This is a genomic window from Streptomyces sp. NPDC111744 (assembly GCF_055634995.1).
In genome coordinates this window covers 403,322-628,037 of the sequence record NZ_JBVKCG010000002.1, presented here as the reverse complement: position 1 = coordinate 628,037, position 224,716 = coordinate 403,322, and the positions used below count along the sequence as shown (strand labels likewise).

Genomic DNA, 224,716 nt, shown 5'->3' with positions numbered 1-224,716 from the left:
CGCCGCCACCGCCGCGGCCCTGGCCCGCTCACTGCCGGCGACGGCGGCGACCGAGGCGGCGGCCGTCACCCCGCCGTACGCCTCCTACTGGTACCCGGACTCCTTCCCCGCCGGCACCCCGGGCACCGGTATCACCTGGCACAGTCTGAAGAGCTGGACGGCGGCCGGTGACACGGACCTCGCCTTCAACGCCGCCTCGGTGCCGCTCGCCGCACGCTTCACCCCGACCCCGGCCAACACCACCGCCCGCTCAGGCCAGGCCCGCATCCAGGCGCTGGTGTCCTTCGGACCGACCTCCGGCAACCCCTCCCAGGGCTCGGCCACCGCCGACTACTACGCCCTCACCCACTGGGCCTACCTGGACGAGCTGGTCTTCTGGGGCGGCTCGGCGGGGGAGGGGCTGATCCTCGCCCCGAACGCGCCGATCGTCGACGCCGCCCACCGGCACGGCGTGCCTGTCCTCGGCAACATCTTCCTGCCGCCCACCGCCTACGGCGGCCAGCTGCAGTGGACCCGCGACCTGGTCCAGAAGGACTCCACCGGGCACTTTCCCCTCGCCGCCCAACTGGTCGCCGTGGCCGCCGCCTACGGCTTCGACGGCTGGTTCGTCAATGCCGAGACCGGCGGCGGCGACACCGCCCTCGGCACCGACATGCTCGGTTTCGTCAAGGAGCTCAAGTCCCTCGCGGCGGCCCGTGGACAGCGGGTGACCTGGTACGACGCCATGACCGTGAACGGCACGGTCAGCTGGCAGGGCGCGCTGAACAGCCAGAACCAGGCCTTCTTCCAGGCCGCCGACGACATGTTCGTCGACTTCCGGTGGAGCGCCTCGACACTCGCCTCTTCGGGTACGAAGGCGCTCCAACTCGACCGAAGCGCCTACGAGTTGTCGGCCGGGGTCGACGTCGAGTCCAACGGGTCGAACACCTCCGTGAACTGGGAGGCGATCGTGCCCAGAGGCTCGGCGCACATCGCCTCGATCGGCTTCTACCGGCCCGAGTGGACCCGCAACCACCTGCCCGCGAGCCGCACCCCCGGCGACTTCCACGCCGCCGACGACCGGTTCTGGACCGGGCGGTCACTGGACCCGTCCCGGCCGGACAGCTCGGACCCCTGGCGGGCGCCGGCCGTGTCGGTGGCGGACCGGTCGACGGTGTCGGCGGTGCCGTTCGCGAGCGTGTTCAACACCGGGCACGGGCTGCGCTGGTACGAGGACGGCGAGGTCACCTCGGACACGGCCTGGAACCACCTCGGTCTGCAGGACCGGCTGCCGTCCCGGCGGTGGGCGGTACGGACGGACGGCACCAGGCCGGCCGTGTCCTTCGACTTCTCCGCAGCCTGGCGGGGCGGCAGCAGCGTGCTGGTCGACGGCGACCTCGACCGGCCGGTGGTCCTCGACCTCTACTCGACACAGCTGCCGATCACGGACCGGACGGTTGTCGAGCTGACGTACCGGACCGACGCCGGGAGTGTGGACGTCGAGCTGGCCATCGCCACCGCCGAGCCGGGCAGCGCCGGTGAGACCCCGCCGTACACCTATCTGCCGACGGAACAGGGCGACGGCTGGTCGACCGCGACCGTCCCGCTCACCGGACTCTCCGGCACCGTCCACGCCCTCGGCGTCCGCCTCACCGCGACCGACGGTCCCGTCCGGTGGCGGCTCGGCGGGATCGCCGTACGGGACGCGGTGAGCCCCACCCCCTCCGCACCCGCCGACCCGCGGATCACCGCGGCCGGCGGCGGCGATCTGCGCCTCGCCTGGGACGCGGCACCGGGAGATGTACGGCACTACAGCCTGCACCGGCTGCTCCCGGACGGCACCCGGCGCTTCCTCGGCGCCACCGGCCAGCGGGCCTACTACCTGACCGGGCTCCAGCCGGAGCAGGGCGAGGTGACGGCACGGTTCGAAGTGCGTGCCGTAGGGGAGCTGTACACCTCGTCGGTTCCCGTGACCGTCACGCACACCTGGTAACCGGTAACGAACAAACGGAGCACCCACATGCATGACGACCGCAGCCTTGTCGAAGCCCGACTCAGGCGCGTCCTCGACGAGCGCATCCGTCCCGCCGTGTACCCCGAGTCCGTGCCGCTCGACGTCGCCGTGTGGCATGCGCCCGGCGAACCCGTACCGGTTGCCGAAGGGCTCGCGGCCGAGCCCGGGCCGATCGAGGTGGGCGCCCGGTGGGGCGCTCCGTGGGGCACCAGCTGGTTCCGGGTGACCGGAACCGTCCCCGAGGAGTGGGCCGGGCGGACCGTGGAGGCCCTGCTAGACCTCGGATTCGACGAGAACATGCCCGGCTTCCAGTGCGAGGGCCTGGTCTACCGGCCCGACGGCACCCCGGTGAAGGGCCTCAACCCGCGCAACCAGTGGGTCCGGATCGGCGCCCCGGTGGCGGGCGGCGAGCAGGTGCGGCTGCACATCGAGGCCGCCTCCAACCCCGTCATCCTCGACTACCACCCCTTCCGGCCCACCTGGCTGGGCGACAAGGACACCGCCGGGCACGAGCCGCAGTACACGCTCACCCGGATGGACCTCGCCGTCTTCGACGAGACCGTGTGGCAGCTGGTGATCGACCTGGAGGTACTCGGCGAGCTGATGGCCGAGCTGCCGGCGGACGCCCAGCGCCGCTGGGAGATCCTGCGCGCGGTCGAGCGGGCCTTGGACGCGATCGACCTCCAGAACGTCAACGGCACGGCCCAGCAGGCGCGTTCACGACTCATTGACGTCCTGTCCGCGCCCGCCGTCCCCTCCGCGCACCGCATCAGCGCCGTCGGTCACGCCCACATCGACTCGGCGTGGCTGTGGCCGCTGCGCGAGACGGTCCGCAAGGTGGCCCGTACGACCGCCAACATGACCGCCCTCATCGAGGACCAGCCCGACTTCGTGTTCGCCATGTCCCAGGCCCAGCAGTGGGCGTGGGTGAAGGAGCACCGGCCCGAGGTGTGGGTGCGGGTGAAGAAGGCGGTCGCGGACGGCAGGTTCGTGCCGGCCGGCGGCATGTGGGTGGAGTCGGACACCAACATGCCGGGCTCGGAGGCGATGGCCCGTCAGTTCGTGCACGGCAAACGGTTCTTCCTCGACGAGTTCGGGATCGAGAACGACGAGGCCTGGCTGCCGGACACCTTCGGCTTCGCCGCCGGGCTCCCGCAGATCATCAGGGCGGCGGGCTCCACCCGGCTCCTCACCCAGAAGATCTCCTGGTCCCAGACGAACAAGTTCCCGCACCACACCTTCCAGTGGGAAGGCATCGACGGCACCCGGATCTTCACCCACTTCCCGCCCGTCGACACCTACAACTGCTCCATGAAGGGCAGCGAACTCGCCCACGCGGCACGCAACTTCAAGGACAAGGGCCGGGCCCGGCACTCTCTGGCGCCGACCGGCTGGGGTGACGGAGGCGGCGGCACGACCCGGGAGATGGTCGCCAAGGCGGCCCGGGCGCGCAACCTGGAGGGCTCGCCGACGGTCGTCTGGGAGACCCCGGAGGAGTTCTTCACGAAGGCGGAGGCCGAATACCCGGACCCGCCCGTCTGGGTGGGCGAGCTCTACCTCGAACTCCACCGCGCCACCCTCACCAGCCAGGCCAGGACCAAACAGGGCAACCGGCGCAGCGAGCACCTCCTGAGGGAGGCCGAGCTGTGGGCGGCGACGGCGGCGGTGCGGACTGGATTCCCCTATCCGCACGCAGAGTTGGACCGGATCTGGAAGACAGTTCTGCTCCACCAGTTCCACGACATCCTGCCGGGTTCGTCGATCGCCTGGGTGCACCGCGAGGCCCGGGCGACCTATCAGCGGATCGCCGCCGAACTCGACGGGCTCATCGACGCGGCCCAGCGAGCCCTGGCGGGGGAGGGCGACCGGCTCCTCCTGTTCAACGCGGCGCCACACAGCAGGAACGGCGTCCCGGCCCTGGGCGCCGGTGAGGAGGAGCCGCCCGAGGAGACGACGGTGTCGGAGCGCCCTGAGGGCGGCCAGATCCTTTCCAACGGCCTGCTGCGGATCGAGATCGACGCCCGCGGCCTTGTCGTGTCCGCGTTCGACCTCGCCGCCGACCGAGAGACCATCGCCCCCGGTACGGCCGCCAACCTGCTCCAACTCCATCCGGACTTCCCGAACATGTGGGACGCGTGGGATGTCGATGCCTTCTACCGCAACGCGGTGACGGACCTGACGTCCATCGATGAGCTGACCGTCGCCGAGGACGGCCGTTCGGTGCGGATCGCACGGTCCTTCGGCTGCTCCCGGGTGACCCAGGTGCTGTCGCTGCCGCCGGGCGAGCGCCGGCTGCTGATCGACACGGAGGTGGACTGGCACGAGACGGAGAAGTTCCTGAAGCTGGCCTTCCCGCTGGACCTGCACGCCGAACGCTACGCGTCGGAGACCCAGTTCGGGCACTTCCACCGCCCTACCCACACCAACACCTCATGGGAGACGGCGAAGTTCGAGGCCTGCAACCACCGCTTCATCCACCTGGACGAGCCGGGTTGGGGCGTGGCGATCGTCAACGACTCGACGTACGGCCATGACGTGACCCGCGCGGTCCGCACGGACGGCGACCGGGGTACCACGACAACGGTCCGCGTCTCCCTGCTGCGCGCCCCGCGCTTCCCCGACCCCGAGACCGACCAGGGCGTCCACCGCTTCCGGCACGCACTGGTACCGGGCGCGGGAATCGCGGACGCGGTACGGGAGGGCTGGCGGATCAACCTGCCGGACCGCAGGGTGACGGGTGCGCGGGAGGTGGCTCCGCTGGTCACGGTCGACAACGACGCGGTTGTCGTCACGGCAGTGAAGTTGGCGGACGACGGTAGCGGGGACGTCGTGGTCCGCTTCCATGAGGCCCATGGCGGCCGGGCGCGCGCGACGCTGACGGCGGGCTTCGAGGTCGCGGGGGTCAGGGTGACGGACCTGCTCGAACGCCCGCTGGACGAGCAGACCCTGGACCTGGACGGGAACCACGTCTCGGTACGGCTGCGCCCGTTCGAATTGGTGACGCTGCGCCTCGTGGCTCGTTAGGGGCGCTCAACCCCTACCCACGTCCAGCTGCGCCCGCAGCCACTCCTCCACCTCACCCACATGCGCCGCCGCCGCAGCCCTCGCCGCCTCCGGATCACGGGCGACGAGGGCCCGGTGAATCGCGGCATGCTCCCGCCGGGTATGTGCGAACGCGTCCTCCTCCTGATACCCCCGCCACACCCGAGCCCGGAAGGTCCGCGACGACAACCCCTCCAGAATCGCGGCCATCGTGTCGTTCCCCGCCGCACCCGCGATCACCCGATGGAAAGCGAGGTCATGCGCGAGGATCTCCTCGGGGTCATCCGTCGCGTTCATCGCCGTGAGGTGCTTCTCCACCTCGGCCAGCTGATCGGCCGTGATCCGCGCGGCGGCCAGCGCCGTCGCCGTCGACTCCAGGACCCGCCGCACCTCCAGCAACTCCACCAGCTGCGGCCCGCGTGACAGATCGGCGACCACACCGAAGGTCTCCAGCAGGTCACCCGCCTCCAGCTGGGTGACGTAGATGCCGGAGCCGTGCCGGGCCTCCAGGACGCCGAGGACCGTCAGCGCGCGGATCGCCTCGCGCATGGAGCTGCGGGACATGCCCAGCTGCGCGGCGAGATCCCGTTCCGTCGGCAGCCGTTGGCCCGGCTCCAGGCGGCCCTCCCCGATCATCGCCTTGATGCGCTCGATGGCGCGCTGCGTCACCGTGCCCTTCTGCGGGGCTGTCTCGTCCACACCGCTCCTCCTGTCGCCGGTGCGCCGCAGTCTAACCAGCGATGTGGTCGGACCACTACGGCTCGTTTCACGGAAAAAACGCGTCAGCAGGGTGTTGAAGGCGCCGAGTGGTCTGATAAGTATGCGGGCATCTGCTCGAACACGCTCGATGAGGAGCTGCCAGATGCCCGGCAGAACACTGCGGAAGCGGAACAGGTCCCGGATCATCGGCGCGACGGCCGTGGCCGTCGGCGCCTCGCTCGTGCTCGCCGCATGCGGCAGTACCAAGGACACCGGTAGCGGCAGCGCCGGTGGCGGCGGCACCGGCAGGGTCGGGGTGATCCTGCCCCTGCTGACCTCGCCGTTCTGGCAGTCGTACAACGACTACGTACCCAAGATGGCGAAGTCGCAAGGCGTCGAGGCGCTGAAGACGGTCAACTCCAACAGCGACCCCTCGCAGCAGATCACCGACATCAACAACGAGCTGAACCAGGGTGTGAAGGGGCTGGTCGTCGCCCCGCTGGACAGCGCGGCCATCGAGGCGGGTCTCGACCAGGCCGACCGCAAGGGTGTACCGGTCGTCGCCGTGGACGTGGCGCCCGACAAGGGCAAGGTCGCCATGGTGGTGCGCGCCGACAACGTCGCCTACGGCACCAAGGCCTGCGACTATCTCGGCCAGCACGTGACCAGCGGCAAGGTCGTGCAGATCATGGGCGACCTGGCCTCGGTCAACGGCCGGGACCGGTCCGAGGCGTTCCGGGACTGTGTGAAGAAGAAGTACCCGAAGCTCAAGGTCCTGGAGATCCCCGCCAAGTGGGAGTCCGACACGGCCGCGTCCAAGCTGGACACGCTCCTCAACGCCAACCCCGACATCAAGGGCATCTACATGCAGGCCGGCGGCGTCTATCTCGCGCCGACCCTGCAGACCCTGAAGTCCAAGGGCATGCTCAAGACGGCCGGCCAGAGCGGGCACATAGCGATCGTCTCCAACGACGGCATCCCGCAGGAGTTCGACGCCATCCGCAAGGGCGAGATCGACGCGACCGTCTCCCAGCCCGCCGACGCCTACGCCAAGTACGGGATGTACTACATCAAGGCGGCGATGGAGGGGAAGACGTTCAAGCCGGGTCCGACCGACCACGACTCCACGATCGTCAAGCTGCCCAGTGGCATCCTGGAGGACCAGCTCCCCGCGCCGCTCGTCACCAAGGACAACGTGGACGACCCGAAGCTGTGGGGCAACACGGTCAAATGAGCACGCCACTTGTTGAGGCCCGGGACATCGTCAAGCGGTACGGCCCCACCATGGCCCTCGCCGAGGGCCGGCTCACCGTCTGGCCCGGCGAGTCCCACGCCCTCGTCGGCCGCAACGGCGCCGGAAAGTCCACCCTGGTCAACGTCCTCACCGGCCTCCAGGCCCCGGACGAGGGCGTCGTCCGCTTCGACGGCGAACCCGCGCCCCCGCTCGCCGACCGGGACGGCTGGCGGAGCAAGGTCGCCTGCGTGTACCAGAAACCCACCGTCGTACCGGAGTTGACGGTCGCCGAGAACCTCTTCATCAACCGGCAGCCACTGCACCGGGGTTTCATCAGCTGGCGGCGGCTGCGGAGCGAGGCCGCCGCCCTGCTCGACACCTGGGACGTCCATGTCGACCCCGAGGCGCGTACCGCCGACCTCAAGGTCGAGGACCGCCAGATGGTCGAGATCGCCAGGGCGTTGAGCTTCGGCGCCCGGTTCATCGTGCTCGACGAGCCGACCGCCCAGCTCGACAACCGGGAGATCGAGCGGCTGTTCAGCCGGATGCGGGCGCTCCAGGACTCGGGCGTGACCTTCCTGTTCATCTCGCACCACCTCCAGGAGGTCTACGAGGTCTGTCAGACCGTCACCGTGCTCCGTGACGCCCGCTGGATCACCACCGCGCCGGTCGCCGAACTCCCGCGCCGGGCGCTGGTGGAGGCCATGGCGGGGGAGTCGATCGCCGAGCAGGACCACAGCCGCGAGGCGGTGGCGGACGAGTCCCCGGTCGTGCTGGACGTGCGGGGGCTGACCTCACCGTCGTACCAGGACATCGACCTCACCGTGCGCCGGGGCGAGGTCGTCGGGATCGCCGGATCCAGCGGCAGCGGCAAGATCGAGCTGGCGGAGTCCTTCGCCGGGCTGTACACACCGACCGGGGGAGCCGCCCGACTCGAGGGCGAGCCGCTGCCGTTCGGCGACGTGAAAGCCGCCCTGAAAGCCGGTGTCGGCTGTGTGCCGCGCGACCGGCACGGGCAGGGGCTGGTCTTCGGCATGAGCATCGGCGACAACGCCACCATGAGCGTCCTCGACCGGCTCGGCCGCTTCGGATTCGTCGCCGGCGACCGCAAGCGCCGTTTCGCCGACGAGCTGATCGAGCGTCTGGACATCCACGCCGAGGGGCCCGAGCAGCCCGTCTCCGACCTGTCCGGCGGCAACGCCCAGAAGGTCGTCATGGCCCGCGCCCTCGCCTCGGACCCCCGGCTGCTCGTGCTCATCAACCCCACCGCGGGCGTCGACGTGAAGTCGAAGGAGTCGCTGCTCGCCCGAATGGACAACGCCCGCGAGGACGGCACCGCCGTACTGGTCGTCTCCGACGAACTCGACGACCTGCGCCGTTGCGACCGTGTACTCGTCCTCTTCCACGGCCGTGTCGTCGCCGAGCACCCGGCGGGCTGGCGCGACCACGAGCTGATCGCCTCCATAGAAGGAGTGGACTCCATGCCCTCAGGAGCTGACTCCACGGCCGAAGGAGTGGACCATGGCTGACACGAAGGCCCCGTCGGCCTCGACCGCCGGCCCCGTGCGCGTCCCGGACGCCCGTGCCGCCAAGAACGTGCTGCTCCGCAGGGTCCGTGAACTCGCGCTCGTACCAGCGCTGTTGGTGCTCCTTGTGCTCGGTGCGATCGTCAACGACTCGTTCCTCACCGAGCGGAACCTGATCTCCATCCTGGGCGCCTCGGCGGCCCTGGCGATGGTGGTCCTCGCCGAGTCGCTGGTGCTGATCACCGGCAAGATCGACCTGTCCCTGGAGTCGGTGGTCGGTATCGCGCCCGCCGTCGGCGCCCTGCTGGTGCTGCCCTCCGCGGAGTCCGGCTGGGGCACCGGGTGGCCGGCCGGGCTCGCCCTGTTCGCCGTCCTCGTCGTGGGCGGGGTCATCGGCGCCTTCAACGGCGTTCTGGTGGTGAAGTTCAAGCTCAACGCCTTCATCGTCACCCTCGCCATGCTGATCGTCCTGCGCGGGCTGCTCGTCGGCGCCACCAAGGGCAAGACGCTGTTCGGCATGCCCGACGCGTTCTTCTCCCTGGCCACCTCCACCTTCCTGCGCGTCCCGCTGTCGGTGTGGCTGGCCGCGGTCGCCTTCGGTGTGGCCGGGCTGATCCTCAAGTACCACCGGGTCGGCCGCGCCCTGTACGCGATCGGCGGCAACGCGGAGGCGGCCCGCGCGGCCGGTATCCGCGTCGACCGGGTGGTGCTCGGGGTGTCCGTCGTCGCCGGTGTCCTCGCCTCGGTCGGCGGAATCATGCAGACCGGCTATGTCGGTGCGATCAGTGCCAACCAGGGCAACAACATGATCTTCACGGTGATGGCGGCGGCCGTGATCGGCGGCATCAGCCTGGACGGCGGCAAGGGCACCATGTTCGGCGCCCTGACCGGCGTACTCCTTCTGGGTGTCGTACAGAACCTGCTCACCCTGGCGCAGGTCCCGTCGTTCTGGATCCAGGCCATCTACGGCGGCATCATCCTCGTGGCCCTCATGATCGCCCGTGTCACCACGGGACGGGCGCAGGACTGATCGACCGGCGTCCCGAACTCCCCCTGACGGAAAGGCAATCCGTGTCCCCGAGCCCCGGACCCTCCGCTCGCGTCACCGCGGTCGACACCTACGACATCCGCTTCCCCACCTCGCGCGAGCTCGACGGCTCCGACGCGATGAACCCGGACCCCGACTACTCGGCGGCCTATGTCGTGCTGCGCACCGACGCGGCCGACGGGCACGAGGGGCACGGGTTCACTTTCACCATCGGGCGGGGCAACGACGTCCAGGTCGCCGCGATCGACGCGCTGCGGAACCATGTGCTCGGCCGCCCGGTCGACGAGATCTGCGACGACCCCGGAACCCTCTTCCAGGTCCTGATCGGTGACAGCCAGCTGCGCTGGCTCGGCCCCGAGAAGGGCGTGATGCACATGGCGATCGGCGCGGTGATCAACGCCGTGTGGGACCTCGCCGCGCGCCGGGCCGGCAAGCCGCTCTGGCAGCTGCTCGCCGACGCCGAACCGGAGTGGATCGTCCGCCAGATCGACTTCCGATACCTCACCGACGCCCTCACCCCAGAGGAGGCCCTCGGCATCCTCCGGCGCGCCCGCGAAGGCGCCGACGAGCGCCGGGCCCGGCTGCTGGAGCGCGGCTTCCCCGCCTACACCACCTCCGCCGGCTGGCTCGGCTACGACGACGAGAAGCTCACCCGGCTCGCCGCCCAGGCGGTCGCCGACGGCTTCCAGCAGATCAAGCTGAAGGTCGGCGCCGACCTGGAGGACGACATCCGGCGCTGCCGGGTCGCCCGCTCGGTCGTCGGCCCGGACATCCGTATGGCCATCGACGCCAACCAGCGCTGGAACGTGGACGAGGCGATCCGCTGGACCAAGGCCCTCGCCGAGTTCGACCCGTACTGGATCGAGGAGCCCACCAGCCCCGACGACATCCTCGGCCACGCGGCCGTCCGCCGGGCGGTGACCCCGGTGAAGGTCGCCACCGGCGAACACGTGCAGAACCGGATCGTCTTCAAGCAGCTGCTCCAGGCCGGTGCCCTCGACATCGTCCAGATCGACGCGGCCCGGGTCGCCGGCGTCAACGAGAACCTCGCCATCCTGCTGCTGGCCGCCAAGTTCGGCGTCCCCGTCTGCCCGCACGCGGGCGGGGTCGGGCTGTGCGAACTCGTCCAGCACCTCTCGATGTTCGACTACCTCGGGGTCGCCGGCACCACCGACGACCGGGTCATCGAGTACGTCGACCATCTGCACGACCACTTCCGCGACCCGGTGGTGATCAGGGAGGGTCACTACACGGCACCCACCGCACCGGGCTTCTCGGCCGCCATGCGACCGGAGTCCATCGCGGAGTACACCTATCCGGGCGGCACCTTCTGGGCCGCCGACGCACAGACGCAGACACAGACGCAGGCACAGAAGCAGAAGGGACAGGCGGCATGACCGACTTCGAGGGCATGAAGGCACTGGTCACCGGTGGCGCCTCCGGGATCGGCAGGGCCACCGCCGAACTCCTCGCCGAGCGCGGCGCCCAGGTAGCCGTCCTCGACCTCGACCCGTCCTCCGTCGAGAAGCCGCTGCTCGGCTTCCAGGCCGACGTCACCGACGACGACTCCGTGCGTACGGCCGTGGAGAGCGCGGCGGCAGCCCTCGGCGGCCTCGACGTCCTGGTCAACAACGCGGGCATCGGCGCCCAGGGCACGGTCGAGGACAACGACGACGACGAATGGCGCCGCGTCTTCGACGTCAACGTCCTCGGCATGGTCCGCACCGCCCGCGCCGCCCTCCCGCACCTGCGCCGCTCGGACCACGCCGCGATCGTCAACACCTGCTCCATCGCCGCCACCGCGGGCCTGCCCCAACGCGCCCTGTACAGCGCCACCAAGGGCGCCGTCCACTCCCTCACCCTGGCCATGGCCGCCGACCACCTCCGCGAGGGCGTCCGCGTCAACTGCGTCAACCCCGGTACGGCGGACACCCCGTGGATCGGCCGCCTCCTCGGCAAGGCTCCCGACCCGGCCGCCGAACGCGCCGCCCTGGAGGCCCGCCAGCCCACCGGCCGCCTGGTCTCCGCCGCCGAAGTCGCGGGTGCCATCGCCTACCTGGCGAGCCCCCTTTCGGGCGCCACCACCGGCACCTCCCTTGCGGTCGACGGCGGCATGCAGGGCCTGCGGCTGCGCCCGGCGGGCCAGTGAACGCCCTCGGCCGAAGCGGTGTCCGGGTCAGCCCCCTGGGTCTCGGCGCCGCGGTGATCGGCAACCTCTACACCGAAGTCCCCGAGCGGCAGGCGCACGACACGATCACCGCCGCCTGGCAGCAGGGCATCCGCTACTTCGACACCGCCCCGCACTACGGCCTCGGCCTGTCCGAACGGCGGCTGGGCGAGGCGCTGCGGGAGTACGACCGGGAGACCTACACCCTGTCCACCAAGGTGGGCCGCCGCCTGGAGCCGGGTCCCGGGGACAGCGACGACCTCGCCAACGGCTTCGCCGTGCCCGACACCTACCGCAGGGTCTGGGACTTCACCGCCGACGGCATCCGCCGCACCCTGGAGGCCAGCCTGGAGCGGCTCGGCCTCGACCGGGTCGACGCCGTCTACCTCCACGACCCCGACGACCACGCCGAACAGGCCTTCCGCGAGGGCTATCCGGCCCTGGAGAAGCTCCGCTCCGAGGGGGTCGTGGGCGCGATCGGCGCCGGCATGAACCAGACGACCATGCTCACCCGGTTCGTCCGAGACACCGACGTCGACGTGGTGCTGTGCGCCGGCCGCTACACCCTCCTCGACCAGAGCGCCCTGGCCGATCTGCTTCCGGCCGCCGAGGAGCGTGGTACGTCGGTGGTGATCGGCGGGGCCTTCAACTCCGGTCTGCTGGCGGACCCGAAGCCGGACGCCACCTACAACTACGCCCAGGTCTCCAACGAGTTGCTCGCCCGCGCACTGCGCCTCAAGGCGCTTGCCGAACAGCACGGCACCACCCTCCGCGCGGCCGCCCTCGCCTTCTGCGCCGCCCACCCGGCCGTGGCGAGCGTGCTGGTCGGCGCCCGCTCGGCGGCCGAGATCGCCGACGGGGCAGCGCAGTTCGCCACCCCGGTCCCCGCCGCCTTCTGGCAGGAACTGCGCGACAGCGCACTCCTGCCCGCGGACACCCCGCTCCCGACAGAGGAGCCGTCATGAGAGTCGCCCCGCGAGCTGCCATGACCGTCGACGCCCACCACCACGTCTGGGACCTCTCGGTACGGGACCAGGACTGGATCACCGGCCCCGAACTCGAGCCACTCAGAAGGAACTTCACCGTCGAGGACCTCGAACCCGAGGCACGGGCGGCCGGCGTCACCCGCACGGTCCTCGTCCAGACGATCACCGTCCCGGAGGAGACCCCCGAGTTCCTGGCTCTCGCCGACACCCACGACCTGATCGCCGGAGTCGTCGGCTGGACCGACCTGACCAATCCGGCGATCGCCGACGAACTCGCCCGCCTCCGCGAACTCCCCGGCGGCGCCTACCTGAAAGGCATCCGCCACCAGGTCCAGGGCGAACCTGACCCGGAGTGGCTGCTGCGCCCGGACGTCCACCGGGGCCTGGCCGCGATCGCCGCCGCGGGCCTCGTCTACGACCTGGTCGTACAGGCCCACCAGCTTCCGGCCGCCGTCAAGGCAGCCGAGTCCCACCCCGAACTCACTTTTGTGCTCGACCACTTGGGCAAACCCCCCATCGCATCAGGAGCCCTCGACCCCTGGGCCACCGCGGTACGCACCCTCGCCGCCCGGCCCAACACCGTCTGCAAACTCTCCGGCATGGTCACGGAGGCCGACCCCGCCTCCTGGACGGTCGACGACCTCCGCCCGTACGCCGAGACGGTCCTGGACGCCTTCGGCCCTGACCGTCTGATGTTCGGCTCGGACTGGCCGGTGTGCGTCCTGGCCGGGACGTACGGCGAAGTCTTCGACACGGCAACCCAGTTGATCGGTCCTGACGAACGAACCCGGGTCTTCGAGACCACCGCCACCCGCGTCTACGACCTCTGAGCCGCCCCCGCCGGCAGCGTCTACCGCCGCTGAGCCGCGCTCTCCAGCCGCGTCGGCGGCATGAACTCCCGCACATACGTCCGCTCCCAGCACGCCCCCGTCTCCCGCAGCTCCCGCCAACTGGTGAAGCGGTAGCGGAAGAGACGGGCGCGGACGAAGCGCGGGGGCCGGTCCGGTGGGAAGGGGGAGCGGCGCAGCAGTCGTAGGGTGTCGCGGTCGTTCTCCAGGAGGCGCTCCACCAGGCCTCCGAACCAGTCGCCGGCGTACGCGGGGGAGAGGGCGGCGAACCACATCAGCCAGTCCAGGCGGAGGTGATACGGCGCGAACTGGCGTGGCCAGTACCGTGGATCGCCCGGCTTGCCCTTGAACTCGTACTCCCGCCAGTCGGAGTCCTCGCGCGGCGCCTCGTCCAGCGTGCCCTCGACCACCACCTCGTACCGCACCCGGCTGACGCTGCCGAACGCGCCGTAGGTGTTGACCAGGTGGAGCGGGTCGAAGGAGCGGTTCATGACCTGGCGGCGGGAGACCATGTTCACCACCGGGCGGTAGCTCAGGAAGAGCAGCAGCGCGGTCACGGCGAGGACGACGATCTCGTACCAGAGCGGGGCGGGGGCTGCGGAGGTGTGGCCGGTCGGCAGCTGCAGCGCCGACAGGGCCAGCACGATGGTGATCCAGTTCAGCCAGGAGAAGTTGCCGGAGAGCACCAGCCACAGCTGGGTGAGGATCATCAGCGACGCGGCCGCCGTCGCGATCGGCTGGGGAGTGAACAGCAGGACCGGGACCACGAGCTGGGTGAAGTGGTTCGCGGCCACCTCCGCCTTGTGCACCGGCTTCGGCAGGTGGTGGAAGAACCAGCTCAGCGGGCCCGGCATCGGCTGGGTCTCGTGGTGGTAGTAGAGGCAGGTCAGCTTGCGCCAGCAGGCGTCCCCGCGCATCTTGATCAGGCCCGCCCCGAACTCCACCCGGAACAGGATCCAGCGCAGCAGGAAGAGGACGACGACCGGCGGGGCCACCTCGTCGTTGCCGAGGAAGACCGCGAGGAAGCCGACCTCCAGGAGCAGGGACTCCCAGCCGAACGCGTACCAGGTCTGGCCGACGTTGACGATCGAGAGGTACAGCGCCCAGGGGATCAGCCACAGCACCATCCCGGCCCACAGGGGAAGCCAGGAGTCCAGCCCCGCCAGCAGCGCCACCGACACCGCGCAGCCCGCCCAGGCGCAGGCCGCGAAGAAGCGGTCCGAGTAGTGCCAGTGGAAGAGGCTCGGCGCCCGCCTGAAGGGGACCTGGGCGACGAACCTCGGGATCGGCAGCATCCCGCGCTCGCCCAGCAGGGCCCGGAACTGGAGCGCCGCCACCAGGAACGCGACGAGATACACACCGGCCAGCGCCCGCTGGAAGACCAGCCGGCTCAACCAGTACCCGGGTGCGGTGAACCAGTCCACGGCCGTGCGCCCCTGCCTCTCTCCGGTCTGCGGCCCCGGTATGGGAAAGGGCCTGTCACCCTGTGTACCGCGTCCCTCCGGTCGAGTAACCCGAGCGAGTGAAATGGGCAATATAGGAGGAATTGCCCGGGAGGGGTTCCCCTGGCAAGGTGGCCCCATGGCTGATCGGGGAGCGAGTGCTCCGTCACTCCCGGACGACTGGCCCGCCCACCCGGACCACCCGATCCTGGCGCTCAACCGCATGGGCACCTTCGACTGGGACCTGGATGCCGGCCTGTTCCACATGGACGCCGAAGCGTACGAGGTGTTCGACCTGCTCCCCGAGGAGTACGACGGGCGTCCCGAGAGCCTTGCCGTCCGGGTGCCTCCGCCGGAGGCCAGCCGGCTGGACGCGGTGATGGCCCAGGCCATCAAGGACGGCAGCGAGAACTACGGGGCGTACTTCCGCATCCGCCGCCGCGACGGCACACCACGCTGGACCCACACCCAGGGCTACATCCGGCGGGACGAGACGGGCCGACCGCGCCGGGTCGTCGGTGTGGTCCGGGACGCCACCCAGGAGCTGGAGGACAGCGAGGCGCGCAGCCTGCGGGCCGCCCAGGACCAGGCACTTCGCCACCAGTCCGGCGTCGTCCAGGTGGTCACCATGGCTCTCGCGCACGCCCGCAGCGTCCAGGACGTCATCGACGCCCTCAAGGACACCCAGGGCATCCCCAACCTGGGCGCGACCAGCCTGGTGATGGGACTGGTCGAGGCCGGCCGGATCCGGCTGGTCGCCGAGGGGCCGGCCGGCAGCTTCGTGCCCGGCACCGGGATCACCCGGATAGACGAGCCCTATCCGATGGGCGAGGTGGTGCGCACCCTCAGCCCGCGCTTCATCGAGTCACCGGAGGAGTTCGCCGAGGGCTACCCGATACTGTGGCCGCACATCACCGGCCTGCACATCACCTCGGCCGCCTACCTCCCCCTCATCGCCCAGGCCCGGCCGATCGGCGCCATGGGCCTGCTCTACAACGACCGCCTCGGCTTCTCCACCGAGGAACGCGCCGTCCTCGTCGCCCTCGGCGGCAGCATCGCGCAGAGCCTGCAGCGGGCCATGCTCTACGAGCAGGAGAAGGACCTGGCCCAGGGCCTCCAGCAGGCGATGCTGCCGCGCACCATCCCCAGCGTGCGCGGCGCCGACGTCGCCGTCCGCTACCGCTCCGCGAGCGCCGGCGGCGCCCTGGGCCGGGACATCGGCGGCGACTGGTACGACCTGATCCCGCTGCCCGGCGGCCGGGTCGGAGCGGTCATCGGGGATGTTCAGGGACATGACACGCACGCGGCGGCCGTCATGGGCCAGCTGCGTATCGTGCTGCGCGCCTACGCCGCAGAGGGCCACGCCCCGGCCACCGTGATGGCCCGTGCCTCCGTCTTCCTGGACGAACTCGACACCGACCGCTTCGCCACCTGCCTGTACGCCGAGGCCGACCTGTCCACCGGCGTCGTCCAGGTGGTCCGGGCCGGGCACATCGACCCGCTGATCCGCGGTGCCGACGGAAGCTGCCGCCGGTTCGCCGTCGAGGGCGGCCTGCCGCTCGGCCTGTCCGCCGAGTTCAAGAGCCTCGAATACCCGGTGACCACCCTGGAGCTCGGCCCCGGCGAGACGCTGCTGCTGTGCACCGACGGACTCGTGGAGCAGCCCGGCACCGACCTCGGGGACGGTATGCGGGCCCTGACCGAACAGGTCACGGAGGGGCCGGAGGACGTGCGGCGCCTGGCCGACAGGCTGATCGAGCTCGCCGAGGCGCGAGGCGGCGACGACGACGTGGCCCTGCTCCTGCTGCGCCGACGAGGCCCGGACAGCACGCAGGCCGTCGGCCGCCTCCAGCAGCATGTGGCCTCCGGCGACCCCGAGGCGCTCAGCCTGGCCCGGCACATGATCCGCGCCGCCGTCCGGGCCTGGGGCGCCGAGGACCGCGCCGACGAGATCGAGCTGGTCGCCGACGAACTGATCACCAACGCGCTGATGCATACCGAGGGCTCCGCGATCGTCACCCTCAGGGTCCTCGGCGGCGGCGACCGCCGGCTCCGCGTCGAGGTCGAGGACTCCTCCAGCGCCCTGCCGCGGCGGCGCGAGGCGGGGCAGGACGGGGTGTCCGGGCGGGGCCTGCTGCTCGTCGACGAGATCGCCGACGGGTGGGGCGTGGAGGCACGCGGCGGCGGCAAGGCGGTGTGGTGCGAGTTCCGCATGCCGGAGCCCGCCTGACCCCGGAGGCCACGGGTGGCACCCTGGACGCATGCCCGAACTGCCCGAGGTCGAAGCGCTCAAGGAGTTCCTGACCGACAACCTGGTCGGCCACGACGTCGTGCGCGTCCTGCCGGTCGCCATCAGCGTCCTGAAGACGTACGACCCTCCCGTCGGCGCCTTCGAGGGCAGCGAGGTCGTCGCCGTGCACCGGCACGGCAAGTTCCTGGACCTCGAGGGTGACGGCGGCCTGCGCTTCATCACCCACCTGGCCCGCGCGGGCTGGCTCCAGTGGAAGGACCGGCTGCCGGACGGCCCGCCCCGGCCCGGGAAGGGTCCCCTCGCCCTGCGGGTGGCCCTGGAGACCGGCGCGGGCTTCGACCTCACCGAGGCCGGCACCCAGAAGAAGCTCGCCGTGTACATCGTCCGGGACCCGCGGGAGGTACCCGGCATCGCGCGGCTCGGCCCGGACCCGCTCGCCGCCGACTTCGACGAGGCCCGCCTCGCCGGCCTGCTCAAGGACGAGCGACGGCAGCTCAAGGGCGCCCTGCGCGACCAGAGCCTGATCGCCGGGGTGGGCAACGCCTACAGCGACGAGATCCTGCACGCGGCGAAGATGTCCCCGTTCAAGCTGGCCGCGTCCCTGACTCCCGAGGAGGTCCACGGGCTGTACGAGGCGCTGCGCACCACCCTCACCGAGGCGGTGGAGCGCTCCCACGGCCTGGCGGCGGGCCGGCTCAAGACGGAGAAGAAGAGCGGGCTGCGTGTCCACGGCCGGACCGGCGAGCCCTGCCCGGTCTGCGGCGACACCATCCGCGAGGTCTCCTTCAGCGACTCCTCGCTGCAGTACTGCCCGACCTGCCAGACGGGCGGCAAGCCGCTCGCGGACCGTCGGATGTCCCGGCTGCTCAAGTAGCCGGCGGTCACTTGGGGTCCAGGGTCACCAGGCGCTGCCCGTCGGCGTCGCGCACCTCGTAGCGCTCGATCTGGTCGGGGTGCATCGAGGAGCCGCCCGCCATGGTGGACACCCGGTCGTCGTGGTCCCGCTCGGCCCAGGTGGTCACGATCTGCTCGGAGCCGTCCCGGCCGACGGCGACCAGCCGGCAGGAGCGCGGCCCGTCGGCGTCCTTCACCTGCAGCTCGATGGTGCTGCCCGAGTCCGTGTCCGCCGACTTCACCTGCGCCCACACACCCGACTGCGCGTCGGTGGCCGCGGTGACCTGCACGGCCGGCGGGGCGTCATGACCGGCGTACGTCACGATGCCGGGGCCGACGACCGCGAACACCACCGAGGCGGCTAGGCCGTACAGCAGCCTGCGGCGCTTGGCCCGGTGCCGGCTCGCGACCTCGGCGAGCAGCCGGTCCAGCAGCCGTGGACCCGGCTGGGCCATGGGGTGCACAAAGCGCGGTGTGGCCCTGCGGTACAGCATCAACTGCCGTGCGGTGGGGCCGAATTCGGTCACGTGTGCCGCGCAGCGCGGGCACTCCATGAGGTGGTCCTCGAAGCGGAAGGCATCCGCCTCGTCCAGCACGCCGAGCGCGTACGCGCCGACGTCGCGATGCCTTTCCAGGGACCTCATGCCGAATCCTCGTGCCGATGGGTGCGGGTGGGGTTACTCATTGCTCCTTGCTCCCACCCGTACGCAGTCGGCCGCTGTTTCACTCAAGGCGCGTACAGAATCGTAATCAACGGATTCGGAGCGGCCGGGCCCGCGGATTGGTGCCGATTCAAAAAAGATGGATGGCGAGATGCCCGAGGGGCAGACCGAGCCGCCAGGCGGGGGTCCACACCTTCGGTCCGTCATCCTCGCCGAACACCGAACCGCCGCCCGGCACCGCGTCCAGGTCGGGTGCGAGCAGCTCGGTCTCCTCCAGCCAGCGCCAGGCCGCCGTGGCCAGATCCAGGTCCGGTGACGGCCCGACAGACGCGACCGCCTCGGCGGCCAGCCCGGCCATACGTTCCCTTACCCACTCCTGCCACGGCTGGTCGTATGCCGTCAGCGAAAGCCAGTTCTCCAACTGGGACACGACCCGGATGCCCGACAGTTCGCCGTCCGTGTCGGAGAGGAAGATCGTCAGCGCCAGCGCGTCCCGGCCGGCCCGGAACTCGAAGGACGTCGGCGGCATGAGATCGCCGGTGCGCAGCAGTTCGTCGGCGATGTACTCGGCGTACAACCAGGCCATCGGGACCGCCAGTTCCCCGCTTCCGGCCCCGTCCGTGCTCTCTTGACCTCTGTGCAGCATCCCGTCCTGCCTTCCTCCGGTGCGCGCGCGTGGCCCCGACCCCGGGTCCGTCCCTCTCCCGGTGCGGAACACGGATGAAGACAGCTGATTGCTCAAACATGGTCCTCAGCAAGGCGCTTTACCGAGGTTTGACCTGGCTTACGGTTTCATCGCAGGTCGGGTGCATAACCGGGCAGAACCCGGCGCAGGGCGCGCAGCGCGTAGTACGCCCGCGACTTCACGGTACCGGGTGGAATCCGGAGGGTCTCGGCGGCTTCCGCAACACTCGCCCCTTGGAAATACACCAGCACCAGAACTTCACGGTGCTCCGGGGTGAGAGTCTTCACAGCCTCCCGCACGTCGAGCGCCGCGGCGGCGCGTTCGGCGTGGTCGCCGATGGCCCGGGTGTTCTCCAGGACGGCGTCGTGCACCTCGGGCGGCCGCGCCTGCCGGGCCCGGCGCGCGTCGATGGCGAGCCGCCGGCCGACCGTCAGCAGCCAGGGCAGTACGGAGTCGAAGTGGTCGGCGCGCAGGGCCTCGGGATGCTGCCAGGCGCGTACGAGGGTCTCCTGCACGAGGTCCTCGGCCCGTTGCCGGTCGCCGTCGCTGAGCCGCAGCAGCAGCGCGAAGAGCGGGCGGCCGTGCTCGCGCTGGAGTGCGGCGAGCTCGTGCTCGGCGGTCGTCGTCCCGTCGGGAAGAGTGGTTCCGGCCGTCATGGCCGTATGGCATCGCAGGGCCGGCCCCGGGGACAGGGGACGCACAGGGATCTGCGGCGGACGGTCGATCGCGTCGGCGAACGGTGCGACGAACGGTCCGTCACCCCCCTTACCCGACCCGGATGGGTCAATCGGGGCGCCTGAGTTGTTTGCGGCCCGGCCCGGCTTCGTACCCATTGATCTGTATATCGGACAAGGCTTGCGACTCTGGGGTGCTCCTGATGATCAATCGCAGACGCCAGGCGGCACTGGCCCTGACCGCCCTGCTCGCCACCGCAGCCGCCTGCCAGAACCACGTACGGCAGGAGAACGCCGCCCCGCCCGGCCAGCCGGCACCCGCCGTGCCCGCTCCCGGCGGTGGCTTCACCCTCGTCGCCTCCGGCGACGTCATGCCGCAGAGGTCCGCGATCGACCACGCGAACCTCGACGCGGGCGGCAACGGCCACGACTTCCGCCCGATGCTCGCCGGCGTCGAACCCGTCGTCTCCCACGCCGATCTGGCCCTCTGCCACCTGGCGACCGTGGCCGACGGGCAGTCCGGCTCTCCCGGTGTCACGTCCCCGCCACAGCTCGCCGAGGGCCTGGCCGCCATCGGTTACGACGGCTGTTCCACCGCCTCCGACCGCGCCCTCGACGGCGGCGCCGACGGCGTCAAGCGCACCCTCGACACCCTGGACCGGGCGGGCCTGCGGCACGCCGGCACCGCCCGCACCCAGGCCGAGGCGGCCACCGTCACTCTGCTCAACGCGGGCCGCACCAGAGTCGCCCACCTCTCCTACACCTTCGACGTCAACGGCAACACCCTGCCGCCCGGGCAACCCTGGGCGGTCAACCTCCTCGACGAGAACCGCATCCTCGCCGACGCCCGCGCCGCCCGGCAGGCGGGAGCCGCCGTGGTCGTCGTCTCCGTGCACTGGGGCACCGACGGGCAGGACGCCCCCGACCAGCAGCAGCTCACCCTCGCCAAGCGGCTCACCGCCGCACGGACCGGCGGCCGCCCCGACATCGACCTGATCCTCGGCACCCACGCCCACATCCCGCAGGCGTACGAGAAGGTCAACGGCACCTGGGTGGTCTACAGCCTCGGCGACCAGCTCGCCGGCGAGCTGTACAACCGCCAGGGCCACCAGGACCCGCGCGGCAACCAGTCCACCCTCGCCCGCTTCACCTTCACCCCGCCCACGCGCCCCGGCGGCCGCTGGGAGGTGGCCAAGGCCGAGTTCATCCCCCAGCTGTACGACCTCGACGCCGGCCGGGTCGTCGACCTCAACGCGGCCATCGACCAGGGCGCCGACTTCACCGCCGTACGCGACAGCATCCGGGACGTCGTGCTCAGCCGTGGGGCCGCCAAGGACGGGCTGGTGATGGGGGAGTAGCGGCGGTCACTCCACGTCGACGTGGTCGAGCGTCCGCAGCAGTTGCTTCAGCACTCGCACGCACGCCGTGATCTCGGCGTCGGTCAGATCGCCGCCGACCTGCCGGTTCAGGGCGTGCTCGCGGGCGAGGACAGCGGTGATCGTGGCGCGGCCCTCGGCCGTGAGCCGGATCAGGGAGGAGCGCTGGTGCGCCGGGTTGGGGATGACCTCGGCCCAGCCGTGCGCCACCGCGTCGTTCACCGTGCGCTGCACGAACTGCCGACTCAGCGCCATGATCCGGCCCATCTGGGGCACCGTCATGGGCTCGAACCGGCGCAGCAGATCCAGGACGGAGCGCACGCCGACGGAGGCCCCCTCCATCTGCTCGCCCTGCTCGAGCTTGCGGAAGGCACGCCGGTAGAGCGGGCCGATGAGGTCGTACACCTCGGTGATGCGCTCGGCCAGCTCGTCGGGGGCGAGGGGCTTGTCGATGTCGTTCACCCGGCCATCATGCACCGGGCCGTGGTGACACCTCGGATGTCAAAGTCGTCATGACAACCCAGTTGTCAAAGTCTCGGGAAAGTGACACCTTGGTTGTCATGAATGGTGCTGCGGACGTCCGCTTCTTCCCGTCCTCCGACGGCGACCTCGCCTACCTCGACACCGGCTCCGGCGACCCGGTGGTCCTGCTCCACTCCGGATACGTCGACCACCGCTTCTGGGCCGGCCAGATCCCGGCCCTCGCCGCCGAGTACCGGGTGATCGCCCCGGACGTGCGCGGTCACGGGTCCTCCGCCAACGCGAGCAAGCCGTTCCGCTGGGCCGACGACCTCGCCGAACTGCTGCGCCAACTCGACGCCGGGCCCGCGGTCCTGGTCGGTGTGTCGATGGGCGGGGTGATCGCCACCGACACCGTGCTGGAACACCCGGAACTGGTCCGTGCCGTGGTCACCTGTGGCGCCGTCACCGGCGACTTCCGGTACACGGACCCCTGGCACCAGGCACTCCAGGCCGAGTACGCCCGCGCCCTGGGCGCCGGTGACATCGAGGGCTGGCTCGACGCCTTCGTACGGGTCGCGACGGGCGAACACCGTGAACCCGACGCCCTCGACCCACAGATCCCGCGCCGGCTCCGGGAGATGGCCCGCCACACCCTCTCCAAGCACGCGCCGGGCGAGACGGACCGGCATGTGCGGGTGACCGACTCCTGGCCCCGGGTGCCGAAGATCGACGTCCCGGTCCTCACGATCAACGGCGGCCTGGAACCCGCCGATCTGCTCGCCGCCGCCGAACGCCTCGCCCGCGAGGTCCCCGACGGCCGCGCCGAGATCGTCGAAGGCACCGACCACTATCCGAACCTGGAACGGCCGGACGTCTTCAACGACCTCCTGCTCGGGTTCCTGCGCTCGCTCCGACTAACGCCCGGCCAGCCGTGACCTCTTGTACGAGTAGCCGAAGTAGATCACGCACCCGATCACGAACCAGACCGCGAACCGCACCCAGGTCTGCCACGCCAGGAACGTGATCAGCCAGATCGAGAAGACGACACCCAGCGCCGGCACGAACGGCATCCATGGCGTACGGAAGGTGCGCGGCAGCTCCGGCTGCCGGTAGCGGAGCACGATCACCGCCGTGCACACCACCACGAACGCCAGCAGGATGCCGATGTTGGTGAGTTCGGCCGCCTCGCCGATCGGCACGAACCCGGCGAGGAGCGCCGAGGCCACACCGACGATCCAGGTCACCCGCGTCGGCACGTGCCGCGTCGGGTGCGTCCTCGCGAACCAGCCGGGCAGCAGCCCGTCCCGGGACATGGAGAACCACACACGGGTCACACCCAGCATGAACGTGAACATCACCGTGAGGATGCCGATGATCGCGCCCACCGCGATCACATCCGCGAGCCCGTTCAGCCCCACCGACTTGAACGCCGTCGAGAAGCCGCTCTCCGGGTCGATGTCCTTGTAGTTCTGCATGCCGGTCAGGACCAGACAGGCCGCCACGTACAGCACCATGGAGATCGCCAGCGAGTAGATGATCGCTTTCGGCATGTGCCGCTGCGCGTCCTTCGACTCCTCGGCCGCCGTCGACATCGCGTCGTACCCGAAGACCGCGAAGAACACCGTGGCCGCACCCGTGAACGCCCCGCTGACGCCGAAGGGGAAGAAGGGGTGGTAGTTCGCCGAGTTGATGTGGAACACACCGACACCGATCACCAGCAGCACCACCAGCACCTTGAGCACCACCACGACCGTCTCGAACCGGGCCGCGCTGCGGATGCCGAGGTTGAGCAGATAGGCGATCAGCAGGCAGAGCACGGCGGCGAACAGGTCGACCCGGTGGCCGGCGCCGGTGCCGGGCGCGCCCAGCATCCACCGCGGCAGTTCCGCGCCCATCTCCGCGACCAGGAAGCCGAAGTACCCGGAGATGCCGATCGCGACCACCGCCACGATCGCCGTGTACTCCAAAAGCAGGTCCCAGCCGATGAACCAGCCCGCGAACTCGCCGAGCACCGCGTAGCCGTAGGTGTACGCCGACCCAGCCTTCGGGATCAGCCCGGCGAACTCGGCGTACGACAGCGCGGCGCAGGCGCTCGCCAGACCGGCGATGAGAAAGGAGATCAGGACGGCGGGACCGGCCGTGCCGTTGGCGACCGTACCGGCGAGGGTGAAGATGCCCGCGCCGATGATGCCGCCCACACCGATCGCGGTCAGCTGCCACAGCCCGAGCGATCTGTCGAGCCGGGCACCCTCGCCGGCCTCGGTCTCCTCGATGTGCTCGATGGGTTTGCGGCGGAGAATTCCTTCACCCACACGGAGCTTCGCCATGTGCCTCACCTCTTCGCCGATCGCGAACGGCTGACGGCGGATCATGATGGCTCAGGGGCCTCACGGACGGAAGACGCCACGCACGCTCTCGGCCCAGCCGGGCACCCAGGTCCGGGGCGCGGGGCGGGGCGGCCGGGTGCCGGCGAGATGGCCGCGCAGGGCGATCAGCGCCGGGTGCGGGTTGGCGGTGGTCCACACCAGCGAGTGCGGGTAGACGGGGGTCGGGTCGAGCAGCGGGATACGGCGCAGATCGTGACCTTCCGGCCACACCAGCCGGGTCTGCTCACTGACGAGGGTCGCCAGCGTGTCGGAGCCGGCGACCGCCTCCTGCACCGCCCCGGTGAAGTTGGGGCCCGAGGAGTCGATGGTGAGGTCGAACTCGGCGGCGAGTGAGGCGTAGTACGCGGCCCACTCGGTGCCGTCCACGATGCCCGGCATCCAGATCCGGTGCCCGGCCAGCTCCCCGGGCGAGACCGAGCGACGGCCGGCCAGGGCGTGCCCCGGGCCGGTGAGCAGCTGGACCGGCTCGTCGAGCACCCGGGCCGCCTCGACGCCCCTGGGCAGCGGCCGGCCGGGCATGGCGACGGCACGGAAGGACGCGTCGATCGCACCGGAGCGCAGGGCGGTGAGCGCCGAGTCCACGTCGAAGAGCGTGACGACATCCAGCGCGATCTCCGGGTGCGCCTCGTGGAAGCCGCGCAGCAGCGTCGCCGGGGCGAGCCGCGACCCGATCACATCGACCCGCAGAGGCCGCCGCCCGGATCGTACGGAGGCGGTCGCGCGCTCCTCGGCCAGCAGCAGCTCGCGGGCGTGCGGAAGGAAGGTCCGGCCGTCGACGGTCAGGTCGGCACCCCGGGCGGTACGGGTGAACAGCCGCACCCCCAGCTCCTTCTCCAGCGCGGCGATCCGCTTGGAGACGGCCTGCTGGGTGACCGCCAGCACGGCGGCGGCCTCCTGGAACTGCCCCGAGTCGGCGACGGCGACGAAGGTGCGTACGGCTCTGAGGTCCACGTCCCCACCGTACAACCGCAGGTTGTGACGGATGCCCCGTGAGTTGTTTGATTCGGCGGCCACCTGCGCGTTTTCATGTCCCGGGTCAACGGGAGGTTGTGCATGGGGCGGCGGTTCGGGTGGCTGTGGGCCGCGTACTCGGTGAGTGCCCTGGGCACCTGTCTGGCCTTCGACGCGTTCTCGGTGATCGCGGTCATCGCGCTGCACGCCGACTCCGCCCAAGTGGCGCTGCTCGCCGCGACCGGGCCCGCCGTGGGCGCGGTGGTGGCCGTGCCACTCGGTCCGTGGGTGGAGTTCCGGCGCAAGCGGCCGGTGATGATGGCGATGGACCTGGTCCGGTTCGCCGCTCTGCTCACCGTCCCCGCCGCCTACGCGCTCGGCGGGCTCGGCCTCGGCCAGCTGCTGCTGGTGTCGGTGCTCGTCGCGGCGGCCGACATCACCTTCAACGCGGCCTCCGGCGCCTTTCTGAAGAGCCTCGTGCCCGCCGACCGGCTGCTCACCGCGAACGCTCGCTTCGAGTCCTCGAACTGGACCGCGCTGGTCCTCGGACCGCCGCTCGGCGGCGCGGCGATCGGCGTGTTCGGCCCGGTCACCACCGTCGTGGCGAACGCCGTCAGCTTTCTGCTGTCGGCGCTCGGCATCCGGGCCGTCGGCGGCGGTGAGACCCGGCCGGAGCACACCCGCACGGAGCGCCTGCGCGCAGCCGACCTGCTCGACGGCTGGCGGCACATCCTCGGCAGCCCGGAGCTGCGGCCGCTGTTCTTCAACAACCTCGCGGCCAACGCCCTGATCATGGTCGCCGCACCGCCGCTGGCCGTCCTCATGCTCGGCCCGCTGGGCTTCGCCCCCTGGCAGTACGGCCTCGCCTTCGCCGTGCCCTGCCTGGGCGGCCTCCTCGGCTCCCGGACGGCCCGCCCGCTGGCCACCCGGTACGGGCAGCGGCGGGTACTGCGCAGCGCGGCCACCCTGCGCACCGTCTGGCCCCTCGGGCTGGCCTTCGTCCGGCCAGGGCTCCCCGGACTGCTGCTGGTGATGGTCCTGGAGTTCGGGGTGATCACCTGCTCGGCCGTCTACAGCCCGGTGTACGCCACCCGTCGCCTGGAGTGCACCCCGAACGACCGGGTCGCCCGCACCCTGTCCGCCTGGTCGATCACCGGCAAGGCCACCACGGCCGCGCTCACCGCACTATGGGGCCTGCTGGCGAGCCTCACCGGCCCGCGCACCGCCATCGCCGTGGCCGGTGTCCTGCTCCTGGCGACCCCGGTGCTCCTGCTCGGGGAGCCCCGGAAGACGGCTACGGTACGACCGTCACCGGCCACCGTCCCGCCTTCACCAGACGGATCGCCACCGAGCCGATGAACCGGTGGCCGGCCTGCTCGGAGGCGCCCACCACCACCGCGTCCGCCTTCAGTTCGTCGGCCGCCTTCACCAGGCCGGTATAGGGGTCACCGCGGAAGGTGTGGAACTCCCAGCGCACCTCGAATATCCCCTTGAGCCGCTCGGTCGCCTCCCTGACCTGGGCGACCAGTTCCTCCGCGATCTCGTCGGTCGTCTCCGCCACCGGCGCCCCGAGCGCCGCCCCGGCCGCCAGGACCGGCTGCACGTACACGACGGCGAGCAGCGCGTGCTGCCGCCGGGCCAGCCCACCGGCGTAGGAAGCCGCGCGCCACGAGGAGTCAGAGCCGTCGACACCGACCACGATGACCTTGGGCCCGTCCGTGCCCCGCTCGAACTGGTGTTGTTCCGCCACGGTCCGAGGCTATCGGAAACCGCAGGCCCCCCAGGTGCCCGGGGCTGATCGACGGACGCGTCGCCTCCGGTTGGCCGCGGGCTGGTCGATGGGCGTGTGGGGTGTTGTCGGCGTGGGGCCAGTGGATGGGCGAGCGAAGTCTTGTTCGCCTCGGGCAGGTCGATGGGCGAGCGAGGATTTGTCGGCCGCGGGCCGGTGGAGGGGCGGGTCGGCTCTTGTTGGCCGTGGGCTGGCCGACGGACGGGCCGGGTCCGCTCGGCTTCGGGGTGATCGATGGACGAGTCGGGTCCGGCCGGCTTGAAGGCGATCGGCGGGCGTGGGGGTGTTGTCGGTCTCGGGGTGCTCGACGGGCGAGGCGGGCGGGTGCTTCCTACAGTCGGAACATGAGTGCCGCCGTGGAGCCCGCGCCGGGGAAGGAGACCGCGGGCCCGCCGCGCCCGCCCGGGGGCGGGCGGCTGACCTGGGTGCCGGAGGCCTTCGGGACCTTCTTCGGCGCCCTCGCCCTGCTGTGCGCCCTGCTCTCCTTCATCGCCCCGCTCCGCGCGCTGCTCCGTCCGGTCGTGCACTTCCTCAACGCCGTCGTGGTGCCCGTCAGCCCGAATCTGGCCTACGCCGTCTTCCTGTTCCTGCTCGGCGGCGCCACCGCCGCCCGCAAGAAGGTCGCCTGGTGGCTGGTGGTGATCTACCTCGGGCTGCCGGTGCTGGCGGACGTCCTGACGGTCGTCTTCGCCTTCGACTGGTACTCCTTCAGCTCACTGCTGGTGTGCGGACTCGCCCTGACCCTGCTGATCGTGGGGAGACGGGAGTTCTACGCCGCCTCCCGCCGGGCCGCCGTACGCCGTGCCCTCGCCGTACTCCTCGTCGGTCTCCTCGTGGCGATCATGGCCGGCTGGGGCCTGGTCTCGCTCTTCCCCGGCTCGCTCCCGCACGGCCAGCACCTGGCCTGGGCGGCCGACCGGGTCTGCGGCGGCCTGGTCCCCGGCGGCAGCTACGGCGGCCGCCCGCCCCGATTCGTCGCCTTCCTCCTCGGCCTCTTCGGCGCCCTCGCCCTGCTCAACGCCGCCGCCACCCTGTTCCGTTCACAGCGCCTGGAAGCGGCCCTGCACGGCGACGAGGAGGCCCGCATCCGAGCCCTCCTCAAGGCCTACGGCGACCGGGACTCCCTCGGCTACTTCGCCACCCGGCGCGACAAGGCCGTGGTCTTCTCACCCAGCGGCAAGGCCGCCGTCACCTACCGCGTCGAGGCCGGTGTCTGCCTGGCCAGCGGCGACCCCGTCGGCGACCCGGAGGCCTGGCCGCACGCCGTCGCCGCCTGGCTGGACGTGGCCCGCCGGCACGCCTGGGTGCCCGCGGTGATGGGCGCCTCCGAGGACGGCGCCAAGGCCTACGTCCGCGCCGGACTCGGCGCCCTGCAACTCGGCGACGAGGCGATCCTGCCCGTCGCCGGCTTCGACCTCGGCGGCCGCGAGATGCGGGTCACCCGGCAGGCCGTCAACCGGGTCCGGCGCACCGGCGCCACCACCCGTGTGCGCCGCCACGCCACCCTCACCGAGGCGGAGATGGAGGAGGTCGTCGACAAGGCCGACGCCTGGCGGGACACCGAGACCGAGCGCGGCTTCTCCATGGCCCTGGACCGGCTCGGCGACCCCGCCGACGGCGACTGCCTGCTGGTGGAGGCGCTCGCCGAGGACGGCCGGCTGCTCGCCCTGCTCTCCTTCGTGCCCTGGGGCGGCGACGGCGTCTCCCTCGACCTGATGCGCCGTGACCGCGCCGCCCCCAACGGGGTGATGGAGTTCATGGTCGCCGACCTGTGCGCGGCCGCCCCCAAACTGGGCGTCCGTCGCGTCTCGTTGAACTTCGCCGTCTTCCGCTCGGTCTTCGAGGAGGGCGCCCGCATCGGCGCCGGACCGGTGCTGCGCCTGTGGCGCGGGCTGCTGCTGTTCCTCTCCCGCTGGTGGCAACTGGAAGCGCTGTACCGCTCCAACGCCAAGTACCACCCGGAGTGGTACCCGCGGTTCATCTGCTACGGCGAGACCGCCTCCCTGGCCCGTATCGGCCTCGCCTCCGGAATCGCCGAAGGCTTCGTCTCCGTACCGTCCTTGCGCAAACTCTGGGGAAAGGGGCACCCGAAGACCGGACCGCGGCTCGTCGAGGCGCCGCAGTCTTCGCTGGTGCCCGGTCTCGACGGAGGGGACGAGGCCGGGCCCGGCGCACCGGAGACGGGCCTGCCGGACCAGTTGCGCGTCCGGCGCCGGAAGCTGGACCGGCTGCGCGCGAAGGGCGTCGACCCCTACCCGGTGGCGACCGTACGGCCCACCCGTGCCCTCGCCGACGTCCGCGACGGCGAGACGGTCACCGTCGCCGGGCGGATCATGCTGGTCCGGGACTTCGGGGGCATACTCTTCGTGACACTCCGCGACTGGTCGGGCGACCGCCAACTCGCCCTCACCCGGACCCGGTCGGGCCCCGCTCTGGCCCGCTTCACCGCCGACACCGACATCGGCGACCAGATCACCGCCACCGGCCGGGCCGGGCACAGCGACAAGGGCGAGCCCACGGTCTTCGTCACCGACTGGCAGCTCACCGCCAAGTGCCTGCGCCCCCTGCCCGACAAACACCGGGGCCTCGCCGACCCCGAGGCCAAGCTCCGCCGCCGCTACCTCGACCTCGCCACCAGCCCCGCCGCCCGCGCCGTCGTGCGCGCCCGCTCCACCGCCGTACAGGCGCTGCGCCAGGGCCTCCTCGACCGCGGCTACCTGGAGGTCGAGACCCCGATGCTCCAGCAGATCCACGGCGGCGCCAACGCCCGCCCCTTCACCACCCACATCAACGCCTACGACCTCGACCTCCATCTGCGTATCGCCCCCGAGCTGTATCTGAAGCGGCTGTGCGTCGGCGGCCTGGAGAAGGTCTTCGAACTCGGCCGCACCTTCCGCAACGAGGGAGTCTCCTACAAGCACAACCCCGAGTTCACGATGCTGGAGGCCTACCAGGCGTACGCCGACTACGACGTGATGCTCGACCTCGCCCGCGAACTGGTCCAGGGCGCCGCGACCGCCGCCTTCGGCTCCCCGGTGGCCCGCAAGGACGGGCGGGAGTACGACATCTCGGGCAGCTGGCCGGTCAAGACCGTGTACGGGGCCGTCTCCGAGGCGCTGGGGGAGGAGATCGGCCCCGGCACCGAGCTGCTGCGGCTGCACCGGCACTGTGACCGGACCGGTGTGCCGTACACCCCCGACGACGGGCCCGCGGACGTCGTCCTCGAGATGTACGAGCGACTGGTGGAGGAGCGGACCCAGCTGCCCACCTTCTACAAGGACTTCCCGACCGAAGTCTCCCCGCTCACCCGGCAGCACCGCACCGACCCGCGGCTCGCCGAACGCTGGGACCTGGTCGCCTTCGGCACCGAACTCGGCACCGCCTACTCCGAACTGACCGACCCCGTCGAACAGCGGCGCCGGCTGACCGCCCAGTCGCTGCTCGCCGCCGGCGGGGACCCCGAGGCGATGGAGCTCGACGAGGACTTCCTCGACGCCCTCGAATACGCGATGCCGCCCACCGGCGGGCTCGGCATCGGCGTCGACCGGCTGGTCATGTTCCTCACCGGTCTGACGATCCGCGAGACGCTGCCGTTCCCGCTGGTCCGCCGCCGCTGAGGCCTCCCCGGTTCCGGGACTCGCCATCGTTTCCGGGTACTTGACCCATTCTTTCCGAAACCTCCGTTCGCTGGTCCGTGCGGGTGTTTTCGCGCCGCCGCACCGGTGTCTTAGTGGTGCGCCCAAGCCCGGCCGGGCGACTGATGAGTCATGCAGAAGGATCAGTTGTTCACCCGGCGCCGGCTGCTGCTCGCCGGTGCCGCCGCTCTCGGGGCCGCGGGTACCGCGGGAATCGTGCTGGCGAGCGACGGCGAGGAGGCGGCGGGCACAGTCGCCCCGGCCGCCGGCCCGCCGGCCCGCCAGACGCTCAAGTCCTCCGCCTTCCGGCTCCAGCCGCTCACCGGCTACGGCCCGCCGCCCACCGAGCCGCGCAAGCTCAAGGTCCGCAAGGAACCCATCCTGCAGATCTCCGGACGAGGCAGGCGCATGATGCTCACCTTCGACGACGGGCCGAACCCGGCCTACACCCCGCACATCCTGGACACCCTCGCCAAGTACGACGTGCGCGCGATGTTCTTCCTGTGCGGGGAATGCATCGTCCAGAACCGGGAGCTGGTGGCGCGCATGGCCGCCGCGGGCCATGTGGTGGGCAACCACACCTGGACGCATCCGCTGCTGACCACCATGAAGCGCCGGGAGATCCGCGACGAGATGGAGAGCACCAGTGACGCCATCGAGGACACCTACGGCGAACGCCCCCAGTGGTTCCGCGCCCCCTACGGTGCATGGAACCGCGCGGCCTTCCAACTCGGCGCCGAGATGGGGATGGAGCCCATGGCGTGGACCGTCGACAGTACCGACTGGACGACCCCGGGCACCCGCACCATCGTCGACACGATCGAGAAGGGCGCCGCCCCCGGCGTCGTGGTCCTCTCCCACGACGCCGGGGGCGACCGCTCGCAGAGCGTCCAGGCCCTGCGCGAGTATCTGCCCTATCTGCTGGACAACGGATACCACCTGACGGTGCCGCGCCGCCGGACCTGAATTGGGTTCGGCCCGTCGCCGCGAACGGGCGTTCGCCCGCCCGGCCGGGGCCGCCTCAGCGGGCCTCGACCAGGCGGGCGAAGACCACGACGTTCCCGTCGTAACCGTTCTGCTTCGAGAAACCGCCGCCGCAGGTGATGACCCGCAACTCCGGTGTGCCCTTGGAACCGTAGACCCGGTCGCCGGGGAAGTCGGCCTTCGCGAAGACCTCGATGCCGTAGATCTCGAACACCGCGGTCTTTCCGTCGGTGCGCTCGATCTCGACCCGGTTTCCCTTCTTCAGGGAACCGAGTCCGTAGAACACCGCGGGGCCCTTGGAGTTGTCGACATGACCGACGATCACGGACGTGCCCTTCTCGCCGGGCGAGACGCCCCCGGTGAACCAGCCGGCCAGATTCGGATCGTCCGGCGGCGGCGCGGCGACCCAGCCGTCCGCGTCCAGCCCCACCGGCATCACGGGCGCGTCGACCCGGATAGCGGGGATCCTGATCCGGTCCGCCGCCGCGTACGGCAGTGCGTCGGGCGCGGTGGCGAAGGTGTCCGGGAGCGCGCTACGGGTGTCCGGGGCGGCGGCCGAGGCCGGCTGCGGCGGACCGACGTCGAACTCCCCGGAACCGTTCCGGATGAGCGCCAGACCGGTCAGCAGAACAAGCGCTATCACGCCCCAGGGGGCACGCTTGCGCCGCCGCTCCTCCTCTTCGGCCTCTTCGGCCAGCTCGGAAAGTTCGGACGCAGACATTCGCCATCCCCTCTCGACGCGGCCGCTGCGATCTCCGTATCGCCTATGGGAAAACGCTAAGTCCCGCGCGCGCGAGCGGCGACGGGGCCACGGGCGAACGGGTGGCCCGGGCGTATTCCGGTGCGCCATCCGAGTTGCCGTTCTCAGGATTTTTCTGACGGTCCGTGACCTGCAGCAATATCCGATTGTGTGCTTTTCGCTCGGCGTGTCCACTCACCAGGACGGACCATTCTCGAAATGCGGGCGTGTTCAATACATCTGAGGGTCTGTTCGGGAGGTGCTTTCTCGCCGATCGACCGGGGACGGTTCCCGGGGCGCCTTCCGCGGAGGAAGAGATGCGAAACTCACGTGCCCTCGCGGCAGCGTGCACGGTGGTCGCCGTGCTCGGAGCCGCCGCCCCCATGGCCGTCGCGGACGGCATGGGCAACGGCGGCGGCCCGGCCAACACCCAAGCCCCGGTCGTCGGCGGGGTGGGCGTCGCTCCCGGGACCGGCGTCGCCCCCGGCGTCGGTGTCGCCCCCGGAGTCGGTGTCGCCCCAGGCGTCGCGGTCCCCGGAGTCGTCGTCCCCGGGTACGGCGTAGGCGGAATCGGCCGGGGCAGGGACGGCTTCGGCGGCCGAGGCGGGGACGGCTTCGGTGGGCGGGGCGGTGACGGGCGTGGTGGTGAGGGGTTCGGCGGCGGACGTGGTGGTGAGGGGTTCGGCGGCGGACGTGGTGGTGAGGGGTTCGGCGGCGGACGTGGTGGTGAGGGGTTCGGCGGCGGACGTGGCGATGACGGGTTCGACGACGGATTCGGCGGCCGAGGGGACGACGGGCGCTTCGACGACGGATTCGGCGGCCGGGGCAACGGGGTGCGCAACATCGTCGCCCAGCCCAGAGCGATCACGAGCGGCGCCCGCCTCACCGTCACCGTCGACGGCTGCCGCCGCGGTGTCATGACCTCCCGTGCCTTCCGGACGACCGAGCTGTTCCCGTTCGGCGGCGACATGGCGCGCGGTGTCGCCACCATCGACCGGGACGCCCGCCCCGGCCCGTACGACCTGACCGTCCGCTGCGACGGACGGACCCTGACCCGGCCGTCCGCGTTCTTCGTGCTCGGTGGGGTCCGGGGCGGCGTCGGCGGCAGCGTCTCCAGTGGGGCCACCCGGGCCGACATGGCGATCGGCGGTGGGCTGGTGGGCGCGGCCGTGCTCGCCGGCTGCGGGTTCTGGCTGCGCCGTCGGCACGAGAAGCGGCTCTGACCCGTGCGGGCCGTCTTCGCCCCGGTCCCGCAGGGCCGGGGCGAAGACCTGCGCGGTCAGGTGGCGAGCCGGGAGGCGATCAGGCACCGTCCGTACCGCCCTCGCCGGCCCGTCGGCGTGCGATGTGGTACGCCGTGCCTATCGAGCCCACGACGAGCGCGGCGCCGAGGCCGATCTCCTTCGGATCGAACCCGCCGGCGCTGCCGCCCGCACCTGCCCGCACACCCCGCTCGGGCGGGAGAGGCTGCGGGTTGAGCTCCTCACGCCCGCCGGTGCCGCTGTCCGATTGCCGGTCGACAACGTCGTGCGTACCGCTGTCGGTACGGCCGTCTGTGCGTTCGTCGGCCTCGCTGTCCGTGCGTCCGTCGGAGTGGCCATCTGCAAGGCCGTCGGTGTGGCCGTCGGACCGGCCCTCCGTGCGGTCGCCGTCCGTACCGCCGTCACCATGCCCCTGCGACTGGCCGGCCGCGATGCTGAGTTGGGTCGATCCCCTCGTCCCGTCGCAGTCGAAGGTCACCCGGTACGAGGCCCGTGTTCTCGCGTCCCGGTGGACCGTGGCCGCCACCGAGTCCCGTCCCTCCGGGATCCGGACCGTGTCGAACACGTCCGAGCTGACCGTCGCGGCGCCCCGGCAGCCTTCGGCGCGGTTCAGTTGCAGGCTGATCCGGCCGCCGGCCGACACGGTGGACGGCGTGACGTGGAGGCCGAAGGAGGTGTGCTGGCCGCTGTCACGGCCCCCGTCGCCCTCGTCGTCCGTGAGGGCGGCCGGAGCGCCGAGGACGAGGGCGCCGACGCCGAGCAGTGCGGCCGAAGCGACGCGTATGGCGTGCATGGTGGTTCCTCCGGATCTCCGAGGAGCTGCCGGCGGATCTGTTCCGCTCGTGCCGGAAACGCACCTCGATGATCGGAACGCTAGGAACATCCGTACACCCGCGCGAACGCAGTAGCGCGAACGGGGGAGGCGAGCGGGCCGACCGGGGGATGTGGATACGGCACCCGGGGGACATGCGCGGCGTGGCGTGACGCGTTGTCCCCCGGGTGCCTCCGGCTTTCGGGTCACCTAACCCCTGATGTGCGGGAAGAGGTTCAGGAAGGGCAGCGCCGTCGCTGTGATGCCCCGGCTGTAGGGCTCGTCGAAGTCCCAGATGAGGAACAGCATGAAGGCGATCGTCGCGGAGAACAGCCCCGCCAGGATCAGCTCGCGCCGGGTGCGCCTGATCTGCAGGGCGAAGACCATGCCGATGGTGACCGCGGCTCCGGTCAGCAGCCCGAACCACACCACGTTCGGCATGGTGGCCCCGGTCGAGTCGGCCCGGGCGCTGCGTGACTGGTCGAGAGCGGCCACCTGGTCCACCAGCGGCTGGTAGGCCTGGGCCTGGAAGTCGCTCTTCGGCTGGTAGTCGGTGACGTCCTGGCGGATCTTCGCAAGCAGGTCGGCGCCTTGCTGGGTGAGACGGCCGTGATCCGCCATCTCCTTCCACTCCTTGCCGACGACCTGCTGGGCGTAGGCCTCGACGTCCGCCCGGATCCGGTCACGGGCGTCGGGCGGATACACCCGTACCCGTTCGTAGATCTCGTGCAGCGCCTGCGCCTCCGCCTGCACATGGTCCTGGGCGGCGCTGCGGGCCTCCCACACACCGGCCACCGCCAGACCGAGGACGATGGCGTAGATGACGCCGATCCACATGGTCATGTACTCGATGACGTCCGGCGTCTCGGAGGGATCCTCGTCCTCCGCCGCCCTCTTGTGCCGTACGAGGGTGATGATGACCACCACGGCACAGGCCGCGAGCATCGCGAGGACGAGAACAAGCCAATCCGGCAACGGAAGCCTCCAGGAGTGAGCGGGCCGGCCGTCAGCGCGCGCGGAACGCGGCGATGGCGACGATGGCGGGTACGGCGATGAGCAGGACATAGGTGACCGGAGAGGTGCGGTTCGGCGCCGTCGTGCCGGTCGACTGGATGCGGTACGGCGGGTAGGTCACCGGGGTCGGTGAGGGCCGCGGGGTGGGCTTCGGCGACGGGGCCGGGGTGGGCGTCGGCCTCGGCTTGGGCTGGGGAGCCGGTGGCGGGGTGGGCGCCGGCTTCGGGGCCGGCGCCCGCCGGGGCGGCGGCGGTGGTGCCGGGGCCGGCGGGGTGGGGGGCGGTGGTTTCGGGGTGGGCTTTGGTGTGGGTTTGGGGGTGGGGGTCGGTCTCGGAGTCGGCGTGGGCGTCGGAGTGGGGGTTGGCGTCGGTGTGGGGCAAGGGGGCGGTGTGGGGGGCGGGCAGGGTGGGGGAGTGGGCCAGGAGCCGCCGGCCACGGCCACCGCGTGAGTGCCGTCGGGGCCCGTCGAGGCGTAGGCGCAGGCGTCGGCCGACGCCGTGCCGACCGGGCAGCCCACCAGGGTCCACGTGAGTGTCAGCAAGGCCAACACTCGGGGGACGGGCGCGAGTCGGGTCACTTCGGGTGCATGCACGACCGAGATCATGAGGCGTCGGGTGCCGTCGCACGCCGGAGTGCGGAGGGATTGGCCCGAACGGGGGATATGTACCGTAAACCGGTTTGAATCACATCGGTCGGCGATTGGCTCGAAGCGTATGCCCGTGCGGGACGCGGGCCGGGGGTACGGCGTCCCGAAAGAAATTTGTGCGGCTGTTGAACACTTCGGCCCCCGGCATCCGTACCTGGTGGCGTGCGGCGGCGCACAGGCGCTGCAATATCCAGGCGATTATGGGGAGTTGAAGATGAAGACCTCCTGGAGGAGCGCCTCTCTGGTGGCCACGGCCGCAGGCGTGCTGGCGTTGACGACGGGGTGTGGTCAGGACAATGTGACCACTCCGTCCTCGGCGGCCCAGAACGTGGGTGCCACGGCTCCGGCCGGTGTCGGCAGCGTTGGCAGTGTGACCACCCCCTCCACCGGTGCGGGCAACGGTTACGGCGCGGACGGCAGTCAGGCTTCCAGTTCTCCGGCCACGGTCCAGCCCGTGGGCAAGCTGACCGTTGCCAGCAACCCGGATCTGGGCAAGGTGCTGACCGACGGCAGCGGCCTCGCCCTCTACCGATTCGACGCGGACACCGCCAATCCCCCCAAGTCGAACTGCGACGGCGACTGCGCCACCACCTGGCCGCCGGTGCCCGCCGGCGACGCCGCGGCCGGCGAGGGCATCGACAAGGCACTGCTCGGCGAGGTCACCCGCACCGACGGCACCAAGCAACTGACTGTCGGCGGCTGGCCGGTGTACCGCTACGCCAAGGACGTCAACGCCGGTGACGTGAACGGCCAGGGTGTGGGCGGCAAGTGGTTCGCGCTGGCCCCCGACGGCAAGAAGGCCACCCTGGCCGACCTGCCCGGCCTGTCCGTCCGCAAGGACGCCAAGCTCGGTGACATCGTCGTCGACAAGAACGGCATGACGGTCTACCGCTTCATCAAGGACAAGGCATGGCCCAAGTCCGTCTCGAACTGCACCGGAGACTGCCTGGCGAAGTGGCCGGCCGTCGCGGAGGTCGCCGCCAACGACACCAAGGGCATCCAGAAGAAGGGCCTGATGGGCTTCACCCGGTCCGACAACGGCCAGAAGCAGATGACGGTCAACTGCTGGCCGATCTACACCTTCTCCGGTGACTCGAAGGCCGGGGACACCAACGGGCAGGGCGTCGGCGGCACTTGGTACGCCGTCTCGCCCGAAGGAAAGCTGGTCGGCGCGCCGAGCCAGTAAGGGACCACCTCCCCAGGGCTGATCGCCCCACCCGAGTCCACATTCGACCACCCGCCCCCTCCGGACCGCACGGAGGGGGCGGGTTCCTGTGCTTTCCGGCGCACCCGCATGTGCTGTTCATCGCACCCCCAACCGGCGGAATGCCCGAACACCCCCAAAGCGCACGCCGAATTCCCAGGTGGTGACCGGGAACGGATGGTCAATTTCCGGTTCCACTCGCCCAGTTCGCAGGCGATCAGTAGCCTCTGCTCGAACACCGGATCGCCTCAGCCTTGGAGAGATACATGGAGCGTCCCGCCTGGGCCCCACGGAGCATCGACATCTCGGTGCCGAGCGTTTCGCGTATCTACGACTACTACCTGGGCGGTTCGCACAACTTCGAGGTCGACCGGGAAGCGGCCCGCAAGGCCATGACGCACATGCCGGGCCTGCCGAAGATCATGCAGGCCAACCGCGCCTTCATGCGCCGTGCCGTCCGCTTCGCCGTGGCCGCCGGCATCGAGCAGTTCCTGGACATCGGCTCCGGCATCCCCACTTTCGGCAACGTCCACGAGGTGGCGCAGACGGCGCACCCCGGCGCACACGTGGTGTATGTCGACCACGACCCGGTGGCCGTGGCCCACAGCCAGACCGTGCTCACGGGCAACGACGAGGCGGACGTGGTCGCCGCGGACCTCCGCAAGCCACAGGAGATCCTGTCGAGCCCTCAGGTTGGGCGCCTCATCGACCTGAATCGGCCAGTGGCCTTGCTCCTCGTTGCCATACTGCACTTCGTGGAAGACGCGGACGACCCCTACGGGGCAGTGGCACAGCTGCGCGAGGCACTCGCGCCCGGCAGCCTGCTGATCCTCACCCATGCCTCGTACGAGGGAATCCCGCTGCCACCCGAGCGGGCCGAGAGCGCGGTGGACGTATACAGGGACATTCGCAACCCGCTCATCATGCGCTCGCGCGACGAGATCGCCAGGTTCTTCGAGGGGTACGACATGGTGGAACCCGGACTGGTGCCGATGCCGCACTGGCGGCCGGAGTCGGTGCCGGAGGACGAGGATCCGTATGCCTTCTCCGGATTCGCCGGCGTGGGGATCGCGGCGTGATCGCGGAGCCGGACGGCCCGGAGGACAGACTGCGCCGGTTCGCGACGATCTGGAGCCGGGCGGTGTTCCCGGTGACCTCGACGTCCCTGACCCGGCCGGAGTTCGAGGAGCAACTCCTCCCGCTGGCCCGCCGGTTGTGCGAGGTGCTGCTGGCGCACGGCTTCGAGGCCGAGGAGGCCCGGCAGGTGGGCGCCGCGCTGATCGACGCGCACTGCACCGACCCCGAGGCGCTCACCCGCACCCTCGACTGCGTCGACGCCTATCTGGCCCTGTACTGCGGCGGGGACGGCCCCCAGGACGAGCTGCGGATGCGTTCCTCGCGGATCCAGCACGCGATGGCCGCCGGGTTCGCCCAGGCGCTGCGCGAGCGCACGCTGGCCGAGCAGGAGGCCATCGCGCAGGCCGCGTTGCGGGCCCAGGGCGTGGTCGCGCAGGCGCTGCACGCCAGCGAGGCCCGCTTCCGCGCCGTCTTCGAGGGCGCGGCGATAGGAATCGGCATCGCCGACCTGGAGGGCAACGTCCTCCAGGTCAACGGTGCGCTGCTGCGGATGTTCGGCGGCTCCGAGCAGGCCGTGCGCGGCCGCAAGGTCATGGAGTGGGCGCATCCCGAGGACGCGCCCCAGACCTGGCGGCTCTACGAGGAGCTGGTGCGCGGAGACCGCGAGCACTACCACGTCGAGAAGGCGTTCAACCGCTCCGACGGAACGGTCCTGTGGACCAACCTGACCGTCTCCCTGCTCCGGGACGCCGACGGCGAACCGCAGTACCAGCTGGCCCTCATGGAGGACACCACCGAGCGCCGGCTGCTCAATCTGCGGCTGCGCTACGAGGCCACCCACGACGCGCTCACCGGCCTGCCCAACCGCACGCTGTTCTTCGAGCGCCTGGAGAAGGCCCTGGCCGCCGGTGACGGTCAGCGCTTCGGGCTGTGCTACCTCGACCTGGACGGCTTCAAGACCGTCAACGACAGCCTCGGCCACTCGGCCGGCGACCGGCTGCTGGTGGAGGTCGCCGACCGGCTGCAGTCCTGCGCGACCGCGCCCGGCGAGATGGTCGCCCGGCTCGGCGGCGACGAGTTCGTGGCGCTGACCACCGGACCGGCCACCCAACGCGAGGTCGACGACCTGGCCGACCGCATCATGAACGCCCTCATCACTCCGATCAGCATCGACGGCCGCGACCTCATGGTCCGGGGCTCCATCGGCATCGTCGAGGGACCGGCGGGCGAGCGCACCCCGGCCGAGGTGCTGCGCAGCGCCGACATCACGATGTACCGGGCCAAGTCGGCGGGCGGCAACCGTTCCGAACTGGCCGACCCGGAGGCCGACGCCCGCGCCATCACCCGGCACGGCCTCACCACCGCGCTCCCCGCGGCCCTGGACCGCAACGAGTTCTTCATCGAGTACCAGCCGCTGGTCCATCTCGGCGACGGCAGCGTGCGCGGCGCGGAGGCCCTGGTCCGCTGGCTGCACCCGCAGCACGGGGTCCTCGGCCCCGACCGGTTCATCCCGCTCGCCGAACACACCGGCCTGATCGTCCCGTTGGGCCGCTGGGTCCTGGAGGAATCCATCCGCCAGGCCCGCGAATGGCGAGAACGCTACGGCGAGCACACCATCGCCGGCCCGCTGCGCATCAACGTCAACCTGTCCCCGTGCCAGCTCACCCACCCCGGCCTGGTCCAGGACACGGTGGACATCCTGGAGCGGACCGGAGTGGCCCCCGAGGCCCTCTGCCTGGAGGTCACCGAGTCGGCCCTGATCGGCGCCGACGACGATCTCCTCAAACCGCTGCGCCGCCTCGCCGAGATGGGCGTCGACATCGCCCTGGACGACTTCGGGACGGGCTACTCCAACCTCGCCAACCTCCGCCGCCTCCCGGTGAGCATCCTCAAACTGGACCGCTCCTTCACCCAGAGCATGCAGCAGTTCCCGGCGGACCCGGTCGACCTCAAGATCGTGGAGGGCATCGTCTCCCTGGCCCACAGCCTGGACCTGGCGGTCACGGTGGAGGGCGTGGAGACGGGGGCCCAGGCGGAGCAACTCCGGATACTGGGCTGCGACACGGCCCAGGGCTGGTACTACGCCCGTCCGGGCCCACCGGAGCGCCTGCACGACCTGGCGCTGGTGGACGCCACGGGCTGACGACCCGGCGTCCTGTGGGCCCTCAGTCGAGGTGGAAGACCTCCTCGGCGGGGGCCCACCACTCGCCCTCGGCCACGGTCTCCAGCGGCTGCTGGCAGGGGTCGGTCAGGGCCCACCAGTCGCGTGTCACCGGGTCGGCGGCGATCCCCTCGGTGTCGGCGGCGTAGTCGCTGCCCGAGTACTCCAGGTAGCTGAAGAGCAGCCCGTCCCGCAGGAAGATCGAGTAGTTGCCGATGTGGGCACGCTTGAGGGCCGCCAGCACGCCCGGCCACGCGGCGGCGTGCAGTGCGCGGTACTCCGACTCCTTCTCCGGGCGCAACCGGATGACGGCGGCGAAGCGCTGCATCGGGCTCACCTTCCTTCCTGAGGGACAGCGGCGAAGAATCAGTTTCATCCAACGAGCAGGACGATAAGGATCTGATCCTTCCCGCGCAATGGTTACGAGAGATGTCACCTACGGGCGGTATTCCCCTGCCTCATCTGGCACTTGAAACCAGTTCTGTCCGGCATCTTCCCTCCGTGTAACACGGATGTCATAGTGACCACCGCCGATGAATCTGATTAATCCGAGCATCGATGAGGGGGTGCACCGTGGCCGATCCGTCACCGGTCTCCGACGGTCCCTACCGGCCGGGGTACGAACTGGTCGCCGAACAACTCCTGGAGTACATGGCCGAGCAGAACCTGCGACCGGGCGACCGGCTCCCCACGGAGGCGGGCCTGGCCGAGATCCTGGGAGCGTCCCGCAACGTTACGCGTGAGGCCGTCAAGGTCCTCGCCGCCATCGGCCGGCTGAGCGTGCGGCGGGGTGCCGGCATCTTCGTCGCGGAGGTGTCCGGCGGGCTGGTGGACGAACAGCTGTCGCACTTCCGGCCGACGAGCATGGAAGACGTGCTGATGCTGCTGGACTACCGCGCGGTGATCGAGTCGGAGACGGCCCGCCGGGCCGCCGGCCTCGCCACCCCCATCGAGGTCCGCGCCGTCCGGGAGGGCGCGCAGAACTCCCTGACGGCGGCCCAGCAGAACGACGGACATGCCTTCGCCCGGGCCGACGAGGTCTTCCACGACGCGGTGGGCGCGGCCTCGCACAACGTGTTCCTGCGGTCGAGCGTCGCCGGCGTACGGCGCCTCGCGTCCCAGTCCGACGTGCTGCTCTTCCACGGCGACGCCCCCGGCTCGCTAGAGGTCGCCGCACGGCAGCACCTCGCCATCGCAGAGGCGGTCGCCGCGGGGGAGGCCGATCTCGCGAGCGAGTTGATGGTGGAGCACATCACCACCACCCAGAGCCAGTTCGAGCGGAAGATCCGCGACCGGCTGTTCAACCTCGGCGACCGCGCCGCCCCCGGGGCACCGGCGCGGCCGTCGGCGGACAGCGGTCCCGGGGACTCCGGGCTGCCCCCGCAGACGTCGGTGTCGTAGACCGGCGGCGTGCCTGTGCCGCGCGGCACAGGCACCGCGCCGACCGGCACCCCAGGAACCGGGCGGACGACCTGTTTCCCGCGCCCCCAAATCCCCCCAGGCGATTGGATCTCCGTGTCTCTTCTGTCTGAACGCAGAGGCCGAGCCGTGCCCCTGCCGAGAGTCCTCGTAGCCGCCGTGTCCCTTGCCCTGGCGGCGGTCCCGCTGACCGTCACCTCGGCCCGGGCCGCCGCCAGGCCGTCCGGCCTCACCGTCTACGTCTCCCCGGCCGGCGAGGACACCGGCCGCGGCACCGCGCAACACCCGTTCAGGACGCTGGAACACGCCCGGGACTACGTCCGCAAGGCCAAGGAGACGGTTGACGGCGACATCCACGTCCGGCTGCTGTCCGGCACGTACCGGCTGAGCCGTACCTTCGCCCTCACCGCCCAGGACTCCGGCCGGGACGGGCAGCGGGTCGTCTACGAAGCCGCGCCCGGCGCGCACCCGGTGGTCAGCGGCGGCAAGCAGGTCACCGGCTGGACCAGGGCCGACGCCGACGGCAAGGTCTACAAGGCGAAGCTGACCGGCCTCGACACCCGTCAGCTCTATGTCAACGGCGAGTCGAAGACCCGCGCCCGCAGCGGGAAGAACCCCTCCGGCTTCAGCAAGACGGCCACCGGCTACACCTTCACCGACACCGGCATCAGCACCTACAAGCACCCCGCGGACCTCGAAGTCGTCAGCTCCTGGGGCTGGAAGCTGATGCGCTGCCCCGTGGAGTCGGTCGCCGGCACCACGATGACGATGCGGCAGCCGTGCTGGCACAACGCCAACCTCCAGCAGGGCCAGGAGATCCAGAACCCGACCTGGCTGGAGAACGCACGCGAGCTGCTGGACAGCCCGGGGGAGTGGTACCTGGACAAGAGCGCCGGCGAGATCTACTACATGCCCGAGCAGGGCGAGAACATGAAGACCGCGGACGTCACCGTCCCCGTCGTGCAGGACCTGGTGGACCTGAACGGCACCCGTGACCAACCCGTCGCCGACGTGTCCTTCCAGGGCATCACCTTCTCCTACTCCACCTGGCTCGAACCGAGTTCGGCCGACGGGCTCATCGAGGGCCAGGCCGGCTTCCGGATGGTCGGCGACGACAACCCGACCTTCGACTCCACACGCCTGAACTGGAAGAAGACCCCCGGAGCCGTCAACGTCAGCCACGGCCAGGGCATCGAGTTCACCGGCAACACCTTCACGCACCTCGGCGCCGTCGGCCTGAACCTGAACACCGGCACCCAGCACACCACCATCACCGGCAACGTCTTCCGCCAGATCGCCGCGACCGGCATCCAGATCGGCGGAGTCACCTGGGGCGACGCCCACCCCGACGACCCCCGTGACATCACGAAGGACACCCTGGTCGATGACAACGTGGTCACCAAGGTCGCCGACCAGTACAACGGCTCGCTGGGCATCCTGGCCGGCTACACCGACTCCACGCTGATCACCCACAACAAGGTCCACGACCTGCCCTACAGCGGCATCTCCGTCGGCTGGGGCTGGGGCCTGACCGACCAGGGCGGCAACTCCGCCTACCCGAACAACGCGGGTGTCCCGGTCTCCGACACCCCGACCATCAGCCGTGACAACGTCGTCAGCGACAACGAGATCAGCGACATCATGAAGTCGCAGGCCGACGGCGGAGCGGTCTACACGCTCAGCAGCGACCCCGGCGGCAAGGTCACCGGCAACTACATCCACGGCGTCCCGGCCCCCGCCTACGGCGCCGTCTACCACGACGAGGGCAGCCGGCACTGGGAGAACACCGGCAACGCGTTCTGCGACGTCGCCTTCCAGTGGCTGCTGATGAACCACGCCCAGGACAACACGGCCCGGGGCAACTACACGACCCAACCCGCCTTCAGCGTCCAGTACCTGAGCCAGAACAACGAGGTGGGCGGCAACATCACCGTCGGGTCCTGCGACCAACTGCCCGCCTCGATCGTGAACAACGCCGGCCTGGAGAAGGCGTACCAGCATCTCGATCCGGGCCCCGCGGTCACCGACCACCAGGCGCCCGCCGCCCCCGGCGGCCTCACCTCGGTCGCCGACTTCCCGACCGTCGCCGACCTCAGCTGGACCGCCGCCACGGACGACATCGGGGTCACCGGATACTCGGTCTTCCAGGACGGCAAGCTGGTCAACGCCTCCGGTAGGACCTCCGTACGCCTCTCCGGTCTGACGGCGGGACAGACCTACACCTTCACCGTCACCGCCCGCGACGCGGCCGGCAACGAGTCGAGGCCGAGTCAGTCCCTCACGGTCACCATGCCCGACGGCTCGGACCTGGCGCTGAGGAAGCCGGTCACCGCGTCCTCCGACTCCGAGGGCAACGTGCCCGCGAAGGCGGTCGACGGTGACCTGTCGACGCGCTGGGCGCAGGGCCTCGGCCTGCCCGACCCGTCCTGGATCCAGGTCGACCTCGGGGCGTCGTACGACGTGAGCGGCGCGATCACCACCTTCGAGAAGAGCAGCGGCTACAAGTACCGCGTCGAGGTCTCGCCCGACGAGGTCCACTGGCAGACCCTCGCGGACCAGACCTCCGGCAACACCACCGCGCAGACCGACTACGCCCACACCGACACCCCGGTGGCCGGCCGCTTCGTACGGCTGACCGTCACCGGCTCCAGCGGCAACGGCGGCAGCATCTACGACTTCCAGGTCTACGGCACCGCCCGGGCCCCCGGCTCGGACCACACGGCCCCCACCAGCCCCGGACAGCCCACCGTGAAGCCGCTGCTGCCCAGCCTGGTGGACGTCAGCTGGCCCGCCGCCACCGACGACACCGGGGTGACCAGCTACGTCGTCTACCAGGACGGCACGCGGATCGGGGTCACCGGCGACACGAACTACCGGGTCTCGGGCCTGAAGCCCGGGACGAAGTACTCCTTCACCGTCGTGGCCCGCGACGCCGAGCTGAACAGCTCCGACCCCGGCCCGGCCGCCGAGGTGACCACCCCGCCCGACGACGACCTGGCCCTGGACAAGACGGCGACGGCGTCCTCCGACTCGGAGGGAAACGTTCCCGCGAAGGCGGTCGACGGTGACCTGTCGACGCGCTGGGCGCAGGGCCTCGGCCTGCCCGACCCGTCCTGGCTCCAGGTGGACCTCGGCAAGGACACCAGCGTCTCCGCCGTGGTCACCACCTTCGAGAAGGCGAGCGGCTACCAGTACCGCCTGGAGTACTCCGCCGACGGCGAGAACTGGTCGACCTTCGAGGACCACACCGCGGACAACACCGTCACGCAGACCAACTACTCCTTCGCCGACGAGCCCGTCACCGCCCGCTATCTGCGACTGACCGTCACCGGCTCCAGCTGGAACGGCGGCAGCGTCTACGAACTCCAGGCGTACGGCGGCTTCTGAGCAGTCAGCCGAAGAGCCGTCCCCGCACCCACAGAGACGAAAGCCAGGATGAAGATCACCCATGTCGAAGTACACCGGATCGACGTTCCGGCGGCCAGCCCGCCCTTCCGCTGGCGGGACGGTCTGAACGGCAGCGCTCCGGTCGGCGACGGCGCGGTGTTGCGCATCGGCACGGATGAGGGGGCCGAGGGAGTGGCCCTGTTCGCCCGCCCGGGCGCCTTCACCACGCTCACCGAGCTGGTGGACCGGGTCTTCCGCGAGGAACTGGTCGGGGCCGACCCGTTCCAGCGGGAGTGGCTCTGGCACCGGGTGTGGGAGCTGGACCGTATTCACGAACTCCCGCTCCCCACCCTGGGCCTGATCGACATCGCCCTGTGGGACCTGGCCGGCCGCCACCACGGCCAGCCGGTCTGGCGGCTGCTCGGCGGGTTCCGCGAATCCATTCCCGCCTACGCCTCGACGTCGACGTTCGCCACCACCGAGGAGTTCCTCGACGTCGCCGACCAGTGCCTGGACCTCGGCTACCGGGGCATCAAACTGCACGCCTGGGGCGACGCCCGCCGGGACGCCGCCCTCTGCCTGGCCCTACGGGAGCACGTCGGCCCGGACGTGCCCCTGATGTACGACGGATCGGCCGGCTTCGACCTGCCCGACGCGATCCGCCTCGGGCGGGCCCTCTCCGAGGCCGACTACCTCTGGTACGAGGAGCCGATGCGCGAGTTCAGCGTCTCCGCGTACCGGCAGCTCGCCGCGGCGGTCGACGTCCCGCTGCTGGTCGCCGAGACCTCCGACGGGGCCCACATGAACTCCGCCGACTTCATCCGGGCCGGCGCCGCCACCTTCGGGGTCCGGGCCGGCACCACCCTGCGGGGTGGCATCACCGGCGCCATGCGCACCGCCCACCTCGCCGACGCCTACCGGCTGCGCGCCGAGGTGCACGGTTCGGACATCCCCAACCACCACCTGTGCATGGCCATCTCCAACACCACCTACTACGAGTCCCTGGTCACTGCCACGACGGTCGTGCGTGAACGCCACGTGGACGCCCAGGGCCTGGTCCACGCCCCCACGGGACCCGGCATCGCCCTTCCCCTCGACTTCGGCTACGGCAGCGAACTCCTGCCGTTCGTCGAACAGCCGCGCTGACCGGCAAGAACAGAAAGGCAAGACGATGAGGTCTTCCGAGTCCCCGAGAGCGGGCCGACGCCGCTCCGCTCTGCGTACGGCGGCCGCCGCCCTCGCCCTGTCCACCGCGGCACTCCTGGCCGGCTGCGCCAGCGCCGACACCACCGCCCAGTCCTCCTCCGACCAGTCGACGTTCAAGCCGGCCACGCAGAAGGACGGCTCGCAGATCACGGTGTGGACGGACTCCACCCGCCTGCCGTCGGTGCAGAAGTACCAGAAGGCCCACCCGGACGTGAAGATGGACATCGTCACGTACGACGGCGGCGCCGACGGCTCGACGTACCTGCAGTCCAAGGTGCAGCTCTTCGACCGGACCGGCAGCGGCTGGCCGGACGTGGTCTTCGGCTCGCCCACCGACGTCACCTGGGCCTCGGAGCCGACCAAGCCCGGCGTGCAGCCGTTCGCCGCCCCGCTGGACGACAAGCTCGTCCCGCAACCCACGCTGGACCGCTTCGCCAAGGGCTCTCTGACACCCTGCCAGTTCAACGGCCACACGTACTGCCTGCGCAACGACATCGCGCAGGTCGTCCTCTGGTACAACAAGTCCCTCATGGACAAGTGGGGTTATCAGGTCCCCACCACGTGGGAGGAGTACGAGGCCCTCGGCAAGAAGGCGGCCAAGGAGCACCCCGGCTACCTCGTCGGCTCGGTCGGTGACACCAACTCCCACGAGTCGTACTTCTGGTCCGGCCAGTGCCCGGCGTTCGACCTGGTGAAGCCGGACACCCTGCGCACCGACCTCCAGGACCCGAACTGCACCCGCACGGCCAGGCTCCTGGACGACCTGATCGACGCCAAGGCCGTCACCACCAAGGGCTTCTTCAGCCAGGGCTTCGCCAAGGACAGCGGCGGCAAGGTCCTGATGGCGTACGGACCGTCCTGGTACGGCCAGTACCTCTTCAAGGCGGCCTTCAACACCCCGGCCAGGCAGATCGCCGCGGCGCCCCCGCTGACCTGGGCGGGGGAGACCAAGGCGGCCACCGGCAACGTCGGCGGCGGGGTCTGGATGGTGTCCTCGCACAGCGCCAACCTCAAGGCCTCCACGGACCTGGTCACCTGGCTGACCACGTCCGACGAGAACCAGGCGTCCGCGCCCACCTACCCCGCCTACACCAAGGCGGCCCAGGCGTGGCTGAAGAATCCCGCCAACAGCGACTACTTCGCCGCCGACGTCAGCGAGGCGTTCGAGCAGGCCGCCGACGAGGTGTGGACCGGCTGGTCGAACACCAAGTTCTCGGACGCCACCGCCTGGTCCAGTGTCGTCCTGCCCGCGCTGACCGCAGGAAAGAGCCTGACCGACACGCTACCGGCCTGGCAGAAGGAGATCGGCAACGAGGCGAAGGCACACGGATACAAGGTGGAGAACCAGTGACCCTGCTGGAGTCCGAGCGCGTCGCCGTCTCCCCGTTGCGCCGCGGCACCCCGCCGCGGCGCCGCGGCCGCGCGGGCTACTGGTTCGTCGCCGGCTACGCGCTGCTGCTGCTCGCCTTCGGCATCGTCCCGACCGCGTACTCCTTCTACCTGGCCCTCACCAACGACCGGGGCCAGTTCACCGGCCTGAACCAGTTCGTCAAGGTGGTCCAGGACTACCGCTTCGGGCCCGCTTTCACCCACATGCTGATCTACCTGCTGCTGTGGCTGGCCGCCCTGGTGGTCCTGGTCGTCCTGGTCGCGGTGATCCTGCGCGGTCGGGTCCGCCCCGGCACCTCCGCCCTCTTCCGCTTCCTCTACTACATCCCCGGCGCTCTCGCCGGCGTGGCCAGCGTCCTGGTCTGGCTGTTCATGCTGGATCCCGACGTCAGCCCGGTGTCCTGGCTGCTGAAGAGCATGGGCATGCAGACCTTCGCGGCCGTCCTCGCCCCCGCCAACCTGCCGTGGATCCTCATGCTCATCGCCTTCTGGACCGGCGCGGGCGGCTGGATGGTGGTGATGTACGGGGCGCTCAACAACATCCCCGACGAAGTCCTCGAAGCCGCCCGAATGGACGGCGCGGGCCCCTGGCGGACCGCCTGGCACATCCAGATCCCGATGATCCGGCAGTGGGTCGTCTACATGACCATCATGGCGTTCGCGACCGGCACCCAGTTGTTCGTCGAGCCCCAACTGCTCCAGACGGCCAGCCTCGGCCGGGTCAGCCCCACCTGGTCGCCCAACCAGCTCGCCTACGTGTACGCCTTCCAGCAGGGCGACTTCAACGGCGCCGCCGCCGTCTCCGTCGTCCTGCTCGCCGTTGGTGTCCTGGCCGCGGGTCTGCTGGTCGCCCGCTCGAACCTGTTCAAGTTGGATGAGTCATGACGCAATCAACTCTCTCCCCGGCAGCGGTGACCCGGCGCGTCGTCCGGCCGTCCCGAGCCCTTTCCTTCCTGGTCGTGGCCCTGCTGCTGGCCTTCCTGCTGGTGTTCTTCGTCCTCCCGGTGATCTGGTTGCTGCTCGCCCCGTCCAAGACGGCGGGGGAGGTGGTCCGGGACAATCCTTTGTCCTTCGGATCGTTCGGGCAGATCGGTGCGGCCTGGCACCATCTCTTCGCTTTCCAGGACGGCGCGATGCTCACCTGGCTGAAGAACTCGGCGATCTACTCCGGCGGTTCGCTCGTCCTCACCCTCGCCGTCAGCGTCCCGGCCGGCTACGCCCTGGCCCTGACGAAGTTCAGGGGCCGCAAGACGCTCCTCGTGATCACCCTGGTCACCATGATCATGCCGCAGGCCACCCTGGTGCTGCCGGTCTTCCTGGAACTCAACCGCTTCCACCTCATCGGCACCATCTGGTCGGTGATCCTGCCCTTCTCCTTCTACCCGTTCGGCGTGTACCTCGCGTACATCTACTTCGGCAGCAGCCTGCCCAGGGACCTGCTGTCGGCCGCACGGATCGACGGCTGCACCGAATGGCAGCTCTTCGCCCGCATCGCCCTACCGCTGGCGAAGCCGGTGATCGGCCTGGTCGCTTTCTTCAGCTTCGTAGGCAACTGGAACAACTTCTTCCTCCCCTACCTCGTCCTCCCGAACAGCAACGAGTTCCCGGTCCAGGTAGGCCTCAACCAACTCCTCACCTCCACCCCGTCGTTCAACCCGGTGGCAGGCGCGGGCCTGAACATCACGATCCCCGAACTGGCCCTGGCGATCATCATCGCGATCCTGCCGGTGCTGGTCCTTTTCCTCTTTTCTCAACGCACCTTGGTGTCAGGCATGCTGGCGGGATCGACGAAGGAGTGAGCGGTGCATCGAAAGGTGCTCGGGCTACAGCAGCGCCCCTTCAGGGGCGCGGGGCCGTATCAATATGCGGCTCGGCCGCGTGGGCGCGACCAGCCACGGCGAGCCAGCAGTCCCGAACGGCGATCAACCAGAACGGCGTCCATGGGCACTCTCACCTCTCCAGCAGCATCCTCTGCAGCTCCCGCGCCGCCCGAGGCGGAGCCACATCACTGCGGTGAGCCAACGCAATGGTCCGATGCAACCCCGGCCGAGCCAACGGAGTGACCCGCAATCCCCGTCCCGACCGAGCGGCCACCATCCGAGGCACCACGGCCACCCCCAGCCCCGCCCGTACAAACCCCAGCACCGCGTCCATCTCACCCCCCTCAACCGCGAAACCCGGCTCGAACCCGGCGGAGCGACACGCCGCGACGGTCAGCTCCCGCAGGTCGTACCCGTGCCGGAACATCACCAGCCGCTCCCCCTCCAGGTCGGAGATCCTCACCCCGCCCCGCCCCCGCCCGGGCACCGTCGCCTCGGGGGAGGACACCACCACCAGGTCCTCCCGCAACAGCTCGACCGTGGTCAGTGCGGGTGACGCCGGTGGCAGCGGCAGCACGATCAGCGCCAGATCCAGCGCCCCGCGCGCCAGCTCCCGTACGAGATCATGGGAGCCGCTCTCCTCGATCAGCAGCTGGATCCCCGGGTAGCGGTCGTGGAAGGAACGCAGCACGTCCGGCAGCAACCCGGTGCACAGACTCGGGGTCGCCCCCAGCCGCACCCGCCCGCTCCGCAGCTGCACCAGTTCCTGCACCTCGTGGCGGGCGGTGTCCGCGTCCGCGAGGATTCGCCGGGCCAGCGGCAGCAGCGCCTCGCCGGCGTCGGTCAGCGTGATGTTGCCCCGGGCCCGCAGGAACAGATCCGCCCCCAGCTCCCGCTCCAGTGCCTTGATCTGCTGGGACAGCGAGGGCTGGGCGACATGGACCAGCTCGGCGGCCCGGGTGAAGTGCCGGGTCTCGGCGACGGCGACAAAGTACTGAAGCTGCTGGAACTGCATGGTGACACGATAGCGTCTGGCTATGGAATCAAGCCGGACCATGTCTTGGACCGATCGGATCCTCGGGCTCTACCGTCCTGAGCATGGCTCTGGCAACGCGGACGGACCGACGGCCGTCCATGGCGCGCACGATGTGGGACAGCTCCGTCGGCAAGAAGACCGTGATGGCCGTCAGCGGCCTGATCATGCTGCTCTACCTGGTCGTGCACATGATCGGCAACCTGAAGATCTACTTCGGGGCGGGCGAGTTCAACCATTACGCCCACTGGCTGCGCACCATCGGCGAACCCTTCATGCACTACGAGTGGACGCTCTGGCTCATCCGCATCGTCCTGGTCGTCGCCGTGGTCGCCCACGCCACGTCCGCCTATCAGCTCAGCCGCCGTGACATCAAGGCGCGCCCCACCAAGTACGTGCACAGCAGGCCCCGGGCCAGCTACGCGACCCGCACCATGCGCTGGGGCGGGATCATCCTCGCCCTCTTCATCGTCTGGCACATCCTCGACCTGACCACCGGAACCGTGCACTCCGGCGGCTTCCAGGAGGGCCACCCGTACCAGAACGTCGTGGACACCTTCTCCACCTGGTACGGCAACGTGATCTACATCGTCGCGATGCTCGCGCTCGGCCTGCACGTCCGGCACGGCTTCTGGAGCGCCGCCCAGACCCTCGGCGTCGGCAGCCGCACCCGCGACCGCGCCCTCAAGGCCACGGCCGACGTCCTCGCGCTGCTGCTCACGGCCGGTTTCATCGCCGTGCCCGTGGGTGTTATGACCGGAGTGGTGAGCTGAACATGACCGACTATGTCAACTACACGACCGGCGAAGCCGTCGCCGACGGCAAGGCCCCTTCCGGACCGATCAACGAACGCTGGGACAAGCGCCGTTTCGAGGCCAAGCTGGTCAACCCCGCCAACCGGCGCAAGCACACCGTGATCGTCGTCGGCACCGGCCTCGCCGGCGGCTCCGCCGGTGCCACCCTCGCCGAACAGGGCTACCACGTCGTCCAGTTCTGCTACCAGGACTCCCCGCGCCGCGCCCACTCCATCGCCGCGCAGGGCGGTATCAACGCGGCGAAGAACTACCGCAACGACGGCGACTCCATCCACCGGCTGTTCTACGACACCGTCAAGGGCGGTGACTTCCGGGCCCGCGAGTCCAACGTCCACCGGCTCGCGCAGATCTCCGTCGAGATCATCGACCAGTGCGTGGCGCAGGGCGTCCCGTTCGCACGGGAGTACGGCGGTCTGCTGGACACCCGGTCCTTCGGCGGTGTGCAGGTTTCGCGGACGTTCTACGCCCGTGGGCAAACCGGGCAGCAGCTGCTCCTTGGCGCCTACCAGGCGCTGAGCCGGCAGATCGCCGCCGGGAACGTGGAGATGCATCCGCGCACCGAGATGCTCGACCTGGTCGTGGTTGACGGGCGGGCGCGCGGGATCGTGGCCCGGGACCTGATCACGGGCAAGATCGACACGTACTTCGCGGACGCCGTCGTACTGGCGAGCGGTGGTTACGGCAACGTCTTCTACCTGTCGACGAACGCCATGAACTCCAACGCCACCGCCGTCTGGCGGGCGCACCGGCGCGGTGCCTACTTCGCCAACCCGTGCTTCACCCAGATCCACCCCACCTGCATCCCGCGCACCGGCGACCACCAGTCCAAGCTGACGCTGATGAGCGAGTCGCTGCGCAACGACGGACGGATCTGGGTGCCCAAGGCCAAGGGCGACACCCGGCCCGCGAACCAGATCCCCGAGGACGAGCGCGACTACTACCTCGAGCGCATCTACCCGTCCTTCGGCAACCTGGTTCCCCGCGACATCGCCTCGCGCGCAGCGAAGAACGTCTGCGACGAGGGACGGGGCGTCGGGCCCGGCGGCCAGGGCGTCTATCTCGACTTCGCCGACGCCATCGCGCGGATGGGGCGGAAAGCCGTCGAGGCCAAGTACGGCAACCTCTTCGACATGTACCAGCGGATCACCGACGAGGATCCGTACCAGGTGCCGATGCGGATCTATCCCGCCGTGCACTACACCATGGGCGGGCTGTGGGTCGACTACGACCTGCAGACCACCGTCCCCGGGCTGTTCGCGGTCGGCGAGGCCAACTTCTCCGACCACGGCGCGAACCGGCTCGGCGCGAGTGCGCTGATGCAGGGCTTGGCCGACGGCTACTTCGTACTGCCGGCCACCATCAACGACTACCTCGCCCGCAACCCCCACCAGGAGGCGGTGACGGTCGAACACCCCGTCGTACAGGAGGTGCTGGCCGAGACGGAGGACCGGCTGAACCTGCTGCTGTCCGTCGACGGCGACCGTACGCCCGACTCCTTCCACCGTGAACTCGGTGAGCTGATGTGGGAGTTCTGCGGTATGGCCCGGACGGACACGGGGCTGCGCAAGGCACTCGAGCGGATCCCGCAGATTCGCGAGGAGTTCTGGCGGCGCATCAAGGTGCCTGGGACCGGTGCGGAGTTCAACCAGTCCCTGGAGAAGGCCAACCGCATCGTCGACTACCTGGAGCTGGCCGAGCTGATGTGCCTCGACGCGCTGCACCGCGCCGAGTCCTGCGGCGGTCACTTCCGCGAGGAGTCCCAGACGCCGGACGGCGAAGCCGCCCGCAAGGACGAGGAGTTCGCCTACGCGGCCGCCTGGGAGTTCACCGGCACCGGGGACGCCCCGGTGCTGCACAAGGAAGACCTGGTCTTCGAGTACGTACACCCCACCCAGCGGAGCTACGCATGAAGCTCACCCTGCGCGTCTGGCGGCAACGCAACGCCGACGCCGACGGCGCCATGTCCACGTACGAGGTGGACGGGATCTCCTCCGACATGTCGTTCCTGGAGATGCTCGACACGCTCAACGAGGAGCTCATCCTTCGGGGCGAGGACCCGGTCGCCTTCGACCACGACTGCCGTGAGGGGATCTGCGGCGCGTGTTCCCTGGTGATCAACGGGGACGCGCACGGTCCGGAGCGGACCACCACCTGCCAGCTGCACATGCGGTCCTTCAAGGACGGCGACACGATCGACATCGAGCCGTGGCGGGCGTCCGCCTTCCCGGTGATCAAGGACCTGGTGGTCGACCGGACCGCGTTCGACCGGATCATCCAGGCCGGCGGTTACATCACCGCGCCGACCGGGTCCGCGCCGGAGGCGCACGCCACGGCGGTGCCGAAGGCCGACGCCGACTTCGCGTTCGAGCACGCGGAGTGCATCGGGTGCGGGGCGTGTGTGGCGGCCTGCCCCAACGGGGCGGCGATGCTGTTCACCTCCGCCAAGATCAACCATCTGAACGTGCTGCCCCAGGGGGCGCCCGAGCGGGAGACGCGGGTGCTGGACATGGTGGCGCAGATGGACGACGAGGGCTTCGGCGGCTGCACGCTGACGGGGGAGTGCGCGACGGCCTGCCCGAAGGGGATCCCGCTGGTGTCCATCACGAGCATGAACAAGGAGTGGTTGCGAGCCACCCGGAAGGCTGGGAAGCGGTAGCGCCGTAGGAGGCGCGTAAATGAACGTTCGCCGACTAGTGCGGACGGGCGGGGCCGGGGCTGGTGCTCCCCGGCCCCGTCTCGCCGTTCGCCAACCACCCCGCCAGGGGCGCGAAACGGCCCGGCCGGGTCACGGTAGCGTTGCTTCAGCGCGTCCATCAGGCCGCGCGCGAGGGTGAGCCACCCCCCGATTCCCGGCATTCAGCAGCCGCACATCCCCGGGTCCCGCGCACGTCACGCCGAGTCCAGCCTGCCAAGGAAGAAAGCAGGTGCAGATTTCCTCAGCTTCCGCTCGGCGCAGGAGACCTCCATGACCGCCATGCCCGCCTCACCCCCTGCTCTCGCCGCCCCATCCGGGGACTCCGGCTATCTGGTGCAGCTCGCCCGTGACGAGGACGACGTCCGGGCCGCGCAGCGACTGCGCCACCAGGTGTTCGCCGGAGAGATGGGCGCCCGGCTCGACGGGCCGGAACCGGGTCTGGACGTGGACGCCTTCGACGCGTTCTGCGACCACCTCCTGATCCGGGAAGCCCTCACCGGCGAGGTCGTCGGCACCTACCGACTGCTGCCGCCCGAGCGCGCCGCGGTCGCCGGCCGCCTCTACTCCGAGGGCGAGTTCGACCTGAGCCCGCTCGCCGGCATCCGCCCCGGACTGGTCGAGGTCGGCCGCTCCTGTGTGCACGCCGCCCACCGCGACGGCGCCGTGATCGGCCTCATCTGGGCCGGCATAGCCCGGTACATGGTGGACCGCGGCCACGAGTGGCTGGCCGGCTGCTGCTCCGTCCCGCTCGCCGACGGCGGCGCCCTCGCCGCCGCCACCTGGGAGCGGGTGCAGGCCAAGCACCTCGCCCCGGAGGAGCTGCGGGTACGACCGCTGCGCCCGTGGGTGCCCGAGGGGCCGGCCCCGGAGGGCCGTGCGGAACTGCCCGCGCTGCTCCGCGGCTACCTGCGCCTCGGCGCGTGGGTGTGCGGCGAGCCCGCGCACGACCCCGACTTCGGGGTCGCCGACATGTACGTCCTGCTGTCGATGCGCCGGGTCAACGCGCGCTATCTGCGGCACTTCCTCTCGCTCGTCCCGGCCTGATGAGCGTCTGGCTGCCCAGCGCGCCGTGCACCCCCGGCGCGTGCGTGGAGTCCGCGAGGTCCCTCACGGTCGTGCCCCGTGCGGTGCTGCGGTTCGCCGCGGTCGTGGCCCTGATGCTGGTCGCGATCGTGCTGCTACCGCTCGGGGAGCAAGTCCCCGCCGAGTGGGTGCGGCGGTTCTCCCGGGTGGTTGTCCGGGCCGCCGGGGTCCGGATCCGGATCACCGGCAGTGCTCCGAGCACCGGTGGGGTGCTCCTTGTCGCCAACCACATCTCCTGGATGGACATCCCGCTGCTGGCCGCCGTACGGCCCGCGCGGATGCTCGCCAAGAAGGAGATCCGCGAGTGGCCGGTGGCCGGCACGCTGGTGGCCGGCGCCGGAGCGCTGTTCATCGACCGGGACCGGCTGCGCGCACTGCCGGACGCGGTCGGCCGGATCGCCGGTGCGCTGCGGGAGGGCGCCGCGGTGGTGGCCTTCCCGGAGGGCAGCACCTGGTGCGGCCGGGCGCAGGGCCGCTTCCGCCGGGCCGTGTTCCAGGCCGCCCTGGATGCTGGTACGCCGGTGCAGCCGGTGCGGCTCCACTACCGGCTGGAAGCGGGAGAGGCCAGCACCGTGCCCGCCTACGTCGGCGAGGACACCCTGCTGGCCTCCGTGTGGCGAGTGGTGTCGACCCGTGGCCTGGTGGCCGAGGTGGACATACGGCCGCTGATACCGGCCGGCAGTCACCCGGACCGGCGCACCCTCGCCCGCGCCGCCCAGCCGGTGACCCACGAGCCGGCCTGGACGCACGCGGCTCTGGTGAGCCCCGGCTTGGGCTCTCAGTGGTCGGTCTCCAAGTGGAGCTTGAGCAAGTCGACGCCGTAGTCGCCGCCGTTTGGCGTGCGGATGACGGTGTGGATGTGCTGCGTGCGGATGACGGTGTGGATGTGCTGCTGGGTCGGCGTGCCGCCCGGACCGCCCATGCCACCGCCGCCGCCCGGCCGGCCACCGGTCGGCATCCCCGTGGGCAGGCCTGTCATCTGCCCGGTGGGCTGCCTCGAGGGCGAGCCCCCTGAGGGCCGGCCGCCATCGCTGCCGGTCCTGGTGCCGTATGCGAGCTGCATACGCCCGAACTCCGGTCCCGGGGGATGTCGGGGGGCTCCGTACGGGCGACTCGCCGGGCAGGGACAAACCCTGCGAGTCTAGCCAGCCGGCCCGTGGGGTTCGTCAGGGCTGCGGCGGGTTGTTCCGGTTCCGCTCCTGCTCGATGTAGTCGTCGGCCCTTTTCTGGCCCATGTCGACCTGGGACTGGTACTTGTTCCCGGTCCGTTGGTCGATCATGTCGCCGCCCTTTTCGACGCCCTGTTTGGCCTGGTCCTCGTGGCCCTTGAGCATCCCCTTGAGCTTGTCCAGCATGGACATGGCAGCCCTCCTCGCTGGTTGAGGCTTCCCCACCAGCGTCACCGGCCCGGGACCGGTCCGCATCTCGGCGGGCGTCCCCGTGCGGGCCCGGCGTGCCTGTGCGAGCTTGGAGACGCGGAATCCCGCCGACCGCAGAAAGGCCCGGGCCCCATGAACACTCCCGGTTTCGGATTCGGACGCAGTCCCTTCGAGGAGTTCGACGAACTGATGTCCCGCTTCTTCGGCGGATCCGGACCGGGCACAGCGGCCCGCCGCCCGCAGCGCGTCGACATCGGCAGCCTGCTGTCCGAACGGGCACGAGAGTTGGTTGCCGAGGCCCGCGACCTCGCCGCCGTCGAGGGCGGCGAGGAACTGGACGCCAGGCATCTGCTGGCCGCGACCACCACGCACGACTCCACCCGGCGGCTGCTCACCGAGGCGGGCGCGGACCCCGACCAGCTTCGCGAGCGGCTCACCGCCGGCCACGGCGGCGCCGAGAAGTCGGAGCCAACGAATCTCACCCCGGCCGCCAAGCGTGCCCTGCTGGACGCCTACCAGATCTCCCGGGCCGAGGGCGCCTCCTACATCGGCCCCGAGCATCTGCTGCGCGCGCTCGCCGCGAACCCGGAGTCGACGGCCGGACGGGCGCTCGGCGAGAGCGGCTGGGAGCCGACCCGGATGCCGGTCGAGGGCGCGGCGGAGCGGAAGAGGCCCAGCACCACGCCGACCATCGACGAGTACGGCCGTGATCTCACCGAGGACGCCCGGGCCGGGCGCCTGGACCCGGTGATCGGGCGGGACGAGGAGGTCGAGCAGACCATCGAGGTGCTCTCGCGGCGCAGCAAGAACAACCCGGTCCTGATCGGTGACCCCGGTGTCGGCAAGACCGCCATCGTCGAGGGGATCGCGCAGCGGGTCGTCGCCGGGGACGTGCCCAAGACTCTCGAAGGCAAGCGGCTGGTCTCCCTGGACCTGGCCGGGATGGTGGCCGGCACCAAGTACCGGGGCGAGTTCGAGGAGCGGCTGAAGAAACTCCTCGACGAGGTCCGCGAGCACAGCGACCGACTGGTGTTGTTCCTGGACGAGCTGCACACCGTCGTCGGCGCCGGCGGGGGCGGCGACGGGTCCCTCGACGCGGGCAACATGCTCAAACCCGCCCTCGCCCGCGGCGAGTTGCACCTGATCGGTGCGACCACGATCGACGAGTACCGCAAGCACATCGAGAAGGACGCGGCCCTGGAACGCCGGTTCGCGCCCATCCTGGTCGGTGAGCCCACCGTCGACGACACCATCGAGATCCTGCGCGGACTGCGCGACCGCTACGAGGCCCACCACCAGGTCCGGATCACCGACGAGGCCCTCGTCGCGGCGGCCGAGCTGTCCGACCGGTACATCACCTCCCGCTTCCTGCCGGACAAGGCGATCGACCTGATGGACCAGGCCGCCGCACGGGTCCGGCTGCGCTCCAAGACCCCGGCCACCGACACCCGGGACATCGAGGACCGGATCGCCGCCCTGAACCGGGAGAAGGACCAGGCCGTCGCCGACGAGGAGTACGAGCGCGCCAAGGAACTCCGCGACCGGATCAGGGAGACCGAGGCCGAGCTGGAGCAGGCGGCCACGGCCGAGGAACACGCGCCCAAGGTCACCGCCGAGGACATCGCCGAGGTCGTCTCCCGCACCACCGGCATCCCGGTCGCCGAGCTCACCGAGGAGGAGCGGGAGCGGCTGATGAAGCTGGAGGAGCACCTCCACGAGCGGGTCGTCGGCCAGGACGAGGCGATCGCCGCCGTCGCCCGCGCGGTCCGCCGTGCCCGCGCCGGAATGAGCGACCCCAACCGTCCGGTGGGCAGCTTCCTCTTCCTGGGCCCGACCGGCGTCGGCAAGACCGAGCTGGCCCGCGCCCTGGCCGCCGCCCTCTTCGGCGATGAGGGCCGCATGATCCGTCTTGACATGAGCGAGTTCCAGGAGCGCCACACGGTCTCCCGGCTGGTCGGCGCCCCGCCCGGATACGTCGGCCACGAGGAGGCCGGCCAGCTCACCGAGGCGGTGCGCAGGCAGCCGTACGCGGTGCTGCTCCTCGACGAGGTGGAGAAGGCGCACCCGGACGTCTTCAACACCCTGCTCCAGCTGCTGGACGACGGCCGACTCACCGACGCCCAGGGCCGGACCGTCGACTTCAAGAACACCGTCGTCATCATGACGTCGAACATCGGCGCCGACCGCATCCTGGTCGCCGGCACCGAGGACTACGCCAAGATCCGCGAAGCGGTGATGCCGGCCCTTCAGCAGCACTTCCGGCCGGAGTTCCTCAACCGCGTCGACGAGATCATCGTCTTCCGCGGCCTGGACCGCACCCAACTGCGCCAGATCGTCGACCTGTTGCTGGAGCACACCCGGCGCCGGCTGCATGCCCAGAACGTCAGCCTCGAAGTCACCGACGAGGCCGCGGGGTTGCTCGCGAACCTCGGTCACGAACCCGACTTCGGCGCCCGTCCGCTGCGCCGCACCATCCAGCGCGAGGTCGACGACCGCCTCGCCGACCTGCTGCTGTCCGGCCAGCTCACGGCGGGCGACCGGGCGGTGGTGGACGCGGCCGACGGCGAGATCGTAATCCGCTCCGACCAACCGGCCGAGGTCTGATCAGGGGCTCACGATCCCGGCCAGCCGCCGGTAGGAGTCCAGCAGGGCCGGGCGGTCATACGTACTGGTGGTGACCAGCACCTCGTCGGCGGCCGTCTCCTTCAGGACCGTCTCCAGCTCGTGCGCGACCTGGTCCTCGGTACCGGCGAGGTGCCCGGCGAGACCGGACTCGTAGAAGCCGCGCTCCTTCGCGGTCATCGTCCGGGTCTCCACGGCCTCGGCCGGGGGCAGCGGCGGGAAGGAGCCGTGGGTGCGGGAGTACGCCATCGACCAGGCCTCGGGGACGAGCAGCCGGCGGGCCGCCTCGGGGGTAGCGGCGACGGCGACGGTCCCAGAGATCACGACATAGGGCTCGGCCGCCCAGGGGGAGGGGCGGAAGCGGTCGCGGTAGTGGTCTATGCCACGTCGCATCTTCTCCCGGTTGCGCAGATCGCCGATGACCATCGGCAGTCCGGCGCGGGCCGCGATGTTCGCGCCCTCGCCCATCGCCAGCACGAACGGTGGCACCCGCAGCCCCTCCGCCGGGCGGGCCCGCACCCCGGTCGGTGACGTGCCTTCGAACCAGCCGAGCAGCTCACCGAGTTGCGCCGCGAAGTCCTCGGCGTCGCCCATGTCGCGTCCCAGCGCCTTGCGGACCCCGCCGGTGAAACCCACCGACCGGCCGAGCCCCATGTCGATCCGCCCGGGGAACAGCGACTCCAGCACGCCGAACTGCTCAGCCACGACCAGGGGTTGGTGGTTCGGCAGCATGACACCACCGGTGCCGACCCGGATGGTGCGGGTCGCGGCGGCGACAGCGGCCGCGAGCACGGTCGGCGCCGAACCGGCGACCCCTGGCACCCCGTGATGCTCCGACACCCAGAACCGGTGATACCCGAGCGCCTCCACCTCGCGCGCCAGCGCCACGGTGTCCCGCAGCGCCGCACCGGGGGCCTGCCCCTCCCGGGTGCGTGAGCGGTCGAGGACGGAGAACCGGGTCCGGGCGATCAGCGCGTTCACACAGGGTTCAACACCGGGGCGGCCTCAGGATTCCCGCCGCCGGCCAGGCCCCGGGGTGCGGCCGACCGCGCTCGCAGGCCCCGACCGGGTGCCGCGGGACCAGGTGGCGGACGCCGTCGACCGTCATCGGGTCGGGTGCCGGGGTGCTCCCCTTCCACTGGGTGCGGCGGTGGCGAGCAGTTGGCGGCCTCCGTCGTTCCCGCTGCCCGGCGTGGCCGGTGCCGTGGTCACGGCCCGGGGCACCGCCGCTGCATCCCTGGCGGACGGCGCCCCGGGCCGATGCCGTCGCCCCGACCAGGGCCGGTCTGACAATTCCCGTCGTCGCCCGGAGGGCGGCCTCGTGGCGTCAGGTGCGTGCTCTGGGGGTCCCCCCGGCCGGAGGCTGGGGGAGTGCCGGGCGTAGGCCCTCGTACTAAACGTACTTGGGTCTGCGCCCGCTAGGGTTACCGCGTGGCCGACAGCAGCGAGCGTCCGATCGCCGTGTTCGACATCGACAACACTCTCGCCGACACCGCGCACCGGCAGCGGTTCCTGGAGCGTACGCCCCGGGACTGGGACGCGTTCTTCGCGGCCGCGCCGCACGACCCGCCGCTCGCCGAAGGGATCGCGCTGGCCGTGGCTTCCGCGCAGGAGTGCGAGATCGTCTATCTCACCGGGCGGCCCGACCGCTGTCGTCGCGACACCCTGGACTGGCTCGCCGCCCACGGGCTGCCCGAGGGGCGTGTGCACATGCGGCGCAACGCCGACCGCAGGCCCGCCCGGCACACCAAACTGGAGATCCTGCGCCGCCTCGCCGAACGACGTGAGGTCCGTGTCCTGGTCGATGACGACGAGCTGGTGTGCGACGACGCCGAACGGGCGGGATTCACCGTGGTGCGGGCCCGCTGGGCCGACCGCTCGGCCGCGCTGGAGCAGGCCCAGGAGGGAGAGGGGCGGACCTGACCCCGTCCGGCCCGGGACCCGCCGTCGTCAGTCCTCGTCCTCGAGGCGGAAGCCCACCTTCAGGCCCACCTGGTAGTGCTCGATCTGCCCGTTCTCGATCTGGCCCCTGACCTGTGTCACCTCGAACCAGTCCAGGTTGCGCAGGGTCTGGTTGGCGCGTGCGACACCGTTGCGGATGGCCTGGTCGATGCCCTCGTGCGAGGTGCCGACGATCTCGGTGACCCGGTAGGTGTTGTTCGGCATCGGGATGCTCCTCTCGTCTCGTCGTCACTCCAAGGTGCCGCATCCGGAGGCGGAGCGCGAGGCGTCGGTGATCGTGATCGCGGTCAGCCGGTCGCGACGGCGAAGGGGCCGCCGACCCCGAACGCGAGCCGCGCGAAGTTCTCGGCGACGCGGCGATGTCCCGCCGGATCGGGGTGGACCTCGTCGGGCAGCGGGAATTCCGCGTAGTCCCGTTCGCCGTACAGGTCACGGCCGTCGAGGTAGTGCAGGTTCGGATCGTCGGCCGCCCGCTGTTCGACTGTCCGGGCGAGTTCGTCACGGATGACGTTGAGCGTCAGGCGCCCGGCTGCGCGTTCGGCCGGATCGCCCGTCGCCCTGAACCGCAGGGTTCCGCCGTCGAAGTCGGGCGCGAGCGGTCCGGGAGTGTCCTCCTGGACCGGGCACAGGAGGGCGGACACGACCAGTAGCGGCGTGGTCGGATGCCCCTCGCGCACTGTGTCCAGGAAGCCGTGGACCGCAGGGGTGAAGGCGCGCAGGCGCATGGCGTCCGCGTTGACGACATTGATGCCGATCTTCACGCTGATCAGGTCCGCGGAGGTGTCCCGCATCGCACGGGCGGTGAACGGGTCCAGCAGCGCACTGCCACCGAACCCCATGTTGACCAGCTCGACCTCGCCCTGGGCGGCTGCCAGGGCCGGCCAGATGGCGGTCGGATGCGCGGCGTTCGAGCCGTGGCTGATGGAACTGCCGTGGTGCAGCCACACCCGGCGCCCGCTTGCCGGTGCCTGCTCGACGGGGGCGTCGGTGCGCAGGGCGATCAGCTCGGTGATCTCCGTGTGCGGGAGCCAGATCTCGATGTCCTTGTCACCGGCGGGCAGACCGGTGAAGCGGGCGGTGCCGGCGGGACCCTCCGTCAGCTCGGCGGACTGGGTGAGAAGGTCGGTGATCGTGTGTACGTTGCCGCCGGCCACCGTGGCCTGGGCCGTGAGGCGGCCGTCGACCAGCAGGTCGTACACGCCGTCCGCCGGGGCGGGGAACCCTCGGTACACCCGTTTGGTGGGGAGCGTGTCCAGTTCGACGGTGGTGGCCCTGGTACGGAAGACCAGCCGCACGCCGGAGGGCTGGGCCTCGGCCAGGGCCAGTTGGCTGTCGGGGATCTGCCGGCGCGCCCGGGCGGGCAGCCGATGCGGCAGCAGTCCGTGCGCGGTCGCTTCCACGTCGAGGTAGCCGCGCAGGAGATCCGCAGTGACAGGGGTGGTGATCCAGTCGCGTTCGGTGTTCATTGCCTCAGCCTGTTGATCGACATGTCCGGACGGTCAGCAGGTGGCCCGGTTCCGCAGCAGGGCGTCGAGGGAGTCCACGACCCAGGCCCACGATTCCTGCGCGTCCGGGGCGCTGTGCTCGAAACCCCCGGCCAGCTCCAGGCTGACGTAGCCGTGGAAGACGCTGCCCAGCATCCGGACCGCGTGCGTCTGGTCGGGCTCTGTCAGGTCGTAGCCGCGCAGGATCGCCCGCGTCATCTGGGAGTGCCGCACCCCGGCACTGGCGGCCGCCGTCTCGGGATCGAGCCGGAGGCGGGCGGCGGCGTACCGGCCGGGGTGTTCCCGCGCGTAGTCGCGGTAGGCGTCCGCGAACGCGGCCAGGGCGTCCTTGCCGGCCCGCCCCGCCAGGGCGTCGGCGACCCGGTCGGCGAGTTCCTCCAGGGCGAACAGGGCGATCCTGGTCCTGAGTTCCTGGGAGTTCTTCAGGTGCGAGTACAGACTCGCGACCTTGACGTCGAACCGCCGGGCGAGTGCCGAGACGGTCACCTGGTCGAAGCCGACCTCGTCGGCCAGCTCCGCCCCCGCAAGCGTCAGCCGCTCCGGGGTCAGGCCTGCTCTCACCATAACCTTCCTCCTATCCAGCGACAACAATAAAGCATTTGCCTAAGACTTTTAGGCAAATTAGCCTGCCGCTCATGAGACCCCTGACTGAGCGGGAGATCCGCACCGCCTTCGTGAACTGCACCAAGGGCGAGGCCAAGCGCCTGTCCGTCCCCCACGACCTGGCCGAGCGACCGTGGGACGACCTGGACTTCCTCGGCTGGCGGGACCCACAGGCTCCCGACCGCGCCTACCTCGCCGTCGAGCTGGGCGACCGCCCTGTGGCGCTCGCCCTGCGCGGCTCCGGCGCCACCTCCTGGCAGACGCGGCGCAGCATGTGCTCGATATGCCTGACCACCCACACCGGAGGCGTCTCGTTGATGGTCGCCGCGAAGGCCGGCAAGGCCGGGCAGCAGGGAAACTCCGTGGGCGTCTACCTGTGCAGCGACCTCGCCTGCCCGCTGTACGTACGGGGCAAGAAGGACGCCGGCGTCGGTTCACGCCTGCCCGAGTCGCTCACCTTGGAGGAGAAGATCGAGCGAACCGTCGCGAACCTCACGGCGTTCATCGCCAGGGTCACCGCATGAGGCGACCGGCCTGACCGCCCGTGGCGGCGAATCGACGCGCAGTGTCGCCAAGCCTTGACCCTGCGCATTGGTCCATACCAAAATCCCGTACACCCGTACGAGCACCCGTGCTCGTTCCCCCACGTCGGGCCTTCTCCCCTGTCCGCCAGACAGAACAGGAACCCCTCGTGAGACGTCGTCGCCCGCTCGCCCTCGTCTGTGTGTCCGCCGCGCTGCTCAGCGCCTGTGGCGTTTTGCCGGGCGGAGCGGGTGGCCGGCACACCGTCTCGGTGTGGCTGATGCAGAACAGCGCGTCGCAGGAGTTCCTGCGCCGGTTCACCGCGGACTTCGAGCGCACCCACGAGGGCATCCGCCTGGACATCCGTATCCAGCAGTGGACCGGGATCGTGGACAAGGTGCAGACGGCGCTCAAGTCCGACTCCGTGGACGGTCCCGATGTCATCGAGGTCGGCAACACCCAGGTCCCGCAGTACGTCGAGGGCGGCCGGCTCACCGACCTCACGCTGGAGTCGATGCGGGACTGGGGCAAGGAACACTGGCTGCCCGGCCTCGCCGAACCCGGCCGGGACGACTCCCGTCAGTACGGCATCCCCTGGTACGCGGCCAACCGTGTCGTCATCTACCGCAAGGACCTCTTCGAGAAGGCCGGCATCACCTCCCCGCCCAGGACCCGCGACGAGTGGCTGGCCGACACCGGGAAGCTCAACTCGGGCGGGAACCAGGGGATCTACCTCGCCGGGCAGGACTGGTACACGCTCTCCGGGTTCGTCTGGGACGAGGGCGGGGATCTCGCGGAGGAGACGGACGCCGGCTGGAAGGGCGCCCTGGACAGTCCGGCCGCGCTGCGCGGGATGGACTTCTACCGGCGGCTCCAGGCCCTCGGCAAGGGGCCCGTGGACGCGGACGAGGAACATCCGCCCCAGGCCCAGGTGTTCGCGGGCGGTCAGGTCGCACAGATCGTCGCGGTGCCCGGCCTCGCCCAGTCCATCGTGCAGGAGAACCCCGAACTCAAGGACGAGATCGGCTACTTCCCGGTGCCGGGGCTCACGGCCGACCACCCCGGCGCCGTCTTCACCGGCGGCTCCGACCTCGTCGTACCGCAGAACACCGACCGACCCTACGACGCGACCGCCGTCGTCGGCGCACTCACCGGTGCCAAGTGGGACGCCGAACTGGCCCGCACCATGAACTACGTGCCCAACAAGACCACGCTGGCGGGCGCGGTCGCCGGGGCGGAGGGGGTCGCCGCCATGGCGGCGGGAGCCGCGCGGGGACGGGCGACCCCCCACACCCCGGACTGGCCGGCGGTCGAGGCCGACAACCCGATCAAGGGCTATATGACCGAAGTGCTCGGCGGAGCGGACCCCGCGACCGAGGCCCGCCGCGCCTCCCGGCGGATCACCGAACTTCTCGCGTCGGGCTTCGGGTGAGTCGGCTGGAAGCGGTCCGGGCCCGTGCGGCCGCCTCGCTCATGCTTCCTTCAACTCCGGTGCGTCGAGGGCTTCTTGGGTGACCTCTTCGGGCGTACGTCCGTCCGTCGCGACGACGGCCGTGGCGACCTCTTCGTACAGGTGCCGCCGCGCCTGCATCAGCTCGCGCCACTGCTTGCGCGGGTTGATGGCGAGCATGCCTGGACGCGGATGCGTCGAAGGCGGTGGTCGCGGAGGTCGACCAGGCCCACAAGGACGGCGACACCCTCGGCGGTGTGGTCGAGGTCCTGGCCTACGGCGTGCCGGTCGGCAGCGCAGCGGGTCGGCGTCCAGCTTCCCGACGTCGGCCGGGGTCGGGTACACACCTTTCGGGGCCTTCACCGTGCACAGTTCGACGACGTGGGAGACGATCTCGATGCCGGGCGTCTCCTTCAGGTACGAGCGGGCGACCGCGCCGAGCGCCACCCCGGCCGCGGTCTCCCGCGCGCAGGCACGCTCCAAAACCGGCCGGGCCTCGTCGAAACCGTACTTCTGCATGCCGGCGAGGTCGGCGCGGCCGGGACGCGGGCGGGTCAGCGGCGCGTTACGGGCCGGCCCCGCGAGGATCCCGGGATCGACCGGGTCGGCCACGACACACCTGCTGCCGCGGGTGTTCCAGGCCGCGATCGCTCTTCGCGGCCTGGAACTCTCCTCGATCACCCACCGGGAGCCTGTCGGCCCTTTCAGTGAGCGGTGGCGAGAGTGAGCGTGAAGCCGGCGTTCGGGTCGACCCAGACCTGCTGCGTACGGAGGCCCGCGTCGGCCAGTTCCGCCTGCAGCCCGTCCCTGGTGAACTTGGCGCTGCGCTCGGTGATCCATTCCTCTCCGTGCCCGAAGTGCACCGCCAGGTCGAGCTCCCGGATCTTGACGAGCTGTTCGACCCGGCTGCGGAGCCTCATCTCGATGTGACTCTCCGCGCTGTTCCACACCGATACGTGGTCGAAGGCGTCGGGGTCGAAGTCGGCGTCCAGCTCGCGGTTCAGGACGTACAGCAGGTTCTTGTCGAACTCCGCCGTGATGCCCTGGGCGTCGTCGTAGGCGGCGGTCATTTCGTGTTCCGTCTTGACGAGGTCGGCGCCGAGCAGAAGGAAGTCCTCGGGGCGCATGATGTCCCGGAGCCCGCGGAGAAAGGGGCCCCGGGCGGGGCGCCGGAAATTCCCCAGCGTGCTGCCGAGGAAGGCGATGAGCCGTGGGCCGTCCTCGGGCAGCGGAGGCAGGACGAGCGGAACCGTGAAGTCGGCACGGAGGGCGTGCAGACGGATCCCCGGATAGTCCTGGACGAGTTGGGCGCTGGCCTGATGGAGCGCGTCCGCGCTGACGTCGACGGGGACGTAGTGCAGGGCTTTCGGGCCCAGCGCCTCGATGATCAACTTGGATTTCGTCGAACTCCCGGACCCGAGTTCGACCATGCTGCGGGCCCCGGTCAACGCGGCCACATCCCGGGCGTGGAGCTGCAGCAGTCCCAGTTCCGCCCTCCACAGGGGGTACTCCGGAAGCTGGGTGATCTCCTCGAAGAGTTCGCTGCCACGGGCGTCGTAGAACCACGTGGGTGCTGTGGACTTGGGGGTGCCGGTCAGTCCGCCGCGGATGTCGGCGCGCAGGGCCTTGGCGTAGTGTTCGGCGTCGAGGGTGTCGGTGTAGCCGTAGGCGCGGGTGCTGGTCATGATTGCCTCATTTCAGTCGACGTCGTGCCGGTGAGTGCTCGGAGTGACTGCAGGAACGGGAACTCAGGCCTCGGCCTCTCCTTGGGCCGGCCCCGATGCTCGGGGGTGGGCCCGGACCTGAGCCCTCTGCGTCGCCGGCCAGGGCCGACTGGCATGTCCGAAGGGAGTGTCCGTCGCGTCCTCGGGAAGGGTGCGGGTGACACGGAGGGGACTCACGTACAGGGCTCCTTCGGGGATACGGATGCCGGGGCCTCGCCCGGTTTCTCGACCGATTCGTCCTGGGCCGGGCCGTCCTCGCCCGGCTTCTCGACCGGGGCGAGGGTGACGGCCCGGCGGCTCGCGACGAGCAGCGTGCGGTCGGGGACCTCCCGCCAGCGCGGGTCGTCGTCGTACGGCTCGGAGGCGACGACGACGCGGTGGCCGGGTTCCGAGAGGTAGTAGAGGCTGTCGCCCCAGGCGGTGGCGGCGATGGTCTCGCCGTCGGTGAGCAGGAGGTTCAGCCGCGCGGTCGGGGCCGCCTCGGCGATCTGGCGAACCGTTTCGGCAAGGGCTGAGCCCGGCGGCGTGCCGGACCGCAGCCGGTGCAGAGCCAGCGCCCAGACGAACGCCGAATCGGTGCGCGCCTCCATCGACAGCAGGTCGGCCGGGGGCAGTAGCGGGACGAGGGATGCCACCGACCGCGGCCAGCCGGGGATCGCCCCGTTGTGGCTGAACAGCCAGCGGCCCGCGGCGAACGGGGCAGCCGCGGCCTCCGCGTCCGCACCCGCCAGGGTCGCGTCCCGTACGGCGGCGAGCACGGCGCCGGTGCGCACGACCCGGGCCAGGTCGGCGAAGGACTGGTCGGCCCAGATCGGCCCGGCCCGCCGGTAGCGGGCCGGCTGCGGATCCTCCTGGGCGTACCAACCCACCCCGAATCCGTCGGCGTTGACCGTCCCGTACCGCTGCCGCCGGGGCGCCCACGACTGGCGGTAGAGGGAGTGTTCGGGCTCCACGAGGAGCCGGCCGAGTGGCTCCTCGGGTCCCAGACAGGCCAGATGACGGCACATCAGGCGGTCTCCGCGGCCGAACGGGCGGTGCGGAAGCCGGAGAAGATCTGCCGCCGGATCGGGTAGTCCCAGTTGCGGAACGTTCCCCGGCAGGCCACCGGGTCCACGGCGAACGAACCGCCGCGCAGCACCTTGTACTCGGGGCCGAAGAACACCTCCGAGTACTCCTTGTACGGGAAGGCGGTGAAGCCGGGGTAGGGGAGGAAGTCGCTCGACGTCCACTCCCAGACGTCACCGATCAACTGCCGTACGCCCAGCGGTGACTCGCCCTCCGGGTAACTGCCTGCCGGTGCGGGACGCAGATGCCGCTGGCCGAGGTTGGCGTGGGCCGGTGCCGGTTCGGCGTCGCCCCACGGGTAGCGCCGGGACCGGTTCTCGCCGGGGTGGTGCCGGGCGGCCTTCTCCCACTCGGCCTCGGTGGGCAGCCGGCGCCCGGCCCAGCGGGCGTAGGCGTCCGCCTCGTACCAGCTCACGTGCAGCACCGGCTCCTCCGGCGGTACGACCTCGGTGACCCCGAACCGGCGCCGCAGCCACTGGCCGCCCTCACGGTGCCAGAAGTGCGGGGCGACGATCGAGTGCTGCCGGATGTGCGCCCAGCCATCGGGCGTCCACCAGCGCTCGTTCTCGTAGCCGCCGTCCTCGATGAAGGCCAGGTACTGGCCGTTGGTCACCGGCGTGGTGTCGATCCAGTAGGGCGCCACCTCCCGCCGGTGCGCGGGGCGTTCGTTGTCCAGCGCCCACGGTTCGGTGGAGGTGCCCATGGTGAACGGGCCGCCGGGGACCAGGACTTCGGCCGGACCGGTGAACGGCGGCGTCGGGTCCGGGTCCGGGGCGGTCAGGGCCTGGGGGCCCTTGCGGAGCTGATGGGTGATCAGCATCGTCTCGTCATGCTGCTGTTCGTGCTGGGCGATCATCCCGAAGGCGAAGCCCGCCTCGGTCAGCCGCGAGCCGCTGAACGCCGAGCCCTCCAGCAGGTCCAGGGCCCGGCCGCGCACCTCCGCCGCATAGCGCCGGGCCTCGGCGGGCGGCAGCAGCGGTAGCGTGGGCCGTTCGGAACGCGGGTGCTCGAAGGCGTCGTAGAGGCTGTCGATCTCGGGGCGCATCGCCTCCCGGCCGCCGACGTTGCGCAGCAGCCAGAGTTCCTCCTGGTTGCCGATGTGCGCCAGGTCCCAGACCAGCGGGGACATCAGCGGGGAATGCTGGGCGGTGAGGTCGGGCTCCTCTACGCAGCTGGTCAGGAGCATGGTGCGGTCCCGGGCCGTGATCAGGGACTTCAGGGCCCGGTCCCGCAGGGTCTCGATGTCGATGTCGGTCTCGGGGGCGGTCATGCGGGGATGTCCTTCCCGTGGGCGCGGCTCGATGTTCCGCGCAGGGGGTCCAGCAGGTCGTCGGCCGGGCAGCGGCCCTTGAGGACGTACCGGTCGAAGTACGCCGTCACGGCGGCCACGACCTCGGGGGCCGCGCCCAGCCGGGGCAGGGCCTCCAGCGCCGCCGCGAAACAGCCGACGGCGGCCTCGTGCAGCTCCGGGTCGCCGAGCCCGGTCCGGGCGGCGTCGACCCACAGCGGATTGTGCGGGGCGGGCCGTGGCTCCGCCCGCTCGGCCAGCGGTTTCACCGTCCGGTACGCGGTCTCGGCGGCCTCCGGGTCGTCGAACAGCGCCGCCGTCACCGCCAGCGGCACGATCCAGCCGTCGTCGCCGGGCTGTGCGTCGATCATCCGCAGCTCCAGATGACCGCGCGGCCGGACCGGCGGGAACAGCGTGGTGAGGTGGTACGCGAGATCCGCCCTGGTGGGCGACCCCGACCGGGTCCACTCCCGGAAGGTGAGGCCCTCGGGCACCTCCCAGGGGCCGCTGTCCCGTCGTACGCACATCACCGGGGCGTCCAGCACACGCCGGGCCCAGGAGGTCCGCGGGTCGCCGGCCAGCGGGGGCGCTCCCGCGCGGCCCGCGTCGATCTCCATCCACAGCAGCTGCCGGGTGGAGACCCAGCCGGTGGGCCGACCTCCCGCAAGGGGGGAGTTCGCGAAGGCGGCCACCAGGACCGGGCCCAGCTGATGGGCCAGCCACCAGCGGCGCGTGTGCCCCAGCGGGCCGGGCTCCTCATGGCCGGCGTCCAGGCAGACCTGCACGGAGGCCGAGCTGCACATCATGTGGCGCCCCGCCGGACCGGCCCGGTCCAGGCACCTCTCCATCGCCTCGTAGCGCGGTTCGCGCAGGAAGCGGCGGGGTGTGTGCCAGGGATCGTGACCGGCGCCCACGAGACCGAGGCCCTGCTCGGCGAGGACCGTACGGACGGCGTCCAGGTCGGCGGATACGGTGCCGATGCACTCCATCAGGGAGGCGGCGGGCGGCGAGCTCAGCTCCAGCTGGCCGCCGGGTTCGACGGTGAGCGTCGACCCGAGGGGCACCGTGCGCAGTGCGGCGTAGGCCGCTTCGAGTCTTTCGGGTGTCACGGGGAGCTGCGGCTGCCGCAGCTCGTGAACCAGCCATTCCACTTCGACCCCGAGCGTGCGGGGCGGGCCGGTCTTGAAGCAGATGCCCTTGACCAAGGCCTCCACCTCGGCTTCGGTGACAGCGGTGCGGTCGTCCGAGAAGTCGGTTTTCATCGACCCGTCGGTACAGTCGCCGCCGTCGGATATCGAGTCGGACATGTAGGGATCCTCCTGAGATTCCACCATGCCGCCGGCCCGGCCGTGGATGGGTCCGGGACGGCACGTCCGTTCCACCCAAGACCTTCGCGCCGATTCGCACAAGGGCACCTATCGGGACGTTCTAGATCGGTAACCTCTGCTTCCTTGCACGTTCGGAACCGTTTCGGGTGCAGGAAACTCCGTTGCACCGCATCACCAGCATCGCCCAGGATGCGTACATGAGCACGACGGGGGAGACCGCGCGGGCCGCGGTCATGGCGTCCACGGGGGTGGCGCCATGAGCGCGCGCCTGCGCGGGATCGCCCAGGAGACCGAAAAGATCGTGGCGTCGGGGGCCTATCGGACCCCCGACGGCCGGGAGATCCTCCTGGCGGCCGACATCGCCGCCGCACAGGCAGGGACGCGGATCCACGGCCCGGAACCGGTGCCGGTCCCGCCGACCGCCCCGGTGGAGACGGTCGTCGAGGTCACCGGCGAGAGCAGCCTGGAGGCCGCCCGCCGGCTGGCCGACGCCCCGGTCGCCGTCCTGAACTTCGCCTCGGCCCGCAATCCGGGCGGCGGCTATCTGAACGGCGCCCAGGCGCAGGAGGAGGCGCTGTGCCGCGCCTCCGCGCTCTACGCCTGCCAGGTGCACGCCCGCGCCTTCTACGACCACCACCGCGCCCACCGCGACCCGTTCTACTCGGACCGGGTGATCCACTCCCCGGCCGTCCCGGTCTTCCGGGACGACCGCGGCGGCCTCCTCACCGAGCCCTACCGCGCGGGCTTCCTCACGTCCGCCGCGCCCAACGCGGGCGTGATCCGCCGTACGACGCCGGAACGCGCCGGTGAGCTGCCGGGCGCCCTCGCCGTACGGGCCGAGCGGGTCCTGGAGGTGGCGGCCGCGAACGGTTACCGGCGGCTGGTCCTCGGCGCCTGGGGCTGCGGGGTCTTCCAGAACGACCCCCGGCAGGTCGCGGGGGCCTTCCGGGGGCTGCTGGGCCCCGGCGGACGGTTCGAGCGGACCTTCGAGCACGTGGTGTTCGGGGTCCTGGACCGTACGCCGGGATCGGTGGTCCGGGCGGCCTTCACCGAGGCCTTCCAGCAGGCCGCCCTCGACGGCTGACGCCCAGGGGGTGTCCGGCGGATCAGGTCGGCTGTGAGAAGCGGCCCTTCTTGGCCGAGTCGGGCGGGATCCGGTGCGTGCAGCTGCAAGGCGGAGGAGGCGTGCTGGGGAGGGGGTGCCAGACCCCGCGACGCCGGCATGATCCGCCCGGCAACCCCTGGCGGCTCACTTCCAGCCGTAGCGCTCGTGCAGCCGGTTGCGTACGAGGTTGAAGCGGCCCCGGTCCAGCGCGCACGCCTCCCGGCGCATGCCGTCCTCGTGCAGCCGCAGTACACGGTCCACGTCCACCCAGGAGTCGCGCCCCGACCGGTCCCAGGGGCCGCTGCCGATCGCCACCCACTCGCGGTCGTGGTCGTGCCGCTTGCTCGACAGCTGTACGGCGAGCAACGTGCCGGCCGCCTCCCGGGCGACGACGAGCACCGGCCGGTCCTTGCCCCGGCCGTCGTTCTCCTCGAAGGGCACCCAGGTCCACACGATCTCACCGGGATCGGGGTCGCCGTCGTGGGCGGGAGAGTATTCGGTGCGCACCCTGCCGACCTCGTGCGGGTCGGCCTCGGTGGTCGCGGTGGGGCCGTAACGGCCGGGGATGTTCTCGTCGTCGGTAAGCGCAGTCACGAGGGCACCATAAGGGGCCTCAGCCTGCGAGAACAGGCGGGGTACCGGTGCCGCGCAGCTCCGACTCGATCAACCCGGCGGTGATGTCGGCGCGTTCGATGTGCGGAAGGTGGCCGGCGCCCGGGATCGGCTCGAACCGGCCCTGCGGGAAGGCCTTCGCGTAGGCGGCTCCGTAGGCGGGGGTGACGACACGGTCGCTCTCGCCCCAGATCACCAGCACCGGCTGAGGCACCCGGCCCAGCCGGGGCAGCAGCTTCGGACTGGTCATCCGGCCGCCGTCGGTGAGCAGCCGCATGGTCGCCATGTTGGCCTGACGGCGGGCGAGTTCGGCGGCGGGCAGGGTGGCCGGGTCGACGTAGAAGCGGTCCGGGTCGTGCCAGGAGTGTTCGGCCTGGGCGCGCGGATCCAGCGCGAAGAAGTCGGTGACCGTCTCGCCCTCGATGTCCGCGCCGACCGCGTTGATCAGGACCAGGCCGGTGATCAGTCCCGCCGTGTCGCGTATCGCCATCTCGGCGGCGAGTTGGCCGCCCAGCGAGGAGCCGACCACCAGGACGTCGCTCAACTCGCTGTCCTGGAGCAGGTGCAGATAGGCGAGGGCGAGGTCGTCGACGCTCGTGAACCAGTCGGGGCGGGGTGTTCCGTCCCAGCCGGGGTGGACCGGGGTCAGGGCGCGTCCGGACTCGGCGAGGCGGGCGGCGAGACCGGCGACGGTGGCGGGGCCGCCGCCTCCGTGCAGGACGAGCACCGGGCGGCCGGAACCGGCCTCGGTCAGGGAGATGGACAGGTCGGGATACACCTGGACGGTGCGGTTCGTCGTCATGCCGAGGACTCTAACTAAACATCTTTATATAAACAAGCTTAGCCATCGGTTAGACTTGGCCCATGCACGATGACCTGCAAGTTCTCGGAAGAGCGGTCAAACAGGCCCAGTACCGGCAGCACCGGGCGATGGACAGCGCGCTCTCGGCCGTCGGCACCACCCTCGCGCAGTGGGACGCGTTGCGCGCCATCGACCGGTCGCCGGGCGCCTCGGCGCGCGAGCTGGCCGCGGCCACCTTCCAGAGCGAGCAGGCCTTCGGCACGCTGGTGGGCCGGCTGGCCGCACAGGGCCTGGTGGAACGGCGGCCGGGCCAGGGAAGGCGCATCCAACACCATCTGACCCCGGACGGCGAGCGGATGCTGGCGGCCGGGCACGGGGTGGCCGGCGAGGTCCTCGCGGGATGCTTCGCCGGGCTGACGGCGGCGGAGCGCACGACCCTGCTGGAGCTGTTGCGGCGACTCAACGAGCAGGAGTGAGCAGGGAGGTGCCCCCGGTCCGGCCGGGGGCACCCCTGTCTCCCGCTCTCGGCTACTCGCCGTCCTGCTCCAGCGGAACCTTCTGCGTCTTCGGGGCCGCGGCCCCGTTGAGAATCGGCGAAGTCCCGTTCGGGACCTGCCCGTTCTGGTTCATCGACGCCAGCAGCTGGCGTGCCAGCCCCAGTCCGGTACCGCCCATCGTGAGCGCCTTGGCGAACATCTCGCCCATACCGTCGGCACCGTTGAGCAACACCATGTTGTCGACGTTGCCGAAGGCGGACGCACCGGCCCTGACGATCTCCGGCCAGTTCTCGGCGAGTTGCTGGGCGACGACCGCCTCCTGGTTCTCGGCCAGGGCGGCGGCTCGGGCCTTGATGGCCTCCGCCTCCGCGAGACCCTGGGCCTTGGTCGCCTCGGCCTCCGCCAGACCCCTGGCCTGTGCGGCGGCCGCCTCGGCCTCACCGGTGGCCCGAGTGGCAGCCGCGCCGGCCGCACCCCGGGACTTGGTCGCCTCGGCCTCGGCGGCCGCGGCCGTCTTGACCCGGGTCGCCTCGGCCGCCGCTGCCAGCTCCGTCTCCTTCGCCTTGGCCTGGGCCGCCGAGATACGCGCGTCACGCTCGGCCTCGGCCAGCGTCCGCTTCTCATAGGCCTTGGCGTCGGCCGGCTTGCGGACGTCCGCCTGGAGCTGCTGCTCCCGCCGCTGCGCCTCCAGTTCGGCGACCCGGGTCTCCTGGACCACGACCTCCTGCCGGGCGGCCGCGTCGGCGAGCGGACCGGACTGCCTGGCGCTGGCCGCCGCCTTGTCCCGCTCGGCCTGGTAGCCGGCCTGGAGGATCTCGCTGTCCCGGGTGGCCTCCGCCATCCGGGCGAACGAGGCCTGCTCCGCCTCGGTGGCGAGACGGTTCGCCTCCGCCTGCGCGATCCGCGCGTCCCGCTGGACGGCGGCCGCGTGCGGCATCGCCAGGTTCTGGATGTATCCGGTCGGATCCTCGATCTCATGGATCTGCAGGGAGTCGACGATGAGCCCCAGCTTCTCCATCTCCGTGCCACAGGCGGCCCGGGTCTGCCCGGTGAGCTTCTCGCGGTCGCGGATCATGTCCTCGACCGTCAATCCGCCCACGATGGACCGCAGATGACCGGCGAACACGTTGTGCACCCGCTCGGACATCATCTTCTGCTGGTCCAGGAAACGGCGGCCCGCGTTGGCGATCGACACGAAGTCGTCGCCCACCTTGAAGATGACCACACCCCGCACCTTCAGCGGAATGCCCTGGGTGGTCACGCAATCCACGTGCAACTCGGTCTCGTTCAGATCGAGGGAGAGCTTGCGCACCGCCTGCACGCCGGGCAGTACCAGCGTGCCGCGCCCCGTGACGATGCGGAATCCCATGCCCGCCTCAAGGCCCTCGGTCCGGTGGTTGGAACCGGAGATGATGAGCGCCTCGTTCGGTTCGGCGACCCGCCACATCATCTTGAACAGACCGATCAACACGAGCACGGCAACGACCGCCGCCCCCGCAACGACGCCGATGACCATCGGCATACGCCCCCTTTGGATGGTGCCCTGTCGGCACCGAACGAAGGGAGTGTGCGCCTGCGCGAGCGCGGGGTGAAGACGCTGACGGATCCTTGTTGCAATCTTGACGCACACGTCCCTCACCTGGGACGAAGCCCGCTCAACTGTCGTACGCGGGTGTGACGTAGACCGTTCTCGGCGGCAGGTGTTCGACCACCATCACCACCGTGCCCCGCTCGATCCGGGTGCCGCCGTCGGCGGGGTACGCGAGGAAGTGCTCGGCGCCCCCGCGCACCCTGACGATCACCTCGCCGACGAGCCCGGGCCCGATCGTTCCGGTGACCCGCCCCATGAGCCCCACCATCGACGCATCGTCCATGGCCAGAGGGTACGGGCAGGCCAAGCCACGGGAAAGCCGCAGGCCGTCGGCCGCAGATGGTCATACGGCCGGGGAGCCCGTGACCACGGCCCGGGCCGGCCACTGCTCGTGCCAGCGCAGCTCGGCCTCCAACTGGGCGGCGACGGACACGAGCAGCGGCTCGCTGTCGGCCGGGCCGAGCAACTGCGCGCCCTACCGGCAGCCCGTCCCCCACGAACCCGGCGGGCACATTGACCCCCGGCCACCCGAGGACGTTCCACGGCCAGGCGTAGGGGCAGGCGGCGATCATCGCCCGGTCGGTGGCGAACTGGCCCAGCCCCAGCATCGCGCCGATGCGCGGCGGGGGAGCGGCCGTGGTCGGCGCGAGGATCGCGTCGTACGACGCGAAGAAGCCGCCGATTCTGTGCCGCAAGGCCGCCTCCGCGCGGCGGGCGGCCCGCAGCGGAGGCCCGCCGAGCAGCCGGCCCAGGCGGGCCGCCTCCAGGGTGCGTCTGTCCAGCAGGGCGGGCCGCGGTAGCTCGCGGACGCGTTCGGCGATCCCCACCGTGGCGCGCGGAACGAAGGTGAGCCACGGCGTGCCCGCACCGGGCCGCTGATCATCAACACGTCGACACGGCCACGCCCAGTACGGGTGACCGGCTGTCCGGCCTCTCTGAGCCACCCGCCGGGGGCGGGTTGCCGCCCCGGACGTCGACACGGACCGTGGCCGGTGACGTCCCGCACCGGCCACGGTCCGTCGAGCTCAGCCGATGCCGGTGACCTGAAGTGCCGTGGTCCAGTTGGTCCTGATGGCGCTACGGGCGGCGGACAAGGTGATGGTGCCGTTGCACACCGCGTTCTTGAGCTTGGTCTCGATGCCGTCCTTGGTGTACGCGGTCTTGGTCCCGTAGTGCGGTTCGGGCCACAGGTTGCCGGGATCGCGAGGAGCGCCGCCCAGTTCGAGGGGTACCAGGTGGTCCTCCTCGTAGTCCGACATGTTGGTGTCGGAGTAGCCGTAGTCGATGATGCCCTGTGCCTTGAGCGGGTTGGTGTACGACGTGGGCGGGCGAACGGTGGCCGTCCAGCCCGAGACACAGATGGTGCTGCCGATGGTGGACTGCGTGACGGCGGAGTTGTACGAACCGGGCGTACAGCCGGAGTCGGGCAGCGGCAGGTAGGCCTGCGAGCAGCTGCTGGCCTGCGCGGTACCGGCGCTGACGCCGAGGATGAGGCCGCTGAACGCCAGGGCGAGGGAGCAAGCTCCGGCAGTTGGTATTCGGGTGATGGAGCGCATGGGAGAGCCTCCTGAGGCACGAAGCACGGTGGTGTGAACGACGTCGTGCCCATGACACTCCAAGAGAGGGCTACGCGGGTAGATCTCGAACGTGAATTCGTTGTAATCGAACGGTTTCTGATGGCCCAACACGGCATGGGCTCGTGGGCACCGCTTCAGCGGATACTGGACGGGTGCGGCTGCAACGCCCGTTGAGCCGCCCGCAGTTCTTTGGGCCTGCGGCCGCCCGCAGTTCTTTGGGCCTGCGGAAGCCGGAGGCAGTGGCCGAGGCGCGGCGGATTCGGCTGGCCAACCACCCGTGTGGCGAGCAGATATACGGCGGTGGCGGCGGCCGGCGTACGAGCGTGGAGCTGTTCGTCACGGTGGCCGGGGCCGACGTCGGTAGCAAACTGCCATCCACCGGGTCGCCCGCGTCTTCGTCAGTGCCGGGGCCGCGTACCAACTGGGCCTCATGGGCCCGGAGTCGGGCCTGTCGTCGCCTGCTTCAGCAACGGCCACCCGCAAGGCGGGGTTCCACGACGCTCGGCGGGTGATCAGCTGCTGAGCGTCGCTGTACATGATGTCGTCCTGGCTGGACTCGTCGAGCTTGGCGATCAGCTTGCCGAAGTCGGCCGGTGCGGCCAGGCATCCGCTATCAGGTGCTGGGAGTGAGCTCGGTGATCCTCGCCGAGCTCACCGACGACGGAGCCATGCTGCTCACCCTGAACCGGCCCGAGCGGCACAACGCGTGGACGCGCGATTTCTGCCCCGGGATGGACATGAGCATGCTGGACGGAGCGTCGTCGGGTGCCCGGCCGTGCCCCACCGACCGGCTGCCCCCACGCACCCGGTCCATTACCTTCCCGAAGCAGGTCGTGTCGGCCGCCAACGGCGCCTGCCCTGGCATCGGCTTCAACCAGGCGCTGATGTGTGATGTGCGCTTCGCCGTAGCGGAGGCGAAGTTCGCCGCCGCCCTCAGGGCACGCCGCCTGGTCGCCGGGGACGGGGCGGCCTGACCGCGGCCCCGGCTCGTGGGCTACGGCAACGCCTGCGACCTGCCGCCGCGCTGCCGGCGGCGGCCAACCGGGCCCCCGACCACCGCGAGGGCGTGCTCAGCTTCATCGAACGCCGGCCCTCCGGGTTCGCCGGTCTGGACGAGGCCTCCGCATGACCCGCCCCGAACTCCCCCTGTACTGCCGAGCGGCCACCGTCACCGCCTACGAGGAGGACGGCGGCGAGATCCCGGTCCAGGCGGAACTACGTGACGAACGCCCGTGGGAGGAGCCGCAGCGGCACTTCCCGCACGCCGAATGCCCGCTGATCGCCCCCGCCTCCGACAGCCTGGTCGGACCGAGCGTGGCCGCCGGCTACAACCGGGCCATCCAGGAACGGTTCCGCGGGGAGTCCGGGCCCGGCCGTCGTCCCGTCGTCCTTCTCGGCCCGCAACCGCCGTGCGGCCCACGACCCGTCTTCCACCAGCCGGGTACGCGACGCCGGCTGGCGCCTGGGACCAGGCCAACGCCCGGTCCCATAACCCAGCACCTTCGACGGCTCCGACCAGACGCGCCCAAAGGGACACGAGGCCGAGTCGATTTGCGGCTCCGCCGCGTGGGCGCGACCAGCCACAACGGCGCCGCGGCCGAACGACGGCACATCGCGGCCCCACCCGCGGAGCGATCAGTCGAGGTCCACCGGCCCGTCGTCCCCCTTCTTGTCCTTGCCCGAGTGCAGCTGAAGCAGCCCGGCGCCCTTGCTCTCCTCCGGCCGGCGCCCTTCGGTGGCCTCCTGCGCGCCGAGGTTCTGCCGGACCGAGTCGAGGATCGTCAGGCCCTGGGAGACCAGGCCCGCCGCGATCTCGCCCAGGCCGTCCGCCCCGTTGAGGACGTTGACGTTGGCGCCGGCCAGGCCGCCGGCCGCCTCCTTGACGATCTGCGGGAGCTGGTCGATCAGCATCCGGTCGAGCGCGACCCGGTCGTAGGAGGCCGCCGCCTCGGCCTGGATCTTCATACGCTGCGCCTCGGCCGCGGCCAGGATCCTGACCCGCTCGGCCTCGGCCTCGGCGGGCCGCACGACCTCGGACACCAGCTGCTGCTGACGCAACTTGGCCTGGCGCTGCGCCAGTTCCGTCTGCGCGGCCAGCACCTCCTGCTGGGCGTGGGCCTGCGCCAGCGGTCCGGCCTGGGCGGCCTGCGCCTGCGCGCGGTCCACCTCGGCCGAGTACTCGGCCTTGACGATGGCGGTCTGCCGGGCGTACTCGGCCTGGTTGCGGGCCGCTGCCTGCTCCGCCTCGGCGGACGCCTGCGTGGCCTGGGCCTGCGCGATCTGGGCCTGCCGCTGGATGGCCGCCTTGTGCGGCGCGGACATCGCGTCGATGTAGCCGGTGTCGCCGTCGTCGATCGACTGGATCTGCAGCGAGTCCACGATCAGGCCGATCTTCGCCATCTCCGTCTTGGAGGTGCCCAGGACCTCGGCGGCCAGCTTCTGCCGCTCGGTCACGATCTCCTCGACCGTCATCGAGCCGATGATCGCCCGCAGGTGACCGGCGAAGATCCGGCCGGTCAGGACCGACATCTGCTCCTGGTCGGAGAGGAACCGCTGGCCCGCGTTGATGATGCTCTCGGTGTCGTTGCCGACCTTGAACGCGATCACGGCACGGACGTTCAGCGCGATGCCCTGCCGGGTCACACAGGTCTCCGTCACCTCGGACTCGCACATCGCCAGCGTGAGGAAACGGGTCTTACGGAAGATCGGAAACACGAACTTGCCGTGCCCCGTCACCACTCGGAACGGCGCGCCCCCCAGTCCCCGCCGGCCCCCCGAGATCAGCATCGCCTCGTCGGGAGCGGGAACGCGGTATCCGAACATGTTGCTTACTCCTCAGCTTGCGCCCGCGGCGTCGCCGTCGAGCGCGTCCAATGGATCCACCCACTCGACGACGCCGACCTCACGGCATCCACGCGACTCGATCACGAGCACCGTCGCCCCCGTGGGCAGGGGATCTTCGGACCAGGCGAGAAAGGTCTCCGAGCCGCCTCTGACCCGCACCAGGATCTCGCCGGGACCCGCGGAACCGCGGGTTCCGATCAGTACCTGCCCGGTACAGCCGATCACGGCTTCGTCCGGCGTCATCACGCCTGCTTTCCTATGCTCTGGCCCACGATTCCGACGATAGACCCACCGGGCTGGCAGACCCAACGGGCACGTCGATTCAGCCCGCGTCACCAGGGCATATCCGTCCTGACCGGCCGTGGTCCGCGGCTCGCGCGGCAGCCCGGGCACCTTCTTCGCGAGGATGTTCCGCTGCACCTGCGAGGTGCTCCCACACGGGCGGGGTGTTCTTCGTCGGTGTCGAGGGCACCGGCATGATCTACGGCTACGTCCTCAAGGACGGCGGCACCTTCACCCGCGTCGCCTCCATCAGCAGCGGCATGGCCGGCGTGTTGGAACCCCAGTGGGAACCGCAGGCCTCCCGGCTGTGGGCGGTCTGCGACGACACCTGCGACGGCCGGCACCCCGGCACGCCGGTGCGGCTCGGCATCGACGTCGGCGTACCCGAGGACGACGTACGGCGGATGCTCGACGGCGACAGGTACGCCGACGCCGTCGCGGCCGACGTCCGCCGGTCAAGCCGTCATGGCGCCACCGGCGTGCCGTTCATCGTGCTCGACCGCGCCTACGGCCTCTCCGGGGCGAAGCCGGCCGACACCTTCCTGTCCGCCCTGCGCACCGCGCACGCGGACACCGCCCGGGCGAGGCGCTGAGCAGGGCTCGACGCGCGCGATCGGCCCGGAGCTGGTGTGCTGGGGGAGGGGTTCGGCCGTTCCCTTCGTACCCGTTCCGGGAGATCCGGGAGAGACGTATGAGTACCTACCGAGTCGCGCAGGTGACCGCTGCGGGCGGGCCGTTCGAGATCGTAGAGCGGGAGGTGGCGCGGCCGGGTCCCCGGCATGTGCGGATCGCCGTGGAGGCCTGCGGCGTCTGCCACAGCGACAGCTTCTTCGTGAACGCCGGATTGCCGGGCATCACGTTCCCGGTGGTGCCCGGGCACGAGATCGCCGGACGGATCGAGGAACTCGGCGAGGGCATCGAGGACTGGGGCTGGCAGATCGGCGACCGGGTGGGGGTCGGCTGGTTCGGTGGCAGCTGCGGTCACTGCAAGCCCTGCCGTCAGGGCGACTTCATCGTGTGCGAGAACCTGAAGACGCCCGGCCGGAGCTACGACGGCGGCTTCGGGGAGCAGGTGATCGCGCCGGTCGACGCCCTCGCCCGCATCCCCGAGGGGCTGACCTCGGCCGATGCCGCGCCCCTCGGCTGCGCGGGCGTGACCACCTTCAACGGGCTCAGGCGCAGCCCGGCCGAGCCCGGTGACCTGGTCGCCGTCGTCGGTCTCGGCGGGCTCGGCCACCTCGGGGTGAAGTACGCGGTGGCCATGGGTTTCGAGACGGTGGCCGTCGCCCGCGGCGGGGAGAAGGGCGACTTCGCCAAGCAACTCGGTGCGCACCACTATGTCGACTCCACGGCCGCGACACCGGTCCCGGAGGCCCTCCAGTCGCTCGGTGGTGCCAAGGTCGTCCTCGCCACCGCGGGCAACTCCCAGGCCATCGCGGCGGCCGTCGACGGGCTGGCGCCCCGGGGCGAGCTCGTGGTGATCGGCATTGATCCCGAGCCGCTCGGGGTCAGCCCGCTGCAGCTGCTGGGGAAGGGGCGGGTGGTCCGCGGGCATCCGTCCGGGACCGCCCAGGACGTGCAGGACACCATGGAGTTCAGCGCCCTGCACGCAATCCGCCCGACGATCGAGACCGTACCGCTGGAGGAGGCGGACGCGGCCTACCAGAAGATGCTCAACGGGGCCGCGCGCTTCCGCATGGTGCTGACCTACGGCTGACCGACCGGATCACTCCCGTACGGCGCGGGCCGCGAGCAGCGCGATGTCGTCCTCGGAGCCGATGGCGAGGTGGTCGAGGACGGTGTCGACGATCTTGTCCAGCGGGTCGGTGGGGGACAGGGACAGACCCGTCAGGCGGGCCAGCCCCCGGTCGATGTCCTCACCGCGCCGTTCCACCAGCCCGTCGGTGAACAGGAGCAGCACACCTCCGCGTTCCGGGGTGACGCGCTGTTCGTACCGGCCGAAGCCGCTGCCCAGCGGCGGGCCGACCGGCACCGGCACCAGCTGGATCCCGCCCTCGGGGGCCAGCCAGACCGGCGGCAGGTGTCCGGCGCTGGCGTAGGTGAGCGTGGCGACGTCCGCGTCCCCCAGCGCCAGGAAGCAGGTGGCCACCCGCTCGAAACCGGAGTCGGCGACCATCCGGTCCGCGTGCTCCAGGATCCGGCGCGGGGAGAGCCCGGCGCGCGCCAGGGCGCGCAGCGTGGAACGGTAGTGGCCCATGGCCACCGCCGCGTCCACGCCATGGCCCATCACATCCCCGATGACCAGCATCGTTCGGCCGTCGGGCAGGGCCAGGGCGTCGTACCAGTCGCCGCCGATCAGCGAGCCGTCGTCGGCGGGACGGTAGCGCGCGCTGGTCTCCACACCGGCGTGCTGTTGCAGCTGGCCGGGCTCGGCCAGCAGGGCCCGCTGCAACTCCAGGGCCATGGTGTGCTCACGCTCGAAGCGGACCGCCCGGTCGAGGGCGCGGGCGGCGAGGGCGGCGAGTTCGCGGGCCACCGTGGCGTCCTCGTTCGAGAACGGCCCGGAGTCCCCGGCCCGGGCCAGCAGCAGGCTGCCGAGGTAGCGGCCGTCCGAGACCAGCGGCGCGAGGAGCACCGAGTGGACACGGGCGGTCAGACACGCGCGGGCCGGTGCCCAGCTCGGGATCAGCGCCCGCCACTGTGCCGCCGTGATCGCGTTGCGCCGCAGGACCCGGCCCGCCGCCAGGTTCCGCCGGGTCCCTGTGCCGCGCGGCCAGCCGACCAGCTCACCGCGCACGTCCAGTGCCGGCAGACCGGTGACCAGGCCCGGTCGGGTCGCGTACGCGGCGAGCCGGGCGGGCGTCCGCCGCGCCGTCGCCGTGTCCGGCGGACTGAGCTCCACCCCGGCCGCGTCCGCGAGTTCCGGTACGACGAACTCCGCCAGCTCCCGGCAGGTCCCGGCGACATCGGTGCCGGTGCCGATCCGGGACGCGGCCGCGTCCAGCAGCGCCAGGCGCCGATGGGCACGCTCCAGCTCGTAGACGTACTGCTGCGGCTCACTGATCTCCAGGCCCACCCCGGCGACGCCCACCACCTTGCCCGTGCTGTCCACCAGCCGGTGGTACACACACCGCCACTCCCGCACGCACCACCCGCCGACATCGGCTACATCGATCTGCTGCGCGGCATCGTCGAGGTCCTCCTCGCCTGCCCCCGCCCACGGCCGCCCTTATCGTCCATCAGGTCCCGGTACCGCGCATCCCGGGACGGCACCGCAGTGCATCCCGGACGCGCCGCTCACATCGCCCGGAGCCGGTCTGTGCGGTGGCCTTAACCGCCGTCGATCAGGAGCGGTGACGCCGGCGTAATCACCCGTGCATAAGGTCTAGGCCGGACGGAAGAGGCTGACCAGCAGGAACAGGGGGCGCCCGTGGCAGCGCCGGACGCGCGCAGCACCGACACCGGCAAGGTGCGCACGGTCTGCTCGTACTGCGGGGTCGGCTGCGGCATGGTCCTGGACATCGGCAGGGGCCCCGACGGCCGCCGTACCGTCCTCAGGGCCTCCGGAGACAAGGAGCACCCGGCGAACTTCGGGCGGCTGTGCACCAAGGGCGCCACCACCGCCGACATGCTCGCCGCGCCCGGCCGGCTGACCACCGCCCTGCTGCGGCCCGAGCGCGGTGAGGAGGCCGTCCCCACGGCCGTGGACACGGCGGTCGCCGAGACCGCGCGACGGCTGCGCGCAATCGTCGACGAGCACGGACCGGACGCGGTCGCCCTCTATGTCTCCGGCCAGATGAGCCTGGAGGCCCAGTACCTCGCGAACAAGCTCACCAAGGGCTTTCTGCGCACCAACAACATCGAGTCCAACTCCCGGCTGTGCATGGCCAGCGCAGGCACCGGCTACAAGCTGTCCCTCGGCGCCGACGGCCCGCCCGGCTCGTACGAGGACCTCGACAAGGCGGACGTCTTCCTGGTCATCGGCGCCAACATGGCCGACTGCCACCCCATCCTCTTCCTGCGCCTGATGGACCGGGTGAAGGCGGGCGCGAAGCTGATCGTCGTCGACCCGCGCCGCACCACCACCGCCGAGAAGGCCGACCTCTTCCTCCAGGTGAAACCGGGAACCGACCTCGCCCTGCTCAACGGCCTGCTCCACCTCCTGCACGAGAACGGCCACACCGATCCCGAGTTCATCGCCGCGTACACCGAAGGCTGGGAGGCGATGCCGGAGTTCCTCGCCGACTATCCGCCCGCCGCCGTCGCCGCGACCACCGGCATCCCCGAGGCCGACCTGCGCGCGGCGGCCCGGCTGATCGGCGAGGCCGGGGAGTGGACCAGCTGCTGGACCATGGGCCTCAACCAGTCCACCCACGGCACCTGGAACACCAACGCCCTGGTCAACCTTCACCTCGCCACCGGCAGGATCTGCCGACCCGGCAGCGGCCCCTTCTCCCTCACCGGCCAGCCCAACGCCATGGGCGGCCGGGAGATGGGGTACATGGGACCGGGCCTGCCCGGCCAGCGGTCGGTCCTGGTCGACGCCGACCGGGCGTTCGCCGAGGAAGTGTGGGGACTGAAGCCCGGCACGATCCGCGCCGACGGGGTCGGCAAGGGCACGGTCGAGATGTTCCAGAAGATGGCGGACGGCGAGATCAAGGCCTGCTGGATCATCTGCACCAACCCGGTCGCCTCCGTCGCCAACCGCAGAACCGTCATCGAGGGCCTGGAGGCCGCCGAGTTCGTCGTGACCCAGGACGTCTTCACCGACACCGAGACCAACGCCTACGCCGATGTCGCGCTGCCCGCCGCCCTGTGGACCGAGTCCGAGGGCGTCCTCATCAACAGCGAGCGCAACCTCACCCTGGCCCGCCCCGCCGCCGACCCGCCCGGTGAGGCCACCGCCGACTGGCGCCTGATCGCCGGCGTCGCCCGTGCGATGGGCTTCGAGGACGGTTTCCGCTACGACAGCGCGGAGCAGATCTTCGAGGAGATCAAGCGGTTCCACAACCCGCAGACCGGCTACGACCTGCGCGGAGTCAGCTACGACCGGCTGCGCACCACCCCGGTCCAGTGGCCGGCCGCCACCCCCGACGGCCCCGACCGCAACCCCGTCCGCTACGTCGGCCCCGACGGCACCATCACCTTCGCCACCTCCTCCGGCCGCGCCGTCTTCCACGCCCGCCCGCACCTAAACCCCGCCGAGATGCCGGACGACGACTACCCGTTCGTCCTGAACACCGGCCGTCTCCAGCATCAGTGGCACACCCTCACCAAGACCGCGAAGGTCGCCAAGCTCAACAGGCTCAACCCCGGCCCGTTCGTCGAGGTCCATCCCGAGGACGCGGCCGCGCTCGGCCTCGCCGACGGCGACTCCGTCGAGGTCGCCTCACGGCGCGGCCGGGCGGTACTGCCCGCCGTCGTCACGGACCGGGTACTGCCCGGCTCCTGCTTCGCGCCCTTCCACTGGAACGACCTGTTCGGCGAGTACCTCAGCGTCAACGCGGTGACCAGCGACGCGGTCGATCCCCTGTCCTTCCAGCCCGAGTTGAAGGTGTGCGCGGTGGCGCTGACCAAGGTGTCCACACCGGTGAGCGTGCGGGTGCCGGGTATCGAGGAGACCCCGGCCGTGCTGCCCGCCGCCGCAACCGCTGCTGCCTCCGTCTTCGGCCTCGACCCGGTCCCGCCGCCGGTCCTCACCGAACGCGAACGGCAGTACCTGGTCGGCTTCCTCGCCGGCATCCCGGCCGGCGCCCCCGGCGTCCCCGTCCTGCCCCCGGACGCGCCGTTCAGCCCAGAACACGCCCTGTGGGTCAACGGCACCCTCGCCGGCATGTACTCCCGTAGCTCCGCGGCCCCGGTCACAGCACCGGCGCGGGGCCGGCAGGTGATGATCCTCTGGGCCTCGCAGACCGGCAACGCCGAGGACTTCGCCGCCACCGCCGCCGAGCGCCTCACCGCGGGCGGCCACGCGGCCTCCCTGGTCGCGATGGACGAGGCCGACCCGGCCGCCCTGCCCGCGGGCGCCGACCTGCTGCTGATCACCAGCACCTTCGGCGACGGCGACGCCCCCGACAACGGCGCCGGCTTCTGGGACGGCCTCGCCGCCCTCGACGCCGGGCGCCTCACCGGCCGCCGGTACGCTGTCCTGGCCTTCGGCGACTCCTCCTACGACGACTTCTGCGGGCACGGGCGACGCCTGGACCGCCGTATGGACGAACTCGGCGCGGTCCGGCTCGCCCCGCGCGCCGACTGCGAACCCGACTACGAGACGCAGGCGGAGTCCTGGCTGGACCGGGTTTTGACCGCCCTCAAGGACGGGACTGCCGTGGCGGCCCCGATCCCCGCCCCCGCCCGGTCCCGGCGCCCCGCGCCCACCACCGCCCGGCTCGTCGGCAACCGGCTGCTCAGCCTGCCCGGCGCCGGCAAGGAGGTCCGCCGCTTCACCTTCGACACCCGCGACAGCGAGACCCCGCTGGTCTACGAGGCGGGCGACGCGCTCGCGGTCCGCCCTCTCAACTCCCGTGCGCTGGTGACAGAATGGCTGACCGTCACCGGCCTCGACGGGGCGACCGGCGTGACCGTCGACGGAGTCGGTGAAGTCCCTTTCTCTGAAGCCCTGTTGCGGCATCTGGACATCACCCGGATCACCCCGGACCTGCTCCGCTTCGCCACCGAACGCACCCGTGACCCACGCGAGTTGCGCAAGCTGTTGCGCCCCGACAACAAGGACGAGTTGGCGAAGTGGTCCTGGGGGCGGCAAGCGGTGGACGTCGCCGCCGAGTTCGGGATCCGCGCCGATGCCGGGGAGTGGGCGGGCGTCCTCGGCAGGCTGCAACCGCGCCTGTACTCCATATCGTCCAGTCCGCTCACCGACCCCCACCTGGTCTCGACCACTGTCTCCGTCGTCCGCTACGAGAACCTGCACGGCAGGCCCCGGCAGGGCGTCTGCTCGCCGTTCCTCGCCGACGCCGAGCCAGGCACCCCCGTCCCCGTGCATGTGCAGCGCTCCCCGCACTTCCGGCCGCCCGCCGACCCGGCGACACCCATGGTGATGGTCGGCCCCGGCACAGGTGTGGCGCCGTTCGTCGGCTTCCTGGAGGAGCGCCGTGCCCGCGGTCACCGGGCCCCCAACTGGCTGTTCTTCGGCGAACAGCACCGGGCCACCGACTTCTACTACGAGCAGGAGCTCACCGCCCTGCTCGCCGAGGGCACCCTGAGCCGTCTCGACACCGCCTTCTCCCGCGACCAGCGGGCCAAGGTCTACGTCCAGGACCGGATGCGCGAACACGGTCCGCTGCTGTGGTCCTGGCTCCAGGACGGCGCCCACTTCTACGTCTGCGGCGACGCCTCCCGGATGGCCAAGGACGTCGACCGCGCCCTGAAGGACATCGCCACCGTGCACGGCGGACTGACCGAGGACGAGGCGACCGTGTACGTCAAACAGCTGGCCGCCGACCGGCGTTACGTTCGGGACGTCTACTGACTCCTCATCAGCTGCCGCATGGTAAGGGCCAGTTGTAGCCGGAACCGGCCCTGCGGGGTGCGCACCGACCAGCCCAGCAGGTGCTCCGCGTGCGTCAACCGGTCCTGGAGCGTGGAGTGATGGACGCTGACCTCGGCGGCGGCCGCCCGCAGGCTCGCCGTCGACGCGACCGCGTGCAGCGTGCGCAGCATCCAGGGCGCGTCCACGGCCGCCGCCTCCACGGCACGGACGTCCGGCGCGGGCTCCGCACCGGGTACGACGAGATCGCCGAGCAGCGCGACACCGCCCAGCTCGTCGGCGTACACCACGGGCGACCCCGGCCCCTGCGCACGGCCGTCCGAGGCGAACCGCAGCGCGGTGCGGGCCGCCGCCCAGGAGCGGGGGAGATCCGCCACGGCCACGGCCGGGCCCACGCCCGCACGTCCCGCCTGCGGCACCGCCTGCCCGTCCGCCACGATCCGGTGCGGACCCCCGGCCACCGCCACCGCCCGGAACCGCACGGACGGGTCGCCGGTGTCCAGGCCGAGCCGCCGAGCCGCGTGCAGCCGGGCCGCCGGCGGAGCGTCGGCGTCCAGAACCGTCTCGACCAGCGCCGGATCGTCCACCGGCGGTGCCGGGGCCCGGCCCCGGGTGCGGTCGAGCACGGACCGCGCGGCCGCCGAGGCCCGCTCCAGGATCACCGCCTCGACCACGCTCGGCCGGTCGGACCCGGTCCGCTCCAGCCAGAGCGCAGGCGGCCCACCCGGCACCAGCGGCGCACACGGCCAGCCGGGATCGGGTGCGCCCGCGCCGTCCTGACGCCGTCCGTCCGGCTCCACCCGCAGCCGGACCCGCCGCTCCTCGTCGACCAGCCGCGCCGGACAGCCGGCGAGCACCGCGGCCCCGCGCACCAGCGCCTCCAGACCGGCCCGGGTCTCGGCCAGCCGGTCGAAGTAGGCGATCACCGCGACGGCGGCCCCGGCATCCGGGTCCACCGCGGCCAGCCGCCCCGCCAGCTCTTTCATCCCGCCATGATGCGCCATCCGGCCGTCCGGGAGGAGAGTCGGGCACGGCGGCAGGCAACCGATGCGGACGCCCACTCCTCATAGCTGTCGAGACCGCTGCCGAGGCACACAGCGTCGACACAGGCACCGACCGACAGGAGCCCTCGCTTGGACCGCAACGAGCCCGTGCGGGCCGCCGCCGGACCGTCCCGCCGAAGACTCATGGTGTACACGCTGGCCGCGGCCACCCTCACCGTCGCGGCCCAGCTCGGCTGCGACACCCCGCGGGCCGACGGCGCCACCACGGCCTCCGACGTCCTGGTGACCGGCACCGACGAGGACATGCTCGTCCTGGAGGTCACCGCCGCCAACCAGGTCGTCGTACGCCTGCCCCGGGTCGAGGTCGGCCAGGGCATCACCACCGCCGTCGCGATGATGATCGCCGAGGAACTGGACGCCCGCCTCGCCGATGTGCGGATCCCGCTCGCGGATGCGCGCCGCAAGGGCAACCAGTACACCGGCGGCTCCAGTTCGGTCAGCTCGCTGTACGGCCCGGCCAGGCGGCTGGCCGCCACCGCGCGCGCCCGGCTGGTGACCGCGGCCGCCCGTCGCTGGCGGCTTCCCGCGCACACCCTGCGCACCTGGAACACCCGCGTCGTCGCCCCTGACGGCCGGACGGCCACCTTCGGCTCCCTCACCGCGAGCGCCGCCCGGATCCGTGTCCCGGAGGTGTCGAGCAAGCCCAAGCCGGCCGCCCGGCACCGGGTGATCGGGAAGCCGACGACCAGGATCGACGCCCGGGACATCGTCACCGGCGCCGCGAAGTACGCCGGGGACCTGGCGGTGGCCGGGGCGAAACCGACCGTGGTGGCCCGGCCGCCGACCCTGCGCGGCAAGCTGGTCTCCCTCGACGACACGGCGGCCCGCGCCCTGCCCGGCGTCCACGCGGTGGTGCGGATCCCCGGCGGTGTCGCCGTGGTGGCGGACACCTTCCACCACGCCTTCCAGGCCCGGGACGCGCTGCGGATCACCTGGGCCGCCGGTCCGCTGGCGCCCCTGTCGGACAAGGAGATCCGCGCCCGGCTGCGGGCCGCGGTGCCCCGGTCCGGCACTGCGCCACGTGGATCGACGCAGATCGAGGGCGAGTTCGCGTTCGCCTTCGTCAGCCATGCCCCGATGGAGGTGCTCACCGCGGTCGCCGACGTCCGCTCCGACCGGGCCGAGCTGTGGTTCTCCTCGCAGACCCCGACGGACGCCCGCGAGACCGTCGCCGACCTGCTGGGACTGGCGACCTCGGCCGTGCGGGTCCATGTGGTCCGCGGCGGCGGCTCGTTCGGCCGCCGGCTCAACTTCGACGCGGCGATCGAGGCGGCGCTCGTCTCCAAGGCGGCCCGCAGGCCCGTGAAGCTGATGTGGAGCCGCAACGACGACACCCGGCACGGCAGGATGCGTCCCGCGAGCCACCACCGGATCCGGGCCAGTGTCACCGGCGGCCGGGTGGTGGCCTTCCAGCACCTGACGGCCTCGGTGGGGGAGTCCTCCGACGAGACCGGCCCGACCGCACAGGCCGCCGGGGTACGACCGCTGCCCAGCGGCAGCGGACTGTACGACTTCGGCCGGGTGAGCGGCGATTCGGGTGGCATCGAGCTGCCGATGCCGCTGGGCGCCTGGCGCTCGGTGGACTCCGGGACGATGCGCACGGCGGAGGAGATCGTCGTCGACGACATCGCCCGCGCACTGGGCCGGGATCCGGTCGCCTTCCGCCATACCACCCTGCGGGGCAGGACGGTGAAGGCCGTGCTCGCCAAGGCGGCGGCGGCCGGCCACTGGGGCCGCGCGATGCCCGCCGGCACCGCCCAGGGCGTGGCCGTCCACGAGGAGTACGGATCCTGCGTCGCCTGCCTGGCCGAGATCGACGCCACCGACCCGAGGAACCCCCGGGTCACCAAGGTGGTGATGGCCGCCGACGTCGGTACGGCCGTCAACCCGCGTGGTCTTGAGGCACAGCTCATGGGCACCGCCGTCGACGGCATCTCCACGGTGCTGCGGGCCGGGCTGCACATCGACCGGGGCGCGGTGCGCGAGGGCAGCTTCGCCGACTTCCACTACGCCCGCCAGCGGCACGCCCCCCTCGCGTTCGAGGCACACATCCTCCCCTCGGGCGGGGAACCGGGCGGCGCCGGTGAACTCGGCGTCCCCGCGGCGGCCGGCGCGGTCGCCAACGCCTACGCCCGTGCCACCGGCACGAAACCCCGCGCCTTTCCCCTCGACTTCTGACCCACCGTCTCCCAACTCCCAGAAGGCCACGATGCGTTCGTACTCCTTCGTCCTCAACGGCGAACCGGTCACCGTCGAGGCACCCGCCGACATGCCCCTGCTCTGGGTGCTCCGCGACCTGCTCGGTGTCACCGGCCCCAAGTACGGCTGCGGGGTGGGCGTCTGCCGCGCCTGCACCAGCCACCTCGACGGCGAGGAGATCCAGCCGTGCACGGTCCCGGTCGCCGACTGCGCGGACCGCAGGGTGACCACCATCGAGGGCCTCGCCGACGGCGACACCCTGCACCCGGTCCAACAGGCCTGGCTTGACTGCGACGTGGCCCAGTGCGGCTTCTGCCAGCCGGGCCAGATCATGGCGGCCGCCGCCCTCCTGAAGCGCACCCCGCACCCGACGGACGCCGACATCGACCGCATCGAGAACGTCTGCCGGTGCGGCACCTACTCCAGGATCAGGGAGGCGATCAAGAAGGCGTCGGCGAACGGCGGCTGAGAGCGCGCAGGTCGAAGGCGAAGCCCGCACCAGGACGCGGTGGCCGGCGCAGGGGGTTGTCCCTGTGATCATCAGCCGTACCGCCGACTCCTCCTCCGGTTGCCCGGACAACGACCAAAGAGACCCAGGCATAGACGATCGGCCGACGCCCCGACCACCGCGCCCGCCCCACGATGGAACCATCCGACGAGCGGGAGGCATCACGTGAGGACAGCACGGGGGAGTGCGGTCGCCGCCCTGGCCATGGCGACCGTACTGGTATCGACGGCCGGCGCACCGGCCCCGCACCACCCATCCACCACGCAGCTCTACGTCGCCCCATGGGGCGACGACCACGGGCCCGGCACCCTCGACCAGCCCTTTGCCACACCAGCCCGTGCCCAGCAGGCGGTACGGGCCATGGCCCCGCACATGACCTCGGACCTCGTGGTCAACCTACGTGGCGGCACCTACCGACTGACCGCTCCTCTCCGCCTGACCCCCGCCGACTCGGGCCGGCACGGCCACCGGGTGGTCTACCAGGCGTACGGCTACGGCACCCGGCACCCGGAGGCGGTCACCCTCAGCGGCGGACGCCCGATCACCGGCTGGCGCCCCGAGCCCGGGCAGCCCGGGATCTGGCGGGCCGACGTGGGGACCCTGGAGACCCGCCAGCTCTATGTCGACGGCCACCGGGCCCCGCGCGCGGCCCGGGGCGCACCCCTGCCAGGAAAACTGAAACTGACGGCCACCGGCTACACCACGACCAGCAGGACCCCGCTCTCCTGGCGCCACCCCGCCGACCTCGAAGTCGTGTACCGCTACGACTACGTGGAGGGCCGGTGCGGTGTGGCCGCGATCTCCACGCGCGCCGCGGGCAAGACCACGATCACCATGGACCAGCCGTGCTGGCGGATGGCCCGGGCCCTGTACGGAGCGGACGCCCTGACACAGACCCAGGACGTGGAGAACGCCCCGAACTTCCTGGGTAAAGAAGGTAGTTGGTACCTGGACCGCTCCCACCCCGCCCACCACACCCTCTTCTACCGCCACCGCCCGGGCGAGGACATGACCCGAACCGAGGTCCTGGCCCCCACGCTCCAGACCCTGCTCAGCGGGACCGGCAGCTCCGCCACCCACCCCGTCCACGACATCTCTCTCCGGGGCCTGACCTTCGCCCACGCCACCTGGCTGGCGCCGAACGAGCCGGCCGGTTTCGCCGCCGCCTGGAGCATGTACATGCGCCCGGGCAAGGGCGGTGACATCACGTCCCTCACGGTGCCCGGCAACGTCACGGTCCGGCACGCCGAGCACATCACCCTCACCGGCGACCGTTTCACCCATCTCGGCGCCCAGGGCGTCGACTTCGCCGCTGACAGCTCGCACAACGCGGTCGCCGGCAACGTCTTCACGGACATCTCCGACGGCGGTGTCGCCCTGGGCGTCCTGCCCCCGGCCACCCGAGGCACGAACACGGGCAACCGCGTCACGGACAACTGGATCCACCACATCGGCGTCGAGTACCGCGCGGCCTCGGGAATCTGGAACAGCGCCACCCAGGACACCTTGATCGCCCACAACCAGGTCGACCACGTCCCGTACACCGGCATCCTCTCCGGCCCCAGCGAGGACCTGCGCGGCCTGACCCGCCGCAACCGCATCCTCGGCAACCGCGTCTTCGCCACGAACCGACTGCTGGCCGACGGCGGCGGCATCTACCTGCGCGGCGAACAGGGCCCCTCCTACGCGAACGGCGCGCTGGTGGCCCGCAACGCCGTCACCGACAGCGCCCACGGCGTCTGGAACATCGGCATCTACACCGACGACTCCAGCAACCGCATCACCGTCCGCGACAACGTCGTCCACGACTACGTGGCCTCGATCGGCGGCTGCAGCGAGAACTGGGGCAACCGCCCGGTCCGAAACATCCGCTATCTGAACAACTACTGGGACGACAAGGTCCCCACCTGGCTCCCCCGCCGCCCCTACCCCGGCGCCTGGCCCCCCGCCCCCGACTGCGGCGACCCCCAGCACCTCCACTTCACCCACAACACCCTGCTGACCCCGACCCACACCTGCGCATCCCTCCCGACCTGCGCGACCATCACGGACAGCGCAGGCCCAAGGCCGCGGTACCGCGGAGCACCAGGCCTGCGCTGACCGCCGGGGCCGCCCGATGCTCAGCGCGCCAGCAGCCGCCGCAGCCAGTCCAGATGGGCCGTCCTCGCCGACTGGGACAGGGCGGCCTGGGGGGCGAAGCCGTCGAAGCCGTGGAAGCCACCGGGCCAGACGTGGAGTTCGGCGACGCCGCCCGACTGCCAGATGCGGGAGGCGTAGGTGACGGTCTCGTCGCGGAAGGTCTCGGCGGAGCCGACGTCGAGGAAGGCCGGGGGGAGGTTCGTGAGGTCGGTGGCGCGGGCGGGGGCCGCGTACGGGGAGACGTCGGGGCCGCCCCGGGTCTCGCCGAGGAGGGCGGTCCAGCCGGTCTCGTTGGCCGTGTGGTCCCAGACGCCGAGGCCTTTCATCTGGTGGCTGGAGGGGGTGTCGTTGCGGTCGTCGAGCATCGGGCACATCAACATCTGGCCGATGACCGACGGACCCTGACGGTCTCTCAGAAGGAGCGCCAGGGCTGCGGTGAGGCCGCCGCCCGCACTCGCGCCGACGATCACGATCCGCTCAGGGTCGCCGCCGATCTCCTTCGCGTGCCCCGCCGTCCACAGCAGCCCGGCGTACACGTCCTCGACCGGCGCCGGATGCGGATGCTCGGGCGCCAGCCGGTACTCCACCGACACCACCACCGCGCCCAGTTCCCTCGCCCAGGCCAGCGGGAGGTCCACGCCCACCCGGTTGTTGCCGATCACCATGCCGCCGCCGTGCACGTGGTAGATCACCGGCAGCGGGGCGGGGCCGGGAGCGGCGGTGGGACGGCAGATCAGCAGGGAGATCTCGGGGGCGCCCGCCGGGCCGGGTACCGCGCGGTCCTCCACTTCGAAGGCGCCGTCCATGGTGAGGTCGATGTCGGCGAGCAGCCGTATCCCCTCGCCCTGCCTGACCGTGGCTATGTCGTCCATCGTGAACCCCGGTGAGACCATCTCCCCGATCAGCCCCAGGGCAGCGGCGAGTTCGGGGTCGAACGGGGGCGGTACGGAGGTCATGGCGGCTCCTCGCGGCGGTGGTGGACTGCGGCTCGTACGGCCATGATCCGCGCGCCCCTCCGGCCGCCGGCGCCGCCGGACGGCGGAACCTCTCCGCCGTCCGGCGGGTGGTCCGCCGTGTCGATCCGACTGTCATACCACTCCGTCGACATACTCTGCGCCGTCGACTCCGACGAGGACACGGGAGTCCGCCGATCTCCGAAGCTTGACTTGGAGCGCGCTCGAAGTCCTAGCGTCGGCACGGCAGAAGACCATCCGGGCGGAACGGAGAACGGCCATGCGCGTGGGCGTGCACATCAACCGGTTCAACCATCCCGAGGGCGGCCCCGCCCTGGGCGCCGAACTCGCCGCCGCCGGTGCCGCGGCCGAGGCGGCGGGTGTCAGCTGGGTCTCGGTGATGGACCACTACTTCCAGATGGAGTTCAACGGCGGTGCCGAGGACGCCATGCTGGAGGCCTACACCACCCTCGGCTACCTCGCCGGCCGCACCTCCACCGTCCAGCTGGGCGCCCTGGTGACCGGGGTGACCTACCGCCACCCCGGACTCCTCGCCAAGATCGCCACCACTCTCGACGTGGTGTCGGGCGGCCGGGCCACGCTGGGCATCGGGGCCGCCTGGTACGACCGTGAGCACCACGGTCTCGGTGTGCCGTACCCGCCGCTCGCCGAGCGCTTCGAGCGGCTGGAGGAGACCCTGCGGATCTGCCTGCAGATGTGGGACCCGGAAAACAACGGCCCCTTCGAGGGCAGGTACTACCGCCTCGCCGAGACGCTGTGCGTACCGGCGCCGGTCAGCTCGCCGCACCCGGAGATCATGATCGGCGGCGGGGGAGAGAAGAAGACCCTGCGCCTGGTCGCCCAGTACGCGGACGCCTGCAATCTGATCCCCTCCTCGCCGGAGGAACTGCGCCACAAGCTGGAGGTGCTGCGCGGCCACTGTGACACCGTCGGGCGCGACTACGACACCATCCGCAAGACCATCGCGTACGGCGCCGGGCCCGCCACCGAGGGCGACCTGGACGCCTTCACCCGCGACATCGAGGGGTACGCCAAGCTGGGTGTCGACACCGTCATCCTGTCGCCCCGCCTGGGCGAGACCTCGGGGTGGATGGAGAGCTTCGCGGCCCCGGCCGTCGAGCGGCTCGCCGCGATCGACTGAGGCGCGAAGGGGCCGGTGCTCTGTGCGTCCCGGCCCCTTCCGTCAGGCAGTGCCTCAGGCGGCGACAGCCACGTTGCCGTGCAGACGCGCGACGACCTCGGTCAGCTGGGCGGCGACCTCGGCGTCGTCGACCGGGTGGGTCTCGGCGAAGCGGGTCACCGAGCCGGGGATCGACAGCTTGATGTCCTCGACCACCTTGCCGCCGGCGATGCCCACGGCCTTGCGGGCCTCGTCCTGCGCCCACACGCCGCCGAACTGGCCGAAGGCGGTGCCGACGACGGCGACCGGCTTGCCGCCGAAGGCGCCGGCGCCGTAGGGGCGGGACAGCCAGTCGATGGCGTTCTTCAGAACGGCCGGGATGGTGCCGTTGTACTCGGGGGAGAAGAGCAGGAAGGCGTCGGCGGCCTGGGCGGCCGAGCGCAGCTTCGCGGCGGCGGCCGGGACGCTGCCCTCGACGTCGATGTCCTCGTTGTAGAACGGGACGTCGGCCAGGCCCTCGAAGACCTCGACCTCGGCACCCTCGGGGGCGAGCTTGACGGCCGCCTCGGCGAGCTGGCGGTTGTGGGAACCGGCACGAAGACTGCCGACGAGCGCAAGGATGCGGACAGACATGGGGGAACTCCAAGGGGGCTGAAACGCTGCTGTTACGAATCCGGACCGAGGTCCGGTTAATTTCTAACACCTTAAACGGACCGCGGTCCAGTTCTGTTCCCGATGCTTTACGCTGTCTTCATGTCCAGCGTCCTGCCGCCCTTCCCGCAGCCCCAGGAGCCCTTCGACGCCCCCCAGTTGCTCGATGTGGGGCCCGCCGCCGAAGAGCTGTGCCTGCGCGCCGACGCGGCCCGCAACCGCGCCCGGCTGCTGGAGGCCGCCGCCCGGCTGATTGCCGAGCACGGGGTGGCCGGCGTCACCATGGAGGCGGTGGCCGCGGCGGCCGAGGTGGGCAAGGGCACGGTGTTCCGCCGCTTCGGCGACCGCACCGGGCTGCTGATGGCTCTGCTCGACCACTCGGCGCGCCGACTCCAGGCCGACTTCCTCGGCGGGCCGCCGCCGCTGGGCCCCGGTGCCCCGCCGGTCGAGCGGCTGCGGGCGTTCGGTGTCGCGGTGCTGTACCGCGCGGCCGAGCAGCTCGATCTGCAGCTGGCCGCCCAGCCCGAGCCCACCCGGCGCCACGCCCACCCCTCGATGGCGGCGCTGCGTACCCATGTCACCATGCTGCTGCGGCAGATCCAGCCGGACGCGGACTGCGAACTGCTCGCCCACACGCTGCTGGGCTATCTCGACCCCGCCCTGATCCACCATCTGACCAGACAGTGCGGGATGCCGATGGAGCGCCTGGAGGCCGGCTGGATCGACCTGGTCGCCCGGGTCACGCGGACGGAGCCGCCCCGCTGACCTCCCTCCCGTGGGCGGTGAACATGTCGACCAGGCCCTGCGGTGCGTCGGCGCGGAACAGCAGGGCGCCGTTCTGCGCGGACTCCGCCGCGGACCGCTCGGCGCGCGCGAACATCGACTCCTCGTAGGCGGCCAGGGCGGCCTCGGTGTCACCGGGGTGCGCAACCAGCGCGAGGCCCAGGTCGGCGCCGTCGATCAACGCCAGATTGGCGCCTTCGCCGGCGAACGGCGACATCAGATGGGCCGCGTCACCGAGCAGGGTGACGCCGGGCCGCCGGTCCCAGCGGTGGCCTACCGGCAGAGCGTGGATCCGCCGCGGCACCAGCACGCCCTCTGCGTCCGCGACCAGCGCCCGCAGGCTCTTGTCCCAGCCGTCGAAGTGCTGGAGTACGGCCCGCTTGACCGCCTCGGTGTCGGTGAAGTCGATCCCGTCCAGCCACTCCTCGGGCGCCTCCACCGCCGTGTACACATGCAGGCTTCCGTCGCTCTCCCGGTGGGCGAGGAAGCCCCGGCCCGCGCCGAGCGCGAACAGCATGCCGCCGCCGACGACCTCGGCGCTCACCGGGTGCCGTACGTCCGCGTCCGGCAGGTCCGCCTCCACGAACGACACGCCGGTGTACCCGGGCGACGCGTCCGAGAGCAGCGGGCGTACCCGCGACCAGGCGCCGTCCGCGCCGACCAGCAGATCGGTCGTGAAGCAGCCGCCGTCCTCAAGGGTCACCTCGTGCCGGCCGTCGCCCAGCGGACGGGCGCCGGTGACCTTCGCGCCCCAGCGGATCACGCCCTCGGGGAGCGAGCCGAGCAGCAGCCGGCGCAGCTCGCCCCGATCGATCTCCGGCCGCTCGCCGGTGCCGTCGTCGGGCATTGCGAGGCGGACCCGGGCGTCCCGGTCCAGCACCCGCGTCGCCTGGCCGCCCGTGTGGACGTGGGCCAGGAACTCGTCGTACAGCGCGGCCGCGCGCAGCGCCACCTGGCCGGAGTCGTCGTGGATGTCGAGCATGCCGCCCTGGGTGCGGGCGGCGGCGGAGGCGTCCAGATCGAAGACGGCCGCCTCGACGCCGTGCACCCGGAGCACCCGGGCGAGCGTGAGCCCGCCCAGGCCGGCGCCGATGATCGCGATGGGGTGGTGGGGAGTGGACATGGTGGTCTCCTGTGGAAGTCGGCCGGGTACGACGGCTGTGCCGGTCAGCCGGGTACGGCGGTCGTGGAAGTCAGTCGGGTACGGCGGTGTGCTCGATGCCGTTGATCAGCGCCTGGAACGCCCAGGACACGCGCGCCTCGGGCGTGCCCGCCAGTAGTTCGCCGGACGCGGCGGCGATGTGCGGGTGGGTGCGGTCCGACGCCTCGCGCAGGGTCCGCGCGAGGGTGTCCCACTCCTCCTCGGACTCCACGCCCGCGTGCTCGGCGGCGGTCGAGGTGGCGTGCTGGAGCAGCAGGTCGACGCCCCAGGCGGCCCGCTCGCGCGGCACCCCGCCTTCGGCGAGCAGGCTCAGCAGGGTCTCGATCAGGTTCAGGTAGTGCGGGCCGTTCGGCCGCGCCGTCAGCGCGGAGCGGGCCAGGCTCGGATGCTCCAGGAGCATCCCGGTGTAGGCGACCAGCACCCGCTCCAGCCGCTCCCGCCAGCCGCCCTCGGCAGGGGCCGGGCCCACGGTGCCCAGCAGCTCGTCCAGGACCGCCGCGTGCAGCTCGGCGGTGTTGCGGACGTAGACGTACAGCGACGCGGGGCCCGTGTCGAGCTCCTGGGCCAGGCGCCGCATGGTGACCTTCTGCAGGCCCTCGGTGCGCAGGATCTCCACGGCGGCGCCGACGATGCCCTCCCTGGTCAGGGCGGGTTTGGCGGGACGCTCCCGGCGGGAGCGGGGGGTTGCTGGCATGCGTCCACTGTAACGAACGCGTTCGTTGCGAACAAGTTCGGGACGAACCTGTTCGTCCGACGGTGTGGCGATCCCACTTCGTGCAACGGTGAACCACCTTGCCCCGCCGGGCCCCCCTACCCGGCCGTCTGCCAAGATGCCGTACGTCATGGTGCAGATACCGAATACGCCCTCGGCAGCGTCGCCGACTCCGCGCTCGGTCCCCACGAGCGCCGATGTGGCCCGTCTGGCCGGCGTCTCTCGCGCGACCGTCTCCTACGTCCTCAACAACACCAGTGCCGTACGGATCAGCGAGCCCACCCGCCGCCGGGTCCACGAGGCCGCCAAGGAACTCGGATACGTGCCCCACGCGGCCGCCCGCAGCCTGCGCGCCGGCCACAGCCAAATGGTCCTGATGCCCGCCCCGGCCATCCCGATGGGCCCGCTGTACGGCCAGTTCATCAACGACCTCCAGTGGGCCCTCAGCCGCCTCGACTACACGGTGGTCCAGTACGGCACCGCGGGCCTGCGCGGCGACGAAGCCGCCCGCGCCTGGGCCGAGTTGAGACCGGTCGCAGTGCTGGTTCCGGGTGCCGGCCTCGGCGTCGAGGGCGTCGCCGTCCTCAAGCGGGCCGGCGCCCGCGCCGTGGTCACCCTCGGCCCCGAGCGGGTCGACGGCGCGCACGCCCTGCTGATGGACCATGACGCCGTCGGCCGCTGCGCCGGTACCCACCTGTACGCCCGTGGCCGGCGCCGCATCGGCGTGGTCGTCCCCGAGGAGTCCGGCCTGGAGGCCTACTCCCGGCCCCGCCTCGAAGGCGTTCGCCAGGCCCTGTGTGACACCGACGCCACGGTGACCGGGCTGCCGCTCGGCTACACGGAGGAGTCGGCCGCCCGACTCGCCGCGCGCTGGCGGGAGTTGGAGGTCGACTCGGTGTTCGCGTACAACGACGAGTACGCGATGCTGTTAATGCGCGCCCTCCAGGACGCGGGCGTGCGCGTCCCCGAGGACACCGCCGTGGTCGGCGCCGACGACCTGATGCTCGGCCGGCTGCTGCGGCCCCGGCTCTCCACGATCCATATCGACCTGCCGTCCGGCCGTGACCTCGCCGAACTGGTCGACCGCCTGGTGCGCGACCCGGGCGGCGCACCGGAGACACATACGGTGCTCGGCGCCTCGGTGGTGCGGCGCGAGTCCAGCTGATCGGTCACCCTGGTCGGGGCGGTGCTTTTCCCGACGCCCTGACTAGGATGTTGCGCGCTCAACAAAACGGCTCACGGACGACGTGGGCCGCGCAACCCGGTGATCGATCGGAGAGCCGTCATGCCGCTGCTCGACCCGAAGACCTGGCAGGCGAGCGCCCTGTCCGGCCCGCAGTACGCCGTCACCGAGCCCGCCACCGGCGACACGCTCGGCACGGTCACCCTGGCTGTTCCCGCGGACGTCTCCCCGGCCGCCACGGCCGCCCGTGCCGCGCAGCGCGACTGGGCCCGCGCACCGCACTTCGTGCGGGCCCAAGTCCTGCGTCGCGCGGGCGACTTGTTCACGGAGCATGCCGACGAACTGCGCGAGTGGATCGTCCGCGAGTCCGGCTCCGTACCCGGCAAGGCGGACTTCGAACTGCACGTCGCCGCCCAGGAGTGCTACGAGGCGGCCGCCCTCGCCTCCCGCCCGGCGGGCCAGGTCCTGCCCAGCGAGGCGCCCCGGCTGTCGTACACCCGCCGGGTCCCGGTCGGCGTGACCGGGGTGATCGCGCCGTTCAACGCGCCGCTGATCCTGTCCATCCGGTCGGTCGCCCCCGCCGTCGCCCTGGGCAACGGGGTGGTCCTGAAGCCGGACCCGCGCACCGCCGTCTGCGGCGGGCTCTCCCTCGCCGCGGTGTTCGCCGCGGCCGGACTGCCCGAAGGGCTGTTGCAGGTGCTGCCCGGCGGGGCCGACGTCGGCGCGGCACTGGTCGAGGACCCGCAGGTGCCGGTCATCTCCTTCACCGGATCGACGGCGGCCGGCCGCGCCGTCGGTGAGGCCGCGGGCCGCCATCTCAAGCGCGCCCACCTCGAACTCGGCGGAAACTCCGCCCTGATCGTCCTCGAGGACGCCGACCTCGACGCGGTGATCTCCACCGCCGCCTGGGGATCCTTCTTCCACCAGGGCCAGATCTGCATGACGACCGGACGGCACCTGGTCCACGCCTCCCTGGTCGAGGAGTACGTCGAACGCCTCGCCGCCAAGGCCGACTCCCTCGCCGTCGGCGACCCGCACCGCGAGCAGGTCCACCTCGGCCCGATCATCGACGCCGGCCAACTCGCCAAGATCCACGCCCTGGTGGAGTCGAGCACCGCCCACGGCGCGAAACTCGCCGCCGGCGGCACCCACGAGAAGCTCTTCTACCGGCCCACCGTCATCACCGGCGTCGACGACCGCACTCCCGCCTACACCGAGGAGGTCTTCGGACCGGTCGCGCCCGTCCGCGCCTTCGCCGACACCGCCGAGGCCGCCGCCCTCGCGGCAGACAGCTCCTATGGCCTCTCCCTCGGCATCGTCACCCGGGACGCGGCACGCGGCCTGGACCTCGCCGAACGCATCCCGACCGGCATCGTCCACATCAACGACCAGACCGTGAACGACGAGGCCGTGGCCCCCTTCGGCGGAGTCGCCGCCTCCGGCACGGGGGCGCGGTTCGGCGGGGAGTCCAACCTGGAGGCGTTCACGGACGTGCGATGGACGACCGTGCGTGGGGACGTGGCACCGTACCCCTTCTAAATCGAGCTACAGCCGGCAAACCCAGCTAAAAGTTATAGCCGCAGTCAGGGACCCTAACTGCGGCTATGTGGTGTTGCTCAGGCGGTAGCTTCTCACCCGGGCGGTAGGCCGTCACTCGCCCTGCGCGCCACCCTGCTGCGCGGCGATGCTCTTGCGCACCTCGTCCATGTCCAGCTTGCGGGCCTGGCCGATGACGTCCGTCAGGGCTGCCTCCGGGAGGGCGCCCGGCTGGGCGAAGACGGCGACCTGGTCGCGGACGATCATCAGCGTCGGGATCGACTGGATGTCGAAGGCCGCGGCCAGTTCCGGCTGCGCCTCGGTGTCGACCTTGGCGAAGACCAGGTCCGGGTTGGCCTGCGCGGCCTTCTCGTAGACCGGGGCGAACATACGGCACGGGCCGCACCAGGCCGCCCAGAAGTCGATGAGAACGAACTCGTTCTCGGTGACCGTCTGGTCGAAGTTCTCCTTGGTGAGTTCCACGGTGCTGCTCATGCGTGTTTCCCTCTTCCTGACGTGGGGGGGGCGCCCCGCTCCGGGACGAACCGTCCGCACAACACGTCAGGCCGGGTGGGTATTCCGGCCAGGTACCCGTGTGGCCCCGGCGCACACCACCCGTAAGACTGACCCCATGACGGAAACGGAATCCATCGCTTACGACGTAGTGGTGCTCGGGGCCGGGCCCGTGGGGGAGAACGTCGCCGGCCGCACCCGTGCGGCCGGCCTCTCCACCGCGGTCGTGGAGAGCGAACTCGTCGGCGGCGAATGCTCGTACTGGGCGTGCATGCCCAGCAAGGCCCTGCTGCGCCCGGTCATCGCCCAGGCGGACGCCCGCCGCCTGCCCGGTCTCAGCCAGGCGGTCCAGGGCCCCCTCGACACCCCCGCGGTCCTGGCCCGCCGCAACGAGTTCACCTCGCACTGGAAGGACGACGGCCAGGTCGCCTGGCTCGACGGCATCAGTGCCGACCTGTACCGCGGCCACGGCCGCCTCGCCGGACCCCGCACGGTCACCGTGACCGGCCCCGACGGCACCCTCACCACCCTCACCGCCCGGCACGCGGTCGCCGTCGCCACCGGCACCCGCGCCCAGTTGCCCCACCTGCCCGGCCTCGCCGAGGTCAAGCCCTGGACCAGCCGCGAGGCCACCAGCGCCCAGGAGGCGCCCGGCCGGCTGATCGTCGTCGGCGGCGGTGTCGTCGCCACCGAGATGGCCACCGCCTGGCAGGCCCTCGGCTCCCGGGTCACCCTTCTGGTCCGCGGCAAGGGCCTGCTCAACCGCATGGAGCCGTTCGCCGGTGAACTCGTCGCCGAGGCACTCAAGGAGGCCGGCGTCGACGTCCGCACCGGCACCTCCGTCGAGTCGGTGACCCGCGAGAACGGCACGGTCGTGGCCGTGACCGACGCCGGCGACCGCATCGAGGCCGACGAGATCCTCTTCGCCACCGGACGCGTCCCGCACACCGACGACATCGGCCTGGACACCGTCGGCCTGGAACCGGGCTCCTGGCTCACCGTCGACGACACCCTCCTGGTCGAGGGCACCGACTGGCTCTACGCCGTCGGCGACGTCAACCACCGGGCGCTCCTCACCCACCAGGGCAAGTACCAGGCCCGGATCGCGGGCGACACCATCGCCGCCCGCGCCTCGGACACGCCCCTCCTGAACGGCCCCTGGGGCGCCCACGCGGCCACCGCCGACCACCACGCCGTACCGCAGGTCGTCTTCACCGACCCGGAGGCGGCGGCGGTCGGGCTCTCCCTCGCCGAGGCGGAGCAGGCGGGGTACCGGGTGCGGGCCGTCGACGTCGAGTTCTCCTCGGTCGCCGGGGCGGGCCTGTACGCCGAGGGGTACAAGGGCCGCGCCCGGATGGTCGTCGACCTGGAGGCGGAGATCCTGCGCGGGGTCACCTTCGTCGGCCCCGGTGTGGGCGAGCTGATCCACTCGGCGACGGTCGCCGTGGCCGGGCAGGTGCCGATCAGCCGGCTGTGGCATGCGGTGCCGTCGTATCCGACGTTGAGCGAGGTGTGGCTGCGGTTGCTGGAGGCGTACCGGGGGTGAGGGCCGAAGGGGCCGCGTAGCGATAGGGCCCAGCGCCCCCTCGGGGGCGCTCCCGACCGTGGCGCGGTCCTGGTCAGGGCAGCCTGAAGCCCAGCTCCGCCGCCGCCGTCGTCGGGGTCGGCTCGGCCCAGCGCTCCGCCATCGTCTCGGTCGACGACAGTGAGCGGAGTTCGGCGCGGTCCAGGTAGAGCGTGCCGTCGAGATGGTCGGTCTCGTGCTGGACGATCCGGGCCGGCCACCCCGTGAACACCTCGTCGACCGCGCGGCCGTGCTCGTCCTGGCCGCGCAGTCGTACCTCGGCGTGCCGGGCCACCACCGCCTGATATCCCGGCACGCTGAGGCAGCCCTCGAAGAAGGCGGAGCGGGCGCTGCCGACGGGCTCGTAGACCGGGTTGACCAGCACCCGGAAGGGCTGCGGGAGGCGGCCGCGGGCGACGGCGACCTCTTCGGGTACCGGCGCCGGATCCTCGATCACCGCGAGCCGCAGCGGGACGCCGACCTGGGGTGCGGCCAGGCCCACGCCCGGTGCCGCGTGCATGGTGTCGCGCAGCGCCCCGACGAACCGGGCCAGCAGCTCGCGGCCCAACTGGCCGTCGTACGGCTCGGTTCCGCGCCGCAGGACCGGGTCGCCCGCCGCGACGATGGGCAACGGGCCGCCGGCGGCGAGGAGTTCCTCGACCCGCTCGGCAAGAGGTGCGCGATCACTGGGAGATGCCATCGCGCCAGCATGCCACGAGAGGGGATGTGACGCGGGTCACTTTACTCGCCGGGAACTCGGCCCCCTCACCCCCGACCACTGGACCGGCATCATCCCCCGCACGAGTACCCGGAGAACCCCGCCGATGTCCACAGCCCCCTCGAAACTCACCCGCTGGGGCATCGACCTGCACACCGGGATCCTCTTCGGCATCGTCAACCAGCTCGCCCTGGCACTGCTCGCGCTCTCCCTGATCCTGCTGATCCTGTGGGGCTACCGCATGTGGTGGCAGCGCGGCCGCGGCTCCGCCTTCGGGCGGCCGATCCCGCGCGGAGCCTGGGCGGAGGTCCCGCCGTACCTCCTCGTCCCGGCGATGGCGAATGATCGCGGTGGTCGGCTTCTTCGTGCCCCTGCTCGGGATCCCGCTCGCCGCTTTCAGCTCCGTGGACATCGCGCTCGGCGAGATCGCGCACCGCCGCGGGCGGCGGACCTACGGCAGCAGGGGCGGCGTGAAGTAGCGTGGTGAGACACGCCGACGAGCGTGTCGCCACGCCGGAGGGAGACGGGGACTACGGCGCGGGCCCGGCGCGGGCAGGGGGAGCTGGAGGGCCAGGTGCTCGGCGCGCTGCGCGAGGCCGGCGGTCCCGTCACCGCCGCCTGGGTGCTGGAGCGGCTCGGCGGCGACCTCGCCTACACCACCGTGGTGACCATCCTGACCCGGCTGCTCGCCAAGGACGTCGTCGCCCGTGAACGGCGGGGCCGCGCCTTCCTGTGGACGCCGACCGCCGACGTGGCCCGGCTCGCAGCCCTGCGGATGCGCCGGCTCCTCGACGGCGAACGGGACCGCGAGGCCGTCCTGGCGAGCTTCGTCACCGCGCTGCCGCCGGGCGACGAGCAGGTGCTGCGGGCGCTCCTGGAGGCCGCCGGGCCGGGCCGGGTGAACAGTCGGAACACCGCGCACACCGACCACGGCGGTACGGAAGACTGACCGCCCATGGGGGTCTTCGTCTTCCTGCCGCTGGTCCTGCCGCTGGTCCTGCCGCTGACCGCCTGGCCCGTCGCCCGGCTGGCCGAGGGACGGCTGCATCCGCGCACCGCCACCCGGCTGCTCACCGCGGTGGCCGTGGTGATGGCCGTGGGCACCACGCTCCGCCTGGCCCTGCTGATGGTGGTCGGCACCGCCCAGCTCCCCGCCAACCCCCTCCCGGACGCGTGGTCCGACCCGGAGGTGCGGGCCGCAGTGCCGCAGGACGGGTTCGCGGGCCGTGCCGCCATCCCCGCGCTCGGCTCGGTCGCCGTGCTGTGCGGGCGCACCCTCCACCGGCACCGGCGGGTCGCCCGGCTCGCCCGGCGGGCGCTGACCGGACTGCCCGGCCGGATGGTGTCCGTCCTGCCCGACCGCACCCCCTACGCCTATGCGCTGCCCGACCGGATCGTCGTCACCACCGCGCTCCTCGACGGCCTCGCCCGCCGGGCCCTGTTCGCCCACGAACGCGCCCATGTCGCCGCCCGGCACCACCGGTACCTGCTCGCCGTGCACCTGGCGGCACGCGCCAACCCCTTCCTGTGGCCGCTTCGTACCGCGGTCGCCTACACCGCCGAGCGCTGCGCGGACGAGGAGGCGGCTCGCTCGGTGGGGGACCGGCGCACGGTCGCCCTTGCCATCGGCAGGGCGGCGCTGCTGTCCAGGGGCACCCCGGCCCCCACCCTGGCCGCGCTGGCCGCCACCGGACCGGTGCCGCGCCGGGTCGCCGCGCTGCTCGGCCCCGCCCCCTCGGCCCGCGGCTGGCCGTCGGCGTTCACCGCGGCCGGCCTCGCCGTCTGGGGCGCGGCCGCGGGCAGCCTCGTGTCGGCGATGTCCTCGGCGAACTCTGCGGTCACCCTGTTCCTGACCCTGCACGCGGCCACTCCGCTGTGACAGCCGTACGACAGTGAAAGGAGTCCCTGGAATGCAGGGACCCCTTTTACCTGACTGCCGCTCAGTCCTGCGGGAAGTCGCCCGCCAGTGCCGAGGCGAGGCGCAGATGCGGTTCCGCCTCCTCGTGCCGGGCCTGCCGCTGGAGCGTGCGGCCCAGCATCAGCCGGGCGTAGTGCTCCACCGGGTCGCGTTCGACGATCTCCCGCAACTCGGCCTCGGCACGGCGCAGTTGGGCCGAGTGGTAGTAGGCGCGCGCCAGCAGCAGCCGAGGTCCGGTCTGCTCCGGCACCTCCTCGACCAGCCGGGCGAGCACCCGCGCGGCGCCCGCGTAGTCCTTGGCGTCGAAGAACAGCTGGGCGCGGTCCCAGCGCTCGGCGAGAGTTCCCTGGTCGTAGTACGTGGTGTCCACTCGTGACCTCCTTCGAGGCCGTCAACCGGGCGGCATAGTTGAATATTCCACTACCCGGTCTGCCGGGTGGTTTGGCGGCGCCGGTACGGGCTACACGGCCGGTGGACAGGGATGTGCGGGGCCACCGAGAAGGGAGAAACGCCGTGCGTCACGAGCCTCCCGGGCGAACTCGGCAGCCGCTGTCGCGGGCGCGCTCAGGAATGATCGGCGGCCGCGTCCCGCGGACCGGTACCGAACCGGTCACCGCGCGGAGCGCGGTACGCCTGCGCCTGCTGCTGAGCGGCATCTTCCTGCCGCTGTTCGCCGCTTCATGCGTTCTGTTCGGCGTCTGGGCCGCACACTCCCGGGCAGCGGACAGTCCCGGCCGCGCAGTCCTGGTCGCCCTCGCCGTCGTCTGCGGGGTCCTCGCCCTGGCGACGGCCCTGGACCTGCTGGTCGTGATGCGTCGGCTGCGTCGGGAGCGGCGCCTTTCCCGGTGAGTTCAGGCCCCGGTCGCAGGCCCTGTGAAGCGGCCGGTCGTGGTGGTGTCAGGGGCCCTGCCCATACGTCCGTCACGGCGGTGGTGGGCGGTACTGACGGCCATGGCGGCCAGACCCAGACAGAAGATCAGCGCCAGCGCGAGACCAGAGCAGAAGATCGCGAGCGGGCTGAGGGTGGCGACGTGGTGATCGAGCACGGACACGGTGTAACCAGGTCCGCCGGCCAGGTTGCCGGCGATCGCCAGGACGGTGAAGGCGACGGTCGCCGCGACAAGGAGCAGTCCGAGGAACAACATCCCAGTCATCTCCTCAGGTCCTCAGGAAAAACGGTCCTGCGGACCGAGTACCTGCGACCCGACGGATTACACGGCGCCCAACCCGACACAGCGTGCGGTCTCGGCATCGTTCCCCCGGAGCCGGAGCCGGAGCCGGAGCCGGAGCCGGAGCCGGAGCCGCGGCCGGGGGACGGTCGCATCACCCGGACCGGGCCGGGTAGTCGGCCCCGGCGCACACCTCGGTGCCTTCACATTCCGGTGACAACGGTGAGTCGGTGACTGGACCATGACGACGAAGACCCACAGGAACTCCGGCAGGAAGACGACCGGCGCGACGGACGAGGCGGTCGTGCACGCGCTGCTCGACCGGCAGCGGCGCACCTATCCGGCGCAGGCCGGCATCCGCCTGCGCAACACCCCCGCACCGCTGTACCAGACGCTCGTGCTCGCGAACCTCCTCAGCGCCCGTATCAGGGCCGACATCGCGGTGGCCGCGGCCAGGGCCCTGTTCGACGCCGGGCTGCGCGACGCGCGGTCGATGGCGGACGCATCCTGGCAGCAACGCGTCGACGCCCTCGGCAAGGGCGGCTACCGCCGCTACGACGAGCGCACCTCCACCATGCTCGGCAAGGGAGCCGAACTGCTCCTCGAACGGTATGACGGCGATCTGCGCAGGCTGCGCGGGGAGAGCGACCCGCGGAAGGCCTTGACGGACATTCCCGGGATCGGGCCCACGGGCGCCGACATCTTCCTGCGTGACGTCCAGGGAGTGTGGGCGGAGTTCGCACCGTACTTCGACCGCAAGGCGTTGGAGGGCGCCCGGCGGCTCGGACTGCCCGCCTCGCCCGAAAAGCTCGGCGGTCTCGTCCCCGGCCGCGAGATGCCCCGCCTGGCCGACGGCCTGGTCCACGCGGCCCTCGACAAGCCGCTGGCCGACGAGGTGCTGTCCCTGGCGTCGAACACCAACTAGGCGAAGCTGGGCAGTCACGACCGCGTTGGTCGTGGCTTGGCCGGGGAGCTACGGCCGGTTGCCTGAACCGGCCGCCGTCCCCGTGGTCCGTACCTGTCTTGTTCGACTCTACGAACTTTCTGCGTGACGGGTACACATCACCGACGTGCTCTGATAGGAAACCTTCCTATCAGTGCATCCCCGTCCGCCCCCCACCTTCTGGAGCCCACGTGAGGCATCCGAACAACCCCACGACGAACACCGTCCTGACCTCTCGTCGCACCTTGCTCGCCCTGCTCGGCGCGTCCGCGGCCGGCGCCGTGCTGCTGCGTCCCGCGCACGCCTCGGCCGCCTCCGCCGCCTCGGCGGAGGCGAGCTGTGTGGGTCTCGACGACCCGGCGAAGAAGGAGATCGCCATGAAGCTGGTGTCGAGCGCGGAGAACTCCTCGCTCGACTGGAAGGCGCAGTACAAGTACATCGAGGACATCGGCGACGGCCGCGGCTACACCGCCGGAATCATCGGATTCTGCTCCGGCACCGGCGACATGCTCGACCTCGTACAGCTCTACACCGACCGCAAGCCCGGCAACGTGCTCGCCAAGTACCTGCCGGCACTGCGCCGGGTCAACGGAACCGACTCGCACTCCGGCCTCGACCCGAACTTCCCCTCCGACTGGCGCAAGGCGGCCCAGGACACCGCGTTCCAGCAGGCGCAGAACGACGAGCGCGACCGGGTGTACTTCAACCCGGCCGTACAGCAGGGCAAGACGGACCGGCTGGGCACGCTCGGGCAGTTCGCCTACTACGACGCCATCGTCATGCACGGTGACGGCGACGACTCCACCAGCTTCCGCAACATACGCAAGCGCGCCCTCGGCAAGGCGAAGCCGCCGGCGCAGGGCGGCGACGAGGTGACCTACCTCAACGCCTTCCTCGACGCGCGCGTATGGGCCATGAAGCAGGAGGAGGCCCACAGCGACACCACCAGGGTCGACACCGAGCAGCGGGTCTTCCTGCGCAATGGCAATCTGTGCCTGAGCACCCCGCTGGACTGGAAGGTGTACGGGGACAGCTACCACATCGGCTGACCCACCCGCGGGGCTGCCTCGGCTGTCGTACCGCCGTATCACCGTGCGGTACGGCAGCCCACCTCCTCGCGCGTGCGGAACCGCACCGAAGTGCCGCCGTTGTGGTCGATCCCGGCGACCTTCTCCCAGGAGTCGATGTCGAAGTGGTCCTTGCCAGGGGGTGCGTGGGGGAGTTCAGTCAGTGGTCAGATGGTCGGCGAGGCCCCGTTTGACCCCGGCGACGAACGCCGTGATCTCCTCCGGGGTGTAGATAAGGGCGGGACCGGCCGGATCGGTCGACTGCCGCAGCGCCACCCGTCCGTCGGCGAGTTGCTTCGTCTGCACGCACTGACCTCCGTTGGGGCCGCTCCAGGGCGACTCCCAGCCCTGCTCGCCGAGGTCCGTGGCGGGCATGCCGTTGTAGACGTCGTGGGCACTGCCGTCGATGATGGTCATGAGTACTCCTTGCGCATGTGGTTCAGCAGCGCCCTGCTCTGTGCGTCGGAGGTGAGCAGGGACATGCGGTTGTGCGCCTCCAGATGGGCCACGACGTCGGACCGCTGGTCCAGGTACATCGCGCCGGAGAGGATCTCGCTGTAGACGACGTCGGGAAGCTCGGGCTCCTCGAAACGGAAGTAGGTGAACGGGGCACACGCGCCCACCTGGGCGCCGGCGGTGAACGGCACGATGTCGACGCTGACGTGCTCCAGCTCCGAGACCTTCAGGAGCCGTTCCATCTGCGTCCGCATCACCTGGGGGCCGCCGACCGCCCGGTGCAGGACGGCCTCCTCCATGACCACCCACAGGGTGGGCGCGTCGGCTCTCTCCAGCAGGGCCTGACGGCGCAGCCGGAGGCTCACGCGCCGCTCCAGGTCCTCGTCGCGGTCGTTGGGGAAGCCGCCGCCGAGCACCGCGCGCGCGTACTCGGGGGTCTGCAGCAGCCCCGTGGCGTAGTGCGGCTCGTAGTTGCGCATGGCCGTGGCGCCGGTCTCCAGGCTCACGTAGGCGCTGAACCAGGTGGGCAGCACATCGCGGTAGGCGTGCCACCAGCCGGGCGCGTTGGCCCGCTCGGCGAAGGCGACGAACTCGTCCGTCTCCTGCCGGTCGGCGCCATAGGTCTCAAGGAGTTTCTCCACATAGAGAGGCCTCAGCGCCACCTCCGCCTTCTCCAGACGGCGGATGGTCAGGGGAGCGACCCGCAGCGCCCGCGCCGCTTCCTCCAGTGACACGCCCGCCTCCTGGCGCCGCTCATGGAGTCTGCGGCCCAGGATCATGCGCAGCACGGTGGGCGCACTGGCGCTGCTGCCCGCGTTCGACCGGCCTTCGCTCACGCCCTACCTCCTGAGGGGACATCACCGGCGCAAGTCTGACAGTCACTTGATGAAGCGACCACATCGACACCGGCATGCTGAAATTATCAGGGAGTCGGTTGCAGGTTGAACCCGGCTGCGCGCATAGTTACTTGAGTAAATCGGGGTCATGCTCACGGGCAACGTACGTCTCCCGTGTGGACGTTGCTCAGCTCTGCCTGCTCCCCGCCGCACCCGCCTCACGGAAGGCAACCACCGTGTCCCCCCACGCGACCTCCCCGCTCGATCTGTTAGACGTCGTCGACCCCGACCAGGCGCACTGGATGGAGCTGCCCGCGCACCGCTCCAGCGTCAGAGTCGCCCGCCGCTCCATGAGGGAGCACCTGAACGGGTGGGGGATGCCCGGCGAGCTGTGCGAGGACGCGGTGCTACTCGTGTCCGAGCTGGTCACCAACGCCATCCGCCACACGTTCAGCGTCCGCATCCTGTGCGGCGTGGGCGTGATCACCGATGGCTGTCTGCGGCTGGAGGTGCACGACCACGACTACTCGCGGCGGGGTCTGCTCGTGCGTGAGCCCGGCCCCGACGACGAGGGCGGCCGGGGACTGCTGCTCGTCGAGGAGCTTGCCCAATCCTGGGGCGTCGACCGGTCCCGGCTCACCAGCGGACACGCGGTGTGGGCCACACTGACGCCCTGACGCAGGCGCCGGGCACCTACCCAGAGGGGATGGTGGGGTGCCGGACGGGCGAGGGGGGACTCGCCCGATCCGTCTCTGTGAAGAACCGGCAGAGACGGCGCCGGCCCCGGTGAGCACACTCGCCTCCTGGGGGAGGGTGACCGTGTTCACCGGGGCACTTTCGCACCCGCCGACTGCTCCAGCTCGTCCACACAGCGCTTTCGACACCGGTCCCGCAGGTCATAGGCCTGCGGGACCGGTGTCTGTTGTGGCCTTCGGCCGACAACTCAACTTTCCTTGACAAAATAATTTGTCGGTCCGATGCTGGAACCGGACACAGGACACCGCACATCCAGGCAGCAAGGAAACCGAGATGCGTACTCTGATCAGCACCGCCTTCATCTCCCTCGACGGCGTCGTCGAGGCCCCCGGTGGCGAACCCGGCTACCGGAACTCCGGGTGGACCTTCAAGGGCGTCGAGTTCGTCCCCGAGGCGTTCGAGATCAAGGAGCGCGAACAGAAGGAGTCGACCGCGATCCTGATGGGCCGCACCAGCTACGAGGCGTTCAGCCCGGTATGGCCGGACATGCCGGAGTTCTCCCACTACAAGACTCTGCCGAAGTACGTCGTCTCCACCACGCTCACCGCGGACGCCCTGGTCTCGAACTGGGGCGCCACCACGATCCTGCGCTCGCTCGACGAGGTCGCCGCCCTCAAGGAGACCGAGGGCGGCCCGATCATCGTGCACGGCAGCGCCGCGCTGAACCACGCGCTGTCCGACGCGGGCCTGATCGACCGCTACCACCTGCTCGTCTACCCGCTGCTGCTCGGCGCCGGCAAGCGGCTGTTCAGCACGACGGACAAGGACACGCAGCAGCTGAAGCTGGTCGAGCAGGAGGCCTACTCCAACGGCGTGCAGAAGGCCGTCTTCGACGTCGTCCGCTGACCGGATCCCGCGCCGCCGTCAGCAGGGCTTGCGCCACACCCCCAGCTCCAGCTTCTTCTGCATCGACGACAGGCCCAGCCGCCGCGACTCGGCGCAGAAGGCACTGGGAGGTTCCTCGTACTCCACATGGAACACGGCCTTGGCCGCCTCGACGAACGGGGCGAGACGCGCGCACTCGTCGTACTGCGCGCACTCCTCGTTGACCGCGAAGTCGAAGTCGGCGAGCAGTTGCGGAATCTGCCGAAGGTCGTTCTTCAGGCCCACCGACATCCCGCGTGCATGCGCGATGTCCGCGATCATGCGGTTGTAGCGGAGCTGGTCGGCGCCGGTGAGGCGGAACCCGGTGTGGTTGCCGTAGCCCTCCACCAGGTCCGGCAGCTTCCCGTGTCGACACGGTCGGCCCAGCCGCCGCCCCTCGATCTCGCGGCGCAGGCGCCGCGCGGTGACACCACGCAGCACGCCCGCGTCCCGGACGTCCACGCGGCGGACGCGTCGGCCCCGGCCGCAGGAGTCCAGCACCTCGCGGAAGCCCTCCACATCCGGCAACTCCGGCATGCGTACCTCCCGGCGGCCGCCCCTGTCGCGATGCGCGGCACCCTCCCGGGTAGCCGGACTCGCGCACGTCAACCGCCGGGGGCCGCAAAGGCAGCCACGACCGGCCGGAACGATGTCGAAACGATGTGCACCGGCACGCGCCTCGCCCGCATGGCCCGGCCCCGTACGGGGCATTTGCCAATCATGAAAGACGCGCCTGTGGTGGTGCAGCCACCGGGCCCCGACGGCGGCAGGCGGGTGACCATCCGCGGAGAGTATGTCGGCACCGCGTATCACCTGCTCGACGTCGTCGAGTTCCTGCGCCGGGCCGGGCTGCCCGAGGCCAGTACGACGGTCGACGACCCGGACCTGATCGAGTGGCGCGGCATGGGTCCCAAAGCCTGGACGGCCGCCGGCTGATCCGGGGACCGGCCCGCTGCCGGGAAGAGGCCTGCACGAAGCCGTGGCCCTGCTCCGGCGTGGCCGCACGGCCGGGTGACCGGACGGTGAGCGGGGGCCGTGCGGGAGAACCGTCCCTGGTGCCATCGTCACGCCAGAGGACTCCGCGGCAGCGAGGCGAGCAGATCGGCCGGGTCTTCGTACACGGCGTCGGCACCGGCCTCCTCCAGGTCCTTGCGGGGAATGCCGCCGCACAGCAGTGCCACGCACTGCACCCCCGCACTGCTGCCCGCCCGCATGTCCCACACCGTGTCGCCGACGAACACGGCCCGCTCTGCCGGAACACCGGCCTGCTCCAGCGCCCGCTCCACGGGCTCGGGCGCCGGTTTGCCCGCGGTGACGTCGTCGGCGCTGGCCGTGCCCGTGATGGCGTCGTCCGCCCCGATCGCGCGCCTCAGTGCGGACAGCTCGTCGCCACTGGCCGAGGTGGCCAGAACCACCTTCCAGCCGTCGTCGGCCAGCCGCCGCAGCAGACCTCCCGCATCCGGAAGGGGTGACAGCCGCTCGAAGTACTGGGCGTAGAGCACCTTGTGCGCGGTGCTCAGGGCCTCCACCTCCCCGGGAGCCAGAGTTGTCCGCTCGCCGAGCAGATGGTTGATGAGGTCTTCGGAGCCGAGTCCCACCGCCCGGTGTATCGCATGCGTCGGCACCTGGTGTCCGGCCTGGCGGAACGCCTCCCACCAGGTGACCACGTGCAGGTGGTTGGTGTCGACGAGGGTTCCGTCCACGTCGAATACGGCTGCTCGGTCGGTCCCGGAGCCTTGTCGGCTCTCGCTCGTGGACATCAGGCGACTCCCTTGTGCGACAGCGGCCGGAGCGGTCCTTGCGATCACCGGCCGCCCGGCCGAGTACCCGTTTCCCCGGTGCGGTCCCAGCCCGAACGAGGCTCGCCGCCGGTTGGGGGACCGCCATGTGGGTGAACCGTGCGATCCCTGTCCTGGCCTGGATCCCGGGGGATACGGGCCGGCGAATCCTCCTTGCCGGACAGTGAAATCAACAGCAAAAGTGGCAGACGTGGATCTCTCTGGACAAACTGAAGCCGCCGGTTCGTGATCAGGAACATCCACGTTCTCCAGGAGATCGCATGGTGGAACAGTCCTCCGAAGTCGTTTCGGAGCCGGATGAATCTGCCGTCGCGCTGAGCGACACCGGCCGCAGGGGGGCGGACACCGAGCGGAGGCTCGCCCGGGCCCTGGCCGACATCCTGGGCGCCGAGAGCGTTCCGGCCGACGGCCACTTCTTCGCCGACCTCGGCGCCAACTCCCTGGTCATGGCCCAGTTCTGCGCACGAATACGCAAGACGGCCGATCTGCCCTCCCCGTCCATGAAGGACATCTACCAGCACCCCACGATCCACAGTCTGGCCGCGGCGCTCGCAAAGGCCACACCCGCCCCCGCCGGCCCGGCGGACACCCCCTCCTCGACGACGCCCCAGCCGCCGCCGGCCCCGGGGCCGCGCGGGAACCGGCGCACCCACCTGCTCTGCGGAACCGTCCAACTTCTGGTCTTCCTGGGCTACTCGCTGGTCTCGGGATTCGCCACCGCCGCGGGTTACGAGTGGATCGCCGCCGGTTCGGGCCTGGCCGACATCTATCTGCGGTCGGTGCTGTTCGGTGACATCGCGTTCGTGGCGCTGTGCGCCCTCCCGATCATCGCGAAATGGCTGCTCGTCGGACGCTGGCGGCCCGGTGAGTTCCCCGTCTGGGGCCTGGCGTATCTGCGCTTCTGGCTCGTGAAGGCGCTGCTCCACGCGAATCCGATGGTCTTCCTCGCCGGTACCCCGCTGTACGTCCTGTACCTGCGGGCCCTCGGCGCACGGATCGGCAAGGGGGTCACGATCCTCTCCCGCTCCGTCCCGGTCTGCACCGACCTCGTGACGATCGGCGCGGGCACGGTGATCCGCAAGGAGTCGTTCTTCCTCGGCTACCGGGCCCGCGCGGGACACATCCAGACCGGCCGGATCACTCTCGGCCGCGATGTCTTCGTCGGCGAGAAGACCGTCCTGGACATCGACGCCTCCCTGGGTGACGGTGCCCAGCTCGGTCACGCGTCCGCCCTGCACCGGGGCCAGGCGGTCCCGGACGGCGAGCACTGGCACGGATCCCCGGCGGAACCCACCTCGGTCGACTACGCCAGGGTCGCTCCGGCCCGCTGCGGCAGCCTGCGCCGCGCCTGGTTCGGCTTCGGCACGCTGGTGCAGCTGCTCCTCGTGTACATCCCGCTGCTCGTCGGCGGTATGTACATGCTGTTCACCGAGGTACCGGCGATCGGCAAGCGACTCGACCCGCAGACGGCCGTTCTCAGCCCCTCGGAACTGCTCCCCGACGCCCTCGTGCTCTCCCTCGTCCTGTTCTTCGGGTTCGTCGTCCTGGGGCTGCTGGTGCTGTGCACAGTGCCGCGTCTGGTGGGTCTGGTCGTCAGGCCCGACCGGGTCTATCCGCTCTACGGGTTCCACTACGTGCTGCAACGGGCCACGGCCGGTATGACGAACCTCAAGTTCTTCGCCTGGCTCTTCGGCGACAGCTCGTACATCGTGCACTATCTCCGCGGTATCGGATACGACCTGTCACGGGTCGAGCAGACCGGCTCGAACTTCGGCACCGAAGTGCAGCACGAGTCACCCCTGCTGGTCACCGTCGGCAGCGGAACGATGGTCGCCGACGGCCTCTCCCTCCTGAACGCCGACTTCTCCAGCACGTCCTTCCGGTTGTCCAGGGTGGCGATCGGGCCGCACAACTTCCTGGGCAACAACATCGCCTATCCGGCGGGCGGCAGGACGGGCGAGAACTGCCTGCTGGCGACGAAGGTGATGGTTCCCCTCGACGGCGAGGTGCGGGAAGGCGTGGGCCTCCTCGGCTCACCGTGCTTCGAGATCCCCCGCACGGTGGACCGCGACACCCGGTTCGACCACCTCAGAACCGGCGACACACTCCGCCGCCGGCTCGCCGCGAAGAACCGCTACAACCTCCGCTCCATGGCGGCCATGCTGGGCGTGCGCTGGCTGCACACCTTCGCGCTCACCCTGTTCGGACTCGCCTCCGTCGACCTGTACGGCGCGGTCGGAAACGTGGTGATCGGCGGGTACCTGGCTTTCACGCTCGTCTTCTCCACCGCGTACTTCGTCCTTGTGGAGCGCTGCATCGCATCGTTCAGAGCGCTGCGTCCCCGGTTGTGCTCCATCTACGACCCGTACTTCTGGTGGCACGAGCGGCTCTGGAAGGTTCCGGACCACTACCTCAACATCTTCAACGGCACCCCGTTCAAGACCCTGGTCTGGCGGCTGCTGGGCGTGCGCATCGGCAGCAGGGTGTTCGACGACGGCGTCTATCTGACCGAGCGGACGCTCACCACCATCGGCGACGAGTGCACCCTCAACGTCGGCAGCAAGATCCAGTGCCACTCGCAGGAGGACGGCACCTTCAAGTCGGACGGCACCACGCTCGGCGCCGGCTGCACGCTCGGCGTCGGCGCCCATGTGCACTACGGCGTGACCATGGGCGACGGCTCGGTGCTGGCACCCGACTCCTTCCTCATGAAGGGCGAGGAAGTCCCCCCGAACGCGCAGTGGGGCGGCAACCCCGCGGTGGACATGCCGGAGAGCGGAAGCCGGCCCAGCAGCAACGGCCGGACCACGTCAGCAGCCAACGCCACCACGGCGACCGTGAGTTGAGGAAGGCCATTCGATGGGAACGCGCGTGGAAGCGGACCGGGAGTTCTGGAGCCGGGTACTGACCGCCGGTGGTGCCACCCCCGTGCCACGGTGGGCTCCGGAACCGGTTCCGGGTTCGGCCGAGCACGAGATGTCCGTACCGCAGGACGTGACGGGGGCGGTGCGTGCCCTGGCCGGGCAACGGCGGCTGCCGGTCGGCGCGCTGCTGCTGGCCGCGCACCTCAAGGTGCTGGCCGCGCTCTCCGGCGAGCCGGAGGTGGTCACGGGGTACACCACCGGTGCGGGCGGCCGGCCGCTGCCGTGCCGGGTGTCCGTCCCCTCCGGGCCCTGGCCGGCCCTGCTCACGGCGGCTCGGCACGCCGAGGCGGAGGTGCTGGCCCACCGCGACTTCCCGGTGGCGGAACTGCGGCGGGAACTCGGGCTGACCGAGCCGCCGTACGAGGTCGTGTTCGGGCCGGGGGAAGCCGACGAGACCCACACCGACGACGGTGTTCTGCACGTGCGCTGGTCCGACCGGGGCGGACCGCTGACGCTGCACCTGCGGTACCGCACGGACGTACTCGACGCCCGGGCCGCGGCCCGTATCGGCGGCTACCACCTCACCGCGCTGCGGCTGATGACCGCGGAGCCGGACGCCGACCACACTCGGCAGAGCCTGCTGTCGGCCGAGGAGGAACGCGAGCAACTGGAAGGCCTGGCAGGTCCCGACCGGCCGCTGCCGGACGCGCGGGCACACGAACTGTTCGAGCAGCGCGCACGGACGCATCCGCAGGCCGTGGCCGCCGTACACGGCGAGCAGGAGTGGACGTACGGCGAACTCGACCGGCGCGCCAACCGATTGGCGCGAGCGCTGCTGGCGAGGGGCCTCGGCCAGGAGGACGTCGTTGCCGTCGTCACCGAGCGCAACCTCGACTGGCTGGCGGCCGTGCTCGCGGTGTTCAAGGCGGGCGGCGCCTACCTGCCGATCGAACCGCACTTCCCGGCCGGCCGGATCGCGGCGACGCTGTCCCGAGCGGGATGTCGGCTCGTCCTGACCGAAACCGGCAGCGCCCACACCCTCGACGAGGCGCTGGCCACCCTCCAGGACGTCGGGAAACTCCTGGTGGAGACGGCGTACACCGAATCGCACGCCGACGACGACCTCGGTATCCGGGTCGACCCCGGTCAACTTGCCTACATCTACTTCACGTCCGGCTCCACCGGCGAGCCGAAGGGCGCGATGTGCGAGCACGCGGGCATGCTCAACCATCTCCACGCCAAGATCGACGACCTGGGGATCGGGGAGGGGTCGGTGGTGGCGCAGACAGCCCCGCAGTGCTTTGACATCTCCCTGTGGCAGCTGATGGCCCCACTGCTGGTGGGCGGGCGGACCCTGCTGGTCGAGCAGGACGTGATCACGGACGTGGAGCGGTTCGTCGAAACACTGGAACGCGGCCGGGTCGGCGTGGCACAGCTCGTGCCGTCGTATCTGGAGGTCGTGGTCTCGTACCTGGAGCGGCACCCGCGCATGCTCCCGGACCTGCGCTGTGTGTCGGTGACAGGCGAGGCGCTCAAACGGGAGCTGGTCCAGCGCTGGTTCGCGGTCCAGCCGGGCATCGAGCTGGTCAACGCCTACGGGCTGACGGAGACTTCGGACGACACCAACCACGAGGTCCTTCGGGAGGTACCCGACCGGGTGCTGCTGGGACGGCCCGTCAACAACGTACGCGTCCATGTCGTCGACGAGAACCTGTCCTTGGTACCGCTGGGCGCCCCCGGACTGATCGCGTTCTCCGGTGTCTGCGTGGGCCGTGGGTACGTCAACGATCCCGAACGCACCCGGGAGGCGTACCGGACGGACCCGTACCGGCCCGGTGAACGGCTCTACCTGGGTGGGGACTGGGGCCGCTGGCACCCCGGCGGCAAGCTGGAGTTCCTCGGCCGCCGGGACAACCAGGTCAAGATCCGCGGCTTCCGGATCGAGATCGGTGAGATCGAGAACTCCCTGCTGCGGGTGGACGGGGTACGGGACGGCGCGGTGGTCGTCGCCGAACGGTCCGGCGGTGGCAAGCAGTTGATCGCCTTCTACTCCGGCGAGGAGCAGCAGCCGGAGACCCTGCGCAAGGCACTCGGCGCGGCCCTGCCCGCCTACATGGTCCCGTCGGCCTTCCACTGGCGGGACAGCCTTCCGCTGACCGCCAACGGCAAGACCGACCGAAAGTCCCTGACCGCACTGGCCGAGCAGTCGACACCGGATCGGGAGGCCGCGGACGACGCGGCCCCGCTCAGCCCGACCGAACGGCGGCTGGCCGCTGCCTGGGCCGAACTGCTGGGGGTGCCCGAGCGGCGGATCGGCCGCACGGACCACTTCTTCGACGCCGGCGGCACCTCCCTCACCGCGGTCAAACTGAGCCTTGCCCTCGATCGCGCGGTGTCCCTCAAGGACATCACCCGGCACCCGGTCCTGGCCGACCTGGCCGCCCTCCTCGACGGCACGGCCCGGCAGCGCCCGGAGCTGCTGCTGCCCCTGTCGGGCGGTAGCCGCACCCCGGAGTGCGCCCTTGTCTGCTTCCCCTACGCGGGCGGCAACGCCGTCAACTACCAGCCGATGGCGAGCGCGCTGGCGGGCAGCGGCCTGCCGGTCCTCGCCGTGGACCTGCCCGGCCACAACCTGGCCGCACCCCCCGAGCCCTTCGCGTCGATCGAGCAGGTCGCCGAGCGCACCGTCGCCGAGATCACGGCCCGCGGTCTGACCCGGGTCGTGCTGTGGGGCCACTCCTCCGGGACCGCGGCGGCCGTCGAGACCGCCCGAAGGCTCCAGCAGCAGGGCGTGCACGTGGCCCGGCTCTTCCTCGGCGCGCAACTGCTCGGCACGGTCACCGACCGGTTCGCCGCCATCGTCGAACTCACCGGCATGAGCGACGCCGAAATCGCCGAGCGGCTGACCACGGACGGCGGCTACGCGGAACTCGTGGAACTCGACGTACCGCACGCCGAACACATCGCCGCCGCCTACCGGCACGACTGCGTCGCCGCGCACCGCTACTTCCACCAGGCCCTGGAAGCCCCGCCGCCGGTGAAACTCACCGCGCCGGTCTCGGTGGTCGTCGCCGCCGACGACCCGCACACCGCCGGCCACGCCCAGCGCCACCGGGACTGGCTGCTGCTGGCCGACCACGTTGATCTCCACGAACTCGCCGACGGGGGCCACCACTTCCTGCGCACCCGTCCGGGCGAGACGGCGCAGGCCGTCCTGACCACCGTCCTCCCCCTCGCCTCCTCCTGACCCGTCACACCCCAGGCGGTCGACCGAAAGGAACCCGAGATGCCGTCCTCATCCCTGGCATCACCACTCGACGTGGAGCTGCGGCCGGACAAACCGGCACTGCTGTGCGTCGATCCCCCCGACGACGCCCCGAGGTGGACGGCCGAGCACCGCGAGGCGCTGCGCGCGCACGTCACCGAGCACGGGGCGCTGGTCGTCCGCGGCCTCGGCCTGCGCGACACCGCCCAGATCGGTGCCGTCTTCGCCCGCATCGCCGGTGACCTCATGACGGAGCGGGAGGCGTTCGCCCCCCGAGAGGCCCACGGCCGGGGGCTCTACTCCTCCACCCCCTGGCCGGACAACCAGCCCATGTGCATGCACCACGAGCTGAGTTACCAGCTGCAGGTGCCCGGCCTGATGCTGTTCGCCTGCCTCACCGCGCCCGAGCAGGGCGGGGCGACGGCGGTGGCCGACGCCGAAGAGGTACTGCGGGCGCTGCCCACCGGGCTGACCGAACGGTTCGAGCGGGAGGGCTGGATCCTGACCCGCACCTACAACGACGAGATCGGGGCGAGCCTCGCGGAGTCGTTCGGCACCGCCGACCGCGCCGAGATCGAGCACTACTGCCGGGCCAACGCCATCAGTTTCAGCTGGCAGCCGGACGGGACACTGCGCACCGAGCAGCGCCGCGCCGCCGTCGTCCGGCACCCGCTCACCGGCCGGCGCTGCTGGTTCAACCAGATCGCCTTCCTCAACGAGTGGACCCTGGACCCGGAGGTGCGCGAGTACCTCCTCGACGTCTACGGCCCGGACGGGCTGCCGTTCAACACCCGCCACGGCGACGGCACCCCGATCGGCGAGGACGTCGTCCGACTCATCAACAGCACCTACGAGGCACACACCCGGCGCGAGCCCTGGCAGGCCGGTGACCTGCTGCTCGTGGACAACATCCGCACCGCGCACAGCAGAGAGGCGTTCACCGGGGAACGCCAGGTGCTGGTCGGCCTGGGAGAGCCCCTGCGGCCGTCCGACGACTGCCCGGCCCTGGAGGCGAGCGAGCGATGACCGACACCCTGTCGACCGCCACCCGGTCCGCCGAGCCCGACGGGCCCGCCGTGCCGACCTTCGCGGTGATCACCGGAGAACAGGTGCAGCAGGCGCTGAGCGGGCGCGAGAAACAGCTCGTGGAACTGGTCGAGACCGTCTACCGGCTGCACGACGCAGGAGACTCGGTCAACCCGCCGTCGTACTTCCTGCGCTTCCCCGACCGCCCCACCTCACGGATCATCGCGCTGCCGGCCTCCCTCGGCGGGCCGGTCCACGTGGACGGCCTGAAGTGGATCTCCAGCTTCCCGGAGAACGTGAGTGCCGGGCTGCCGCGGGCCTCCGCGGTGCTCATCCTCAACGACCACGACACGGGCTACCCGTTCGCCTGCCTGGAGAGCTCGATCATCAGCGCCACCAGGACGGCCGCATCCGCGGCGCTGGCCGCAGACTGGCTCAGCCGCGGCCGGACCCGCCCCACCCGGGTCGGGTTCTTCGGCACGGGCCTGATCGCCCGTTACATCCACACCTTCCTGGCCGGCACGGGCTGGGACTTCGACGAGATCGGCGTGCACGACGTGTCCGCCGACAGCGCCGGAGGCTTCTGCGGCTACCTGCGGGAGGCCGGCAGCACCGCACACCTCACCGTCCACGACACCGCCGAGGACCTTGTTCGCGCCAGCGACCTCGTGGTCTTCGCCACCATCGCCGGCCGGCCGCACGTGACCGACCAGGCCCTGTTCACCCACAACCCGCTGGTCCTGCATGTCTCCCTGCGCGACCTCGCCCCGGAGATCCTGCTGGGCGCGGCCAACTTCGTCGACGACGTCGAGCACTGCCTCAAGGCCGACACATCGCCCCACCTGGCCGAACAGCTCAGCGGCAACAGGGACTTCCTGAACGGAACCCTCGGCGACGTCATGGCCGGCCGGGCCGCGCCACCGGCCGACCGGCCGGTGATCTTCTCGCCCTTCGGACTCGGCGTCCTCGACCTCGCCGTCGGCAAGCACGTCTACGACGAGGTGTCCCGGGCGGGGGACCTGCGTCTCATCGATGACTTCTTCCACGAACTGCGTCGGTACGGCTGAGGCCGTGGTCCTCGGCCCGGCACCAGGAGGCCCGCCGTGCCCGTCATATCCGCTCCCCACGCCTTCAACGAGGGCGACCTGTTCGTCGATCTCGCGTCGATCTGCGGATACCCGCTCTACCTGAAGTGCGAGGCCTTCAACTTCGCCGGTTCCATCAAGTTGAAGGCCGCGAACGAGATGGTGGAGAGCGCCGAGCGGGACGGAATCCTGACAGCGGATTCCGTCCTCGTGGAGTCCTCCTCCGGAAACCTCGGCGTCGCGCTCAGCATGATCGCCGCAAGCAAGGGCTACCGGTTTCTGTGTGTGACGGACTCCCGGTGCAACCTGTCGACCAGACTCCTCATGGAGGCGCTCGGCAGCGAGGTGCACATCGTGGCCGACCAGGACTCCAACGGCGGTTTCCTGGGCAAGCGGATAGAGTACGTCCGCTCGTTGTGCGCGTCCGACGACCGATACGTCTGGCTCAGCCAGTACACCAACTCCGGCAACTGGCTGGCCCACTACCGCACGACGGCCCCGGAGATCGCCCACCGGTTCCCGGAGCTGGACGTGCTGTTCGTCGGGGCCGGCACCACCGGAACCCTGATGGGCTGTGCACGCTACTTCCGCGAGTCGCCCCGGCCGGTGCGGATCGTCGCCGTGGACGCGGCCGGCTCGGTGGCGTTCGGCGGCGAGCCGGGCCGCCGGATGATCCCGGGCCTCGGCATGAGCATGCGCCCGCCGCTGCTCGACGAGTCCCTCGTCGACGAGGTGATCCGGGTGGAGGAGCCGGACACCATCCGGATGTGTCACCGCATGGCCAGACAGGGCTTCCTGTTCGGCGGCTCCACCGGAACCGTGGTCAGCGGCGCGACGGACTGGCTGTCCCGGCACAACACCGGTGACCTCACGGCGGTGGCCATCGCCCCCGACCTCGGCGAGCGCTACCTCGACACCATCTACCAGACCAACTGGCTGCAGGACCTGTACGGCGACAAGGTGTTCGACTCCGACGTCACCGACGACCCCGCGCAGGCCAGCACCCCGCCCCGGGAACCCAAGTCCGCGTCACGCGCACCGGCCCGCCGCCGCAGCACCTAGCTCACCTAGGGGCCTGTCTGGCAATTCCCGTCCGCCTCGCGACGCCATGCACGCTCCCCCAGCCTTCGGCCGGGGGGACCCCCACTCGCCGCACCGGGCGCAGACCCGAAATACGTCCAGTACGAGGGCCTACGCCCGGCAACGCCGAAAGTACGCACCTGACGCCGCGAGGCCGCCCTCCAGCAGCAGGACGATGCCGATCAGCGGTGCTGTGCTCGCCGGCGCGGCAACCAGCAGGACCTTGTTCCGACTTGCGCCGCGCGACAGTCCATCCAGGCGCCGACCCGCACGACACGCGGACCTTGTCGCCGTGTAACTCGGCGGCGTGCCCCGTACGGCCGACGAGACCGCGGTGCCCCTGGCCGAGCTGCGCATGGACCAGGTCGGACTGCCACGCGACGCGTACTTCGCCCGGCATACCGAGGTCTCCGTCACGGACGCCGTCGGCAGGATTGCCGGACGGAACCTGAGGGCGCACCCCAGTGGTCCTCGTCGGCCCCGGGTACCCGCACCTGGCCGGTCCGGGCCCTGAGCGGGATCTGGCGGTGCAGCCGGAGCCCGGTGGCCACTCGGACGACCGTCGGCAGGCCGGCAGGTGCTCCCGGGGCGCTGGTCCCTGCGGGCCTTGATCCGCTGGCTGTTCTGAATTGGCTGAGTCCAGGCGGGGCGTGACGACGCCGTGGAGGGTGCCGTCGCTGCGGCGGCGCCGCGCGGTCTTCGTCCTTGCGCCCTGCTTCCACCGGGCGAAGCCGTCGGGATCGCGGATCAGGGGGAACCGGTGCTCCAGTTTCGTCGCCCGCCGCGTCAACTGTCATTGAAGAGACGGCCGCGTCCGCCAGTACCCACGCGAGCAGACGCCCCGATCTCGTGGTGGCACGGCCGCCGGCCTCGGGTGAGACGGATGTGTACCGGTCCGCGGCGGTCAGCCTCTGCTCGCAGCCGCAGGGAGTGCGCTGATCAGGGTTGCATAAGGATCTTGACCGCCCCGTCCTGCTTGCGCTGGAACATGTCGTACGCGCGCGCAGCGTCCGTCAGGGGCAACCGGTGCGTGGCGAAGTCGTCGACACCGAGCGGATCCCCGTCCGTGAGGTAGGGCATGATCGAGTCGGTCCAGCGGCGGACGTTGGCCTGGCCCATCCGCAGCTGGATCTGTTTGTCGAACAGGGTGAGCATCGGCATCGGGTCGGCCATACCGCCGTACACGCCGCTCAGCGAGATCGTCCCGCCACGGCGAACCAGGTCGATGGCCGTGTAGAGGGCGCCCAGGCGGTCGACGGCGAAGCGTTCGGCGAGCGGTCCGCTGAGTTTGCGCGGAAGCAGTCCGGTGGCGGTCTGGGCCAGCTTGGCGGCCGCGCTGCCGTGGGCTTCGGTGCCGACGGCGTCGATCACGGCGTCCGGGCCCCGGCCGCCGGTCTGGTCCCGGATCGCCTGTACCAGCTCTTTCTCGTCGTCATAGACCCGCAGGTCGTATGTCTCAGTACCCCTGTCACCGGCCCGTGCGAGCCGCTCAGGCACGAGGTCGACGCCGAACACCCGCTCCACGCCCTGTGCTTGGGCGATGCGGCAGCACATGTCGCCGATGGGGCCGAGCCCCAGGACGGCGAGGGTGCCGCCGGGCGGCACCGCGGCGTACGCCACGGCCTGCCAGGCGGTGGGGAGCACATCGGAGAGGTATACGAAACGGTCGTCAGTGGGGCCGTCGGGCACTTTGATCGGTCCGAACTGCGCCTGCGGTACGCGCAGGAACTCGGCCTGAGCGCCTGGCACCGCACCGTAGAGACGGGTGTATCCGAAGAGGGCGGCACCCATACCCTCGCCGGTCACCTGAGTGGTCTCGCACTGGGTCATCAGGCCCGCCGAGCACATGAAGCAGTGCCCGCAGGAGATCTGGAACGGCACCACGACGCGGTCGCCCGGGCGCAGGTTCGTGACCTGGGCGCCGGTTTCCTCGACCACGCCCATCGGCTCATGGCCGAGGATGTCGCCCGGAGTCATGAACGGCGTGAGCACCTCATACAGATGGAGGTCTGAGCCGCAGAGTCCGGTCGACGTGATGCGGATGATGGCGTCCGTGGGCTGCTCGATGCGTGGATCGGGTACGTCCTCCACCCGGACGTCCCGCCGGCCCTGCCAGGTCGCTGCCTTCATGACTCGCGCTCCCTCTCTTGCCTGCGCGCCGACTGGGTGGCCGCGCGTGTGGGTGGGCCCACGCCGGGTACCCCAAGCTGCCGCAGCTCAATTCACCCCCCTTCTTCAACGTGAGTAAAAGGGCGATGAAGGGGAAATCGAAAGCAGGAGGTACATAAATATGGTTCCCTTGTTGCTGGTTCTTTTGCTTGCCCTGATTCTTTTCGGGGCGGGCTTCGCCGTAAAGGTTCTCTGGTGGATCGCCGTAGCGGTTCTGGTGCTTTGGCTGCTCGGTTTCGTTATGCGTTCTACCACTGCCGGCGGTGGCCGCGGCCGATGGTATCGATGGTGATCTGAAAGCAGCCAAGCGCGTATGGCCCGGCCGATGGCCGGGCCATACGTCGTCCGCCCGGCAGGCCGGTCAGCCCTGCGGCAGGACGCTGTCGCCTGCGGCGTGGACGATTCGACCGGGAGAGAAGGTTTCCCGTACCCGGCTCGCGCCGGTCACGACGTCTGCGCCCTCGATGCTGTCGATCGTCTCGTCAAGGTATTCGTAGGCCGCTTGGAGAGCGTGCGTGATATCCCGCGTTCCGGTGGATACACAAAGGGTGTAGGCCAGGTCCTGCAGGCGTGGGGCGAGAGCGGTGTCCTCGGTGAGTGTCTCCGTCGCGAGAAGCGTTTCGTACTCCTTGAGGAGTCTGCGCAGTGTCGTGGGGTGGGGCATGAGCATCGGACGGTCCTTTCGGATCCGGGCGGCAGGGGCGATGGGGCATGCGGGTTGCGGGGGAGACGTCACCGATCCAGGGCTTCGTTCCTGACCTGGGCGCAGCTGCGGCTGATCAGTCGGGATACGTGCATCTGGGAGATGCCGAGGCGGTCGGCGATCCGGCTCTGTGTCATGTCCTCGAAGAAGCGCATGTAGAGGATGGCCCGCTCGCGCTCGGGCAGCCGGCGCAGCCCCTCCTTGGCGGCCTCCCGGTCGATGACGGTGTCGAAGGAGCCGTCGGAGCCCCCGAGGGTGTCGGCGAGGCTGTAGCCGTCCTCGCCGGCGGAGAGTTCGGCGTCCAGGGACAGGGTGCTGAAGCTCTCCAGGGCCTCCAGACCGGCGGAGACCTCGTCCTCGGTCAGGCCGGTGTGGGCGGCCAGGTCGGCGACGGTGGGCTCGGCTGAGCCGGGGTTCTGGGTGAGTTCGCGGCGGGCCACCCGTACCCGGTTGCGCAGTTCCTGCACCCGGCGGGGCACGCGCAGCGCCCACATCCGGTCCCGGAAGTGCCGCTTGACCTCGCCGGTGATGGTGGGCACCGCGTAGCTCTCGAAGGCGCCGCGGGAGGGGTCGTAGCGGTCGACGGCCTTGACCAGGCCGAGCGCGGCGACCTGGCGCAGGTCCTCGACGGACTCACCGCGGTCACGGAAACGGCCGGCGATGCGGTGGGCCATGGGCAGCCAGGCGGCCACCAGTTCGTCGCGCAGGGCATCCCGCTCGGGGCCGTCACCGAGAGCGGTGAGACGGGCGAAGAGAGAGGCCGTATCGGGGGCGTCGTCGTGCGAACGCCGGGACGGGGCCCGGGTCGTGGGGGCGGGCGTGCGTGAAGGGCGCGAAGAAATGGACGAAATGTAGGAGGCCACGCGGATATCACTCCTGGACTGCTTTTCCAGAAAGTCCGGAACTCAGGTTCCGGACATGTCCTGAAGGTTCTGTCAGGGGGTGCCGCAACGGAGAAGTGCCCTGTCCCGGGAGGGTGCAGGCAGCTTCAGTGGTTTCCCGCTGGGCATGCGCCTCCGGTCCGAAGCACTTGACTTCGCCTGCCCTTGAGTGCGAGCGGTAAACACAGTGTCCTGGGACAGGTAAAAGGCTTCACGGCAGTGGGTGCCCGGTGGTTTCGACAAGCGGCGATTGACCACGCGCGTGCGGGGGTTCGGCCCCCGGACAGGACTTGGGTCCGTTGTATGTGAAGGAGAGGCGTACGAGGCCGCAGGCCGCCCGGTGGATGCGTCGCCGAACGAGCCGCAGTACCAGGTGCGCAGTGGCAAGTCCGGCCCGTCCGGATTGGCGCCGCACTGTTCCCAACGCGCCCACAAAGCCCGTGCCGCAAGTGCGGATCGCTCCACACGGTCGGCGTCCGTCTCTTGGCACTGTGCAGCCAATCTGTCCATACGTCGGGCGTGCCGGCCAACGCGTCGCTGTAGCGCGCCATGACAGGTCTGCTACGGCAGTAACCGCGGGTCGGCGCGTCGAAGTCCGTCGCTGTGAGGAGAGCTGCTGGGTGGTTCTGCACGGCGTCGCCGAGCAGTCCGCCTCTTGGCATGGGCAGCGCATGGCGCTTATTGAACCCTGCATTGGCATGGACCTGCCCATGATCAACCGTTAGGCTCTGCCCTGCCACAGCGCTGAGAGCGCTCTCACAGCTCTGCTGTTCCACCCCACCCCAGTTGGAACGACGAAGGGCAACCCCCCCATGAGACGCACCAGACTCATGCATGCCGGCCTGGCCGTGCTGCTCATGCTCGGCGCGGGCGCCACCGCCGCGACCCTGCCCGCTTCAGCCGACGACTCCCCGACCCCCACCAGAACCACCGCGGCGCCCGCCTCGGCCGGTCTCCTCTCCGCGATGCAGCGAGACCTGCATCTGTCGAAGGCCGAGGCCGAGGCAAGGCTGGCCGCCGAACAGCGGGCCACCACCGCGGAACCCAAGGCCCGCCGGGCGGCGGGAACCTCCTTCGGCGGTTCGTGGTTCGACGCCGGCCGCGGCACACTCACCGTCGGCGTCACCCCGGACGCGTCCGCCGCGACCCGACAGGCGGTACGAGCCACGGGCGCGACCGTCCGTACCGTCGCGCACAGCGCGCGGCAACTCGACGCCACCCGGGCACGGCTCGACAGGCTCCCCGCACCGGCGGGCGTCAGCAGCTGGCACGTCGACCCCAAGGCGAACACGGTGGTCGTGAACGTCGCCGGCGGCGAGCAGGCTGACAACGATGTCCGGGAGTTCCTCGCCCGCGCCCGCACAGCGGGGCCCATCGCCGTCAGGGAGACCCCCGGCGCGCCGAAGACCCTCGCCGCCGGAACCGTCGGCGGCGACCCGTACTACACGGGCAACGTCCGCTGCTCCATAGGCTTCTCCGTGTATGGCGGGTTCGTCACCGCCGGGCACTGCGCACAGCCAGGTGCCGGCGTCAGCGGCTGGGACGGCAGCTACATCGGCAACTTCCAGGGCTCCTCCTTCCCGGACAACGACTACGCCTGGGTCAACGTGGGCAGCGGCTGGTGGACGGTTCCGGTCGTGCTCGGCTGGGGCACCGTCTCCGACCAGCTGGTGCGAGGCTCAGCCGTGGCACCCGTCGGTGCCTCCATCTGCCGCTCGGGATCGACGACGCACTGGCACTGCGGCACGGTCCTCGCCCAGAACGAGACCGTCAACTACAGCCAGGGCGCGGTGCACGAACTCACCAAGACCAACGTGTGCGCCGAACCCGGTGACTCCGGCGGCTCGTTCATCAGCGGCGACCAGGCGCAGGGGGTCACCTCCGGCGGCTGGGGCAACTGCAGCAGCGGGGGAGAGACCTGGTTCCAGCCCGTCAACGAGATCCTCGGCCGGTACGGCCTGACGCTGCACACCGCCTGACCCGTCCACCTACGACGGCGGCCCCGGCCGGCCGGGCCCGGCGGCGCCTCGCGGACAAGTTCCGCCCGACGCCGCCGGGCCCCGGTGTCACGTCTTCGGCAAGGACTCCCGAACTTTCGGCGCCACCGTGAAGTGCTCCTGGAGCGCTTGCCGACTCGTCAACGGCTCGGACTCCGGCGTCACCATCGGATGCCGGACATCGGGGAGCTCGCCCATACAGGTCAGGCAACTCGTCGAAGTTCCCCCCGCCGAGCACTGGATCCACTTGCGCACACGAACCCGATCGAGTCGACTTTCGCCACTGTCCGGCTGCGGACCAAGGTCACCCGGGGCGCCGGCAGTGCGGCCGCCGCCCTGGCCATGGCCTTCAAGCTCGTCGAGTCCGCCGAGCAGCGGTGGTGGCCGGTGAACGCACCCCACCTCGTCGCCCTGGTCCGTGCCGGAGCCCGCTTCGAGCGCGGCCACCTCGTCGAACGCTCCGAGAGCCGCGCGGCCTGAACGACCTCAACTGATCCACGGCAGATGACTGCCGCCCCCTCAGCCCGGCGGCAGGCCGGCGCGTCGGGCCGATGAGTTTGCCGGTTGCCTGAAGTCTTCCTTGTGAAAAGGGCACCCCGTCGGCGGATCAGGAAACGCCGGATCCCGGTGTGATGGAGGAGAGACGGAGGCCAGGGTGAACAATCCGATTCGGCTGTACATGTCGATGTCGCTCGACGGCTATGTCGCCGGCCCGGACGATCGGCCCGGGCAGGAGCTCGGACGCGACGGTGGACGGCTCTTCAACTGGCAAGACGACCGGGAGTCCGACGGTCCGAGCGGCCAGATCTACCGCGAGGCGCTGGCGACCGGCGCGCTGATCTCCGGCCGTCGGACCTTCGAACTCGCCAGGCGCTGGCAGGGCGACCATCACGACGGCGTGCCGATCTTCGTCCTCACCCACCAGGTGGATGACGGCGACGTGCCACCCGGCCACGCGCGTTTCGTCACCGATGTCGAGGACTGCGCCCGTCAGGCTCGCGCAGCCGCAGGGGACCGGCCGGTCATGGTCCATGGGGCGGGGGCGGCCCAAGCACTTCTGCGAGCCGGGCAGATGGACGAGATGGAGATCCACCTGGTGCCGGTCCTCCTCGGGGACGGCCGACGGCTGTTCGACCACCTGGGTGGCGATCACATCGAACTCGACCTCGTCCGACGGCTAGAGGATCGAGACGTCACGCATCTCCGCTACCGGGTGCATCGACCCGAGGAGGCGGCGTGAAGACACTCTTCGTTTCCTACCGCATCACCGACCTGGACCGCTCGCTCGGTTTCTACACCGCCTTGGGCTACGCCGAACTGGGCAGGGTCGAGGGCGGCGACGGGGCTCGCCTCGTGATCCTCAAGTTCCCCGACGAACCGGCGGCCTCGCTCGAACTGGTCCACCGCCCCGGCGACGGACCGGTCGACGTGGGCAGCGGTTTCGACCACCTCGCGATCCAGGTGGAGCAGCTCGCCACCACCCTGAAGACACTGACCGAAGCCGGCCTGCGGCCCGAACCCCTCCAGTACCCGGGCGGCCCTCACGGCCCGAAGACGTCGTGGCTGACGGACCCGGATGGTTACCGGATCGAGTTGGTGGAGTGGCCGTCCGGACATCCCGACGGCATCACCGCAGCAGACTTCGCCTGAGGGGCCACGGTCTGCGGAGTGACGAAGCTTCCCCTCGGCGCGACCGCGGCGCCACGTGAGGTGGCATCCCACCCCAACCACAGGTCTGGACGGTTACTTGTCCGAGGCCGTCACACGGCCCTCGCTGAGGCCGGGCTACTTGACACACAGAGGCACTCATCCCTGAACTTGGCTGCCGCCGCGGCCCGTTGCCCCTCCAACCCACTCGTGCCAGACCGGTAGATCAGCGAGCAGAGACTCAGGGTCAAAGATCTGCACGCCCTTACTCGGACCACGCAAGGCACGACCCTGCCGCCCCCCCACAGGCGCTCAGCGGAGCCGACCTCCGGTCAGCCCCCTACCAGGCGACGGGCAACTCGATCGGGAAGCGCCGGATCGTCTCCGTGTCCCAGCGCACTTCCTCCGGCGGTACCGCCAGCCGCAACCCCGGAAACCGATCCAGCAGCCGCCCGACAGCCACTTCCAGCTCCGCCATGGCCAGCGGTACGGCGATGCAGCGGTGTCCGCCCCAGCCGAAGGTCATGTGCGGTGCAGGGGACCGGTCCGGGTCGATGGAATCCGGATCCGGGTACCGCTCCGGGTCGCGGTTCGCCGTCAGGTACGACACATGGACGAAGTCACCCTTTCGGATCCGCACCCCGCCCATCTCCACATCCTCCCGTGCCACCCGGGGAATACCGACCCCCTTGCGGAAGGGGATGACGCGGAGCAGCTCATTCAGGACGTCCGTGAGGGACTCCGGCCGACTGATCAGGCGCTTCATCAGCTCGGGGCGGGTCAGAAGGAGGTAGCAGATGTCGCTGATCTGGCAGGTGGCCGTGTCCTGCCCGCTGAGCGTCAGCGTCAGCGCCATGACCGCCACTTCCTGGTCGTCGAGCGCGTCATCGCCGTCCTTCGCGGACGCCAACGCGCTGATCAGGTCGTTCCCGGGAGAACTCCGCCGCTGCTCGACCAGCGCGCCGAAGTACTCCCGCAGCTCGGCCTTGGCGGCTGCGGCGGTCTTGCGGCTGTCCGGGCCAGTGGCGAGCAGTCGCTGCAGGTTCTGCTGCATCCGGCCCCAGTCGTCCCGGGGAATGCCGAGAAGGTCGAAGACGGTGTGCTGGGGAAGAGGGTCCGACAGATGGCCTACGAGATCCGCCGGCGGTCCCTGCTCGGCCATCTCGTCGAGCAAGGCGTCCGCAAGCCGGGTGATCCTCTTACGCATCGCGTCCACCCGCCGCTGGGTGAACGCTTGCGACGCCAGATGCCGCAGGCGGCTGCTGTGCGGCGGGTCCATCACATTGATCGACTCGGCGGAGACGATGGGCTCCGGCGTCAGCCGCGGGAAGTCGGATCCCATGATCCCCGCCCGGCTGAACCGCTGATCAGTGGTCACCTGCTGCACCCCCTCGAACCCGGTGACCAGCCAGGCATCGGCGTCACCGTACGGCAGCCGAATCCGGGCGATGGAATCACGGTCCATGAGCGCCGCCAGGGAGGGATCGAACTCCAAGCCCTCACTGAAGTCGAACGGACAGGTGATCGCTTCGTCGCCTGAGGTCATCGCACCGTTCTCCCTCTTTCGCTGATTTGTTGTTCCATGCATATGCCACTCCGCGACACCGGGCCACTGCTGTACCTCCAGTGCGCTCTCCCGCCCGATTCCCGCGCGGCGCGGCGGACAGCCCCGTCGATCCCTGCCCGGCCGCCGCGACGGCACCGGTTCCCCGGACGCAGGCAGGTGGACAAGATCATCCCGTGAACGTCCACTTCGCACCGGCTGCTCTGCTTCGTCACCGCGGCAGGCCCATGGGGAGCAACTATCGACCACGCGGGTCTCCAGTTCCTGTCGGCGGGCGGCCCATTCGGCGGCTGTGACGTGGTCGATGGGCGCCTGGTCGAGGGGGCCGCGGGAGCGACCACGTCCACGTCCACCGATTCCTCCGGCCGTGTGTCGCACCCACCGGCCGCAGAGGCCCGCCCGGTGCGAACGCCGCCGTAGTGGGCCGCGAAGCCCCGGTCGGAATCGACCATTCGCCCCAGAGTCACCTGCATCTGCCGCGTGAGCGGGAAGAAGATCGTCCGCTGATCTGCCAGAGACGGAGCTTCTCGGGGTTTCGCACCGCCCAGATATGCCTTCCGGTCGCCCGAGATGTCAAACGCGAACACCGTCGTGATGTCGCCGTCCTGCTGCGCTACCAAGCCGGGCAGGCCGTTGACCGTGCACTCAAGGAACGTCGTGCGGTCGCCCGACACACGCGCGACCTCGGCGCAGGCATGCGCGATCTGCTCACCGCCCACGATCGGGTGCAGGTCGGTGGCGTCGGGATCGGGGTCGAGCAGACTGATCAGGGCGTCGATGTCCTTGGCCTCCCACGCCGTTTTGAACTGCCTGATGGCGTAGGCCCGTCCGGCACTCGGACCCGCCGGGCTCCGCGCGGTGCGGATGCGACGGCGGGCGGACGAGGCCAGTTGGCGGCATGCTGTCGGAGTACGGCCGACGATCTCGGCAACCTCGCCGAAGGGGTAGCCGAAGACGCCGTGCAGGACGAATGCGACGCGCTCGGCCGGGGTCATCGAATCGAGGACGACCAGGAAAGCCATGGTCGGAAGTCAGGATGATCAAGAGATCGCGGAGTGGCTCACTTTTCATCCGCCGTCCGTGGCCGTCGTTTCACCCGTTGCCGAGACTCGCCGGCGCGCACACCAATCCCGTCGACTGCCGGAACCCGTCCGACCCGGCCCACGACTGGTGCTTGGCCGTCCACCACCGCTAGCGCGGCTTCTTGGCGGGCCCGTCACGGAACAGGACCGGTACGTCGAAGCTGTCGGCGTAGGTGAGCGGCGCTGCGTCCGGCCCGCATGCGGGCGTCACGCGGATCACTCTGTCACGGGCATCGCCCCTTTCCGGCGCCGGGCAGCGGGCCCAGGCGGCATGGACCGGGTCACCCTGGATCGGAAGTGGCGCGGCCATGGCCTAGCCTCCGTGCTCGTCGGCGAGGCGGTTCGTTGCTCCCGGTCCTCTCGCCCAGACCCAGGAACTGGAGGAGCAGCGAAGCGTATTTAGAAAGCGGCTCGCGGAACTCGGCGTCACCTGGAGTCCCGCGACGCCGACACCGGGCGATGCCGCGCCGCGGGAAGAAGGACGGCCTCGCGGCGCGGGGCGCGGTGCGCAGTCGTGCTTCAGCGTCCCCGGGGTGCCCGACCACACGGCGGGGGACTGGCCGGGATCTCGTTGCAGGACCCGCGGAGGCCGCGCTGCGGAGCCCCCCGCCGCCGAGGAGCGCACCGGAGGTGACGAGTCTGCGTCACCAGTAGTGGCGGCGACCACCCACCGCATGGCCCACGGACCCCAAGATCCACAGGATGAGCCCGATGACCAGAAGGACGATTCCTATCGTCCAGAGAATGCCGATTCCGGTGAGGAATCCGACGATGAGCAGAATGACACCGAGAGCGATCATGACTCCTCCAGCGGGTAACCTTCGCGGTACGCGGTACATCGAGTACCCCGCTTCCGCGGATGCACGCCCTTGGAGATGCCTCCTGCGGCCACCGGCCGCAGTGCGGTAACTGACCGGGCGACCGGGACCCCGACCATGACAGGTCAGCGCCTGCTCTGAGGGAGCTCGGGACTTGCCCTGGAGGTCTGCGATACCCCGGAGCATCTGGACGGGCGCGATCAGATTCGGCTTGGTCACTTCTCTGATCTAGGGCCTACTGGCCGTCCGGATGATCAGTGCGCCAGCCGGGGGGCGTACGGCGAGCAGGCTGCCCGCTTCCGCGCAGATGCGTCGGTGTCGCCTGTCTCTTCCGATCAAGCCGATGTGTCGCGGACTCTGCCTCCGGAGGGTGCGCTGCCGGCTGGGTAGGCAACGCAGCGACCAGGCGCGTTCGGCGGCCGCCGGGTCGACCGGCGGGCGGGTGACGGGCCTGGCCTGGCGGCCGTCGCGTTCGGCACCGCAGCTGGAGCTTGCCGAGGGTGTTCTGGACGTGGTTCTGGACCGTGCGGTGGGAGATGACCAGGCGCTCGGCGATCTGCTTGTAGCTCAGGCCCTTGGCGACCAGTCGCAGCACCTCCGTCTCACGGTCGGTGAGCCGGGGCGCGTCGGGTCCGCCGGCGTCCGCGGCCGGCGCCGGATCGGAGGCCAGTCGGCGCATTTCGCGGCGAAGGTCGGGCGCGTTCAGGTACGCCTTGTGCGGGAGCGGTGCGCCGACGTCCTCGCTGCTGTCGGGGTTGACGTCCACGCTCACGCCCCCGCCGGTACCCAAGGGCCGGCGCCGCAGGTGGTAGACAGCACCGTGCCGTGCTCGGGTTCACGGTCGTCGTGATGGAGGGCAGGTGTGTCTGCCGCCGACCGCACGGACACCTGGGGCCGGCCCGGACAGCCGTCGATGGGGCACGGCTTGTGCGTCGTGAAGTCCCACTCGGTGGGGCCGTCGGATGACCCGGTGCCGCAGTCGCTCCCGGTGAACCGTCGCCGCGCCGTGGTGCCGGCGCCGGCCAGGGGCCGCCGCCCGTGCGGAACGCCGGGGCCGGTCATGCCGAGCGCCTCAGGCAGGCGCGGACTTCGCGGCCGCCGCGCGACTGGTGGACCTCGGTCGACTGGGCGAGGCACTGGACGATGCCGGCGCCGCGGCCGTGTTCGTCCGGGGCGATGTCGGGGCGACGGCGATCCACCGCCATGCCGGAGTCACTGACCACGATGTGCAGAGTGCCGCGGTCGAGGACGAGCAGCACGGTCATGCGCTCGCGGCCGTACTGGGCGGCGTTGGAGGCGAGTTCGTCCACGATGAGAACGGCTGAGTCCCGCTCGCTCGCGGGAACACTCCAAGTCTCCAGCAGATCGGCCGCGAAGTGACGAGCGGCGGAGACGTGCGCCTCCTGCGCGGGCAGGGTGAGCAGCGCCTCGTGGCGGTAAGGCTGGCAGAGGAGTGCACTCGGGTGGGGTGAATGGGTCACAGACATGGTCTTCTGGCTCTTCTGTCGAGGTGCGGAAGCTGGAACGTGGGAGGCCGCCTACGACTTGGAGGGGCGGTCGCTGGACCGGATCCTGTGCATGGGCGCGCTCATTGAGTTCCACGGACGACGCATGCCGAACGGTTCGAGCTGTTCGCAGCTTTTGTCCAACTTCTTTTTGGGGCAGGTCAATGCCAGTGGCCCGGCTGAGCTCTGTTTACCGAGGAACGGGGAGCATCTCGGCCGGCCCCTTGTAAGCCCAGGGGGGTGGCGACGGCCACCCGGAGGGGTGTGCACGACCCGTCGTGCACACACGCATCAAGTCGACTGAGCACTGGGCCGGTTCGCGGAAGTCGGCGGCGAGGGCGGCCGGATCCCGGGAACTGTCGGCGCGCCGGGAGAAGGACCGGGGCTCCGGCTTTGGCCACCTTCCGGTGGAGGTTGAGGTGCATGGCGCCGGCCCCCATCGCCGCGCCTGCCACCGCGGGGGCAGCCGCGTGACGGGAGCGGCCGGAGCCCAGGAGTCGGTGGGTGCGGCAGGAGCCCGCCCGACGCAGTGTCGGGCGGGATTCCCTCGCCTCACGCCCGGATCGTGACGAGCTTCTGACCGTTGTCTGCGAGGATCTCGAAGTGGTCGATGGCTCCCGGAGACATGGCAACCGTCCCCTGGATCGTGCTGCCGGCCGGGTATGTGCCTGCCCGCCAGGTAGCGCCGTCCGCCCTGGTTCCGCCTGGTCCCACCGCCTGTAGCCGACAGGTGATTCCGGCGGGCGCCCCCTTGGCCGAGACCTGCAGAACACTGCCCCAGGCAGAGGCCGAGACCTTGACCGAGGCGGTGACGCCGGTGGCGGGATCGCTTCCGGAGAAGGTGCGCAAGGGTGTCGGCGCGGTCGGCGCGGGTGGCGTCGCCTGACTGCCCACCGTGCCGACAGCCGCCAGCCATGTGCCGCAGACCGCTGCCGCCAGGAACGTCAGGAAGGCGGCGGCGCCGGCCAGCTGCAGACGCCAGGTTTTGCGGCGCCGGGCCGCGGCCTGCTGGAGCAGCCTGTCCAGACCACCCGCCTGCGGCGCCTGCTGCATCACAGGCACGGCGGGTCGTGCGGACGAGGAGTCCTGCGCGCTCTCGGCTGCCCGTGCCACCAGGCGGTCGGCCAGTTCCCCGTCGGCTGTCGGCACCGTCTCGCCTGCGGCCTCGGCTGTGGTCACCGTCGCCAGCAGCGCGGGCAGTCCCGCCAGCTGTGCGTGTTCGGCCCGGCACTCGGCACACTCCGCGAGGTGGACGCGCATCTGTTCCATCTCCGCCGGGGGCAGCGTGCCCAGGACGTATCCTCCCAGGGCCAGCCGGAGCGGGTCGTGCTCCGTACTCATGGTCGCCACCTCCTGCACGTCACGGTCATGGCTCGATTCCCCGTTCCTCCAGCGCCAGCCGTAGGGCGTGCAGGGCGTAGTACGTCCGCGACTTCACGGTGCCCAGCGGTTGCCCAACACCCGTGCGGCCTCTGCCATGGTCCGGCCCCGGTAGTAGGTCTCCAGCAGGACCGCTCGGTGGTCCGGGGGCAGCGTGCGGATGGCGTCGGCAACCGCCCAGCTCTGCAGCGCCTGCTCGATCCCGTCCTCGCCCTGCGCCTGCTCGGCGGCTCGCTCCGAGGTATCCGAAGGCCCGGTGCCGCCCCCGAGGCCGCCGCGTCACCGTGCCGGGCGCGGAGGCCGGGCTCGACGATCCCGCATCCCGGCGCCCTTCCCCGGCTGGTGCGACCGGTCGCGGCTGCATAGCGTGATCACATGACCACAGAAACGGCCCGGCCCGCTCTCGACGACCGGCGGTGGAAAGCGCTCGGGGTCTGTCTGACCGCGGGATTCATCTCGCTGCTCGACGTCTCGATCGTCAACGTGGCACTGCCTTCCATGGAGCGCGGACTCGGTGCATCCGAAGCCACCCAGTCCTGGGTGGTGTCCGGGTACGCCCTCGCCTTCGGGCTCGCGCTGGCACCGGCGGGACGACTGGGGGACCTGCGGGGCCGCCGCCAGGCGCTGTTGTTCGGCCTCGCCGTGTTCACGGCCGCGTCGGTGGCGTGCGGCCTCGCCACCGGCCCCACCTGGCTGGTGGTGTGCCGGCTGATCCAAGGTGCGGCCGCCGGTGTGGTCGCACCGCAGACCTCGGGGCTGATCCAGCAGATGTTCCAGGGTGCCGAGCGCGCCCGGGCGTTCGGCTTCCACGGCAGCGTCGTCGCCGTGTCCACCGCGGTGGGTCCGCTGGCGGGCGGACTGCTGATCCACGCGTTCGGCACGGCCGACGGGTGGCGCTGGGTGTTCTTCGTCAACGTGCCGATCGGGCTGGCGGCCCTCGTCGCGGGGAACCGGCTGCTGCCCCGTCTCCCGGTGCCTGACGACAGACGGGAGAAGTTCGACCCGTTCGGCGTACTGCTGCTCGGTGCGGGCGTACTCGCCCTGCTGCTGCCCCTGGTGCAGGAGCAGCAGTGGCAGGGCCGGGCCAAGTGGCTGCTGGTTCCGGTGGCCGCACTGCTGCTCGGGGCCTTCTGGGTGTGGGAGAGGACCCAGGGACGCCTGGGGAAGGCACCACTGGTCGACCTCGGGCTTTTCTCCCAGCGCTCCTTCACCCTCGGCGCTCTCATCAGCCTCATGTTCTTCGCTGGGCTGACCACCATCTTCTTCGTCCTGTCACTGTTTCTGCAGAACACCGCGGGATACAGCGCGCTCGCCGCGGGTGTGACGATCCTGCCGTTCGCGGCCGCCTCGGCGGTCGGCGCGGCCATCGGGGGCCGGCTGGTGATGCGCTACGGCCGCAGCCTGGTCGTCCTCGGCCTGAGCGGGGTGGCTCTCGGGCTGCTCGGTGTCGTCGTCGCCGTTCAGCTGGTGCCCGGGGACGGCGTGGGCTGGGCCATGGCGCTGCCGCTGGTCATCGGCGGAATCGGCTCCGGACTCACGGTCTCACCCAACACGACCCTCACGCTCACGCTCGTGCCGGTACGACGTGCCGGTGCGGCGGGCGGAGTGCTGCAGACCGGCCAGCGCATCGGCTCGGCCGCCGGTATCGCCGTGGTCGGCTCTGTCTACTTCGCGCATGTCGCCAACCAGGGCCGCTCCACGACAGCCCTTCAGCTCGGGCTGCTCACCGCCGTGGCGATCATCCTCGTCGCCCTGGTCCTGGCGGTGGCCGACCTGCGGGAGCGCCGGGCGCGTCCCGGACGCGACGACCTCCCGGCGGCGGGGCCGCGGGGCCTCGGGGAGAGCGGGGCCGGCGAGAAGGTGGGTCGCGGGGTCTGAGACCGGGCGGGGACCGGAGAAGCGCGCCGCCCAAGGGCGAGGCGCCCGACCCGAAGAAGCGCCCTGGCCGCAGGACGACGGAACGGAGAGGGGCGCCGGGCGTCAGTCCTTCGACGTGCAAGGCCGTCGACGCGCTTCGAACAGGACCATCGAAATCTTCACCGCGGTCGAAATGGTCAAGGCCTGCATGAAGGGCATACCCATGAGCCACAGCGCCACCATCATGGCGGTGAGGACCAGGAACACCGGCAGAAGCATGGATTCCTTGACCGCGGAACGCAGAACACGCCCGAGCGTTCGGGGCTGATCCGCCGTATCGATCGCGCTGACGCGGATCTCTTCCTCGTCTACCTGAGGCATTCTGTGTCCTTCCCGCGGACTCGTTTCCACCAGCGAGCCTAGGTACGGCCGGATCGGGCTGCCACCGCTGCTGTCCCGACACCGCCGATACGCGGCCGATGACGCCGCGTTCGACGCCGTACTCCTCCCTGGGCGCCGGTGCCCTCCCGGCCGCGTCACCGCGAACCCTGACGGTGCACCCGGGGGAGTCGATCCAGAAACGGTGAACGCGGCCCGCGCCGGTGACACGGTCTTGGTGCCGCGGTGTCGGGTCCCGCACGGTGATCGTGCCTCCCGAGAAGAAGGCCGCCCCCGAGCAGTCCAGCGGAACCACATGACCGGGAACTGCGCCGGCCTGATCGTGATCGGTGACCAGAACAGGCCCCGTGCCGGCGCTCTCACCATCGGCGGCAACCAGGTGCTCCAAAACAACAAGTACTGCGCCAGGGCAGCCCGGCTGCCGTTTGAGCAGGGCTCGGGCATCGTGCCGGCCGGCGCCGAGACCTGAACGCCACGAAGGGGAGTGCTCAGGCCGGTGCGAGGGCGGGCAGGAGACGCAGGGCGTTCCCGCGGTTGATGTGACCGCGCTCCTGCTCGCCGAGGGCGGGATCCCTGTCCAGAGCGGGAGTTGTCACATCGGCGACCACCCGGGCGGGGGTCGGCGGCCAGTCGCTTCCGTAGAGGATGCGGGAGGAACCCGCGGCGGCCAGAAGAGTGGGGGTGGCCGACGGGGACATGGGCGCGGCCGTGTCGTAATAGAAGCGGTGCAGGTAGTCGCGGACGCGGCCGGGATCGACGGCCGGGACGAGCTGACTCCCGAAGACCTCGATCCGGCTCGCTATGTAGGGGAGGTACCCGCCGCCGTGCGGGAGGATGAACGTGAGCCGCGGGAAACGGTCCAGAGTGCCGTTCATGATCAGGCTCAGTGCGGCGCGGGTCGTGTCCATGAGGAAGTCGCACACGAACGGCGGTACACCCTCGGGGGCGCCGGAGGCGGTCACCTGCATGGGATGCGTGCTGATCACAGCGGCGCGTTCGTCGAGCTCAGCCATGATCGGGTCGAGCCCCGGATCGCCCAGATACGTGCTGCCCGTGCTGGTGCGCGCACTGACGCCCACCGCGCCGAGCTGGTCCATCCCATGGGTGACGGACCAGCGGGAGAGCTCGGCGTCGTCGAGGAAGACGGGTGTGAAGAAGGCGAAGCGGCCGGAGTGCCGGACGGTCAGGTCGCCCGCGGCCTCGAGGGCGACACGCGTGCTCTCCTTGCGTGTCGCCGCGTCCTGGAAGCGTCCCAGCATGGCGACGGTGAGGATGCTGGTGCGCGTGCCGGTGCGATCCATCAGGTCCAGGGCGGCGGCCTCGTCCCACCGGGTCCACGGCGGCAGCCTGTCACGGTCCGCGATCCCGTTCTTCTCGGCCCACCGCACCCATTCGGGGGCGGTGTAGTGGTGGTGGACGTCTATCCGTTGGTGCCGGGCGTCGTCGGCGCTCGGCCCGGTGCGCAGGCCCATGTCGCCCGGAGCCTGCAGGTCGGTGGTCTCGGCGGCTTGAGACATGGAAGGGCTCCCTGAGGTGGACGGTTCGAGGGCGGCGGAGAGCGGAATCAGCGGCTGAGGAGGCCTTGCAGCACGTGCGTCAGCTCGTCCTCGGGGTTCGCGGGGAGGTCGCCGGAGCGCCAGGCGACCATTCCGTCGGGGCGCACTAGCACCGCGCCCCGCGGGGTGACGCCGTGCGTGGCGGCCCAGTCCTCGGCACCGGCGGCCAGGGCGGGCGAGGTGTCGAGGTCGAAGTCCGGGCCGGCGCCGGCGCGGTAGGACACCAGGGGGACGTCGAGCTTGGCCGCCGCGGCGTGGGCGGCCGACGGCCACGGCCCGTCCGCGAGGCCGCAAAGGAGGACGAAGCACCGCTCGTACAGGTCGATGGTCGACTTGGTGTCCCCGTCGTGCACCACGGCCATGTGCGGGGCCCGGGTGCCGGGCTCCGCCAGCAGGCGAAGCGACTGCGGGATGGTCGGCGCGTCGGTGTCGGCGCCGGATACGGCCGTGGAGACATAGCGGTAGCCGAGGGACACGGTCATCAGGTCCGTGCTCTGGCCCGTGCCCTGCGTGGCGGTGTACCCGGGGTGCTGCTCGCGTGCGGCCTGCTCGATGGCCCGGGCACTCGTGGCCAGGGCGACCGGGCGCCGTTCGGTCTCGTAGGTGTCCAGCAGACCCTCTCCCGCCCAGCCGCGCAGTACGGCCGTGATCTTCCAGGCGAGGTTGTGCGCGTCCTGGATGCCCGTGTTGGATCCGAAGGCGCCGGTGGGGGGCATCTCGTGGGCCGAGTCACCGATGAGGAAGACGCGTCCCTGCCGGTAGCGGTCGGCGACCCGGTCCGCCGCGTGCCACGGGGCGCGTCCCGTGACCTCGACGTCCAGGTCCCGTACGCCGGCGGCGGCCCTGATGTGGTCGGCGATGCGCGTGTCGGTGAAGGACTCGAGCGTCTGGCCGCGCTCGGGGAACCACGGGACGTGGAAAACCCACTTCTCCTCGTTGTCGACGGGCAGCAGGACCCCTTCGCCCTCGGTCCCGTTCAGGTAACACACGAGGAACCGCTGGTCACCCACCACCTGACGGAGGACCTTGCTGCGGAAGGTGACGCTGACGTTGTGGAACAGGTCGCCCCCGCCGCTCTGCCCGATGCCCAGACGCTCGCGCACGGGGCTGCGCGGCCCGTCGGCCGCCAGGAGGTAGGCCGTGCGCATCGAGTACGTCCGGCCGCTCTCCCGCTCGCGCAGTTCGCACGCCACGCCGTCCCGGTCCTCAGTGAACGAGATCAGCTCCGTACCGAAGCGCACGTCCCCGCCCAGTACACGGGCGTGTGCCAGCAGAACCGGCTCCAGGTCGTTCTGGCTGCACGCGCACCGCCGGGTGGAGCACACGTTCGTCTCGGGGGCTTCGCCGGTGAGACGGGCCGAGAGCCATCTGCTCTCACCGCCCGACAGCTTGTCCGTCTGCATGATGCCGTGATTGCCGGACAGGACGGCCGCGGCCTTTCTGATGTCCGGTTCCAGCCCGGCGGTGCGGAACAACTCCATCGTCCGCATGTTGTTCCCCCGGCCCCGGGGATGTTCGGAAGTGGCGGCCCGGCGCTCGGCGACCATATGGCTGACGCCCAGTCTTCCCAGAAACACCGACGCGGACAGTCCGACAAGCGAACCGCCCACGATCAACACCGGCACCATTTCTTTGTCGCGCGTGTCCACGGCCCGTCCTCCTCCAGTGACCCAGCGGTAGTTCAGGCAGCGATTCGCATTCATGGCGGCCCTGGTCCGAACCTGTCACAGGCACCCGGGGTCGGCAATCGAGCCTTCCCCCGGACGGCGCACTCTGCTTTTCCGCTTCCATACCGTGCCGACGACATGGGTCCGCGTCAGGGTGAATCGCGTTTTCCCGTTCCGAGTGGCGTCAATGCATTCCAGCGTTGCAGCCGACCTCTACCACCGTGGGAAGAGAAGAAGGGCCGTCGATGACTCAGATGCAGGAGCACGAGACCGCGGACGAGACAGCCCGGGCGGTGGACGCGGCATCCCGTGGTTGCCCGGAGTACCGGGCAAACCCGCACCCCCTCTACCAGCACCTGCGGGAGAACGCGCCGGTCTGCCGCATCACCCCGCCCCACGGTGTGCACTCGTACCTGATCACCCGGTTCGAGGACGCGAAGGCCGCCCTTGCCGACCCGAGGATCAGCAAGGACATGTACGCGGCCATCGACGCCTACCGGTCCATCTTCGGCGACTCCTCCATCGCCCTGGACGACAACATGCTGTTCGCCGACCCGCCGAAGCACACGCGGCTGCGCCGGCTCGTCAACCGTGCCTTCGTGCCCCGCCGTATCGAGGCGCTGCGCCCCCGGATCCAGGAGCTCACCGACACGCTGCTCGACAACTGCTCCACCCTGCAGCCCGTCGATCTGCTGTCGGCCTTCGCCTTCCCGCTGCCCCTGCAGGTGATCTGCGAGCTCATCGGCGTCCCCGAGGAGGAGCGGCAGGAGGTCCAGCAGTGGTGCAGTGTCGTCGCGCGGACCGGCTTCAGCAAGAAGGACAAGGATCACCTGGCCGAGGCGGAGAACACTCTCCGGGAGTACTTCGAGGTCCTGATCGCCCGTAAGCGCAAGGCTCCCGAGGACGACTTGCTCAGCGTCCTCATCCAGACGCGGGACGAACAGGAGTCGCTGACGGACGGTGAGTTGTTGTCGACGCTGTGGGTGCTGCTGTTCGCGGGCCACAAGACGACCGCCTACCTCATCGGCAACGCCGTCTACACCCTGCTCACCCATCCCGAGCAGCTCAGGCAGGTGATCGACTCGCCCGACCTGCTCCCGAACGCGATCGAGGAGATCATCCGCTTCGAGGGATCGGTCGAGAACGCGACCTTCCGCCACGCCCTTGAGGACATCACCATCGCGGGGACGCTCATTCCCAAGGGTTCGCTGGTACAGATCGCGGTCACCTCGGCCAACCGGGACGCCGCCGCGTTCGAGAGCCCCGACACCTTCGACGTCGCCCGGCCGGGCGTACAGAGCAACCACCTGGGCTTCGGTACGGGGCCGCACTACTGCCTCGGCGCACCGCTGGCGAGGATGGAGATGCAGATCGCCCTGGCCTCGCTCTTCCGCCGCTTCCCGAAACTCTCCCTGGCTGTTCCGGCTGACGAGGCCAAGTGGCTCACCGTGCCCTTCCCCGCGTTCCGGGGCCTGACCGAACTGCCCGTCGTCCTGGACCCGTCCAGGGTTCTGGACGACTGGGCGTCCGGGATGGTCGACATCGCGTGACATCACGGGCGTAGCCCGCGACCGCGGCGCCGAGCGCCGCCGGTACGGCCGGCGCGACGCCGGGGTCACGGCGCATTCGGATGTCGCCCGTCCGGGCCACGCACGGGCGGCGATGTCGCGGAGCCGGAGCATCGCATCGCAGGGCCCCGATCCGGCCGTCGAGCCGTCGAGCCGCCGGGCCGCCGGGCCGCCGGGCCGCCGGGCCGCCGAGCCACCGAGCCACCGAGCCGCCGAGCCGCCGAGGCGGCGCGGCTCAGGCAGCCAGGGTTTGGCCGACCCTGGTGGCGGCGTGACGGTCCGCTCGCAACTGGTCCAGGAGCACGTCGGCGGCGGCGAGGGCGTGCTCCACCGACTGGGTGCCGGTCATGGCGCAGAGCGTGTGAGAGGTGTCTTCCAGCTCCCGGCTGGACTGACCGGTGGGGTGGAGGTCATGGCGGAACCGGGCATCGGCGAAGCGGGCCAACACCGACCGCAGTTCCTTCTCCACGGGCAGCAGCACAATGACAACCTCTCTCGAGAGGCGGGCCGCCGTACGCACCGGGCCCGCGGTATCCACCGAGCAGCACGCACTCCTCGGTGACGCCACCGTTGCGGCGGAGCAGTACGTCCTCTGGCGAATCGTCTGCCCCCGCCTGATCACCGTATGCGCGCACGCGCCGAGGGTTCGCTCGGCAGAAGGAACGGCGCCCGCCGAGGAGGTGTGCCGGAGCCACTGAGGGCCTGTGACCTACGTCGGCTGCTCGGAGGAGACCGCCGACCGACCGCTGTCGGCGGCCCCGCGATCGCGGTCACGAACGGGTGGGTTTCCGGTCGAGGTGTACCAGTCCTCGATGAAGTCGAAGATCGCGGTGCGGGCGGGCGGCCCGGCTGGGCCAGGAGTTGGTGTCGACCTCGTGTGACGGCGGCTGAGGCCGCCTGTAACCGTTCAGGTGGAAAGGCACCTCAGGCAGCTGAGGAGTCAAGCGGCTCCGATTCCGGGCGTCCCACAGAACTTTCTCTACTGCCCACCGTCAACAACGACGGGTGCAGAGCCGTCGTCGGGGAAGAAGGCGTCAGCGATCTGGACGAGCTCGGCGTCGCTCAGCTGAGGCGGTCTCCAGCCGCGGCCATGTGCGTGGTCGACGAATCGGGCATCCAGCGGAACGTGCTAGCGCTCGACGTAGTGCGCCAGGTCCGTGTACCAGAACCACTCGCCGTCAGTGAGGAGATGCAGGCCGTCGATCAGCTCGTTCCCGGAACTGACGACGTCGTGGACTCGTGAGGTGGTCGCGGCCAACAGCGAGCCGGCACGCAGGTAGCGAACGAGGTCCGCTTCATACGCCTCGCCCTCTCTTCGCACGCAATCCCTCAGTGAGGGCCCGTCGGTGCGGCCGTGCTCAAGCTCCTGGAACTCCCCGAGGAAGCGGCCTGCATACACACTTTCGCTGCTCACGGCAGCACCCTATGCGTGATCTCGGGCTGGAGCAGACCCTCCGCAGACGAGCTCTGGTGACGGTCAGTCACGTCCTGCAGCCGCCACCGTGCCCTGCGCCCAGTCCGCGAAGGAGGTCCAGGCAATCTCCGGGTGGGACTCGTGGAGTCCGGCGATGTCGGCGCTATAGCCGGGGCCGTTCAGAAACGTCCACATCGCATGCATGTCCGGATTGTCGATCGCCGCCAGAGGCACTTGTTCGTACTGGACATCTCGCCCCAGCGCCGCGCCGAGCGCGGCCGCCATCTGCAGAGGAGTAGGTGCATCGCCGGCCAGCTCGATCCGCCGTCCGACACAGCGGGTCGGGTCGAGCAGCCGCCCAGCGCGGCCTCGACGGCGGTCTGCGGGCCCGGGACGCTCCACTTCGCCACCATCGACGCCGCCCGCTCCTGCGGCCTGGAAGCCCGCACCGGCAGCATCACACCCGGCAAGGACGCCGACATCATTCTGCTGCGCACCGACGACCTGACCGTCTTCCCCGTCACCGACCCGGCCGGCTCGATCGTCACCGCCGGCCACCCCGGCATTGTCGACACCGTCCTCGTCGTCAAGCAGAACGGCGCACTGGTCAACGGCGACCTGGCGCCGCTGAAGCAACGCCTGCTCGATTCCCGCGACCGGATCGCCGCAGCCGCCGGCATCCCGCTCGACGGCACCTGGGACCCGAAGCCGTAACCAGCACAGAAGACGATCAGGACATGTGCTTGGCGATCAAGAAGTTCCGAAGGAAATGGCCAGTTTGTCCGGCTTGACGGTGATGGCTGTCTGAGGGCGGGGAGGGCGGGAGACGAGGCGGAGCCGGGGCCAGGTCTGCAGGATGGTCGCCAGGATGATCTGCATTTCGGTCCAGGCGAAGTTCTCTCCGATGCACTTGCGGCGGCCGTCTCCGAAGGCGAAGAGGGAATCGCGGGTTGTGGGTACGCGATCGGGGGGCCAGCGGTCGGGGTCGAAGGTGGCCGGTTCGGGGAAGTGGGTGGGATCGTTCTGGTGGAGGTAGGGGCTCCACACGATGTCGGCGCCCTGGGGGATGTGGTGTCCGCCGAGGTCGATGTCCCGGGTGGCGATTCGGGTCACCATCCAGGCCGGCCCGTATTTGCGGACGGCTTCCTGTAGGACCTGCCGGGCGTAGGGGAGCCGGTCGAGGTCTTCTTGGCGCAAGGGCCGGCCGGTGCAGACGGCAGCGAGTTCGGCGCGCAGACGCTGTTCGATCTCGGGGTGTTGGGTGAGCTCGTACAAGGTCCAGGCGAGGGTGGTGGCCGTGGTCTCAATCGCCGCGTTCATCAGGGTGATGGCTTCATCCTGGAGCTGCCGGCGAGTGAACTGATCCCCGGCTGTCAACAGGGCTTCGAACAACCCGGCCTGTTCGTTTTCGGCGGCGGGCTTGTGGGGGCATCCTGCAGCTTCGGCCGGATCGTGGGCGGTGACGGGGGGTGTGCCCGCCGACCGGCCGGAGTGGTGGTCGATGGCCTGGTCGATGAGGACGCGCAGGCGGGCGACCCGGTGGGTCTGGGCGCGGTTCGCGGGCAGCGGGAGCCGGGTCAGCCAGGGGGGCAGGAGGGTCTGCCGGATCGCCCCCTTCATGATCACGGGCATGAGGACGGTGAACTCCCTTTGCAGGTTCGCGGGTAGATCCATGCCGAAGAGAGCGACGAGGAAGGCGGCGAGGGTGACGTCGTTCATGTCCGCGAACACGTCGCGGAGTTGGTCCTCCCCCCATGCACCGACCATGGACCTGACTTGGTCGATCATGGCGTTGCCGCGGGTGGCGATATGGGCCTTGTTGAACATGGGCTGCATCAGGCGGCGGTTGCGCAGGTGGGTGTCGCCGTCGGCGACAGTGGCCAGACCGTCGCCGAAGACACCCCTCAGGACGTCGAAGATCTTTCCGCCCTTGGCGAAGTGTGCTGCCTCGGTGACCAGTACGGTGCGGGTGAGCGCAGGATCGGTGACCACGTATGCGGGGGTCGGGCCCAGACGTATGCGGACGACGCTGCCGTGGTCGCGAAGCGAGGCGATGAACGGCAGCGGGGTCCGTACCAGATGATGGGCGTGCCCGATCAGCGGGAGCCCGCCAGGCGCGGTCGGGACAGGGGCAGGTGTGGCGGGTGAGGCGGTCACGGCCTTGACGCTCCTCATGTCAGGGTTGATCCGGCCGAGTTATCTGCCCAACATCACCCGGCAGGATGCCGCCTTGTGACCTTTACGTCACTGCACGGCTCGCGGGCCTCGGTCCAGTCGCCCGGCTCCGTCGGATGACCGGAGTCGGCGAGTTCGGCAGACTGTTCTTCGACCGGCTTGAGTCACTGGATCGTCTGGCCAGGTCGGCGATAGCGCCGATGCCGGCCGCCCGCAATCTGGCGCTGAGTTTCTCGACACCGGCATCCGACTGGAGTTCCAGCCGCCCGAGATCAGGCAGAAGGCCCTTGCGCTGGTCCAGGCTTGGCTGAGTCCCGAGGGCTTCCGCCTGGCGCACGAGGTGCTGATCAACGGCTTCCTCGGTGAGGTGGTGGGCCTGCAGACCATCCTGAACGAGTTCAGCTACAACGTCGCGCTCTACGGCGACCCCGGCCCCACCGCCCCTTGACGCCGGCAGCTGTTCGGCCACCACTGCGCCGTCAACTGGAGGCGGCCGCGCCCCGAGGGGTCGCACGTCGGCCGGGCGGCCTTCACGGCGGCGCCAACCAGCGGTGGACCTACACCGCAGGCAAGCAGCTCGTGGTCTACGGCAGCAAATACCTGGACGCCTCCGGCCAAGGGACCGCCGACGGCACGGCGGCGGTGATTTGGGACTGCAACGGACAGGCCAACCAGCAGTGGAACGGCAATGCCAACGGCACGACACAGGGGTGCAGTCAGGGTTGTGCCTCGACGCCAACGGCGAAGCCACCGCCAACGGCACCAGGTTCCAGCTGTGGAGCTGTACGGGCGGGGCGAACCACCAGTGGCGTCTGCAGAACTGATGCCCACGTCGGGCCGGGCACCCAGGCGGCCGGACACCACCCCGCGCCCACCGGCTGGTGCGACGGCGAAGACTGAGGGCGTCTCTCGCCTGCGCCTGCGCCTGCGCCTGCGCCGGCACGGACGCGGTCCCCCCCCCGGCCGTGACGGCGTCTCTGCCGAAGACGGCGAACCGTTGCGAAGGAGGAGAGCAATGAAGCTCGAGGTCCTCAGGGGGGCGGTCAACAGCGCTGTGCTGGCCGCCGCGGCCGTTGCAATGACCGACGAGTTCGAGCCCCGGCATGGCTTTCCCCCGGGCACCAACGAGGTCCGGCTGGCCGACCACGACGACCAGGCCGCGGCTCGCAGGCTTGCCCAAGTGCGCCTCGTCCCTGCTGACCTAGCCACCTTCCAACCAGCATCGGCGACGTCACCTGGGCGGACGTCGGCAACGGCTACTTCATCGACCCCGTGGATGATGTGCTTCTGCGACTCAAGGAGTACGGCGCCGTTGATCTCCCTCTCCGACGGCGTCGAGCGCGACTTCCGCATCGTCGAAGGCATCGACTGACCGAGGTCCAGTCGGATCTTTACTGAAGTTCATTGCGGGACAAGCCTTAGTTGGGGGGTGACTCGTCGGCGAGCTGGTTGCTGCGGTCGATCTCCGGCATGTGTGTCTCGGCCCAGACCCGCAGTGCGGAGAGCGGTCTTTCGAGGGACAGGCCGAGCTCGGTGAGCCGGTAGTGGACGGCGGGCGGCACGGTGGGTTCCACGCGGCGCGCGACCAGGCCATCGCGGACCAGGCTCTGCAGGGTGACGGACAGCATCTTCTGTGAGATGCCCGGGATACGGCGCCGCAGTTCCGCGAAACGGAGCTCACCCGGAGCCTCCTCGGCCAGCACCTTGACCGCCATCGACGTCCACTTGGTGCCGATACGGTCGAGCAACTGGCGGGTCGGGCAGCGCGGATCCAGCAGGTCCCCGTGCTCACCGGCCCGCTGGTCACGTCCGCCAGGCCTCGACGTGGTCACCTGGGGCTCACCACCTGAAGGGAAAGTGCCGTCTTGGGCGGTCCAGGATAGTTCCCTAGCGTGACCTGGTCACCATCACTCACCAAGCCCCCGGAGTCCCTCCATGCCCGAGCTGCGACGCGTCCTCGCCAACGGTATCGAACTTAACGTCGCCCTCTCCGGATCAGGCCCGGCCGTCCTGCTGCTGCACGGCTTCCCGCACACCTGGGAGCTGTGGACGGACGTCATGACCGATCTGTCCGGCCGCTACCGCGTCATCGCGCCGGACCTGCGCGGGTTCGGCGCGAGCAGCCGGGCCGCCTCCGGGTACGACGCGGGCACCCTGGCCGAGGACGCCGCGGCGCTTCTCACCACGCTCGGCGTGTCCTCGGCCGCGGTGGTGGGCATAGACGCGGGCACCCCGCCGGCCTTCCTCCTCGCCCTGCGCCGCCCCGGTCTCGTCCGGCGCTTGGTCGTCATGGAGTCCCTGCTGGGCAGGCTGCCCGGCGCCGAGGACTTCCTCGCCGACGGGCCGCCGTGGTGGTTCGGCTTCCATTCCGCCGCGGCCGCCCTTGCCGAGACCGTGCTGGAGGGCCACGAGGCCGCCTACGTCGACTGGTTTCTGAGCGCCGGCACGATGGGCGACGGAGTGCGCCCCGCCCTCCGGGACGCCTTCGTTCGCGCATACACCGGACGCCAGGCGTTGAGCTGCGCATTCTCGTACTACCGGGCCCTGCCCGAGAGCGCGGTACAGATCGAGCAGGCGGTCGCCACTGCCCGCCTGACGGTACCGACGATGGCGCTGGGCGCCCGGCCCGTCGGTCCTGCGCTGGAACGCCAACTCCGCCCGGTCACCGACGATCTCACCGGACACGTCATCGAAAACTGTGGCCACATCATCCCGCTGCACCGGCCACGCGCCCTGCTCACGCTGCTGCATCCGTTCCTGGCCGGTGAGGACGCGAAAGCAGCGTGACCGGGGCGGGGCTGACATTCGATACACGCCCTAAGTGAGCTGTACTGAGATTTGTGGAGTCCCTGATGCCAGAGCGTCTTCACTCCGCGCTCGACTACGCGCCACCTGCCGAGTACGAACGCGACTTCCGGCGGAACCAGGAGCAGACCCCGCAGTCCGCCTGAAACAAGATCACCGGACTCTACGAAACTCGGGGCAGCTCACCTCGGCATCCATCCGGTCACGTTGTCGAAGTGCTTGCGCCAGGACGACATCGACAACGGCCGGCGCCCTGGCAGGGTCTCGGAGGAGTCCGCAGAGCTGCGTGCAGCGCGGCGACGAATCCGCGAGCTGGAAACCGAGCTCGAGATCGTCCGCAAAACCGCCAAGTTCCTCGGCGAGGACAAGCCGGCCCCAAAAGGCTCTACCCGGTGATCGACCGTCTCCTCGATGCCGGGGCACCGGTCGACCGATGCTGCCGGATCCTCGGGGTCGCCCGGCAGAACTACTACAAACACAAGCGCACCCCGACCACACCGCGGCAGCTGCGACGGGAGTGGCTGACCGGGCTTATCCGGGAGGTCCACGTCGCCACACGCGGCACCTACGGCTACCGCCGCGTCCACGCCGAGCTCACCCTGGGCATGGGCATCCAGGTGTGATCGAGGACCGTGTCGGTGCTGATGACACAGGCCGGGATCTACGGACTGCCCGGACCGGTGCGGATCAAGCGCCTGCGAGGTGTCGTCACCTCCGATGACCTGGTCAACCGGAAGTTCCAAGCAGTCTGCTCCCCGCGCCCGCGGGAATGTTCCCAGAGCCTGCGCCTGCTGCTCCTGCTCGGTCGCCTGCTCCTCGCGCCCGCGAGGATGTTTCCTTCGTCTTGCACGACGGCGTTTCGGTTGCGGGTCTGCTCCCGGTGCCGGGGGGATGTTCGCGGGCCCTGGCGCAGGTTCCCCAGCGCCAGCGTCTGCTCCCCGCACATGCCGGGGTGGTCCCAGCCCGGCCGGGCAGGCCGGTTGCGAAAATGCGCAGGTTGCCTGGTGTCATTAGCCAGGACTGTCGCGTGTTGCGTTTGTGGAGACCCCATAACCGGGGCTGCGGTCAGCATGGGTCCTCGGGGGCTGGGGATTTTCGCTCGCCCTGGGAGGAGCGGCTTGTAGGTGACTCGCGGTGCCAGTCCGAGAACGCCGAGGTGAGTGTGGGGCGTGAAGCGAGAGCGGAGCCCTCCCGGAGGATCTGACTGCCTGTCAGTAAAGTCAGCATTGAGTCAGCATCAGTCCGATCAAAGCCGACTACGGCTGGCGAATCCTGCACTTCGAGGTGCGAAGGATCGAGTGGTGTAAAGCGGTTTCGCTCGCGCTATCTGGGTGCACCGGGCGGGGTGTGTTTCACCTCGCCCGGCGATGTGTGGACAGGGGGCGAAGTCCCAGCTCAGCGCACTCTTCCCCGCGGTTTGAGCGGCACCGGCGGCAGTTCGGGGGCGGGTAGGGGGGCTCCGTCGTAACCCTTCACTTCCCCAAATCGCGACCCGCTCATCCAGTCCTCGCGGGCCTGCTCGATCTCCTGCTGTGTCCGGGCGACGAAGTTCCACCACATCACGAGCTCCTCCTCGAACGGCTCGCCGCCGAGGAGCATGATCGCCGCGTCCGACTCGGCGCGCAGCGGCAGTTCGGTGCGGCCGCAGCCGAGGTAGAGCATCGAGCCCGGGAGCACCGGTACGCCGTCGACACGCACCTCGCCGGACATCGCCAGCACGCCGTACTCGAAGTCGGGCTCCAGTGGCAGCCGTAGATCGGCCCCCCGCGTCAGCGCCAGGTCGGCTCCGACGATCGGGCTGAACGTCGTACCGGGCGAGGCGGCGCCGTCGAGGGTGCCGAGGATGACGGTCGCGGTGAGGCCGGGCGCGGTGACCTTCGGCAGGTCGGGATGGTGCTCGAACATCGGCTCGGCGTGCCGGTGGGCGTCCGGCAGCGCGACCCACAGCTGGGCGCCGTGCAGATACCGCGCGTGCGACTTGGGGCTCTCCTCGGAGTGGCTGATCGCCCGGCCCGAGGTCATCAGCCCCAGTTCCCTGGGCCGGATGGTCTGCAGGCTGCCGGTCGAGTCGCGGTGCAGCACCTCGCCCTGGTGCAGCCAGCTGACCGTCTGCAGCCCGATGTGGGGATGCGGCGGTACCTGCATCCCGGGCTCGTCGGCGATGTCGTCGGGGCCGTAGTGGTCGACGAACGTCCAGGCGCCGATCATGCGACGGCCGAGGTTCGGCAGCAGCCGGCGCACCTCGGTCGACTCGCCGAGTTGCACGTGGCGGGGGCTCAGCAGCTCGCGGACGGGTTCGGCGACGACGAATCCGCGGCCACCGCACACGCTCGGTACGGGCGCGCGGTCAAGGTTGCTCATGCCGCCCAACCTAGCGGCCGAAGGTCACGGTTGCCGAGCGGTCAGCCCGTCGTGCGGAACCCGTCCCTCACGTTGTCGAAGACCGGCCGGTAGGTCTCCCACGCGGCGTCCGGCGCGGAGAGGTAGATGTCGTACTCCCGGCCGCCTTCCCTGCCGTAGCCCAGGTCGATGGCGCGGAAGGCGCGGGCCCGGCCCTGGAAGGTGAACTCCCAGATCGCGGCGGGCTGTCCCCGGAAGTCGGTCCGCTGCATTCGCAGCCTGCGGTAGGTCGGGTAGTTGACCTTGGTGTTGGTCTCGATGTCGGCGAAGTGCGTGATCGGGTTCGCACCGGCCGGGTCCACCGTTCCGATGGTGACACCGGCCAGACCGGTCGGGTCCTTGTAGCTGACCTCGTCGGTGGCGCGGGTGCCGACGGTCCAGTCGTCGGGTACCGGGAAGGAGACGCCGAGGCTCTTGTCGGTGACGCGGTGGTATCCCCGGGGGAGCGGGGAGGACGCGGGCGTGCTCGTCGGCGTCTTCCTGGCGGGCGTGTGCAGGAGCGTCACGGCGGTGCCCGCGGCCGCCGCCAGGGCGACGGCACCGGCGACCAGGGCGAGGCGGCCGCGTCGGCCGCGCCGCCTGCGCCGGGCACCGGGGGCTGCCGGGGGAGCAGGAGCCCGCACCGGTTCGGTCGGCCGCACCAGCTCCGTCACGGCTCCCGACCAGGTGGCCAGCAGCGCCCGTTCCGTCCGCTCGGCCGAAGGCCGGTCCGCCGGGTCCTTGGAGAGCAGCAGTCGGACGAGCGGCTCCAGCGGGCCGGCCTGTTTCATCGGCTCGACGGGGTCGGTGACGATGGCGTACGCCGTCTCCATCGCGGTCTCGCGCCTGAACGGCGGCCGGCCCTCCACCGCCTGGTACAGCGTGGCCCCCAGCGACCACAGGTCCGAGGCCGGTCCGGGCGTCAGGCCGCGCAGCCGCTCCGGGGCCATATAGGGGATCGAGCCGACCATCTGCCCGGTCTGGGTGAGCGTCGACGACCCGGCGGTCAGCGCGATACCGAAGTCGGTGAGGACGACCCGGTCGTCCGGTCCGAGCAGCACATTGCCGGGCTTGACGTCCCGGTGCAGAACGCCGGCGGCGTGCGCGGCCCGCAGGGCGGCGACCATGCCGAGCCCGATCCGGGCGGCCTCCTCGGGCACAAGCGTCCGTCCGCCGTCGAGGAGGTCGGCGAGGGTGGTCGCGGGGACGTACTCCATGACGATGCAGGGGCGGCCGCCGTCCTCCACCACGTCGTGCACGACGACGACATTGGGGTGTACGACCCGTGCGGCGCTGCGGGCCTCCCGGCGGGTGCGTTCGTAGAGGGTGGCCAGCTCGTCGTAGGAGAGCTGCGGGCGGGCGTGGATCTGCTTCAGCGCGACCTGCCGGGCCAGCACCTCGTCGTCGGCCCGCCACACGGTGCCCATGCCGCCGCGACCGATCCGCTCGGTCAGCCGGTACCGCCCGGCGACCAGCCGCCCTTCCTCCGACACCGCCCCGTCCTCCGCCAGCTCTGTCCGCGTTCGATCGGTCCCGTCACGATAACCGCCCGTTCCTGATCACCTGTGGGGAGGTTCCGGAGGCCCGGGCAGTCGGCCTGCGAAGGCGCGGCCGCCCGGGCCTTTTTCTGCTGCGAATCAAGAGGGAAGACCGTTGTACGGCTACGATTCCCGGCTCCAGCCTCTCCCGTGTGTGCGGTGGTTCACTGTCGGGTACGTCAGCGCGCTGTCAGCTTCCAGAGGTGGTCGGCGGTGCCGTTGTCGTCCCACTGGAGGACCTGGGCGCCGGACGAGGTGCTCATGTTGTTCACCCCGAGCAGCAGCCCGCTGTTGTAGTTGGCGATCTTGTAGTAGCCGTCGCCGGACGGGATCAGCTGCCAGAGGTGGTCGGCGGTGCCGTTGTCCCCCCAGATCAGGGCCGTACCGCCGCCGGTGGTACCCATGTTCGTGATGCCGAGGAGCAGCCCGCTCGCCTGTTGCTGGATCTTGTAGAGGCCGTTGCCGGCGGCCACCAGGGTCCAGTTCTGGTCGGTGCCCGTGGTGGCCGTCGCCTGGACGACGGCGGTGCCCTGTGCGGTGCCAGCGCCGTTGGTGTCCAGGGCCAGGCCGCTGTTCCTGTTGGTGATCTGGTAGCGCCCGGCCAGCGAGGTGGCGGTGCCGCTCGGGGTGATGGTCAGGTGGTAGCCGTCGGAGGCGTTCATGGTCACGGGCACGGTGATCGAGCCGCCGCTGACCGTGTAGTCGGTGTCCGAGACGGTGATCGGCCCGGAGACCGCGGTCGTGCGGCCCTTGGAGGGCGTGTACTCCAGCTTGACGTGCACGGTGCTGCCGAAGGCGGAGAGCGACGACAGTCCGTTGACGGTGACGGCACACGAACCGGTGCAGCCGCCGGTGACCACGCTGATCTGGTTGCCCGCGCCGTTACGGGAGGCGAAGCCGTCGATACCCGTCTGCGCCGGGGGTGTGGTGACCAGCATGTTCCCGGACATGTCGCCGTACCACCTGTACAGCCAGTACGCCCCGTTCGGTGAGCCGCCGGTGTCGGTGAGGGTGTCGCCGAGGGTGCCGTAGTGATTCCAGAAGGCGAGTTCGGCGTCGTGCACACCGGCCCGCTCGAACTTGGCGACATAGCTCGCGAGCGGTCCGGGGACGCCGACCTCGCTCGTGGTGCCGTACTCCTCGATGGCGATCGGGCGGGGGCTGATACCGAGGCTGGTCTCCAGGGCTCGGTAGGCGGCGACATGGGCGGCGATGTTCTGCGAGCCCTGCAGCTCGTGCCAGGCGATGATGTCGGGGACGGTGCCGCTGGCCTTGGCATCGGTGAGGAACGTGCTCATCCAGCTCTGGTTCCACGCCGAGTAACTCGGGCCCTGGATCGCGGTGCTGGCATCCTTCGCACGGACCTCCTTGTACGTCGTCGCCCACCCGGAGTCGAAGCTGCCGGCCGCCGAGGTGTCCCAGGTCCAGTCCGGCTCGTTCCACAGCTCGTAGGCGGCGATGTTGGTGGCGCCGGAGGACTTCACCGAGGCGACCTGCTTGTCCACGGCGGCCAGCCAGTCGCTCCAACTCACCCACTTGTAGGGGAAGTTGGGATACCAGTCCGGCATGCGTACGACGACCTTGGCGCCGGCCCTGGCCGCCTCGGGGGCGACGACGAGGGCGTCACCGCCCGGGCTGGGCTCGCCGTTGGGCAGCTGGCTGCCGCCGGGCGCCATCTGCACGAAGGTGTTGGGCTTGAGCGGCTCGACCAGACCGTCGGCCGGGACGCTCGCGGTGTCCAGGCCGTACAGGCTGCCCGAGGCCACGTGCGTGACCGGGCGCAGGGTCTGGTTCGCGCTCACCACCAGGGTGGTGGAGGAGGTGGGCGCCGCCTCGGCGGGGGCCGCGGTGCCGGGGCGGCAGCGAGTGCCAGGGCGCCGAGGGCGAGTCTGAGGGTGATGCGGCTCATGACATGGATCTCCTCAGGGAATCGGGGGAGTCGGAGGGTTCAGTCCTTCACCGCGCCCGCGGTCACGCCCGCGGCCACATAGCGCTGGGCGAGGACCAGGAGGACGGCCGCGGGGATCGACGCGACCACGGCGGTGGCCATGATCGCGTTCCACTCCTGGTTGTTGTTGCCGATGTACTTGTAGATGCCGAGGGTGATGGGCTTCCAACTGCCGCCGCCGTCGAGGGTGTTGGCGAAGACGAAGTCGGACCAGGCCCACAGGAAGCCGAACAGTGAGACGGTGACGACCGCGTTGCGGCTCAGGGGGAGAACGACCGACCGGAAGGTGCGCCAGGTGCCGGCGCCGTCGATCCGGGCTGCCGAGATCAGCTCGCCGGGGATGCCCGACATGAACGCGGTGAAGATCATGACGCCGAACGGCACGGCGATGGTGGAGTCCGCGACGATCAGGCCCCACCAGGAGTCGAGCAGGCCGAGGTCCAGGAAGATGCCGTAGAAGCCCATCGCCATGACGATCCCGGGGACCATCTGCGCGATGAGGAGGGCCAGGCCCAGGGCACCGGCGCCGCGCGGACGCAGCTTCGCCAGCGCGTACCCGGCCGGGGCGGCGAGGACGAGGGTGAGGGCGACCGTGCCGAGGCCGATGAGCAGGCTGGTGCCGAGGTAGGGCAACTGGTCGTCCAGGACGGCCCGGTAGCCCTCGAAGGTGGGGTGCAGCGGGAACAGGTCCGGCGGGCTCTTGCGCATGTCCTGCTGCGGGGTGAGGGACACGTTGAGCATCCAGTACACCGGGAACAGCATCAGCGCGGTGAGGAGAAGGCCGATGACGGTGTACCGACGGTCTCCTGTACGGGACTTCACGCCTCCTGCCTCCTCTGGACGCGGATGTACAGCAGGCCGAAGGCCAGGGCGATGAGGATCAGGATGTCGCCGACGGCCGCACCGGGACCGAACTTGGGCAGCAGCGTCCCGAAGCCGAACTGGTACGACCAGGTGGCCAGGGTGGAGGAAGTGTCGCCAGGACCGCCCTTGGTCATGATCCAGATCAGGTCGAACACCTTGAGCGTGTACACGAGCCCGAGGAGCAGCGTGATGGCCGACACCGGGCGCAGCAGCGGGAAGGTGATCCGGCGGAACTGCTGCCAGGCGCCCGCGCCGTCCAGAGCCGCCGCCTCGTACAGCTCGCCGGGGATGTTCTGCAGTCCGCTGTGCAGGATGACCAGGTTGAAAGGGATGCCGATCCAGATGTTGGCGACGATCACCGAGGTCAGCGCCCAGTCCGGCGAGGTCAGCCAGCCCACGGGGGCCACGCCGAAGAAGTGCAGGAAGTAGTTCACCACTCCCGATTCGCTGTTGAACATCCACGACCAGGTCGAAGCGGACACGATCAGCGGCAGCAAGCCAGGGAATCAGGAACAGCGCCCGCAGCACGGTCGACAGCCTGAAGTGCCGGTTGAAGAAGACCGCGAGGGCGAGCCCGATCACGTACTGGAAGACGATCGACACGAGGGTGAAGACCATCGTGTGCCGCATCGCCGGCCCGAACGTCGGATCGTCCAGCACCGTCCGGAAGTTGTCCCAGCCGGAGAAGGGCGCGTCGCCCGCCACGAAGGACCGGACGGTGTAGTCGCGCAGACTCAGATCGAGGTTGCGATAGAGCGGATAGGCGTAGAAGGCGGCGAGGTAGGCGAGCAGCGGTGTCACGAAGGCGAGTGCGGTCATTCGCCGCCTGCGGCGCAGGGACCGGGCACCGGCTTCGCTCGCCTCCGCGGCGGCGGCCGGTGCGCGCCGCCGATGGTCGACCCGGGCGACGGTCATACCGGGCCTAGCCCTTCTGTGCGCTGGACTGGGCCGTGTTCAGCGCCTCCTGCGGGCTCTTGCTCCCCGAGAGCGCCGCCTGGACGGCCGTCCACAGGGGCTGGGAGATCGTCGGGTACTTGGTGCCGAGACCGCCGCTGGTACGGCCCCGGGCCGCCGCGACCGCCGCCACCCAGGGCTTCAACTCCGGCTTCTTCTTGACCTGTTCGGCCTGTACGGCGGAGGTGGGTGCCACGTACATGAGCGTGGTGTCGGTGGCCAGCAGGCTGGAGTCGCTGGTCAGGCAGGTGACGATCTTCTTGCTGACGTCGTAGCGTGAGGAGTCCTGCTGCACGGGCACGGTCACGAACTCGCCCCCGGTCGGCACCGGCGCCGAACCGCCGTCCTGTGCGGGGATGTTGATGACCCCGTACGGGAAACCGGCCTTGTCGGCGTTGCCGAGCTGCCAGGTGCCGTTCTCGCTGAACGCGTAGTCTCCAGTGGCGAACTCCTGCCAGCTGGTGGTCTGGGTGTTCTGCAGTACGTCCTTCGGCGCGTATCCCGCGTCCACCCACTGCCGCCACAGTGCCAGGGCGGCAACTCCCTTGGCGGAGTCGAGTTTCGTGAGGTCGCCGCCCGCGCCCCAGAACCACGGCAGGAACTGGAAGCTGCCCTCCTCCGTGTTGATCGCCGAGAAGGTGATCCCCTTCTTCCCGGCCGCCTTCACCTTCTTCAGCGCGGCCGTGAGCGACCCCCAGTCCTTGACCGAGGCCGGGTCGACACCGGCGGCGGAGAGGATCTTCTTGTTGTAGTAGAGCGCGAGGGTGTTGGCGCCGATGGGGACGCCGTAGGAGGCGTTGTCGATCGCGCCGGCCCCGATGATGTTCTTCTGGATCGACGAGGTGTCAAGGCCGAGGTCACCGGTCTTGTTGAGGATCCCCGCCTCCACCAGCGTGGAGACGACCGGGTTGTCGACCAGCATCACGTCCGGCGCGTTGCCCTGCTGCGCGGCCAGCAGCGCCTTGTTGCCCAGGTCGGTGGTGTCGTACGTGGTCCGCTTGAGCTTCACCCCGGCCGCGGTGCCGCACGCGGTGACCCGCTTGCCCCAGTCCGAGGAGGCGTCGAACTGCGGATACGGGTCCCAGAAGGTGTACGTGCCGCCGGCCGGGGACGACGATCCCGAGGAGCCGGAACCGCCACCGCAGGCGGTGAGGGAGGCTAGGGTGCCGAGGACGACGGCGGTGACCATGAGGGTACGGCGGGTGGGTATCACGGGGTGACCTCGTTGTCGTAGGACTGGGTGTCTCAGGTGGTGGGGAGCCAGACGCGCATGCTGCCGTCCTCGCGGTTGGCCCACACGTGGTACGGGATCGCGGTCAACTCGACCGGTTCGCGGTCGGGTTCGGGACCGGTTTCGTCCGTGGTGGCGTACGGCCACCAGCCCTGGTCGGGGATGCGCCGCCGGTGTCCGGCGGCCACCACGGTGGTGACGCCGCCGAGCAGGTCCGGGCGGTGCTTGACGGCCGGCGGACGGGACGGGTCGAGGACGATGTCGTCCAGACCGCCGCCCGGATGGTCGGCCTGCTCCAGGCAGTACACGAGCGGCCCCCGCTCGATCGCCACACAGCCGCGTACGGCGTCCACCCGTGGGTCGGCCGCGGTGAGCCGGGGTTCGAGGCCGAGTTCGAGGAGTACCCGGTCGCCCGGCTCCCAGGTGCGCGTCAGCCGCAACCAGCCTTCGTCCACCGGGGCGTCGGACCGCTCGTATGTCTCGGTGCCGCACCGCACCCGGAAGTCCCGGCACCACTGCGGGATGCGCAGCGACAGCGTCCAGGGGGCGTCGGCCGGGGTCTCCTCGACGGTGAACCCGATCGTGCCGTGCCAGGGATAGTCCGTCTCGGCGCGTACCCGGACCCGGTCGGCCTCGTAGGTCCCGGTCACGAACTGGTGTATCTGCAGGCCCTGTCCGTCGCTGGACGCCAGATAGTGCTCCAGGCCGGCCAGCAGCCGCATCACATTGGGCGGGCAGCAGGCGCAGCGGAACCAGCGGGTGCGGCGGGCCGACTGGTCGCCGCCGGTGTCGGTGTGGCCGTCGCGGACCTGGAGCGGGTTGACGTACAGCCACCGCTCGCCGTCCAGTGAGACCCCGGCGAGGAAGCCGTTGAAGAGGGTGCGCTCGATCAGGTCGGAGTAGCGGGCCTCACCGGTGAGGAGAGCCAGCCGCCAGCTCCACTGCACCGAGGCGATCGCTGCGCAGGTCTCGCAGTAGGCCCGCTCGTTGGGCAGTTCGTAGGGATCGCCGAAGTCCTCTGCGTCGTGGTGGGCGCCGAGCCCGCCGGTGAGATGCGTCTTGGTGGTCGTCATGGCGTACCACAACCGCTCTCCGGCCGACCGCAGTTCGGCGTCCCCGGTCTCCGCCGCCAGGTCCGCCGCGGCCGCCAGCAGATACAACTGCCGTACGGCATGGCCCTCGACGTTCGTCGCCTCGCGCAGCGGGACCCGGTCCTGGCAGTAGGCCTCGAAGCCGAGCAGGCCATGGCCGTGCCGGTCCACGAAGTAGGCGGCCAGGTCCAGATAGCGGCGCTCACCGGTCTCCCGGTACAGCTCCACCAGGGCGGTCTCGACCTCCGGGTGGCCGTCGATGCCGTCGATGGGCCTGCCGCTGCCGGGAAGGCCGAAGACCGAGTCGATGTGGTCGGCGAAACCACGTGCCACCTCCAGGAGTTCGGGGCGCCCGGTGGAGCGGTGGTGGGCCACGGCCGCCTGGATGAGATGGCCCGCGCAGTACAACTCGTGCCCCCAGCGCAGGTCCTGGTAGCGTTCGCCGCCCTTGACCAGCTGGAACCAGGTGTTGAGATAGCCGTCGGGCTGCTGCGCGGCGGCCACCAGGGCGACTATCCGCTCCACGTCGGCGGCCAGTGACGAGTCGTCCCCCTGGGCGAGTTGCCAGGACGCCGCCTCCAGCCACTTGTAGACGTCCGTGTCGACGAACGGGTACGCGCCCTGGAACTCACCCTCGGCCGTGCCGGCCGCCAGCCGCAGGTTGTGCAGGTTTCCGGCGGACTCCAGCAGGTCCGGGCCCTGGGGGAGGGAGATCCGGGCGTTGGTGGTGCGGCGGTCGTGCCAGAAGCCGCCCTCGATGGCGACGGCTGCCGGGCGCAGCGTGCTGCGGGCGTCGGGGGTCAGACGGATCGGGCCGGTCGGGGCGGGCCGACCGGGGCGGGTGCGGGGCATGGCTCTCCGGGGGTGGGGAGGGGCTGAGTGCCTGGGCGCCGACGTTTTCGAAATGCCGAACGCCGTCCGGAACTTGGGGTGCGCTGCGGCGCGGAACCACTCTGCGCAATCGTTTTCTCGCCGAGAAGTACAGGGCAGTCAAGGGGAGGGGTCAAGACGTCCGGCACGGCTTTTTCAACTTGCCCGGCAGGTCTGGTCCTTCGTGCCGGTGACTGCGACGATGTGGGGCGGCTATGTCGTCGCAAGGCCCGCAGCACCGCCGACTCATCGTCCAGGAAAAGGTTTGCCCGTGACCTCTGCTCCAGACTCTCCGCCTGCCGGCCGGGCCAGGCTCGCCGATGTCGCCGCGCTCGCCGGCGTCAGTGTGGGCACGGCGTCCAAGGCGTTGAACGGCGCCGGCCGGATGCGCCCGGAGACCCGGCAACGGGTGCTGGACGCGGTGGAGGCGCTCGGGTTCCGGCCCAACCAGCATGCGCAGAGTCTGCACAGCGGCCGCAGCTGGACGGTCGGCCTGATGACGACGGACGGCATCGGCCGATTCAGCACCCCGGTGCTGCTCGGTGCCGAGGACGCGCTCGGCGCCGGGAAGATCTCCGTGATGCTCTGCGACACCCGCGGCGACGCCATTCGCGAACAGCATCATCTGCGCAACCTCACCGACCGAAGGGTCGACGGCATCATCGTCACCGGCCGCCGTACCGACCCCCGTCCGCCCCTGTCCGGCATCGATCCGGCGATCCCGGTCGTGTACGCCCTCTCGCCGTCCACCGACCCCGCCGACACCTCCGTCGTCACCGACGACCGGGGCGGCGCCCGGCTCGCCGTGGAACACCTGCTGGCCACCGGTCGTACCCGGATCGCCCATGTCACCGGGCCCGAGCACCACCAGGCCGCCCGGGACCGCGCCGAGCACGCCGTCCGGCACCTGGCCGGGGTGTCCCTCCAACTCGCCACCGGGCGGGTGCACTTCGGGGAGTGGAGCGAGGCCTGGGGGCGGCGGGCCGCCGACGCGGTGCTGCGGACGGCACCCGACACGGACGCCGTCTTCTGCGGCAACGACCAGATCGCCCGAGGGGTGGCGGACGCGCTGCGCGAGCGCGGCAAGGACGTGCCGGGGGACATTGCCGTCGTCGGTTACGACAATTGGGACACGATGGCCCTCGCCTGCCGTCCGCCGCTCACCACCGTCGACATGAACCTGACCGAGATCGGGCGGATCGCCGCGCTGCGACTGCTCCAGGCCATCGACGCCGAACCGGCACCCGGGGTGCACACGGTGCCGTGCCGCCTGGTGGTGCGCGAGTCGAGCTGAGCCGGATGGCGGGGGCGGGTGGCGGCAGCAAAACGTGGGCACGTGCGGAATCTTCACCTCCGTCGCACAGGATCCGACTGTACTTGCTTAAGTAAATCAAGTGACTTACATTCGGGAGCGTCGTGCAGACTCGAGTGGCCCTACGGAGGCTCGACCATGTCCCATGCACAGCCCCGGCCGATAGAGGCAGGGGAGCCCGCCGCGCCGCGGACCAACGTAGTCGTCGCGGTGCTGGCCTTCGGCGGGATCGTGGTCTCGCTGATGCAGACCCTCGTGATCCCCATCGTGCCGCAGCTGCCGAAGCTGCTCGACGCCTCGGCGTCCAATGCGGCCTGGGCCGTCACCGCCACTCTGCTCGCGGCCGCCGTCGCCACGCCCGTCATGGGGCGGCTCGGCGACATGTACGGCAAGCGGCTGATGCTGCTGACCAGCCTGGTCATGCTGGTCGTCGGCTCCGTCACGGCCGCGCTGAGCGACTCCCTCGTGCCGATGATCGTCGGCCGGGCGCTGCAAGGCCTGGCCTCGGGTGTGATCCCGCTCGGCATCAGCATCATGCGCGACGAACTCCCCGCCGAACGGCTCGGCTCCGCCACCGCCCTGATGAGCGCCTCCCTCGGCGTCGGCGGTGCGCTCGGTCTGCCCGCCGCCGCGCTGATCGCCGACCACTTCGACTGGCATGTGCTGTTCTGGACCTCGGCCGCGCTCGGCGTCGTCGCCGCTGTGCTGGTCATGCTGCTCGTGCCGGAGTCCAGGGTGCGCACCGGCGGACGCTTCGACCTGCCCGGCGCCCTCGGCATGGCGGCCGGCCTGGTCTGTCTGCTGCTCGGCATCTCCAAGGGCGCCGACTGGGGCTGGGGCAGCGGCACCACGCTCGGTCTGTTCGGGGCCGCCGTGGTGGTCCTGCTCGCCTGGGGCTTCTACGAACTGCGCACCCGGGAACCGCTGGTCGACCTGCGCACCACCGCCCGCCGCCAGGTCCTGGTGACGAACCTCGCCTCGATCGCCTTCGGGTTCTCCATGTTCGCGATGTCCCTGGTGCTTCCGCAGCTCCTGCAGTTGCCTGAGGCGACCGGCTACGGTCTTGGCAAGTCACTGCTCGACGCGGGGCTGGTGATGGCCCCGACCGGCCTGGTGATGATGGCGACGGCGCCCGTCTCGGCCCTCATCTCCAGGAACTTCGGCCCGAAGATCACGCTGATGTGCGGCGCGGTGATCGTGGCCGCCGGGTACGGGCTCAACATCGTGCTGATGGACGCCGTCTGGCAGCTCGTCCTGGTCTCCTGCATCGTCGGCGCCGGTATCGGCTTCGCCTACGGTGCGATGCCCGCGCTCATCATGGGCGCCGTCGACCCGCACGAGACGGCCGCAGCGAACAGCCTCAACACCCTGATGCGGTCCATCGGTACGTCCACCGCGAGTGCGGTCGCCGGGGTGATCCTGGCCCAGATGACGAACGTCTTCGGCGGTGTCACCGTGCCCTCGGAGAACGGCTTCAAGGTGGTCATGGCGGTCGGCTCCGGCGCGGCCGTCCTCGCGCTGCTGGTGGCCGCGTTCATCCCGCGCCGGAAGCCGGCCGCGGCGGTGGCCGGGGTGCCGGAGGCCCTGACCGAGGCGGCACCCGAAGCACCGGTGGGTGCCAAAGGAACCCCGATGACCGTCTCCCTCGCCGACGACGGCGTCCAGGTGCACGGACGGGTGCGCGGCGCCGACGGAACCGGCGTCGGCTGGGCGGCCGTCACCCTGATCTCCCTGGGCGGCCGCCAGCTCGGCCGCGCGGTCGCGGACGCCGAGGGCCGCTACGCCGTTGCGGCGCCCGGCGAGGGAACGTACGTCCTCATAGCCTCCGCCGACGGCTGCCAGCCACAGGCCACCACCCTGGTCGTGGGCACCGAACCGGTCGCGTACGACGTGCTGCTCAGCGGCACCAGCGGCCTGGCCGGACTGGTGCGGGCCGCCGACAGCGGGGCGCCGGTCGCCGGAGCCGTGGTGGTCGTCACCGATGTGCGCGGGGACGTGCTCACCACCCAGCAGACCGACGGGCTCGGTGAGTTCGCGGTCGGCGACCTGGTGCCGGGCACCGTGACCCTCGCCGTCAGCTCGCCCAAGCGCCGGCCGCTCGCCCTGCCCGTCGAGATCGCCGGGACCGGGGTCACCCGTATCGAGGTCGAGCTGCGGCCGGGCGCCCATGTGCGCGGCACGGTACGGGGCGCCGGGGGACCGCTGGGCGACGCCCGGGTCACGCTGGTGGACGCCGCCGGCAATGTCGTCGCCACGACCACCACCGGGGACGACGGCGCGTACGCCTTCTCCGACCTGGACACCGGCTCGTACACGGTCATCGCGACCGGCTACCCGCCGCACGCCGCCGGGGTGCTGGTCTCCGGTGCCGACGTCCACGACCACGACATCGAACTCTCCCATCGCAGCACGTAGTTCACCCGGCCCCGGCCGAACCGAAGCCCTGGCCGAACCGAGGCCCCGGCCGGACCGGGCTGCCACGGCGTGCCGTCGCGTCAGAACGGATACGGCGCCTGGGCCGACCGGGCCGTGATCCAGCGGGTCTCCGTGAAGGCCTCGATGTTGGCGGCGCCGCCGAAACGGGCGCCGGTGCCGGAGCCGGCGACGCCGCCGAAGGGGGGCCTCGGCCTCGTCGTTCACGGTCTGGTCGTTGATGTGGACCAGGCCGGTGGGGATGCGCTCGGCGAGGTCCAGGCCGCGCATCACGTCGGCCGTGAGAATGCCCAGGGACAGCCCGTAGGGGGTGGCGGTGGCCAGGGCGACCGCCTCGTCGAGGTCGGTGAAGGTGCGCACCGGGGCCACCGGACCGAAGACCTCCTCCGCGTAGGCCGGGGAGACGTCGGTGACGCCGGTGAGGACGGTGGGCCGGTAGAAGAGGTCCCGGTAGGTGCCCCCGGCCGCCAGCCGGGCGCCGCCGTCGACGCTGGCGGTGACCAGGGTGTGGATCTTGTCCCGCTGGCCCGCGTCGATGACCGGGCCGAGCGCGACCTCCTCCTTGTCCGGGTTGCCGACCGGCAGTTGTGCGGCCTTTTGCGCGAGCCGCTCGACGTACTCGTCCGCAATCGAGGCGTGCACCAGATGGCGGCCGGTGGTCATGCAGACCTGACCCTGGTGGAAGAAGGAGCCCCAGGCGGCGGTCGAGGCGGCACGCTCCAGATCCGCGTCCGGCAGTACGCACTACTCGCCGTTCAAGGCGTCCCTGTGCACGGTGCTCTTCACCGTGGGCTCCGCGGTCTGCGGTGTCGTCAGCGGCCGGGTCGTGCACCGCGTCGGGCGCCCGCTGGTGATCGCCGGCACCGCCCTCACCGCGCTGGGCCTCGCGGCCACCGCCCTGGTGGTGGGCGCCTCGGGACCCGGCGACAACATGTTCCTGCTGATGGCCCTGCCGCTGCTGGTGGCCGGCTGCGGTGCCGGCTGCGTCATCGCGTCCAACCAGACCCTCGCCCTTCAGCTGGTCCCACGCCGCGAGGGCAGTACGGCGGCCGGCGTCTACCAGACCGGCATGAAGATCGGCACCTCCCTGGGCACCGCCCTGGCGAGCTCCCTCTACTTCAGCCGGCTCCTCGCCGGCCACCACGACTTCCCGGCCGCGGCCCGCAGCGGCCTGCTCGGCGCGGCAGCCCTGGCCGCCGTCGCCTTCCTGGTGGCCCTGTTCGGTCTGACCGTCCGCGGTCGCGGGGCCGCCACACCGACCGTGGGCGTGCTGGAGGAGCCCGAACCGGCCAGGTGAGGCCGGCGCCGTGGCAGAGCAGGCACGGCGGGCGACCGATCACGGACTGAGAGATCACCGGGTGCCGTCACCGTCCGCAGGTGACGGCACCCGGTCCGTCACACCGGCAGCAGCCGTGCGATCAGCCCGCTGAGCTGGCGGGCCGTACGGCACTCGTACATCTCCACCAGTTCCGCGTAGTCGGGTGCCGCCGAGTCGCCGGTGCCCCACAGGGAGCGCGCCTCGGGGTTCAACCAGTAGACCCGGCGTGCCTGTCCGGCGATCCGGCGGACGGCGGGGAGGTTGGGGTCGAGGTTGTTGGTGCGGGCGTCGCCGAGCACGAACACCGTGCTGCGCGGGCCCACCGCCGCGCCGTAACGCTCCGCGAACTCGCCGAGCGCGACCCCGTAGTCGCTGCTGCCGTGCCAGCCGGTGAGCGTCGCCTCGGCGCGGATCCGGGCGCCGAGCCCCTCCGGGTCGGCCCGGCCGTGTTCGAGCAGGCCGGTCACCTCGTCGATCCGGTTGACGAAGGCGAACACCCGGACCTTGCTGAACTGGTCGTGCAACGCCTGTACCAGCAGCATCGTGAAGTCCGAGAACCCCGACACCGAGCCCGACACATCGCACAGCAGCACCAGTTCGGGCCGGACCGGCCGACGCCGGCGCAGCACCGGCCGCATCGGCACCCCACCCGTGGACAGCGAACCGCGCAGCGTGCGGCGCAGGTCGATGGTGCCCCGCGCGGCGCGGCGGCGGCGCGCGGCCAGCCGGGTGGCCAGCTTGCGGGCCAGCGGCTGAACGGCCCTGCGCAGTTCGGCGAGTTGGTCCCGGCCGGCGAACAGGAAGTCCACCCGGTCGGCGCTCGGCGCCACCGCCCGCCGGGCGATCTCGTCCCGTCCGCGCCGCTCGGCCACCCGGCGCCGGGCCTCCGCCGCGACCATGCCCCGGAACGCCTCGATCCGCCGCCGGATCTCGTCGTCCAGCAGCCGGTCCGTGAACCCCGGGTCCGTGCCCCGCGCCCGGAGGTCCGCCCGCACCCGCGCCAGTAGCGTCTGCGGCCGCAGCCGGTCCAGTGTCTGGTACGACGACCAGCCGTCCGAGCCCGGCGAACTCCCGTATCCGCCCATGCCGTCCACCGCCTGCGCCGCCAACTGCCGCAGCAGCGCGGTGTCGTCGTCGGCCAGCGCGGCCGCGAGCCGCTCCCGCAGCTCGTCCCGGTCGGCGGACTCGGCGCCGGGCCCGCCCACCCCGCGCGGGAAGTAGAGGTCGAAGACCTGGTCGAACACGGCCCGTTGGCCCGTGCCGTGCAGCAGGGTCGCGGCCAGTCCCTCGCGCAGCAACTCCCGGTCCGCCAGGCCCAGCGCCGCCACCGCCCGTCCCGCGTCCACGGTCTCTCCGGTACCGACCCGCACCCCATGCGCCCTGAGCGCCCCCACCAGACCGGTGAGCCGGTCGGCGAGGTCGGCCGGGGCGGGTGCCGCTGTGCTCACAGCGCGTCCAGGTCCAGCTTGGCGGCCGCCTTCTGGATGTCGTCCTGGTGCTTGAGGATCACGCCCAGGGAATCCCGTACGACCTGCTCGTCCAACGTGTCGGCGCCCAGCGCCAGCAGGGTGCGCGCCCAGTCGATCGTCTCGGCCACCGACGGCACCTTGCGCAGATCCATCGCCCGCAGCGCACCGACCACCCGGACGACGGACTCGGTGAGCGCCTCGGTGAGCCCCGGCACCTTCAGCCGTACGATCCTGCGCTCCAGCTCCTCGTCCGGGAACCCGATGTGCAGGAACAGACAGCGGCGGCGCAGCGCCTCGGACAGCTCACGGCTCGCGTTGGAGGTGAGCACGACGAAGGGGCGGCGGGTCGCGGTGACCGTGCCCAGCTCGGGGACGGTCACCTGGAAGTCGCTGAGCACCTCCAGGAGCAGGCCCTCCACCTCGACGTCGGCCTTGTCGGTCTCGTCGATCAGCAGCACCTTCGGGTCGTCGCCCCGGATCGCGGTGAGCAGCGGGCGGGGGAGCAGGAACTCCTCGCTGAAGATGTCGGTGCGGGCCTCGTCCCAGGTCTCGTCCCGGCCGGCGCTGATGCGCAGCAGCTGCTTGGCGTGGTTCCACTCGTACAGCGCCCGGGACTCGTCCACGCCCTCGTAGCACTGCAGCCGCACCAGCCGGGCGCCGGCGACCTCGGCCACGGCCTTCGCCAGCTCGGTCTTGCCGACGCCGGCGGGGCCCTCGACGAGGAGCGGTTTGCCCAGCCGGTCGGCCAGGAAGACGGTGGTGGCGACGGCGGGGGAGGCGAGATAGCCGGTCTCTGCGAGGCGGACGGAGACGTCGTCGACGGAAGTGAACAACGGGGGCCTCCGGCTGATCGGGTCATGGAACACATACGTCAAGCAGGTGCGGGCTCCTATCTAAGCGCTTGTTCACCTCGCCTGCCACCCTGTATACCGATCGGTTTCCCAACTGGTTCTCGCGCGGTAACCTCGGGCCTATGGCCACCACTGACAAGGCGTCCCCCCGCGACCGGCTGCTCGACGCCGCCGCCCAGCTCTTCTACCGCGACGGTGTCTCCATCGGCGTCGAGGCGCTGTGCAGGTCGGCCGGGGTGTCGAAGCGCTCGATGTACCAGCTCTTCGACAGCAAGGACGAGATGCTGGCCGCCAGCCTGGAACGCCGCAGGCCCTGGTACGAGGCGCAGCTGACGCCCACCGACGACGCCGACGTGTCGGCCACGGCCCGCGAGCGGATCCTCTACGTCTTCGAGCGGCTGGAGAAGGGCTCCGTGAACCCCGACTACCACGGCTGCCCGTACCTCGCGGTCCTGGTGGAGCTGAAGGACCCCGAGCACCCGGCCAGCGCGGTGGCCCGTGCGGCCAAGGACCGGCTGGAGACCTTCTTCCGGGAACAGGCCGAACAGGGCGGCGCGACGGCTCCGGCCGTCCTGGCCCGCCAGCTGATGCTGCTCTTCGACGGCGCCAGCGCCCGCGCCGGCGCCCACATCGAACGACTGGACGACGGGCTGGCCACGGGAACGGCGACGGCGCTGATGGACGCGGGAGGTATGGAGTAGCGCGGCCGGCCGGGACGCGCCGGGGGACCGGTCGCCACTCGTCGTGGACTGGCACGCTTGGCCCAGGCGCCCCTGGCCGCCGCGGCCTGTGTCCGGGCCGGGAGGCGACATGGAGGGCGCCGCTGCGGTTCGGTGTGAAGTGGCGCGTTCGACCCGGACGTTCTTGCTGCTGCGGTCTGTCTTCGGGGGTGCCGTGGTGTAGCGCGTTCCTTCGGTTTCGCCGGTTCGGATGCCCTCGTGGGAGCGGTCGCCGTCCGGCTTGGAGGTCCCCGTGGGGGCCGCTGCCGTCTGCCAAGGGGCGGCGCGTTCGGCCCCTCGTGGGAGCCGTCGCCGCCCGGCCCGGATGCCCCCGTGGGGCCGACCGCCTTCCGGCGATGATCGGCGCGCTTGGCCCACGTGTCCCTGCCGCCCCGCCCGCCCCTTCGGCGACCCGGACGGGTGACCACAACGCGCCGAGGCTGTTGGCCGCCCGATGCAATGGACAGGTGACCGCGCCCCCGAACGACTGCCTCGCGCGCAACGAGTGGATCTGCGGTGCCTATCTGAGCAGCCGCCGCCAGATCCTCCTCGACGCGGTCGGCCAGCACCTCCGGCTCACCGCGGTCTCGGTGCTCATCGGCCTTGTCATCGCCGTCCCGCTGGCCGTGCTGGCCCGCCGCTGGCGCTGGTCGGCCGGCCCCGTCCTCGGCGTCACGACGATCCTCTACACCATCCCGTCCCTGGCGATGTTCTCCCTGCTCCTGCCGGTCTACGGCCTCTCGGCCACTCTTGTCGTCGCCGGGCTGGTGCTCTACTCGCTCACCCTGCTCGTCCGGAACATCCTCGCGGGCCTCAGGGCCGTCCCGGAGGAGACCCGACAGGCCGCCCGCGGCATGGGCTACGGCCCGATTCGCCTCCTGGTCACCGTCGAACTGCCCCTCGCGCTGCCTGCCGCGATGGCCGGACTGCGCATCGCCACCGTCTCGGCGGTCTCCCTGGTCACCGTCGGCGCGATCGTCGGCTTCGGCGGGCTCGGCAATCTCATCTACGCCGGCATGAACACCTACTTCAAGGCCCAGGTGCTCACCGCCTCCGTACTGTGCGTACTGATCGCCGTCGCCGCAGACCTGCTGCTGCTCGGTGTGCAGCGGCTGCTCACCCCGTGGACACGGGCGGCCCGCGCATGACGACGCTCGCCGACGCCTGGGACTGGCTCACCGACCCCGCGCACTGGGCGGGCGACGACGGGATCGGCCACCGGCTGCTCCAGCACCTCGTCCTCACCGTGGTGTGCCTCGTCATCAGCTGTCTGATCGCACTGCCGGTCGCCCTGATCCTCGGTCATCTCGGCAAGGGTGGCGCGCTCGCGGTGAACATCTCCAACGTCGGCCGTGCCGTACCCACCTTCGCCGTCCTGGTCCTGCTGCTCCTCACCCCCATCGGCAGATGGGGCGAGGGTCCCACGGTGGTGGCCCTGGTGCTGTTCGCGGTACCGCCCCTGCTCACCAACGCCTACGTCGGGATGCGCGAGGTCGACCGGAGCATCGTGCAGGCGGCGCGCGGCATGGGGATGACCGGACGACAGATGCTGTTTCACGCAGAACTGCCCCTTTCGCTCCCCTTGGTTCTCAACGGGGTGCGGATCGCCGCCGTCCAGCTCGTGGCCACGGCGACCATCGCCGCGCTGGCCGGCGGGGGAGGGCTGGGGCGGATCATCACCGCCGGATTCAACCTGGCCAGTACACCCCAGGTGGTCGCGGGGGCGATCCTGGTCGCCGTGTTCGCACTGATCGTCGAGGGTGTCTTCGAACTCGCCGAGCGGCTCGCCCCGGTCTGGGTGCGGGGCTCGCGATGAGAGTCCGTACGGCGGCCGTCGCCGTACTCCTCGTGCTCACCGCCTGCACCACCGGCCCCTCCCTGGAGAACCGCGGCGAGGTCACCGCACCCCCGGGCGACAGCCGGCACCTGACCATCGGCTCCGCCGGATTCACCGAGAGCGACCTGCTCGCCCAGATGTACGCGCAACTGCTGAACCAGGCCGGCTACCGGACCTCCTTCATCACCGTGGCCAACCGCGAGATCTACGAACCCGCCCTGGTATCCGGGCAGATCGATGTCGTCCCCGAGTACGCCGCCACCTTCGCCGACTGGCTCAACGCCAAGGCCAACGGCCCCGACGCACCGCCGGTGGGCTCGCCCGACCTCGCCACCACGATGAAGGCGCTGCGCCGCCTCGCCACACCGCGCGGCCTCACGGTCCTGGACCCCGGGCGGGCGGTGGACCAGAACGCCTTCGCGGTCACCGCCGCCTACGCCCGACAGCACCACCTCAAGACGCTCAGCGACCTCGGCGCCTCGGGACTGAAGGTGCGGCTCGCGGCGGGTGACGAGTGCGTACAACGGCCCTACTGCGAGCCGGGGTTGAAGAAGGTGTACGGCATCGACATCACCGGCGTCGACCCCAAGGGCGTCGGCACCACCCAGGCCAAGCGGGCCGTGCAGAACGGGCAGGACCAGATGGTGCTGACCACGACCACGGACGCGACCCTTGACCAGTTCGGCCTGGTCCTCCTCGCCGACGACAGGCACCTGCAGAACGCCGACTACGTCGTCCCGGTCGTCAACCGCGCGCGGGCGGGTAGCGAGCGTGTGACGAAGACGCTCGGCAGGCTCAACGACGTCCTGACGACCGCCGATCTGGCTTCCATGAACCAGCAGGTGGACAGCTGGCGACGGCTGGCCCAGGACGTGGCCCGGACGTATCTGCGGGACAAGGGCCTGGTCAAGTGACGGCCGGTGCCCGTTGTCAGTGGCGGGCGGTACGTTTCGGGACATGGGGATCTATCTGGTGAGCGTCGCCGCACAGGAGTGGTTCGACGAGGACGCGGAGGAGGGCGGCAAGGGTGCCGTCGCCTCGGCCCTCAACGGGGAGTTGAGACGGCGCGGCCTCGCGCCGTACGAGTCGGTGCCCGAGGCGGCCGGCCTCGTGCGCGGCTCGGGGCTGTCGTTCGAGGAGAAGCTGGTGCCGTCCATGGACGGGTTCGGCGCGCTGTGCCGGAAACATCTGGCACCGGGGGAAGCGGAGCTGCTGCTGGGCTGGTCGGTGCTGGTGCCGGTCTCGCTCGACGAGGAGATCCGGCTGCCCCTCGAAACCGCCTACACCGACGAGACGGTGGTCGCCGGCGCTCCCGAGGTGCTCGCCCTCGCAGAGCGGCTGGCGGCTGCGATCGGGCTTCCCGTCGACGTGATACCGGAGGCCTGCGACAACCTCGACCTGACGATGTGGTTCCTGGAGGGCCCGGCCGAGGACGCGGCCGCCGCCCGCCCCGGCCCGTGGGGCGAGGACCTGGACGCCGCCTTCTATGTCGCGCTGTATCTGCGGGCCGCCCAGCACTCGCTGCGCCGCGGTTGCCCGATGACGTACTCCTGACGAACACCGTCCGACACCCTGCCGCTCTGCCGGTCACGCATCGGAGACCGAGTCGAACGGCACCTGACCTCGCGAGACGCCGCGTGCGTCCGCGTCCACCGAGCGGCGCAGCGCCTCGTGCAGCTTGGCAGGGGTCAGCACGCCCAGGAAGCGTGAGCCGTCGAGGACCGCGACCCACCCCGCGTCGTGCTGGAGCATCACACCGAACGCCTGCTTCAGCGGGGCGCCGACCGGCACCCACGCGGTCATCCGGTGCGCGAGGTCGCCCACCGTGCCGCCCGACGCCAACTCGTCCCGGCCCACCCAGCCGTGCAGGTCGCCGTTCGGGTCCAGGACCACCGCCCAGCGGGCGCCCTCCGCCCGCAGCCGCGCGGCGGCGCTCTCGGCGGACTCGGCCGGGCGCGCGACCGGCGGCTGCTCCAGGTCGTCCGGCTCGATCTCGGTCACCGACAATCGCTTCAGCCCGCGGTCCGCGCCCACGAACTCGGCGACGTACGGCGTGGCGGGCGTCCCCAGCACCGCACCCGGCGTGTCGTACTGCTCGATGCGCCCCTGCCCGTACACCGCGATCCGGTCACCGAGCCGCACCGCCTCCTCGATGTCATGGGTGACCAGCAGCACCGTCTTGCGCACGGCTGCCTGCATGCTGAGGAACTCGTCCTGCAACTGCTCCCGCACCACCGGGTCGACCGCGCCGAACGGCTCGTCCATCAGCAGTACAGGCGGATCGGCGGCGAGCGCGCGGGCCACGCCGACCCGCTGCCGCTGGCCGCCGGAGAGCTGGTCCGGGTAGCGCGGCCCGAACGTCCCGGGGTCCAGGCCCACCAGGTCGAGCAGTTCGGCGGCACGCTTGCGGGCCCTGGCCCGCTTCCAGCCGAGCAGGGCCGGGACGGTCGCGGTGTTGTCGAGGATCGTGCGGTGCGGGAAGAGGCCCACCTGCTGGATGACGTAGCCGATCCGGCGGCGCAGTTGCACGGGGTCGACCCGGGCGATGTCCTCGCCGGCGACGAGGATCCGGCCGGAGGTCGGTTCGATGAGCCGGTTGACCATCATCATCGTCGTGGTCTTGCCGCAGCCGGACGGGCCCACGAGCGTGACGAGTTCACCCTCCGCCACCTCGAAGGAGAGGCCGTCCACGGCGGTCGTGCCGTCCGGATACCGCTTGGTGACCTGCTCGAACCGGATCATTCCCTCACGCTAGCCGCGAGCGTTCCGGACCGCTCGCCCGCCGCCGGACGGCGTACCGCATCCGGGTCACCCGCGACGGCGCACCGGTAGGGGACAGCGGCCCCGCCCCCGGCCCCCGACTCGGTCGCCGTACGCTACGGCGGCCCCGGCCCCGGCCTCGCGGACGGCAGTCGGCGGGCACCCGTTCCAGCCGGCTCCTACGAGTTGACCTCGGTACCCGGCTGACCAGCGCCGACCAGCACCACCTCCAGGGTGCGCGGGCCGTGCACCCCCTCGACCCGGTCCAGCTCGATGTCGCTGGTCGCGGACGGCCCGGAGATCCAGGTCAAGGGGCGGGCCGGGTCGAGGCGTTCGAGGGCCTGGGGCACGGACGACACGACCTGGTCGGGTACCCGCACCACACAGATGTGATGGTCCGGGACGAGCGTGATACGGCGGCGGCCCTGGTCCGGGCCGCCGTCCAGCACGATCGTCCCGGTCTCGGCGATCGCCACCGCACACCCGGTGACCACACTGCCGACCCCGTCGAGTTCGTGCGGTGTGCTCTCGGCGCGATCCGCAATCACCTCGGCATCGGCCACCGAGAGCCACTCCGGGTCCAGCCTCGTCGGCACGACCACCGTCCCGACCCCACGCTCGGCGACCAACCGGCCGATCAGGGAGGCCAGTTCACCCTCCGCGCACCGATGCACGACCGCCCGGTAGTCCGCCAGGTTCTCGGCGAGCAGCTCCACAGTCTCCGCGACGCTCCGCTCCCCGTGCTCGCGCAGATACGTCCGCTCGACCGGCGCGTCCTCGCCCGGCACATCGGCCAGCGCGCGCCGCACCCGCCCCAGGATCCGCTCCCTGCTGCTCACTTCGCACCGCCCTTTCCGCCGTTCGTCCGCTGCCACCAGTCCCGGAACGGCTCCGCCGGTACGGCCGGCAGGTCCCGCGTCGCGCTCCACGCCCTGCCGGGACCCGGCAGCGTACGAGGGAGGAGGCGACGGCTGCGGGAGACGAGCCGCTGGCCGGTGCGCAGGGCGGCCGGGTGGGAGAACGCCCAGCGGGCCGCACGCATCGCCGCCCGCTCGGCCGCATGCCCCTTGGCCGGCTTGAGCAGCACCTTGTTGCCGTTGCGGACCGCCTCGCCGCCCTCCACGACCCGCTCCCGCAGATGCACCAGAACCTCGGGGATGTCGATGGCGACCGGGCACACCTCGTAACAGGCCCCGCACAGCGACGAGGCGTACGGCAGCGAGGCGTCGATCTCGCTCCCCGTCCCCCGCAGCTGGGGGCTGAGGATCGCACCGATCGGGCCCGGGTAGACCGAGCCGTAGGCGTGGCCGCCCGCCCGCTCGTACACCGGGCACACGTTGAGGCAGGCCGAGCATCGGATGCAGCGCAGCGCCTGGCGGCCGACCTCGTCGGCGAGGGTGTCGGTGCGGCCGTTGTCGATGAGCACCAGGTGAAAGGTCTGCGGGCCGTCCCCGTCGGTGGTGCCGGTCCACATCGAGGTGTACGGGTTCATGCGTTCGGCCGTCGACGAGCGGGGGAGGGTCTGCAGGAAGACCTCCAGGTCCCGCCAGGTCGGCACGATCTTCTCGATACCGACGACCGAGATCAGCGTCTCGGGCAGGGTGAGGCACATCCGGCCGTTGCCCTCGGACTCGACGACGACCAGGGTGCCCGTCTCGGCGACCATGAAGTTGGCTCCCGAGATACCGACCTTGGCGCGCAGGAACTTCTCGCGGAGGTGGAGCCGGGCCGCCTCGGCGAGTTCGGCCGGGGTGTCGGTGAGCCCCTCGGGCGCGGGGCGTCCCCACTCACCCATCTCACGCCGGAAGATGTCCCGGATCTCCCCCCGGTTCCGGTGGATGGCCGGCACCAGGATGTGCGAGGGCCGGTCCCTGCCCAACTGCACGATCAGCTCGGCCAGATCGGTCTCATAGGCCCGGATGCCCTCGGCCTCCAGAGCCTCGTTCAGCCCGATCTCCTGTGTGGCCATCGACTTGACCTTGACGACCTCCGACTCGCCGGTCTCCTTGACCAGCGCGGCCACGATCCGGTTGGCCTCCTCGGCGTCGGCAGCCCAGTGGACCGTACCGCCGGCCGCCGTCACCGCCTGCTCCAACTGGATCAGATACCGGTCGAGATGACGGAGCGTATGGTCCTTGATCTGTTTGCCGGCCTCCCGCAGCGCGTCCCAGTCGGACACCTCCGCGACGGCCCTGGCCCGCTTGGCGCGGATGGTGTGCGTGGCGTGGCGCAGATTCGCGCGCAGCGTCCGGTCGTTGACGGCCTCGTGCGCGGCCTTCGGAAAGGCCGGCATACCCAGATACGTCCCGCTCATACGGCCGGTTCCTCCTCCGTGCTCGCCAGGATCTCCGCGATGTGCACCGGCCGCATACCGGTGCCGAGCCGGGTCATGGTGCCGCCGATGTGCATGAGGCAGGAGTTGTCGGCCGAACACAGCACCTCGGCGCCGGTGGACTCGGCGTTGCGCACCTTGTCCGTGCCCATCGCCGCCGAGACGTCGGGATTCTTGACCGCGAAGGTGCCGCCGAACCCGCAGCACTCCTCGGCCCCCGGCAGCTCCACCAGCTCCAGCCCCTTCACCGCCTGGAGCAGCCGGTGCGGCCGGTCGCCGAGCCCCAGGCTGCGCAGCCCGTGACAGGTCGGGTGATAGGTGACCCGGTGGGGGTAGTAGGCCCCCACGTCCGTCACCCCGAGCACATCCACCAGGAACTCGGTCAGCTCGTACGTCTTCGGCACCACGGGCGCCAGCGTCGCCGCCAGCCCGCTCCCCCGCCCCTCCGCCCTGGCCCGCTCGCCCATCCTCGGATACAGCTCCCGCACCATCGCCCCGCATGACCCGGACGGGGTGACGATCGCCTCGTACTCCCTGAAGACATCGGAGAAATGACGGGCGAGGGGCTCGGCCTCATGGCGGTATCCGGTGTTGTAATGGGCCTGTCCGCAGCAGGTCTGGGCCATCGGGAAGTCGACCTCGACGCCCAGCCTGGTCAGGAGTTTCACCACGGCGCGCCCGGTGTCCGGATAGAGCGTGTCGTTGACGCAGGTCAGGAACAGGGCGACACGCATCGCGGCTCCTAGAGGTCGATCATCGGATGAGTGCAGAGTAGTAGGCCGGTGCGGGCAGCGGGAGACCCGGTCACCGTGTGGCGAGTCGTGCCTCGGCCGCCGCCCAGCGGGCGGTGTCGCCGCGCGGCGCGTACCGGGTGAGCGGCTGGGTGCGCGTGAGCAGCCGCCGCATGTCGGCGAGGTCGCCGACGAGACCGTGCGCACGGGCCTGGACCAGCACGTTCCCGAGGGCCGCAGCCTCCGTCGGACCCACCACCACCGGCAGCCCGCAGGCGTCGGCGGTGAGCTGGCAGAGCAGCGCGTTGCGGGTGCCACCACCCACCACATACACCGTGTCCACCGGATGATCGGCGAGCCGCTGCGCGTCGGTGACCGCCCGCCGGTGGGCAAGCGCCAGGGAGTCGAGGATGCACCGGGTGATCTCACCGGGAGTGCGCGGCACCGGCTGTCCGGACGCCCGGCACGCCTCGGCGATCCGCTCCGGCATCCGGCCGGGGGCCAGGAACACCGCGTCCCCCGCGTCCACCACCGAGCGCAGCGCCGGCACGCCGGCCGCCTCCCGCAGCAGCCCGCCCAGATCCGGGTCACCCCAGGCCCGAACGCACTCCTGGAGCAGCCACAGCCCCATGATGTTGCGCAGATAGCGGACCGTGCCGTCCAGCCCCAGCTCGTTGGTGAAGTTGGCGGTCCGGCTCTCCTCGGTCAGCACGGGCGCGGCCAGTTCGAGCCCGGCCAGCGACCAGGTGCCGGTGCAGATATAGGCGAACCGTTCACCGGCCGCCGGTACGGCGGCCACCGCCGACGCGGTGTCGTGCGAGCCGACGGTGGTCACCGGCACCGGCCCGGTCAGGCCGGTCTCCTCCAGTACCCCGGGGCTCAGCACCCCGGCCGGATCCCCGGGCCGCCGCAGCGGCGCGAACAGCCCGAGGTCGATCCCCAGCCGGTCCGCGACATCGTACGACCAGTCGCGCGTCCGGGGGTCGATCAGCTGGGTGGTGGAGGCATTGGTCAGCTCGGTGCCTTGTTCGCCGGTCAGCCAGTACGACAGCAGGTCGGGGATGAGCAACAGCCGCTCGGCATGCGCGAACTGGGCGCCCGAACGCGCCGCCACCACCTGGTAGAGGGTGTTGAAGGGCGCGTACTGGAGCCCGGTACGGGCGTACAGCTCCGCCGGTGGCAGGGTCGCCCACACCTTCTCGGCGACCCCCTCCGTGCGGGCGTCACGGTAGTGCACCGGGTTGCCGAGCAGCGCCCCGTCGGCGTCCAGCAGCCCATAGTCCACGGCCCAGCTGTCCAGTCCGACCGAGTCCACCCGCCCCGCCGCCCTGAGCCCCTCCAACACCCCGGCGTACAGGGCGAGTACGTCCCAGCGCAGCCCCTCCGGCAGCCGCACCGGCCGGTTCGCGAACCGGTGTGCCTCGGTCAGCTCCAGGGAGTCCGGCCCCGCCCGGCCGACCATGACCCGCCCACTGGACGCGCCGAGGTCGACCGCGGCGTAGGACCTGTGGGCGGTCATCGCAGGAACGCGGCCGCCACACCCGCGTCGACGGGCACATGCAGCCCGGTGGTGTGGGTGAGCTCCCCTCCCGTCAGCGCGAACACGGCGTTCGCCACATGCTCGGGCAGCACCTCACGCTTGAGGATGGTCCGCTGCGCGTAGAACTCGCCCAGCTTCGACTCCTCCACCCCGTACACGGCGGCCCGCTGGGCTCCCCACCCGCCGGCGAAGATTCCGGACCCCCGCACCACACCGTCGGGATTCACCCCGTTGACCCGGATCCCGTGCTCGCCCAACTCGGCTGCCAGTAGGCGCACTTGATGGGCCTGGTCGGCCTTGGTGGCCGAGTAGGCGATGTTGTTGGGTCCGGCGAACACGGCGTTCTTGGAGGCGATATAGACGATGTCACCGCCGAGCCCCTGGGCGATCATCAGCCGGGCCGCCTCCCGTGACACCAGGAAGGAACCGCGGGCCATGATGTCGTGCTGGAGGTCCCAGTCCTTCGCCGAAGTCTCCAGCAGGGGCTTGGAGATGGAGATCCCCGCGTTGTTGACGACGAGGTCGACCCCGCCGAAAGCCAGCACGGCCGCCCGAAAGGCGGCGAAGATCTGCTCCTCGTCCGTCACGTCGACGGTGACGGCGACGGCCTTGTCGGACCCGCCGAGCTCCTCCGCGACGGCGGCGGCACTCCCGGCATTGACATCGGCGACGACGACACAGGCCCCCTCGGCGACAAGCCGGTGCACGATCGCCTTGCCGATCCCACTGCCGGCCCCCGTCACCAGCGCCACCCGGGTCGCCAGAGCCTTCGGCTTCGGCATCCGCTGAAGCTTGGCCTCCTCCAGCGCCCAGTACTCGATCCGGAACTTCTCCGACTCCTCGATCGGCGCGTACGCCGACACGGCCTCGGCCCCGCGCATCACATTGATCGCGTTGACATAGAACTCGCCCGCGACCCGGGCCGTCTGCTTGTCCTTCCCGAAGCTGAACATGCCGACGCCGGGCACCAGCACGATCGCCGGGTCGGCGCCGCGCATGGCGGGGGAGTCGGGCAGGGCGTGCCGCTGGTAGTAGGCGGCGTACTCCTCGCGGTAAGCGGAGTGCAGCTCCTTGAGCCGGGCAATGACCTCGTCGAGCGGCGCGGTCGGCGGCAGGTCAAGGACGAGGGGCCGTACCTTCGTCCGCAGGAAGTGGTCCGGGCACGATGTCCCCAGCGCCGCGAGCCGCGGATGCTCGGCCCGGGCCAGGAAGTCGAGAACGACCTCGGTGTCGGTGAAGTGCCCGACCTGCGCCTTGTCCTGGGAGGCGAGGGCCCGCACATACGGCGCGAGCGCGGCGGCCCGCTCCCGCCGTTCGGCCTCCGGCAGCGCGCCGTACCCCTCCACGACGGACCCGAAGGGCTCCGCCCTGCCACGTTCGGCGAGGAAGGCCTCGGCGGTGCGGATGATGTGCAGCGAGTTCCGCTCGCACTCCTCGGAACTGTCGCCCCACGCGGTGATCCCGTGCCCGCCGAGGACGCATCCGATGGCCTGCGGGTTGGCGGCCTTGACGGCTGCGATGTCCAGCCCGAGCTGGAACCCGGGCCGTCGCCAGGGCACCCACACGACGGTGTCCCCGAAACACTCGGCGGTCAGCTTCTCCCCGTCGGCGGCACAGGCCAGCGCGATCCCGGAGTCCGGGTGCAGATGATCGACGTGCGGGGCGTCGACGAGCCCGTGCATGGCGGTGTCGATGGAGGGAGCGGCACCGCCCTTGCCGTGCAGGCAGTAGTCGAGGGCGCCGACCATCTCGTCCTCGTGCTCGACGCCCGGATAGACACCGGTGAGCGCCCGAAGCCGGTCGAGCCGCAGCACGGCGAGCCCGGCCTCGGTGAGGGTGCCGAGATCCCCACCGGACCCCTTCACCCACATCAGCTCGACGTCACCACCGGTGACGGGGTCGATGGCCGCGCCTTTGGCGGAGGCGTTGCCGCCGGCGTAGTTGGTGTTACGGGGATCGGAGCCGAGCCGATGGGAGCGGGCGAGGAGGGAGGCGGCTTCGGGATGGGCGGGCATAAGAGATTCCTTACTTCTCGAACGAGCGTGAGTGCGTTTCCCTAGGGGCGCGGGGCTGTGTTTCCTTTGCGGTTCCGCCGCGTGGGCGCGACCAGCCACATCGGACCCGCAGCCCGCGAATCACAGATCCCGGCAGACGCTTACGCCCCCCACCCCGCCTGCTGCCCCCCAACCCGCTCAGCGACAACCTTCTCGGCCCACCCGGACCGCCGGTACGCCTTCATCGGGTCGGGGTCCAGCCCCATCTCTTCGCGCACCTCGCAGAGCAACGGCCGCACATCCGTGTCATACGCGTCCATCAGCACGGCATTCGCACCGAGCACATCCCCCGCGGCCTGCGCCGCGGCCAGCGCCCCCCGATCCACCAGCAACGCCTTCGCCGTGGCCTCCTGCACATTCATCACCGACCGGATGATCGCGGGGATCTTCGCCTCGATGTTGTGACACTGATCGAGCATGAAGGCCACATCGGAGGTGAACCCGCCCCCGCCCACGACCTCGCACATGATCCGGAACAGCTGGAACGGATCCGCGGCCCCGACCATGAGGTCGTCGTCCGCGTAGAACCGCGAGTTGAAGTCGAACCCGCCGAGCTTCCCCTCCCTCAGTAGCGTGGCGACGATGAACTCGATGTTGGTGCCCGGCGCGTGATGCCCGGTGTCGACCACGACCTTCGCCTTCGGCCCCAGCTTCAGACAGTGGGCGTAGGCCGTGCCCCAGTCCGGCACGTCGGTCGTGTAGAAGGACGGCTCGAACAGCTTGTACTCCAGCAGCATCCGCTGCCCCTCGCCCAGCCGCCCGTACACCTCGGCCAGCCCCTCCGCGAGCCGGTCCTGGCGTGCTCGGATGTCGTCCTGCCCGGGGTAGTTGGTGCCGTCCGCGAACCACAGCTTCAGGTCGCTGGACCCCGTCGCGTCCATGATGTCGACGCACTCCAGCAGATGGCCGACGGCCTTGCGCCGCACCGCCGCGTCCGGATGGCAGATGCTGCCCAGCTTGTAGTCGTCGTCCTGGAAGGTGTTGGAGTTGATCGCCCCCAGCTTCAGCCCCTGCTTCTCGGCGTGCCCGGCCAGGTCCGCGTAGTCGTCCACCCTGTCCCAGGGGATGTGCAACGCCACCGTCGGCGCGACCCCGGTCACCGCGTGCACCTGCGCCGCGTCGTCCAGCTTCTCCTTCGGTGAGCGCGGCACGCCCTGCTGGGCGAACACCTTGAAACGGGTCCCCGAGTTTCCGTACGCCCATGACGGCGTCTCGACGGCCTGGGTCTTCAGCGCGGCCTTCACCGCGGCGAGGTCGGTCACTTCGGGGCTCCTGGGGTCTGCGCGGTGAAACGATTCAGAACGGCAAAGTATGAGTCTTCCCGAAGGGGTGTCAAGGACTCCGGCAACCTGGTTTTCCGTGACTCCGCCGTGACCTTCGGCTATCGAAATTTTTTCGATACGGACCCATTGACGTGACATGCCCGTGGTGCCTACGGTCCCGGCAATCCAGTTGAAACCTTTCACGATGCTGTGGAGTCGGTGCGGACCGGCCCGCCGGTGTCGTCGAGGAGCCCCCATGACCCACCCGTCCGACACGGGACCGGCCCCGGTGCTGGCGCTGAGGGACGTCTCCAAGTCCTTCGGTGCCGTCCGCGCCCTGCGGGACGTCTCCCTGGAGCTGTTCCCCGGCGAGGTGCACGCCCTCGCCGGCGAGAACGGCGCGGGCAAGTCGACGCTGATCAAGACCCTCGCCGGGGTGCACCGACCGGACGCCGGTCAGGTGCTGCTCGACGGCGAGCCCGTCGTCTTCCACGGCCCCGGCGACGCCCGCGACGCCGGAATCGCCGTGATCTACCAGGAACCCACGCTCTTCCCCGACCTGTCGATCGCCGAGAACATCTTCATGGGCCGTCAGCCCCGGCGGGCCCTGGGCCGGATCGACCACAAGGCCACCCGCGCGGCCACGGCCGCCCTGATGAAGCGGCTCGGCGTCGCCCTCGACCCCGACCGCCCCGCCCGCGGCCTGTCCATCGCTGACCAGCAGATCGTCGAGATCGCCAAGGCCCTCTCCTTCGACGCCCGGGTCCTGATCATGGACGAGCCGACGGCCGCCCTGACCGGCAGCGAGGTCGCCCGGCTCTTCGGCGTCGTCCGCACCCTGCGCGAACAGGGCGCCGCCGTGCTGTTCATCTCGCACCGGCTGGAGGAGATCTTCCGGATCTGCCGGCGGGTCACCACCCTCCGGGACGGCGCCTGGATCGCCAGCGAGCCCGTCGACGGCATGACCGAGGACGACCTCGTACGCCGGATGGTCGGCCGGGACCTGGACGAGCTGTACCCCAAGCAGGACGTGTCGGTGGGTGAAGTCGCCCTCTCGGTGCGGCGGTTGACACGGGAGGGCGTCTTCACCGACATCTCCTTCGAGGTGCGCTCCGGTGAGATCGTCGGCCTCGCCGGACTGGTCGGCGCCGGCCGCACCGAGGTCGCGCGGGCCGTGTTCGGCGTCGACCGCTGGGACGCGGGGGAGGTGGAGGTACGGGGACGCAGACTCACCAACGGCGCCCCCTCCACGGCGATGGCCGCCGGCCTCGCCCTCGTCCCCGAGGACCGGCGCGCCCAGGGCCTGGTGATGGACATGTCCATCGAGCGCAACATCGGCCTGACCGGACTGCGTACGACCGTCAGGGCGGCCCTCGTCGACCGGGCCGCCGAGCGCAGCCGCTCCCTCGACTGGGCGGTGAGGCTCCAGGTGAAGTACGCCCGGATCGCCGACGCGGTCTCCACCCTCTCCGGCGGCAACCAGCAGAAGGTCGTCCTCGCCAAATGGCTGGCGACCGGACCGAAGGTGCTCATCGTCGACGAGCCGACCCGTGGCATCGACGTCGGTACGAAAGCCGAAGTCCACCGGCTCCTCGGCGAGTTGGCCGCCGACGGGGTCGCCGTCCTGATGATCTCCTCCGACCTGCCCGAGATCCTCGGCATGGCCGACCGTGTACTGGTGATGCACGAGGGCCGGATCACCGCCGAGATCCCGCGCTCCGACGCCACCGAGGAAACCGTGATGGCCGCAGCGACCGGGAGGGCCGCCGCATGACGACCGCCGCCGTGGGGAGGGCCGCCGCATGACGGTGACCACCTCCGAACAGACCTCCGTCACCGAGGCGCCCGAGTCCAGCGGGACCCGGCTCGTCGACCGTGTCTTCAAGATGCGCGAACTCGCCATCCTGGTCGTCTTCCTGGTGATGATCGCCGTCACCCAGGCCGGCAACAGCGAGTTCCTCTCCCAGCAGGGCATCAAGGACCTGCTGCTCAACGCGACCATCCTGGTGCTGGTCGCCACCGGACAGTCCCTGGTGGTGATCAGCAGGAACGTCGACCTGTCCGTCGGCTCCACGCTCGGCATCACCGCCTTCGCCGCCGGCGACTATCTTCACGGCGGCGGAAACACGGTCGTCGCGATCTTCCTTGCCGTGCTGCTCGGCATCGGCTGCGGGCTCCTCAACGGCCTTCTCGTCAGCCTCGGCCAAGTGCCCGCGCTGGTCGTCACCCTCGGCACGCTCTACATCATCCGGGGCGTCGACTCCATCTGGGTCGGCTCCCGGCAGATCACGGCCGCGGATCTCCCCGGCGGCTTCAACGACTTCGGCTCGGGCGGACTGTCGGCCGTCCCCTGGCTCGCGCTCATCGCCCTCGCCGTCCTGGTCGCCACCGCCTACTACCTCGAACACTTCCGCAGCGGACGGGAGTTGTACGCCCTCGGCTCCAACCCGGAGGCCGCCCGGCTGGCCGGCATCCCGGTGCGCAGGCGGATCCTCACCGCGTACACCTTCTGCGGTGCCCTCGCCGGGCTGGCCGGAGCCATGTACCTGGCCCGCTTCGGCAACGTCGACTCCGGAACCGGGAACGGCTACGAACTCACCGTCGTGAGCGCCGTGGTGGTCGGCGGTGTGGTCTTCACGGGCGGCTCCGGGAGCGTGTACGGCGCCGCGCTGGGCGCGCTGCTGCTGACCTCCGTCAACAGCGTGCTGCCGGCCTTGGGGGTCAGCTCCGTGTGGGTCCTCGCCATCAACGGCTTCCTGTTGCTGCTCGCCATCGCCGTCGACCGGGTCGTGGCGCTGCGGGTGGTGGCCGCGCTGAAGAAGAAGTCGGCCCTCAGGAGGACCGCGATCAGCAAGGAGAGCACCAGCCATGCCTGAGTCCTTGACGCGTGCGATTCGCTGGGACACCGTCGTCGGCGCCCTGCTGGTCGTCCTGCTGCTGTTCTCCTTCGGCTTCGTGGACGGCTTCGGCAACTCGCTCAACCTGTCGTTCCTGATCGGCAACACGCTTCCGATCGCCCTCATCGCCCTGCCGATGACCCTCCTGGTCGTGGCGGGGGAGATCGACCTGTCGGTCGCCTCGACCGCGGGACTCTCGGGCGCGGTGATGGGCAGGCTCTGGAACGAGGGCATGGCGATCGAGACGATCATCCCCCTGTGCCTGCTGCTGGGCGTGGTCTGCGGGCTGGTCAACGGGCTGCTGGTGACCCGCCTTGGCCTGCCGTCGCTGGCCGTCACCATCGGCACGCTCGCGGCCTACCGGGGCATCGCGCAGATCGTGCTCGGCTCGGACGCGGTCACCGACTTCCCCACGCGGTACCTGGACTTCGCGGCGGGGCGACTCGGCGACACGTTCCTGCCGCGGGCCTTCCTGCCGTTCCTGGTGCTGCTCGTGATCGCTGTGGTGGTGCTGCATGCCACGTCGTTCGGGCGGTCGCTGTTCGCGGTCGGCGCGAGTGAGGAGGCGGCGCGGTTCGCCGGGATCCGGGTGAAGCGGCACAAGCTGATTCTGTTCGTCGCGACCGGGTTCATGGCGTCTCTGACGGGGATCTTCTGGGCCCTCCACTACGCGAGTGCGCGGTACGACAACGCGACGGGGCTCGAACTGTCGGTCGTCGCCGCCGTGTTGCTCGGGGGGATCGACTTCGACGGGGGGCGCGGGACGCTTGGCGGAGCCGTCGCCGGTGTGTTTCTGCTCGGGGCGTTGCAAAACGTCATGAGTTTGCTCAATGTGTCCGCGCAATCCCAGATAGTCGTGACCGGTGTGCTGCTCGTCGTGTCGGTGCTGGGGCCGAGGGTTGCCAAGCAGATCTCCCTCGCCAGGCACAAGGCCGCAAAGGCCGTCTGAACACTGCGGGTTGTGTGTGGTTGATCGCGCCCACGCGGCGGAGCCGCAAATGATATGCAGCCCCGCGCCCCTGACGGGGCGCTCCAGAGTACCTTCGTTCAAAGGAACCCTTATGCGTAAGTCATCCCTCCGGCGTGCCTCCGTCGCCCTCGCCGCCGTCTCCTCCCTCGCCCTCGCCGCCACCGCCTGTGGTGGTACCACCAAGAACAACTCCAGCAGTGACGACTCAGCGGCCACCTCCACCGCGAAGGCCGATCCGACCGCCGCCCTCAAGAAGGGCCTCACCGTCGGCTTCCTCCCCAAGCAGGTCAACAACCCCTACTTCACCTCCGCCGACAAGGGCGGCGAGAAGGCGCTCACCGAGCTGGGCTCCAAGTACAAGGAGGTCGGGCCCTCCAGTGCCACCGACACCTCCGGGCAGGTCTCCTACGTCAACACCCTCACCCAGCAGCAGGTCAACGCCATGGCCGTGTCCGCCCAGGACCCCGGCGCGCTGTGCACCGCGCTCAAGCAGGCCATGAGCAACGGGATCAAGGTCGTCACCTACGACTCCGACACCAACGCCGGCTGCCGCAACGCCTTCGTCTCGCAGGCCGGCGCCGAGGACCTCGGCCGTACCGAAGTGCAGCTGCTCGCCCAGCAGATCGGGTACAAGGGCGAGATCGCGGTCCTGTCCGCCGCACAGACCGCGACCAACCAGAACACCTGGATCGGGTACATGAAGGAGGAGCTGAAGGACCCGAAGTACAAGAACGTCAAGCTGGTCAAGATCGCCTACGGCAACGACGACGCGCAGCAGTCCTTCCAGCAGACCCAGGGCCTGCTCCAGCAGTACCCGAACCTCAAGGGGATCGTCTCCCCGACCACCGTCGGCATCAAGGCGGCCGCCCAGTACCTGTCCGGCTCCAAGTACAAGGGCAAGGTCAAGCTGACCGGCCTCGGCACGCCCAACGACATGCGGCAGTACGTCAAGAACGGCACCGTCGACGCCTTCGAGCTGTGGGACCCGGCCAAGCTCGGCGACCTCGCCGCCCGCACCGCCGTCGCCCTGGCCTCCGGGCAGATCACCGGCAAGGAGGGCGAGACCTTCAAGGCCGGCTCCACCACCTACACCATCGGCAAGGACGGCGTGATCAACCTCGGCAAGCCGACCGTGTTCGACGCGAAGAACATCGACCAGTTCAACTTCTAGGCGTTCAAGGGGCGTTGATGCAGCGCGTCTGTTTCCTCCTCAAGGTCCGGCAGGACCGCATCGCCGAGTACCGCGAACGCCATGCCGCCGTGTGGCCGGAGATGCGCGAGGCGCTCTCCGCCACCGGCTGGCACAACTACTCGCTCTTCCTGCGCGACGACGGCCTGCTGGTCGGCTATCTGGAGACCGAGGACTTCGAGGCCGCCCGCGCCGGCATGGAGGCCACCGAGGTCAACGCCCGCTGGCAGGCCGAGATGGGGCCGTTCTTCGAGTCGCTGGACGGCACCCGGCCCGACGAGGCGATGAAGCCGCTCACCGAAGTGTTCCACCTCGCCTGACCCGTCCCCTCGCCCAGGAGCCGCTCATGAGACGCCGAACCGTGCTCACCACCGCCCTACTGGCCGGCGTGGCAACGCCGGGCATCGCACGGGCCGCCGATCCCGGCCCCTCCGTGACCAAGAAGAGCACCAGCCAACTCGACGCCCAGGCCGTCTACTTCGTCTCCTACGACGGCCTGGTCAACAACAACTCCTTCCAGAAGAACGGCCTGTTCACCTACAAGGGCCACCAGTACGCCGGCTGGTACACCTCGACCGGCGCCGCGGTGATCGGCCGCAGGGTGCTGGGCGGCTCGTCGTGGTCGACCGTCGCTCTCGCCCACCGGCTGAAGTCCAGCGACTCCCACAACGTCATCTCCATGGGCGTCTCCAGGACCGACGGCCGTCTCCACATCAACATGGACTCCCACAGCGACGGCTTCTTCTACGTGAAGTCGGTCGCGGGGCTGCTGGACAACCCCGTTTCCACGGTGTGGACTTCGGCCGTTTTCGGTGCCGTACAGACATCGCTCGACGGGGTGTCGCCGACCTCGCAGTTCACCTACCCGCAGTTCATCTCCACGCCCGAGGGGAAGCTGCAGCTGAGCTATCGGGTGGGGATGTCCGGGAACGGCCGTAACGCCCTTGCCGAGTACGACGGTTCGAGCTGGACCGTGCTGGGGGAGTGGACCAGCTCCAGCGGGACGTACAAGAGCGAGCACGGCTCGTCCACCGCCCGGAACATGTATCTGCACGGCCTCGACTACGGCGTCGACGGGCGGCTGCACGCCTTCTTCACCTGGCGGGAGCAGAGCAGCGCCGTGATGTGCAACAGCGGTGGCATCACCAACCACGACACCGGCTACGTCTACTCCACCGACCGCGGCCGCACCTGGCGCAACGACACCGGCGCCCTGGTCGCCACCACCGGCACCTCGGACACCGTCGCCGTCACCGACCCGGGTCTCGTCGTCGACCCGCTCAACCCGGACCACTCTCTGATGAACCAGGAGAGCCAGTGGACCGACTCCGCCGGCCTTCCGCACGCGATCATCAGCTATGTGCCCGGCCGCTTCGGCCAGTGCACCACGAACTACGTCAGCGACCGCACCGCGAACGGCCGCGCCTTCCATGTCCGCAGGAACTCCTCCGGCACCTGGCAGAAGACCGAGATCCCCCTCGCCCTGAACTCCAGCCAGCGCACCAAGCTGCTCCTGGACAGGTACGACAACGCCTACGCGGTCTTCCCCTTCGGACGGATCGCCGGCGCGTCCAAGGCCTCCGGATACACCGACTGGGCGCTGCTCCACGACGGCACCGAACTGAACGCCTTCGGCGAGGTCGTGATCGACGAGATGCGGGTCGGGGCGGACAACGTGCTGTCGTTCATGTACCAGGAGACATCGAGCGGTACGACCCCCTCGGCGCTCCATGTCGTCGACTTCGCGCTGCCCGCCTGACCCGGGCCGGTGTGCGAGTCATGTCGTAATGTGAAGCCCTTCCGGATGCACCCTTCCTCGCTGTGGAGGTGCCGTCCACGGTTCCCTGGAGGTCTCGACCGATGGCCCAGTCGGTGGGTATCAAGGACGTCGCCCGCGCCGCCGGAGTCTCGGTGGGCACGGTCTCCAACGTCATCAACCGCCCGGACACCGTCGCCGGCGAGACCCGGGCACGGGTGCAGTCGGCGATCGACCGGCTCGGCTATGTCCGCAGCGAGTCCGCGCGCCAGCTGCGCGCGGGCCGCAGCCGGATCATGGGCCTGCTCGTCCTCGACATGGGCAACCCCTTCTTCGTGGACGTGGCCCGGGGCGCCGAGCGGGCCGCGCGGGAGGCCGGACTCGGCGTGATGGTCTGCAACAGCGCCCAGAACGCCGGCGAGGAGGCCGACTACCTCTCGCTCTTCGCCGAACAGCGGGTGCGCGGCGTCCTGCTCACCCCGGCGGACGCCACCGGCCGCAACATCGAGTCCTTCCGCCGGCACGGCATCCCCTTCGTGCTGGTCGACCGGGTCGCGGAAGGCACCACCGAGTGCTCCGTCAGCGTCGACGACGTGGCGGGCGGGGCGCTCGCGGTCCGCCATCTCGTCGACGCCGGGCACCGGTCCATCGCCTACGTCAGCGGGCCGCCCGGCTTCAACCAGGTCCGCGACCGGCGCACCGGCGCCCTGAACGCCCTCGCCGAGGCGGGCCTCGGTCCCGACGCGCTGCGCGAGCTGCCGACCGAGCGTCTGGACGTCGCGGCCGGGCGGGACGCGGGGGCCCGGCTGCTCGGCCTCGCCGACCGGCCCACCGCCGTGTTCTGCGCCAACGACCTGCTCGCCCTCGGTGTCCTGCAGGCCATGTACGCGGCCGGGGTGGTCGTCCCGGACGACCTGGCGATCGTCGGCTACGACGACATCGAGTTCGCCGCCGCGGCCGCGGTACCGCTGACCTCGGTCCGCCAGCCGGCCGTGACCATGGGCGCCATGGCTGCCGACCTGCTCCTGGAGGAGACCGAGGAGCGCGAGGGACAGGCGGCGCACGAGCACCGCCGGGTGGTGCTCCAGCCGGAACTGGTGGTGCGCCGCTCCAGCCTCGCCGCCCGCTGATCGGTTATTCAGTAACGATTTCATGATCCCGGGGGTGAACCGGCCCCGGACGTGTGCTGAACTGGGTCGCGCCCATACGTCCGTCCCGGGAGAAACGTTGAGCCTCAGCTACCGCCAGCCCGGCGTCGTCCTCACCGACCGCCACTTCACCGTCCCTCTGGACCACGCCGCCCCGGACGGCGAGACCATCGAGCTGTACGCCCGGGAGGCGGTCGCGAGCGACAAGGCGGACGAGGAGTTGCCCTGGCTGCTCTATCTGCAGGGCGGCCCGGGATTCGGGGCGAATCGTTTCGTCGGACGGCAGGCCTGGCTCGACCGAGCTCTGCAGGAGTACCGCGTCCTGCTCCTCGACCAGCGCGGCACCGGCCGCTCCACCCCGGTCAACCGGCAGACGCTGCCGCTGCGCGGCGGCCCCGCCGCCCAGGCCGACCACCTGGCCCGCTTCCGTGCCGACTCGATCGTCCGGGACTGCGAGGCGATCCGTCCGCGGGTCACCGGCGGCGCCCCCTGGACCACCCTCGGCCAGAGTTTCGGCGGCTTCTGCACGGTGACCTATCTGTCGTTCTTCCCGGAGGGTCTCAAGACCTCCCTCATCACCGGTGGCCTGCCCGCCCTCGACGCCCACGCCGACGACGTGTACCGGGCCGCCTACCCGCGCATGGAACGCAAGGTCAGCGCACACTACGACCGCTACCCGATGGACGTCGAACGGGTCCGGCGGATCGCCGAGCACCTCCTCGAGCACCAGGTGGTCCTGCCGAACGGCTACCGGCTCACCGTCGAGGCCTTCCAGTCCCTCGGCCTGATGCTGGGCATGAGCGACGGCAGCCACCGCCTCCACTTCCTCCTGGAGGACGCCTTCGTCCGCACCCCGGCCGGCGCCGAACTCTCCGACGCCTTCCAGGAACAGGCCCAGGCCCTGCTGTCGTACGCGAGCAACCCGCTCTACGCCCTCGTCCACGAGCCGGTCTACGGCCAGGACACCCGCCCCACCGCCTGGGCGGCCGAGCGGGTGCGCGCCGAGTTCCCGCAGTTCGACGCGGCCAAGGCGCTCACCGACGACGCCCCGGTGCTGTTCACCGGCGAGACGGTCCACCCCTGGGTGTTCGAGACCGACCCGTCCCTGCGCCCGCTGCGCGAGACCGCCGAACTGCTCGCCGCCCGCACCGACTGGCAGCCGCTGTACGACCCGGCCCGCCTCGCCGTCAACGAGATCCCGGTCGCCGCCGCCGTCTATCACGACGACATGTACGTCGACGCCGGGCACTCGCTGCGGACCGCCCGGGCCGTGCGGGGCCTGCGTACCTGGGTCACCGACGAGTTCGAGCACGACGGACTGCGCACCGGCGCCCCGCGGGTCCTGGACCGGCTCCTCGCGCTCGCCCGCGACGAGGTGTGACGGGCCGTCACGTCCCGTTGTGACGGCCCGCAAAAAGGGTTGCGGGCAGGGCGTGTCCGCATAGTCTGCGGCCATGACCGAGCCGAAGATCACCCCGCTCGAGCCCATGCCCGACGACTGGCGACGCGCCCTCGCCGTGGTCGCCCACCCGGACGACCTGGAGTACGGCTGCTCCGCGGCGATCGCAGCCTGGACCGACGAGGGCCGCGAGGTCACCTATGTCCTTGCGACCCGTGGCGAGGCGGGCATGGACACCCTGGAGCCCGCCCGGTGCGGCCCACTGCGCGAGCGGGAGCAGCGGGCGAGCGCGGCCGTGGTGGGTGTCCCGGCCGTGGAGTTCCTCGACCACCGGGACGGGGTGATCGAGTACGGGCCCGCGCTGCGCCGGGACATCGCGGCCGCGATCCGCCGCCATCGCCCCGAGCTCGTCATCACGCTGAACCACCGGGACACCTGGGGCGGCCTCTACTGGAACACCCCCGACCACCGGGCCGTCGGCCGCGCCACGCTCGACGCGGCGGGCGACGCCGGCAACCGCTGGATCTTCCCGGAACTCAACCGTCAGGGCCTGGAGCCCTGGAACGGCGTCCGCTGGGTCGCCGTCGCCGGGTCCCCCGCGGCCACGCATGCCGTCGACGCCTCGCCCGGCCTGGAACGGGCGATCCGCTCCCTCCTCGAACACCGCACCTACATCGAGGCGTTGACCGTCGAGGACCCCGAGTCGTACGTCCGCGACTTCCTGACCGAACAGACCGCCGCGCACGGTGAACGCTTCGGCGGGAAGCCGGCCGTCGCCTTCGAACTCTTCTCCCGGTAGGCCGCGCACATGACCGATAACACGGAACTGCTGGCCCGCCGCTTCGAGGAGCACCGCGACCATCTGCGCGCGGTGGCCTACCGGATGCTCGGCTCGATCGCCGAGGCCGAGGACGCGGTCCAGGAGGCCTGGCTCAAGCTCGGACGCACCGACGCGGACGAGATCCGCAACCTCGGCGGCTGGCTGACCACGGTGGTCGGCCGGGTCTGCCTCGACATGCTGCGCTCCCGCACGGCGCGGCGCGAGCAGCCGATGGACGAGACGTTCGTCCCGGACCCGGTGATCAGGCCGCTGTCCGGCATCGACCCCGAACAGGGGGTGCTGGAGGCGGACTCCGTCGGACTCGCCCTGCTGATCGTCCTGGAGACCCTGGAGCCCGCCGAGCGGCTGGCGTTCGTCCTGCACGACATGTTCGCGGTGCCCTTCGACGACATCGCTCCGATCGTTGAACGCGGTTCGGCGGCGACACGTCAGCTGGCCAGCCGGGCCCGCCGCCGGGTACAGGGCGCCACCCCGTCGGCCGACCCGGACCTGGAAAGGCAGCGCCAGGTCCTCGACGCCTTCCTGGCCGCCTCCCGGGGCGGCGACTTCGAGGCGCTGCTCGCCCTGCTCCACCCGGACGTGGTGCTGCGCGTCGACTCGGGCAGGCTGGTGCGCGGAGCGGCCGCGTCCAAGGTGCTGCGCGGCGCCCGGGCGGTGGCCGAAGGGGCCTTCACCTTCCGGCAGTACTCGGTCTGGTCGCGCCTGGTGCTCGTCAACGGCACGGTCGGCGCGGTCACCGCGCCCGAGGGACGCCCGCTGTCGGTGATGGCGGTCACCGTCGCCGACGGCCGAATCACCCAGATGTACATCCTCGCCGACCCGGACCGGCTCGAACACCTGGACGTGCCCACCGAGGAGGAGTGATCCACGTCCCACCCGGCGGCGCGATGTCACACTCGTCGCCGTCGGGCCCCTCTCAGATGGCAGGAGCAGGAGAGGGGAAGACATATGAAACTCGTCGTATTCGGGGCGAACGGACCGACTGGCCGGCAGGTCACCGAGCAGGCGGTCGCCGAAGGACACATGGTCACCGCAGTCACCCGCCACCCCGAGGAGTTCCCGCTCAGGGACCCGCGGCTGCGGGTGGCCGGCGCCGATGTGCTCGACACCGTCGCGGTGGAACGCGCCGTGGCCGGGCAGCACGCGGTGATCTCGACGCTCGGGGTGCCCTACAGCCGAAAGCCCGTCACCCTGTACTCCGAGGGCATCACCCACATCACGCAGGCCATGACCAAGCACGGCGTCCGGCGCCTGGTCTGTGTGAGTTCGACCGTGCTCTTCGGCGTGGCGGCGCCCGGTGAGACCCTCCTCTTCCGGAAGGTGCTCGAACCCGTCATCGCGCGCACCGTCGGGCGCACCGTGTACGACGACATGCGGCGCATGGAGGAGATCGTGCGCGACGGCGATCACCGGTGGACCGTCGTCCGCCCCGCCGGCCTCTTCGACACGGATGCCGTCAGCCCCTACCAGGTCGCCACCTCGCGCCTGCCCGGCCGGTTCACCTCGCGCGCGGATCTGGGCAACGCGCTGCTGCGCGAGGCGGTCGGCGACCGTCATGTGCACGCCTTCGTCGACGTCCGCACCACGGAAGGTGTTCCGAGCTTCCTCGACGTCATCCGGAAAGAGGCGTTCGGGGGCAAGAAGTGAGTCCGGAGCCGACCGAGCCCCTCAAGGAGGCCACGCCGATGTCCGAAGACCGTTTCGTCCTGCTGGAGCCGGGTGCCGCCAGGCCGGGGCGGATCCCGTTGCCGCCCGCCTTCGCCGTCAAGGCGACGACCGACGACACCGAGGGGCGTCTGTCGGTGCTGGAGGTGAACCTGGCCCAGGACATCCCGCGCCATGTCCACCGGCTCGCGGACGAATGCGTGTACGTGCTGGACGGCGTCCTGGAGATCGAGTTCGACGATCGCAGGCACCTGGCGCCCGAGGGGACGTTCGCGCTGCTCCCGCGCGGCGTCCCGCACGCCCTCCGCGGCGCCTCCGATCCGCCGCCGCGTGTCCTGCAGATCTCCTCGCCCGGCGGGTGGGAGAGGTATCTCGAGGACCTGATCGAGGCGGGGCCCGCCGTCTTGACGGAGGGGCGGCTGGACCCCGTCAAGGTCAATCCCGTCGCGGCCAAGTACCACATCCGCTACGAGGAACAGAGCTGAGCGTGCCGGACAGGAGGGCGACCATGACAGCCGAATCCGACGAGAGCCCGGCGACGGACGGAGCAGGACCGACCCCTGCGGACGCCGCGACGCGGCTCTTCGTCGACCACCGCGAGCTGCTGTTCTCCGTCGTCTACAACATGCTCGGCAGTGTCGCCGACACCGAAGACGTGCTCCAGGAGACCTGGCTGTCCTGGTCCGGCAAGAACCGTCGGACGCCGCTGCGGGAGATCGGCAATCCGCGCGCCTACCTCGTGCGGATCGCGGTCAACCACGCTCTCGCCCGGCGGACGGCCATCGCCTCCCGACGTGAGACATACGTCGGTCCCTGGCTGCCCGAGCCCCTCGTCACCGACGCCACCACCGGCCTCGTCCCGGACACCGCCGACCACACGGTCCGCTCCGACTCGGTTTCCATGGCGATGCTGGTGGTGCTGGAGACCCTCACGCCGCTGGAACGGGCGGTGTTCGTCCTCCACGAGGTGTTCGGCTATCCCCACACCGAGATCGCCGGCATGCTCGACCGCAGCCCCGCCTCGGTACGCCAGCTCGCCCACCGGGCCCGCGCCCATGTCCACGCCCGCCGCCCCCGCTACCGCGCCCACCCCCGCGTCCGGCGGGAGGCGACCGAGCGGTTCGTCTCCGCCGCCCTCGGCGGCGACATCCACGCGCTCATGGAGATCCTCGCCCCGGACGTGACGGTCTGGATCGACGGCGGAGGCGTACGGCAGGCGGCAGGGCTGCGCCCGGTCCACGGCCGGGAGAAGGCCGCCCGCATGCTGGCCGGCTACGCCACACGGCGCGCCGGGGACCTGGACGTCCACTACCGTCGCGTCAACGGCGACGACGCGGCGGTGCTGTTCACCGGTGACTCCCCGTACGCCGTGATGGTCATGGACCTCACTCCGGACGGCGACCAGGTCTCCGGCGTCTACGTCGTCACCAACCCCGCCAAGCTCACCCACGTACGACCGGACGAGGACCCGGTTCAGTAGCGCGCGGCGCTCTCCGGCAGCGGCGGACAGACCGCGCTCGGCACCCCATCGACCGTGGCGCCCGCGTACTTGAGCATCGCGCCCACTTGGCCGTTGCGGGAGTGCGGGAAGTCGAGGGCGGGGGCCGAGACCTCGTCCAGTCGCGCCGTCTGCTCCGGTGTCAGGTGTACGCCGAGGGCGGCGACGTTCGCCTCCAGGAGGCGCCCGATGAGCAGCGCGCAGGACGTGGCCGACATCGGCCATGCGGTCGGCTACGACAGCGCATCCCACTTCAGCCGCGAGTACCGGCGCCAGTTCGGCCGGCCTCCGGGGGTGGACGCGACCCGCCTGCGCACGGCCGACGGGGACGTCTTCCAACGCCTGGAGAGCGTCTGAGCCGCGGCCGCCCAGGTCAGTACGCTGGGCGGATGCGAGAACACATATCCGAACGGTCTCCGCTGCAAAGCCTGCGCGGGGACTGCGCCCGCTGCTTCGGCCTGTGCTGTGTCGCTCTGCCGTTCACCGCCTCCGCCGACTTCGCGGTCAGCAAGCCCGCCGGGAAGCCCTGCCGGAACCTCGGCGGCGACCACCGCTGCGGTATCCACACCGGGCTGCGGCAGCGCGGGTTCACCGGCTGCACGGTCTACGACTGCTTCGGGGCCGGTCAGCGGGTCTCCCAGGTCACCTTCGGCGGGCAGGACTGGCGGACCGGGACCGCGGAGCACGCCCGCCGGATGTTCGACGCGTTCCCGGTCGTACGGCAGCTGCACGAACTGCTCTGGTACCTCACCGAGGCGCTGGACCTGCCCGCCGCCCGCCCCGTCCACGGCGAGTTGAGGCAGCTGCTGGAGACCACCGAGGAACTCACCCTCGGCACGCCCGAGGAACTCGCCGCCCTGGACGTGGCCGCCCACCGGCAGCAGGTCAATGTGCTGCTGCTGCGCACCAGCGAGCTGGCTCGCGCGGGCGTGCGGAACCAGAAGAAGGACCGCCGGGGCGCGGACCTGATGGGCGCCCGGCTCAGGGGCGCCGACCTGCGCGGCGCGAGCCTGCGCGGGGCCTACCTGATCGCCGCCGACCTCACCGGCGCTGACCTGCGGGACACGGACCTGATCGGCGCCGACCTGCGCGACGCCGATCTCACCGGCGCGGACCTCACGGGCGCGTTCTTCCTGACCCAGCCGCAGCTCGACGCGGCCCGGGGCAGTGCCGGCACCCGGTTGCCCGTGTCAGTCACCCGCCCCGTGCACTGGACAGCCGCCGCCCTCTGACGCGGGTGCGTCCGGCTCGGTCACCGGCGCCGGGGCGGGACGGCGCCGCTCAAGGCGCAGCCGCAGCCGGTCCGGCATCAGCGTCAGCCGCTCGGTCACCCGCAGCCGGTAGCCGGGGTCGGCCTCCAGGTCGTAGCGGCGCAGCAGCAGGCCGAGCACCAGGGTGGCCTCGTGCAGGGCGAACTGGCGGCCGATGCAGGCCCGCGCACCCGTGCCGAACGGCTTGAAGGTGTGCGGGGGCCGGCCACGTGCCGCCTTCGCTTCGAAGCGGTCCGGATCGAAGCTCTCGGGGTCCGGGCCCCACACCTCGGGGTCCCGGTGCAGCATCGGGGTCAGGACCAGGGCCCAGCCACCCCGGCGCATCGGATGGTCCCCGGCGAGCACGGTGTCCTGGCGGGCCTCACGGGCGAAGGCGGGGGCAGTGGGCCACAGCCGTAGCGACTCGTCGAGGACCCGGCGGACGTAACGGAGCTTGGCGACCTGGTCGTACCCCGGCGCGGGCGTGTCGCCCCAGACACGGTCGACCTCGGCGGCGGCTCTGGCGGCGATCTCCGGGTGCAGGGCGAGATAGTGCAGGGCGAAGGAGAGCGCGCCCGAGGTGGTCTCGTGGCCGGCCACCAGGAAGGTGATCACCTGCCGCCGTACGTTCTCGGCGGACAGTCGCTCCCCGGTCTCCGGGTGGGCCGTCTCCAGCATCCGGTCGAGCAGATCGCCCTCCCCGCGGCCGGTCCTGCGGCGCTCGGCGACCAGGTCGTCGACCGTGCGGTCGAGGTGGTCGATGTCGGCCGCGTTGCGCCGCGCGGCCTGCCGCAGCAGCAGCGGGGCCAGCGGCGAGGGCACGCTGTTGAGGCGCTGGGCGTAGGTGAGCGTGCCGATCATCGCGGTCACGAAGGGGTGCGGCCGGTCCCGCTCGAACGAGCCGAAGTCATGGCCGAAGCCGGTGCGGGCGATCGTCTCCAGGGTCAGCTTGGTCATGTCCCCGGGCACGTCGACCCAGCGGCCGGCCGCCAGCTCCCGGTCCCAGTGGCCGGTCAGCCGGCCGGCGACCGACAGCATCATCGCGTGATAGCCCTCCATGGCCTCCCGGCTGAAACCCGGGGCCAGGACATCGTGCGCCAACTGCCAGTTCGGCTCGTGGTTGTACGCCGTGAACAGCCCGTCCCCGGCGATCGGGCGCAGGTTGGCGACCCCCAGGCCCACGTGCTTGGCGAACCGCGACTCGTCGGCCATGTCGGCGGCCAGTTCGGCGCCCCACACGAACACGAACTCGTTGCCGAACGCCCGCCGCCGGAAGATCGGGCCCAGCTGCCGGGCGAATCGCATCGAGTCCTGGAGCGGCGTGCGCCGGTCGACGCCCAGGACGTCGCCGAGGAAGGGCACCCGATGCGGCGGGTGTGGTATTCGGTGCAGCTCGGGCCAGCCCTGCTCGGCGCCCCGGAACCCCTTCGGCAGCGGGCCGTCGGCCCCCGTCGCCGTCTGCGTGGCCGTCTCCGCCATGACGCGATCTCCCTCGATGCTGCGGCAGGTTGAGCTAGTTGTACGTGGGTTCAATAGGCGTTTCAGTCTCATCCCGTTGTTGAACTCACGTCAAGTAAAGTGCGGGCATGGTCGCGAACCAGGGTGAGCGCAGCCGCCGCAGACTCAGCACCGCGGAACGCCGTGAGCAGCTCCTCTCGGTCGGGGCCAGGCTCTTCTCCGAGAGTCCGTACGGCGACGTCTGGATCGAGCAGGTCGCCGAGATTGCCGGTGTCTCCCGGGGCCTGCTGTACCACTATTTTCCGACCAAACGTGACTTCTTCGCGGCGGTGGTGGAGCGGGAGAGTGAGCGGATGCTGCGGATGACCGCGGCCGACCCCGGCGTGCCCGCCCGGGAGCAGCTCACCGCTGGCCTCGACGTCTACCTCGACTACGTCCATACCCACGCGCACGGCTTCCGTGCGTTCCATCGCGCCGAGGCCTCCGGCGACCAGGCCGTGCGCCGCGTCTACCGGCAGGCGCAGGCCGCCCAGGAGCGCCAGATCCTCGCCGCCCTCGCCGCCGACCCCGAGTTCGGCCCCGCCCTGGAACTACGCCCCGACACCCGGCTGGCGGTGCGCGGCTGGCTCGCCTTCACCACGCACGTCTGCCTGGAGTGGCTGCGTACCGAGGAGTTGACGCGGGAGCAGGTGCGGGACCTTTGCGCGCGGGCCCTGCTGGGCGTCATCTCCTGAGTGCTCCGGCGCGTTTCCGCACCCTGTTTTCCACGTCCGTGACGCACTCCGCGCTTGGCGTACTCCCCGATCTTCGTTAAGTTAGGTGAGGCTTACCTAAGGAGGTTCGGGATGGGTGACGAACAGGCGGCCTGGGCGGCCGGCCCCGGCGCGGCCGAACAGGCCCGGTCACTGCTGGCCACAGCGTGGTCGTGCATGGTGACCGCGGACGGCGGACGTGAGGAGTCCGTCGGCGCGCACGCCGTCGCCGACGACGGCCGGGTGCTGCTGCACGTGCCGGAGGACAGCGCCCTGCTCGCGGCCGCGATCTGCGCCCCGCGCGGCGAACCGTCCGCGGTGCTGGAGTTCGCCGACGTCGCACCCGTCCCGGTGCGCAACCGGATCAGGGCCCGGCTGTGGATGGCCGGCTGGTTCGTGCTCTCCGACGAGTACCTCGTCTTCCAGCCCACCCGTGTGGTCCTGCGCCGGCCCACCGGCGCGGTCGTCGTCGACCTCGACGAGTTCGCCGCCGCGAACCCCGACCCGCTGGCCGGTGCAGAGGCCGGACTGCTGACCCACCTCGCCGACGCCCACCCGGACGCCGTCGAGCGGCTCACCAGGCTCGTCGAGCCCCAGAGCCTGCACGCCGCGACCCGCGTCCAGCCCCTCGCCGTCGACCGGCACGGACTGACTTTGCGCATCGAACGCACCCGCGCCCACGGCGACGTACGACTGGCCTTCCACTCGCCCGCCGACGACGTCGCCCAGCTCACCGAACGCATGCACGTCCTGCTGGCCCAGGCCGCCGCCTCCTGCCCGCGGACGCTACAGCGGCAGCGCGCAGACGGCGACGGGTGACGCGAACGGCTCACCCGCGAGCCGGAGTTCACCGCTGCGCGCATCGACGGTGAAGACACTCACGGTGCCGGACCGCTGGTTGGACGCGAACAGCAGCCGGCCGTCCGGCGAGAACGCGATCTGCCGGGGGAAGTCCCCTTCCACCGGGACCGTGTCCAGCAGCCGCAGCCGGGCCCCGGCGGCCTCGACCGCGTACCGCGCGAGCGTGTTGTCGCCGCGGTTGGCGAGGTAGGCGTAGGCGCCGTCACCGGTGATCAGGATCTGGGCCGGGTGGTTGGTGGTGCCCGCCCTGCTGCCGGAGGACTGGGGTCCGCCGATCGAGAGGCGGCCGCCGGCCGGGTCGTAGCCGCACACCGCGATCGTGTTGTCCACCTCGTTGGCCAGGTACGCGTACCGCCCGCCGGGATGGAAGGTCAGATGGCGCGGGCCGGCCCCCGGCCTGGTGTGCGCCTGGGCGACCTCGGTGAGTGTGCCCTTCGTGAGGTCGAGGCGGTAGCTGTAGACCGTGTCGGTGCCCAGGTCGACGGCGAGGACATGGCCGCCGTCCGGGCTGGTGATGAACTGGTGGGCGTGCGGGCCCTGTTGGCCGGGGCCGGGTGCCGGGCTCGAGTGCGTGACCAGGTCCGTGCGCTCGCCGAGGGCGCCCGTGGCGTCGATCGGATGGACGGCCACACTGCCCGAGGTGTAGTTGGCGCTCAGCAGCCAGCGGCCGCTCGGGTGCACCGAGAGATGGCAGGGGCCCGCCCCGCCCGTGCTCCGGCTGCCGAGGATCTTCCGGTCCGCCAGGCGTACGGCGGTCACCCCGCCGTCCGTACGCTCGTTCACCGCGTACAGCGTGCTGCCGTCCGGATGGACGGCAAGATACGACGGGTCGGCGACGCCGGTGAGCGTGCCGGTGCCGGTGATCCGGCCGCTGTCGGGGGCGTAGGTGGCGAGACCGATGCCGGTGCCGCCGCCGTCCACGGAGGTGTAGGTGCCGAGGTAGAGAGGGCGCGGGCCGGCCGGCGACTTCGTCGGGGACTCGGTCGCCGGGCGCGGCGCCGGGTGCGTCTTCTCGGGCGGTGCTGCCGGTGCGGGGACCGCCACCACCGCCGCGGCGCCCGCCAACGCGCCGACGAACCGGCGCCTGCTCCAGCCGCCGCGTCGCGCTTCCGTACCACTGCCCATGCCCGCACCTCAGGTCGTCGGTCGCCTCGGTCGTCACGGCAACCTTGGCGCGGGCCCAGGGGCAAAGGCAAGACGGGCAAAAGTCGTTGCACGCCGTGCAACGACTGTCACCAGTCGCCGTCCCGCCGGACCGGGAACTCGCCGAGCCCCGGCGGCAGCGGATGCGTCCCCGTTTCCGGCAGCCGGAGCGTGCGCACGAAGCCCACCGCCACCCCGCCGGGCAACCGCAGTATGGTCCCGTCGATCCGTACCGCCGTGTCGGTCACAGGCGTGCCCCCTTCCCCGTCCTGGACTGAGAACGCTCCGCACCGTCCGCCCGGTTCCGCTGCAGCCGTTCCGGTACGCCGACCCGCTCCCGCAGCCAGGTCAGCCACGGCCGCTTGGCGCGCTGCTCGGCGGAGACGCGGTCCAGCTCCTCCAGCAGACGGCGGGTGCGGTGCTCGGTGTCCAGTTCGTCGAGGAGCCTGTTGACCTCGGTAAGGACGGCCCCCAGCAGCTGCCAGTTCCGGTCGTCGCGGCGGGCCTCGTCCCGGAGCAGCTCGGCGAGCTTGTCGCGGGTGCCGGTCGCGGTGTGCAGTTCGGCGGAGAGCCGCGCCTCGGCCGACTCGGCACTCTCGCTGATGCTGGTGGTCACCAGCACCGCGAAGCTCACCACGGCGTCGGCGATCTGGGACAGCAGATGCTCCACGGCCGCCCCCGCGTCCGAGGGGAACATCGGCTCGGGCTCGCGGACCTTGGCCAGGTCGGTGAAGGTGCGGGCCAGCACACGCAGCACGACCGTGCAGATCTCCAGCGTGTCCAGACCGGTGCGCAGCACCACCCGGTGCAGCAGGCCCTCCTTGACCCGCGGATTGAGCCGCAGACTGTCCTCGGCCTGCCGCAGCGCCGCGTCCACCTCGACGATGGCGTGGTCGAGCCGGCGGGCCTCGTGCAGCCGCTCGGCCGCCTGCTGCCACGGCGTCAGCCCCGACGCCTCCTCGCCCATGCGCAGCATCAACTGCCGCAGCCGGCGGGCCAGGCCCTCGATCGACTCCCCGGCCTCGTCCACCCACACCGGGGGAGGGAGCAGCAGATTGCAGGCCATTCCGACGACCGCACCGATCAGCGTCTCCACGATCCGCGCCCACGCCGTACTGCTGATGGTGGTGACCCCGAGCACCAGCATGGCGCTGATCGCCACCTCGGGCACGTACTCGTCCACGCGCACCAGACGCCCCACCGCCAGCGAGGCCACGATCAGCAGCGCCAGACTCCACCAGGTCAGTCCCACCAGCTGGCTGAACGCGATGGCGACCAGCACACCGGCCACCACCGAGTTGACCCGGCGGAAACCGTTGGTGAGGGTGGCGTACAGGGTCACCTGCACGACCAGGAGCGCGGTCAGCGGAGCGGTGAGCGGTGCTGGTTCCGGGCTCAGGCGGAGCGCGACGACGTAGGCGATCGTGGCCGCGGCGGCCGACCGCAGCGTCTGGACGACCACCGGGTCCCGATGGCGCCGCAGCAGTTGCGGCAGACTCTTGGCCCACTTCCGTACGTCTTGCATCCCTTGGCCTGTTCCCACTCACGCGTCACGTCGAACGTGTTTTCCGCGGATCACTCGCGCGCCGGTGGTTGGATGACCAGGGTGGACTACGGAGAGTTTCCGAAGACCGCGCCTCAGCGTCCGCAACCGAACACCTGGCCGACGCGTCTCCTGCTCCCGAGGTGTTGAACGGACAGGCGGGCCGGAAGAGTCGGGACGTTGAACTTCGGTGCGGTGCTGTGCGCGGTGGTGGGCCTCGGACTTCTCGGGGTCGCGATGCGTGAGGGTGCGGTGGTACGGCGGCTGCGCCGGCACGGGCTGCACACCTGGGGGCTCGTCGTGGACAACGTGCGCACCCACGACAGCGACGGGCCCAAGTGGATCCCCGTCATCGCCTTCACGGACCGCTCCGGCTACCGGGTGGAGTTCTCGCCGCGCATGCACGGCTCCGGCATGGGCCTGGCCACGGGACGGCAGGTGGAGGTCGTCTATCTGGCGGCGAACCCGCAGGTCGCCCGCGTGCGCATGTGGCGGCACGTCGTGGGGCCACTGGTGTGGGGGCCGGGGTGTTCATCGCCGTGACGAGCTGACCCCCGCGGCGAAACGGCCGCGACCGGGCCGGCCGTGATCGGCTAGGGTCGGCAGGCACCGGACGCGCGGGGACGGGACCGCGGGGGAGGGGGGAGCCCGTGGAACTCGCGGACATCCGGACGGCACGGGCCGCGGCGGCGCTGCGCCATGTGGCCGGGCTGTCCTCGGGCCCTGCCCTCGACCCCGGTCTGCGCATCACCCTCAACTTCCACCCCGACCGGCTATCGGCCGGGCTGCCGATCCTGGAGGCGCTGGCCCGTGACGGCGCCTACCACTCGCAGTTCGTCACCGGAACCAGCAACGGCGGGCTCACGGCGCACCCCGGCGGCGACCGTCGGCGCTGGGAGAGCCGGATCTTCGGCGGGATCTACGACGACGCCGACCCGGCCGAGCGACCGGTGTACGGGGCGCTGAACTTCCGCCGCCAAGTGGTCGGCGCGGCCCCCCGCTTCGGATCCTCGCACCTGCGGCTGACCGGCCCGGCACTCCACCGCGCGACCTTCTGCTACCCCGACAGCGCCGCCGAGCCGACGGACTTCGGGGTCGCCGCCGGAACGCACCTCCTCGCCCTGGCCGAGGCCGACGAGCAGGACGCCCTCAACGACTACATCGAGACACAGGTGCACGGCGGTGTACGGCTCGACCGGGACGTGGCAGCCCTCGTCCTGGACGCCTGCTACCAGGGCACGCCGGTGGAAGCGGCGGCCCGTCGGCTGCCCTGCGCGGTGGAATGGCATCCCGGCTACCGGCTCACCGTCTCCGAGCTGCGCCGCCACGCCGACTACCGTGGCCCGCAGTACGCGGAACTCGGCGCCGTGATCGCCGAGAAGGGCGTCGTGGACCCGAGGATCATCGGCGACGCGGCCCGCACCGGCCGCCACGCGATCCAGGACCTCAAGATGGTCTGGCACACCCTCGCCCGCTTCGGCGCCCCGGAAGGCGCGGGCAGCGCCTACTCGGAAGGCGCGGGCACCGCCTGCCCGGACGGAGCGGGCGGCCACACGCCGGGGGTCAGTACGCCCAGGGCATAGGCGCGGGCGACCAGTTCGGTGCGGTTGGCCGCGGCCCAGCGGGCCGACAGGCGGCGCAGGTGGTAGGTGACGCCGTCCTTGGTGAGGCCCAGGTCGCGGGCGGCCTGGGCCGTGCTGGCGCCCCGGGCCAGCAGCGCCAGCACCCGCCCCTCGACCGGGGTGACCCTCGCCGGCTCCGCCTCGGGCGCCTCCGCCACCCCGGCCGGACCGGAGCCCACCGCCGCCTACGAGGTCCGCACCCTGACCGGCGGCCCGCTCGACGCCCTCGCCGAGCGCCATGGACTCGTCCCCATGACGGTCACCGAGGCGCACGACCTCACCGCCCCCGGCCACCGTCGCACCAAGCGGTTCCTGCGCGTGGCCCTGCCGGACGGCGTCACCTACCGCACCGCCGACCACCTGACCGTGCTCCCGGCCAACGCCCCGGCGCTCGTCACCCGCGCGGCCACCGCCCTCGGCGTCGACCCCGACACCGTCCTCGACATCCGCGCAACCCGCCCCCGCCGCGACGGCATCGCCGTCGACCGCCCGGTGACGGTACGGCAACTCCTCACCCACTACGTCGAGTTGCAGGAGCGCCCGAACGCCCTCCAGCTGTCCCTGCTCGCCGACGCCAACCCCTGCCCGCCCGAGAAGGCCGCGCTCGCCTCCCTGGACGACGACCCGCGTACCCTCGTCGAGATCGTCGAGGACCACCCGGCGCTGCGCGGCGCCCTCGACTGGCCCCGACTGCTGGACCTCCTGACCCCGCTGAAGCCGCGCCACTACTCGATCTCCTCGTCGCCTGCCACCGACCTCCGCCACGCCGACCTGATGATCTCCCTGCTGGAGGCTCCCGCCCGCTCCGGCAGGGCACCTACCGCGGCACCGGCTCCGGCCACCTCGCGACGCTGTGCCCCGGCGACACGCTGTACGCCCGCGTCCAGCCCTGCCGGGAGGCCTTCCGGGTCGACGCCGGCGCACCGGTCGTCATGATCGCCGCGGGCACGGGCCTGGCCCCCTTCCGGGGCGCCGTCGCCGACCGCACGGCAGCGCTCGCGGCGGGCGCCCAACTTCCGCCCGCCCTCTGCTACTTCGGCTGCGACGCCGCCGACGCCGACTTCCTGCACGCCGAGGAACTCCGCGGTGCCGAGACCGCCGGAGCGGTGTCGCTGCGCCCGGCCTTCAGCACGGCGGGCACCTTCGTCCAGCACCGCATCGCCGCCGAGGCCGACGAGGTCTGGGCACTGCTGGCCGCAGGCGCCCGGGTGTACGTCTGCGGAGACGGCAGCAGGATGGCACCGGGCGTACGGGAGGCGTTCCGCACCCTGTACCGGGAACGCGCGGCCGGCGGGGACGCCGAAGAATGGCTTGACTCCCTGGTGGCGGACGGCCGTTATGTGGAGGATGTATACGCGGCATCCTGATCGGCGCCCTCGCCCGAAGCGCCGCGCAAGGGGCGCTCCCGTACTCGCACCTTCCTGCGGTACCCTTCACTCACAGCGTGAACTAAGGGTTGGGAAAATATCGCTTCCCGCCGCCCGAAGGAGTATGTTGCAGGTCGGGCAGGGTTCGTGAAGGGAGCCACATGGCGGGGCGGAACGGGCGCACGGTACGCGACCTCAGGAGGGCCAACCGCACGGCCGTGCTCCAGCGGCTCTATTTCGACGGTCCCCTCAGCCGCTTCGAGCTGGGCCCGGCCACGGGCCTGAGCTCCGGCTCGGTGAGCAACGTGGTCGCCGACCTGGTCGCCGACGGCCTGGTCGAGGAGGCCGGCAGCGTCGACTCCGACGGCGGCCGCCCCCGCACCCTGCTGCGTGTCGCCCCGCACAGCGGTCACATGATCGGCGTCGACGTCGGCGAGACCCGGGTCCGGGTCGAGCTGTTCGATCTGACCCTTACCGAACTCGCCCGTGTCGAACGTCCGTTGGAGCAGCAGGGCTACGACGTCGAGGTGATCGTCGGCCACATCCGGGACGGCATCGCGGAGGTCCTCGCGACCGAGGGAGCCTCGCCCGAGCTGCTGCTCGGCGTCGGTGTCGGCGTCCCCGGCATCGTCGAGCACACCGCCGACCGCGGTGCCCTGGTGCACGGCCAGACCATCGGCTGGGACGCCGTCCCGCTGGAGAAGCTGCTCCGCACCGGCTGCCAACTCCAGGATTCCGTGAGGTACTTCATCGACAACGGCGCCAAGACACTGGGCCAGGCCGAGATGTGGTTCGGCGCCGGGCGCGGCGCGGACAACGCCGTCGTGGTGCTGTTCGGCTCCGGCGTCGGCGCCTGCCTGGTCACCGCCGAGGTGGAGCACGGCCGGGCCGTCGAGTGGGGCCACCTGACGGTACGGGTGCGGGGCCGCCGCTGCCGCTGCGGTGCGCTCGGCTGCCTGGAGGCGTACGCCGGCGCCGAGTCGCTCCTTGCCCGCTGGCGGGAGGAGGGCGGCCGTCCGGCCGAGGGCGCCGACGAGGAGACCGCGCTCACCGCGATGCTCGCCGCCGCCTACCCGCCGGAGGGCACCGAGGCCGACCCGGTCGCCCTCGCCGTCCTGGAGGAGACCGCCGAGTACCTGGGCGCAGGCCTCTCCGACCTGATCAACCTCTTCCAGCCCGAGCGGATCCTGATCGGCGGCTGGGCCGGCCTCCAGCTCGGCGCCCGCTTCCTGCCCGCCGTACGCCGTTACGCGACCATGTACGCGCTGCGCCACCCCGCCGAGCAGGTCACCGTCGACCTCGGCCGGCTCGGCCCGGACGCGGTCACCGTCGGTGCCGCGATCCTGCCCCTCGCCGACTTCTTCGGACGCGGCGGCCGGCGCGCGGAACCGGCCACCGAGGACCGTCTGCCCGCCTGGCGCACGGCGCTGGAGGAGCGGGCCCCGCGCTGAGCCCGCCCCGGCTCGCACCCGCGTTCGACGACTCCGCGGCGGCCTCCCGCGTCGGCTCGGCGCCGAGCCCCGTCATGGCGCATCCCGCGTTTCACGATCTCCCTTCGAGGTACTCGCGGGAGGCTCGGAACGACGCGAGGGAGTACGCCGTGGGTGAGAAGGCCGTGGGTGGGAAAGTCGTGGGAGAGAAGCAGGGCGACAGGCCGGTGCCCCGGGACATGCCCGACCAGCAGGCCGGGCAGGGCAAGGACCCGTGGGACGCGGCAGAAGACCGGACCGACGAGGGCCCCGACGCCGGCGTCCCCGACACCGACGAGGCCGGGACGGGTCCCCGGGGTGCACCGCGGTCGGGCTCGGTGCACCCTGAGAATCCACTGCCGGACGAGCCGTCGGCCTGAGCCTGGGAAGGGACGACAGCCATGGCCCTCGCAGACCGGATCCGCTCCTGGCCCGTCTACCGCCAGCTCACCGGCCCCGACCGCACCGGCCGGGGCGCGGCCGCCAAGTCGTCGTACACCGCGAACCTGCGCCCGCGCACCGAGGACGCCGAGCGCGTGGTGCAGTCGGTGTGCCCGTACTGCGCGGTCGGCTGCGGCCAGCAGGTCTACGTCCGGGACGAGAAGGTCGTCCAGATCGAGGGCGACCCCGCCTCCCCGGTGAGCCGCGGCCGGCTCTGTCCCAAGGGCTCGGCCACTCTCCAGCTCACCACCGGGCCCGCGAGGGAACACCAGGTCCTCTACCGGCGGCCGCACGGCACCGACTGGGAGCCCCTCGACCTGGACACGGCGATGGACATGGTCGCCGAACGCGTGATCCGCACCCGGCGCGAGACCTGGGAGTGGGAGCACGACGGCATGCGCACCGCCCGCACCATGGGCATCGCCAGCCTCGGCGGCGCGACCCTCGACAACGAGGAGAACTACCTCATCAAGAAGCTGCTGACCGGCCTCGGCGTGGTCCAGGTGGAGAACCAGGCCCGGGTCTGCCACAGCTCCACCGTCGCCGGCCTCGGCACCTCCTTCGGGCGCGGTGGCGCCACCACCTTCATGCAGGACCTCCAGCACTCGGACTGCATCGTCATCGAGGGTTCCAACTTCGCCGAGTGCCACCCGGTCGGCTTCCAGTGGGTGATGGAGGCGAAGCTGCGTGGCGCCACCATCATCGACGTCGACCCGCGCTTCAACCGCACCAGCGCCCTCTCCGACCTGTACGTACCGATCCGCGCGGGCACCGACATCGCCTTCCTCGGCGGAATCATCAACCACGTCCTGACCGAGGAGAAGGACTTCCGCGAGTACGTCCTGAAGTACACCAACGCGGCCACCCTGGTCAGCGAGGACTTCCAGGACACCGAGGACCTCGACGGCGTCTTCTCCGGCCTCGACGAGGAGAAGGCCCACTACGACCCCCGCAGCTGGCAGTACGAGGGCGTGGAAGTCCAGCAGCCCACCGGCGAGGCCGACGAACAGTACGAGGAGCGCACCCGCAAGGCGGCGGGCGCCGAGGCGCACGGCTCCGGCGGCGCCCAAACCGGACACCGTGCCCCCGCCGACGAGACCCTCCAGCACCCCCGCTGCGTCTACCAGATCGTCAAACGGCACTACGCCCGCTACACCCCCGAGATGGTCGAGAACGTCTGTGGCATCCCACGGGAGACCTTCCGGAAGGTCTGCGACGCGCTGACGGCCAACTCCGGTCCCGACCGCACCAGCGCCTTCGTCTACGCCGTGGGCTGGACCCAGCACTCCACCGGCAGCCAGTTCATCCGCGCCGCGAGCGTCCTCCAGCTGCTGCTCGGCAACATCGGCCGCCCCGGCGGCGGCATCCAGGCCCTGCGCGGCCACGCCTCCATCCAGGGCTCCAGCGACATCCCCACGCTCTTCAACCTGCTGCCCGGCTACATCCCGATGCCGCACGCCCACGCCGACATGAATCTGGACAACTTCATCGAGGCGAGCCGCACGGTGAAGGGCTTCTGGTCGAACATGCGGTCCTACGTCGTCAGCCTCCTCAAGGCGTACTACGGCGACGCGGCCACCGCCGACAACGACTTCTGCTTCGGCCACCTGCCGAGGCTGACCGGCTCGCACTCCACCTACGACACGGTCATGGCCCAGCTCGACGGCGACTGCAAGGGCTACTTCCTGCTCGGCGAGAACCCCGCCGTCGGCTCCGCCAATACCCGCCTCCAGCGCCTCGGCATGGCCAACCTGGAATGGCTCGTGGTCCGGGACTTCTCCCTGATCGAGTCGGCGACCTGGTGGCGGGACGGCCCCGAGATCGAGACCGGCGAACTGCGCACCGAGGACATCGGCACCGAGGTGTTCTTCTTCCCGGCTGCCGCCCACACCGAGAAGTCCGGCTCCTTCACCAACACCAACCGCTGGGTGCAGTGGCACCACGCCGCCGTCGAACCCGAGGGCGACGCGCGCAGCGACCTGTGGTTCATGTACCACCTGGGCCGCCGCATCCGGGAGAAGCTGGCCGGCTCCACCGACCCCATGGACCGGCCGATCCTGGATCTGGCCTGGGACTATCCGGTCAGCGGCGAACTCGAGGAGCCGGTCGCCGACGCGGTGCTCGCCGAGATCAGCGGCCACGGCCCCGACGGCGGCCCGCTGAGCGCCTACACCGAACTCAAGGAGGACGGCTCCACCCGCTGCGGCTGCTGGATCTACTGCGGTGTCTACGCGGACGGCGTCAACCAGGCCGCCCGCAAGAAGCCCGAGTGGGAGCAGGACTGGGTGGCCGCGGAGTGGGCCTGGGCCTGGCCCGCCAACCGCCGCATCCTCTACAACCGTGCCTCCGCCGCCCCCGACGGCACCCCGTGGAGCGAGCGCAAGAAGTACGTCTGGTGGGACCCGGAGGAGGGGAAGTGGACCGGCCGGGACGTCCCGGACTTCGTGCCCGACCGCGCCCCCGACTACGAACCCGACGAGGACGCCGAGGGCGTGGCCGCGCTGCGTGGCGACGACCCGTTCATCATGCAGGCCGACGGCAAGGGCTGGCTCTACACCCCGGCCGGTCTGGAGGACGGACCGCTGCCCAGCCACTACGAACCCCAGGACTCCCCGTTCCCCAACGCCCTGTACCCGTCCGTCCCGCGCAACCCGGTGCGCCGGCTGCTGCCCCGTGAGGGCAACCGCTACCACCCGAGCGGAGACGAGAAGGGCGCCGAGGTGTACCCGTACGTCGTCACCACGCACCGCCTCACCGAGCACTTCACGGCAGGCGGCATGAGCCGCTGGTCGGCGTATCTGTCCGAGTTGCAACCGGAGTTCTTCTGCGAGGTCTCGCCCGCCCTGGCCCGCGAACGCGGCCTGGAGAACGGCGGCTGGGCCACCGTGATCACCGCCCGCAACGCCGTCGAAGCGAGGGTGCTGGTCACGGACCGCATCCGCCCCCTGCGCGTGCAGGGCCGTACCGTCCACCAGATCGGCCTGCCCTTCCACTGGGGCCCCAACGGCTTGTCGACCGGCGACGCGGCCAACGAGCTGATGGCCATCGCCCTCGACCCCAACGCCCACATCCAGGAGGACAAGGCGCTCTCCGCCGACATCCTGCCCGGCCGCCGTCCCCGCGGCCCCGACCTGCCGAAGCTGGTCGCCGAACACCGCAGGCGGGCCGGCATCACCGCGGCCACCGGAACGGAGGTACGCAAGTGACCCAGGAACGCGTCGGATTCTTCACCGACACCTCCGTCTGTATCGGCTGCAAGGCCTGCGAGGTCGCCTGCAAGGAGTGGAACGCGCTTCCCGAGGACGGCCTCTCGCTGACCGCCATGTCGTATGACAACACCGAGGCGCTCGGCGCCTCGACCTGGCGGCACGTGGCCTTCATCGAACAGCCGAGCCCGGACGGCCGTACCGAACTCCCTCTGGTGGACGGTGAGTCCGCGGACCCGGGCAGCTCCGACATGCGCTGGCTGATGTCCTCCGACGTGTGCAAGCACTGCACCCACGCAGCCTGTCTGGACGTCTGCCCGACCGGTGCCCTGTTCCGCACCGAGTTCGGCACGGTCGTCGTCCAGGAGGACATCTGCAACGGCTGCGGCTACTGCGTGCCCGCCTGCCCGTACGGCGTCATCGAGCAACGACCGTCCGACGGGCGGGTGTTCAAGTGCACCATGTGCTACGACCGCCTCGGCGCCGGGCAGGAACCGGCCTGTGCCAAGGCGTGCCCCACCGACTCCATCCAGTTCGGCCCCCTGGACGAACTACGGGAACGGGCCGCCCTGCGCGTCGACCAGCTGCACGAGCAGGGGGTCGGCGACGCCCGGCTGTACGGCCACGATCCCGGCGACGGGGTCGGCGGCGACGGCGCGTTCTTCCTTCTGCTGGACGATCCCGAGGTGTACGGGCTGCCCCCCGCCCCCGTGGTCACCACCCGCGATCTGCCCGCCATGTGGAGGCACGCGGGAGCCGCGGCCCTGTCCCTGCTGGGTGGCGTGGCGGCCTGCTTCGCGATCGCTGCAGGGACGGCGAAGACAGGAGGGACCCGGCGATGAGCGCCACCGAGCATGCAGGGCGCAAGCGGCGCGGACGAGGTGAGCAACCCGTCGTCCCCCGCGCCGAGTTCCAGTCCTACTACGGTCGCCCGGTCATCAAGCCGCCGTCCTGGGCCGCCCCCGACATCGCCGGGTACTTCTTCCTCGGCGGGCTGGCGGGTGCCGGATCGGTCCTCGCCGCGGGGGCGCACCTGACCGGTCGTACCACGACCGCGACCGCACTGAAGGTGTCCTCGCTGACCGCCGTCTCCCTGTCGGCCGCCGCACTGATCCACGACCTGGGCAGGCCGAGCCGGTTCGTGAACATGCTGCGGGTGTTCAAGCCGACCTCACCGATGAGCATGGGGTCCTGGCTGCTCGGTGTCTACGGGCCCGCGGCGGGTGCGGCCGCCGCGAGCGCCGTGACCGGTCGGTTGCCGCGGCTCGGGGGCGCGGCGACCGGCGCCGCGGCGCTGCTCGGGCCGGCGGTCGCCACGTACACCGGGGTCCTGGCCGCCGACACCGCTGTGCCGGCCTGGCACGGCGCCCACCGTGAGTTGCCGTATCTGTTCGGCGCGTCGGCCACGGCCGCGGCGGCCGGAATGGCCCTGGTGACCGTGCCCACGCACGAGAGCGTCCCCGCGCGCTGTGCCGCCGGGCTGGCGGCGCTGGCCGACGCCGCGGTCGAACGGGCCGCGGAGCGGCGGCTGGGCATGGTCGCCGAGACATGGCGGGAAGGACGGGCGGGCACCCTGCTGCGGGCCGCGCGGTACCTCACGGCGGCCGGCGCGCTGGGAGCCGTCGTGCTCGGTGGCCGCCGGGCTCCTGCGGTCGCGTCGGGACTCGCCCTCCTCGCCGGTTCGGCGTGCACGCGCTTCGGCGTGTTCGCGGCGGGCGTGGCGTCGGCGGAGGACCCGAAGTACACGGTGGTGCCGCAGCGGGAGCAGCGGGAGCGGGCCGGGACCGGCTGACGCCGTCAGCCCTCAGCCGACCTTGCTCCCGTGCATCGGCCTCGTCGCCGCCCCGGCGCCCTCGCGCAGGCCGTCCAGGAACTCCTGCAGAACCTCGGTCGAGGTGCGGCGCGGTTGCCAGCCCAGTTCCTCGTGGGCCCGGGTGCAGTCCATCAGGGGCAGCCGCAGCACCGCGTCGAAAAGGTGCGGAGAGGCCGGCAACAGGTGCAGGCCCCAGGCGGCGGCGATCGCCGACCGGGCCGCCGTGCGCGGCACCCGGACCCGACGCGCACCGAACCGTTCGGCCAGTACGCCCGCGTCCAGCGGTGGATCGGCAGCCAGGTTGAAGGCACCCCGGACCTCGCTCGTCACGGCCAGCCGGAAGGCCTCGGCCGCGTCGTCGGTGTGCAGCGCCTGCACCCGCAGCCCGGGCACGTCCGGCAGGAAGTGCAGCAGCTCGGGCCGGGCCAGCGGGCCGGGCAACAGCCGGCCGCCGAAGATCCGGCGCTGTTCGCTCGCCGACTCCCGCTTGAACATGAAGGCAGGGCGCATCCGGACCACTCGCACGTCCGGGTGGTCGCGTTCGAAGATGTCCAGGGCCCGTTCGAGATAGGCCTTCTCCCGGCAGTAGGCGGCGTCCGGCCAGCCGTGCGTGGGCCAGGACTCGTCCACCGCCCGGTCCTTGGGGCCCGGGGCGTACGCGCCGACCGAGGAGGCGTGCACCAGCACCGGCACACCGGCCGTCGCCACTGCCTCGAAGACCCGGATGCCACCGAGCACATTGGTGCGCCAGGTCCGCGCCGGATCACGCGTCGGCTGGAACGCCCAGGCGAGATGGACCACCGCGTCGGCGCCCGCGAACAGCTCGGCCAGCGGCGTCCGCTCGGAAGTGATGTCCGCCGGCGACCACTCCGTGTTCGCGGGTGCCCAGTCCGGGATCCGCCGCGCCAGCCCCAGGATCGACCCGACCCCCGGACCCTCGGCGAGCGCCCTTACCACGCTCGTACCGACGTTCCCGGTGGCCCCCGTGACAACAACCTTGTGCTCCGCTGAGCTGCTCACCTTCGGCTCCTCTCACCGGCGGGCACGCCCCGGGTACCCGGGGCAGCCGGCGGGCACACCCGCTGAGCCGGGCCATGACCGGGGGGTGATCGATACGCGCGGCAGCCTGAGCGCGGCCGGGTGTCAGGCGAACGCGTTCACGCCCGTCAGCTCCGCCGAGAGGTCCCAGAGCCGAGCGGCCTGGTCCGGGTCGATCGCCCAGGCCTTGACGCCGTTCGTCTCGCCCTCCACGGCGGGCTCGGCGATGTCGCAGTCCTCCAGGTAGACCCCGCCCATGCCCGCCAGCTGCGGGGAGGTGGCCGCCCAGGTCTGGGTGGCCGCACCCTGCGGGGGCGTCTTGAAGCCCTGCGGGTTGAGGAAGTTGCCCTGCTCGTCGATCCAGCCGCGCTCGATCATCTCCTCGCGGGGGATGTGCCGCTGGAGCGGGGTCATGATGCCGCCGGGGTGCAGGGCGAAGGCGCGCACGCCGGAGCCCTGGCCGAGCCGGTCGAGGTGCACCGCGAACAGCACGTTCGCGGTCTTGGCCTGGCCGTAGGCCTGCCACTTGTCGTAGTCGTGCTGCCACTGGACGTCGTCCCAGCGCATACCGGAGAAGTGGTGCGCGCGCGAGGAGACCGAGACGACTCGGGCGCCGCCCGGCTCAAGGGCGGGCCAGAGCCGGTTGACGAGGGCGAAGTGCCCGAGGTGGTTGGTGGCGAACTGGGCCTCCCAGCCGGGCCCCACCCGGGTCTCGGGGCAGGCCATGATCCCGGCGCTGTCGATCATGAAGTCGAGGGTGCGGCCGGAGGCCAGGAACCGTTCGGCGAAGCCGCGCACGCTGTCCAGGTCACCGAGGTCCAGCTCGTCCACCTCGACCCGGTCCAGGCCGGCCAGCGCATCCCGGGCGGCCTCGGCGCGCCGTGCGGGGACGACGACATGGGCGCCGGCCTTGGTCAGCGCCTTCGTGGTCTCCAGGCCGAGCCCGGAGTAGCCACCGGTGACGATCGCGAGCCGGCCGGCGAGGTCGAGGCCCGCAAGGACGTCGTCGGCCGTGCTGTCCGCGCCGAATCCGGAACCGATCTTGTGCTGAGGAGTCGTAGTGCTCATGACTTGAACGCTACGAATTGGAGTGCTCTCGAAGTCAAGCCGAGGCCGCGGAGCCCGAGAAAGGCCCCCGAACAGTGGAAAGCCCCGGCCGCGACGGGGGATTCGCGGCCGGGGCGGTCGGGTGGTGGGCACGGATGGCGGTCGCCTCGCGGCGAAAGGCTCCACAGGGCTTCAGCCGAACGATCTTCCCTGTGGGCAAATGGTGAGGCCCGGGGACACTGTCCCATCCGCACCCACGGCTGGTTCAACGGGCAACAACCTCCCGGTGTTCCGAGCCCATAAGTGATCCGCGTCACCTCGAGGCGGCCACGCGCGCGGGGATCCGTCCCTCCCCGGTCCAGGTCAGCAGCTCCTCCGCCGACCAGGTGGTCACCACCCGTTCGGCAGGCACCCCGCACTCCTCGGCCCGGGCGCAGCCGAGGATCTGCCAGTCCAGCTGGCCGGGCGCGTGGGCGTCGGTGTCGATCGAGAACAGCACACCCGCCTCGACGGCCCGGCGCAGCAGCCGCCGGGGCGGGTCCAGACGCTCCGGGCGGCTGTTGATCTCCACGGCCGTACCGGACTCGGCACACGCGGCGAACACCTCGTCCGCGTCGAACTCGGACTCCGGCCGCCCCCGGCCCGTGACCAGACGGCCGGTGCAGTGGCCCAGGATGTCCGCGTGTGGATCGCGCACGGCTCGCACCATGCGCCGGGTCATCGAGCGGGCGTCCATCCGCAGCTTGGAGTGGACCGAGACGACGACAACGTCCAGCCGCTCCAGCAGCTCCGGCTCCTGGTCCAGCGAGCCGTCCTCGAGGATGTCGCACTCGATGCCGGTGAGCAGGCGGAACGGCGCCCAGGAGGCGTTGAGCGCCGCCAGCACCGCCAGCTGTTCGCGCAGCCGCTCCGGGGACAGTCCGCGGGCCACCGTGAGCCGGGGCGAGTGGTCCGTGAGCGCCGCCCACTCGTGGCCGAGCGCGGACGCGGTGCGGCCCATCTCCTCGATCGGGCTGCCGCCGTCGGACCAGTCCGAGTGCAGATGGCAGTCCCCGCGCAGCAGCGCCCGCAGCCGGGACCCGGGACCCGTCGGAGGCTCACCCGCCTCCTTCTCGAGCTTGCGCAAATATCCGGGCAAATCTCCGGCCAGCGACTCCCGGACCACCTGGGCCGTCTTCGGGCCCACGCCCCGCAGCGATTCGAGGGTGCCCGCCCGGGCCCGCTCGGCGACCTCGTCGGCGGGCAGGGCGGCCAGGACCCGTGCGGCGGTGCGGAAGGCACGGACCCGGTAGGACGGTGCCAGAGCGCGTTCCAGCAGGAAGGCGATCCGTTCCAGCGCCTCGACGGGTTCCATGGCCACCTCCACCGTCAGGGTGACTCAGGCAAGTCACTTCCGCCCGGGGAGATCTACCCTCGATTGCATGACCGAGATAGCGAGCCCGTTCATCTCCCAGCCGCGGATCCTGGTGCTCGGGGTCATGACCGGCAGGCCGGGCACCCCGCCCTTCCGTATCGTGGAGATCGACGGTCAGGTGGTCGGTGAGGCGAGGGGCATCATCGATGTGCTGGAGGTCGCCGCGGCCTACGGGATCACGGTCCACGACCTCGACGACCCGTCCGTGGTCTGCTGGGTGGGCGGGGACAAGTTCACCTGGGTGCCCCGCCGCTAGGGCCTGTCCGACATTCCTGTCGGGTGCGTGCTCTCGGCGTTGCCGGGCGTAGGCCCTCGTACTGGACGTACTTGGGTCTGCGCCCGGTGCGGCGAGTGGGGTTCCCCCCGGCCGGAGGCTGGGGGAGCGTGCATGGCGTCGCGAGGCAGACGGAAATTGTCAGACAGGCCCTGGCCCTGCCTGCTCTCAGCCGACGGTCCACTTCTGGTTGGCGCCGCCCGAGCAGGTCCAGATCTGCAGTCGGGTGCCGTTGGCCGAGTTGTTGCCGGTCACGTCCAGGCACTTGTTGGCCTGTGGATTCACGATGTCGTTCGCCGACGAGACGGCCCACTTCTGGGCTGCGGAGCCGTTGCAGTCGTAGAGCTGAACCGTCGTGCCGTCGGCTGTGCCGCCGCTGGTGACGTCCAGGCACTTGCCCAGCGCACGGATCGTGCCGTCGCTGCCGACCGTCCACTGCTGGGCGGCGCTGCCGTTGCAGTCGTAGAGCTGGACGGGGGTGCCGTTGGCGGAGTTCGCCCCGGCCACGTCCACGCACTTGCCCGCCAGGCCCTTGATCGCGACGCCGGCCGCGGTGTCGCTCGTCGTCACCGACACCGAGTCCACGACCAGCTGCGCCGGGAACGCCGTGGAGCTGTCGGGGTCGCCCGGCCAGTAGCCGCCGACGGCCAGGTTCAGGATCAGGAAGAACGGCTTGTTGAACGCCCAGGTGTTGCCGCCCACGTCGGCGGGCGTGCGCGTCTGGTAGACGTTCCCGTCGACCGACCACTTGATCGAGTTGGGTGCCCAGTCGACCGCGAAGGTGTGGAAACCGTCCGCGAAGGCCTGGCCGTTCGGCAACGTGTAGCCGGCGCCTATCCCGGCCGAGCCGGAGTAGCCGGGGCCGTGGATGGTGCCGTGTATGGTCGAGGGCTCGAAACCGACGTTCTCCATCACGTCGATCTCACCGGAGTTCGGCCAGCCGACCTGTCCGATGTCGTTGCCGAGCATCCAGAACGCGGGCCACATGCCCTGCCCGCGCGGGATCTTCATCCGGGCCTCGACATGCCCGTACTGGGCGCTGAACTTCCCGGACGTGTTCATCCGGGCCGAGGTGTACTGACAGGTGCCGTACCAGCACTGGTAGTTGGCGGGGTTCTCCTTCTTGGCCGTGATGACCAGGTGACCCTGGCCGTCGAGGGCCGCGTTGTTGGTGCCCGAGGTGTAGTACTCCCGTTCGTGGTTGTTGACGTTGTCGCCGGTCTCCAGCGTCCACTTCGAGGAGTTGACCGGCGAACCGGCGGCACCGTCGAAGGTGTCGGAGAAGGTCACGGCGGCCGCTCCGGCGCCGGCGGCCTCGGCCCGGTGTGCGGGACCGACCGCGACGGATCCGGCCAGGGCGGCGGACAGGGCGGCGAAGAGGCATCTGCGGAGCATGCGTGGGGAGGCCACGGCTCTTCCTTCCGTACGGCGGCCGGGCGCGGGGAGGCGTCCGCCGGGGTGGGGGGTGAAGGCGTCGCCCTTGATTTAAGAGGTGAGATAAGTGGGGCGTCAATCCCTTGGTACGGACCAGTACCGGACGATCACAGCCGGCCGGTCCGAGGACCGGCCGGCTGGTCAGGCCTTGCGCTTGCGTGCGTGCACCGCCCGGCCGAGCCGCCGGCCCAGCAGCAGCCAACCGACCAGCGCCCCCGAGGTGTTGAGGATGACGTCGTCCACGTCGAAGGCCCGGCCGGTGACCAACGCGCCCTGCGCCATCTCCACCAGCAGCATGACGATCGCGGTGAGCGCCAGTACCTTCAGGATGCCCCGCGCACCGGGCGCGAGGACCGGCACGAGGATGCCGAAGGGGAGGCCGAGCAGGACATTCCCGCCGATCTGCTTGACCGCGTCCCGGAACGCGGGCTGGTCGAGATAGATCTTGATGGTGGCGCCGGGGTGCAGATTGGTGTGGGCGATCGACACGGACGCCGGGGACGGATCGAGGGTAAGCCGGGCCAGGACCACGGCGAACGCCACCATCACGGCGAAGGCGCAGGTCATGGCCAGCAGCCGCAGCGGGAGGGGAAGCGGCCGACGCTCGACACCGGCCTTGGCGGAGGAGCCCCCCTTGCCGCCGGTGCCGCTCTTCTTGCCGCTGCCGGCCGCCTTGGTGGTGGCACCCTTCTTCGTGCCGGCGTCCGGCTTGGCGGTGCGGACCTTGACGACGCGTGCGGCCCGGGTGAAGACCCCGGCCTTTCTGTCGGGCCCCCCGTCCTCCTTCGTCCCCTCGTTCTTGTCGCTCTTGGCGATCCGCAGACGCGAGGCGGCGCTGACCATTGGTCCTCCACTCATCAACCTTCCGGGGCGCTAAGCCAGATACCCGCGAATCGTCCGGGGATGCCGAAGTCCCGGCGTGGCCGGAGTGCGCCGGTGGTTTCCGCTCGCGCTCCCTGGGCACTCCTGGTCCGTTCCGCGTGCCGCCGCCGAGGGCGGTGGCCGCGGTGCTTGGATGCACAAGCGGCGAAGAAGCGACGAAACGGACATCGTGCCGCGAGGTGACCGGAGGAGGCGGCGTATGACCAGGCGAACGGCGCTCGTCGCCGCGGCCGAACTGCTGACCTGGTGGGCCGGACTCGCCCTGCTCTGGCTGGTGTTCATCAGCACCGTCGACACCCTGGAGCGGATCGTCGGCGCGAGCGTGGCGGCCGTCGGCGCCCTCGTGGCCCGCGCCGGCCGACGGGCGGTGACCTGGCGGTGAACGGCTGGATCCTGGCCGCGACCGTGCTGCTGTGCGGGGGAGCGGGCACCGCCCTCTGGGCGGTCGCCACCGGCCCGCTCAGCCGCCGGGTGGTCGCCCAGAACCTCGCCACATCGGCGGTCTGCCCCAGCCTGCTGCTGCTCGCCCAGGGATACGGCCGTACGTCCTACGTCGATCTCGCACTGCTGCTGGCGCTCCTGGGCCCGGTCGGCACCCTGGTCTTCGCCCGGCTGCTCGCGGACGACCTGGCGGCCGAGCGGCCCAGCGCGTGGGGTCTGACCTGGACGGCGGCCGGGGTCGGCGCGGTGGTCGTGCTCGTGCTGTGCGCGGTGACCGGACCGGGGCGGGCGATGGTGAAACTGCTGGTGATCGGGGCGCTGCTGATCGGCGGGAACGTGGTGGCCTCACGGGCGCTGTCCGGCGGGTTCCGGGGGGTGCGCGGTGGCTGACGCGGTGATCGTCGTCGCACTGCTGCTGACAGCCGCCTCGGCGACCGCGGCCGTGGCGACCCGTGACCCGGCCCGCCAGGCCCTGGTCCTGTCCCTGCTCGGCTTGCTCCTCGGCGCCCTCTTCACCGTGCTCCAGGCCCCCGACGTCGGCCTCTCCCAGCTCGCCGTCGGCTCCGCGCTGACCCCGCTGCTGATCATGCTGTCGGTCCGCAAGGTGAAGCGGCGCGGCAAGGAGGGCGACAGGTGACCCGGCGCCTGCGCATGTGTCTGCTGGCCCTCGGCGGCGCGGGGCTCGCCGCACTGCTGGTGGCCGCCTGCCTCGACCTGCCGTCCTTCGGCGGCCGCAGCCACCCCTACGGCGAACGCGCCGTCCGGGCCTCCCTGGCCCGGCACACGGCCAACGTCATCGCCTCCGTCAACTTCGACCAGCGCGCCTACGACACCCTCGGCGAGATGAGCATCCTCTTCGCCGCCGTCCTCGGCTGTGTGGTCCTGCTGCGCCAGAGCCGTGACGAGCACCGGGGCCGCCCGCGGCCCGCCGAAGTCGCCGTGCCCGTCCGCCGGTACGCCCTGCTGGTGCTTCCCGTCGCCCTGGTCACGGGCCTGTACGTCATCGCGCACGGCCAGCTCAGCCCCGGCGGCGGCTTCCAGGGCGGGGTCGTCGCCGCGACCGCCCTGCACCTGCTCTACCTCGGCGCCGACTACCGGGCCCTGGAACGCGTCCGCCCGATCGGCGTCTTCGAAGTCACCGACTCCCTCGCCGCCTGCGCCTACCTGGTCCTGGGCCTCTCCGGGTTGCTGGCCGGCACCGCGTTCCTCGCCAACACACTGCTGCCGTACGGCACGTTCAACACGCTGTCCTCCGGCGGTCTGGTCCCCCTGCTGAACGCGGCCATCGGCATGGAGGTGGCGGGCGCGGTCGTCGTGCTGCTCGCCTGCTTCCTCGACCAGGCCGTCGAGATCGAGGAGGAGAAAGGGAGTTGAGCCGCCGGTGATGCACGTCTTCCCCTATCTGGTCGCCGTCTGGATCTTCCTGACGGGCTGTTACGGCCTCGCCACCAGCCGCAACCTGATCCACGCCGTCGGCTGTCTGGCCGTCGTCCAGTCGTCGACGTATGTCCTGCTGCTCGCGGTCGGCTACCGCGACGGCGGCACCGCACCGGTCTTCTCCGACCTCACGCCCGGGACCCGGCCGCTAGTCGACCCGGTGGTGCAGGCCCTCGCCCTGACCGACGTGGTCGTCGGCGCGACCGTCACCGCGCTGCTGCTCGCGCTGGTCCTGCAGATCGCCAAGCGGCACGGCACGGTCGACCCGGACGAACTGACGGAGCTGCGCGGCTGATGCACCACCTGCTGCCGCTGATCGTGGCCGTCCCGCTGCTCGGTGCCACCCTGCTGGTGGCCGGCGGCCGCCGGCTGCACCGCGTCCTCGCCGAGGCCTTCGCCTGCGCGGTGTGCGCGGGCACCTGCGCCCTCGCGCTGATCCTGCTGCTCAACTCCTCGCCCCCACTGGTCGAGTGGGCCGGCGGCTGGCGGCCGGTCGGCGGGGAGAGCGTAGGGATCGTACTGGTCGGGGACGGTCCCGCCCTCGGCATGGCCGCCCTCGCCTCGCTGCTGACCCTGGCCGCACTGGTCTATTCCTGGCGCTACTTCGCGGAGCCGCCGCACCGGCACGCGGGCTCCTACCCGGCGCTGATGCTGGTCCTCCAGGCCGGCATGTGCGGCTTCGCCGTCGCGGGCGACCTGTTCAACGCGTTCGTCTTCTTCGAACTGATGAGCGTCGTCGCCTACGCGCTGACCGGCTACCGTATCGACGAGGCGAAGGCGGTGCAGGGGGCGCTGACCTTCGGCGTGGTCAACTCCCTCGGCGCGTACGCCATGCTGATGGGCGTCGGCCTGCTGTACGCCCGCACCGGCGAACTGGGCATGGCGAAGATCGGCCACGGCCTGGACGCGCACGGCCGCACCGACGCGCTGGTCCTGGCCGCCTTCGTCCTGGTGCTCACCGCACTGCTGGTCAAGGCGGCCGCCGTGCCCTTCCACTTCTGGCTCCCGGACGCCCACGCCGTCGCCCCCACCCCGGTGTGCATGCTGCTCTCCGGAGTCATGGTCGAGCTCGGCGCGTACGGTGTGTGGCGGGTGTACGGCACGGTCTTCGCCGGACCCGGCGGCATCCCGGCCGCCGACCTGGAGCGGGCGCTGGTCGTCCTCGGTGTGCTCACGGCCGTGCTGGGCGCGTTCATGTGCTGGCACCAGCGGCACATCAAGCGGCTGCTCGCCAACTCCACCATCGCCCACACCGGACTGTTCCTCGTCGGCCTTGGCGTCCTCACCCCGCAGGGAGACGCCGGAATCGCCCTGTACCTGCTCGGGCACGCCGGGGTGAAGGCCGCCCTGTTCGCCTGCGCGGGGATCCTCCTGGACCGTTACGGCAACGTCGACGAACGCGCGCTGCACGGCCGGGCCCGGGAACTGCGCACGGTCGGCGTCCTGTTCACCCTCGGGGGGCTGGCCCTCGCGGGGCTGCCGCCGTTCGGCACCGCGCTCGGCAAGTCGGTCGCCGAGGAGGCGGTGGGCGCTCCGCTGACCGTGCTGTACGTCGTCGTGTCGGCGGTGACGGCGGGGGCGGTGCTGCGGGTCGCCGCCCGGGTCTTCGTGGGCCTCGGGGAGAGGCCGCCGAGGGGCGAGGCGTACGAGACCACCGGGGCCGATGAGGAGCCCGAGACCGAGGGCCGGCTCGGGCGGATCCCGGGCACGATGATCGCCGTCCCCGCCGTGCTGCTGGCCGGCGCCCTCGCCGTGGGCCTCGCCCCCGGCTTTCCGGAGGTGCTCGTCCATGCCGTCGACAGGGGCAGGACCCCGGTCGCCGTCCACTGGACGATGACCGGGGTCCTGCTGGGCTGCCTCTCCAGCCTCCTGGCCGTCGGCCTGGCCGCCCTCGCGGTCGCCCGGCCCGGCCTGCTGGTGGTCCGGGGCGGGGCGCTGCCGCTGCGCAGCCTGCAGTCCGGGCATGTCGGGGACTACGTGGCCTGGCTGCTGGTCGGCGCAGCCGCGCTCGGGGCGCTGGCTCTGCCCGCTGTGCTGGGCGGCTGATCACACGGTCTTGATCACACGGACTGATCAGACCGTGCCGTAGGTCACATGCACCTCCGTGAACCCCAGGGAGTGCAGCAGGCCCTCCAGCATGTCGGTGGTGTTGGTCTCGGCCCGCTTGGTCAGACCGCTGGTCTTGGCTGCGTCGGAGATGTGTTTGACGGCCAGTTTCTGCACCGCCTGCTCGCTGTTGGGGTTGTCCGAGAACAGGTCGCCGAGCCGGTCCAGCAGTCCGCGCTGCTTGGAGACGGCGTAGGAGTGGTCGGCGTCCAGGGCGGCCTTGCCGAGTTGCGCGTGCGGCAGCCGGATGGTGGCCTCGGTGCGGTCGCTGTTGACCGTCACGTCCTTCTCGGCGATCTTGCCGAGGTCGACATAGGAATCCACGGTGCCCGCCCCGACGTACAGGGTGCGGGTGCCACGGATCGCGCTCGGCAGGTACTTGGAGTCCTTCTCCAGGTCCACGACGACCTGGAAGTTGCCGGAGGCGGCGTCGTAACGGCTCATGTCCTGGATGGACTTGAGCAGCGCTGGGCCCGTGTTGTCACGGGTTTCCGTCCCGAACAGGTCCTTGATGCCCGGTAGTACCGCCAGCTTGATCCCGGCGAACAGCACCACGAGCACCAGCACGAACGCGGTGAGCAGCTTCGCCCAACCGGGCATGCGCCGGGGCCGGGCCTTGACGGGAGCCTCCTTCGTGGAGGTCTCCTTGCTCTCCTTGGTGGAACTCGCCATGTGACGGTCCTCCTTTCCCACGGGACGAATGCCCGCCGAAAGCCTTGCCAGACCGTGTTGTTGGCCAATTGAGACAGCTGACGCAGTACTGGTACACGCTTTGGCGCGGAGTGACCTCTCGTCGGCGTACCAGGAGCCCCGGACGACCGTGTGGAGTAGCCCGACGGGCTGGTGACCCAGAAGGTCCGGGCCATCAGCGGCTGCGCGGCACGGTGCAGCCGACGGCCACCTGCGAGCCGTCGCCCCGTCGGCGGCCCTGGGCCGGGGCCCGACCACATCGACCGCGAACGCATCCACAGCGACGGCCTGCTCCCGTGAAGACCTGGTCTGCGGGCCGGCGGTCGGACACCAGACCACGATGTCCGCGCTCGGCCACATCGCCGTTGAGCGGCCCGAGCCGAGCCGGTCGTACGACCGGACGTCCTACCGTTCCTGGCCGGCTAGACCCGCTCGGCCAGCTCCGCGATCCGGCGCGCCGACACCGAGCCCGGATCCGCTGTCACGAGGACGACCTCCTGGTCGTCCTCCGGCACCAGCAGGACGTCGCAGTTCAGCCGCAGCCGCCCCAGTTCCGGATGGTCGAGGACCTTGCTGCGATGGCCCGGGGCATGCACCGGGTGGGTCGCCCAGATCCGCCGGAACTCCTCGCTCCCCGCGCGCAACTCGTCCAGTAGAGCGGCGAGTTGCCCGTCGTGCGGATACCGCTCGGCGGCACGCCGCAGCCGGGCCACCACGATGTGACCGAATTCCCCGGCCGTGGAACTCGCGTACATCCGTCCCTCGCTCAGGAAGCGCCGCCGCGCCAGGTTGGTCGTGCCGTCTCCCAGGTCTCCCCCGAACAGCAGCTGCGCGAGGGGGTTCCAGGCCACCAGGCCGTAGGACGCGTCGGTGACGATCGCCGCGGTGTCGGGCAGCCGCTCCAGCATCCCGGCCACGTGCGGGCGCACCCGCCGGACCGCCGTGGGGGCGGGCGGGAGTGCGGCCGAGCCGGCCAGCCGGAAGAGATGGCTGCGCTCCGCGGGGGCCAGCCGCAGCGCCCCGGCCAGGGCGTCCAGGACGCGCGGGGAGGGGCGGGGGCCGTGGGCCTGCTCCAGCCGGGTGTAGTAGTCGACGGACATATGGGCCAGCTCCGCGACCTCCTCGCGCCGCAGGCCGGGCGTACGGCGCGGGACGGTGCCCGGCGCGAGCCCCACCGTCTGCGGGCGCAGGCCCGCCCGGCGCTCCCGCAGGAAGCGGGCCAGTTCCTGCCTCGCCATACCGCCGCCTCCCCGGTCCGCCTGGTACAGGTGGTCCCTGGCAGGACGGACGCGGCCGGGGAACCGTGGCTGTC

At 70.9% G+C, this 224,716-nt stretch carries 200 protein-coding genes and 16 pseudogenes (1 of these 216 only partly in view); 119 read left to right on the top strand and 97 right to left on the bottom strand.

All coding sequences use genetic code 11. The features are described from left to right. Window positions 1-1,972, top strand: the 3' portion of a protein-coding gene (locus ACZ7OO_RS06970) for an endo-beta-N-acetylglucosaminidase (protein WP_471502224.1). Its footprint begins 29 nt before the window's first position; 1,972 of the gene's 2,001 nt are visible here — the last part of the coding sequence; the start codon falls outside the window, past its left edge; the stop codon is at window positions 1,970-1,972. Window positions 1,973-1,999: 27 nt separating this feature from the next. Continuing rightward, window positions 2,000-5,017 carry an alpha-mannosidase gene (locus tag ACZ7OO_RS06965; protein ID WP_471502222.1) on the top strand — a complete coding sequence of 1,006 codons (3,018 nt, stop codon included), beginning with the start codon at window positions 2,000-2,002 and terminating at the stop codon, window positions 5,015-5,017. 6 nt (window positions 5,018-5,023) lie between these two features. On the opposite strand, the gene ACZ7OO_RS06960 is transcribed toward ACZ7OO_RS06965, so the two are convergent. Next, on the bottom strand, window positions 5,024-5,734 hold the full coding sequence (locus ACZ7OO_RS06960; protein ID WP_471502220.1) for a FadR/GntR family transcriptional regulator: 711 nt from the start codon (window positions 5,732-5,734) through the stop codon (window positions 5,024-5,026). Window positions 5,735-5,897: 163 nt separating this feature from the next. On the opposite strand from ACZ7OO_RS06960, the gene ACZ7OO_RS06955 reads away from it, so the two are divergent. The 7 genes from ACZ7OO_RS06955 to ACZ7OO_RS06925 are packed head-to-tail and all read left to right on the top strand — an operon-like array spanning window position 5,898 to window position 13,525. Next, window positions 5,898-6,968 carry a sugar ABC transporter substrate-binding protein gene (locus tag ACZ7OO_RS06955; RefSeq protein WP_471502218.1) on the top strand — a complete coding sequence of 357 codons (1,071 nt, stop codon included), beginning with the start codon at window positions 5,898-5,900 and terminating at the stop codon, window positions 6,966-6,968. Continuing rightward, the gene (locus tag ACZ7OO_RS06950; protein ID WP_471502216.1) at window positions 6,965-8,497 is read left to right on the top strand and encodes a sugar ABC transporter ATP-binding protein; all 1,533 of its coding nucleotides are present in this window, start codon (window positions 6,965-6,967) and stop codon (window positions 8,495-8,497) included. The genes ACZ7OO_RS06955 and ACZ7OO_RS06950 overlap by 4 nt, the downstream gene beginning before the upstream one ends. Continuing rightward, a complete protein-coding gene (locus ACZ7OO_RS06945) occupies window positions 8,490-9,524 on the top strand; it encodes an ABC transporter permease (RefSeq protein WP_471502214.1) in 1,035 nt (344 codons plus the stop codon). The genes ACZ7OO_RS06950 and ACZ7OO_RS06945 overlap by 8 nt, the downstream gene beginning before the upstream one ends. Before the next feature lie 41 nt (window positions 9,525-9,565). Then, window positions 9,566-10,939 (top strand): L-fuconate dehydratase, encoded by a 1,374-nt coding sequence (locus tag ACZ7OO_RS06940; RefSeq protein WP_471502212.1) that lies wholly within the window; start codon window positions 9,566-9,568, stop codon window positions 10,937-10,939. Further along, a complete protein-coding gene (locus tag ACZ7OO_RS06935; protein ID WP_471502210.1) occupies window positions 10,936-11,691 on the top strand; it encodes an SDR family NAD(P)-dependent oxidoreductase in 756 nt (251 codons plus the stop codon). The genes ACZ7OO_RS06940 and ACZ7OO_RS06935 overlap by 4 nt, the downstream gene beginning before the upstream one ends. Beyond that, entirely contained in the window at window positions 11,688-12,674 is a 987-nt protein-coding gene (locus ACZ7OO_RS06930) for an aldo/keto reductase (RefSeq protein WP_471502208.1), read from the top strand. The genes ACZ7OO_RS06935 and ACZ7OO_RS06930 overlap by 4 nt, the downstream gene beginning before the upstream one ends. A gap of 20 nt (window positions 12,675-12,694) precedes the next feature. Then, window positions 12,695-13,525: an amidohydrolase family protein gene (locus tag ACZ7OO_RS06925; RefSeq protein WP_471502368.1), complete on the top strand. Its 831-nt coding sequence runs from the start codon at window positions 12,695-12,697 to the stop codon at window positions 13,523-13,525. Window positions 13,526-13,545: 20 nt separating this feature from the next. Here the strand turns inward: ACZ7OO_RS06925 and ACZ7OO_RS06920 are convergent, their stop codons facing one another. Beyond that, window positions 13,546-14,967, bottom strand: coding sequence for a lipase maturation factor family protein (locus ACZ7OO_RS06920; protein ID WP_471502206.1), 1,422 nt, complete (start codon window positions 14,965-14,967; stop codon window positions 13,546-13,548). A 157-nt stretch (window positions 14,968-15,124) separates the two neighbouring features. Between ACZ7OO_RS06920 and ACZ7OO_RS06915 the strand changes: the two genes are divergently transcribed. Together ACZ7OO_RS06915 and ACZ7OO_RS06910 are read left to right on the top strand one after the other, a co-directional pair. After that, window positions 15,125-17,215, top strand: a complete 2,091-nt coding sequence (locus ACZ7OO_RS06915) for a SpoIIE family protein phosphatase (RefSeq protein WP_471502204.1) — start codon at window positions 15,125-15,127, stop codon at window positions 17,213-17,215. Window positions 17,216-17,246: 31 nt separating this feature from the next. Then, a complete protein-coding gene (locus tag ACZ7OO_RS06910; RefSeq protein WP_471502202.1) occupies window positions 17,247-18,110 on the top strand; it encodes an Fpg/Nei family DNA glycosylase in 864 nt (287 codons plus the stop codon). A gap of 7 nt (window positions 18,111-18,117) precedes the next feature. On the opposite strand, the gene ACZ7OO_RS06905 is transcribed toward ACZ7OO_RS06910, so the two are convergent. The 3 genes from ACZ7OO_RS06905 to ACZ7OO_RS06895 all read right to left on the bottom strand — a co-directional run bounded on the left by ACZ7OO_RS06905 (window position 18,118) and on the right by ACZ7OO_RS06895 (window position 20,133). Continuing rightward, window positions 18,118-18,774, bottom strand: a complete 657-nt coding sequence (locus ACZ7OO_RS06905) for a zf-HC2 domain-containing protein (protein WP_471502200.1) — start codon at window positions 18,772-18,774, stop codon at window positions 18,118-18,120. A 148-nt stretch (window positions 18,775-18,922) separates the two neighbouring features. After that, window positions 18,923-19,438, bottom strand: coding sequence for a hypothetical protein (locus tag ACZ7OO_RS06900; protein WP_471502198.1), 516 nt, complete (start codon window positions 19,436-19,438; stop codon window positions 18,923-18,925). Window positions 19,439-19,584: 146 nt separating this feature from the next. Then, on the bottom strand, window positions 19,585-20,133 hold the full coding sequence (locus ACZ7OO_RS06895) for a sigma-70 family RNA polymerase sigma factor (RefSeq protein WP_471502196.1): 549 nt from the start codon (window positions 20,131-20,133) through the stop codon (window positions 19,585-19,587). Window positions 20,134-20,354: 221 nt separating this feature from the next. Between ACZ7OO_RS06895 and ACZ7OO_RS06890 the strand changes: the two genes are divergently transcribed. Beyond that, a complete protein-coding gene (locus ACZ7OO_RS06890) occupies window positions 20,355-21,509 on the top strand; it encodes a CapA family protein (protein ID WP_471502194.1) in 1,155 nt (384 codons plus the stop codon). A 6-nt stretch (window positions 21,510-21,515) separates the two neighbouring features. Here the strand turns inward: ACZ7OO_RS06890 and ACZ7OO_RS06885 are convergent, their stop codons facing one another. Further along, a complete protein-coding gene (locus ACZ7OO_RS06885) occupies window positions 21,516-21,989 on the bottom strand; it encodes a MarR family winged helix-turn-helix transcriptional regulator (RefSeq protein WP_471502192.1) in 474 nt (157 codons plus the stop codon). Between the two features lie 98 nt (window positions 21,990-22,087). Here ACZ7OO_RS06885 and ACZ7OO_RS06880 point away from each other — a divergent pair, with 98 nt between their 5' ends. Further along, entirely contained in the window at window positions 22,088-22,924 is an 837-nt protein-coding gene (locus ACZ7OO_RS06880; RefSeq protein WP_471502190.1) for an alpha/beta fold hydrolase, read from the top strand. Here the strand turns inward: ACZ7OO_RS06880 and ACZ7OO_RS06875 are convergent. Further along, entirely contained in the window at window positions 22,904-24,316 is a 1,413-nt protein-coding gene (locus tag ACZ7OO_RS06875; RefSeq protein WP_471502188.1) for an amino acid permease, read from the bottom strand. The genes ACZ7OO_RS06880 and ACZ7OO_RS06875 overlap by 21 nt on opposite strands. Before the next feature lie 60 nt (window positions 24,317-24,376). Continuing rightward, entirely contained in the window at window positions 24,377-25,327 is a 951-nt protein-coding gene (locus ACZ7OO_RS06870) for a LysR family transcriptional regulator (RefSeq protein WP_471502186.1), read from the bottom strand. Window positions 25,328-25,429: 102 nt separating this feature from the next. Between ACZ7OO_RS06870 and ACZ7OO_RS06865 the strand changes: the two genes are divergently transcribed. Continuing rightward, a complete protein-coding gene (locus tag ACZ7OO_RS06865; protein ID WP_471502184.1) occupies window positions 25,430-26,686 on the top strand; it encodes an MFS transporter in 1,257 nt (418 codons plus the stop codon). Here the strand turns inward: ACZ7OO_RS06865 and ACZ7OO_RS06860 are convergent. Beyond that, window positions 26,622-27,077: a universal stress protein gene (locus ACZ7OO_RS06860; RefSeq protein ID WP_471502182.1), complete on the bottom strand. Its 456-nt coding sequence runs from the start codon at window positions 27,075-27,077 to the stop codon at window positions 26,622-26,624. The genes ACZ7OO_RS06865 and ACZ7OO_RS06860 overlap by 65 nt on opposite strands. Before the next feature lie 383 nt (window positions 27,078-27,460). Here ACZ7OO_RS06860 and lysX point away from each other — a divergent pair, with 383 nt between their 5' ends. Together lysX and ACZ7OO_RS06850 are read left to right on the top strand one after the other, a co-directional pair. After that, window positions 27,461-30,733, top strand: coding sequence for a bifunctional lysylphosphatidylglycerol synthetase/lysine--tRNA ligase LysX (gene lysX / locus ACZ7OO_RS06855; protein ID WP_471502180.1), 3,273 nt, complete (start codon window positions 27,461-27,463; stop codon window positions 30,731-30,733). Between the two features lie 150 nt (window positions 30,734-30,883). Beyond that, window positions 30,884-31,717 carry a polysaccharide deacetylase family protein gene (locus ACZ7OO_RS06850; protein ID WP_352221296.1) on the top strand — a complete coding sequence of 278 codons (834 nt, stop codon included), beginning with the start codon at window positions 30,884-30,886 and terminating at the stop codon, window positions 31,715-31,717. 55 nt (window positions 31,718-31,772) lie between these two features. Here the strand turns inward: ACZ7OO_RS06850 and ACZ7OO_RS06845 are convergent, their stop codons facing one another. After that, a complete protein-coding gene (locus tag ACZ7OO_RS06845) occupies window positions 31,773-32,456 on the bottom strand; it encodes a class F sortase (protein ID WP_471502177.1) in 684 nt (227 codons plus the stop codon). Between the two features lie 335 nt (window positions 32,457-32,791). On the opposite strand from ACZ7OO_RS06845, the gene ACZ7OO_RS06840 reads away from it, so the two are divergent. Beyond that, window positions 32,792-33,697 carry a hypothetical protein gene (locus ACZ7OO_RS06840; RefSeq protein ID WP_471502175.1) on the top strand — a complete coding sequence of 302 codons (906 nt, stop codon included), beginning with the start codon at window positions 32,792-32,794 and terminating at the stop codon, window positions 33,695-33,697. Between the two features lie 79 nt (window positions 33,698-33,776). Here the strand turns inward: ACZ7OO_RS06840 and ACZ7OO_RS06835 are convergent, their stop codons facing one another. The 3 genes from ACZ7OO_RS06835 to ACZ7OO_RS06825 form a co-directional block, all read right to left on the bottom strand. Further along, window positions 33,777-34,529, bottom strand: a complete 753-nt coding sequence (locus tag ACZ7OO_RS06835; RefSeq protein WP_471502173.1) for a hypothetical protein — start codon at window positions 34,527-34,529, stop codon at window positions 33,777-33,779. A gap of 228 nt (window positions 34,530-34,757) precedes the next feature. Then, complete coding sequence (locus ACZ7OO_RS06830; protein ID WP_471502171.1) at window positions 34,758-35,522, bottom strand: bestrophin-like domain; 765 nt, start codon at window positions 35,520-35,522, stop codon at window positions 34,758-34,760. 31 nt (window positions 35,523-35,553) lie between these two features. Further along, window positions 35,554-35,682, bottom strand: coding sequence for a hypothetical protein (locus tag ACZ7OO_RS06825; RefSeq protein ID WP_352221304.1), 129 nt, complete (start codon window positions 35,680-35,682; stop codon window positions 35,554-35,556). 739 nt (window positions 35,683-36,421) lie between these two features. On the opposite strand from ACZ7OO_RS06825, the gene ACZ7OO_RS06820 reads away from it, so the two are divergent. The 3 genes from ACZ7OO_RS06820 (at window position 36,422) to ACZ7OO_RS06810 (ending at window position 40,631) form a co-directional block, all read left to right on the top strand. Next, window positions 36,422-37,393, top strand: a complete 972-nt coding sequence (locus ACZ7OO_RS06820; RefSeq protein WP_471502169.1) for an SCO0930 family lipoprotein — start codon at window positions 36,422-36,424, stop codon at window positions 37,391-37,393. Window positions 37,394-37,677: 284 nt separating this feature from the next. After that, window positions 37,678-38,490, top strand: coding sequence for an SAM-dependent methyltransferase (locus ACZ7OO_RS06815; protein ID WP_471502167.1), 813 nt, complete (start codon window positions 37,678-37,680; stop codon window positions 38,488-38,490). Next, entirely contained in the window at window positions 38,487-40,631 is a 2,145-nt protein-coding gene (locus ACZ7OO_RS06810) for a putative bifunctional diguanylate cyclase/phosphodiesterase (protein WP_471502165.1), read from the top strand. Before ACZ7OO_RS06815 ends, ACZ7OO_RS06810 begins: the two co-directional genes overlap by 4 nt. 22 nt (window positions 40,632-40,653) lie before the next feature. On the opposite strand, the gene ACZ7OO_RS06805 is transcribed toward ACZ7OO_RS06810, so the two are convergent. After that, the gene (locus tag ACZ7OO_RS06805) at window positions 40,654-40,977 is read right to left on the bottom strand and encodes an L-rhamnose mutarotase (RefSeq protein WP_471502163.1); all 324 of its coding nucleotides are present in this window, start codon (window positions 40,975-40,977) and stop codon (window positions 40,654-40,656) included. 245 nt (window positions 40,978-41,222) lie between these two features. Here ACZ7OO_RS06805 and ACZ7OO_RS06800 point away from each other — a divergent pair, with 245 nt between their 5' ends. From ACZ7OO_RS06800 to ACZ7OO_RS06775, 6 genes are all read left to right on the top strand, one after another. Further along, the gene (locus ACZ7OO_RS06800; protein ID WP_471502161.1) at window positions 41,223-42,050 is read left to right on the top strand and encodes a FadR/GntR family transcriptional regulator; all 828 of its coding nucleotides are present in this window, start codon (window positions 41,223-41,225) and stop codon (window positions 42,048-42,050) included. Window positions 42,051-42,227: 177 nt separating this feature from the next. After that, window positions 42,228-45,455 (top strand): discoidin domain-containing protein, encoded by a 3,228-nt coding sequence (locus ACZ7OO_RS06795; protein ID WP_471502159.1) that lies wholly within the window; start codon window positions 42,228-42,230, stop codon window positions 45,453-45,455. A 48-nt stretch (window positions 45,456-45,503) separates the two neighbouring features. After that, the gene (locus ACZ7OO_RS06790; protein WP_471502157.1) at window positions 45,504-46,601 is read left to right on the top strand and encodes an enolase C-terminal domain-like protein; all 1,098 of its coding nucleotides are present in this window, start codon (window positions 45,504-45,506) and stop codon (window positions 46,599-46,601) included. 25 nt (window positions 46,602-46,626) lie between these two features. Beyond that, complete coding sequence (locus ACZ7OO_RS06785; protein WP_471502155.1) at window positions 46,627-48,012, top strand: ABC transporter substrate-binding protein; 1,386 nt, start codon at window positions 46,627-46,629, stop codon at window positions 48,010-48,012. Continuing rightward, on the top strand, window positions 48,009-48,935 hold the full coding sequence (locus ACZ7OO_RS06780) for a carbohydrate ABC transporter permease (protein ID WP_471502153.1): 927 nt from the start codon (window positions 48,009-48,011) through the stop codon (window positions 48,933-48,935). The genes ACZ7OO_RS06785 and ACZ7OO_RS06780 overlap by 4 nt, the downstream gene beginning before the upstream one ends. Next, window positions 48,932-49,849 carry a carbohydrate ABC transporter permease gene (locus tag ACZ7OO_RS06775; RefSeq protein ID WP_471502151.1) on the top strand — a complete coding sequence of 306 codons (918 nt, stop codon included), beginning with the start codon at window positions 48,932-48,934 and terminating at the stop codon, window positions 49,847-49,849. Before ACZ7OO_RS06780 ends, ACZ7OO_RS06775 begins: the two co-directional genes overlap by 4 nt. Before the next feature lie 151 nt (window positions 49,850-50,000). Here ACZ7OO_RS06775 and ACZ7OO_RS06770 read toward each other — a convergent pair whose 3' ends face one another. Further along, entirely contained in the window at window positions 50,001-50,885 is an 885-nt protein-coding gene (locus ACZ7OO_RS06770; protein ID WP_471502149.1) for a LysR family transcriptional regulator, read from the bottom strand. A 119-nt stretch (window positions 50,886-51,004) separates the two neighbouring features. Between ACZ7OO_RS06770 and ACZ7OO_RS06765 the strand changes: the two genes are divergently transcribed. The 5 genes from ACZ7OO_RS06765 (at window position 51,005) to ACZ7OO_RS06745 (ending at window position 56,320) form a co-directional block, all read left to right on the top strand. Then, complete coding sequence (locus ACZ7OO_RS06765; protein ID WP_471502366.1) at window positions 51,005-51,676, top strand: succinate dehydrogenase; 672 nt, start codon at window positions 51,005-51,007, stop codon at window positions 51,674-51,676. Window positions 51,677-51,678: 2 nt separating this feature from the next. Continuing rightward, a complete protein-coding gene (locus ACZ7OO_RS06760; protein ID WP_471502147.1) occupies window positions 51,679-53,628 on the top strand; it encodes a fumarate reductase/succinate dehydrogenase flavoprotein subunit in 1,950 nt (649 codons plus the stop codon). Then, window positions 53,625-54,374, top strand: a complete 750-nt coding sequence (locus ACZ7OO_RS06755) for a succinate dehydrogenase/fumarate reductase iron-sulfur subunit (RefSeq protein WP_352221311.1) — start codon at window positions 53,625-53,627, stop codon at window positions 54,372-54,374. Before ACZ7OO_RS06760 ends, ACZ7OO_RS06755 begins: the two co-directional genes overlap by 4 nt. 309 nt (window positions 54,375-54,683) lie before the next feature. Next, window positions 54,684-55,457 (top strand): GNAT family N-acetyltransferase, encoded by a 774-nt coding sequence (locus ACZ7OO_RS06750; RefSeq protein WP_471502145.1) that lies wholly within the window; start codon window positions 54,684-54,686, stop codon window positions 55,455-55,457. Further along, complete coding sequence (locus ACZ7OO_RS06745) at window positions 55,457-56,320, top strand: lysophospholipid acyltransferase family protein (protein WP_471502143.1); 864 nt, start codon at window positions 55,457-55,459, stop codon at window positions 56,318-56,320. The genes ACZ7OO_RS06750 and ACZ7OO_RS06745 overlap by 1 nt, the downstream gene beginning before the upstream one ends. Here ACZ7OO_RS06745 and ACZ7OO_RS06740 read toward each other — a convergent pair. Both ACZ7OO_RS06740 and ACZ7OO_RS06735 read right to left on the bottom strand, forming a co-directional pair. Then, on the bottom strand, window positions 56,275-56,475 hold the full coding sequence (locus tag ACZ7OO_RS06740; RefSeq protein WP_471502141.1) for a hypothetical protein: 201 nt from the start codon (window positions 56,473-56,475) through the stop codon (window positions 56,275-56,277). The two genes, ACZ7OO_RS06745 and ACZ7OO_RS06740, sit on opposite strands and share 46 nt — an antisense overlap. 187 nt (window positions 56,476-56,662) lie before the next feature. Next, the gene (locus tag ACZ7OO_RS06735; protein WP_352221315.1) at window positions 56,663-56,857 is read right to left on the bottom strand and encodes an antitoxin; all 195 of its coding nucleotides are present in this window, start codon (window positions 56,855-56,857) and stop codon (window positions 56,663-56,665) included. Between the two features lie 150 nt (window positions 56,858-57,007). Here ACZ7OO_RS06735 and ACZ7OO_RS06730 point away from each other — a divergent pair, with 150 nt between their 5' ends. After that, on the top strand, window positions 57,008-59,479 hold the full coding sequence (locus ACZ7OO_RS06730) for an ATP-dependent Clp protease ATP-binding subunit (protein ID WP_471502138.1): 2,472 nt from the start codon (window positions 57,008-57,010) through the stop codon (window positions 59,477-59,479). On the opposite strand, the gene ACZ7OO_RS06725 is transcribed toward ACZ7OO_RS06730, so the two are convergent. Then, window positions 59,480-60,478 carry an LLM class flavin-dependent oxidoreductase gene (locus tag ACZ7OO_RS06725; RefSeq protein ID WP_471502136.1) on the bottom strand — a complete coding sequence of 333 codons (999 nt, stop codon included), beginning with the start codon at window positions 60,476-60,478 and terminating at the stop codon, window positions 59,480-59,482. A 450-nt stretch (window positions 60,479-60,928) separates the two neighbouring features. Between ACZ7OO_RS06725 and ACZ7OO_RS06720 the strand changes: the two genes are divergently transcribed. Beyond that, a complete protein-coding gene (locus ACZ7OO_RS06720) occupies window positions 60,929-61,420 on the top strand; it encodes a phosphatase domain-containing protein (RefSeq protein ID WP_471502134.1) in 492 nt (163 codons plus the stop codon). Between the two features lie 27 nt (window positions 61,421-61,447). Here ACZ7OO_RS06720 and ACZ7OO_RS06715 read toward each other — a convergent pair whose 3' ends face one another. From ACZ7OO_RS06715 to ACZ7OO_RS06705, 3 genes are all read right to left on the bottom strand, one after another. After that, on the bottom strand, window positions 61,448-61,663 hold the full coding sequence (locus tag ACZ7OO_RS06715) for a dodecin (RefSeq protein WP_352224898.1): 216 nt from the start codon (window positions 61,661-61,663) through the stop codon (window positions 61,448-61,450). 83 nt (window positions 61,664-61,746) lie between these two features. Further along, a complete protein-coding gene (locus ACZ7OO_RS06710) occupies window positions 61,747-62,925 on the bottom strand; it encodes a GDSL-type esterase/lipase family protein (protein WP_471502132.1) in 1,179 nt (392 codons plus the stop codon). Window positions 62,926-62,958: 33 nt separating this feature from the next. Beyond that, entirely contained in the window at window positions 62,959-63,528 is a 570-nt protein-coding gene (locus tag ACZ7OO_RS06705; RefSeq protein WP_471502130.1) for a TetR/AcrR family transcriptional regulator, read from the bottom strand. A gap of 71 nt (window positions 63,529-63,599) precedes the next feature. On the opposite strand from ACZ7OO_RS06705, the gene ACZ7OO_RS06700 reads away from it, so the two are divergent. Continuing rightward, window positions 63,600-64,091, top strand: a complete 492-nt coding sequence (locus ACZ7OO_RS06700; RefSeq protein ID WP_471502128.1) for an FBP domain-containing protein — start codon at window positions 63,600-63,602, stop codon at window positions 64,089-64,091. A 167-nt stretch (window positions 64,092-64,258) separates the two neighbouring features. Further along, window positions 64,259-65,521, top strand: a complete 1,263-nt coding sequence (locus ACZ7OO_RS06695; protein WP_471502126.1) for an extracellular solute-binding protein — start codon at window positions 64,259-64,261, stop codon at window positions 65,519-65,521. A 39-nt stretch (window positions 65,522-65,560) separates the two neighbouring features. Here ACZ7OO_RS06695 and ACZ7OO_RS06690 read toward each other — a convergent pair. From ACZ7OO_RS06690 to egtA, 6 genes and pseudogenes are all read right to left on the bottom strand, one after another. After that, window positions 65,561-65,719: pseudogene (locus tag ACZ7OO_RS06690) on the bottom strand (shikimate kinase); the annotation flags it as partial. Window positions 65,720-65,821: 102 nt separating this feature from the next. Further along, window positions 65,822-66,151, bottom strand: a pseudogene (locus tag ACZ7OO_RS06685) (chorismate synthase); the annotation flags it as partial. A 92-nt stretch (window positions 66,152-66,243) separates the two neighbouring features. Then, window positions 66,244-67,224: an L-histidine N(alpha)-methyltransferase gene (gene egtD / locus ACZ7OO_RS06680; RefSeq protein ID WP_471502124.1), complete on the bottom strand. Its 981-nt coding sequence runs from the start codon at window positions 67,222-67,224 to the stop codon at window positions 66,244-66,246. A 212-nt stretch (window positions 67,225-67,436) separates the two neighbouring features. After that, window positions 67,437-68,270: an ergothioneine biosynthesis protein EgtC gene (egtC, locus tag ACZ7OO_RS06675; protein ID WP_471502122.1), complete on the bottom strand. Its 834-nt coding sequence runs from the start codon at window positions 68,268-68,270 to the stop codon at window positions 67,437-67,439. After that, window positions 68,270-69,598 (bottom strand): ergothioneine biosynthesis protein EgtB, encoded by a 1,329-nt coding sequence (gene egtB / locus ACZ7OO_RS06670; protein ID WP_471502120.1) that lies wholly within the window; start codon window positions 69,596-69,598, stop codon window positions 68,270-68,272. The genes egtC and egtB overlap by 1 nt, the downstream gene beginning before the upstream one ends. Next, a complete protein-coding gene (gene egtA / locus ACZ7OO_RS06665) occupies window positions 69,595-70,923 on the bottom strand; it encodes an ergothioneine biosynthesis glutamate--cysteine ligase EgtA (RefSeq protein WP_471502118.1) in 1,329 nt (442 codons plus the stop codon). Before egtA ends, egtB begins: the two co-directional genes overlap by 4 nt. Window positions 70,924-71,200: 277 nt before the next feature. Between egtA and ACZ7OO_RS06660 the strand changes: the two genes are divergently transcribed. After that, window positions 71,201-72,028, top strand: coding sequence for a TIGR02452 family protein (locus ACZ7OO_RS06660; protein ID WP_471502116.1), 828 nt, complete (start codon window positions 71,201-71,203; stop codon window positions 72,026-72,028). Between the two features lie 165 nt (window positions 72,029-72,193). Here the strand turns inward: ACZ7OO_RS06660 and ACZ7OO_RS06655 are convergent, their stop codons facing one another. Both ACZ7OO_RS06655 and ACZ7OO_RS06650 read right to left on the bottom strand, forming a co-directional pair. Continuing rightward, complete coding sequence (locus tag ACZ7OO_RS06655) at window positions 72,194-72,643, bottom strand: type II toxin-antitoxin system PemK/MazF family toxin (RefSeq protein WP_471502114.1); 450 nt, start codon at window positions 72,641-72,643, stop codon at window positions 72,194-72,196. A gap of 19 nt (window positions 72,644-72,662) precedes the next feature. Beyond that, window positions 72,663-73,463 carry an alpha/beta fold hydrolase gene (locus tag ACZ7OO_RS06650; RefSeq protein WP_471502112.1) on the bottom strand — a complete coding sequence of 267 codons (801 nt, stop codon included), beginning with the start codon at window positions 73,461-73,463 and terminating at the stop codon, window positions 72,663-72,665. 62 nt (window positions 73,464-73,525) lie between these two features. Here ACZ7OO_RS06650 and ACZ7OO_RS06645 point away from each other — a divergent pair, with 62 nt between their 5' ends. After that, on the top strand, window positions 73,526-73,939 hold the full coding sequence (locus tag ACZ7OO_RS06645; RefSeq protein WP_471502110.1) for a MarR family winged helix-turn-helix transcriptional regulator: 414 nt from the start codon (window positions 73,526-73,528) through the stop codon (window positions 73,937-73,939). Between the two features lie 52 nt (window positions 73,940-73,991). On the opposite strand, the gene ACZ7OO_RS06640 is transcribed toward ACZ7OO_RS06645, so the two are convergent. The 4 genes and pseudogenes from ACZ7OO_RS06640 to ACZ7OO_RS06625 form a co-directional block, all read right to left on the bottom strand. Further along, window positions 73,992-75,482, bottom strand: coding sequence for an SPFH domain-containing protein (locus ACZ7OO_RS06640; RefSeq protein ID WP_471502108.1), 1,491 nt, complete (start codon window positions 75,480-75,482; stop codon window positions 73,992-73,994). Window positions 75,483-75,615: 133 nt separating this feature from the next. Next, complete coding sequence (locus ACZ7OO_RS06635) at window positions 75,616-75,834, bottom strand: hypothetical protein (protein WP_352224986.1); 219 nt, start codon at window positions 75,832-75,834, stop codon at window positions 75,616-75,618. A gap of 60 nt (window positions 75,835-75,894) precedes the next feature. Next, window positions 75,895-76,438 (bottom strand): annotated as a pseudogene (locus ACZ7OO_RS06630) (amidase family protein); the annotation flags it as partial. Between the two features lie 138 nt (window positions 76,439-76,576). Beyond that, the gene (locus ACZ7OO_RS06625) at window positions 76,577-77,107 is read right to left on the bottom strand and encodes a hypothetical protein (RefSeq protein ID WP_471502106.1); all 531 of its coding nucleotides are present in this window, start codon (window positions 77,105-77,107) and stop codon (window positions 76,577-76,579) included. Window positions 77,108-77,754: 647 nt separating this feature from the next. On the opposite strand from ACZ7OO_RS06625, the gene ACZ7OO_RS06620 reads away from it, so the two are divergent. Next, window positions 77,755-78,102 (top strand): enoyl-CoA hydratase-related protein, encoded by a 348-nt coding sequence (locus tag ACZ7OO_RS06620; RefSeq protein WP_471502104.1) that lies wholly within the window; start codon window positions 77,755-77,757, stop codon window positions 78,100-78,102. A gap of 661 nt (window positions 78,103-78,763) precedes the next feature. Here the strand turns inward: ACZ7OO_RS06620 and ACZ7OO_RS06615 are convergent. Together ACZ7OO_RS06615 and ACZ7OO_RS06610 are read right to left on the bottom strand one after the other, a co-directional pair. Further along, the gene (locus ACZ7OO_RS06615) at window positions 78,764-79,951 is read right to left on the bottom strand and encodes an SPFH domain-containing protein (RefSeq protein ID WP_471502102.1); all 1,188 of its coding nucleotides are present in this window, start codon (window positions 79,949-79,951) and stop codon (window positions 78,764-78,766) included. 12 nt (window positions 79,952-79,963) lie between these two features. After that, the gene (locus tag ACZ7OO_RS06610) at window positions 79,964-80,215 is read right to left on the bottom strand and encodes a hypothetical protein (protein ID WP_471502364.1); all 252 of its coding nucleotides are present in this window, start codon (window positions 80,213-80,215) and stop codon (window positions 79,964-79,966) included. 188 nt (window positions 80,216-80,403) lie between these two features. On the opposite strand from ACZ7OO_RS06610, the pseudogene ACZ7OO_RS06605 reads away from it, so the two are divergent. The 3 genes and pseudogenes from ACZ7OO_RS06605 to ACZ7OO_RS06595 form a co-directional block, all read left to right on the top strand. Beyond that, window positions 80,404-80,598 (top strand): annotated as a pseudogene (locus ACZ7OO_RS06605) (lamin tail domain-containing protein); the annotation flags it as partial. A gap of 12 nt (window positions 80,599-80,610) precedes the next feature. Next, window positions 80,611-80,847: a DsbA family oxidoreductase gene (locus ACZ7OO_RS06600; protein ID WP_471502362.1), complete on the top strand. Its 237-nt coding sequence runs from the start codon at window positions 80,611-80,613 to the stop codon at window positions 80,845-80,847. Window positions 80,848-80,945: 98 nt separating this feature from the next. Next, window positions 80,946-81,971 (top strand): alcohol dehydrogenase, encoded by a 1,026-nt coding sequence (locus tag ACZ7OO_RS06595; protein WP_471502100.1) that lies wholly within the window; start codon window positions 80,946-80,948, stop codon window positions 81,969-81,971. Between the two features lie 9 nt (window positions 81,972-81,980). On the opposite strand, the gene ACZ7OO_RS06590 is transcribed toward ACZ7OO_RS06595, so the two are convergent. After that, window positions 81,981-83,327 (bottom strand): PP2C family protein-serine/threonine phosphatase, encoded by a 1,347-nt coding sequence (locus ACZ7OO_RS06590; RefSeq protein WP_471502098.1) that lies wholly within the window; start codon window positions 83,325-83,327, stop codon window positions 81,981-81,983. 396 nt (window positions 83,328-83,723) lie between these two features. On the opposite strand from ACZ7OO_RS06590, the gene ACZ7OO_RS06585 reads away from it, so the two are divergent. Continuing rightward, on the top strand, window positions 83,724-87,701 hold the full coding sequence (locus ACZ7OO_RS06585; protein ID WP_471502360.1) for a molybdopterin-dependent oxidoreductase: 3,978 nt from the start codon (window positions 83,724-83,726) through the stop codon (window positions 87,699-87,701). Here ACZ7OO_RS06585 and ACZ7OO_RS06580 read toward each other — a convergent pair. Further along, window positions 87,695-88,705 (bottom strand): helix-turn-helix domain-containing protein, encoded by a 1,011-nt coding sequence (locus ACZ7OO_RS06580; RefSeq protein ID WP_471502096.1) that lies wholly within the window; start codon window positions 88,703-88,705, stop codon window positions 87,695-87,697. The genes ACZ7OO_RS06585 and ACZ7OO_RS06580 overlap by 7 nt on opposite strands. A 201-nt stretch (window positions 88,706-88,906) precedes the next feature. Between ACZ7OO_RS06580 and ACZ7OO_RS06575 the strand changes: the two genes are divergently transcribed. The 3 genes from ACZ7OO_RS06575 to ACZ7OO_RS06565 all read left to right on the top strand — a co-directional run bounded on the left by ACZ7OO_RS06575 (window position 88,907) and on the right by ACZ7OO_RS06565 (window position 93,590). After that, window positions 88,907-90,961, top strand: coding sequence for a xanthine dehydrogenase family protein molybdopterin-binding subunit (locus tag ACZ7OO_RS06575; RefSeq protein WP_471502358.1), 2,055 nt, complete (start codon window positions 88,907-88,909; stop codon window positions 90,959-90,961). 31 nt (window positions 90,962-90,992) lie between these two features. Continuing rightward, window positions 90,993-91,451 (top strand): (2Fe-2S)-binding protein, encoded by a 459-nt coding sequence (locus ACZ7OO_RS06570; protein WP_471502094.1) that lies wholly within the window; start codon window positions 90,993-90,995, stop codon window positions 91,449-91,451. Window positions 91,452-91,655: 204 nt separating this feature from the next. Continuing rightward, window positions 91,656-93,590: a right-handed parallel beta-helix repeat-containing protein gene (locus ACZ7OO_RS06565; RefSeq protein ID WP_471502092.1), complete on the top strand. Its 1,935-nt coding sequence runs from the start codon at window positions 91,656-91,658 to the stop codon at window positions 93,588-93,590. Window positions 93,591-93,610: 20 nt separating this feature from the next. Here ACZ7OO_RS06565 and ACZ7OO_RS06560 read toward each other — a convergent pair whose 3' ends face one another. Further along, window positions 93,611-94,585, bottom strand: a complete 975-nt coding sequence (locus tag ACZ7OO_RS06560; RefSeq protein ID WP_471502090.1) for an alpha/beta hydrolase — start codon at window positions 94,583-94,585, stop codon at window positions 93,611-93,613. 277 nt (window positions 94,586-94,862) lie between these two features. On the opposite strand from ACZ7OO_RS06560, the gene ACZ7OO_RS06555 reads away from it, so the two are divergent. Further along, window positions 94,863-95,744 carry an LLM class F420-dependent oxidoreductase gene (locus ACZ7OO_RS06555; protein WP_471502088.1) on the top strand — a complete coding sequence of 294 codons (882 nt, stop codon included), beginning with the start codon at window positions 94,863-94,865 and terminating at the stop codon, window positions 95,742-95,744. Window positions 95,745-95,798: 54 nt separating this feature from the next. Here the strand turns inward: ACZ7OO_RS06555 and ACZ7OO_RS06550 are convergent, their stop codons facing one another. Beyond that, window positions 95,799-96,356 (bottom strand): NADPH-dependent FMN reductase, encoded by a 558-nt coding sequence (locus ACZ7OO_RS06550; protein ID WP_471502086.1) that lies wholly within the window; start codon window positions 96,354-96,356, stop codon window positions 95,799-95,801. A gap of 102 nt (window positions 96,357-96,458) precedes the next feature. On the opposite strand from ACZ7OO_RS06550, the gene ACZ7OO_RS06545 reads away from it, so the two are divergent. Then, window positions 96,459-97,139: a TetR/AcrR family transcriptional regulator gene (locus tag ACZ7OO_RS06545; protein WP_471502084.1), complete on the top strand. Its 681-nt coding sequence runs from the start codon at window positions 96,459-96,461 to the stop codon at window positions 97,137-97,139. On the opposite strand, the gene ACZ7OO_RS06540 is transcribed toward ACZ7OO_RS06545, so the two are convergent. Together ACZ7OO_RS06540 and ACZ7OO_RS06535 are read right to left on the bottom strand one after the other, a co-directional pair. Then, entirely contained in the window at window positions 97,114-98,280 is a 1,167-nt protein-coding gene (locus ACZ7OO_RS06540) for an FAD-dependent oxidoreductase (RefSeq protein WP_471502082.1), read from the bottom strand. The genes ACZ7OO_RS06545 and ACZ7OO_RS06540 overlap by 26 nt on opposite strands. Before the next feature lie 70 nt (window positions 98,281-98,350). Next, window positions 98,351-99,013 (bottom strand): TetR/AcrR family transcriptional regulator, encoded by a 663-nt coding sequence (locus ACZ7OO_RS06535; protein WP_471502080.1) that lies wholly within the window; start codon window positions 99,011-99,013, stop codon window positions 98,351-98,353. Between the two features lie 136 nt (window positions 99,014-99,149). Here ACZ7OO_RS06535 and ACZ7OO_RS06530 point away from each other — a divergent pair, with 136 nt between their 5' ends. Beyond that, complete coding sequence (locus ACZ7OO_RS06530) at window positions 99,150-100,196, top strand: LacI family DNA-binding transcriptional regulator (protein WP_471502078.1); 1,047 nt, start codon at window positions 99,150-99,152, stop codon at window positions 100,194-100,196. 120 nt (window positions 100,197-100,316) lie between these two features. Beyond that, window positions 100,317-101,753 carry a benzaldehyde dehydrogenase gene (locus ACZ7OO_RS06525; RefSeq protein WP_471502076.1) on the top strand — a complete coding sequence of 479 codons (1,437 nt, stop codon included), beginning with the start codon at window positions 100,317-100,319 and terminating at the stop codon, window positions 101,751-101,753. Between the two features lie 111 nt (window positions 101,754-101,864). Here the strand turns inward: ACZ7OO_RS06525 and trxA are convergent, their stop codons facing one another. Continuing rightward, window positions 101,865-102,245 carry a thioredoxin gene (gene trxA / locus ACZ7OO_RS06520; protein WP_352224948.1) on the bottom strand — a complete coding sequence of 127 codons (381 nt, stop codon included), beginning with the start codon at window positions 102,243-102,245 and terminating at the stop codon, window positions 101,865-101,867. A gap of 136 nt (window positions 102,246-102,381) precedes the next feature. Between trxA and ACZ7OO_RS06515 the strand changes: the two genes are divergently transcribed. Further along, window positions 102,382-103,809, top strand: a complete 1,428-nt coding sequence (locus tag ACZ7OO_RS06515) for a dihydrolipoyl dehydrogenase family protein (protein WP_471502074.1) — start codon at window positions 102,382-102,384, stop codon at window positions 103,807-103,809. Window positions 103,810-103,882: 73 nt separating this feature from the next. On the opposite strand, the gene ACZ7OO_RS06510 is transcribed toward ACZ7OO_RS06515, so the two are convergent. Then, entirely contained in the window at window positions 103,883-104,527 is a 645-nt protein-coding gene (locus ACZ7OO_RS06510; protein ID WP_471502072.1) for a peptide deformylase, read from the bottom strand. On the opposite strand from ACZ7OO_RS06510, the pseudogene ACZ7OO_RS06505 reads away from it, so the two are divergent. The 3 genes and pseudogenes from ACZ7OO_RS06505 (at window position 104,451) to ACZ7OO_RS06495 (ending at window position 106,424) form a co-directional block, all read left to right on the top strand. Next, window positions 104,451-105,024, top strand: a pseudogene (locus tag ACZ7OO_RS06505) (PepSY domain-containing protein). The gene ACZ7OO_RS06510 and the pseudogene ACZ7OO_RS06505 sit on opposite strands and share 77 nt — an antisense overlap. A 23-nt stretch (window positions 105,025-105,047) precedes the next feature. After that, window positions 105,048-105,494, top strand: coding sequence for a BlaI/MecI/CopY family transcriptional regulator (locus tag ACZ7OO_RS06500; RefSeq protein WP_471502070.1), 447 nt, complete (start codon window positions 105,048-105,050; stop codon window positions 105,492-105,494). Between the two features lie 6 nt (window positions 105,495-105,500). Next, window positions 105,501-106,424, top strand: a complete 924-nt coding sequence (locus ACZ7OO_RS06495; protein WP_471502068.1) for a M56 family metallopeptidase — start codon at window positions 105,501-105,503, stop codon at window positions 106,422-106,424. A 61-nt stretch (window positions 106,425-106,485) separates the two neighbouring features. Here the strand turns inward: ACZ7OO_RS06495 and ACZ7OO_RS06490 are convergent, their stop codons facing one another. Beyond that, window positions 106,486-106,833, bottom strand: a complete 348-nt coding sequence (locus tag ACZ7OO_RS06490; protein ID WP_471502066.1) for a tetratricopeptide repeat protein — start codon at window positions 106,831-106,833, stop codon at window positions 106,486-106,488. Between the two features lie 200 nt (window positions 106,834-107,033). Between ACZ7OO_RS06490 and ACZ7OO_RS06485 the strand changes: the two genes are divergently transcribed. Next, a complete protein-coding gene (locus ACZ7OO_RS06485; protein ID WP_471502356.1) occupies window positions 107,034-107,312 on the top strand; it encodes a DUF6343 family protein in 279 nt (92 codons plus the stop codon). A 2-nt stretch (window positions 107,313-107,314) separates the two neighbouring features. On the opposite strand, the gene ACZ7OO_RS06480 is transcribed toward ACZ7OO_RS06485, so the two are convergent. After that, window positions 107,315-107,617, bottom strand: coding sequence for a hypothetical protein (locus tag ACZ7OO_RS06480; protein ID WP_471502064.1), 303 nt, complete (start codon window positions 107,615-107,617; stop codon window positions 107,315-107,317). 256 nt (window positions 107,618-107,873) lie between these two features. On the opposite strand from ACZ7OO_RS06480, the gene ACZ7OO_RS06475 reads away from it, so the two are divergent. Further along, a complete protein-coding gene (locus tag ACZ7OO_RS06475) occupies window positions 107,874-108,557 on the top strand; it encodes an HhH-GDP family DNA glycosylase (RefSeq protein ID WP_471502062.1) in 684 nt (227 codons plus the stop codon). 209 nt (window positions 108,558-108,766) lie between these two features. After that, entirely contained in the window at window positions 108,767-109,624 is an 858-nt protein-coding gene (locus tag ACZ7OO_RS06470; protein WP_471502060.1) for a chitosanase, read from the top strand. Between the two features lie 174 nt (window positions 109,625-109,798). Here the strand turns inward: ACZ7OO_RS06470 and ACZ7OO_RS06465 are convergent, their stop codons facing one another. Both ACZ7OO_RS06465 and ACZ7OO_RS06460 read right to left on the bottom strand, forming a co-directional pair. Next, window positions 109,799-110,059 carry a DUF397 domain-containing protein gene (locus tag ACZ7OO_RS06465; RefSeq protein ID WP_352224958.1) on the bottom strand — a complete coding sequence of 87 codons (261 nt, stop codon included), beginning with the start codon at window positions 110,057-110,059 and terminating at the stop codon, window positions 109,799-109,801. After that, window positions 110,056-110,934, bottom strand: coding sequence for a helix-turn-helix domain-containing protein (locus ACZ7OO_RS06460; RefSeq protein WP_471502058.1), 879 nt, complete (start codon window positions 110,932-110,934; stop codon window positions 110,056-110,058). The genes ACZ7OO_RS06465 and ACZ7OO_RS06460 overlap by 4 nt, the downstream gene beginning before the upstream one ends. Before the next feature lie 236 nt (window positions 110,935-111,170). Between ACZ7OO_RS06460 and ACZ7OO_RS06455 the strand changes: the two genes are divergently transcribed. Both ACZ7OO_RS06455 and ACZ7OO_RS06450 read left to right on the top strand, forming a co-directional pair. Continuing rightward, on the top strand, window positions 111,171-111,611 hold the full coding sequence (locus tag ACZ7OO_RS06455) for an ATP-binding protein (RefSeq protein ID WP_471502056.1): 441 nt from the start codon (window positions 111,171-111,173) through the stop codon (window positions 111,609-111,611). Between the two features lie 352 nt (window positions 111,612-111,963). Then, on the top strand, window positions 111,964-112,536 hold the full coding sequence (locus tag ACZ7OO_RS06450; RefSeq protein ID WP_471502054.1) for a dihydrofolate reductase family protein: 573 nt from the start codon (window positions 111,964-111,966) through the stop codon (window positions 112,534-112,536). A gap of 18 nt (window positions 112,537-112,554) precedes the next feature. On the opposite strand, the pseudogene ACZ7OO_RS06445 reads toward ACZ7OO_RS06450, so the two are convergent. After that, window positions 112,555-113,079, bottom strand: a pseudogene (locus ACZ7OO_RS06445) (endo alpha-1,4 polygalactosaminidase); the annotation flags it as partial. A gap of 195 nt (window positions 113,080-113,274) precedes the next feature. Between ACZ7OO_RS06445 and ACZ7OO_RS06440 the strand changes: the two are divergent. Continuing rightward, window positions 113,275-113,490: a hypothetical protein gene (locus ACZ7OO_RS06440; RefSeq protein ID WP_471502052.1), complete on the top strand. Its 216-nt coding sequence runs from the start codon at window positions 113,275-113,277 to the stop codon at window positions 113,488-113,490. Window positions 113,491-113,618: 128 nt separating this feature from the next. Here the strand turns inward: ACZ7OO_RS06440 and ACZ7OO_RS06435 are convergent, their stop codons facing one another. Continuing rightward, window positions 113,619-114,314 carry an HAD family hydrolase gene (locus ACZ7OO_RS06435; protein ID WP_471502050.1) on the bottom strand — a complete coding sequence of 232 codons (696 nt, stop codon included), beginning with the start codon at window positions 114,312-114,314 and terminating at the stop codon, window positions 113,619-113,621. 299 nt (window positions 114,315-114,613) lie between these two features. Here ACZ7OO_RS06435 and ACZ7OO_RS06430 point away from each other — a divergent pair, with 299 nt between their 5' ends. Genes ACZ7OO_RS06430 through sbnA form a run of 5 tightly spaced genes read left to right on the top strand, consistent with a single transcriptional unit; the run spans window position 114,614 to window position 123,655 of the window. After that, entirely contained in the window at window positions 114,614-117,199 is a 2,586-nt protein-coding gene (locus ACZ7OO_RS06430; protein ID WP_471502048.1) for a Pls/PosA family non-ribosomal peptide synthetase, read from the top strand. A 13-nt stretch (window positions 117,200-117,212) separates the two neighbouring features. Then, window positions 117,213-120,464: a non-ribosomal peptide synthetase gene (locus ACZ7OO_RS06425; RefSeq protein ID WP_471502046.1), complete on the top strand. Its 3,252-nt coding sequence runs from the start codon at window positions 117,213-117,215 to the stop codon at window positions 120,462-120,464. Between the two features lie 39 nt (window positions 120,465-120,503). Further along, window positions 120,504-121,508, top strand: a complete 1,005-nt coding sequence (locus ACZ7OO_RS06420; RefSeq protein ID WP_471502044.1) for a TauD/TfdA family dioxygenase — start codon at window positions 120,504-120,506, stop codon at window positions 121,506-121,508. Continuing rightward, window positions 121,505-122,575, top strand: coding sequence for a 2,3-diaminopropionate biosynthesis protein SbnB (gene sbnB / locus ACZ7OO_RS06415; protein WP_352224978.1), 1,071 nt, complete (start codon window positions 121,505-121,507; stop codon window positions 122,573-122,575). The genes ACZ7OO_RS06420 and sbnB overlap by 4 nt, the downstream gene beginning before the upstream one ends. Window positions 122,576-122,611: 36 nt before the next feature. Continuing rightward, window positions 122,612-123,655: a 2,3-diaminopropionate biosynthesis protein SbnA gene (gene sbnA / locus ACZ7OO_RS06410; protein WP_471502042.1), complete on the top strand. Its 1,044-nt coding sequence runs from the start codon at window positions 122,612-122,614 to the stop codon at window positions 123,653-123,655. Window positions 123,656-124,612: 957 nt separating this feature from the next. Here sbnA and ACZ7OO_RS06405 read toward each other — a convergent pair. Then, complete coding sequence (locus ACZ7OO_RS06405; protein ID WP_471502040.1) at window positions 124,613-125,803, bottom strand: zinc-dependent alcohol dehydrogenase; 1,191 nt, start codon at window positions 125,801-125,803, stop codon at window positions 124,613-124,615. A gap of 160 nt (window positions 125,804-125,963) precedes the next feature. Here ACZ7OO_RS06405 and ACZ7OO_RS06400 point away from each other — a divergent pair, with 160 nt between their 5' ends. Beyond that, the gene (locus tag ACZ7OO_RS06400) at window positions 125,964-126,134 is read left to right on the top strand and encodes a hydrophobic protein (protein ID WP_352224983.1); all 171 of its coding nucleotides are present in this window, start codon (window positions 125,964-125,966) and stop codon (window positions 126,132-126,134) included. Between the two features lie 69 nt (window positions 126,135-126,203). Here ACZ7OO_RS06400 and ACZ7OO_RS06395 read toward each other — a convergent pair whose 3' ends face one another. Together ACZ7OO_RS06395 and ACZ7OO_RS06390 are read right to left on the bottom strand one after the other, a co-directional pair. Further along, on the bottom strand, window positions 126,204-126,512 hold the full coding sequence (locus ACZ7OO_RS06395; RefSeq protein ID WP_471502037.1) for a DUF5133 domain-containing protein: 309 nt from the start codon (window positions 126,510-126,512) through the stop codon (window positions 126,204-126,206). Between the two features lie 62 nt (window positions 126,513-126,574). Beyond that, on the bottom strand, window positions 126,575-127,408 hold the full coding sequence (locus ACZ7OO_RS06390; protein ID WP_471502035.1) for a SigB/SigF/SigG family RNA polymerase sigma factor: 834 nt from the start codon (window positions 127,406-127,408) through the stop codon (window positions 126,575-126,577). Window positions 127,409-127,739: 331 nt separating this feature from the next. On the opposite strand from ACZ7OO_RS06390, the pseudogene ACZ7OO_RS06385 reads away from it, so the two are divergent. The 5 genes and pseudogenes from ACZ7OO_RS06385 to ACZ7OO_RS06365 form a co-directional block, all read left to right on the top strand. Continuing rightward, a pseudogene (locus ACZ7OO_RS06385) lies at window positions 127,740-127,832 on the top strand (hypervirulence associated TUDOR domain-containing protein); the annotation flags it as partial. A gap of 406 nt (window positions 127,833-128,238) precedes the next feature. After that, window positions 128,239-129,405: a S1 family peptidase gene (locus ACZ7OO_RS06380; RefSeq protein ID WP_471502033.1), complete on the top strand. Its 1,167-nt coding sequence runs from the start codon at window positions 128,239-128,241 to the stop codon at window positions 129,403-129,405. A gap of 244 nt (window positions 129,406-129,649) precedes the next feature. After that, window positions 129,650-129,903: pseudogene (locus tag ACZ7OO_RS06375) on the top strand (IS256 family transposase); the annotation flags it as partial. A gap of 175 nt (window positions 129,904-130,078) precedes the next feature. Continuing rightward, complete coding sequence (locus ACZ7OO_RS06370) at window positions 130,079-130,663, top strand: dihydrofolate reductase family protein (RefSeq protein WP_471502031.1); 585 nt, start codon at window positions 130,079-130,081, stop codon at window positions 130,661-130,663. Continuing rightward, a complete protein-coding gene (locus tag ACZ7OO_RS06365; RefSeq protein ID WP_471502029.1) occupies window positions 130,660-131,073 on the top strand; it encodes a VOC family protein in 414 nt (137 codons plus the stop codon). The genes ACZ7OO_RS06370 and ACZ7OO_RS06365 overlap by 4 nt, the downstream gene beginning before the upstream one ends. Window positions 131,074-131,410: 337 nt before the next feature. On the opposite strand, the gene ACZ7OO_RS06360 is transcribed toward ACZ7OO_RS06365, so the two are convergent. The 7 genes and pseudogenes from ACZ7OO_RS06360 to ACZ7OO_RS06330 form a co-directional block, all read right to left on the bottom strand. Next, on the bottom strand, window positions 131,411-132,616 hold the full coding sequence (locus ACZ7OO_RS06360) for a cytochrome P450 (protein ID WP_471502027.1): 1,206 nt from the start codon (window positions 132,614-132,616) through the stop codon (window positions 131,411-131,413). A 481-nt stretch (window positions 132,617-133,097) separates the two neighbouring features. Next, window positions 133,098-133,659 (bottom strand): annotated as a pseudogene (locus ACZ7OO_RS06355) (sigma factor-like helix-turn-helix DNA-binding protein); the annotation flags it as partial. Window positions 133,660-134,360: 701 nt separating this feature from the next. Further along, window positions 134,361-134,516 carry a DUF6131 family protein gene (locus ACZ7OO_RS06350; protein ID WP_352226037.1) on the bottom strand — a complete coding sequence of 52 codons (156 nt, stop codon included), beginning with the start codon at window positions 134,514-134,516 and terminating at the stop codon, window positions 134,361-134,363. Window positions 134,517-135,006: 490 nt separating this feature from the next. Continuing rightward, window positions 135,007-135,216, bottom strand: a pseudogene (locus ACZ7OO_RS06345) (response regulator transcription factor); the annotation flags it as partial. Between the two features lie 376 nt (window positions 135,217-135,592). Continuing rightward, entirely contained in the window at window positions 135,593-136,021 is a 429-nt protein-coding gene (locus ACZ7OO_RS06340) for an ATP-binding protein (RefSeq protein ID WP_471502025.1), read from the bottom strand. Window positions 136,022-136,591: 570 nt separating this feature from the next. Further along, on the bottom strand, window positions 136,592-137,380 hold the full coding sequence (locus ACZ7OO_RS06335; RefSeq protein ID WP_471502023.1) for an anti-sigma factor family protein: 789 nt from the start codon (window positions 137,378-137,380) through the stop codon (window positions 136,592-136,594). 93 nt (window positions 137,381-137,473) lie between these two features. After that, entirely contained in the window at window positions 137,474-137,545 is a 72-nt protein-coding gene (locus ACZ7OO_RS06330; RefSeq protein ID WP_471502354.1) for a hypothetical protein, read from the bottom strand. A gap of 249 nt (window positions 137,546-137,794) precedes the next feature. Between ACZ7OO_RS06330 and ACZ7OO_RS06325 the strand changes: the two genes are divergently transcribed. Then, the gene (locus tag ACZ7OO_RS06325) at window positions 137,795-139,297 is read left to right on the top strand and encodes an MFS transporter (RefSeq protein ID WP_471502021.1); all 1,503 of its coding nucleotides are present in this window, start codon (window positions 137,795-137,797) and stop codon (window positions 139,295-139,297) included. A gap of 102 nt (window positions 139,298-139,399) precedes the next feature. Here ACZ7OO_RS06325 and ACZ7OO_RS06320 read toward each other — a convergent pair whose 3' ends face one another. Continuing rightward, complete coding sequence (locus ACZ7OO_RS06320) at window positions 139,400-139,657, bottom strand: hypothetical protein (protein ID WP_471502019.1); 258 nt, start codon at window positions 139,655-139,657, stop codon at window positions 139,400-139,402. Between the two features lie 313 nt (window positions 139,658-139,970). Between ACZ7OO_RS06320 and ACZ7OO_RS06315 the strand changes: the two genes are divergently transcribed. After that, complete coding sequence (locus tag ACZ7OO_RS06315) at window positions 139,971-140,144, top strand: hypothetical protein (protein WP_471502017.1); 174 nt, start codon at window positions 139,971-139,973, stop codon at window positions 140,142-140,144. A gap of 19 nt (window positions 140,145-140,163) precedes the next feature. On the opposite strand, the gene ACZ7OO_RS06310 is transcribed toward ACZ7OO_RS06315, so the two are convergent. Beyond that, complete coding sequence (locus tag ACZ7OO_RS06310; protein ID WP_471502015.1) at window positions 140,164-141,192, bottom strand: amidohydrolase family protein; 1,029 nt, start codon at window positions 141,190-141,192, stop codon at window positions 140,164-140,166. Window positions 141,193-141,239: 47 nt separating this feature from the next. Continuing rightward, window positions 141,240-142,916, bottom strand: coding sequence for an FAD-dependent oxidoreductase (locus tag ACZ7OO_RS06305; protein WP_471502352.1), 1,677 nt, complete (start codon window positions 142,914-142,916; stop codon window positions 141,240-141,242). 227 nt (window positions 142,917-143,143) lie between these two features. On the opposite strand from ACZ7OO_RS06305, the gene ACZ7OO_RS06300 reads away from it, so the two are divergent. Beyond that, a complete protein-coding gene (locus ACZ7OO_RS06300) occupies window positions 143,144-144,448 on the top strand; it encodes a cytochrome P450 family protein (RefSeq protein ID WP_471502013.1) in 1,305 nt (434 codons plus the stop codon). 253 nt (window positions 144,449-144,701) lie between these two features. Here ACZ7OO_RS06300 and ACZ7OO_RS06295 read toward each other — a convergent pair whose 3' ends face one another. From ACZ7OO_RS06295 to ACZ7OO_RS06285, 3 genes are all read right to left on the bottom strand, one after another. Next, window positions 144,702-144,947, bottom strand: coding sequence for a DUF5133 domain-containing protein (locus tag ACZ7OO_RS06295; RefSeq protein ID WP_471502011.1), 246 nt, complete (start codon window positions 144,945-144,947; stop codon window positions 144,702-144,704). 648 nt (window positions 144,948-145,595) lie between these two features. Beyond that, window positions 145,596-145,880, bottom strand: a complete 285-nt coding sequence (locus ACZ7OO_RS06290) for a hypothetical protein (protein ID WP_471502009.1) — start codon at window positions 145,878-145,880, stop codon at window positions 145,596-145,598. 63 nt (window positions 145,881-145,943) lie between these two features. Beyond that, window positions 145,944-146,084: a hypothetical protein gene (locus tag ACZ7OO_RS06285; RefSeq protein ID WP_471502007.1), complete on the bottom strand. Its 141-nt coding sequence runs from the start codon at window positions 146,082-146,084 to the stop codon at window positions 145,944-145,946. A 30-nt stretch (window positions 146,085-146,114) separates the two neighbouring features. Between ACZ7OO_RS06285 and ACZ7OO_RS06280 the strand changes: the two genes are divergently transcribed. After that, window positions 146,115-146,594: an amidohydrolase family protein gene (locus tag ACZ7OO_RS06280; RefSeq protein ID WP_471502005.1), complete on the top strand. Its 480-nt coding sequence runs from the start codon at window positions 146,115-146,117 to the stop codon at window positions 146,592-146,594. A gap of 36 nt (window positions 146,595-146,630) precedes the next feature. On the opposite strand, the gene ACZ7OO_RS06275 is transcribed toward ACZ7OO_RS06280, so the two are convergent. After that, window positions 146,631-148,037, bottom strand: a complete 1,407-nt coding sequence (locus ACZ7OO_RS06275; protein ID WP_471502003.1) for a cytochrome P450 — start codon at window positions 148,035-148,037, stop codon at window positions 146,631-146,633. A 262-nt stretch (window positions 148,038-148,299) separates the two neighbouring features. Between ACZ7OO_RS06275 and ACZ7OO_RS06270 the strand changes: the two genes are divergently transcribed. The 3 genes and pseudogenes from ACZ7OO_RS06270 (at window position 148,300) to ACZ7OO_RS06260 (ending at window position 149,427) form a co-directional block, all read left to right on the top strand. Further along, window positions 148,300-148,503: a DUF3500 domain-containing protein gene (locus ACZ7OO_RS06270; protein WP_471502350.1), complete on the top strand. Its 204-nt coding sequence runs from the start codon at window positions 148,300-148,302 to the stop codon at window positions 148,501-148,503. An 86-nt stretch (window positions 148,504-148,589) separates the two neighbouring features. After that, window positions 148,590-148,879, top strand: a pseudogene (locus tag ACZ7OO_RS06265) (RICIN domain-containing protein); the annotation flags it as partial. A 191-nt stretch (window positions 148,880-149,070) separates the two neighbouring features. Next, window positions 149,071-149,427 carry a hypothetical protein gene (locus ACZ7OO_RS06260; protein ID WP_471502001.1) on the top strand — a complete coding sequence of 119 codons (357 nt, stop codon included), beginning with the start codon at window positions 149,071-149,073 and terminating at the stop codon, window positions 149,425-149,427. 46 nt (window positions 149,428-149,473) lie between these two features. Here the strand turns inward: ACZ7OO_RS06260 and ACZ7OO_RS06255 are convergent, their stop codons facing one another. Then, entirely contained in the window at window positions 149,474-149,887 is a 414-nt protein-coding gene (locus ACZ7OO_RS06255; RefSeq protein WP_471501999.1) for a winged helix-turn-helix transcriptional regulator, read from the bottom strand. A gap of 103 nt (window positions 149,888-149,990) precedes the next feature. Between ACZ7OO_RS06255 and ACZ7OO_RS06250 the strand changes: the two genes are divergently transcribed. Continuing rightward, on the top strand, window positions 149,991-150,842 hold the full coding sequence (locus tag ACZ7OO_RS06250) for an alpha/beta fold hydrolase (protein ID WP_471501997.1): 852 nt from the start codon (window positions 149,991-149,993) through the stop codon (window positions 150,840-150,842). A 105-nt stretch (window positions 150,843-150,947) separates the two neighbouring features. Beyond that, window positions 150,948-151,600, top strand: a pseudogene (locus ACZ7OO_RS06245) (IS3 family transposase); the annotation flags it as partial. A gap of 655 nt (window positions 151,601-152,255) precedes the next feature. On the opposite strand, the gene ACZ7OO_RS06240 reads toward ACZ7OO_RS06245, so the two are convergent. From ACZ7OO_RS06240 to ACZ7OO_RS06210, 7 genes and pseudogenes are all read right to left on the bottom strand, one after another. Beyond that, a complete protein-coding gene (locus ACZ7OO_RS06240) occupies window positions 152,256-153,221 on the bottom strand; it encodes a pirin family protein (RefSeq protein WP_471501995.1) in 966 nt (321 codons plus the stop codon). 41 nt (window positions 153,222-153,262) lie between these two features. Next, on the bottom strand, window positions 153,263-154,732 hold the full coding sequence (locus ACZ7OO_RS06235; protein WP_471501993.1) for a serine/threonine-protein kinase: 1,470 nt from the start codon (window positions 154,730-154,732) through the stop codon (window positions 153,263-153,265). Window positions 154,733-154,956: 224 nt separating this feature from the next. Continuing rightward, a complete protein-coding gene (locus ACZ7OO_RS06230) occupies window positions 154,957-156,579 on the bottom strand; it encodes an RICIN domain-containing protein (RefSeq protein ID WP_471501991.1) in 1,623 nt (540 codons plus the stop codon). Between the two features lie 146 nt (window positions 156,580-156,725). Beyond that, on the bottom strand, window positions 156,726-157,547 hold the full coding sequence (locus ACZ7OO_RS06225) for a carbohydrate ABC transporter permease (protein ID WP_471501989.1): 822 nt from the start codon (window positions 157,545-157,547) through the stop codon (window positions 156,726-156,728). Further along, window positions 157,544-158,504, bottom strand: a pseudogene (locus tag ACZ7OO_RS06220) (carbohydrate ABC transporter permease). The gene ACZ7OO_RS06225 and the pseudogene ACZ7OO_RS06220 overlap by 4 nt, the downstream one beginning before the upstream one ends. 7 nt (window positions 158,505-158,511) lie before the next feature. After that, window positions 158,512-159,756, bottom strand: coding sequence for a sugar ABC transporter substrate-binding protein (locus tag ACZ7OO_RS06215; protein ID WP_471501987.1), 1,245 nt, complete (start codon window positions 159,754-159,756; stop codon window positions 158,512-158,514). 32 nt (window positions 159,757-159,788) lie between these two features. Then, on the bottom strand, window positions 159,789-161,717 hold the full coding sequence (locus ACZ7OO_RS06210) for a glycoside hydrolase family 127 protein (protein WP_471501985.1): 1,929 nt from the start codon (window positions 161,715-161,717) through the stop codon (window positions 159,789-159,791). Between the two features lie 289 nt (window positions 161,718-162,006). Between ACZ7OO_RS06210 and ACZ7OO_RS06205 the strand changes: the two genes are divergently transcribed. Next, the gene (locus ACZ7OO_RS06205) at window positions 162,007-163,029 is read left to right on the top strand and encodes a LacI family DNA-binding transcriptional regulator (RefSeq protein ID WP_471501983.1); all 1,023 of its coding nucleotides are present in this window, start codon (window positions 162,007-162,009) and stop codon (window positions 163,027-163,029) included. Window positions 163,030-163,185: 156 nt separating this feature from the next. Then, complete coding sequence (locus ACZ7OO_RS06200) at window positions 163,186-165,462, top strand: MFS transporter (protein ID WP_471501981.1); 2,277 nt, start codon at window positions 163,186-163,188, stop codon at window positions 165,460-165,462. 80 nt (window positions 165,463-165,542) lie between these two features. Here the strand turns inward: ACZ7OO_RS06200 and ACZ7OO_RS06195 are convergent. Further along, a pseudogene (locus ACZ7OO_RS06195) lies at window positions 165,543-166,221 on the bottom strand (aldehyde dehydrogenase family protein); the annotation flags it as partial. A gap of 34 nt (window positions 166,222-166,255) precedes the next feature. On the opposite strand from ACZ7OO_RS06195, the gene ACZ7OO_RS06190 reads away from it, so the two are divergent. Next, on the top strand, window positions 166,256-166,777 hold the full coding sequence (locus ACZ7OO_RS06190; RefSeq protein ID WP_471501979.1) for an MFS transporter: 522 nt from the start codon (window positions 166,256-166,258) through the stop codon (window positions 166,775-166,777). 98 nt (window positions 166,778-166,875) lie between these two features. Here ACZ7OO_RS06190 and ACZ7OO_RS06185 read toward each other — a convergent pair whose 3' ends face one another. Both ACZ7OO_RS06185 and ACZ7OO_RS06180 read right to left on the bottom strand, forming a co-directional pair. Continuing rightward, complete coding sequence (locus tag ACZ7OO_RS06185) at window positions 166,876-168,246, bottom strand: VWA domain-containing protein (protein WP_471501977.1); 1,371 nt, start codon at window positions 168,244-168,246, stop codon at window positions 166,876-166,878. Then, on the bottom strand, window positions 168,243-169,100 hold the full coding sequence (locus tag ACZ7OO_RS06180) for an AAA family ATPase (protein WP_471501975.1): 858 nt from the start codon (window positions 169,098-169,100) through the stop codon (window positions 168,243-168,245). The genes ACZ7OO_RS06185 and ACZ7OO_RS06180 overlap by 4 nt, the downstream gene beginning before the upstream one ends. A gap of 140 nt (window positions 169,101-169,240) precedes the next feature. Between ACZ7OO_RS06180 and ACZ7OO_RS06175 the strand changes: the two genes are divergently transcribed. The 5 genes from ACZ7OO_RS06175 (at window position 169,241) to ACZ7OO_RS06155 (ending at window position 173,228) form a co-directional block, all read left to right on the top strand. Further along, a complete protein-coding gene (locus ACZ7OO_RS06175; RefSeq protein WP_471501973.1) occupies window positions 169,241-169,819 on the top strand; it encodes a TetR/AcrR family transcriptional regulator in 579 nt (192 codons plus the stop codon). Between the two features lie 485 nt (window positions 169,820-170,304). Next, window positions 170,305-170,985: an ABC transporter permease gene (locus ACZ7OO_RS06170; protein WP_471501971.1), complete on the top strand. Its 681-nt coding sequence runs from the start codon at window positions 170,305-170,307 to the stop codon at window positions 170,983-170,985. Next, window positions 170,982-171,653 carry an ABC transporter permease gene (locus ACZ7OO_RS06165; protein WP_471501969.1) on the top strand — a complete coding sequence of 224 codons (672 nt, stop codon included), beginning with the start codon at window positions 170,982-170,984 and terminating at the stop codon, window positions 171,651-171,653. Before ACZ7OO_RS06170 ends, ACZ7OO_RS06165 begins: the two co-directional genes overlap by 4 nt. Beyond that, a complete protein-coding gene (locus ACZ7OO_RS06160) occupies window positions 171,650-172,588 on the top strand; it encodes an ABC transporter substrate-binding protein (protein WP_471501967.1) in 939 nt (312 codons plus the stop codon). The genes ACZ7OO_RS06165 and ACZ7OO_RS06160 overlap by 4 nt, the downstream gene beginning before the upstream one ends. 43 nt (window positions 172,589-172,631) lie before the next feature. Then, window positions 172,632-173,228 carry a hypothetical protein gene (locus tag ACZ7OO_RS06155; RefSeq protein WP_471501965.1) on the top strand — a complete coding sequence of 199 codons (597 nt, stop codon included), beginning with the start codon at window positions 172,632-172,634 and terminating at the stop codon, window positions 173,226-173,228. Between the two features lie 33 nt (window positions 173,229-173,261). Here the strand turns inward: ACZ7OO_RS06155 and ACZ7OO_RS06150 are convergent, their stop codons facing one another. From ACZ7OO_RS06150 to rhaI, 7 genes are all read right to left on the bottom strand, one after another. Further along, entirely contained in the window at window positions 173,262-174,416 is a 1,155-nt protein-coding gene (locus tag ACZ7OO_RS06150) for an ABC transporter ATP-binding protein (protein WP_471501963.1), read from the bottom strand. A 197-nt stretch (window positions 174,417-174,613) separates the two neighbouring features. Further along, window positions 174,614-175,273, bottom strand: coding sequence for a LutC/YkgG family protein (locus ACZ7OO_RS06145; RefSeq protein ID WP_471501961.1), 660 nt, complete (start codon window positions 175,271-175,273; stop codon window positions 174,614-174,616). Continuing rightward, on the bottom strand, window positions 175,270-176,748 hold the full coding sequence (locus ACZ7OO_RS06140) for a LutB/LldF family L-lactate oxidation iron-sulfur protein (RefSeq protein WP_471501959.1): 1,479 nt from the start codon (window positions 176,746-176,748) through the stop codon (window positions 175,270-175,272). The genes ACZ7OO_RS06145 and ACZ7OO_RS06140 overlap by 4 nt, the downstream gene beginning before the upstream one ends. Beyond that, a complete protein-coding gene (locus ACZ7OO_RS06135) occupies window positions 176,745-177,500 on the bottom strand; it encodes a (Fe-S)-binding protein (protein WP_471501957.1) in 756 nt (251 codons plus the stop codon). Before ACZ7OO_RS06135 ends, ACZ7OO_RS06140 begins: the two co-directional genes overlap by 4 nt. Window positions 177,501-177,570: 70 nt before the next feature. Next, the gene (locus ACZ7OO_RS06130; protein ID WP_471501955.1) at window positions 177,571-179,016 is read right to left on the bottom strand and encodes a rhamnulokinase; all 1,446 of its coding nucleotides are present in this window, start codon (window positions 179,014-179,016) and stop codon (window positions 177,571-177,573) included. After that, window positions 179,013-181,052, bottom strand: coding sequence for a bifunctional aldolase/short-chain dehydrogenase (locus tag ACZ7OO_RS06125; RefSeq protein WP_471501953.1), 2,040 nt, complete (start codon window positions 181,050-181,052; stop codon window positions 179,013-179,015). The genes ACZ7OO_RS06130 and ACZ7OO_RS06125 overlap by 4 nt, the downstream gene beginning before the upstream one ends. A gap of 140 nt (window positions 181,053-181,192) precedes the next feature. Then, entirely contained in the window at window positions 181,193-182,353 is a 1,161-nt protein-coding gene (rhaI, locus tag ACZ7OO_RS06120; RefSeq protein WP_352225565.1) for an L-rhamnose isomerase, read from the bottom strand. Window positions 182,354-182,609: 256 nt separating this feature from the next. Between rhaI and ACZ7OO_RS06115 the strand changes: the two genes are divergently transcribed. The 13 genes from ACZ7OO_RS06115 to sigJ (ACZ7OO_RS06055) all read left to right on the top strand — a co-directional run bounded on the left by ACZ7OO_RS06115 (window position 182,610) and on the right by sigJ (ACZ7OO_RS06055) (window position 195,698). Continuing rightward, window positions 182,610-184,127, top strand: coding sequence for a sugar ABC transporter ATP-binding protein (locus tag ACZ7OO_RS06115; protein WP_471501951.1), 1,518 nt, complete (start codon window positions 182,610-182,612; stop codon window positions 184,125-184,127). Between the two features lie 28 nt (window positions 184,128-184,155). Then, window positions 184,156-185,229, top strand: a complete 1,074-nt coding sequence (locus tag ACZ7OO_RS06110; RefSeq protein WP_471501949.1) for an ABC transporter permease — start codon at window positions 184,156-184,158, stop codon at window positions 185,227-185,229. Then, window positions 185,222-186,199, top strand: coding sequence for an ABC transporter permease (locus ACZ7OO_RS06105; RefSeq protein WP_471501947.1), 978 nt, complete (start codon window positions 185,222-185,224; stop codon window positions 186,197-186,199). Before ACZ7OO_RS06110 ends, ACZ7OO_RS06105 begins: the two co-directional genes overlap by 8 nt. Window positions 186,200-186,311: 112 nt before the next feature. Continuing rightward, window positions 186,312-187,391, top strand: a complete 1,080-nt coding sequence (gene rhaS, locus ACZ7OO_RS06100) for a rhamnose ABC transporter substrate-binding protein (protein WP_471501945.1) — start codon at window positions 186,312-186,314, stop codon at window positions 187,389-187,391. Between the two features lie 17 nt (window positions 187,392-187,408). After that, window positions 187,409-187,729 (top strand): L-rhamnose mutarotase, encoded by a 321-nt coding sequence (locus ACZ7OO_RS06095; protein ID WP_471501943.1) that lies wholly within the window; start codon window positions 187,409-187,411, stop codon window positions 187,727-187,729. Window positions 187,730-187,755: 26 nt separating this feature from the next. After that, window positions 187,756-189,168 carry a BNR repeat-containing protein gene (locus tag ACZ7OO_RS06090; protein WP_471501941.1) on the top strand — a complete coding sequence of 471 codons (1,413 nt, stop codon included), beginning with the start codon at window positions 187,756-187,758 and terminating at the stop codon, window positions 189,166-189,168. 101 nt (window positions 189,169-189,269) lie between these two features. Next, window positions 189,270-190,295 (top strand): LacI family DNA-binding transcriptional regulator, encoded by a 1,026-nt coding sequence (locus ACZ7OO_RS06085; RefSeq protein WP_471501939.1) that lies wholly within the window; start codon window positions 189,270-189,272, stop codon window positions 190,293-190,295. A gap of 97 nt (window positions 190,296-190,392) precedes the next feature. Further along, complete coding sequence (locus tag ACZ7OO_RS06080; RefSeq protein ID WP_471501937.1) at window positions 190,393-191,694, top strand: alpha/beta fold hydrolase; 1,302 nt, start codon at window positions 190,393-190,395, stop codon at window positions 191,692-191,694. 73 nt (window positions 191,695-191,767) lie between these two features. Further along, entirely contained in the window at window positions 191,768-192,511 is a 744-nt protein-coding gene (locus ACZ7OO_RS06075) for a PIG-L deacetylase family protein (protein WP_471501935.1), read from the top strand. 9 nt (window positions 192,512-192,520) lie between these two features. Continuing rightward, window positions 192,521-193,417: an RNA polymerase sigma factor SigJ gene (sigJ, locus tag ACZ7OO_RS06070; protein WP_471501933.1), complete on the top strand. Its 897-nt coding sequence runs from the start codon at window positions 192,521-192,523 to the stop codon at window positions 193,415-193,417. Window positions 193,418-193,501: 84 nt separating this feature from the next. Continuing rightward, a complete protein-coding gene (locus ACZ7OO_RS06065; RefSeq protein ID WP_471501931.1) occupies window positions 193,502-194,200 on the top strand; it encodes an NAD(P)-dependent oxidoreductase in 699 nt (232 codons plus the stop codon). Window positions 194,201-194,238: 38 nt separating this feature from the next. Continuing rightward, on the top strand, window positions 194,239-194,703 hold the full coding sequence (locus ACZ7OO_RS06060; protein ID WP_471501929.1) for a cupin domain-containing protein: 465 nt from the start codon (window positions 194,239-194,241) through the stop codon (window positions 194,701-194,703). Between the two features lie 23 nt (window positions 194,704-194,726). Continuing rightward, on the top strand, window positions 194,727-195,698 hold the full coding sequence (gene sigJ / locus ACZ7OO_RS06055) for an RNA polymerase sigma factor SigJ (protein WP_471501927.1): 972 nt from the start codon (window positions 194,727-194,729) through the stop codon (window positions 195,696-195,698). Here sigJ (ACZ7OO_RS06055) and ACZ7OO_RS06050 read toward each other — a convergent pair. Beyond that, window positions 195,692-195,934 carry a hypothetical protein gene (locus ACZ7OO_RS06050; RefSeq protein ID WP_471501925.1) on the bottom strand — a complete coding sequence of 81 codons (243 nt, stop codon included), beginning with the start codon at window positions 195,932-195,934 and terminating at the stop codon, window positions 195,692-195,694. The two genes, sigJ (ACZ7OO_RS06055) and ACZ7OO_RS06050, sit on opposite strands and share 7 nt — an antisense overlap. Here ACZ7OO_RS06050 and ACZ7OO_RS06045 point away from each other — a divergent pair. Together ACZ7OO_RS06045 and ACZ7OO_RS06040 are read left to right on the top strand one after the other, a co-directional pair. Next, window positions 195,906-196,073, top strand: a complete 168-nt coding sequence (locus ACZ7OO_RS06045; RefSeq protein WP_471501923.1) for a helix-turn-helix domain-containing protein — start codon at window positions 195,906-195,908, stop codon at window positions 196,071-196,073. The two genes, ACZ7OO_RS06050 and ACZ7OO_RS06045, sit on opposite strands and share 29 nt — an antisense overlap. Before the next feature lie 32 nt (window positions 196,074-196,105). Then, window positions 196,106-196,948, top strand: coding sequence for a pentapeptide repeat-containing protein (locus tag ACZ7OO_RS06040; protein WP_471501921.1), 843 nt, complete (start codon window positions 196,106-196,108; stop codon window positions 196,946-196,948). On the opposite strand, the gene ACZ7OO_RS06035 is transcribed toward ACZ7OO_RS06040, so the two are convergent. Next, window positions 196,907-198,445, bottom strand: a complete 1,539-nt coding sequence (locus ACZ7OO_RS06035) for a cytochrome P450 (RefSeq protein ID WP_471501919.1) — start codon at window positions 198,443-198,445, stop codon at window positions 196,907-196,909. The two genes, ACZ7OO_RS06040 and ACZ7OO_RS06035, sit on opposite strands and share 42 nt — an antisense overlap. A 107-nt stretch (window positions 198,446-198,552) precedes the next feature. Here ACZ7OO_RS06035 and ACZ7OO_RS06030 point away from each other — a divergent pair, with 107 nt between their 5' ends. Both ACZ7OO_RS06030 and ACZ7OO_RS06025 read left to right on the top strand, forming a co-directional pair. Further along, entirely contained in the window at window positions 198,553-199,158 is a 606-nt protein-coding gene (locus ACZ7OO_RS06030) for a TetR/AcrR family transcriptional regulator (protein ID WP_471501917.1), read from the top strand. Window positions 199,159-199,269: 111 nt separating this feature from the next. Further along, window positions 199,270-199,995 (top strand): DUF2470 domain-containing protein, encoded by a 726-nt coding sequence (locus ACZ7OO_RS06025; protein WP_471501915.1) that lies wholly within the window; start codon window positions 199,270-199,272, stop codon window positions 199,993-199,995. Here the strand turns inward: ACZ7OO_RS06025 and ACZ7OO_RS06020 are convergent. The 3 genes from ACZ7OO_RS06020 to ACZ7OO_RS06010 all read right to left on the bottom strand — a co-directional run bounded on the left by ACZ7OO_RS06020 (window position 199,963) and on the right by ACZ7OO_RS06010 (window position 202,705). Beyond that, window positions 199,963-201,162, bottom strand: a complete 1,200-nt coding sequence (locus ACZ7OO_RS06020) for a lactonase family protein (protein ID WP_471501913.1) — start codon at window positions 201,160-201,162, stop codon at window positions 199,963-199,965. The genes ACZ7OO_RS06025 and ACZ7OO_RS06020 overlap by 33 nt on opposite strands. Before the next feature lie 107 nt (window positions 201,163-201,269). Next, a complete protein-coding gene (locus ACZ7OO_RS06015; protein ID WP_471502388.1) occupies window positions 201,270-201,428 on the bottom strand; it encodes a hypothetical protein in 159 nt (52 codons plus the stop codon). Continuing rightward, the gene (locus tag ACZ7OO_RS06010; RefSeq protein ID WP_471501911.1) at window positions 201,425-202,705 is read right to left on the bottom strand and encodes an FUSC family protein; all 1,281 of its coding nucleotides are present in this window, start codon (window positions 202,703-202,705) and stop codon (window positions 201,425-201,427) included. The genes ACZ7OO_RS06015 and ACZ7OO_RS06010 overlap by 4 nt, the downstream gene beginning before the upstream one ends. 198 nt (window positions 202,706-202,903) lie before the next feature. On the opposite strand from ACZ7OO_RS06010, the gene ACZ7OO_RS06005 reads away from it, so the two are divergent. Both ACZ7OO_RS06005 and ACZ7OO_RS06000 read left to right on the top strand, forming a co-directional pair. Then, on the top strand, window positions 202,904-203,266 hold the full coding sequence (locus tag ACZ7OO_RS06005; protein ID WP_471501909.1) for a DUF3592 domain-containing protein: 363 nt from the start codon (window positions 202,904-202,906) through the stop codon (window positions 203,264-203,266). A gap of 107 nt (window positions 203,267-203,373) precedes the next feature. Continuing rightward, entirely contained in the window at window positions 203,374-204,306 is a 933-nt protein-coding gene (locus ACZ7OO_RS06000; RefSeq protein ID WP_471501907.1) for a DUF3626 domain-containing protein, read from the top strand. Here the strand turns inward: ACZ7OO_RS06000 and ACZ7OO_RS05995 are convergent. Continuing rightward, window positions 204,228-204,494: pseudogene (locus ACZ7OO_RS05995) on the bottom strand (LuxR C-terminal-related transcriptional regulator); the annotation flags it as partial. The gene ACZ7OO_RS06000 and the pseudogene ACZ7OO_RS05995 overlap by 79 nt on opposite strands. Before the next feature lie 7 nt (window positions 204,495-204,501). On the opposite strand from ACZ7OO_RS05995, the pseudogene ACZ7OO_RS05990 reads away from it, so the two are divergent. The 6 genes and pseudogenes from ACZ7OO_RS05990 to nrfD form a co-directional block, all read left to right on the top strand. Further along, window positions 204,502-205,712: pseudogene (locus ACZ7OO_RS05990) on the top strand (ferredoxin reductase domain-containing protein); the annotation flags it as partial. Window positions 205,713-205,873: 161 nt separating this feature from the next. Beyond that, window positions 205,874-207,163, top strand: a complete 1,290-nt coding sequence (locus ACZ7OO_RS05985; RefSeq protein ID WP_471501905.1) for an ROK family protein — start codon at window positions 205,874-205,876, stop codon at window positions 207,161-207,163. Window positions 207,164-207,312: 149 nt separating this feature from the next. Continuing rightward, window positions 207,313-207,561: a hypothetical protein gene (locus ACZ7OO_RS05980; RefSeq protein ID WP_471501903.1), complete on the top strand. Its 249-nt coding sequence runs from the start codon at window positions 207,313-207,315 to the stop codon at window positions 207,559-207,561. Between the two features lie 21 nt (window positions 207,562-207,582). Continuing rightward, window positions 207,583-210,828 carry a formate dehydrogenase gene (fdh, locus tag ACZ7OO_RS05975; RefSeq protein WP_471501901.1) on the top strand — a complete coding sequence of 1,082 codons (3,246 nt, stop codon included), beginning with the start codon at window positions 207,583-207,585 and terminating at the stop codon, window positions 210,826-210,828. Further along, on the top strand, window positions 210,825-211,670 hold the full coding sequence (locus ACZ7OO_RS05970; protein ID WP_471501899.1) for a 4Fe-4S dicluster domain-containing protein: 846 nt from the start codon (window positions 210,825-210,827) through the stop codon (window positions 211,668-211,670). Before fdh ends, ACZ7OO_RS05970 begins: the two co-directional genes overlap by 4 nt. Beyond that, entirely contained in the window at window positions 211,667-212,620 is a 954-nt protein-coding gene (gene nrfD / locus ACZ7OO_RS05965; RefSeq protein ID WP_471501897.1) for an NrfD/PsrC family molybdoenzyme membrane anchor subunit, read from the top strand. Before ACZ7OO_RS05970 ends, nrfD begins: the two co-directional genes overlap by 4 nt. Window positions 212,621-212,632: 12 nt before the next feature. On the opposite strand, the gene ACZ7OO_RS05960 is transcribed toward nrfD, so the two are convergent. The 3 genes from ACZ7OO_RS05960 to ACZ7OO_RS05950 form a co-directional block, all read right to left on the bottom strand. Then, the gene (locus ACZ7OO_RS05960; protein WP_471501895.1) at window positions 212,633-213,661 is read right to left on the bottom strand and encodes an SDR family oxidoreductase; all 1,029 of its coding nucleotides are present in this window, start codon (window positions 213,659-213,661) and stop codon (window positions 212,633-212,635) included. A 123-nt stretch (window positions 213,662-213,784) separates the two neighbouring features. Then, on the bottom strand, window positions 213,785-214,747 hold the full coding sequence (locus tag ACZ7OO_RS05955; protein ID WP_471501893.1) for an SDR family NAD(P)-dependent oxidoreductase: 963 nt from the start codon (window positions 214,745-214,747) through the stop codon (window positions 213,785-213,787). A 292-nt stretch (window positions 214,748-215,039) separates the two neighbouring features. After that, window positions 215,040-216,080: a PHP domain-containing protein gene (locus tag ACZ7OO_RS05950; protein ID WP_471501891.1), complete on the bottom strand. Its 1,041-nt coding sequence runs from the start codon at window positions 216,078-216,080 to the stop codon at window positions 215,040-215,042. 67 nt (window positions 216,081-216,147) lie between these two features. Here ACZ7OO_RS05950 and ACZ7OO_RS05945 point away from each other — a divergent pair, with 67 nt between their 5' ends. Further along, the gene (locus tag ACZ7OO_RS05945) at window positions 216,148-216,396 is read left to right on the top strand and encodes a hypothetical protein (protein ID WP_471501890.1); all 249 of its coding nucleotides are present in this window, start codon (window positions 216,148-216,150) and stop codon (window positions 216,394-216,396) included. Between the two features lie 186 nt (window positions 216,397-216,582). Here the strand turns inward: ACZ7OO_RS05945 and ACZ7OO_RS05940 are convergent, their stop codons facing one another. Continuing rightward, a complete protein-coding gene (locus tag ACZ7OO_RS05940; protein WP_471501889.1) occupies window positions 216,583-217,824 on the bottom strand; it encodes a ricin-type beta-trefoil lectin domain protein in 1,242 nt (413 codons plus the stop codon). Between the two features lie 165 nt (window positions 217,825-217,989). Beyond that, window positions 217,990-218,691: a VanZ family protein gene (locus tag ACZ7OO_RS05935; protein WP_471501887.1), complete on the bottom strand. Its 702-nt coding sequence runs from the start codon at window positions 218,689-218,691 to the stop codon at window positions 217,990-217,992. Between the two features lie 238 nt (window positions 218,692-218,929). Here ACZ7OO_RS05935 and ACZ7OO_RS05930 point away from each other — a divergent pair, with 238 nt between their 5' ends. From ACZ7OO_RS05930 to ACZ7OO_RS05905, 6 genes are read left to right on the top strand one after another with little or no spacing between them, the layout of a single operon-like run. Continuing rightward, entirely contained in the window at window positions 218,930-219,112 is a 183-nt protein-coding gene (locus ACZ7OO_RS05930; RefSeq protein ID WP_471501885.1) for a hypothetical protein, read from the top strand. Beyond that, window positions 219,109-219,561 (top strand): MrpF/PhaF family protein, encoded by a 453-nt coding sequence (locus tag ACZ7OO_RS05925; protein WP_471501883.1) that lies wholly within the window; start codon window positions 219,109-219,111, stop codon window positions 219,559-219,561. Before ACZ7OO_RS05930 ends, ACZ7OO_RS05925 begins: the two co-directional genes overlap by 4 nt. Beyond that, window positions 219,554-219,808 carry a Na(+)/H(+) antiporter subunit B gene (locus ACZ7OO_RS05920; protein ID WP_352219193.1) on the top strand — a complete coding sequence of 85 codons (255 nt, stop codon included), beginning with the start codon at window positions 219,554-219,556 and terminating at the stop codon, window positions 219,806-219,808. The genes ACZ7OO_RS05925 and ACZ7OO_RS05920 overlap by 8 nt, the downstream gene beginning before the upstream one ends. Continuing rightward, the gene (gene mbhE, locus ACZ7OO_RS05915) at window positions 219,805-220,545 is read left to right on the top strand and encodes a hydrogen gas-evolving membrane-bound hydrogenase subunit E (RefSeq protein ID WP_471501881.1); all 741 of its coding nucleotides are present in this window, start codon (window positions 219,805-219,807) and stop codon (window positions 220,543-220,545) included. The genes ACZ7OO_RS05920 and mbhE overlap by 4 nt, the downstream gene beginning before the upstream one ends. A 10-nt stretch (window positions 220,546-220,555) precedes the next feature. Next, complete coding sequence (locus tag ACZ7OO_RS05910) at window positions 220,556-220,903, top strand: sodium:proton antiporter (RefSeq protein ID WP_352219227.1); 348 nt, start codon at window positions 220,556-220,558, stop codon at window positions 220,901-220,903. After that, entirely contained in the window at window positions 220,903-222,654 is a 1,752-nt protein-coding gene (locus ACZ7OO_RS05905) for a complex I subunit 5 family protein (RefSeq protein WP_471501879.1), read from the top strand. The genes ACZ7OO_RS05910 and ACZ7OO_RS05905 overlap by 1 nt, the downstream gene beginning before the upstream one ends. Before the next feature lie 27 nt (window positions 222,655-222,681). Here ACZ7OO_RS05905 and ACZ7OO_RS05900 read toward each other — a convergent pair whose 3' ends face one another. Beyond that, window positions 222,682-223,314: a DUF4230 domain-containing protein gene (locus tag ACZ7OO_RS05900; protein ID WP_471502348.1), complete on the bottom strand. Its 633-nt coding sequence runs from the start codon at window positions 223,312-223,314 to the stop codon at window positions 222,682-222,684. Between the two features lie 512 nt (window positions 223,315-223,826). After that, window positions 223,827-224,642 carry a helix-turn-helix transcriptional regulator gene (locus ACZ7OO_RS05895; RefSeq protein WP_471501877.1) on the bottom strand — a complete coding sequence of 272 codons (816 nt, stop codon included), beginning with the start codon at window positions 224,640-224,642 and terminating at the stop codon, window positions 223,827-223,829. Window positions 224,643-224,716: the final 74 nt, after the last annotated feature.

Coding starts and splice junctions, on each gene's coding strand:
- ACZ7OO_RS06965 (WP_471502222.1), top strand. CDS start 2,000: ATGCATGACGACCGCAGCCTTGTCGAAGCCCGACTCAGGCGCGTCCTC.
- ACZ7OO_RS06955 (WP_471502218.1), top strand. CDS start 5,898: ATGCCCGGCAGAACACTGCGGAAGCGGAACAGGTCCCGGATCATCGGC.
- ACZ7OO_RS06950 (WP_471502216.1), top strand. CDS start 6,965: ATGAGCACGCCACTTGTTGAGGCCCGGGACATCGTCAAGCGGTACGGC.
- ACZ7OO_RS06945 (WP_471502214.1), top strand. CDS start 8,490: ATGGCTGACACGAAGGCCCCGTCGGCCTCGACCGCCGGCCCCGTGCGC.
- ACZ7OO_RS06935 (WP_471502210.1), top strand. CDS start 10,936: ATGACCGACTTCGAGGGCATGAAGGCACTGGTCACCGGTGGCGCCTCC.
- ACZ7OO_RS06925 (WP_471502368.1), top strand. CDS start 12,695: ATGACCGTCGACGCCCACCACCACGTCTGGGACCTCTCGGTACGGGAC.
- ACZ7OO_RS06915 (WP_471502204.1), top strand. CDS start 15,125: ATGGCTGATCGGGGAGCGAGTGCTCCGTCACTCCCGGACGACTGGCCC.
- ACZ7OO_RS06910 (WP_471502202.1), top strand. CDS start 17,247: ATGCCCGAACTGCCCGAGGTCGAAGCGCTCAAGGAGTTCCTGACCGAC.
- ACZ7OO_RS06905 (WP_471502200.1), bottom strand. CDS start 18,774: ATGAGGTCCCTGGAAAGGCATCGCGACGTCGGCGCGTACGCGCTCGGC.
- ACZ7OO_RS06900 (WP_471502198.1), bottom strand. CDS start 19,438: ATGCTGCACAGAGGTCAAGAGAGCACGGACGGGGCCGGAAGCGGGGAA.
- ACZ7OO_RS06895 (WP_471502196.1), bottom strand. CDS start 20,133: ATGACGGCCGGAACCACTCTTCCCGACGGGACGACGACCGCCGAGCAC.
- ACZ7OO_RS06890 (WP_471502194.1), top strand. CDS start 20,355: ATGATCAATCGCAGACGCCAGGCGGCACTGGCCCTGACCGCCCTGCTC.
- ACZ7OO_RS06880 (WP_471502190.1), top strand. CDS start 22,088: ATGAATGGTGCTGCGGACGTCCGCTTCTTCCCGTCCTCCGACGGCGAC.
- ACZ7OO_RS06875 (WP_471502188.1), bottom strand. CDS start 24,316: ATGGCGAAGCTCCGTGTGGGTGAAGGAATTCTCCGCCGCAAACCCATC.
- ACZ7OO_RS06865 (WP_471502184.1), top strand. CDS start 25,430: ATGGGGCGGCGGTTCGGGTGGCTGTGGGCCGCGTACTCGGTGAGTGCC.
- lysX (WP_471502180.1), top strand. CDS start 27,461: ATGAGTGCCGCCGTGGAGCCCGCGCCGGGGAAGGAGACCGCGGGCCCG.
- ACZ7OO_RS06850 (WP_352221296.1), top strand. CDS start 30,884: ATGCAGAAGGATCAGTTGTTCACCCGGCGCCGGCTGCTGCTCGCCGGT.
- ACZ7OO_RS06845 (WP_471502177.1), bottom strand. CDS start 32,456: ATGTCTGCGTCCGAACTTTCCGAGCTGGCCGAAGAGGCCGAAGAGGAG.
- ACZ7OO_RS06840 (WP_471502175.1), top strand. CDS start 32,792: ATGCGAAACTCACGTGCCCTCGCGGCAGCGTGCACGGTGGTCGCCGTG.
- ACZ7OO_RS06835 (WP_471502173.1), bottom strand. CDS start 34,529: ATGCACGCCATACGCGTCGCTTCGGCCGCACTGCTCGGCGTCGGCGCC.
- ACZ7OO_RS06820 (WP_471502169.1), top strand. CDS start 36,422: ATGAAGACCTCCTGGAGGAGCGCCTCTCTGGTGGCCACGGCCGCAGGC.
- ACZ7OO_RS06815 (WP_471502167.1), top strand. CDS start 37,678: ATGGAGCGTCCCGCCTGGGCCCCACGGAGCATCGACATCTCGGTGCCG.
- ACZ7OO_RS06805 (WP_471502163.1), bottom strand. CDS start 40,977: ATGCAGCGCTTCGCCGCCGTCATCCGGTTGCGCCCGGAGAAGGAGTCG.
- ACZ7OO_RS06790 (WP_471502157.1), top strand. CDS start 45,504: ATGAAGATCACCCATGTCGAAGTACACCGGATCGACGTTCCGGCGGCC.
- ACZ7OO_RS06785 (WP_471502155.1), top strand. CDS start 46,627: ATGAGGTCTTCCGAGTCCCCGAGAGCGGGCCGACGCCGCTCCGCTCTG.
- ACZ7OO_RS06775 (WP_471502151.1), top strand. CDS start 48,932: ATGACGCAATCAACTCTCTCCCCGGCAGCGGTGACCCGGCGCGTCGTC.
- ACZ7OO_RS06770 (WP_471502149.1), bottom strand. CDS start 50,885: ATGCAGTTCCAGCAGCTTCAGTACTTTGTCGCCGTCGCCGAGACCCGG.
- ACZ7OO_RS06765 (WP_471502366.1), top strand. CDS start 51,005: ATGGCGCGCACGATGTGGGACAGCTCCGTCGGCAAGAAGACCGTGATG.
- ACZ7OO_RS06760 (WP_471502147.1), top strand. CDS start 51,679: ATGACCGACTATGTCAACTACACGACCGGCGAAGCCGTCGCCGACGGC.
- ACZ7OO_RS06755 (WP_352221311.1), top strand. CDS start 53,625: ATGAAGCTCACCCTGCGCGTCTGGCGGCAACGCAACGCCGACGCCGAC.
- ACZ7OO_RS06750 (WP_471502145.1), top strand. CDS start 54,684: ATGACCGCCATGCCCGCCTCACCCCCTGCTCTCGCCGCCCCATCCGGG.
- ACZ7OO_RS06745 (WP_471502143.1), top strand. CDS start 55,457: ATGAGCGTCTGGCTGCCCAGCGCGCCGTGCACCCCCGGCGCGTGCGTG.
- ACZ7OO_RS06740 (WP_471502141.1), bottom strand. CDS start 56,475: ATGACAGGCCTGCCCACGGGGATGCCGACCGGTGGCCGGCCGGGCGGC.
- ACZ7OO_RS06735 (WP_352221315.1), bottom strand. CDS start 56,857: ATGTCCATGCTGGACAAGCTCAAGGGGATGCTCAAGGGCCACGAGGAC.
- ACZ7OO_RS06730 (WP_471502138.1), top strand. CDS start 57,008: ATGAACACTCCCGGTTTCGGATTCGGACGCAGTCCCTTCGAGGAGTTC.
- ACZ7OO_RS06715 (WP_352224898.1), bottom strand. CDS start 61,663: ATGCCGAACAACACCTACCGGGTCACCGAGATCGTCGGCACCTCGCAC.
- ACZ7OO_RS06710 (WP_471502132.1), bottom strand. CDS start 62,925: ATGAACACCGAACGCGACTGGATCACCACCCCTGTCACTGCGGATCTC.
- ACZ7OO_RS06705 (WP_471502130.1), bottom strand. CDS start 63,528: ATGGTGAGAGCAGGCCTGACCCCGGAGCGGCTGACGCTTGCGGGGGCG.
- ACZ7OO_RS06700 (WP_471502128.1), top strand. CDS start 63,600: ATGAGACCCCTGACTGAGCGGGAGATCCGCACCGCCTTCGTGAACTGC.
- egtD (WP_471502124.1), bottom strand. CDS start 67,224: ATGACCAGCACCCGCGCCTACGGCTACACCGACACCCTCGACGCCGAA.
- egtC (WP_471502122.1), bottom strand. CDS start 68,270: ATGTGCCGTCATCTGGCCTGTCTGGGACCCGAGGAGCCACTCGGCCGG.
- egtB (WP_471502120.1), bottom strand. CDS start 69,598: ATGACCGCCCCCGAGACCGACATCGACATCGAGACCCTGCGGGACCGG.
- egtA (WP_471502118.1), bottom strand. CDS start 70,923: ATGTCCGACTCGATATCCGACGGCGGCGACTGTACCGACGGGTCGATG.
- ACZ7OO_RS06660 (WP_471502116.1), top strand. CDS start 71,201: ATGAGCGCGCGCCTGCGCGGGATCGCCCAGGAGACCGAAAAGATCGTG.
- ACZ7OO_RS06650 (WP_471502112.1), bottom strand. CDS start 73,463: ATGACGACGAACCGCACCGTCCAGGTGTATCCCGACCTGTCCATCTCC.
- ACZ7OO_RS06645 (WP_471502110.1), top strand. CDS start 73,526: ATGCACGATGACCTGCAAGTTCTCGGAAGAGCGGTCAAACAGGCCCAG.
- ACZ7OO_RS06640 (WP_471502108.1), bottom strand. CDS start 75,482: ATGCCGATGGTCATCGGCGTCGTTGCGGGGGCGGCGGTCGTTGCCGTG.
- ACZ7OO_RS06635 (WP_352224986.1), bottom strand. CDS start 75,834: ATGGACGATGCGTCGATGGTGGGGCTCATGGGGCGGGTCACCGGAACG.
- ACZ7OO_RS06625 (WP_471502106.1), bottom strand. CDS start 77,107: ATGCGCTCCATCACCCGAATACCAACTGCCGGAGCTTGCTCCCTCGCC.
- ACZ7OO_RS06615 (WP_471502102.1), bottom strand. CDS start 79,951: ATGTTCGGATACCGCGTTCCCGCTCCCGACGAGGCGATGCTGATCTCG.
- ACZ7OO_RS06610 (WP_471502364.1), bottom strand. CDS start 80,215: ATGACGCCGGACGAAGCCGTGATCGGCTGTACCGGGCAGGTACTGATC.
- ACZ7OO_RS06595 (WP_471502100.1), top strand. CDS start 80,946: ATGAGTACCTACCGAGTCGCGCAGGTGACCGCTGCGGGCGGGCCGTTC.
- ACZ7OO_RS06585 (WP_471502360.1), top strand. CDS start 83,724: ATGGTCCTGGACATCGGCAGGGGCCCCGACGGCCGCCGTACCGTCCTC.
- ACZ7OO_RS06580 (WP_471502096.1), bottom strand. CDS start 88,705: ATGAAAGAGCTGGCGGGGCGGCTGGCCGCGGTGGACCCGGATGCCGGG.
- ACZ7OO_RS06575 (WP_471502358.1), top strand. CDS start 88,907: ATGGTGTACACGCTGGCCGCGGCCACCCTCACCGTCGCGGCCCAGCTC.
- ACZ7OO_RS06570 (WP_471502094.1), top strand. CDS start 90,993: ATGCGTTCGTACTCCTTCGTCCTCAACGGCGAACCGGTCACCGTCGAG.
- ACZ7OO_RS06560 (WP_471502090.1), bottom strand. CDS start 94,585: ATGACCTCCGTACCGCCCCCGTTCGACCCCGAACTCGCCGCTGCCCTG.
- ACZ7OO_RS06555 (WP_471502088.1), top strand. CDS start 94,863: ATGCGCGTGGGCGTGCACATCAACCGGTTCAACCATCCCGAGGGCGGC.
- ACZ7OO_RS06550 (WP_471502086.1), bottom strand. CDS start 96,356: ATGTCTGTCCGCATCCTTGCGCTCGTCGGCAGTCTTCGTGCCGGTTCC.
- ACZ7OO_RS06545 (WP_471502084.1), top strand. CDS start 96,459: ATGCTTTACGCTGTCTTCATGTCCAGCGTCCTGCCGCCCTTCCCGCAG.
- ACZ7OO_RS06540 (WP_471502082.1), bottom strand. CDS start 98,280: ATGTCCACTCCCCACCACCCCATCGCGATCATCGGCGCCGGCCTGGGC.
- ACZ7OO_RS06535 (WP_471502080.1), bottom strand. CDS start 99,013: ATGCCAGCAACCCCCCGCTCCCGCCGGGAGCGTCCCGCCAAACCCGCC.
- ACZ7OO_RS06530 (WP_471502078.1), top strand. CDS start 99,150: ATGCCGTACGTCATGGTGCAGATACCGAATACGCCCTCGGCAGCGTCG.
- ACZ7OO_RS06525 (WP_471502076.1), top strand. CDS start 100,317: ATGCCGCTGCTCGACCCGAAGACCTGGCAGGCGAGCGCCCTGTCCGGC.
- trxA (WP_352224948.1), bottom strand. CDS start 102,245: ATGAGCAGCACCGTGGAACTCACCAAGGAGAACTTCGACCAGACGGTC.
- ACZ7OO_RS06515 (WP_471502074.1), top strand. CDS start 102,382: ATGACGGAAACGGAATCCATCGCTTACGACGTAGTGGTGCTCGGGGCC.
- ACZ7OO_RS06510 (WP_471502072.1), bottom strand. CDS start 104,527: ATGGCATCTCCCAGTGATCGCGCACCTCTTGCCGAGCGGGTCGAGGAA.
- ACZ7OO_RS06495 (WP_471502068.1), top strand. CDS start 105,501: ATGGGGGTCTTCGTCTTCCTGCCGCTGGTCCTGCCGCTGGTCCTGCCG.
- ACZ7OO_RS06485 (WP_471502356.1), top strand. CDS start 107,034: ATGATCGGCGGCCGCGTCCCGCGGACCGGTACCGAACCGGTCACCGCG.
- ACZ7OO_RS06480 (WP_471502064.1), bottom strand. CDS start 107,617: ATGACTGGGATGTTGTTCCTCGGACTGCTCCTTGTCGCGGCGACCGTC.
- ACZ7OO_RS06475 (WP_471502062.1), top strand. CDS start 107,874: ATGACGACGAAGACCCACAGGAACTCCGGCAGGAAGACGACCGGCGCG.
- ACZ7OO_RS06465 (WP_352224958.1), bottom strand. CDS start 110,059: ATGACCATCATCGACGGCAGTGCCCACGACGTCTACAACGGCATGCCC.
- ACZ7OO_RS06450 (WP_471502054.1), top strand. CDS start 111,964: ATGCGTACTCTGATCAGCACCGCCTTCATCTCCCTCGACGGCGTCGTC.
- ACZ7OO_RS06440 (WP_471502052.1), top strand. CDS start 113,275: ATGAAAGACGCGCCTGTGGTGGTGCAGCCACCGGGCCCCGACGGCGGC.
- ACZ7OO_RS06435 (WP_471502050.1), bottom strand. CDS start 114,314: ATGTCCACGAGCGAGAGCCGACAAGGCTCCGGGACCGACCGAGCAGCC.
- ACZ7OO_RS06430 (WP_471502048.1), top strand. CDS start 114,614: ATGGTGGAACAGTCCTCCGAAGTCGTTTCGGAGCCGGATGAATCTGCC.
- ACZ7OO_RS06425 (WP_471502046.1), top strand. CDS start 117,213: ATGGGAACGCGCGTGGAAGCGGACCGGGAGTTCTGGAGCCGGGTACTG.
- ACZ7OO_RS06420 (WP_471502044.1), top strand. CDS start 120,504: ATGCCGTCCTCATCCCTGGCATCACCACTCGACGTGGAGCTGCGGCCG.
- sbnB (WP_352224978.1), top strand. CDS start 121,505: ATGACCGACACCCTGTCGACCGCCACCCGGTCCGCCGAGCCCGACGGG.
- ACZ7OO_RS06405 (WP_471502040.1), bottom strand. CDS start 125,803: ATGAAGGCAGCGACCTGGCAGGGCCGGCGGGACGTCCGGGTGGAGGAC.
- ACZ7OO_RS06400 (WP_352224983.1), top strand. CDS start 125,964: ATGGTTCCCTTGTTGCTGGTTCTTTTGCTTGCCCTGATTCTTTTCGGG.
- ACZ7OO_RS06395 (WP_471502037.1), bottom strand. CDS start 126,512: ATGCTCATGCCCCACCCCACGACACTGCGCAGACTCCTCAAGGAGTAC.
- ACZ7OO_RS06380 (WP_471502033.1), top strand. CDS start 128,239: ATGAGACGCACCAGACTCATGCATGCCGGCCTGGCCGTGCTGCTCATG.
- ACZ7OO_RS06360 (WP_471502027.1), bottom strand. CDS start 132,616: ATGACCTCAGGCGACGAAGCGATCACCTGTCCGTTCGACTTCAGTGAG.
- ACZ7OO_RS06350 (WP_352226037.1), bottom strand. CDS start 134,516: ATGATCGCTCTCGGTGTCATTCTGCTCATCGTCGGATTCCTCACCGGA.
- ACZ7OO_RS06340 (WP_471502025.1), bottom strand. CDS start 136,021: ATGTCTGTGACCCATTCACCCCACCCGAGTGCACTCCTCTGCCAGCCT.
- ACZ7OO_RS06335 (WP_471502023.1), bottom strand. CDS start 137,380: ATGAGTACGGAGCACGACCCGCTCCGGCTGGCCCTGGGAGGATACGTC.
- ACZ7OO_RS06325 (WP_471502021.1), top strand. CDS start 137,795: ATGACCACAGAAACGGCCCGGCCCGCTCTCGACGACCGGCGGTGGAAA.
- ACZ7OO_RS06320 (WP_471502019.1), bottom strand. CDS start 139,657: ATGCCTCAGGTAGACGAGGAAGAGATCCGCGTCAGCGCGATCGATACG.
- ACZ7OO_RS06315 (WP_471502017.1), top strand. CDS start 139,971: ATGACCGGGAACTGCGCCGGCCTGATCGTGATCGGTGACCAGAACAGG.
- ACZ7OO_RS06310 (WP_471502015.1), bottom strand. CDS start 141,192: ATGTCTCAAGCCGCCGAGACCACCGACCTGCAGGCTCCGGGCGACATG.
- ACZ7OO_RS06300 (WP_471502013.1), top strand. CDS start 143,144: ATGACTCAGATGCAGGAGCACGAGACCGCGGACGAGACAGCCCGGGCG.
- ACZ7OO_RS06285 (WP_471502007.1), bottom strand. CDS start 146,084: ATGCATGCGATGTGGACGTTTCTGAACGGCCCCGGCTATAGCGCCGAC.
- ACZ7OO_RS06260 (WP_471502001.1), top strand. CDS start 149,071: ATGAAGCTCGAGGTCCTCAGGGGGGCGGTCAACAGCGCTGTGCTGGCC.
- ACZ7OO_RS06250 (WP_471501997.1), top strand. CDS start 149,991: ATGCCCGAGCTGCGACGCGTCCTCGCCAACGGTATCGAACTTAACGTC.
- ACZ7OO_RS06240 (WP_471501995.1), bottom strand. CDS start 153,221: ATGAGCAACCTTGACCGCGCGCCCGTACCGAGCGTGTGCGGTGGCCGC.
- ACZ7OO_RS06210 (WP_471501985.1), bottom strand. CDS start 161,717: ATGCCCCGCACCCGCCCCGGTCGGCCCGCCCCGACCGGCCCGATCCGT.
- ACZ7OO_RS06200 (WP_471501981.1), top strand. CDS start 163,186: ATGTCCCATGCACAGCCCCGGCCGATAGAGGCAGGGGAGCCCGCCGCG.
- ACZ7OO_RS06175 (WP_471501973.1), top strand. CDS start 169,241: ATGGCCACCACTGACAAGGCGTCCCCCCGCGACCGGCTGCTCGACGCC.
- ACZ7OO_RS06165 (WP_471501969.1), top strand. CDS start 170,982: ATGACGACGCTCGCCGACGCCTGGGACTGGCTCACCGACCCCGCGCAC.
- ACZ7OO_RS06160 (WP_471501967.1), top strand. CDS start 171,650: ATGAGAGTCCGTACGGCGGCCGTCGCCGTACTCCTCGTGCTCACCGCC.
- ACZ7OO_RS06155 (WP_471501965.1), top strand. CDS start 172,632: ATGGGGATCTATCTGGTGAGCGTCGCCGCACAGGAGTGGTTCGACGAG.
- ACZ7OO_RS06150 (WP_471501963.1), bottom strand. CDS start 174,416: ATGATCCGGTTCGAGCAGGTCACCAAGCGGTATCCGGACGGCACGACC.
- ACZ7OO_RS06140 (WP_471501959.1), bottom strand. CDS start 176,748: ATGAGCGGGACGTATCTGGGTATGCCGGCCTTTCCGAAGGCCGCGCAC.
- ACZ7OO_RS06135 (WP_471501957.1), bottom strand. CDS start 177,500: ATGCGTGTCGCCCTGTTCCTGACCTGCGTCAACGACACGCTCTATCCG.
- ACZ7OO_RS06130 (WP_471501955.1), bottom strand. CDS start 179,016: ATGACCGCCCACAGGTCCTACGCCGCGGTCGACCTCGGCGCGTCCAGT.
- ACZ7OO_RS06125 (WP_471501953.1), bottom strand. CDS start 181,052: ATGCCCGCCCATCCCGAAGCCGCCTCCCTCCTCGCCCGCTCCCATCGG.
- ACZ7OO_RS06115 (WP_471501951.1), top strand. CDS start 182,610: ATGACCCACCCGTCCGACACGGGACCGGCCCCGGTGCTGGCGCTGAGG.
- ACZ7OO_RS06110 (WP_471501949.1), top strand. CDS start 184,156: ATGACGGTGACCACCTCCGAACAGACCTCCGTCACCGAGGCGCCCGAG.
- ACZ7OO_RS06105 (WP_471501947.1), top strand. CDS start 185,222: ATGCCTGAGTCCTTGACGCGTGCGATTCGCTGGGACACCGTCGTCGGC.
- rhaS (WP_471501945.1), top strand. CDS start 186,312: ATGCGTAAGTCATCCCTCCGGCGTGCCTCCGTCGCCCTCGCCGCCGTC.
- ACZ7OO_RS06095 (WP_471501943.1), top strand. CDS start 187,409: ATGCAGCGCGTCTGTTTCCTCCTCAAGGTCCGGCAGGACCGCATCGCC.
- ACZ7OO_RS06090 (WP_471501941.1), top strand. CDS start 187,756: ATGAGACGCCGAACCGTGCTCACCACCGCCCTACTGGCCGGCGTGGCA.
- ACZ7OO_RS06085 (WP_471501939.1), top strand. CDS start 189,270: ATGGCCCAGTCGGTGGGTATCAAGGACGTCGCCCGCGCCGCCGGAGTC.
- ACZ7OO_RS06075 (WP_471501935.1), top strand. CDS start 191,768: ATGACCGAGCCGAAGATCACCCCGCTCGAGCCCATGCCCGACGACTGG.
- sigJ (WP_471501933.1), top strand. CDS start 192,521: ATGACCGATAACACGGAACTGCTGGCCCGCCGCTTCGAGGAGCACCGC.
- ACZ7OO_RS06065 (WP_471501931.1), top strand. CDS start 193,502: ATGAAACTCGTCGTATTCGGGGCGAACGGACCGACTGGCCGGCAGGTC.
- ACZ7OO_RS06060 (WP_471501929.1), top strand. CDS start 194,239: ATGTCCGAAGACCGTTTCGTCCTGCTGGAGCCGGGTGCCGCCAGGCCG.
- sigJ (WP_471501927.1), top strand. CDS start 194,727: ATGACAGCCGAATCCGACGAGAGCCCGGCGACGGACGGAGCAGGACCG.
- ACZ7OO_RS06045 (WP_471501923.1), top strand. CDS start 195,906: ATGAGCAGCGCGCAGGACGTGGCCGACATCGGCCATGCGGTCGGCTAC.
- ACZ7OO_RS06050 (WP_471501925.1), bottom strand. CDS start 195,934: ATGTCGGCCACGTCCTGCGCGCTGCTCATCGGGCGCCTCCTGGAGGCG.
- ACZ7OO_RS06040 (WP_471501921.1), top strand. CDS start 196,106: ATGCGAGAACACATATCCGAACGGTCTCCGCTGCAAAGCCTGCGCGGG.
- ACZ7OO_RS06035 (WP_471501919.1), bottom strand. CDS start 198,445: ATGGCGGAGACGGCCACGCAGACGGCGACGGGGGCCGACGGCCCGCTG.
- ACZ7OO_RS06030 (WP_471501917.1), top strand. CDS start 198,553: ATGGTCGCGAACCAGGGTGAGCGCAGCCGCCGCAGACTCAGCACCGCG.
- ACZ7OO_RS06025 (WP_471501915.1), top strand. CDS start 199,270: ATGGGTGACGAACAGGCGGCCTGGGCGGCCGGCCCCGGCGCGGCCGAA.
- ACZ7OO_RS06020 (WP_471501913.1), bottom strand. CDS start 201,162: ATGGGCAGTGGTACGGAAGCGCGACGCGGCGGCTGGAGCAGGCGCCGG.
- ACZ7OO_RS06010 (WP_471501911.1), bottom strand. CDS start 202,705: ATGCAAGACGTACGGAAGTGGGCCAAGAGTCTGCCGCAACTGCTGCGG.
- ACZ7OO_RS05985 (WP_471501905.1), top strand. CDS start 205,874: ATGGCGGGGCGGAACGGGCGCACGGTACGCGACCTCAGGAGGGCCAAC.
- fdh (WP_471501901.1), top strand. CDS start 207,583: ATGGCCCTCGCAGACCGGATCCGCTCCTGGCCCGTCTACCGCCAGCTC.
- nrfD (WP_471501897.1), top strand. CDS start 211,667: ATGAGCGCCACCGAGCATGCAGGGCGCAAGCGGCGCGGACGAGGTGAG.
- ACZ7OO_RS05955 (WP_471501893.1), bottom strand. CDS start 214,747: ATGAGCACTACGACTCCTCAGCACAAGATCGGTTCCGGATTCGGCGCG.
- ACZ7OO_RS05950 (WP_471501891.1), bottom strand. CDS start 216,080: ATGGAACCCGTCGAGGCGCTGGAACGGATCGCCTTCCTGCTGGAACGC.
- ACZ7OO_RS05945 (WP_471501890.1), top strand. CDS start 216,148: ATGACCGAGATAGCGAGCCCGTTCATCTCCCAGCCGCGGATCCTGGTG.
- ACZ7OO_RS05935 (WP_471501887.1), bottom strand. CDS start 218,691: ATGGTCAGCGCCGCCTCGCGTCTGCGGATCGCCAAGAGCGACAAGAAC.
- ACZ7OO_RS05930 (WP_471501885.1), top strand. CDS start 218,930: ATGACCAGGCGAACGGCGCTCGTCGCCGCGGCCGAACTGCTGACCTGG.
- ACZ7OO_RS05910 (WP_352219227.1), top strand. CDS start 220,556: ATGCACGTCTTCCCCTATCTGGTCGCCGTCTGGATCTTCCTGACGGGC.
- ACZ7OO_RS05905 (WP_471501879.1), top strand. CDS start 220,903: ATGCACCACCTGCTGCCGCTGATCGTGGCCGTCCCGCTGCTCGGTGCC.
- ACZ7OO_RS05900 (WP_471502348.1), bottom strand. CDS start 223,314: ATGCCCGGTTGGGCGAAGCTGCTCACCGCGTTCGTGCTGGTGCTCGTG.
- ACZ7OO_RS05895 (WP_471501877.1), bottom strand. CDS start 224,642: ATGGCGAGGCAGGAACTGGCCCGCTTCCTGCGGGAGCGCCGGGCGGGC.